At 39.5% G+C, this 201,062-nt stretch carries 165 protein-coding genes, 1 tRNA gene and 1 pseudogene (1 of these 167 cut by a window edge); 58 read left to right on the top strand and 109 right to left on the bottom strand.

Annotation, left to right across the window (positions count from 1 at the left end):
- Positions 1–387 precede the first annotated feature (387 nt).
- From lepB to AC07UV_RS09150, 3 genes are all read right to left on the bottom strand, one after another.
- A complete protein-coding gene (gene lepB / locus AC07UV_RS09160) occupies positions 388–1,965 on the bottom strand; it encodes a signal peptidase I (protein ID WP_495183472.1) in 1,578 nt (525 codons plus the stop codon).
- A gap of 35 nt (positions 1,966–2,000) precedes the next feature.
- The gene (locus AC07UV_RS09155; RefSeq protein WP_495183471.1) at positions 2,001–2,735 is read right to left on the bottom strand and encodes a hypothetical protein; all 735 of its coding nucleotides are present in this window, start codon (positions 2,733–2,735) and stop codon (positions 2,001–2,003) included.
- 242 nt (positions 2,736–2,977) lie between these two features.
- Positions 2,978–3,451, bottom strand: coding sequence for an LIC11966 family surface protein (locus tag AC07UV_RS09150; protein ID WP_495183470.1), 474 nt, complete (start codon positions 3,449–3,451; stop codon positions 2,978–2,980).
- 264 nt (positions 3,452–3,715) lie between these two features.
- On the opposite strand from AC07UV_RS09150, the gene AC07UV_RS09145 reads away from it, so the two are divergent.
- The 3 genes from AC07UV_RS09145 (at position 3,716) to AC07UV_RS09135 (ending at position 7,507) form a co-directional block, all read left to right on the top strand.
- Positions 3,716–5,893 carry a TonB-dependent receptor gene (locus AC07UV_RS09145; protein ID WP_495183469.1) on the top strand — a complete coding sequence of 726 codons (2,178 nt, stop codon included), beginning with the start codon at positions 3,716–3,718 and terminating at the stop codon, positions 5,891–5,893.
- A 61-nt stretch (positions 5,894–5,954) separates the two neighbouring features.
- Positions 5,955–6,431 (top strand): DUF4625 domain-containing protein, encoded by a 477-nt coding sequence (locus tag AC07UV_RS09140; protein WP_495183468.1) that lies wholly within the window; start codon positions 5,955–5,957, stop codon positions 6,429–6,431.
- A gap of 56 nt (positions 6,432–6,487) precedes the next feature.
- Positions 6,488–7,507: a DUF4625 domain-containing protein gene (locus AC07UV_RS09135; protein ID WP_495183467.1), complete on the top strand. Its 1,020-nt coding sequence runs from the start codon at positions 6,488–6,490 to the stop codon at positions 7,505–7,507.
- Positions 7,508–7,596: 89 nt separating this feature from the next.
- Here the strand turns inward: AC07UV_RS09135 and AC07UV_RS09130 are convergent, their stop codons facing one another.
- From AC07UV_RS09130 to AC07UV_RS09120, 3 genes are all read right to left on the bottom strand, one after another.
- Positions 7,597–8,046, bottom strand: coding sequence for a PepSY-like domain-containing protein (locus AC07UV_RS09130; RefSeq protein ID WP_495183466.1), 450 nt, complete (start codon positions 8,044–8,046; stop codon positions 7,597–7,599).
- A 61-nt stretch (positions 8,047–8,107) separates the two neighbouring features.
- The gene (locus AC07UV_RS09125) at positions 8,108–9,406 is read right to left on the bottom strand and encodes a sensor histidine kinase (RefSeq protein WP_495183465.1); all 1,299 of its coding nucleotides are present in this window, start codon (positions 9,404–9,406) and stop codon (positions 8,108–8,110) included.
- Positions 9,403–10,080 (bottom strand): response regulator transcription factor, encoded by a 678-nt coding sequence (locus tag AC07UV_RS09120; RefSeq protein WP_495183464.1) that lies wholly within the window; start codon positions 10,078–10,080, stop codon positions 9,403–9,405. The genes AC07UV_RS09125 and AC07UV_RS09120 overlap by 4 nt, the downstream gene beginning before the upstream one ends.
- Positions 10,081–10,298: 218 nt before the next feature.
- Between AC07UV_RS09120 and AC07UV_RS09115 the strand changes: the two genes are divergently transcribed.
- The 3 genes from AC07UV_RS09115 (at position 10,299) to AC07UV_RS09105 (ending at position 13,992) form a co-directional block, all read left to right on the top strand.
- Positions 10,299–11,159 carry a helix-turn-helix domain-containing protein gene (locus tag AC07UV_RS09115; protein ID WP_282251042.1) on the top strand — a complete coding sequence of 287 codons (861 nt, stop codon included), beginning with the start codon at positions 10,299–10,301 and terminating at the stop codon, positions 11,157–11,159.
- A 119-nt stretch (positions 11,160–11,278) separates the two neighbouring features.
- Positions 11,279–12,628: an amidohydrolase gene (locus AC07UV_RS09110; protein WP_495183463.1), complete on the top strand. Its 1,350-nt coding sequence runs from the start codon at positions 11,279–11,281 to the stop codon at positions 12,626–12,628.
- A 122-nt stretch (positions 12,629–12,750) separates the two neighbouring features.
- Positions 12,751–13,992 carry an amidohydrolase gene (locus AC07UV_RS09105; RefSeq protein WP_495183462.1) on the top strand — a complete coding sequence of 414 codons (1,242 nt, stop codon included), beginning with the start codon at positions 12,751–12,753 and terminating at the stop codon, positions 13,990–13,992.
- A gap of 143 nt (positions 13,993–14,135) precedes the next feature.
- On the opposite strand, the gene AC07UV_RS09100 is transcribed toward AC07UV_RS09105, so the two are convergent.
- Positions 14,136–15,170, bottom strand: a complete 1,035-nt coding sequence (locus AC07UV_RS09100) for an acyltransferase family protein (protein WP_495183461.1) — start codon at positions 15,168–15,170, stop codon at positions 14,136–14,138.
- A 213-nt stretch (positions 15,171–15,383) separates the two neighbouring features.
- Here AC07UV_RS09100 and AC07UV_RS09095 point away from each other — a divergent pair, with 213 nt between their 5' ends.
- From AC07UV_RS09095 to AC07UV_RS09085, 3 genes are read left to right on the top strand one after another with little or no spacing between them, the layout of a single operon-like run.
- Complete coding sequence (locus AC07UV_RS09095; RefSeq protein ID WP_495183460.1) at positions 15,384–15,902, top strand: hypothetical protein; 519 nt, start codon at positions 15,384–15,386, stop codon at positions 15,900–15,902.
- A 23-nt stretch (positions 15,903–15,925) separates the two neighbouring features.
- The gene (locus tag AC07UV_RS09090) at positions 15,926–16,729 is read left to right on the top strand and encodes a fimbrial biogenesis chaperone (protein WP_495183459.1); all 804 of its coding nucleotides are present in this window, start codon (positions 15,926–15,928) and stop codon (positions 16,727–16,729) included.
- Entirely contained in the window at positions 16,704–18,119 is a 1,416-nt protein-coding gene (locus tag AC07UV_RS09085; RefSeq protein ID WP_495183458.1) for a hypothetical protein, read from the top strand. The genes AC07UV_RS09090 and AC07UV_RS09085 overlap by 26 nt, the downstream gene beginning before the upstream one ends.
- On the opposite strand, the gene AC07UV_RS09080 is transcribed toward AC07UV_RS09085, so the two are convergent.
- The 8 genes from AC07UV_RS09080 to AC07UV_RS09045 all read right to left on the bottom strand — a co-directional run bounded on the left by AC07UV_RS09080 (position 18,116) and on the right by AC07UV_RS09045 (position 28,847).
- Positions 18,116–20,950 (bottom strand): hypothetical protein, encoded by a 2,835-nt coding sequence (locus AC07UV_RS09080; RefSeq protein ID WP_495183457.1) that lies wholly within the window; start codon positions 20,948–20,950, stop codon positions 18,116–18,118. The two genes, AC07UV_RS09085 and AC07UV_RS09080, sit on opposite strands and share 4 nt — an antisense overlap.
- 85 nt (positions 20,951–21,035) lie before the next feature.
- Positions 21,036–21,644, bottom strand: coding sequence for a LuxR C-terminal-related transcriptional regulator (locus AC07UV_RS09075; RefSeq protein WP_495183456.1), 609 nt, complete (start codon positions 21,642–21,644; stop codon positions 21,036–21,038).
- Between the two features lie 462 nt (positions 21,645–22,106).
- Positions 22,107–22,919 (bottom strand): glycosyltransferase, encoded by an 813-nt coding sequence (locus AC07UV_RS09070; RefSeq protein WP_495183455.1) that lies wholly within the window; start codon positions 22,917–22,919, stop codon positions 22,107–22,109.
- 258 nt (positions 22,920–23,177) lie between these two features.
- Positions 23,178–24,038, bottom strand: a complete 861-nt coding sequence (gene rfbA, locus AC07UV_RS09065; RefSeq protein WP_495183454.1) for a glucose-1-phosphate thymidylyltransferase RfbA — start codon at positions 24,036–24,038, stop codon at positions 23,178–23,180.
- Positions 24,039–24,126: 88 nt separating this feature from the next.
- The gene (rfbD, locus tag AC07UV_RS09060) at positions 24,127–24,984 is read right to left on the bottom strand and encodes a dTDP-4-dehydrorhamnose reductase (protein ID WP_495183453.1); all 858 of its coding nucleotides are present in this window, start codon (positions 24,982–24,984) and stop codon (positions 24,127–24,129) included.
- Positions 24,985–25,064: 80 nt separating this feature from the next.
- Positions 25,065–25,619, bottom strand: a complete 555-nt coding sequence (rfbC, locus tag AC07UV_RS09055; RefSeq protein ID WP_495183452.1) for a dTDP-4-dehydrorhamnose 3,5-epimerase — start codon at positions 25,617–25,619, stop codon at positions 25,065–25,067.
- Between the two features lie 2 nt (positions 25,620–25,621).
- Positions 25,622–26,677, bottom strand: coding sequence for a dTDP-glucose 4,6-dehydratase (rfbB, locus tag AC07UV_RS09050; RefSeq protein ID WP_495183451.1), 1,056 nt, complete (start codon positions 26,675–26,677; stop codon positions 25,622–25,624).
- A gap of 193 nt (positions 26,678–26,870) precedes the next feature.
- Positions 26,871–28,847, bottom strand: a complete 1,977-nt coding sequence (locus tag AC07UV_RS09045) for a polysaccharide biosynthesis protein (RefSeq protein ID WP_495183450.1) — start codon at positions 28,845–28,847, stop codon at positions 26,871–26,873.
- Between the two features lie 389 nt (positions 28,848–29,236).
- Between AC07UV_RS09045 and AC07UV_RS09040 the strand changes: the two genes are divergently transcribed.
- On the top strand, positions 29,237–30,034 hold the full coding sequence (locus AC07UV_RS09040; protein ID WP_495183449.1) for a tyrosine-protein phosphatase: 798 nt from the start codon (positions 29,237–29,239) through the stop codon (positions 30,032–30,034).
- 171 nt (positions 30,035–30,205) lie between these two features.
- Here the strand turns inward: AC07UV_RS09040 and AC07UV_RS09035 are convergent, their stop codons facing one another.
- Both AC07UV_RS09035 and AC07UV_RS09030 read right to left on the bottom strand, forming a co-directional pair.
- The gene (locus AC07UV_RS09035) at positions 30,206–31,789 is read right to left on the bottom strand and encodes a hypothetical protein (RefSeq protein WP_495183448.1); all 1,584 of its coding nucleotides are present in this window, start codon (positions 31,787–31,789) and stop codon (positions 30,206–30,208) included.
- A gap of 45 nt (positions 31,790–31,834) precedes the next feature.
- Positions 31,835–32,008 carry a hypothetical protein gene (locus AC07UV_RS09030; protein ID WP_495183447.1) on the bottom strand — a complete coding sequence of 58 codons (174 nt, stop codon included), beginning with the start codon at positions 32,006–32,008 and terminating at the stop codon, positions 31,835–31,837.
- A gap of 1,172 nt (positions 32,009–33,180) precedes the next feature.
- On the opposite strand from AC07UV_RS09030, the gene AC07UV_RS09025 reads away from it, so the two are divergent.
- Together AC07UV_RS09025 and AC07UV_RS09020 are read left to right on the top strand one after the other, a co-directional pair.
- A complete protein-coding gene (locus AC07UV_RS09025) occupies positions 33,181–33,345 on the top strand; it encodes a hypothetical protein (protein ID WP_495183446.1) in 165 nt (54 codons plus the stop codon).
- 56 nt (positions 33,346–33,401) lie between these two features.
- Positions 33,402–35,204 carry a hypothetical protein gene (locus AC07UV_RS09020; protein ID WP_495183445.1) on the top strand — a complete coding sequence of 601 codons (1,803 nt, stop codon included), beginning with the start codon at positions 33,402–33,404 and terminating at the stop codon, positions 35,202–35,204.
- Between the two features lie 360 nt (positions 35,205–35,564).
- Here the strand turns inward: AC07UV_RS09020 and AC07UV_RS09015 are convergent, their stop codons facing one another.
- From AC07UV_RS09015 to AC07UV_RS09005, 3 genes are read right to left on the bottom strand one after another with little or no spacing between them, the layout of a single operon-like run.
- Positions 35,565–36,353, bottom strand: a complete 789-nt coding sequence (locus AC07UV_RS09015) for an HAEPLYID family protein (protein WP_495183444.1) — start codon at positions 36,351–36,353, stop codon at positions 35,565–35,567.
- 57 nt (positions 36,354–36,410) lie between these two features.
- The gene (locus AC07UV_RS09010) at positions 36,411–37,589 is read right to left on the bottom strand and encodes a C1 family peptidase (RefSeq protein ID WP_495183443.1); all 1,179 of its coding nucleotides are present in this window, start codon (positions 37,587–37,589) and stop codon (positions 36,411–36,413) included.
- 9 nt (positions 37,590–37,598) lie between these two features.
- Positions 37,599–38,726 carry an acyltransferase family protein gene (locus tag AC07UV_RS09005; RefSeq protein WP_495183442.1) on the bottom strand — a complete coding sequence of 376 codons (1,128 nt, stop codon included), beginning with the start codon at positions 38,724–38,726 and terminating at the stop codon, positions 37,599–37,601.
- A 298-nt stretch (positions 38,727–39,024) separates the two neighbouring features.
- Between AC07UV_RS09005 and AC07UV_RS09000 the strand changes: the two genes are divergently transcribed.
- Together AC07UV_RS09000 and AC07UV_RS08995 are read left to right on the top strand one after the other, a co-directional pair.
- A complete protein-coding gene (locus AC07UV_RS09000) occupies positions 39,025–41,349 on the top strand; it encodes a TonB-dependent receptor (RefSeq protein ID WP_495183441.1) in 2,325 nt (774 codons plus the stop codon).
- Positions 41,350–41,354: 5 nt separating this feature from the next.
- Positions 41,355–42,137 carry a DUF4249 domain-containing protein gene (locus AC07UV_RS08995; RefSeq protein ID WP_495183440.1) on the top strand — a complete coding sequence of 261 codons (783 nt, stop codon included), beginning with the start codon at positions 41,355–41,357 and terminating at the stop codon, positions 42,135–42,137.
- A 28-nt stretch (positions 42,138–42,165) separates the two neighbouring features.
- Here the strand turns inward: AC07UV_RS08995 and AC07UV_RS08990 are convergent, their stop codons facing one another.
- Positions 42,166–43,233 carry an endonuclease/exonuclease/phosphatase family protein gene (locus AC07UV_RS08990; RefSeq protein ID WP_495183439.1) on the bottom strand — a complete coding sequence of 356 codons (1,068 nt, stop codon included), beginning with the start codon at positions 43,231–43,233 and terminating at the stop codon, positions 42,166–42,168.
- Between the two features lie 392 nt (positions 43,234–43,625).
- On the opposite strand from AC07UV_RS08990, the gene porL reads away from it, so the two are divergent.
- From porL to AC07UV_RS08970, 4 genes are all read left to right on the top strand, one after another.
- Positions 43,626–44,438 carry a type IX secretion system motor protein PorL/GldL gene (gene porL / locus AC07UV_RS08985; RefSeq protein ID WP_495183438.1) on the top strand — a complete coding sequence of 271 codons (813 nt, stop codon included), beginning with the start codon at positions 43,626–43,628 and terminating at the stop codon, positions 44,436–44,438.
- A 30-nt stretch (positions 44,439–44,468) separates the two neighbouring features.
- A complete protein-coding gene (porM, locus tag AC07UV_RS08980) occupies positions 44,469–46,004 on the top strand; it encodes a type IX secretion system motor protein PorM/GldM (RefSeq protein ID WP_495183437.1) in 1,536 nt (511 codons plus the stop codon).
- A 225-nt stretch (positions 46,005–46,229) separates the two neighbouring features.
- Complete coding sequence (locus tag AC07UV_RS08975) at positions 46,230–46,898, top strand: helix-turn-helix domain-containing protein (protein WP_495183436.1); 669 nt, start codon at positions 46,230–46,232, stop codon at positions 46,896–46,898.
- 16 nt (positions 46,899–46,914) lie between these two features.
- Positions 46,915–48,084 (top strand): homing endonuclease associated repeat-containing protein, encoded by a 1,170-nt coding sequence (locus AC07UV_RS08970; RefSeq protein ID WP_495183435.1) that lies wholly within the window; start codon positions 46,915–46,917, stop codon positions 48,082–48,084.
- Positions 48,085–48,155: 71 nt separating this feature from the next.
- Here AC07UV_RS08970 and AC07UV_RS08965 read toward each other — a convergent pair whose 3' ends face one another.
- Complete coding sequence (locus AC07UV_RS08965; protein ID WP_495183434.1) at positions 48,156–48,551, bottom strand: hypothetical protein; 396 nt, start codon at positions 48,549–48,551, stop codon at positions 48,156–48,158.
- 148 nt (positions 48,552–48,699) lie between these two features.
- Complete coding sequence (locus tag AC07UV_RS08960) at positions 48,700–48,879, bottom strand: hypothetical protein (RefSeq protein ID WP_495183433.1); 180 nt, start codon at positions 48,877–48,879, stop codon at positions 48,700–48,702.
- A gap of 241 nt (positions 48,880–49,120) precedes the next feature.
- Between AC07UV_RS08960 and AC07UV_RS08955 the strand changes: the two genes are divergently transcribed.
- Positions 49,121–49,723, top strand: coding sequence for a TetR/AcrR family transcriptional regulator (locus tag AC07UV_RS08955; RefSeq protein WP_495183432.1), 603 nt, complete (start codon positions 49,121–49,123; stop codon positions 49,721–49,723).
- Positions 49,724–49,771: 48 nt separating this feature from the next.
- Here the strand turns inward: AC07UV_RS08955 and AC07UV_RS08950 are convergent, their stop codons facing one another.
- The 10 genes from AC07UV_RS08950 to AC07UV_RS08905 form a co-directional block, all read right to left on the bottom strand.
- A complete protein-coding gene (locus AC07UV_RS08950; protein ID WP_495183431.1) occupies positions 49,772–51,085 on the bottom strand; it encodes an aminotransferase class I/II-fold pyridoxal phosphate-dependent enzyme in 1,314 nt (437 codons plus the stop codon).
- A gap of 206 nt (positions 51,086–51,291) precedes the next feature.
- A complete protein-coding gene (locus AC07UV_RS08945) occupies positions 51,292–51,477 on the bottom strand; it encodes a CsbD family protein (protein ID WP_046675215.1) in 186 nt (61 codons plus the stop codon).
- Positions 51,478–51,557: 80 nt separating this feature from the next.
- Entirely contained in the window at positions 51,558–52,520 is a 963-nt protein-coding gene (locus AC07UV_RS08940; RefSeq protein WP_495183430.1) for an Rpn family recombination-promoting nuclease/putative transposase, read from the bottom strand.
- Positions 52,521–52,663: 143 nt separating this feature from the next.
- Entirely contained in the window at positions 52,664–52,831 is a 168-nt protein-coding gene (locus AC07UV_RS08935; protein WP_282251104.1) for a hypothetical protein, read from the bottom strand.
- On the bottom strand, positions 52,821–53,090 hold the full coding sequence (locus AC07UV_RS08930; RefSeq protein ID WP_495183429.1) for a hypothetical protein: 270 nt from the start codon (positions 53,088–53,090) through the stop codon (positions 52,821–52,823). The genes AC07UV_RS08935 and AC07UV_RS08930 overlap by 11 nt, the downstream gene beginning before the upstream one ends.
- A 40-nt stretch (positions 53,091–53,130) precedes the next feature.
- A complete protein-coding gene (locus AC07UV_RS08925) occupies positions 53,131–53,619 on the bottom strand; it encodes a DUF5675 family protein (RefSeq protein WP_495183428.1) in 489 nt (162 codons plus the stop codon).
- Positions 53,619–54,248, bottom strand: a complete 630-nt coding sequence (locus AC07UV_RS08920; protein ID WP_495183427.1) for a fibronectin type III domain-containing protein — start codon at positions 54,246–54,248, stop codon at positions 53,619–53,621. Before AC07UV_RS08920 ends, AC07UV_RS08925 begins: the two co-directional genes overlap by 1 nt.
- A 557-nt stretch (positions 54,249–54,805) precedes the next feature.
- Positions 54,806–55,123 (bottom strand): hypothetical protein, encoded by a 318-nt coding sequence (locus tag AC07UV_RS08915; RefSeq protein ID WP_495183426.1) that lies wholly within the window; start codon positions 55,121–55,123, stop codon positions 54,806–54,808.
- Between the two features lie 162 nt (positions 55,124–55,285).
- Positions 55,286–56,338 carry a histidine kinase gene (locus tag AC07UV_RS08910; protein WP_495183425.1) on the bottom strand — a complete coding sequence of 351 codons (1,053 nt, stop codon included), beginning with the start codon at positions 56,336–56,338 and terminating at the stop codon, positions 55,286–55,288.
- Between the two features lie 4 nt (positions 56,339–56,342).
- Entirely contained in the window at positions 56,343–57,170 is an 828-nt protein-coding gene (locus AC07UV_RS08905; protein ID WP_495183424.1) for a LytR/AlgR family response regulator transcription factor, read from the bottom strand.
- Between the two features lie 138 nt (positions 57,171–57,308).
- Between AC07UV_RS08905 and AC07UV_RS08900 the strand changes: the two genes are divergently transcribed.
- The 5 genes from AC07UV_RS08900 (at position 57,309) to AC07UV_RS08880 (ending at position 60,643) form a co-directional block, all read left to right on the top strand.
- Positions 57,309–57,521, top strand: coding sequence for a hypothetical protein (locus AC07UV_RS08900; protein ID WP_495183423.1), 213 nt, complete (start codon positions 57,309–57,311; stop codon positions 57,519–57,521).
- 23 nt (positions 57,522–57,544) lie between these two features.
- Positions 57,545–58,048: a hypothetical protein gene (locus AC07UV_RS08895; RefSeq protein WP_495183422.1), complete on the top strand. Its 504-nt coding sequence runs from the start codon at positions 57,545–57,547 to the stop codon at positions 58,046–58,048.
- Positions 58,049–58,052: 4 nt separating this feature from the next.
- Entirely contained in the window at positions 58,053–59,000 is a 948-nt protein-coding gene (locus tag AC07UV_RS08890; protein ID WP_495183421.1) for an HTTM domain-containing protein, read from the top strand.
- A 17-nt stretch (positions 59,001–59,017) separates the two neighbouring features.
- Positions 59,018–59,989 (top strand): helix-turn-helix domain-containing protein, encoded by a 972-nt coding sequence (locus tag AC07UV_RS08885; protein ID WP_495183420.1) that lies wholly within the window; start codon positions 59,018–59,020, stop codon positions 59,987–59,989.
- Positions 59,990–60,229: 240 nt separating this feature from the next.
- Positions 60,230–60,643: a hypothetical protein gene (locus AC07UV_RS08880; RefSeq protein ID WP_495183419.1), complete on the top strand. Its 414-nt coding sequence runs from the start codon at positions 60,230–60,232 to the stop codon at positions 60,641–60,643.
- Between the two features lie 57 nt (positions 60,644–60,700).
- On the opposite strand, the gene AC07UV_RS08875 is transcribed toward AC07UV_RS08880, so the two are convergent.
- The 3 genes from AC07UV_RS08875 to AC07UV_RS08865 are packed head-to-tail and all read right to left on the bottom strand — an operon-like array spanning position 60,701 to position 65,865.
- A complete protein-coding gene (locus AC07UV_RS08875) occupies positions 60,701–62,068 on the bottom strand; it encodes a RagB/SusD family nutrient uptake outer membrane protein (protein ID WP_495183418.1) in 1,368 nt (455 codons plus the stop codon).
- 10 nt (positions 62,069–62,078) lie between these two features.
- Entirely contained in the window at positions 62,079–65,255 is a 3,177-nt protein-coding gene (locus tag AC07UV_RS08870; protein ID WP_495183417.1) for a SusC/RagA family TonB-linked outer membrane protein, read from the bottom strand.
- Positions 65,239–65,865 carry a TlpA family protein disulfide reductase gene (locus AC07UV_RS08865; RefSeq protein WP_495183416.1) on the bottom strand — a complete coding sequence of 209 codons (627 nt, stop codon included), beginning with the start codon at positions 65,863–65,865 and terminating at the stop codon, positions 65,239–65,241. Before AC07UV_RS08865 ends, AC07UV_RS08870 begins: the two co-directional genes overlap by 17 nt.
- Positions 65,866–66,740: 875 nt before the next feature.
- Between AC07UV_RS08865 and AC07UV_RS08860 the strand changes: the two genes are divergently transcribed.
- Positions 66,741–67,124, top strand: coding sequence for a hypothetical protein (locus AC07UV_RS08860; protein ID WP_495183415.1), 384 nt, complete (start codon positions 66,741–66,743; stop codon positions 67,122–67,124).
- 1,022 nt (positions 67,125–68,146) lie between these two features.
- Here AC07UV_RS08860 and AC07UV_RS08855 read toward each other — a convergent pair.
- From AC07UV_RS08855 to AC07UV_RS08840, 4 genes and pseudogenes are all read right to left on the bottom strand, one after another.
- A complete protein-coding gene (locus tag AC07UV_RS08855) occupies positions 68,147–68,443 on the bottom strand; it encodes a hypothetical protein (RefSeq protein ID WP_495183414.1) in 297 nt (98 codons plus the stop codon).
- Positions 68,444–68,525: 82 nt separating this feature from the next.
- Entirely contained in the window at positions 68,526–68,993 is a 468-nt protein-coding gene (locus tag AC07UV_RS08850; protein ID WP_495183413.1) for a DUF1579 family protein, read from the bottom strand.
- Positions 68,994–69,039: 46 nt separating this feature from the next.
- A pseudogene (locus tag AC07UV_RS08845) lies at positions 69,040–69,423 on the bottom strand (DinB family protein); the annotation flags it as partial.
- Between the two features lie 866 nt (positions 69,424–70,289).
- On the bottom strand, positions 70,290–71,210 hold the full coding sequence (locus tag AC07UV_RS08840) for an RpnC/YadD family protein (RefSeq protein ID WP_495183412.1): 921 nt from the start codon (positions 71,208–71,210) through the stop codon (positions 70,290–70,292).
- Positions 71,211–71,781: 571 nt separating this feature from the next.
- Between AC07UV_RS08840 and AC07UV_RS08835 the strand changes: the two genes are divergently transcribed.
- The 3 genes from AC07UV_RS08835 (at position 71,782) to AC07UV_RS08825 (ending at position 74,664) form a co-directional block, all read left to right on the top strand.
- Positions 71,782–72,177: a hypothetical protein gene (locus AC07UV_RS08835; RefSeq protein ID WP_495183411.1), complete on the top strand. Its 396-nt coding sequence runs from the start codon at positions 71,782–71,784 to the stop codon at positions 72,175–72,177.
- 524 nt (positions 72,178–72,701) lie between these two features.
- Positions 72,702–74,252 (top strand): leucine-rich repeat domain-containing protein, encoded by a 1,551-nt coding sequence (locus AC07UV_RS08830; protein WP_495183410.1) that lies wholly within the window; start codon positions 72,702–72,704, stop codon positions 74,250–74,252.
- Between the two features lies 1 nt (position 74,253).
- Complete coding sequence (locus tag AC07UV_RS08825) at positions 74,254–74,664, top strand: DUF1963 domain-containing protein (protein WP_495183409.1); 411 nt, start codon at positions 74,254–74,256, stop codon at positions 74,662–74,664.
- 233 nt (positions 74,665–74,897) lie between these two features.
- Here AC07UV_RS08825 and AC07UV_RS08820 read toward each other — a convergent pair whose 3' ends face one another.
- The 3 genes from AC07UV_RS08820 to AC07UV_RS08810 all read right to left on the bottom strand — a co-directional run bounded on the left by AC07UV_RS08820 (position 74,898) and on the right by AC07UV_RS08810 (position 78,461).
- Complete coding sequence (locus tag AC07UV_RS08820) at positions 74,898–75,518, bottom strand: hypothetical protein (RefSeq protein WP_495183408.1); 621 nt, start codon at positions 75,516–75,518, stop codon at positions 74,898–74,900.
- An 89-nt stretch (positions 75,519–75,607) separates the two neighbouring features.
- Positions 75,608–76,204, bottom strand: coding sequence for a methyltransferase domain-containing protein (locus tag AC07UV_RS08815; protein ID WP_495183407.1), 597 nt, complete (start codon positions 76,202–76,204; stop codon positions 75,608–75,610).
- A 346-nt stretch (positions 76,205–76,550) separates the two neighbouring features.
- The gene (locus tag AC07UV_RS08810) at positions 76,551–78,461 is read right to left on the bottom strand and encodes a polysaccharide biosynthesis protein (protein ID WP_495183406.1); all 1,911 of its coding nucleotides are present in this window, start codon (positions 78,459–78,461) and stop codon (positions 76,551–76,553) included.
- A 374-nt stretch (positions 78,462–78,835) separates the two neighbouring features.
- Here AC07UV_RS08810 and AC07UV_RS08805 point away from each other — a divergent pair, with 374 nt between their 5' ends.
- Positions 78,836–79,939: a nucleotidyltransferase family protein gene (locus AC07UV_RS08805; protein WP_495183405.1), complete on the top strand. Its 1,104-nt coding sequence runs from the start codon at positions 78,836–78,838 to the stop codon at positions 79,937–79,939.
- Positions 79,940–80,038: 99 nt separating this feature from the next.
- Here AC07UV_RS08805 and porN read toward each other — a convergent pair whose 3' ends face one another.
- From porN to AC07UV_RS08615, 38 genes are all read right to left on the bottom strand, one after another.
- The gene (gene porN / locus AC07UV_RS08800; protein WP_495183404.1) at positions 80,039–81,061 is read right to left on the bottom strand and encodes a type IX secretion system ring subunit PorN/GldN; all 1,023 of its coding nucleotides are present in this window, start codon (positions 81,059–81,061) and stop codon (positions 80,039–80,041) included.
- A 36-nt stretch (positions 81,062–81,097) separates the two neighbouring features.
- The gene (porK, locus tag AC07UV_RS08795) at positions 81,098–82,396 is read right to left on the bottom strand and encodes a T9SS ring complex lipoprotein PorK/GldK (protein ID WP_495183403.1); all 1,299 of its coding nucleotides are present in this window, start codon (positions 82,394–82,396) and stop codon (positions 81,098–81,100) included.
- 32 nt (positions 82,397–82,428) lie between these two features.
- Positions 82,429–83,121 carry a hypothetical protein gene (locus AC07UV_RS08790; protein ID WP_495183402.1) on the bottom strand — a complete coding sequence of 231 codons (693 nt, stop codon included), beginning with the start codon at positions 83,119–83,121 and terminating at the stop codon, positions 82,429–82,431.
- Between the two features lie 136 nt (positions 83,122–83,257).
- Positions 83,258–85,657, bottom strand: coding sequence for a GumC family protein (locus tag AC07UV_RS08785; protein WP_495183401.1), 2,400 nt, complete (start codon positions 85,655–85,657; stop codon positions 83,258–83,260).
- Positions 85,658–85,663: 6 nt separating this feature from the next.
- Entirely contained in the window at positions 85,664–86,446 is a 783-nt protein-coding gene (locus AC07UV_RS08780) for a polysaccharide biosynthesis/export family protein (protein WP_495183400.1), read from the bottom strand.
- A gap of 408 nt (positions 86,447–86,854) precedes the next feature.
- On the bottom strand, positions 86,855–87,811 hold the full coding sequence (locus tag AC07UV_RS08775; protein ID WP_495183399.1) for an MraY family glycosyltransferase: 957 nt from the start codon (positions 87,809–87,811) through the stop codon (positions 86,855–86,857).
- A gap of 31 nt (positions 87,812–87,842) precedes the next feature.
- Positions 87,843–88,751, bottom strand: a complete 909-nt coding sequence (locus tag AC07UV_RS08770; protein WP_495183398.1) for an NAD-dependent epimerase/dehydratase family protein — start codon at positions 88,749–88,751, stop codon at positions 87,843–87,845.
- The gene (locus tag AC07UV_RS08765; RefSeq protein WP_495183397.1) at positions 88,751–90,007 is read right to left on the bottom strand and encodes a glycosyltransferase family 4 protein; all 1,257 of its coding nucleotides are present in this window, start codon (positions 90,005–90,007) and stop codon (positions 88,751–88,753) included. Before AC07UV_RS08765 ends, AC07UV_RS08770 begins: the two co-directional genes overlap by 1 nt.
- 7 nt (positions 90,008–90,014) lie before the next feature.
- Positions 90,015–91,154: a non-hydrolyzing UDP-N-acetylglucosamine 2-epimerase gene (gene wecB / locus AC07UV_RS08760; protein ID WP_495183396.1), complete on the bottom strand. Its 1,140-nt coding sequence runs from the start codon at positions 91,152–91,154 to the stop codon at positions 90,015–90,017.
- 107 nt (positions 91,155–91,261) lie between these two features.
- Positions 91,262–92,377, bottom strand: coding sequence for a polysaccharide biosynthesis C-terminal domain-containing protein (locus AC07UV_RS08755; RefSeq protein ID WP_495183395.1), 1,116 nt, complete (start codon positions 92,375–92,377; stop codon positions 91,262–91,264).
- Between the two features lie 8 nt (positions 92,378–92,385).
- A complete protein-coding gene (locus AC07UV_RS08750; RefSeq protein WP_495183394.1) occupies positions 92,386–92,808 on the bottom strand; it encodes a WxcM-like domain-containing protein in 423 nt (140 codons plus the stop codon).
- A gap of 8 nt (positions 92,809–92,816) precedes the next feature.
- Entirely contained in the window at positions 92,817–93,851 is a 1,035-nt protein-coding gene (locus AC07UV_RS08745) for a polysaccharide biosynthesis protein (RefSeq protein WP_495183393.1), read from the bottom strand.
- A gap of 7 nt (positions 93,852–93,858) precedes the next feature.
- Complete coding sequence (locus AC07UV_RS08740) at positions 93,859–94,866, bottom strand: glycosyltransferase (RefSeq protein ID WP_495183392.1); 1,008 nt, start codon at positions 94,864–94,866, stop codon at positions 93,859–93,861.
- Between the two features lie 91 nt (positions 94,867–94,957).
- A complete protein-coding gene (locus tag AC07UV_RS08735; protein ID WP_495183391.1) occupies positions 94,958–96,049 on the bottom strand; it encodes a hypothetical protein in 1,092 nt (363 codons plus the stop codon).
- Complete coding sequence (locus AC07UV_RS08730; protein ID WP_495183390.1) at positions 96,042–96,938, bottom strand: hypothetical protein; 897 nt, start codon at positions 96,936–96,938, stop codon at positions 96,042–96,044. Before AC07UV_RS08730 ends, AC07UV_RS08735 begins: the two co-directional genes overlap by 8 nt.
- On the bottom strand, positions 96,935–97,783 hold the full coding sequence (locus tag AC07UV_RS08725) for a hypothetical protein (RefSeq protein ID WP_495183389.1): 849 nt from the start codon (positions 97,781–97,783) through the stop codon (positions 96,935–96,937). The genes AC07UV_RS08730 and AC07UV_RS08725 overlap by 4 nt, the downstream gene beginning before the upstream one ends.
- A 13-nt stretch (positions 97,784–97,796) precedes the next feature.
- On the bottom strand, positions 97,797–99,242 hold the full coding sequence (locus tag AC07UV_RS08720) for a lipopolysaccharide biosynthesis protein (RefSeq protein WP_495183388.1): 1,446 nt from the start codon (positions 99,240–99,242) through the stop codon (positions 97,797–97,799).
- A complete protein-coding gene (gene pseI, locus AC07UV_RS08715) occupies positions 99,242–100,267 on the bottom strand; it encodes a pseudaminic acid synthase (RefSeq protein ID WP_495183387.1) in 1,026 nt (341 codons plus the stop codon). Before pseI ends, AC07UV_RS08720 begins: the two co-directional genes overlap by 1 nt.
- Entirely contained in the window at positions 100,264–101,280 is a 1,017-nt protein-coding gene (locus tag AC07UV_RS08710) for a GNAT family N-acetyltransferase (RefSeq protein WP_495183386.1), read from the bottom strand. The genes pseI and AC07UV_RS08710 overlap by 4 nt, the downstream gene beginning before the upstream one ends.
- Entirely contained in the window at positions 101,255–101,953 is a 699-nt protein-coding gene (pseF, locus tag AC07UV_RS08705) for a pseudaminic acid cytidylyltransferase (RefSeq protein ID WP_495183385.1), read from the bottom strand. The genes AC07UV_RS08710 and pseF overlap by 26 nt, the downstream gene beginning before the upstream one ends.
- Complete coding sequence (gene pseC, locus AC07UV_RS08700) at positions 101,940–103,142, bottom strand: UDP-4-amino-4,6-dideoxy-N-acetyl-beta-L-altrosamine transaminase (RefSeq protein ID WP_495183384.1); 1,203 nt, start codon at positions 103,140–103,142, stop codon at positions 101,940–101,942. The genes pseF and pseC overlap by 14 nt, the downstream gene beginning before the upstream one ends.
- Positions 103,143–103,361: 219 nt before the next feature.
- Positions 103,362–103,841, bottom strand: coding sequence for an ArsR family transcriptional regulator (locus AC07UV_RS08695; RefSeq protein ID WP_495183383.1), 480 nt, complete (start codon positions 103,839–103,841; stop codon positions 103,362–103,364).
- Positions 103,842–104,123: 282 nt separating this feature from the next.
- The gene (locus AC07UV_RS08690; RefSeq protein ID WP_495183382.1) at positions 104,124–104,495 is read right to left on the bottom strand and encodes a hypothetical protein; all 372 of its coding nucleotides are present in this window, start codon (positions 104,493–104,495) and stop codon (positions 104,124–104,126) included.
- Positions 104,496–104,854: 359 nt separating this feature from the next.
- A complete protein-coding gene (locus AC07UV_RS08685; protein ID WP_495183381.1) occupies positions 104,855–105,853 on the bottom strand; it encodes a mannose-1-phosphate guanylyltransferase in 999 nt (332 codons plus the stop codon).
- 4 nt (positions 105,854–105,857) lie between these two features.
- The gene (locus AC07UV_RS08680) at positions 105,858–106,280 is read right to left on the bottom strand and encodes an adenylyltransferase/cytidyltransferase family protein (protein ID WP_495183380.1); all 423 of its coding nucleotides are present in this window, start codon (positions 106,278–106,280) and stop codon (positions 105,858–105,860) included.
- 15 nt (positions 106,281–106,295) lie between these two features.
- Positions 106,296–106,775: an adenylyltransferase/cytidyltransferase family protein gene (locus tag AC07UV_RS08675; protein ID WP_241254892.1), complete on the bottom strand. Its 480-nt coding sequence runs from the start codon at positions 106,773–106,775 to the stop codon at positions 106,296–106,298.
- Positions 106,776–106,891: 116 nt separating this feature from the next.
- Positions 106,892–107,413, bottom strand: a complete 522-nt coding sequence (locus tag AC07UV_RS08670; RefSeq protein ID WP_495183379.1) for a 3'-5' exonuclease — start codon at positions 107,411–107,413, stop codon at positions 106,892–106,894.
- Positions 107,414–107,450: 37 nt separating this feature from the next.
- The gene (locus AC07UV_RS08665; protein WP_495183378.1) at positions 107,451–108,281 is read right to left on the bottom strand and encodes a glycosyltransferase family 2 protein; all 831 of its coding nucleotides are present in this window, start codon (positions 108,279–108,281) and stop codon (positions 107,451–107,453) included.
- A 5-nt stretch (positions 108,282–108,286) separates the two neighbouring features.
- Positions 108,287–109,213: a GDP-L-fucose synthase family protein gene (locus tag AC07UV_RS08660; RefSeq protein WP_495183478.1), complete on the bottom strand. Its 927-nt coding sequence runs from the start codon at positions 109,211–109,213 to the stop codon at positions 108,287–108,289.
- Positions 109,214–109,231: 18 nt separating this feature from the next.
- Positions 109,232–110,311 carry a GDP-mannose 4,6-dehydratase gene (gene gmd, locus AC07UV_RS08655; RefSeq protein WP_495183377.1) on the bottom strand — a complete coding sequence of 360 codons (1,080 nt, stop codon included), beginning with the start codon at positions 110,309–110,311 and terminating at the stop codon, positions 109,232–109,234.
- 9 nt (positions 110,312–110,320) lie between these two features.
- Positions 110,321–111,406, bottom strand: a complete 1,086-nt coding sequence (locus tag AC07UV_RS08650; RefSeq protein WP_495183376.1) for a glycosyl hydrolase family 28-related protein — start codon at positions 111,404–111,406, stop codon at positions 110,321–110,323.
- Positions 111,399–112,265: a hypothetical protein gene (locus AC07UV_RS08645; RefSeq protein ID WP_495183375.1), complete on the bottom strand. Its 867-nt coding sequence runs from the start codon at positions 112,263–112,265 to the stop codon at positions 111,399–111,401. The genes AC07UV_RS08650 and AC07UV_RS08645 overlap by 8 nt, the downstream gene beginning before the upstream one ends.
- Positions 112,258–113,310 (bottom strand): glycosyltransferase family 4 protein, encoded by a 1,053-nt coding sequence (locus tag AC07UV_RS08640; protein WP_495183374.1) that lies wholly within the window; start codon positions 113,308–113,310, stop codon positions 112,258–112,260. Before AC07UV_RS08640 ends, AC07UV_RS08645 begins: the two co-directional genes overlap by 8 nt.
- Entirely contained in the window at positions 113,285–114,163 is an 879-nt protein-coding gene (locus tag AC07UV_RS08635) for an O-antigen ligase family protein (RefSeq protein ID WP_495183477.1), read from the bottom strand. The genes AC07UV_RS08640 and AC07UV_RS08635 overlap by 26 nt, the downstream gene beginning before the upstream one ends.
- A 479-nt stretch (positions 114,164–114,642) precedes the next feature.
- Positions 114,643–115,398: a glycosyltransferase family 2 protein gene (locus AC07UV_RS08630; protein ID WP_495183373.1), complete on the bottom strand. Its 756-nt coding sequence runs from the start codon at positions 115,396–115,398 to the stop codon at positions 114,643–114,645.
- Between the two features lie 32 nt (positions 115,399–115,430).
- Positions 115,431–116,750, bottom strand: a complete 1,320-nt coding sequence (locus AC07UV_RS08625; protein WP_495183372.1) for a lipopolysaccharide biosynthesis protein — start codon at positions 116,748–116,750, stop codon at positions 115,431–115,433.
- Positions 116,747–117,832: a Wzz/FepE/Etk N-terminal domain-containing protein gene (locus AC07UV_RS08620; RefSeq protein WP_495183371.1), complete on the bottom strand. Its 1,086-nt coding sequence runs from the start codon at positions 117,830–117,832 to the stop codon at positions 116,747–116,749. The genes AC07UV_RS08625 and AC07UV_RS08620 overlap by 4 nt, the downstream gene beginning before the upstream one ends.
- A 6-nt stretch (positions 117,833–117,838) precedes the next feature.
- Positions 117,839–120,367, bottom strand: a complete 2,529-nt coding sequence (locus tag AC07UV_RS08615) for an SLBB domain-containing protein (protein WP_495183370.1) — start codon at positions 120,365–120,367, stop codon at positions 117,839–117,841.
- 303 nt (positions 120,368–120,670) lie between these two features.
- Between AC07UV_RS08615 and AC07UV_RS08610 the strand changes: the two genes are divergently transcribed.
- The 6 genes from AC07UV_RS08610 (at position 120,671) to AC07UV_RS08585 (ending at position 126,820) form a co-directional block, all read left to right on the top strand.
- Positions 120,671–121,585: a DUF5106 domain-containing protein gene (locus AC07UV_RS08610; RefSeq protein WP_495183369.1), complete on the top strand. Its 915-nt coding sequence runs from the start codon at positions 120,671–120,673 to the stop codon at positions 121,583–121,585.
- Between the two features lie 3 nt (positions 121,586–121,588).
- Positions 121,589–122,056, top strand: coding sequence for a S24 family peptidase (locus AC07UV_RS08605; RefSeq protein ID WP_495183368.1), 468 nt, complete (start codon positions 121,589–121,591; stop codon positions 122,054–122,056).
- 595 nt (positions 122,057–122,651) lie between these two features.
- A complete protein-coding gene (locus tag AC07UV_RS08600; protein WP_495183367.1) occupies positions 122,652–123,566 on the top strand; it encodes an NAD-dependent epimerase/dehydratase family protein in 915 nt (304 codons plus the stop codon).
- Positions 123,567–123,869: 303 nt separating this feature from the next.
- Positions 123,870–124,139: a PqqD family protein gene (locus AC07UV_RS08595; protein WP_282251204.1), complete on the top strand. Its 270-nt coding sequence runs from the start codon at positions 123,870–123,872 to the stop codon at positions 124,137–124,139.
- Between the two features lie 20 nt (positions 124,140–124,159).
- Positions 124,160–125,788 carry an ABC transporter ATP-binding protein gene (locus AC07UV_RS08590; protein ID WP_495183366.1) on the top strand — a complete coding sequence of 543 codons (1,629 nt, stop codon included), beginning with the start codon at positions 124,160–124,162 and terminating at the stop codon, positions 125,786–125,788.
- Between the two features lie 117 nt (positions 125,789–125,905).
- The gene (locus AC07UV_RS08585; protein WP_495183365.1) at positions 125,906–126,820 is read left to right on the top strand and encodes a hypothetical protein; all 915 of its coding nucleotides are present in this window, start codon (positions 125,906–125,908) and stop codon (positions 126,818–126,820) included.
- 126 nt (positions 126,821–126,946) lie between these two features.
- Here the strand turns inward: AC07UV_RS08585 and AC07UV_RS08580 are convergent, their stop codons facing one another.
- Positions 126,947–128,512: a S41 family peptidase gene (locus AC07UV_RS08580; protein WP_495183364.1), complete on the bottom strand. Its 1,566-nt coding sequence runs from the start codon at positions 128,510–128,512 to the stop codon at positions 126,947–126,949.
- A gap of 90 nt (positions 128,513–128,602) precedes the next feature.
- Positions 128,603–129,883 (bottom strand): replication-associated recombination protein A, encoded by a 1,281-nt coding sequence (locus AC07UV_RS08575; RefSeq protein ID WP_282251210.1) that lies wholly within the window; start codon positions 129,881–129,883, stop codon positions 128,603–128,605.
- Between the two features lie 243 nt (positions 129,884–130,126).
- Between AC07UV_RS08575 and AC07UV_RS08570 the strand changes: the two genes are divergently transcribed.
- The 3 genes from AC07UV_RS08570 to AC07UV_RS08560 all read left to right on the top strand — a co-directional run bounded on the left by AC07UV_RS08570 (position 130,127) and on the right by AC07UV_RS08560 (position 134,609).
- The gene (locus tag AC07UV_RS08570) at positions 130,127–131,224 is read left to right on the top strand and encodes a tetratricopeptide repeat protein (RefSeq protein WP_495183363.1); all 1,098 of its coding nucleotides are present in this window, start codon (positions 130,127–130,129) and stop codon (positions 131,222–131,224) included.
- Positions 131,225–131,428: 204 nt separating this feature from the next.
- Entirely contained in the window at positions 131,429–133,549 is a 2,121-nt protein-coding gene (locus AC07UV_RS08565; RefSeq protein ID WP_495183362.1) for a carboxy terminal-processing peptidase, read from the top strand.
- 229 nt (positions 133,550–133,778) lie between these two features.
- Positions 133,779–134,609 (top strand): universal stress protein, encoded by an 831-nt coding sequence (locus tag AC07UV_RS08560; RefSeq protein WP_495183361.1) that lies wholly within the window; start codon positions 133,779–133,781, stop codon positions 134,607–134,609.
- 109 nt (positions 134,610–134,718) lie between these two features.
- Here AC07UV_RS08560 and AC07UV_RS08555 read toward each other — a convergent pair whose 3' ends face one another.
- A complete protein-coding gene (locus AC07UV_RS08555) occupies positions 134,719–135,126 on the bottom strand; it encodes a DoxX family protein (protein ID WP_495183360.1) in 408 nt (135 codons plus the stop codon).
- A gap of 444 nt (positions 135,127–135,570) precedes the next feature.
- Between AC07UV_RS08555 and AC07UV_RS08550 the strand changes: the two genes are divergently transcribed.
- On the top strand, positions 135,571–136,401 hold the full coding sequence (locus tag AC07UV_RS08550; RefSeq protein ID WP_282251215.1) for a universal stress protein: 831 nt from the start codon (positions 135,571–135,573) through the stop codon (positions 136,399–136,401).
- 70 nt (positions 136,402–136,471) lie between these two features.
- On the opposite strand, the gene AC07UV_RS08545 is transcribed toward AC07UV_RS08550, so the two are convergent.
- A complete protein-coding gene (locus AC07UV_RS08545) occupies positions 136,472–137,374 on the bottom strand; it encodes a S66 peptidase family protein (protein WP_495183359.1) in 903 nt (300 codons plus the stop codon).
- 223 nt (positions 137,375–137,597) lie between these two features.
- Between AC07UV_RS08545 and metG the strand changes: the two genes are divergently transcribed.
- On the top strand, positions 137,598–139,667 hold the full coding sequence (metG, locus tag AC07UV_RS08540) for a methionine--tRNA ligase (RefSeq protein WP_282251217.1): 2,070 nt from the start codon (positions 137,598–137,600) through the stop codon (positions 139,665–139,667).
- Positions 139,668–139,800: 133 nt separating this feature from the next.
- Here metG and AC07UV_RS08535 read toward each other — a convergent pair whose 3' ends face one another.
- From AC07UV_RS08535 to AC07UV_RS08510, 6 genes are all read right to left on the bottom strand, one after another.
- Positions 139,801–140,571, bottom strand: coding sequence for a GLPGLI family protein (locus tag AC07UV_RS08535; RefSeq protein ID WP_495183358.1), 771 nt, complete (start codon positions 140,569–140,571; stop codon positions 139,801–139,803).
- Between the two features lie 20 nt (positions 140,572–140,591).
- On the bottom strand, positions 140,592–143,384 hold the full coding sequence (locus AC07UV_RS08530) for an outer membrane beta-barrel protein (protein ID WP_495183357.1): 2,793 nt from the start codon (positions 143,382–143,384) through the stop codon (positions 140,592–140,594).
- A 635-nt stretch (positions 143,385–144,019) separates the two neighbouring features.
- Entirely contained in the window at positions 144,020–144,460 is a 441-nt protein-coding gene (locus AC07UV_RS08525; protein WP_120261185.1) for an RrF2 family transcriptional regulator, read from the bottom strand.
- A 151-nt stretch (positions 144,461–144,611) separates the two neighbouring features.
- A complete protein-coding gene (gene pafA, locus AC07UV_RS08520) occupies positions 144,612–146,255 on the bottom strand; it encodes an alkaline phosphatase PafA (protein WP_495183356.1) in 1,644 nt (547 codons plus the stop codon).
- Positions 146,256–146,446: 191 nt separating this feature from the next.
- Positions 146,447–149,248, bottom strand: a complete 2,802-nt coding sequence (uvrA, locus tag AC07UV_RS08515) for an excinuclease ABC subunit UvrA (protein WP_495183355.1) — start codon at positions 149,246–149,248, stop codon at positions 146,447–146,449.
- Positions 149,249–149,358: 110 nt separating this feature from the next.
- On the bottom strand, positions 149,359–151,050 hold the full coding sequence (locus tag AC07UV_RS08510) for a GMC oxidoreductase (protein WP_495183476.1): 1,692 nt from the start codon (positions 151,048–151,050) through the stop codon (positions 149,359–149,361).
- Between the two features lie 301 nt (positions 151,051–151,351).
- Between AC07UV_RS08510 and AC07UV_RS08505 the strand changes: the two genes are divergently transcribed.
- From AC07UV_RS08505 to AC07UV_RS08495, 3 genes are all read left to right on the top strand, one after another.
- Positions 151,352–151,858: an ecotin gene (locus AC07UV_RS08505; protein ID WP_495183354.1), complete on the top strand. Its 507-nt coding sequence runs from the start codon at positions 151,352–151,354 to the stop codon at positions 151,856–151,858.
- Positions 151,859–152,152: 294 nt separating this feature from the next.
- Positions 152,153–155,320, top strand: a complete 3,168-nt coding sequence (locus AC07UV_RS08500; RefSeq protein WP_495183353.1) for a SusC/RagA family TonB-linked outer membrane protein — start codon at positions 152,153–152,155, stop codon at positions 155,318–155,320.
- A 30-nt stretch (positions 155,321–155,350) separates the two neighbouring features.
- Positions 155,351–156,838 (top strand): SusD/RagB family nutrient-binding outer membrane lipoprotein, encoded by a 1,488-nt coding sequence (locus tag AC07UV_RS08495; RefSeq protein ID WP_495183352.1) that lies wholly within the window; start codon positions 155,351–155,353, stop codon positions 156,836–156,838.
- A 191-nt stretch (positions 156,839–157,029) separates the two neighbouring features.
- Here AC07UV_RS08495 and typA read toward each other — a convergent pair whose 3' ends face one another.
- The 4 genes from typA to AC07UV_RS08475 all read right to left on the bottom strand — a co-directional run bounded on the left by typA (position 157,030) and on the right by AC07UV_RS08475 (position 162,205).
- Positions 157,030–158,835 carry a translational GTPase TypA gene (typA, locus tag AC07UV_RS08490; RefSeq protein WP_282251226.1) on the bottom strand — a complete coding sequence of 602 codons (1,806 nt, stop codon included), beginning with the start codon at positions 158,833–158,835 and terminating at the stop codon, positions 157,030–157,032.
- Positions 158,836–158,913: 78 nt separating this feature from the next.
- On the bottom strand, positions 158,914–160,104 hold the full coding sequence (gene kbl, locus AC07UV_RS08485) for a glycine C-acetyltransferase (protein ID WP_418359159.1): 1,191 nt from the start codon (positions 160,102–160,104) through the stop codon (positions 158,914–158,916).
- 276 nt (positions 160,105–160,380) lie between these two features.
- Positions 160,381–161,628 carry an ABC transporter permease gene (locus AC07UV_RS08480; protein ID WP_282251231.1) on the bottom strand — a complete coding sequence of 416 codons (1,248 nt, stop codon included), beginning with the start codon at positions 161,626–161,628 and terminating at the stop codon, positions 160,381–160,383.
- A 151-nt stretch (positions 161,629–161,779) separates the two neighbouring features.
- On the bottom strand, positions 161,780–162,205 hold the full coding sequence (locus tag AC07UV_RS08475; RefSeq protein WP_495183351.1) for a DUF2147 domain-containing protein: 426 nt from the start codon (positions 162,203–162,205) through the stop codon (positions 161,780–161,782).
- A gap of 466 nt (positions 162,206–162,671) precedes the next feature.
- On the opposite strand from AC07UV_RS08475, the gene AC07UV_RS08470 reads away from it, so the two are divergent.
- Positions 162,672–163,013, top strand: coding sequence for a phage holin family protein (locus AC07UV_RS08470; RefSeq protein WP_495183350.1), 342 nt, complete (start codon positions 162,672–162,674; stop codon positions 163,011–163,013).
- Between the two features lie 194 nt (positions 163,014–163,207).
- Positions 163,208–165,103 (top strand): heavy metal translocating P-type ATPase, encoded by a 1,896-nt coding sequence (locus AC07UV_RS08465; protein WP_495183349.1) that lies wholly within the window; start codon positions 163,208–163,210, stop codon positions 165,101–165,103.
- Between the two features lie 129 nt (positions 165,104–165,232).
- Here the strand turns inward: AC07UV_RS08465 and pgi are convergent, their stop codons facing one another.
- The gene (gene pgi, locus AC07UV_RS08460; RefSeq protein WP_495183348.1) at positions 165,233–166,882 is read right to left on the bottom strand and encodes a glucose-6-phosphate isomerase; all 1,650 of its coding nucleotides are present in this window, start codon (positions 166,880–166,882) and stop codon (positions 165,233–165,235) included.
- Between the two features lie 286 nt (positions 166,883–167,168).
- Here pgi and prfB point away from each other — a divergent pair.
- From prfB to AC07UV_RS08415, 9 genes are all read left to right on the top strand, one after another.
- A protein-coding gene (prfB, locus tag AC07UV_RS08455; protein ID WP_120261199.1) for a peptide chain release factor 2 occupies positions 167,169–168,252 on the top strand; the annotation gives its coding sequence in 2 pieces (ribosomal slippage) (positions 167,169–167,228 and positions 167,230–168,252; 1,083 coding nt in all).
- Between the two features lie 412 nt (positions 168,253–168,664).
- Complete coding sequence (locus tag AC07UV_RS08450; protein WP_282251241.1) at positions 168,665–170,110, top strand: glycosyltransferase family 2 protein; 1,446 nt, start codon at positions 168,665–168,667, stop codon at positions 170,108–170,110.
- A gap of 39 nt (positions 170,111–170,149) precedes the next feature.
- Positions 170,150–171,451, top strand: a complete 1,302-nt coding sequence (locus AC07UV_RS08445; protein WP_282251243.1) for a nucleotide sugar dehydrogenase — start codon at positions 170,150–170,152, stop codon at positions 171,449–171,451.
- A 222-nt stretch (positions 171,452–171,673) separates the two neighbouring features.
- A complete protein-coding gene (locus tag AC07UV_RS08440) occupies positions 171,674–172,210 on the top strand; it encodes an RNA polymerase sigma factor (protein WP_495183347.1) in 537 nt (178 codons plus the stop codon).
- A gap of 199 nt (positions 172,211–172,409) precedes the next feature.
- Positions 172,410–173,525, top strand: a complete 1,116-nt coding sequence (locus tag AC07UV_RS08435) for a FecR family protein (RefSeq protein WP_495183346.1) — start codon at positions 172,410–172,412, stop codon at positions 173,523–173,525.
- A 238-nt stretch (positions 173,526–173,763) separates the two neighbouring features.
- The gene (locus AC07UV_RS08430) at positions 173,764–177,189 is read left to right on the top strand and encodes a TonB-dependent receptor (RefSeq protein WP_495183345.1); all 3,426 of its coding nucleotides are present in this window, start codon (positions 173,764–173,766) and stop codon (positions 177,187–177,189) included.
- Between the two features lie 16 nt (positions 177,190–177,205).
- The gene (locus AC07UV_RS08425; RefSeq protein WP_495183344.1) at positions 177,206–177,337 is read left to right on the top strand and encodes a hypothetical protein; all 132 of its coding nucleotides are present in this window, start codon (positions 177,206–177,208) and stop codon (positions 177,335–177,337) included.
- Positions 177,338–177,366: 29 nt separating this feature from the next.
- Entirely contained in the window at positions 177,367–178,998 is a 1,632-nt protein-coding gene (locus tag AC07UV_RS08420; RefSeq protein WP_495183343.1) for a RagB/SusD family nutrient uptake outer membrane protein, read from the top strand.
- 67 nt (positions 178,999–179,065) lie between these two features.
- On the top strand, positions 179,066–181,444 hold the full coding sequence (locus tag AC07UV_RS08415; RefSeq protein ID WP_495183342.1) for an outer membrane protein assembly factor BamB family protein: 2,379 nt from the start codon (positions 179,066–179,068) through the stop codon (positions 181,442–181,444).
- Positions 181,445–181,682: 238 nt separating this feature from the next.
- Here the strand turns inward: AC07UV_RS08415 and AC07UV_RS08410 are convergent.
- Positions 181,683–181,754 (bottom strand) — tRNA-Glu (locus tag AC07UV_RS08410).
- A 140-nt stretch (positions 181,755–181,894) separates the two neighbouring features.
- Here AC07UV_RS08410 and AC07UV_RS08405 point away from each other — a divergent pair.
- On the top strand, positions 181,895–184,411 hold the full coding sequence (locus AC07UV_RS08405) for a family 20 glycosylhydrolase (RefSeq protein WP_495183341.1): 2,517 nt from the start codon (positions 181,895–181,897) through the stop codon (positions 184,409–184,411).
- A 159-nt stretch (positions 184,412–184,570) separates the two neighbouring features.
- Here AC07UV_RS08405 and AC07UV_RS08400 read toward each other — a convergent pair whose 3' ends face one another.
- The 3 genes from AC07UV_RS08400 to AC07UV_RS08390 all read right to left on the bottom strand — a co-directional run bounded on the left by AC07UV_RS08400 (position 184,571) and on the right by AC07UV_RS08390 (position 190,427).
- Positions 184,571–187,066, bottom strand: a complete 2,496-nt coding sequence (locus tag AC07UV_RS08400) for a TonB-dependent receptor domain-containing protein (protein WP_495183340.1) — start codon at positions 187,064–187,066, stop codon at positions 184,571–184,573.
- Between the two features lie 142 nt (positions 187,067–187,208).
- Positions 187,209–189,137 carry a glucosamine-6-phosphate deaminase gene (gene nagB, locus AC07UV_RS08395; RefSeq protein ID WP_495183339.1) on the bottom strand — a complete coding sequence of 643 codons (1,929 nt, stop codon included), beginning with the start codon at positions 189,135–189,137 and terminating at the stop codon, positions 187,209–187,211.
- Between the two features lie 141 nt (positions 189,138–189,278).
- Complete coding sequence (locus AC07UV_RS08390; RefSeq protein ID WP_495183338.1) at positions 189,279–190,427, bottom strand: methionine aminotransferase; 1,149 nt, start codon at positions 190,425–190,427, stop codon at positions 189,279–189,281.
- A 72-nt stretch (positions 190,428–190,499) separates the two neighbouring features.
- Here AC07UV_RS08390 and AC07UV_RS08385 point away from each other — a divergent pair, with 72 nt between their 5' ends.
- Positions 190,500–191,180: a peroxiredoxin family protein gene (locus tag AC07UV_RS08385; RefSeq protein ID WP_282251257.1), complete on the top strand. Its 681-nt coding sequence runs from the start codon at positions 190,500–190,502 to the stop codon at positions 191,178–191,180.
- 109 nt (positions 191,181–191,289) lie between these two features.
- Here AC07UV_RS08385 and radA read toward each other — a convergent pair whose 3' ends face one another.
- The 4 genes from radA to AC07UV_RS08365 are packed head-to-tail and all read right to left on the bottom strand — an operon-like array spanning position 191,290 to position 195,590.
- The gene (radA, locus tag AC07UV_RS08380) at positions 191,290–192,678 is read right to left on the bottom strand and encodes a DNA repair protein RadA (RefSeq protein WP_282251259.1); all 1,389 of its coding nucleotides are present in this window, start codon (positions 192,676–192,678) and stop codon (positions 191,290–191,292) included.
- Positions 192,679–192,709: 31 nt separating this feature from the next.
- On the bottom strand, positions 192,710–193,471 hold the full coding sequence (locus AC07UV_RS08375) for a dipeptidase (RefSeq protein WP_495183475.1): 762 nt from the start codon (positions 193,469–193,471) through the stop codon (positions 192,710–192,712).
- Between the two features lie 29 nt (positions 193,472–193,500).
- Complete coding sequence (locus AC07UV_RS08370) at positions 193,501–193,869, bottom strand: membrane dipeptidase (RefSeq protein ID WP_495183337.1); 369 nt, start codon at positions 193,867–193,869, stop codon at positions 193,501–193,503.
- On the bottom strand, positions 193,866–195,590 hold the full coding sequence (locus AC07UV_RS08365; protein WP_495183336.1) for a serine hydrolase domain-containing protein: 1,725 nt from the start codon (positions 195,588–195,590) through the stop codon (positions 193,866–193,868). The genes AC07UV_RS08370 and AC07UV_RS08365 overlap by 4 nt, the downstream gene beginning before the upstream one ends.
- A gap of 171 nt (positions 195,591–195,761) precedes the next feature.
- Between AC07UV_RS08365 and xseA the strand changes: the two genes are divergently transcribed.
- Both xseA and xseB read left to right on the top strand, forming a co-directional pair.
- Positions 195,762–197,045: an exodeoxyribonuclease VII large subunit gene (gene xseA / locus AC07UV_RS08360; protein ID WP_495183335.1), complete on the top strand. Its 1,284-nt coding sequence runs from the start codon at positions 195,762–195,764 to the stop codon at positions 197,043–197,045.
- 42 nt (positions 197,046–197,087) lie between these two features.
- Positions 197,088–197,315, top strand: coding sequence for an exodeoxyribonuclease VII small subunit (gene xseB, locus AC07UV_RS08355; RefSeq protein WP_259185623.1), 228 nt, complete (start codon positions 197,088–197,090; stop codon positions 197,313–197,315).
- On the opposite strand, the gene AC07UV_RS08350 is transcribed toward xseB, so the two are convergent.
- From AC07UV_RS08350 to AC07UV_RS08330, 5 genes are all read right to left on the bottom strand, one after another.
- The gene (locus AC07UV_RS08350) at positions 197,312–197,956 is read right to left on the bottom strand and encodes an MgtC/SapB family protein (RefSeq protein ID WP_282251269.1); all 645 of its coding nucleotides are present in this window, start codon (positions 197,954–197,956) and stop codon (positions 197,312–197,314) included. The two genes, xseB and AC07UV_RS08350, sit on opposite strands and share 4 nt — an antisense overlap.
- 187 nt (positions 197,957–198,143) lie before the next feature.
- Positions 198,144–198,857 carry a pirin family protein gene (locus tag AC07UV_RS08345; protein ID WP_495183334.1) on the bottom strand — a complete coding sequence of 238 codons (714 nt, stop codon included), beginning with the start codon at positions 198,855–198,857 and terminating at the stop codon, positions 198,144–198,146.
- Between the two features lie 97 nt (positions 198,858–198,954).
- The gene (locus AC07UV_RS08340; RefSeq protein ID WP_282251273.1) at positions 198,955–199,701 is read right to left on the bottom strand and encodes an aspartate/glutamate racemase family protein; all 747 of its coding nucleotides are present in this window, start codon (positions 199,699–199,701) and stop codon (positions 198,955–198,957) included.
- Between the two features lie 60 nt (positions 199,702–199,761).
- Positions 199,762–200,745 carry a DUF4973 domain-containing protein gene (locus AC07UV_RS08335; RefSeq protein WP_495183333.1) on the bottom strand — a complete coding sequence of 328 codons (984 nt, stop codon included), beginning with the start codon at positions 200,743–200,745 and terminating at the stop codon, positions 199,762–199,764.
- A 15-nt stretch (positions 200,746–200,760) separates the two neighbouring features.
- Positions 200,761–201,062, bottom strand: partial view of a RagB/SusD family nutrient uptake outer membrane protein gene (locus AC07UV_RS08330; protein WP_282251275.1) — the end only. Its footprint extends 1,756 nt past the window's final position; only the last 302 of its 2,058 coding nucleotides appear in the window; the start codon falls outside the window, past its right edge; its stop codon occupies positions 200,761–200,763.

Raw genomic sequence — 201,062 nt, 5'->3', positions numbered from 1 at the left:
TAAAAATAAATACTATATTTAATTATTAGGATAACATAAATACTCCAAACAAGATCGTAATTTTTAAATTAAAATAGGAATCTCTAAAAACAGGCTATATTTCAGATCAATTAAATACGGAAAAATCGCAATTCAACGAAAGTTAAATAGCAAATCATATCTTAGTAAGAATCATATCATAATTACCAAGATTGTCTCTAAAAACACGGCATGATTAGGCCAATTATTTTTAACAGGAACATCAGCTACTACTGGCTTTATACAAATTGCATCGCTCAATCAAAATGCGGTGGTTCAAGTTCACTGTTTGAAAAAGTAATATAAAAATAGAAAAGGGGATGGTCTTACACGATCCTCCCCTTTTCTATGTACTCTATTTTCGTCCATTTAATGAATGCCTTTAAATATCCGCTTCCAACGTATTTTAGAAAGCCCTTTTCCGTCTGTATTCCAGCTCATCCAGGTAAATAAGGCTTTACCCACAATATGATCCTCGGGAACAAAGCCCCAATCTCTGGCGTCCAACGAATTATGCCTGTTGTCTCCCATCATCCAATAGTAATCCATTTTAAATGTGTATGAATCCGTCTTGCTGCCATTCAAGTATAAGCCATCAGCCCTCTTCTCTAATCGGTTATGCTCATAGACCCGAATGGCGCGCTCGTAAAGCGGCAAGGTCTGCGCATTTAAAATAACTTTCATACCCTTTTTCGGAATCACAAAAGGTCCAAAATTATCGTAATTCCATTTGTACTGCGGATCATTTGGAAACGTGTTGATCTGTGCTTCGCCAGGTTTACCGATGTTCATCTGCATGGATTTGACATTGGACCATGATTTCACCATTTGAGCCTGCTCTTGGGTTAGAAAAACAATATAAGTTCCGGGTTGAAGCAACCTTATCTCGATGCCCATATCTTTCATTCGCTGTTCATCCAACTCTGTTCCATCGGTCATCACGATATAATCCATCTGACTTTCTGGTGCGACAAAACCAGGTTGGTCATTTACGTATAATACAGCCTCCTGCATACTGATCTTATCCCCAGGCATTCCTACGCAGCGTTTGATCAAATGCTCTCTTTTATCCACGGGACGTGTTTTAATGGTAAATTGCTGGTGTACGGCTTCATAACCCATCGAACGTACCAGATCATAATAAGGCTGGTCTTGATTCTCTATTGCCACAGTATCTCCTGCCGGTGCATTAAATACAATAACATCATTTCGTTTGATCTGCTGGAAACCTGGAAGCCGTTTGTATGGAAGCTCAATCAATTCAGAAAAAGCCTTTCCTCCAACAACGGGCATTGTATGATGTGCAAAAGGAAAAGCAATAGGTGTATTGGGAATACGTGGCCCATAGTTCAATTTACTCACAAATAAATAGTCACCGATCAAAAGTGATTGCTGCATGGAGCCCGAAGGGATCATAAAGGCTTCCAGTAAGAAACCTCGGATCAGTGTTGCTGCAACGGTTGCAAAAACGATCGCATCCGCCCATTCACGGACCATGGATTTCTTATAGGGATACTTGACTTTGAATTCATTGTAGGATTCGTGTAGCAATCCCAGCTGAATCTCCTTTGTCATTGTTTTTCCTTCGCTATTTGCCGCTTTAAGCTTTTTAGCATAAATTCCATTGAGAAACTGAACGTTTTTATCTCTTCCCCATAGCGGTAATACGATAAAAGGTAACAATACCGCAGCGCAGTTTTCCCAAAATCTTCTCTTGCCAAAACAATGGATAAAATCGAGGTATAAATTATAAAAGACAAAGACATTCACAATGGGAACGATCAACAACACAATATACCAAACAGGTCTATTGGTGATCTGCCCCTGAATCCATTGACTATAAACTGGAACGATACCCTCCCAACCACGACGTCCTGCCTTTTCAAATAAAAGCCAAAAACCATAAGCTGCGATAATGGTTAGTACAATAAAAATAATAAGCTCCATATTCACTTTTTTATCGAAATGTAACTAGATCAACGTTAATAAATAAACAACCTGGATGAATCCAACGGAGATTCTTTCGCGCGCTGTAACTCATTATATCTCATAATATATCTGATAAATACATCATAATTATATTTCTGTTCTTTTTCAAATTCGGCAAATAATTCGGGTTCATCATTGATCAGACGCCCCAATGTCAGTGTTCGTTTCTTTTTGTTTCCACTAAATAAGCCACTCGAATTACTGTTTATTTCAATCACCTCACCTGTTGCTTTCTTGAGCGCATAGGCATATTTTGACTTTGTAAATCCGACACCAATCATTGGCGCAGCTCCACCGCTACCGATCATCATCCCGCCACTACCTCCAAAATGTAATTCGGAGACATAATAAGCCATAATTTCACCATCGACAAGCACTTCCGCAAAAGTCGGTTCCAGGTCTTGCGCCTTCCGGACTTGATAGATCTGTGGAGAAGTTCCCGGCACAGGATCCAGTCCATTTTCTACATAGGATGGGGCATACACTTTCTTTTTGGATTGCCAATAGGCGCGAAACACCTGATCGGGAGTAAAAGTTAACTTTTCTTTTTGTAGGTTCTCAAATTTTAGCTTACGATCCTTGACTGAAGAGATCTTTCCATACAGCGTGTCCGCATTCATCAATACGAGATAATCTGCTTTTTTTTCATCCTTTTGCGCTTGTACTACAGCTGAACTACATAAAAAAAATAAGAAAAAAACAATCCTAAAATTTGACATCAGTCTCATAAACCACTATTTATACCTGTAAAGCTACATAAAAATACATGATTCAGCTATAATTCTTCCAGCTTTAACCTTTCTTAAGTAAATCTGTTTCCCGGAGTGATTGCTATTTTATCTTGTCAGGATTATGCCATGGTAAAAGACAAACTTATAGCGAATAGCTACAACCAATCAATATGCTGATTTATAAAAAAAGCTGCCCAAAATATTTGGAACAGCTCATTTTATCCGCTTAAGATTAGACCTTAGCCTTTATGTTTACCTTCGAATTCAGTAGAAGCTTTGTTCACCCCATTGCTCATGCTTTCAAAGGCTTTATTGATATTATCAAGCAATGCAGATTCTGTCGTCGCATCAGAGGTTTTGCTTTTACGCAATTCGATCAACTTTGGATAGTCTTCTGTTACAATCTTTTTGTAACCATTCAGACCATCGAGCACTGCTTTCTGAAAGCTGGCGTCACCTTTAAAATCACCTAGATCTTCTACTTTCTTAATATCGTCGTTTAGAGATTTTTCCCACTCTGTACGTACCTGTTCTGCCTTTGCATAGTCAGCAGCATTCATGGCAGCATTCATCGCTTCAATATGCTTTTCACTTCCATTGATGACAGTGATAATTGAATTGTTATACGTCGCAGGATCCTTCGTTCCTGAACCACAACTTGAGATCGTCAGTACCGCTACGGTCAAGATGCCTGTTATAAATTGTTTCATCATTGTTGTTATATTTTATAGTTTACTTGTCTTTTTGTTTATAAACGTCTCTTACTCCTTATTCCATTTCCGCATTGGCCCATTCACCTACAATATCGTAACTAACTTAACCAAAGATAGTTGAGTTCAAATGTATTTTTTATCACTGATTTCAGGGATTTATTATCACAACCTTATTGTGCAACATAGTTGCTTTTAACATTTCTTTACTTATATTTGTTGCAACTTAATTGCAATATATAATTTACAAAAAGCCCAGCTCAATTGATGAACAGACGCACGATTCTCACGCTCTTATTTACGTATAGTATCTTATACCCTGCTTGTGCACAAGAAAAAGCAACAAAGACAATTGGGCTAAGGGAGGTATACATTGAAGGGGGACGTTACAAAAAATCAGCTGAAGGTGCAATGTCCATAGATGTCCTAACCAGTGATTCATTACAGAAATATCAGGCCGGCAGTTTGATGCAAACTTTAAGCCGACTTCCTGGAGTGAATGCCATAGGCATCGGCGCTAGTCAATCCAAACCACAAATCAGGGGTCTCGGTTTTAATCGGGTGGCCACTGTCGAAAATGGAATTAAGCACGAAGGACAGCAATGGGGCCTGGATCATGGGTTGGAAATTGATCAATATAGCATTGGCACTGCTGAAATTATTAAAGGAGCTAGTTCATTTATCTATGGATCAGATGCTATTGGTGGTGTCATACGCCTATCCTCGCCAGCGGAACTCCAAGAGAATGGTTTGAAAGGTCATATCAACTTATTTAACAGGTCCAATAATGCCACCTATGGGGGTTCCTTACAATTACAGGGCAAAAATGGTAACTGGGTTTTTGGTGGCGGGGCAACACATTTGGGTTACGCCGACTATCGTGTACCAACCGACACAGTATATGTTTACAACTATGCTGTCCGGTTAAAAGATCGGCGGGTTCGCAATACCGCAGGACAAGAGACCAGTTTTCAACTTCGAGGCGGTTATGTCTCCGATCGGTTTTCCTCTATCTTTTATCTGAGCAACTACCATACTAAAATCGGATTTTTCGCCAATGCACATGGTTTAGAGCCACGGGGTGTAGATACAGCACTGTATGACCGTTCTGATCGAGATATCCTTTATCCGAGTCAGCATGTTAATCATTTTAAACTCATTAGCCGAAATTATATCGCGCAGGACGCGCATAAGATTTGGATGGATCTTGGTTACCAAAGAAATTATCGTCAGGAATTCAACAACTACACCGCTCATGGATATATGCCCCCCGCTTACCCGCAGGACATGAACATTCCGATGAATCTCGAACGACTGTATGATAAAGAGATCTATCATATGACGTTAAAAGATGAATTTGCTTTGGCTACACATCGGTTCACAATAGGTGGTAATGTTGAATATCAACGTAACAACATCGATGGCTGGAGCTTCCTTATCCCTTCCTATAGACAAAAAGCACTAGGTGTATTTATCTACGATCAATATCCGATCAACGAACAAACCACACTCTATGGTGCATTACGTTATGATCACAGCAATATCCACAGTTCGCCTTATCAAGACTGGTTTGCATCCAAACTGGAAAACAATCAATCTGCCCATATCCTCCGGGCGGACGAACTTCATCGTAGTTTCAATAGTCTCGTTTGGTCTCTTGGTGCAACACGGCAAATGGGTTCATGGGAAGCAAAATTGAATGTTGGTAAAAGTTTCCGGGCACCTATTGCGCAGGAACTGGCTGCCAATGGTGTGAACTATCATTATTTTAGTTATGAAAAAGGGGATGCGTCCCTTTCTCCCGAGCAATCCTACCAAATGGACTTATCTGTAGCTCGGCGCACCGGAAATACGTACATCGCATTCACACCTTTTTTTAATTATTTTTCCAATTATATCTACCTCAATCCTACATCGGGTTATGATCAGTACTATGGTGCTGGCAACCAAATATTTGAATATTCACAAAGCAAAGTACGGCGTTATGGTGCCGAACTAAAAGTGGAATATCGTCCTTTAACCCATTGGAAAGTAGAATTATTGGGTGAATATGTTCGATCTGAACAACTTTCAGGCAGCAAGAAAGGTTATACATTACCCTTTTCTCCCGCCCCTTCACTTGTATTGGATCTCAGTTGGTCTCCCAAAAGTAGCACCTATTTTAAGGAGCCTTACCTCTCCTTGGATTCCAAATGGACAGCTAGCCAAAAGCATATTGTCCCACCAGAAGAAAAAACAAAAGGTTATCAAATTCTCAATTTCAGAGCAGGAACACAGCTGATCCTTGGCAAATCAGCACTTCAATTGCGCTTACAAGTTCAGAACATTTTTAACACAAGATATATGGATCACACCAGTTTCTACCGGCTGATCTCACTCCCTGAACAGGGACGAAATATCATCCTATCTGTCGGGATCCCTTTCGGAACCCAAAATCGAACCTAACAAACTCATTGATACAATAAAAAACAGGTGCTAACTCATCATGATAAAAATAAATATACATATGCAAACACTCAAAAAATATGCGCTCATGGCCATCATAGCTGCCTCTACCATCGCTTGTAAGAAAGATAAGGAAAATATTGATACCGAAAAACCAACAATAGATATCAGTGCAGCGACCGCTTTTCCGAAACAATGCAGCCAAATCAGACGTGGATCCAGTTTTACGTTCCGCGCAAAACTATCCGACAATGTCGCTTTGGGCAGCTACAGTATTGACGTTCATCATAATTTTGACCATCATTCACACAGTACCGAAGTGGAGGAATGCACATTAGCGCCGATCAAGAAACCAATCAAACCATTTGTTCTGGTCAAATCTGTTAATATACCGGGGCAACCACAACAGTATGATGCCCAATTTCAGATTGATGTCCCTGCAGACGTCGATCCCGGAAACTATCACTTTATGATCCAAGTGACGGATCAATCCGGCTGGAGCATCCAACGTGGAATCAGCGTACGTATCACTGAATAAAAGCGCCCTAACAGACAAAATACTTCAATTATTTTCTATCATAAAATTTAAATCCAATGAACACGAAAACTAGAAACATCAACTTTTTATTACTGTTTACAGCACTTTTCTTCGGCTTCCTGTCTTCTTGTAAGAAAGACAACGCCGATATTCCTGTCACAACAAAACCTACGATCGGGACCCTAGAAATTGGATCTGGCAATAATAAGACGGTCAAGGTCGGAACAGACCTCCATCTCGAAGGTGATATCGTCGCTGAAGCTCTTATCGACAAGATTGAGATCGAAATCCATCAGGAAGCTGGCTCCTTCAAATTTTCCAAAATTTATACTGATGAGAAATATGTTGGCAAAAAAAATGTGACTTTTCATGAGCACATCGACATACCATCTGAAGCTCCTGCTGGTCAATATCATTTTCACTTTACAGTGACGGATAAGGCCGGAAACACAACGACTGTAGAATCTCCATTGACCGTTCAGGCATCAGAGGCGAGAGCCAGCTATAAACTGATTTTTACAGAAGTCAAAGGCTCGGCTCATGGCAACCATTTTCATGATCTTGCCGACAAAGAGAATGTAGAACCCACTACCATCAGCTTCGACAATACTGGTAAAGCAATAGCTGGTCATGCTCATCTTAAACCGGCAGGAATTTATAAAATTGAGCTAAAACAATTTGACGCCAATTCCAAAGAAATCCAAGGGCAATACATCAAGAACAAAACAACGGCAGATTATTACAAAGCATTCCTGACCGACGCACCTTTTGTGTTAAATTCAAAAAGTAAAAATGAAAGCGGAGCCATATTTCAACCCAGGGAAACAAAATATGAAGATGGCACAGCTGTTAATGGAGCCCTAGAAACTACAGGTATTATTACTTATTTTACAGCTGGTAAGGACAATGAAGGGGAAAAGAACGTCGTCTATGTTCTTCGTAAATTTAGCGACTCTGCTACCAAACCCAAAATCACACGCGACGATTGGAACCATTCGGATTATGTGACCAGGTATCCTGGCGAAGATGTGATTAAATTATCTTTCGAACTCCACGCCGAAGAGGGCGAAGATTAATTTAGGGAGAAAGATAATTTAAATAAAAAGCACCTGGTTACGCATGCTAACCAAGTGCTTTTTTTACTAAACCAAACTCGCTATTCAGATTAATCTCTTATTTTACCCAATACATTCCCTTGTGTATCGACGACAAGTTTCCATTCGTCTGTCTGACTTTTTACTTCGAATGCATAAGTAATCTTTTGTTCCTCAGTAATCCTTTTTACATCTTCTATACGATAGCCCGGAAAATCCTTTTTCACCTTTGCAATAACAGCTTTTGGCAAATCATTTTTGGCAAACTCTTCTTTGTGACGCACAATTTTACCATTACTTTGAATCCATACCTCATGATCTGTTCCAAACAAACCTGTTTCGAACTCAGCTTCATATAGTCCCGCTTTCAGTTCCCAGTCTACCCCTTTGGCTTTTGGAAATTTCTGTTGAAAACTATTCACCACCACAGCAGGTACCTGACTTTGGGGAATATCCTGAGCAAAAGCTCCAATTGTTGAGAGTGCAAGAATACATGCACTTAATATCATTTTACCGTTCATGACTTTACTATTTTTAATGTATTACAAAGTAAACCCACGATTCTGTAAAGATTTGGGAATGTTATTTATGCTGATATGCTGGGCGAAAATCTAGCTTAAATATATGTTGACTTTTGTCATAATGATAGGAAATAGAAAAACCGTATAAATTACATATCGCCTGAACGATCGCCAACCCCAGACCGGTACCTTTGGACGAGGCATCCGATTTATAGAACCTTGAAAACACATGCTCATTTTCCAGAGCAGTCTGTCCGCTCGTATTCGCAACTATAAGTGTATTTTCAGTAATCGCTATGTTTACCTCCCCCCCGTCCATATTATGAAATAATGCATTACGGATCAAATTTGATACAACGATATTGGCCAGAGCACTATCTAATCGTACCTTAAGTTCATCTTGTTGTCTGACATTGATCTTAATATTTTTAAAAGCGGCAATATCTTCTAGTTCATCAGCGATATGTGTGACAAGCTGATTGATTGAGAGATCTTCGTTGTGCAGGAATTGTTTGTTCTCAATCTTGCTGAGCAGCAATAATGATTTATTCAATCGAACGAGTCTCTCTGCTGTGTTTAGTACTTCGGCGATTGTATTCAACTGTTCAGGATGTAGCCCGCCAGTTTCGGCCATCATTTCTAACTTATTGATCATAATGGCCAGAGGCGTCTGCAACTCATGTGATGCATTGCCAATAAACTGTTTCTGCTGTTCATACGTTTCCTCATTATGATGGATTAAGGTCGTGACAGCGAGCTGTAAATCTTTAAACTCCTGTATATTGGTATTCATCGCTGGCTTATCGTCCGATTTTCCCAGCCGGAATTTCGTCAACTGATCTAAAAACCGATACAATGGGCTCCATAATCGCTGTATAACAACTTTATTGATTGAGACAATACTGACAACCAAGAGGACAAATAAAATCAGGACAGAATAAAACAGGTTCTTGATCAAATCACTTTCCTCGATCATTGAATTGATAATTGATAACTCGTAGTAGTGCCCCTTATGCTCAAATGCAGTCGTCAGCATGCGTACGGGCTCCAATTCAGGTTCCGGATCGTCATCATCCTGCATATATAACAAGGTGTCTTTATATACATTCTGCATTTTAATCGCCTGTTGCTCGGAAATTTCACGTACCTTATAATTGTTAATTCCAAATTCCAGGTCCGGAGATACAAGTGTCTCAGAAGCCAGTTCCTGAATAATTAAGCGTTTTTGATTCTCCAATTCCTCATCTATATTATCATGGATTACTTCCAACATAAATAAATAAAAGATGGTCGACCATACCGCAATGACGACCAGCACCGAAATAGAAAGATATTTGAGCGTTTGATTGGCTAATTTCATTTTTCAACAAGTTTATACCCTATTCCATAGACCGCTTCAAAGTCAACTTTCGCTTTTTTCGCTAAAAATTTCTTTCGCAAATTCTTTATCTGTGAATAAATAAAATCGAGGTTATCTGCTTGATCCGTATTATCTCCCCAAACATGCTCTGCCAGTGCATTCTTGCTTACAAGACGGTTTTTATTGAGTAAAAAGTAATTGAGGATATCAAATTCTTTTCTGTTCAAGGCGACAGATTCGCCGTTAATCGAAAGACTACGCTCGTTCAGATCAAGCACGAGATTGCCCATCTCCAAAGTATTTTTGCCATCCCGTTGTTTTCTGCGTAATACTGCTTTAATCCGCGCATTTAATTCGGCAATATGAAAGGGTTTGGTCAGATAGTCATCCGCTCCAAGTTCCAGTCCCTTTAGCTTGTCATCCAGCGAATCTTTTGCAGAGATAATAATAACATTATCCGACTTGCCTTCCTTTTTCAGTAGATCCAATACCTGCAGTCCACTCCCGCCCGGAAGCATGATATCCAATAAAATACAATCATAGTCATAGACCGACACCTTATCTAGCGCAGATCTAAAATCGCTAGCGGTCTCTACTATATAATCCTCTTTGACTAGAGATTCCTTTACTATTTCTCTCAATTCCGCTTCGTCTTCAATTACAAGTACTTTCATTGGACCATTGTTTTTTTTATTACCAAATTTCCATATTACTTAACTCCAGTATATTGCTCTCATTGCTACAAATGTATTCCGAATTTAGGAAAGAATTAGGAAAATGACTACTGTTAGTTGCCAGCAGCTACACCGTGCAGATCGAATAGCCTGTTTATTTTTACGTATTAGCGAAAAAACAAAGCGCATTTCGTATTTTAGGTCTGATACGATCTACTATGGACAAACGAAATGCTAACATCTGGGCGCCTGTCATTGGACTGGACGGTTTTCGCAAAGAACAGACCGCCGGCCGTGAAGAGCTTCTTTTCAATGAATTACATGGAGAAAGGCTAATAGACAAGCCCCATAAGCATGATTTTTTTATTATCAATTTATTTGATAAAGCTTCTGGTGTACATACGATTGATTCGATAGACTATCCCATTAAAGGCCATCAGGTACATGTACTATTCCCAGGTCAGATGCACAAATGGCATATCCATGCAGGTACTATCGGCTACCAGTTAATGATCGAACGGTCTTTTTTCGAGCATTTTGCTCCCTTCTTTCGCTTTTCCTTTACTAATTATCAGAATCATCCCGTAATCGACCTGACCAAGGAGGCCTTCATTCAGCTACATTATGAATTTGAATCTGTCAAAAAGGAATTGGAAAGAGAGCATTCACTCATTCCCTTGATTACGGCTCGTGCTGGTGTTATCGCTGCTATTGTCAGCAGAGAAGCAGAGCATGTCTTCACCGAATTTAAAGTCTATCAATCCGTCCCTCGGCTTGCCAAATTTAACATGCTTATAGATGAATTTTTCAGAACACAAAAATTGGTCGCCTTTTATGCGGACAAGCTGCATATTTCTCCAAACTATCTCAATATTCTGTGTAAAAAGCACTTGAAAATCTCCGCCACCCAACTTATCCACCAACGGATTTGTGTTGAAGCAAAGCGCCTTCTCCAAAGTACGGAATCCTCCATTAAGGAAATTACATTTGAATTGGGCTTTGCTGATCAAGCCTATTTTTCCAATTTCTTCAAACAGCAGACTGGTGTAAGTCCAAGTGATTTTAGAGAAAAAAGATAAATCGCACAAGAAATGGCAGAAATTGCCCAGTAATACTAAAGCTCCCTGTATATACCTTTGTAAAAGGCTGATCGACTTTATTGATCGTCAATTAGATCGTAACGTAAATAGGAAATAAAATGAAACCAATAACGCTTTCACGTAAGGAATTTATACGAAACTCTGCCCTAGCACTTGCTGGAGCAACATTAATCCCAGGAATGTTATTAGCAGAAGATGGTGGCCAACTCCCCCATCAGCATGTTTTGGACGGACATCAGGGGAAAAAAAGTTATATCCTAAAGAATGTTCTGTTGGAAACGGGTTTCGAGTATGATGGAAACGGCAATGTCATCGCAACAAAAACGGGTCTTTTCTCCGTGCAGATCGAAGCAGGAAAAATCAAAAAAATAGGTCCCAACAGTACTGATGCAAATGCCATAGATGCAAAGGGCCGATTGATGCTTCCTTCTTTTAGAGACATGCACATTCATCTGGACAAGACATTCTACGGTGATAAATGGCAAGCTGTACGACGAGGTGCAGGTGGTGTAAAAGGAATGATTGCGCTTGAACAACAGATCCTTCCTGAGCTGCTGAAAAATTCAACCTATAAAGCGGAAAAACTAATTGAATTACTGCAATCCAAAGGTACTGCCTTCGCGCGTAGCCATGTAAACATAGAGCCTACATCTAAGTTAGATTCGCTACGTCATCTACAGATTGCACTAGAAAACAAAAAAAACAGTTTCGGAGCTGAACTCGTTGCCTTTCCCCAACATGGCGTATACTACACGGATTCTGTACCTTACCTGAAGGAGGCTGCAAAGACCAATATTGATTTTATCGGCGGAGTAGATCCTTTTACCATCGATGGTGCCATTGAGAAAACAATGGATTTCACGGTTCAGCTGGCTCTGGATAACAATAAAGGGATTGATATCCATTTACATGAGTCTGGAGAATCTGGGCTAAAAACGGTCGAGTATCTGATCAACAAAGTAAATGAAAACCCCGCATTGAAAGGCAAGACCTACCTCAGCCACTGTTTTGTATTGGGAAGACTGGAAAAGGCCAAACAACAGGAAATAGCAGAAAAGCTTGGTGCAGCACAGATCGGTATCGTTTCTACCATTCCTTTTGCCGGTCTAATTATGCCTATCCCTACACTGATGGAAAATAACGTCACCGTGATGACGGGAAATGATAGTATTGTCGATCATTGGAATACCTTTGGAACAGGAAGTGTACTTCAAAAAGCCAATATGGCTGCACAAGTATATGGTCAGGTCACAGAACATGGTTTGTCACGCATGCTAAAACTGGCGACTGCGGGCCCGATTCCTTTGGATGACAAAGGAAAACAGCAATGGCCAAAACCCGGTGATGATGCAAACATCGTACTCATCAATGCGAGTTGTTCGGCGGAAGCCATTTCACGGATTTCGCCCGTAGGATCCCTTATCTATCAGGGCAATATTGTCTATTAGATTTCCGACAAAGGATATTATCCCTAACTATTTTTTAGAACAATGGCGGTCAATTGCTTTCAAACAAGCTTTTGATTGCCCTATTGTGAAATACAATTGCTATTAAAACAGTATTGAAAATCATGTCAACCCCATACACAAGCCCTCTAAAGGGAAAGTATACACTAAAAAATGTCCTCCTTGAAACTGGCTTTGTTTCAGATGAAAGGGCGATAAAAGCAACAAAAACCGAACTCTTCTGCATAGAATTCAATGCCGGAAGAATTACAAAGATATTTCCAAATGATCCAAAGCTCGCTACAGCAGTTGATGCTAAGGGATACTTGATGCTGCCCGCTTTCAGCGATATGCATGTCCATCTGGACAAAACACTTTATGGACTTCCATGGCAAGCGCAATCTCCAAAGAAGAGAACTGTGCTTGAGATGATAGCTTATGAGCAGGAAATTATCCCTGAATTACTTCAAACATCGACCACACGATCAGCGCAACTTATCGACCTGCTGCAGAACTATGGTACCACTTTTGCCAGAACACATTTTAACGTCGATACCACTTCTGGACTTCGTTCTTTGGAAAACCTTCAAAAAGCACTAGACAGTCGCAAAGAGAGTTTCAGTGCAGAATTAGTTGCCTTTCCGCAACATGGATTTTTCTATACAGACTCCGCTCCCTTGATAAAAGATGTGGCACAGATAGATCATGTGGCTTATATCGGTGGTGTAGATCCTTACGGGATAGATAAAAATATTGAAAAAGTGCTCGATTATACAGTAGCATTAGCCCTTGACAATAACAAAGGGATTGACATCCATTTGCATGATGGTGGAAAGGAAGGTATACACACCATTGAATACCTTGCCGAACAAGCGCTTCAGAATCCGAAGCTACAGGGACGCACCTTTGTAAGCCATGCCTTTGTGCTGGCCCAGTTACCAATAGCTGAAGTGGAGCGTATCGCCGAAAAACTAGCAGCCGCCAAAGTAGGTATTGTCTCTTCCATTCCTTTCGGCGATTTGGTCATGCCTATCCCAATATTATTGAAACAGGATGTCGAAGTGTTGGTAGGGAATGACAACGTGCAGGATTATTGGAGCACTTTTGGCCCTGGAAATATGTTAGCAAAAGCCAATTTAATGGCCGAAATATACGGTTGGAGATCCGAGTTTGACCTATCCAGGACACTTCGCTTTGCAACACACAACACCTTGCCATTGGATGACAAAGGCAAGGTGCAATGGCCCAAAGCGAATGACAGCGCTAAGTTTGTGCTGATCGACGCAAGCTGTTCAGCAGAAGCCGTTTCGCGTATATCCCCAACCATGGCCCTTGCCCATGAAGGTGCACTTTACTGGAAAAAATAACCCCTACATTATACCATGAAAAACAGAAAAAAGCTCAGCATCAAATAATGCTGAGCTTTTTTCCACTATAGCCTTCCCATCCCTCGCAATCGAAACTATTGCGCTTATCCGACAACCATAATAGGGCGCATCAAGTCAATGTATTATCGCTTAAAGAACCTCATGATACGAGGCTCTACCCAATCGCTCAGGATATAGGCAATACCCAACATCAGGAGAGTAACAGCAGAAACAAGTACATATTTATTTATGTACTCGTGAAGCTGATTGAAAATAATAAAACCAATATGCTGATGAATAAGATATAAGGGATAAGTCAGCATTCCTATTTTGATAAATTTACGCGAATTGAAACGTTGCAGTCTTTTACAGGAGACAAGTAACATGACCATGTAAAATACAACAATGGTTGCAGCAATAATATAGGAGGAAAAATCGCTATGGAAAGTTCTTGCTAACCAATGGATTCGGCCAATAGCGCCATCTATGGACAAGTACAGGCACCAGGGCAATACGATAAAATGCTTCAACGCAGGACCGTGTAGAAAAATTTGGCAAAATACAATTCCTGCAATAAAATAAGCGCTCCAGTCCAGAATGAAAAGGTGGTGAATAGCATCGTAAATTTCAGATGGTTCAACAAACAGGCGCAAACTTGACAAAAACAGCCAAAAGTAGACAAGATAGTCCAAACTGATCTGCTTAAAACGGTTTACGATAAGAAATACAGCGATAATGAGGTAAAATTTCAATTCAACATACAAAGACCAATAGGCCCCATCTATATTTCCCTGACCAAACAATTCCTGGACCATCGTGAAATTGGCTAAGAACTGTTTGAATGTAACAAGGTAGCGCGGTGCCCCGAAGAAATAAGAGATCACAAATGTTATGATCAAACAGATCCAGTACATTGGATACAAACGTTTGAATCGCGAATAGCAAAATTTTGGTAGCGAACGATGTTTTATGGAAAAGGCGATTACAAAACCGCTGATAATAAAAAAAAGATCTACACCGAGATACCCATACTTGAAATATTCGCCGATCTCATCAAACCGCAGCAACGACATATTTCCCCCTTTATATCCCCGATATAAATAGTGATACAATACCACTGCGGACGCGGCGATAAAGCGAAACAGATCAATTTGATAGATTCTTTTGGACTCAGACATTTGAGCGCAAATATAGGCGGTTTCATTTATAGTTTCGGGTAATGGTTCCAAAAAAGAGTACGCTAAACCTCATTATTTACAACCTTCAATTCGACTTACAATCGTGAATGCACCATCGAATTTATAACATCATTATGTGACTATCGCACATTGTATTTCCATCGCATCCTGGTTAACTTTACTTACATTAAATATCCGTAAAACGAGGAAATTATGAAAAAGAACCTATTAATAGTCTTTATTGCCGTCGCCGCCATATGCTTCGGTTTTCAAGCAAAAGCGCAAACTGCCACATCGGGCCCCGTCACTGTCAACATTAATCTTACCAATGCTATTTCCATTACCTTGGGCGCCGATCCAACAGTCAATTTTGATTATACCACAGCGGCCGATTATGCAGCGTCAAAAACGGTAACGAAAGCGAATCATTTTACGGTGGTCAGCAATAAGCCTTATGACCTTACTGTAACCGCTGGAGGAGCATTTACACCAGCTGGTGGACCTGCACTAAATATTGTTACAGTTACTGTACCAGCTGCAACTGCCAATGGCGGAACTCCGGTTGCCAATGTACCACTTAGCACTACTGCTGCCCCTTTGGTCAATGGATCTACGGCATCCACAGGTGCAATCTATACAGTGGATTATACCATCTCAAATCCGGCATCGTTATTAAATCTTGCAGGATCGACTTATAGCACTACAGTAACTTATACGGCGACGCAACAATAAAAACCTGACTAAACATTTTATTTGTGAGATATTATTTAGCAGTATTTATTATTTTGATATGCAATACCCTGATCCACGGACAGGGTATTTCCATTTCACCTTCCCGGATATTTTTCACTGGTGAAGCTGGACAAACCGTCAGTCAAGCCATTACGTTCAACAATACCACTACTAGTGATCTTTCCTTTGTCGCGAATCTGAAAGATTGGGACCGTGACTCCTTGGGCAGCAAACGGTATTATGCCACCGGGGATAATGCCGGGTCAAATGCCTCCTGGCTTACCTTATCTGAAAACACAGTACAGCTAGCTCCTGGGGAAACAAAATTGGTGAATCTTTCCATGACAATCCCTGATCACCCGACAACAAAACAGCAGCGCCATAGCATGCTTTTCTTTACACAGGTTAAAGAACAGAAAGTTTTGCAGCCAAATGGACTCCATATGAACGTTCTGATTGAGGTTGGTATCCAAATATACCATACGCCAACCGGGTTAAAAGCGGGCGATCTGGAATTTCTTGCCTTTGAAGATAAAGGAACAGTTACTATCCAGGAAGGTAAGGCCGTTCACCGAATGGAAGTCAAGGTTAAAAACACCGGTCAGATCAACAAGGATGCTTATGTACGGTTTGAGTTGACCAATATAGAAACTGGAGAAGAGATACCTGTGGAAGCCGTCGCCATTGCAATGCTTCCAGATTCAGAACAATGGGTCCGTGTAGACCTACCTGGTAAACTTGCCCCCGGTCGATACCTCGCTGTTGCGATACTTGATGCTGGTAGCCAATATGATTTAAAAATTGCAGAGAAAGAAATTACATACTAGATTAAGTTTCGCCGTACTGTTTATTGGCGCTGTTTCCTATACAAATAGTGTAAAGGCTCAGGCAACCGTGACGGTACCCCAGGCAAACATTCAGGCAAGAACCGACTATACCGCAAGTATTACCGCCGGACAATATACTAGTGTATTGACCTTGCTCCCTACCTTTCGGGTTAAAGCCGATGCATCTACATTTAACAGTACGACCAGTGGCAATTTCCCCACAAATCTTGTACATATTAAGCTTTCGAGCATAGGAGCAGTCCCTTTACTTTCATTATCTGGAAATAACGAGGTTGCCCTTTCAACGACGAATCAAAATCTATATACCGCACTTGCCAGCCTAGCTTCGGGAACAATAACCGCTAACGCCCGTATAGCCACCTCCAGCCAAACCTGGGTTGCGGGGTCATATACTAATAATGTTTCCTTTTCCACACAGGGCATTTTAGCGGGATCCATTACACCGACCAGCTTCGTATTGACGATCAATATCCCCGGATTTATAAGCCCCCCGACGAGTATCGGTACAACCAGCATTTTAGTCAATGATTTGAGCTTTTATCGTGCTGCAAATGGCATCAGTAGCAACAGCGTTATACCCCTATCAACCACTGTTCCTTATACCCCAAGTATTAAAACAGGGAACACACAATTTAGCTTTAGCACCACTGCCGCCTATAATACCTTGCCCGTCACTCCTGTATCAACCGTTAATACAACCTTAACGGGTATTGCGAATGCCACCTCCGCCGCTTTATCCACCACAGATCAATCTTTAACCAATACCACCGGTATTGCCGTTCCAACCAACAATAATCACTCGTTGACCTATACCTATAACATTGGATTAAACCAACTGAAAACAAATTTTATACAGGCAGGCACGTATTCTGTCCCATTGACCTACACCTGGAACAAATTATCATCAGCCTATCCCAGTGGCAGCATACAGTCACAAGCAAATGGAAACCTGTCTGTTGTCGTAAGCGACCTAGGCGAAATAGTTGCCAATCAACAAACCGTCAATCTTGCTTTTGCGACAGCCAATGATTATAAGAATGGTGTCAATTTAAATATGCCCGCTCATCTTAAGGTGAGTAAAACTACGCCATACAACCTTTACGTGCGCGCGACATCGACAAGCTTTGCTTCAGGAGGCAACAGTATCCCTTTAAATGTATTGCGCATTGGTCCAATGGCTGGTCAAAGCGGCATGAACACCGTTACCCTATCCACCACAGCCCAGCAGCTTATCCAGAATGCCGACCCTGTGATAGACCGTAATCTGAATATTCTTTACAGTATCCCCGCGAGTGCGACAGGTGCACTGCTCAATAAACCTGCTGGCACTTATACTGCCAATATAGTTTTTAGCTTTGTCGCCCCTTAAAAGCGTTTAACACCAACTTTTCTACGCTCATCCCGATAGTTAAAATCGGGAATCACACAATCCTTATCCGTTTTTACTTCGATCTCACAATTTTGATTTTCGATCGAGAAGGGCATTCCTTCAGTAACAACAGCTATACGATAGCTTCCTATTGGTAGGTACAGCACATACTCACCGCTTTCCGAACTTAATGTACTGTAGGTTTTCCCTTGACGATCTATGGCAGTTACTTTTATTCCACCAAGTTGCGGTCTCGATTTTAGATACTTATTTTCAACGACCTTAATGCGGCCTTTTAATGGTCTAGTTTTTATCATCGGAATTTCCAGCCGTTGGTTTTTAGTCATCAAAACGTTTATCGGCCCCTGCGAAACCCAACCTTTGCTATTCTCCACCTGGACCATATAAGAACCGGCCCCCATGTCAACAAATTTCACATGGCCTTTCTCATCCGTTAGCGCCACTTCTTTTCCGATCCGCACCAACACAGCCCGGGCTTTGGCTTCACCATCATCATTCCTACCATTATTGTTATCATCTTCAAAAAAAGTCAACTCCAGCTTATGACCTTTTTGTCCAGCACGTCGGCCAAAATTCTTTTCTATTCCCAGTCGAATCTGTCTGTTATCAAAAGAATAACGATTGAGCGGATTAGGATCGGGCGGTAAATTCGGATCTACAAGAAGCAATGATTTTCCGCTGACTGCCGTGTAAAAGATATCCGCTGTCAGATTCCAGTTATCTTTAATCTGCCAGCGGACATTACCATTTACCGAAAGATTGTTACTTCGAGAGAATCCGTAATAGCTATACATGGTGGATAATTGTACATGTAACTGGTTATTAAAGGCGTAAAATTGTGTATTTGGCCCCAATGAATAAATGCTGTAATTCGAATTTACGCTGGTCGCCAAAAGATCACTTAAGTAGTACGGATTAATCTGGATAAATGTATTAAATCCAAAAAATGTATTCGTGTAATTACCATTGATGCGGACCGAATGAAATGGCGCTATCGGTCTATTGGATGTATTCTTATAGGTATATCCATAATCCGTTTGTAGCGAGAAACGATGGGCTTGGGTAAAAAAATTAAGTTCAGCTACCGTGCGAAGGGAATTTGACTTCCAATTCACTGGATTAGTTGCTATTCCCCACCAATTCTGGTAGGCACCATGTTGTGCCATAAAATAAGGTCTAAGATCAAGTTGTAGTTTTCCAAGACCAGTATGGTATCCCAACTCATAAATCTGTATCCGAGAGGCATTATTAAAAAAATAGTTTCTGTCTCCGGCAAGGTATTTTGGATTATTATCCATGTAACTGATCCGGGCAGAAAGATTTCGATCGTTGGCCAACAACATCGTTAAACGTGAATCTGTTTGGGTAAGACCTCTACGCAGCCCCACATAGTACGGTGAACTATAATAATTGACACTTGTAATCTGATAGTTGCGAAAAGAGTTATTATAATTTATCCCCCCTGCTACTGCTAGCCTATTATTTCCGCTTTCAACCTGTTCAATACTTGTCCCTCCTTCCAAGAAAAGGCTATTATTATTACCCAAATCAATAAAACCTTTGCCACTGAACAGACTACTGCGCACGCCGCGATAATCATTATTGCTATGTAAGTAAGCGATGCTGTTTTCTTGATTTTTTTCGGTTTGAATGGCATATTTAACACCAACAATTTCCCCGCCAGGGATTGGATTATCCATTTCTGTAAACAACATGTAATTGTTCTGAATTGCATACAGACTGAGGGAACGCCGTTTATCGAATTTGTAGGTCCCTTTTATACCACGTCCATTGATAAACTGATCAAGATTTTCATAAATATTACCCAGTTTCACGCCCCATTTTTCTGTATCATAATCCAGGTAGGTATCATATAGATTAAAGGTACGTTGATCTTGATAATAATCGAGATTCATGCGATAGCTCAATTTATCTTTATCGCTTAAATCAATTTTGCCATCTCCCTGTAACTGGTAAACCGAAATATCTTTCCCCATATTGATATAACGTAAAGCAACTCTGTTGTCAAAGGGTTGGTTTTGCAAATTCATATTGGAAAAGAAACGCTTTACGCTACCCACTGTCATCATACGGATACGATTGGTGGCTAAAACACTACCACCGCCCTCGACAGCCTGTATATCAACATCAAAATCCATATTTGTATTTTTCTTACGCAAACGGGCAGTAAAAGTCAACAATGACTGTCCCCCAGCGGCTAGTGTGAATGGCAAGGTCTCACCAATAATCTCCAGGTCAGGAGAAAGGTTAGGAAAACGCAACTGAACGGTAAGCGGTACCAGCCCCCGATTGACAGCCCGTACTAAAAATTGCGTCTGACCGGTAGCCTGATCAAGGTAATATTCCGATTGTTCAGGCTGTATAAGGAAAGACTGTTCCATATCCAACTGTGTGTAAAAGGATTCAGGTTCCTGTATTTTTACTATGGGATCATTCGATTCAAATCCGATTGTAAAGGTCTGTGTTCCCGCAGCAATTGTCCTTCGATCAGCCATATATTTTAGCGGAAATACCTTCGTTTCTTTGGGCTTTAAAATAATCGTCCCAGGTAACTTTATTAAGCCCTGGAGAGCGGCAGTGTTAGCCGCAGCAGGTTTTAATTCAATTGGTCTATCTGTGTGATTACTGATGTTTAATTTATTGGAGAATGTTTGTGAAGATCTAATTTGTATTGTATCACGTTCAAAATAATACGCAATATCGTATTGTTGCTGACCTTTCGCTTGGGACAAGAAAAGAACAGCATAGCAGAAAAGAAACAGGAAAATCCAGCGGCTTCTTATTGGCATAGTATACGATTCAAATATCCATAAAAGTCAGGCTAAATTCTATGAGATTAAAATATAAGACGTCACATATTCATGTAACGAAATCTTAGGCTGTCAGTTGGGCGATCAGTTCGCCTTTGCTATTGATCTGGAGCTTCCGATAGACGCGTTTGATGTAAATGCGTACTGTATCCAATGAAATGGTATACTTTTGAGCAATCATCTTATAGCTCAATCCCTCGATAATCCCATTGGCAATCTGGAGCTCCCGTGCTGTGAGCAGGTCCTCATATTTCTTTGATTTAAAACTTTGTTCGATCAGGGCCCTATTTATGCTGGGACTTACAAATGATCCATCATTCATGGTAATGTTGATTGCAGACATCAATGATTCCAAGCAAGTTTTCTTTAATAGATAGCTAACGGCACCGTATCGGAAGCAGTTACGCACAGTCCTTACATCAGCCACCTCAGTTAATATAATAATTTCGGTCTTTGGAAAGACATTTTTTGCGTGTTCAACGATTAAAGGTTCCTGATTTTCAATATCAACAATCAATATATCAGGAGCAAGCATGGCTCTATCCACACGTCCGTTGCCTATATCAAAAAGAACTTCGATTCTATGTGCTCCCACTTCATTTTCTTCATAAAGTATACGCTGGGTTTCTAGTCTTGCGCCTTCGTCTCTATCAATAATGCCTACAGTAATCATGTGCTTGTTATTATTCCGTTTTATAATCAGTCATACACGCCTCAATATTTATCTTTTCGAGCATATCTAGCAGCAATTCGAATCTTATGTGCAAAATCTGAATCAAGCTTAATATAGTTACTACTTTCTTAAAAAACAACTATTAGAAAAGAATTGTTTTATAAAAGAAAAACACATAAATATAGTAGAAATTTTTTTCGCATTGGTCACCCCTTATCCAAACTCCCAGAATTGGGTTAGAAGCAATCATTCTATGTCGTAGAGATCGGTAAAAACTTCCCGCACGTAACGAGAATAGAAGATTTTCATAGTGGATATTGTGTATAATAAGATGGTTTATATGCAAGATAGTTTTTTTTAGAAAGAATCAATAAAAAAGTCTGCAAAACTCAAAAATAATTTGCGTTTTGCAGACTTCTTAAACCATCCTATAAAATTAGAACTATATGGCGGATCCAATAGCTATTTAAATTGCTGTAGTGTCCTCCGATTGGCCGCAACTCTTTCTTTATCAAAAAACCAGCCCCATTTTCCGAAATATGCGCGAATAGATCGGATATGAACTTTGAATAAGTTAAAATTTTTACTTGAACCAGCGGCATATCCATGTATGACGGATGTCTTCGAAAAATAGACTGTTCTATACTTCATATTCATTCTTCGGGATAAGTCCCAGTCTTCAAGGTACATAAAAAAGCGGTCGTCATATAATCCCACTTCATCTAAAGCCGATGTTCGTAATAATGTAAAACATCCTGAAAGAACAGGCGTATCATAGACGAGCTGAGGCGATACATTTCTTAGCTCATATTTTTCTACCGAAGATAGAAAAATATGAAACTTTCGATACAATATCCTTTTTAAAAATGACAGCGGGTTAGGCAGCAATTTGGGTAAGAACTGAATTGTTCCATCTGGATTCAAAATTTGTGGCATGGCCATCCCCACATCGAGATTATTTTCCATAAAGTCTACCATCAAGTTTATGGTATTATCCAGTAAAAGGACATCGGGATTAACAACAAAATGATATTTACTCCCCATGGCCATTGCTTTCCTCATACCAATGTTATGGGCGGCTCCAAAACCAGGATTGTCTGGTTGATGAATATATTTAAAACGAGCATGATGATCTCGAATTTCTTTTTCAATTGAGTTTAATGGAGAATTATCTATTATAAATAGGACATCAATTTCGGGCCCGTCCAACCCTTTCAATAAATCCTCAATTTCGGAATATGTCTGTTTATATAATACTATTGAAGCTGTAGTCATTGTTATTCATTTACCTTTAAGAAAGCGACTCATTTAAGTTGTCTGTCATCTTTCTAATAACTCTCCTATCTTTGGTTCGTCAGTCTGTGTTCTCTTTGAAAAAATCATTTATGATCTCTTTAACAGCACATTTCTTTTAGTCCGAACGAATATAATAGCTGTTTATAATATATCATTTTGAGGATAGTTTTTTTTGTATCCTTCTCAAGGTGTTAAAAAATTTAAAGCGAAACCTTAATCTTTACAAAAATACTAAAATTACTTAATTATACGACATAAATACTCCCCATAACCAGATTTACGCAATGGCTTGGCAATGTCTAACAATTGCTGATCATTAATGTAGCCCATTCGAAAAGCGACTTCCTCAATAGCACCTATTTTCATTCCCTGACGCTCTTCAATCACCTGCACAAATAGAGCGGCTTGCATCAGTGACTGGATGGTACCAGTATCTAGCCAGGCTGTACCTCGGTCAAATATACCCACCTTTAATTTTGCACGCTTTAAATATTCTTTATTGATATCTGTAATCTCCAATTCCCCACGTGCTGAAGGCTTGATACTTTTTGCGATCGCAACAACATCGTTATCGTAAAAGTAAATTCCTGGGATAGCATAGTTCGATTTCGGCTGTGCCGGTTTTTCCTCAATAGAGATGACCTTTTTCGTCGCGTCAAATTCTACTACACCATAACGTTCAGGGTCGTGTACAGGATATGCAAATACAACGCCACCATCAGGATCGGCACAAGACTGCAATAGCTTTGACAAGCCCGAGCCATAGAAAATATTATCACCCAGAATTAACGCGACCTTATCATCACCTATAAATTCCTCGCCTAACAAAAATGCCTGCGCCAAGCCATCAGGGCTTGGCTGTTCCTTATACTCAAACCTACAGCCAAGTTGAGAACCATCGCCCAATAGTTTTTGAAAGTTTGGTAAATCCTGTGGAGTTGAGATAATCAATATTTCGCGAATGCCGGACAACATTAATGTAGACAAGGGATAGTATATCATTGGCTTATCATATACTGGCATTAATTGCTTACTTACTGCAAGTGTCAACGGGTGCAAACGGGTTCCAGATCCACCGGCTAATATAATTCCTTTCATTTTATAGTATTGAGTAATGAGTATTGGGTATTGAGATTTTAGTATTTAGACTCTAGTTATATAAGTCTTCAGCGTAATAATCTCTTTATTATTTTTTATTTTCCTCGGCTAGCATTTTCGCTAAGCTCTCCTTCCATTCGGGCACCACCACATCATAGACCACTTTAATCTTCGATTTATCAAGCAGTGAGTACTTTGGCCGTTGCGCTGGCGTCGGATATGCACTCGTCTGAATTGGTTTTACCTGACAATCAAACGAACGGAAATCCCGTATTGCTACAGCAAAATCATGCCAGGAGATTTCACCTTCATTACTGTAATTATAGATTCCCCCTTCCCAATTTGCTGCATCAGCGATTTTCAAAATCGCTATCGCTAAATCTTTTGCATAGGTTGGGCTACCAATTTGATCATTAATTACATTTACTTCATCCTTTTCAGCCATTAGGCGGCACATTGTCTTCACAAAATTCTTTCCATAGGAAGAATATACCCAGGAGGTCCGGATAATAATTGCCTCAGGGCACCATTTTCGAATAGCATTCTCGCCAGCAAGTTTGGTCTTCCCATAGACATTGATCGGTGCTGTTGGTGCGTCTTCCGTTAGCGGAACGGCAGAATTACCATCAAACACATAATCCGTTGAAATAGCAATCAACTTTACCTCATGTAGATGACAGTATTGCGCAATCTCATCACATGCTAGATGATTGACCAAATTTGCCAGCTCAGGTTCTTCCTCAGCCTTATCGACCGCGGTATAAGCGCCCGCATGAATAATTAAATCTGGCTGATATATCGCCAAAATATCCTGAATCAGGAGAACCCGATCCAGCGGCAGCTGCTTACGATCCAAAAAGTAGCACTCTTTTTCGGTATCATTTGCCAATAGTTCATTTAATTCAGAACCTAACTGTCCAGAAGCGCCTGTAATGACAATTCTCATCAAATCTTTTTTATGGTATAAGCCTAATATGTTTATTTCTCCCACTCAGAAGCTTTAAAGCACATAGTCGCTCTATTTTGTTATTTCAATTTATTGTATAATGCAGCAAAATTTTGTGCCTCTTTGTCCTTTTGCGACAAGATCATTTGATCGACTGGAATCCGCCAATCAATAGCCAATTGCGGATCTAATGGATGTACGCCATCCTCAGCGTTTTTGTTATAGTTATTATCACATTTGTAGGAGAATACGGCCTGTTCAGACAATACGGAAAATCCGTGTAAAAATCCCCGCGGTACAAATAGTTGCTTTTTATTTTCAGCCGAGAGTTCCACAGCAACATGTTGTCCATAGGTGGGTGAATTGGGCCGAACATCAACTGCCACATCCAATACGCTACCTTCTAGCACACGGACCAGTTTTGCCTGTGCATGCTCACCTGCTTGCATGTGCAATCCCCTGACCACACCAAATTGAGATTTCGACTGATTATCCTGTACAAAATGGGGTTTATGTCCTAATATTTCGGCCAATCTATTTTCATTATACGATTCAAAGAAATAACCTCGCTCATCTTCGAAAACAGCAGGCTCCAAGATAAAGCAACCCGATAGTTTAGTTTCAGTATATTTCATATTTAAGCGCCGTGATATTGGTTATTATAATAATGTTGATAGTCACCCGAAGTCACATGATCCAGCCATTCCTGATTGGACAGAAACCAATCTATTGTCAGCGATAAGCCTTGTTCAAATGTCACCGATGGGCTCCAACCCAATTCCGTATTTATTTTATTTGCATCAATCGCGTAGCGCAGATCATGACCAGGTCGATCTTTCACAAAAGTAATCAGAGAAGCAGCTGTCCCCTCTTCACGGCCTAATTTGGTATCCATTTGTCGGCATAGTTCTTTGATCAGATCTATATTCTGCCATTCATTAAAACCACCTACATTGTAAGAATCGCCATTTTTACCTTGATGAAAAACCAAGTCTATCGCTTTTGCATGGTCAATTACAAAGAGCCAGTCCCGCGTATACTTTCCATCGCCATATACTGGCAGCGGTTTGTTATTTAAGATATTATGAATACACAATGGAATTAATTTTTCAGGAAAATGATTGGGACCATAATTATTGGAACAATTGGTTAAGACAATCGGTAAACCATAGGTATCGTGATAGGCACGCACAAAATGATCCGAGCTTGCTTTGGATGCTGAATATGGTGAATGTGGATCATATTTGGTGTCTTCTGTAAAAAAGCCTGTTTCACCCAACGCACCAAAGACCTCATCAGTTGAGACATGATGAAAACGCTTGCCTTCAAAATTATCCTTCCAGATTGCACGGGCAGCATTCAACAGATTGACTGTCCCGATCACATTGGTCATCACAAATGCGGTAGGATCTAAAATGGAGCGATCAACATGGGATTCCGCCGCCAAGTGAATCACACCATCCGGCTGATATTGTTCAAAAACAGCATTTATTGCTGCTTGATCCGTAATATCTGCTTTGACAAAAGTGTAATTCGGATGATCTTCTACATCTTTCAGATTTTCCAGATTGCCTGCATAGGTTAGTGCATCCAGATTAATAATTTGATAGTCTGGATACTTTGTAACAAACTCACGGACGACATGGGATCCAATAAATCCTGCACCTCCGGTGATTAAAATTTTTTTATTCATATACGTTGCTTATCGACGGAATACCGCACGAGCTAATCTGTCAAAATTATTACTCTAGTTAAATAGTTCGCTAAAATTAGGTTGATTTTTGCGAATTGACAAGTTTTAATCGATTGAGAAAGCATAATAAATGCAAAAGTCCCATTACTGGGACATTTGTATATAGATATGGCTATATTCTTTTGTGTTACTTTTAAATCTTTTTTATAAGCGAATATACCGGGACCTCGTCCATGAATTCATGAGCTTCGTTGTTATCCAATGCTTCGTACACAGAATTCTGAGATTTAAATTCAGGGACTATTTGTTTCATTGCGGCAACCAAAGTCATAAAATCCGGCAACTGTCTATCACCATCAATAATTTGCTGACAAACAGCATTTATCCGTTCGGCTTTCAGTATCAATTCATCGTGTTTTACTTTTGCAATCATAATTTTCGGATGATGCGTTTTCACCGTATTTTCATTATTGGCCAAAAGTTCTTCAAAGATCTTCTCTCCGGGACGCAAACCAACAATTTTGATATCTATATCTTCTGGATAGCGGTAACCTTTCAGCTTGATCATCCGTTTGGCAAGATCCATTATTTTAACCGATTTGCCCATATCAAAGACAAATATCTCACCACCTTTTCCCATCACACCAGCTTCCTGTACCAACTGGCAGGCCTCAGGAATGGTCATAAAAAAACGTGTAATTTCAGGATGTGTCAAGGTCAATGGACCACCATTTGCCATTTGTTTCTCAAAAAGTGGGATTACCGAACCGTTAGAACCGAGAACATTACCAAATCGTGTAATGATAAAGCTCGTTTCCGACCTGCCGCTACAGCTACTCACATAGATTTCCGCCATCCGTTTGGTTGCTCCCATCACATTCGTAGGGTTGACTGCCTTATCTGTCGAAACCATGACCATTTTCTTAGCGCCAAAGGCCATACAAAGATCGGCGACATTTTTACTTCCAAGTACATTTGTCTGGATGGATTCATAAGGATTTGCTTCCATCAATGGCACATGTTTGTACGCCGCAGCATGAAATACCAGATCCGGTTTATACTGCGCAAATATATTTTGCATAAAAGCATAATTGCGCACATCACCGACGACACAATGCAAATGCTCGGGCTGTGTTGCTTTTATCGACTGCTGGATATCGTACAAGGCGGATTCCGCTTGATCCAATAGAATTAATTTTTTATAATAACGCCTTGCAATTTGACGTGCCAACTCCGAGCCAATGGAACCTGCGGCACCAGTGACCAGAATCACCTTGCCCTTCATCTCCTCCTCGATTTCTGGATGATCCAGTTTAATAGGCTTACGTCCAAGCAAATCCTCTATCTTCAGCGGTCTGATCTCCCGTTTAGCGCCAGAATTGAGCAGGATGCGGGCAGGTGGCATGATTTTGAGTTCAAGCCCGATATTTTGAAACCAGTCTGATACATATTCCAACCGCTCAGGGTCATTGTTTTCCACCGCAATGATCACCTGTGTGATTTCATGTTTGCTGATATATTCCTTGGTAATTTCAGTAATATCTTTGATTTTCAAACCTGCAAGACGTTTGCCAATACGTGAGACTTTATCTTCTACAAAGGCGACAACTTGATACTTGATTCGGGGATCTTCCTTCAGCAAGGAGAAAGACACTAGTCCCGGACGCGAAGCTCCAAAAATCAATACATTTTCACCTTTTCGTGCGGGTAAGAATAAATACTCAAAAATCGTTCGGTATACCACGCGTGCGCCGACCATAATTACAAGAAGGATACAGGCCTGCATGGTTAAGACACCATAGGAAAGACGAAGGTAATCTCCCGCTATTGTCTCCTTTTCCACAACAGCTTTAACGACCAGAGTTAACAGCATCAATATAACATATGCAGATGCAACAGTCTTAAAGATTTTAATGGTGTCCCGGATGCCTGTTTGACGTACGATACCTCTATAAGTGTTATAGCACAAAAATAGCACAAAATACACAGGCAAAACCAGTATAAGCTTCTTCAACATAAGTGCTACATCAAAGACACCCTTGAAATTATTTACTACATAATTTGAAAACACATAACTTGCGAATACAAACCACATATCGATCAGCAAAATGACCCATCGAGGATTATCCTTCCGTAACCGTTTTCTTAAATCCCATAGAGATCCCATCATAGCTTTCTTCACGTTTTAGTTTATTTATTTTACCGTCGTATTCCTTTTATGGAGTTAGCACAACGCATATGGCTTATTTCAATTTTGTAAAGGATGACCAAGATACTTAAAATTTGACAATCATTTGGTCTTTTTACTAAAATATCGATAATGACAGGCGCCATATACCCATCTCCATATCATCGTGGACTAAGCAACTATTATACCGAAAATATTACAAACAATGATAAAAGTTAAAAATCACGAACAAAAGGCAACCAACATTTACTGTTGTTCAATAAGATTCTCCCTTGTTCATATTTTATCCTTTTTAATGAACACCAAAATTGGCATATTGTTTGTAAAACATCCTGTAAGACAGACAAAACCATATAGCTGAATTATATATTATGAATTTTTTAACCAATTTGTTTAAAAATAAAAAGCCTTCATCCATCCGGCCCCTGGCTCAGCTGGAATTTCTGGAAGTGGACATGCACAACCACCTGTTACCCGGAATAGATGACGGCAGTACATCTGTAAAAAATTCTATTGCATATATTCAAGAATTACAGCGTTTGGGTTTAAAGAAGTTCATCTGTACTCCCCATATTATGGCGGGTGTACATCCAAACACCAAGTCAACTATCGAGGGAGCGCAGACTGCTCTTGTTCAAGGGTTGAAAGAGAATGGCAACGGAGCCGATATTTTTGCTGCGGCCGAACACATCATCGATGATGGTCTGACCTCACTTATTAAACAGGATGAACTCTGTGTGATGCCCGGTGGTTATGTCCTGATCGAGATGTCCTACCTATCCGAATCCAAAGCACTTTTTCACACTATTTTAGAGATCCAGAAACTTGGCTACAAACCTATCCTTGCACATCCTGAGCGATACAACTATTATCATGGAAATTTCAATATTTACAAACAGATCAAGGATGCAGGTTGTCTATTGCAGTTGAACTTATTATCACTTAGCCGCTATTATGGTGTGGATAGTAAAGCAATCGCCATGACATTACTCAAGTCGGGCATGTATGATTTTGTTGGCACGGACCTACACCATGAGCGACATCTTGAAGCCATCAAGAATATAGCCGAAAAATATCCCGTCCGCGATATGCTAAAAACCTCCCCTATTTTAAATCAGACCCTGTTGGATCATCTGGACAGCAATAAATCCCAGGGAATAGCTGGCTAAATAATCGGACTGTCCTATTTTCTATTCAAGACAGGTCAAATGATATAGCGAACAACAGATAATACGAAATGAAGAAAATAGCATAAAAAAACGCATTCCCTGATTAGGGGAATGCGCCTCCATTAAACTTATTATCCAAGTAAATTATCTTTACAATGTTTAGGTGAAGAACTATTTTCTTACACAGCGCACTTGATATGCATAATTTGCCTCCGCAGGTCCTACATTAATAGACCAACCACTATCTCCCTTTGCACCCGTCATTTGAAGACGTTGATTACCAGCCAATAAATATAATCCTTGCGTTCCCATTCCATCACCCGAGTTATTATCATTGTAAGATCCCCCATAAGGTAAGTAAAGGAATTTATAGCGATCAGCGCCGGGATTACCCTGTTTACCAAAGAACATCCCCAAATTGGTAGCAGCTGTACCATCGTATGTATCCACATAACGAGCCGGTGCCCATGCATTGACATCATGTGGATTATCTTTGCCGCCGCTATTTGTGTTGTTGATCAATTGGTTGATTTCCGCAGCTGTTGGAAGCCTCCAGGTATTCGCCGGTAGCACCAATGCACAAGGATCTCCATCCACACTATTAATATCTCTGCTCGGACGTTGATTATTGACATTAAAAACCTTCGGTTTTACATAGCCGTTGAACCAATAGTTACCATAAGTATCATTTGTTTTGGCAAATCCATACACTGGATTACCATTACCATCCGTAGTATAGGTCAAGTTTCCTAAAGCCCAGACTTCATCACCGATATTCACTTCAAACGGTTTCTTCAAGGTAATGTCCAGTTGATATTTTACGCCCGGTTTAAGATTCCAGCCCGCTTTTGTCAAGTTCTTTGCAGCACTTCCGGCAATCGAAACACCAGACAATACAATTGTACCGTTTGCTGTTGCAGCCGTTGTGATAAAAGTAGAATCTGAATTGATAACTTTTCCGGTTGTATTTTTAAGATTGAAAGCTACGGGATTTGCAGCCCCTGTAAAGGTCAATGCACCGCTTGTAAGCGCAACATCAACCGCTGCATTGGAAGGAGCAATTGTCGCGCCCGCAATACTGCTTACTGAGCCCAACTGGGAAGCATCAAATTTCAGTGTTACTTGTGTAAACAAATGCGCTAGATCGGCATTCAATAGATTCTGTCCATCTTTGACCTCAAAATCAACCTGATCCAACATAAAGTCCTTATCAGCAGTTAGACCAGCGAAATTCACGGTGCTCAACTTCGCTCCAGCGGCAATGGAAGGCAATGTCTTGTTTGTACCAGACGCATAGATTACGAAAGTATATTTTCCTTTGTCAATCGCAAAATCCTGTCCACTGTTTCCCTGCGTAAAAGTTTTTGTTTCCTTATAGTCACCTGCCGCATCAAAAATTGCAACATAATAGACAGTCCCTTGTTTCAATGCTTTCTGATCAGTACCAGTTGAAACGGTAGCCGCCCGGTTAGATGCTTTTAAGCCCTGTGCTGTTGAGGTTTCAGCTGTCAAGGTCGCTACCAATGTATATTGATTGTCAAATGGAATTTCTACTGTTTGTGTTGCCGAAGCATAGGCACGGCCAACTGAAGCCGCTTTTACCGGACCTGCCGCTGCAAAGGCCTCTCCTATATTTAAACGTACGGTCGGTCCATCTGGAATGATCATGTTATTATTCTCCTTACTACATGAAGAGATAAATAATGCACATGCTAAGATAGAAGCAAAACCAAATTTTATTGTAAACTTATTCATGAAAATGATTGTTTATATCACTAATTAATTAAACCACCTTATATACTACCAATCGATTTCTTGCGTCTGCGTTTCAGTCTGCCAAGATTCGGTTACCGAACTGTTTACAGAACCAGCAGCAATGCTATATTCCAGTGCGACATTTTGTACGTTCATGCAAGGAGCTTCATAAGGAAGACGGCCATCTAGGTTAGCCAAGTTTTCATTGTTCGTTTTCATTTCTTATATTTTTAAAATGTTCTAAAGCAATTTATGTTTGTGTAATTTATACACACCACAAAAAAGACGTTATCTAACTAATAACAAGACCTTTAGTATAGAATAATATGACACTCCCAAATCAGAAGTTGCACGAAAGTAGATAATATTCGAAAGGAGCCAAAGGAATTCGGTTGATGTTTATTTTCCTGTAACTAAGATACTACAAGTCAGCCTAAAACAGGCCTTTTACATGACATTTCCATGAGAATTAAGGTCAGATTCACGAAAACATGGCCATCAAAAAGAGTGTTCGTTAATTTTTAGAAAGAACTAAAGTGTGAGGTCTATCATTGAGCTAAAATCTGGAGTCAAAAATCCATTGATTGCATAAACACATTAATTATTATGAAAACAAAAACACAAAACAATGCTAAAAACAAAAAACATAAATAGATATATATTTCTCTAAAACAATAAACACAAACCGTTATTGCTGTTTTTCAATAAATCTTAAAAGAGATATAATGACAAATATTTATTTCAAAAACAAGTGAATATTATTAGGAAATTGATTATCGATATTAAAAACATACAATATAATACAGAAATAAAGCAACAACTGACGTATACGTATAAATACAGCCTATTAAGAAAGTAACTGTTCAAACACATTAATTATAAAACAAAAATTTACCAAAAAAATTTTATTCAAATTTAAAACAAAAGGCAAACAACTTTGTTCAAGCAAAGTATTTCAGTCATATAATACAATAAAAAAGTATTTAAAATACATCTCTATTTCACATTAAATGACAGTTATGCAAAAAAAAGTAAACAATAAAGCGATGGAAAGGAGACATCTTTAAATATCAAATGAATTTTATGTTAGAAAATAATTTACAATATTTTTTTTGCACAAGTTGATATTTAGTCGTAATATTACAATTCGAAAGCATACAGTGTTTTAGCCAAACTAGAAAAAAGTAGTAGACATATATAAATTTATAATAGCATTAACAGGAATATTATAACAAAATTGACACAGCGACAACAACAACACTTGTCTGTACGCAGAGACAAGCAGCTTATCAAAATGTTAATTTTTAATTTTTAACAATGAAGAATTAAATTGTCCATTAAATTTTAAACCCCATGCTAGCAATAGCATGGATTATCCAAATAATATTATCATGAATAAGAACGCAAAAAAAATGTACGTTGCTCCGTCCATTAAGGAGCACGTTGTAGAGCTTGAGCAAGGCATTGCTGCAGGTTCAGGTGTAACCCCAGGTGGATCTCCAGATGTCAACGACCCAACCGAAGGAACGGGTGGTGTTGGTAACGGAGAAGGATAACCATTAGCCAAGAAAATCTGACAAGAGTATTTTAAATTAACAATTTCAAGAAATTTATGAACTTTTTAACAATTAAGAAGGCTAATTGGATTGTCGCTACTGTTATATTAGCCACTTCTGGAATGCTCGCGACGAGCTGTTCCAAAGACAAAAATGCCCCTGTTGAACAGACAGATCAGCATGAAGGAACAAACCTAGTGTTATCCATTAATGGAATAAACGAAGGTTCAGACAGTTCCGTAAAACAAGCTTCATCAACTACTGGCAAGACTAAACTCAACGTAAAGTCTTATGCAGATGTTGACGTAGTAACTGCAGTAGACAACAATGTACCTTTCACAGCCGCATCAGGCATTACGGTAAAAAATATCGGTTCAGGTCAAGCAGCTGCAGCCAATAACAGTTTACGTGCAGCAGCGTTACCAAGCGGTGTTATCTACCGTCTGTACTTACTTTCAGCGGATGGTAGTCAGGTACTTTCATCACAACAATTTACGGTCGGAGGAACTACTGTTACAGTCCCTGTAAGCGCCGGACAAACCTACAAATGGGTTGCTTTGTCTTACAATAACCAAGACGCTATCCCAACGATTACAACTGGCAGCCCTTCTTTAGTGCTACCTGAAAATAAAGACGTATTGTATGCATCTGGCAATGTTACTATTCCAAGTGCGCCAGGATCCGATGTTTCCTTGCCAATCACGTTTAACCATGTATTCTCCCGTTTAGCGATTGAATTAAATTCTATGGGTGTCTTTGGTCCAATGAACTCAGGTACAGTATCTGTTTCTGGTTTGACATTGAGAACCGGAACACTGAATGTGGCAACAGGCGCACTTACACCTGCAGCAACGACATTTACACCAACGATTAACTGGTCAAGCTTTACAAATATAGATCCGGCGTATTCCGATGCTAAGATTGCATATGCTTATACAGCAGGTACATCAACGTTAAACAATATTGTCGTATCTGTATCAAACTTAGCCGTTACCCACGTTGATAATGTGAATCGCACGTTTGGTTCTACAGCACCAATTAATATTTCATTTAACATTACTCCAGAATTGGGCAAAAGCCACCGTTTGTTAGCAAATATTGTGGAGTCACCTTTGACTTCCAGTCTTAATAGCACAAAATGGGCTAGATCAAATCTATATTATGACCCGAGCGTTAATAATGGCCACAATCCTTACAGATTCTACGGCACCAATACACAAACCGTGCAGACAGACGGCAGAGGTTATTTCGCTTTCGGAAGTGCAATTCCACGTAAATTTGTATCAAGCAGCACGCCACCACAAGACCCTTGTGCACTAGTTTATCCACAAGGTCTTTGGAAGCAACCAGCGCATACTAATTTTTCAGCATACACTACTAGTGATGGCTTATTGACCAATATTTTAGGTAATATTTTACAAATGCTAGTTTCTGCACCAGCACCTAGTGCAACTGGTCTTGGCTCGAATTATATTCAATATCCTCTTGCTGCTGCAAACGGAGGTGGCGGTAATGCTGCATTCGGTGCGGAATCAAACGTACTTCGATTCTATCACAATGGTCAAATTAACAACGTCAATGTATTGACTGACTTCGGATCAAATGGGTTAGTGAACTTGAACTTAGGAACCAGCTACGGAAGAGAAACTGCGTACTGGACAAATGAACAGGGCGTTAATCTATTAGGACTAGTCGGAATTGGCGGATGGGGCTACCATGCAGCAAACAAAACAACACTCCTTGGCGTAAATTTCAAAGGAGCCCAAGGTACAGCAGAACTTTTATCGAATGTTGACCTTTTAGGTTTAAATGTATTAAGCTCAACCTTTAAAAACGTTCGCTGCATACGCGCAAACTAAAATAATAAGGTATTTTTAACACCTCATATCAGAAGGCGGCTAGGTATTACCTGGCCGCCTTTTTTTATTATGGCCAACTCCCTACAAATTTTTTTCACAATTTTTAACATAAATATCTTCAAATGCCACACAATAAGTTCCAACAATATTTTCTACATTTGGGCCGTCAAGTCATTTTTTTTGCGTTCGACTTGATAATATTAATGGATAGAATGGGACGAAGGCGTTCGTCCCATTTATTTTCAACAAACTAATAATCAACACTTTAAATACACTTCAAATCACTTATCGCGCTCTACAAAAAATTAACTTAAATCCAGTCTAGCATACTCGACATTCTCTTAAAGATAGATTTATATTTTAAAGCTGATAAATCAATCTAAAAAATGAACTGATCGCATTTTCTTTTCCTCCTACTGGAAAACCGACAGCCATACCGACGGCTAATTTATCATTTAGGCCAAGTTTTACTTGTGGTCGAAGTGTCGTCTCCAAACTGCCCGACGCAACTTCCTGATTGACTTCAAGTCCAATAAAATGGTCTGTTTGTGGCAATGCATAATGGAAGGAGGTATTGATCTGCCAATTCATTCCCGTCTTACCTGATTTATAATGATAAGCAATCTCCGGACCTGTATAGATCAAGGTATGCCAGTTTGAATGCCAACTTTTAGCGGCCACAAAAAAAGGATTAAATGTAGTGCCACAGTCCGCGAAGTTAAAAATCTGCGTATAGCCAACAGCTAATGTTGTTGCCTGTTTCTTCGAAACATAGAAGGAATATTGTGAGGACAACCTTAACCTTTCGAGTTTATTGCCCGAGGAAACATCGGCCATTTTACTTTTTGTATAGGCAAAGTCTGTCTCTACTTCCAGCCCCAATCGATCTATGGGCGCAAACTCATATTCAGCCAAATAGCCATATTCATCTGCCTTGCCCATTTTTTTGATATCTGCACCAACATTAAACTCCTTCTCGCCCTTCCTTGCACCCAAATCACGAACAAGATCATTATATAAGGGTTCAGCATGATGTACTTTATCAGGTATAGATCGCCCTTGTTGCGCTTGCGCATCCGTTGTCCCCAGTAGCATCCAGCCCATCAGGAAAGCTCCAGAAAATTGTATGATTGTGTTGTTGTTTTTCATACAACAAACCTCCCAATGAATTATGGAAACAATTGGGAATGTATAGCTGCTATCTTATCAGATCTTTAGCCTCGCTCGTAAGGATGGATCAAGCGCTCCTTTATTCAGCATTAACGTGATGGTTTTATAATTGACAAATTCCTTAGTGACATACATATATCCTTTAAAATCATTGGCTTTACCCCAGGAATTTTTAACAAGGTAATACTCTTTTCCATGCTGATCCTTGGCAAGTCCGACTATATGCATCGCGTGATCATCGGTGGTAGCCCAGTTGTCGAAAGCTTGTTGCCTCTCTTCGGCCGTAATCTTCTTCTCAGTACTTGGTTTTACGAACATGGTTTTCTTTTCGTTGTCAGACATCTTGTCAAATGGTTTTTCAGGAACGTAAGCAATACCGTACTGCCAGGAGAATCCCTTTTCAGAAACATCTGTCGTCCATGCAACCGTATAGCCTTGTTGCAACGCCCTATCAATAATGCTCGTTAGCCCCCCCATGGGCAGATTATAAAAACTATCAAATGACCAATTATCCGGTACCAATAGCACAAAAGGCTTATAGTAAGGTTGATCTGTTACAGAAGCAAAGCCAATATAATCGTCCGGGTCAATCCCGATCACCTGATCTGCAAATGTGCGTGCCGTATACACCTTTCCTTTATAGTCGAATTTTTCGGGCACTACCCCTAGATGTGTATCAAGTGTGGCAGCATAGGCTTGTTCCCAATTGGGAGTCAAGGGTCTACTCTTGACCAATACTTTGAGCATTGCATTTAATAGAGGCGTCATCTCTCTGAAATCATTGTAGCTATGATTACCAGGCAGACCAGCATAGGCTGATCTAGGCATCGCGCCATATTTACGGAATACATTCAATACGTCATGTAGTTGTCCGCCTTCACCCATTGTCAGTCCACCATGGAGACGTACGAAATTATGTGCTTTATCCAAATAAGCCTTTCGAGCAGTAAAGACCTGAGAAATTTCAACAGGTTCTTTTCCCATACGGATCATCTCCGACTCCAAAAATGAATTGCCAGTGTAGGACCAACAGGTATTTGATGCTCCTTGTTGCTTGACCGAAGTGCATCCCAGGTTGATGACATCCGTAAATACATACTCAGTTTTGATTCGCTTGTATTTATTTTTATTGAGCATTTTACGAATAAATGTCGCAAGCAATGCTCCAATAATCAAAACAAGAATAATAATGATTAGCCTTTTATACTTTTTCATAATTCCCCATTAACGTCCGCCACTGATCATTGCTGTAAACCGGGGCCAGAACTGCTTTAATAAACTATAAATTACCAAACCCAATACAATTATAATCGTGGGGCATGCCAAGTATAAGAACAGCAATAATCCCTCAGACTGTGGCTTGAGTACCTTAAATAAAAATTTGATAATAAAAACCAAAGGTAATCGATGGTAGGCAAAAATAAAAAAGCTGCTATTGGCCAAGAAGGTGTTTGTCCGCCAGCTTTCTTTTCCTATAAAATGAGCTGCTATGGACACAGTCGTAATAAGACCTATGATAATTCCGGCACAATACAAGTCAACCCACCACCTTGACCCTAGGAAAAATAGCTGTGCCGCGACAAGCAGGATATACAATGGCAAGACAATTGGTAGCATCGGTCGCATACCACTGACAAAGTTTTTATTGTTGATACTAAAATACGCCCCTGCAGTGAAGAAAAAGAACGAAACTGCACTCAGCCCTGGCAAATAAAAAAAAGGATTAAAAATCCAAAGCAGTCCCATTATAATCACAGCATAAGTTTTCAGCTTTTTAATGAGTATAAAGATTATTGGAGAAAACAGCACCACGACCATCAAATCACGAATAAACCAAAAGGGAGAGTTAATGGGTAAGGATTTATTCACATGTGGATTTACTTGTGAAGTATCCCAAAAGGACCAAAGCCAATCCAACAAGCTATAATCTGTTATTAATTTGTTTCTACCAGAAACCAAGCTTCCCGATAAAAACGTTTGCGCAAGCAAAAGAAATAAGATGACCAACAGGTTCCAGAAAATATAAGGAATCAAAAGCGATCGAACACGTTTTTTTAATTTTTGAAGATAAATCTCGATGGAAAACGTCGCTGTTTTATAGAAGAATAAAAAGCCCGAAATAAAAAAGAAAAGCGGTACACAGACCTCGAAAATAACTTTGGAGAATAAGAAAAAGATGTGCGAAAAAATAGGATAACTAGCAAAACTGATCTGCTTTACACCGGCCATCACAATATCCGAAAAATCCGTATGGATAAATACCACCCCCACAATCAAAGGGAAGCGTAAAAAATCAATAGTCTTTGACTGCAGTTCATCGCCAGACATTTTATAAAGATAATCTTTACCCATTAGTTAGATTTAAATTACGTTTTGGTGCCCTTAAATTACACATTTCTAATTAAATATCCATTATCTCCTTTGATTCACCCAATTTGAACATATACAATGCAAGCAGAACAGGAGCTTAAATAAGACATCTGGGACAATATTCAATGTACCAAAAGCGTTACATAATAACTAAACCGAACTAAAATAGGAGACATTATGCCGCCAGCTTAACATAAACTATCACAACAAATATTAATAAAGGGTTAATACATCATTCCATTTTCTATTGTATACAAATCAATTCAGATAAGAGCTAAAAATGCGCCCAATAATTCAGTATTTTATTCCCATTTCTCTTGTACTATCCCCTTTCATTGTCTCAGCACAAGAAGCTGTACTAAGCGGCATCGTTCGTGATGCAAGTACCGGAAAGCCTCTTAATGGCGCTTTCATTATCCCAGTCAATGACAGCATAGGTGCCACCTCAGACCTACTGGGGCATTACAGCATAAAACTACCTCAGCGAACACATCGGTTTGCGATCAGTTACGTCGGCTACCAACAACAAGTAATTACTATTGAACTATTCCAATCCCGTGAAAGAAATTTTGAACTGAAGCCCTTTGCCAATCGAATGGATGAGGTGCTGGTATCCGCCAAAGAGAAGGGTGAATCGGTCGATGATCCACACATGAGTACAGTCCATCTCACCATGAAAGATATTAAGGATGTCCCCGTTCTTTTTGGTGAAAAAGACCTCTTAAAAACCATACAACTCTTGCCGGGGGTACAAAGTGGAGGTGAAGGCTCGACCAATTTTCATGTACGTGGTAGCGATGGTGGACAGAACTTGATTCTGCTTGATCAGGCTACAGTTTATAATGCTTCGCATCTGTTTGGTTTTTTCTCCATCTTTAATTCCGATGCAATCAAGGATGTGCAACTCTACAAAGGTGGCATACCGGCCCAGTTTGGCGGACGGATTTCTTCTGTATTAGACATTTCCATGTTGGATGGTAACAAAAAACAGTTCTCCGGTGAAGGCGGGCTTGGGATTATTGCTTCCCGGATCAAACTTGAGGGACCACTCACACAAGATAAGAGTTCTTTTTTATTCAGCGCCCGCCGATCCTATGCAGATTCATTTTTAAAACTGGCAAAAAGTAAAGATATGGATAACAATAGTCTGTATTTTTATGATTTGAATGCCAAGCTTAGTATTAATCTGGGCAAGAGAACCAGCCTATACTTATCGGGCTATCATGGCAAAGACAAATTAAAGTACAGCGACCTATTTCATATTGCTTGGGGGAACAGCACTGCAACGGCCCGGTTGAACCATCAGTTTAATGATAAAATATCCAGTAACACATCCCTTATTTACAGTGGGTTTAACTATCAGGCTGGGGTTTCCAGCCAACAGATTGACTTTCAGGTCGCCTCCAAAATCCGAAACGCGCATGCAAAGCAGGATTTTTCCTATTATGCGAATGCCAATAATACCATCCGGCTTGGGGTAGGTGCATTGGCGCAATCCATCAAGCCAGCCAATCTCTCCTCCGATAAAAATCAATCAGTCAATCCAACCACCATTGAAAACCAGCGCGGGATTGATCTAGGGGGATATATCTCTCATGAATGGAAACCTACAACCGACCTGTCCCTACAGTATGGTGTCCATGTCCATGATTTTATAGTGCTAGGCAAAAGGACTTTCTATCAATTTGACAAAAACGGAAAGCCTGTTTCCGAAAAACGTGATAACAGCCGGATTGCTAAACATTATATCAATCTGGAACCACGCATATCAGCCAGTCTTGTACTGAATGAACAAAGCAGCTTAAAAGTCTCCTACAACCGTATTGTGCAGAACCTACATCAACTGACCAATACCACGGCAAGTCTACCCACCGATCAGTATGTACTCAGCAGTCCCAACATCAAGCCGCAACGTGTGGACCAGGCTGTCTTGGGATACTTTCGTACTTTTAGGAACAAGCAATATAACTTTTCGGTCGAGGCTTACTATAAAAGGCTTGGTAATCAGATTGATGTACGCAATGGAGCTACCTTACAGGCCAATACCTATTTCGAAGGGGAGTTGCTCTTTGGTGTCGGGCGTGCGTATGGCCTGGAGGGCTACCTGCGCAAGAACAGCGGCCGTCTAAAGGGATGGATCAGCTATACTCTATCCAAAAGCCGTCGTAAATTTAACGGGATCAATGAAGGGAAATGGTTCAATGCACGCCAGGATCGTACACACGATCTCGCCGTTGTAGCGAATTATGCGCTTTCCAATAGCTGGACACTCAGCGGAACATTTGTTTTCAATACCGGAAATGCCGTTACATTTCCCAGCGGGAAATACCTTATCAACGGCAAATCCATATTCTACTATACCGCGCGAAATGGCTATCGTATGCCCGACTATCACCGCCTTGACTTGTCAGCAACCTATGATCCACACACAACTAACAAACGTTTTCATTCGAGCTGGACGATTGGTGTATATAATGCCTACAATCGAAAAAATGCTTATACCATCGACTTTCGGGAGGCTAAGACTAACCCAAATCTGACAGAAGCTTACAAAATTGTTTTATTCGGAATTATTCCATCCGTCACTTGGAATTTTAAATTTTAAACACCATGCATGTTAGACAATCTTTTACCCTATCCGGTCTGTTGCTGCTGATTTACTCCTGTGAGGAAAAAATGGACCTTGATCTCAATAAAGCTGCAGCTCGCGTTGTCATCGATGCCCAACTATCCGATGCCAGTTCAGTTCAGCGGATCCGCATTTCACATTCTGTGGGATTTGACGATCCGATCAATACTTCCGGGATCAAGGGAGCAACGGTATCAGTCAAAGACAACGAGAATAGGCACTACTCTTTTCAATATGAGAAAGACGGCTATTATATCCATAGCAACTTTAAGCCCGTTGCCGGCCGGATCTATACGTTGAATGTTGCTGTCCAAAAGCAGCAATACAGCTCAAGCTGCCAGATGCCAGCCTATGTCGCCGTGGACTCCACTGGCATTTCAGAAAAAAGTCTCACTGGTAAAACCTATTTTTTTGCAACACTGACTTTTAAAGATCCAGCCAAAGTTTCCAATTATTATAGCTATACATTATCGATCAATGATGGCCCCTTTCGCTTTGCCAATGCACAATCTGACCAGTTCAACGATGGATTGAAAGTGACACATTACATCTCTGACTTAGGGACAAACTTAGTACCCGGCGATGGTGTGATTGTTCGTCGCTATTGTGTTGACGAAAAAACTTATCAATATTGGAACGAATACCAAAATAATAACCTTAGCAATGCCGCACCCAGCAACCCAAAATCCAATATTTCCAACAATGCATTGGGCTACTTTTCCGTCGCGTCAGTAAAAGAATATCAATTAAAGATCGGGCAGTAATCAAAGCGCTGTCCGAAAAAAAAATTTACTACCGATTATCGCTTTCTTCTTTACGACCTTCGACGATAAGCTCGTTTACTTCATCCATTTCTCCTTGTTCGAGGTGCTCGATATCTTCTGCCTGTTCGTCTGAATAACGGTCAATGAAAAAAGTACAGCCCATCGGAAAATGGTCAGATCCAATAGAAGGATAGATAAACAATTTATCTATAAATACATTGGGACTATGGAATAACAGATCCAAGGGTACCCGGAAAAACCAATAATTGGCGTGGAAAGTAGATAAGATCCCACGTCCTATACGTGCATCGATCAGCTTGCTGGTTTTCTTAAACAGCACTGAGGATCTCGCCCAAGCCACATTGTTAAAGTCCCCCGTAACTACTACGGGCATTTTATAATCACGTACCTTTTTTGCCACACTGAGCAGATCGCCATCCCGTTCTTTGGAGTTTTCCTCCTCTGTAGGACTTGGTGGTGGTGGATGTACCGCAAAAAAGACAAAGCGATGGCCATCCTCAGTTTCCAATTCGGCTTCAATACTTGGAATATCATCTGCAACAAAATAGTGAACCTTACTTTTATTGACTTTCAGCTTGGTATAAAAATGCATACCATAGGTATTGTCTAGCGTTACCTTGACAACATTCGGATAGTCTGATTCCAACACTTTCAAGCTCTTTTCCCATTCCGCATCACTTTCCATGGTCAGGAAGATCTTGGGTTGTTCTTTCCGAATCAAATCGATAAAACGATCGTACTCTATATTGAATTGCAGCACATTGCAGGAAATCAGCTTGATGCTATCCGAAGCATCTTTTCCCTTCTCGTATTTATCCTTACGCCAAAATTTAGTATAACGCACCAGGATAAATACATGATAGCCAATCAATATTGCCTGCGCGATCTGGATGCTCCATATCCAGGGCGATTCCGTCACCAGATAAAAGCCCCAGGCCAATACGGGCACCTGAAAAACCAGCAGCTGCAATTTAATAAATTCAGCCACACGAAAGACCCAGTGCTGGCAACGGATAAACGGCAGCAAGCTAAGGATAATCAAGAGTCCTGATAAAACAAGAAATAAAATCTGCATATTGATTTCAAAATTATTTCACAAAGATATTGTTTGAGTAAGACTTTCCCCCTATCTCCTAATCGATAGAAAGATCCCACAAGAAAAGTTACAATTTTTCTATCATCCTAGATCTAATTATTATCAGTATAACTATTGGGACCAACGAACGTTTATTTTATTTTGAGAAAATGACTATGTCCAACCTCAAATGAGCCGAACAAGAAAGTAAAATTTAGACTTACCGGGATCTTTGGTATATTTTTTGAAACAAGCAGATCTATCAAATAATCAACACTAAATGGAAGTCCCATCGTCAACACGATATACTATTAAATAGACAAAACCGTTTTATACAGATAAAGTCAAATAAAACTATCAAAAAAATTAGACCAAATACACACATAAAAACTATGAGCAAGAAAAAAGACAATTCAAGATGGCTAAATGTAGCTATATCCTGGGGCGCAAGTATCGTCATCATTGGGGTACTGTTCAAGATTCTCCATATCGGCGGCAGCACTGCCAACTATATGATCGGTATCGGGCTCGGGGTTGAGGCGCTACTTTTCTTTTTAATGGGTTTCAATCCCCCAGCGCCAGAACCAGACTGGAGCCGTGTCTATCCTGAATTGGACGATAATTTCAATGGTGAGCTTCCTGTACGTGGCAAAGCAGTTGTAGCACAGCCGGCAGGACCATCGGCAACAGCAGCATTGGACAAAATGTTTGCAGATGCCCATATTGAGCAGGCAAGTATCGAAAACTTGGGCCGTGGATTGCGTGACTTCAGTGAGAAGGTATCCGCTATCAACAAACTATCTGACGTGTCATTGGCAACCGAAGAGTTTACACAAAAGCTGCGCACAGCTACATCAAAATTTGACCACCTGAGCTTAGCCTTCGAAAAAGCGTCGGAAAACCTCGTGGCCATGTCCAACACCTCCGGTGATACAGCAAATTACCACGATCAGGTCAAAAATCTGACCAGCAACCTCGGTCAGCTGAATGCCATGTACGAGCGTGAACTCCGCGACTCAGCATCTCATTTGCAATCCATGAATAAGTTTTATGAGAACTTAAGCTATACCATGCAAAACTTCAACGAATCACTGGATGACTCCAAAGCCTTTAAAGAAGAAGTAGGCAAACTGGCGAAAAATCTGAATGCGTTAAATGCCATTTATGGCAATATGCTTAGTGCCATGAACCAGCCGCGCGTATAATTTACCCTTGTATTACTTAAATTAGAAAAAATGGCATTAGGAAGAGAAACGCCAAGACAGCGGATGATTGGCATCCTTTATCTGGTCTTGCTTGCTTTATTGGCACTCAATGTACCAGATTCGATCTTGGATGCGTTCAAAAATATCAACAACAGTCTCGAAACATCTAAGTCAAATGTCAATACAGCTGTACAACAGCTGTTCGCTGCATTTGAAAATACCAAGTTAAAAGAAGAACCGGCACGTGCCAAGCCTATTTACGATAAAGCTAAAAAGGCACAAGCCATTATTGGCGAATTGGATAAATATATTCTATCCCTAAAAGAAGAATTTGTCAAACAGGGCGGTGGTTATGATGAAGAAAAAGGAGATCTTGTCAAACGGGAAAATGAGGACATTTCGCCCAATCTGATGATCAATGAGAAAAAAGGAACCGTCCTCAAAGACAAAATCAATGACACCCGTGCCAAGTTATTGGCATTGCTAACACCAGAAGAACAGAAAATGGTTTCCTTTTCACTGGAAGCCAAGAATCCTGAGAAATCGGTGAATGGCAAAAAATCATGGGAAGAAATTAATTTTGGCAGTGGCACGCCGCTTACAGCAGCAATGACTATTCTGACAAAAATCCAAACGGATGCACAAAATGCAGAGTCAGATATTGTTAAGATTATCTTAGGTAAAATGGATCAGGCAGTGGTCAATCTGGACAAGTTTGCAGCTGTAGCCGTGGCGCCTACCTCGTACCTCGTACAGGGACAACCCTACAAAGCCGAAGTCTTTTTAACCGCATCCGATTCCAAGTCCGAACCAGCGATCTCTGTCAATGGCTCGTCCCTACAGATTGTTGACGGTAAGGGCGTATACTCCGTACCGACAAATCGGGAGGGTATTTTTAGCTGGACCGGGGTAATTAAAGTTAAACAGACTGATGGTTCCTATAAAGAATACCGGACGCCACAGCAGACCTATCAGGTGGCACGTCCTTCGGCCGTTGTATCACCAGATAAAATGAATGTGCTGTATATCGGTGTCAATAATCCAATTTCGGTTTCAGCTCCAGGCACGCCTACAGATAAAGTACGGGTAAGCATGAGCGGTGGCAGCATATCTAGCGCAGGTGGAGGTAAATATAATGTGCGGGTAAGTTCGCCGGGCACAGCTCGCATCTCGGTATCGGCTGAAGTCGCTCCTGGTAAAACACAGACTTTGAGTTCAACCGAATTCCGTGTCAAAAGAATCCCGGATCCAATTGCCAAATTTGCAGGTAAAACCGGTGGATCTATGGCAACAGTAGCGCTGAAAGCACAAAATGCACTGTTTGCGAAACTGGATAACTTTGACTTTGATGCATCCTTCAAGGTCACCAAGTTCACGATGATCCTCGCCAAGCCACGTGCTGACGCGATTGTCCTTTCCACCTCGGGTGGACAATTAAGCTCCAGTATGTCATCAGCATTAAATGGCATTGTACCAGGCACTCGTGTTATCTTTGATAATATCGTAGCAGTTGGCCCCGATGGGACATCCAGACAGCTTAATGCAGTCGCATTGACCGCAAATTAGTAAATCACCCCTACATTTATACATTAGGCCTGTTCTTTTAGTAGAACAGGCTTTTTTTTAAATCCATGCCTACCGATAGTAGCGAATCCATCGCTTTAGACCTAAACGTACACTGTCAGAGCAACAAAGATGTTATAAATACCTCAAATTCAAGAAAAGATATTATCTTTATATTAATAGCTATTCTATCTTGCTTTAAAACAAACCTAGTTCAAGCATATTATTATGGGAAAGAAACCGAAAAACGAACTTTCAAAGTCAGTATCACGTCGTATCGATGAGATTTTGCGTTTGACAAAACTTCCTATCCAGGAGTTCGCCAGCACTTCTGGTATCAATATCCGATCTTTGCGGGGTTATCAGGCCGGCGGCATTCCCATTACACTGGAATCGATCCTAAAAATCTGCACAGCCTTATCAATCAATTTCCATGATTTCTGTGATTTTAACAAAAAGTTAAGTTTAAAGGGACAACAACCACCCATAACCTCTCCTATAAAACTGAATAAATTCAAAAAACCGTCAGATAATGCAGCGGAAGTCATCCGTCTCGCAAAGCAAGAAAAAAGTGAAAAGAATAAAGAGTATCGCGATCAAATTACCAATATCACCCGTACATCCGACTACTTTTTACGCCCAAGGACCCTGTTTCAAATGGTTGTAGATTTCTCGGTCGATTACGATATAAACACTACACCAGAAAGGCTCAAAGCGATACTACAACAATGTATAGCGAAAGGATTTATCAAGAAACATCAAACACCCTGGGACTATGGTATAGGTTATCATAGACAAAAACGTATATGGATCTATTTCAAGAATGAAAAAGACCTCTTAAAAGATCCTGAGAAAATCTTTGGTTACAATTGGATCCGCAATAGCATTCTGGCGTAGGAGGAGGTGAAATAATTTGAAACAAACACAAGAAGATATTATTGCCGATGCGTTTTCTATAGTGCGTGAATTTCACAGCAAGCATGGCAGAACCCCGATCCGCCGGGAGATGGAAAATATCAATACAATTGCACGTCGCTATTTTGGTTCCTGGAATAACTTTATTCTTGCGGCCGGATTAAAGCCCAATATAAACAGGTCCAAAGAAGAGATTACAGCTGAACTACTGGCATTGGTAAACGACTTTTATAAAATTAACGGTCGGATTCCAATGCGCAGGGAATTTTCTGCAAAATCATCCAGTATAAATAAAATTTTCGGATCCTGGAACAAGTTTATTGCAGCAGCCGGATTTGCCCCCAATGACCGCAGAATTTCTTCCATTGGGAAACTAAAAAATTCACTGGTCAAATTTTACCTTAAACATGGGCGCTCACCCAACATATCGGATTGTACCAAAAAGAATGGGCTCTATAATTCATTATCCTATTACAAACATTTTAAAGTCGACAGCTGGGCTGATGTACTGGAGTATGCCAAGTTAAAACCTCACTTTCGGGTTACAACGATGACGGAAGCTGAAGCCAAAGAGAAAGTGATCAAGCTGATCAAAAAGCACCGTATCAAATATTATAAAGACTACAAACGGTTAAAGCCCGAAAATTATCCCTCGGTTTGGTATCTGAAAGAAAAATTTGGCTGGAACAACCTATGTTATCTCGCCGGGACTAAAATACCCGTTACCAAGTTTAGCATCAAAGATTATTACCTCAGCTTAGCCAAGGAACTCGGTAGAACACCTACCACCAAAGAGCTGGAAGCCAAAATGGGCGTCACTGCCGGGGCGATGGTCTGGAAAACCGGCCAGCGCTTAAATCGCTTGATCGAATCTTTCGGCCAAAAGCCGGCTTATAGTACGCGTGAGCGCTGCAAGCTCAGCAAAAAGCAGCTTGCGGAACGCTATAAATCCAAAAGCATCGAACATGGTTATCCAAACGGAATGCCACGCAGCAAACTGATGGAGCTTACCGGTTACTCCAGGGATATATATGAACTTCGTTTTTTTTCGATGAATGGACTGCGGCTTGTCTGTGGATTCAAACTGCTCCAAAGCGGCAATAAGCGGTACACCGAAGAGGAACTGCGTAATATATTGAAGAAGCCTCGTTACGCCAAAAGAAATTAATTGAGGTGATGACCAAAAAAGAAAGAGCCATTCCCCTGTGGCAATGGCTCAAAAGATTCAATAAATTGCTGTTATTTACGCTGACAATTAACTGTCCACACTTTGTCATCTTTGGTGTAACCGATTGTTAATTTGCCTGCATCAATACGGATCACTCCGGTACCGGCCGAGCCTATATTGATCAGCACGTTATCCTTCTCCTCAAAATCAACGCCATTGAGATTAGGAATACTATTGCCGAAAGCAAAATTATAGGTATTGCCAGTTTTCGTTACGGTAATGCTTCCGTCGGCAGAAGGTACATCTTTACTATTATCCTTTAGATCGTCAAACGCAATCTTCCCTTCGTATTTGCCGATAAAAAGATTGTTGTCTGCCGGGTCATCATCTTTGCTGCATGAAATGAAGCTGATTACTGCTGTCAAGATAAGCATCCCTAGTCCCAATGTCTGAATAAATTTTCTCATCGTTAATGTGTTTTTTATTAAAAATCGATAGGTTAAATCCAAACTTTATGCCATTACCCCAGGTGCAAAATAAGATCCGTATCAATTGAAACAAAAGAAGTATAAATACACATCACCCGTACAAATACAGTACTGCATACCAAATTATTTATAGCAATACATTTGTATCAGGTCCAAGTGGAGCCGGTGGGACCGCTGCCACATTGCGTTCAATCTCCTGTGTTTCCACATGTACGGCAAATTCAGCTGTTTCGATAGGTATGCCTTTTACTGTTGCATATTCCCGTGTGAAAATGGCACCGAGATAAAGGATCGTAGCCGTACCCATACAATGCTTTCATCTCTTGTAAAGCATTGTATGGGTACTGTATCTCAACATTATATGTAGCATTTTTTGTAACCAATCGTTTAAATACCTCACAACTCTTTAACTAATTAGCTGTATGCTAAGTTAATTTTTTTATATTTGATATTAATCTTTAAATCTTTCGATTTCAAGCAGTATTATGACCGATAAACAACAGTCGAGAAAAAAATATCAGGGAGAAAAAAATAATAAAGAACGAACCATGGGGAAGTTAATTACTTCCGTTGGCAAAGTACTTGAAGAAAAAGGTTATCCTGGTCTCACCATTGCCAATATTTCAAAAGAGGCAGGTGTTGACCGCAAGCTCATTGGCTTATACTTCGGCACACTAGACAAGCTGGTTGAAACTTACATCAGGGGCAAAGACTATTGGCTTACTGCGACAACGAACGCTGTGGGATATTTTGGGAATGCACCCGAGGTAGGGTCAAGAGGTTTTTTGGAATCTTTATTATTAAATCAGTTTGACGATTTTCTTACCAATACAGAAATGCAAAAGATTTTGGCCTGGCAGATCTGCGAGGAATCTGCACTCATGTCTGAGATTTCACAGGAACGGGAAAAGATGAGTGCCCTATTCTTTGCCTTTGCAGATAAAGAACTTCAAGGCAAGGACCTCGACCTCAGGGCTGTTGTCACTATTCTGGTTGCAGGAATCTATTATATTGTTCTTCATGCTGCACATACAAAAAGTACCGTCTGTGAAATAGACATCTCCACCCCAGAGGGATTGAACAGGATCAGAGCTTCGATCAAGAACATTTTAGGGTGGGCCTATAACTCAGTCGAGGAGCCTGCCGGATAGCAATATCCCCCTTACTTTTCCGTTTAGCAGAAAATGGTATGGTATGCGCTATTCTTTTTCAGGGCTATGTTCGCTAATGAATTCGCCGGCTGAACGATCCTCCAAACGGGCTACGACCTTGAATGCACTATAGATCTGATCGACTGAATACTGATGCTCACCTAAAGTTTCAAAAAACACTTCATTCAGCGCCTTTATCATTCTTTCGATCTGATCGTAGGATTGCAGCGTTGTCATTGTAAATCTTATACCTGAATGGTTTTTGGATACAGCGGGAAATACCCCGATGTTCAACAAAAATCCGCGCTTGATCATTTTTTCCATAATACTATATGCAAGCTCGGCCCTCGATGTACCAACAAAGAATATTCCCGAATCAAAATTCGAAATTAATGGCAATAAGGTTGCTTTAAATAATGAGTTTGCGTATTTTATCCTATTTGCCAATTCGGTTTGCAGTACATATATTTCGTCTGTTAAATGGATCTTTGCAGAGGCAACCGCAGCACCTAAGGTCGCTGGCTGCAAAGGACCAGAGGAATTGAATGGCGCCCCACAGGCACGCACTCTTCTGGCGATTTCCATGTTCGGAAAAATCAAAATACCGCCGCCTGTAGCAAAGGCTTTGGCCATCGATGAGGCTATGATCATCCTATCGTGTATGGTATGATTACTAAGTATGTATCCTTTCCCGTTTTTACCCATTATACTCATACTGTGTGCATCGTCGATATAGGTATGGAATGCGGGAAAGGAATCCAACAAATCAAAGATCTCATCAGCAGGACAGCGATCACCAAACATGGAATATACCCCATCAGCAAAATACCAAACCCTTTTATACGTTTTTTGGAGTGTTTCGATGCGTTCCTTCAGTACATCTAAGCGGTTATGTCGGAGGACTTCAAAGTGAATTGGCCAATTCGCCCTAAATATATTTATACCACTTAGTACCGAATTATGCAGTTGCTGATCGACGATGATAGCATCTCCAGCGTCCAGAATCACAGGTATGGCAGACAAATGTGCGAGTGTTGTCGTAGGAGCAACAATGGTAGGAACTTCAAAAATCCTGCTCATCAGATCTTCCAGTTCTCTATATAAATCAATGGAAACGTATGCTCTCGATTCGGAAAATTGCACACCATATTTTTCTACGGCAGCTATTGCAGCACGTTTTAAACGTTCATCATGCTCCAGTCCAAGATAGCTGCAAGATGTAAAGTTCACCAACTCGGAGTCATTGATGCGGATAAGGTTGTCGGTTGTCAGATTACCTTCCTGAGTTAAATGAAGTATACCTCTTTTAACGCCTTCAGAAATGCTCTGGTCGATAGCGCTCATAAAATTATGCTGGTTCATGCTTTTGGATTTTATATTTAAGTTATCTATTAAAGTTATCGAATTTGGCCTAAATAGCAGAGCGGTTTCTCGTTATTACTGAGGCTGAATCAAGTTTTTGTAGATAATAGCAACATCAAAACATTTTACCTAGCCGGATTTATTTCAAAAAAAACGGATAACATTACTGCTATCCGTTTTTCCTTATCACAAAAAAACACTTATTTCTACAATCCGTTCAACCAACTATTCACCTCATCTTGTGTTTTTCCGGTCTTCTTCTGAAGTTTACCTACCAATTCATCCTCTTTGCCTTCTGCATACAGTAAATCATCATCCGTAAGATCGGCATACTGCTGTTTTACTTTGCCTTTAATCTCATTCCAACGGCCTTTCCAAGTTAATTCGCTCATACTATTTTCCTTTCGTTGTTTATGAATAGAACAGCCTATAACCAGAATCGTTTAAAAGAAATTGTTATAAAATGTTAAAATTATTTTAATTTTTCGATCTCTTCGATAGAGAGGCCAGAAATTTCGCTAACATCCTCTTTACTATAGCCTTTATTTAGCATCTTGCGAGCGGATTCGATAGCTTGCTTGTGTTCACCTTCTGCACGACCTTTTGCACGACCCTCTTTAAGTCCTTCTTTAAGACCTTTTTCAAGACCTTTTGCATGTCCCAAGGCTTCTCCGGATCGTAATGCTGAATTAAATACACTCTCGGCATCACGTTTGTGTTTTAGACTCGATTCGTATGACATCATATCCTCCTTCGTTAATTTACCTATCTCCCCTACTTCAAAGATAAGACCAAATATCCGCTTATCCAAAAACGAAGGCAATTTATCCATGGTACTCAAGTGTTTAAGTAAATATAGCCATTGATCCATAATTGTCACTAACTCTTCGGGCCTCTTATCAAACAAAGGTAGGGAGACCAACTTATATCCCAATTTGTCATAGAAGATCTCATTGGTTGATTTATCACATAAGGCCACATCATGATAATACGGTCTATTGGAAATCTGGTGTAATGGCACATTACCATTCTCCATCATATTAAATTCCAAGATACCAATAAAATAAACCTCAGGTAGACAATAATTATTCCCTTTACTGCCACGGGGCAGTTGTTTATTGATTAAACGTGATGTGTAGTATACCGCGCGATCTTTAAAAAACTCTTGAAACAACTGCTGCATCTCAATAATAAATATTTCGCCTTTATTACCGATACAGTGTAAGTCAAAGACCACCCTTCGCATATTTTCATAATCACCGTCATGTTCAACAGGTTTGTATCGTAGGTCAGCAATAATTTTCTCGCCTTCGAAAAGACTATTCAAAAATTCAATTAGTAGAATCTTGTTTTCCTCGCGCCCAAAGTAAAGCTTCCAGCCGAAATCAGTACTAGGGTCTACATATTTGCCAATATGCCGTTTTAATTTACCCATAATTATTAAATATTGGTTATCAAGCAAATATAAATAAAATATTATAAAAATACTAATAATATTAGTATTTGATTTTAAAGATTATCCTGTCGGTCAGGTATACATCAAGCGAAGGGCTTCTGCAGTAACAGAAGCCCTTGGTTTCACTTTCGTTTAAATACCTGATTTAAAACGCGGCTCAATAAGAAACTCGCAAGCGTTCCGATCAATGCCGTCAATGCTCCGTTAAGCAGGTCGCCTACTGAAAAAGACGCCCAGATACCGCAGAGTGTGCCACCGATTGCCGATAACCGCATATCACTAAGTTTCATCAATCGCTCCTTTCTCCGCGGGGTTTACCCTCTGCATATCTAGTGCCTGTTCCCCTAGCCGCCCCTCCTTATCTTCCGGGCCTGTTTCATCCTTCTCCCCTTCACTGATCATCTGATCATCTTCGTTGATGACCGATTCGATGATCCCCAGCCCCAGCACAAGATACCGAACGATATTTAATGCCTTCCCGGGCAGCTTTATCGGTGCTGCAAGTACTAGTCCCAGTACCTTTCCTATTTTATTGATTATCTTTTTCATCCGTATAAATTTTTATTATGTGTTAGCTGCCTTCGTTGATTTACACGTCCCGGCTCAAACTGGCATAGTTCCCTCCCGTTAGCCTATTTTCGATGGCCAGGATGACCTTGCCACTTTTTACATGGTCGATCACCATTTGATATAACTTCTGGTAAGCCTCCTGTGATTGATATACTTCATAGTCTTCGCGGTTTTTGTCTCGATGGAAGTAAGTCCCCACCAATAGGCAGCCGGCAGTATCCGCATGCGTATTGCCGATATGGATATAGATATTACTGAAAGCTGGGACATCCTGTATCTCGATCATGCCCTGATGCATATCCGGAAAACGCTTCTTATAAGTGATATTCATTCCGCCCCAATAGTTAACCCCCAGACAATAGCTCCCGGCCGGAATGCAAGTCTGTCCCTTGATTTTACGGTCACGTATCCTGTCTTCGAGGACATAACATTGAAATAGGCCATCTATATACAATTCGGACAGGGTACTATTCTTCCCCTGTCTGACCCTTTTGAGCAGCATATTCATTAACGCACCAGGATATTAGCCGAATCACTCCAGTCGCCCACCCCTTGGGTATTGATCGCGCGCACCTGCACTTCGTAGAATTTGCCTACTTCCAACGGAGCAATAATATTGCTCCTGGACGAAGTGGTCGTAAATCGATCTCCCCATTCGATCGGAATATCCGTTCGTATGCGATAGCGGTATTCGTAGATCGTCGCTATCTTTTGGGGCGCAAAGTCCAGCTTCACCTGCCCGGACTGCCGTCCATCCGAGAGCCGCACATTATCCACTTTGAGTGGCACCTGATTGGCAAAGGAGGTACTATTGGTCGGAAATCCCGAGCTCAGTAAGGTAGAGAGATGACCTTGGGCCACCGAGTTGACGTAGTATCCCAGCTGCTGCATCACCACAATAAGCGGGCTACGGCTCTCATCTTTGAGAGCGGTATCTTCGGGCGAACCACGTTTACGGGCAATAGCCAGCTTGGCCGTGAAATCATCCAGCAAGGTCTGTATATCCGCCAATGTGGGCGCCGGTGTCGGGTACTTAGCATTGCCGATCATTGCACCGATAATTGTATTGCAGCTGATGACCAGTTCATCATCTTTCATTTTTCCAAATCCGATCAGGGCTTTCATTTTTGTCGCCATATTTCTTCTATTTTATTGACCTGTAAATGCTATCTGGCATTTGACAGTGTCGGTTTAAAAATCTGTTTGTTAACGATTAAATCTTCCTCGCGAGATCATTTAATGACACAAACATAGTCTGGAAATGGGCCGAAAATGAAGTTTTGACCTAGATTGAACGTAATTGAGCCAACCTGATCGACAGTACGCCAGAAAAGAATGATTTTGTGGGGTGACTGCTCGGTTTCGCACAATATAATAGTGGTTCCCTCCCCTGGAATATTCGCGCAATCCAAGGACTGACACAAACAGACCAGTGAAAAGTTCATTTGGCCGGGCGGGGAAATGAAACAGATGGGTGACTGTTTCATATTTCCGTGTGACTGAACAGTAAATTCCCCTGACTGCTCCAAGCAGTCAGGGGAATTTCTCATTCAGACTACCAACTGCACGTTTCTGTCCTGGACAAAAAACAAACAGTCAACGGTTTGTTTCATACTTTTGGTCGGGAAGACCGCAAAGGCACAGCGCGAAGTCACAGTTCCTTCGCACCTAATCAAACCGCTGGGGCCAGAAAATTATATTTTCCCCTTGAGTCGGCTCCTTTCGAGTGCTTCGGTCAGATCTTCTTCAAAGTAGCGGTCATCCCCGGTGAGTGTCATCGGATTGAGCAACCCCTCCTGCACACGACGCTTGTAGGTCGAAACGCTGATCCCCAGGTATGCAGTCACTTCGGTATGTGTCCAAAGCTTACGTTCGCGCAGTGGCTTTTGTTCTACTTTCTTTATTTTAAGGATGAGGATCAGGGTCGCCAGCAGGCGGTATATCGCCACTAAAATTTCAGTCAATTTTTCTATACGATCTATTAATGTATGTAAGAATACACTTAGGTTCATGGTCTATGGGTTTAAGACCATCGACGCACAGGTAGGGTTATTTCCATGGACAAAGAAAAATCAGTTCTATTTCAAGGTCTGCCAAGCCCTGCGAAATAAAGGAAAATACCCACGGATGGTAAAGGTTTATAATTACCTTAAGTTACACATTTTTCTGATCTGTTAGCTTCTGTCAATGATTTGTGGGAATGAGACTGATACCATAAATATAGAATCATCATTACTTACCGTTATTGCAGCACGCTGCGGATCCAGCAACCGCAGCTGACGCGCTATTCTTTCCAGCGTCGTATTGTGACTTACCTTACCTGCCACCGCTCTCGCGGCAATGCGGTTTGATACCTGCAGCTTCATCCTATGATCCTCCGCCATGGTGATCACTATCTGTATTGGGTACTTCCTTATGGATGTCTCACCGTATTGCAATGCATTTTCGACCAGATTAAACAGGAGCATTTTGGGAATCCTATAAGCTCCGTCCGATATATTCTCCACTTGTAGCGAAATTGAATGTCCCTTTATAAATTCATACATACGTACCAATTTATCAACCATTTCCATCTCCCTCCTTAAGTCAAACCATGTATCATGATTATTCATATATACCTTGGCTATATTACCCAATATACCTACAGCGAGCAATGCATTTGCTGGTGATTTGCGGATCAATGCCCGGATGGTAGCCATACTATTTGTTATAAAATGAGGATTGAGATCTTTTGTCAGGGCAATTAATTCCCAATTTATGGATATATGTTCGATTTCGTTAAGCCGCTGCTGCGCTTCCCGATAGGCTAACCACTTATCAACACCAAACTGCCAGCTATACATAAAGAAAGCTACCAGTACGGGCGGAATGATTAAAAATATCACAGGCCAGAAATTTTCAATATTCCATTCTCCCGGTGTCCATTTCAATGCACCCGTAGACAGGCTAATCAAGATTGGAATAGAACAAAAAAACAGAAAAAGCAGCATGACGAAAGTCATCAGCAGCCAGGCATTATACTTGGACCATATAAATAGTCTGGGGAGTATCAGATGCCTAACCACTACATATATAATACTGGTCAGGCCCATGGCAGTCAATTGATCCCGCCAATCCTGAAATGCCGCAGGTATGATAAGAAAAATATAAGCCAGCGCAAAGACAATCGCAGCGCTCAGTACGATATTTTTGAGCCAGGTAAGCATAAATTGTTTTCTTGCTGGCATGACCTTACAATTTGTTGCGAATATCCATCATCTTCAATCTTCTATGGAGTTCATCAGCACGTGGTTTTGAAACAGATAGAAACTTTGGTCCGACAGTGACTCCTTCCAGGCCCACTTTCTTAACATAGTTTAAATTAATGAATACAGACTGATCGACCCGAACAAATCTCGGATCTTGGCGGAGTAGATCTTCCATGTCTATCATCCTTTTGTTGAGCACCCCCAGCAAGACAAATTGATCATTTGGCTTAAGCGCGTAAAAATGAATGTAATTATATAATTTTTCTAAATAAGCAATTTCCGCAAGTGCGACCGGGACTTTTGCATATTCCCTTTTATTTTCAGGATTCTTTCGCATTGGAGGACCATTCTTTCGTGCAAGATGCAGTTCGCTTTTTGGGTCAACAAAATCCAGAAAGATCGTCGGTTCGGTCTTGGGGGACCGATCAGCACTACTGGTGGAGGCCTTACTTTGTAAGTGCTTTAACAAGCCCAGCAATTCATCCACTTCAACGGGCTTGGACAGTAGACCATCAACATGCACTTTATAGCCCTTTAAAGCATAATTATCAGCATATCCGGTGATAAAAACAAAATGAGAACAGTAACAGCGGATTCGCTCAATCGCGTCAAATCCCGAATATTCCGGCATCTCAATATCGCAGAATATAATATAAACTTTCTCCTCCGCATTTAAAAAATACAATTCGGCATCTCTTACCGAGGTAAATTTACCATGTATCTGAAATAAGCCAAGTTCTTCCAATACAGCTGCTGTATCCTCCAGCGCACCATATAGATCATCGATTATAACAACGGGAAATTTGCTCATAATAGGTTTATGTTGATTGATCACAAAAATAGTTATAGCCGTAAAGTAAATAATTACATCGGTATAAACAAATAGTTAACCCCAAGTTATCCCTTGATTTTAACAATTTAAAGAAACAAACAAAAAAATACTTATATCATGAAACAACCCAAGTTATTCAGCTATCTCATTTGCGCAGCCCCCTTTTTTGCGATGAATGTCACACCTAATCCCATCATGCCCGGGCAGGAAATAAACAACAAAAATTACATACACCTGAAAACGGTGGAGAATCCCATTCAAGATGGACTATCTACCCGCTTATTCTTTCCCTCCTCACCCAAAGAACAGTTCACAAAACATTCGAAATAACGACAGTTGCCTTATTGAAACCTATGCTAAGACTGATTTTTGCCCTAGGCTGTGCCATACATTTCTGTATGGCATCAGCCTACAATCTGCGGATCATTTTTAAACTTCCTGATCATTTGCCAGAAATATTCGAGTTCGCTTGCCTATATCAGGACCTCGCAGGCCTGAGTGGAGGCTATACTTTCTATGGCCCCAGCGTAGGAATGCAGATACAGCTTGAATATATCCAATATCAAAAGGGTAAAGCAACTCTGCTGAGCGAACCGCGCATACAAAGTGCTACCGGAATGCTCCGGCTCAACAGTTACCTGCAATTGGGTTCATCATTTGTTGACAGCAGTCAATCGTACCTACAAGATCAGGTGCGTGCATCAATCAGCAACCTAACGGGCAGTCTGTCCGATATTGTGGCTGCCGACAGCATTTCATGTCGTTTAATAACGAAATATATACCAGCATTAGGCCAAAAACGTGAGCAGCTCCTTTCATCCCAGTACATTATTCTTTTTGAGTATATCAAAAATTAAGGTTATGAACAAGGAAGAACAGCTAAGCACCGATACGATCCTACCTATTATGTCTAGGGGACTGGGTCTGCTATTGGCCATAGACATGTGGCGGTTATGGCCAGACCTCAGTATGCTATTTGGCCAGGGTACTTTCCTTGACGAGCACAGCATCTCATGGCAGCAAAGGCCAGATACACTTTCCATCCACACCCTGATTGCCAATTTACCGGAGAACACACTAGCCAGCCTAGAATGGATCCATTTCTTTAGCTTGCTGTACATCATCTGTGGGTTAGCCTTGTTTTTTGACCACTATCGCAAAGTCGCAATGCTGGGACTCATTATATTGCATTATCTTTTTTTTATCGCCAACTATACCTGGAGCTACGGAGCAGATTATCTCGCACAGGCAGGTTTGTTTACCGGTTTCATATCCTTTTGTTTCGGAAGTCGTGGATTACGTCACCAAAGATGGGCCAGACTTGGGTCCACAGTATTTAGGTTGCAGCTTACTGTCGTGTATTTTTTTGCCGGTTTGGGTAAAGCCATTGGCCCCACTTGGTGGAATGGCGAAGCCATTTGGAAAGCTATACAGCAACCCCTGGGCCCAGCATTGTTTACTATTCCGCAATCCGCTCAGCAGTTTGCGACCATCTGGGCCGGACTAGGAATTGCCACATTGCTTTTAGAATTGGGATATGGATTGCTATGGATCAACGGCCGAGCCCGTATCTATATCAGTACCGGCATTATTTTAATGCATTTGGGTATTGCACTGACCATGGGGTTGATCCATTTTTCCTGTCTGATGATCTGGTACAACCTCTGTGCCTGGGATCATCCTCTCTTACATCGTATTGCCAAGCTAGTTATAAAACCTCTTGAGACCACCGAGCCAACGTTACAGGTGCGAACGGCGACAGCGGATCTCGATACAAGGGAAGGAGGTAATAACAACCACGTTAAATAACCAAAAGCCAATTATTTATGAAAAAAACATTCCATTTTAAGCTGCCGGAGGTTGGCACATTTTCTGATCAGGTAAAAGCCTTTTTGCCCAAGCTGGCCAATTCAGCGCTACAGCGGTATGAGGATACAGGCATTCAGCTTGTCGAAGAATACATGGACTATCATAGCGTCATTTTTTACCGGTTGCAGGCCCATGTCCGGCAGCCTATCAGGCTGTCCATTGAAACAGTCAAAACAGATTATCACCTGCTTTATAATCTCGGATCGCCTCAAGAGATTGTTATCGAGCAGCCCAAGAATGATTGCCAGGTATCGCTGCCTCCTCAATACCACAGCTATGTTTATATCCCAAAAGGCAAGCTAGAGATAAATCTAATCCCAGGGACATACCTGCTTTATGGAGTTTTGGTCGATATCGGTTTTATTCGACCAGCCATTTATAAGGAAAACCACTTTTTATCCGAATTTAGAGCAGCACACAGACGAGATAAAAAGCGACTCTACCAAAGCGCCATCTGGCCTATTAAAGAGAGAACACGATATCAGCTATCTTACATTGAAGCGTATTTATTTAAGTATCATAAAGAGAATGAGATCATTGCAATCAAAGTGGTCTATGACCTTTTTGATATCGCCATTGACAAGAATTTCGATCTGCATGAAAAGATAGATCCGGATCAATCACTGGCAAGGCTTGCTAGGAAGATAGTTATTGATCAGGCCACGCAGACTTTCAGCAGCTGCTCCATTCAGGCAATTGCCGAACAGCTGCAGGTAGACAAGAGCAAATTGAACAAAATCTATAAAGTCATCTATGGTGAAAGTCCGAAGCTGACCTGGAATAAGCATCTTATTCTAAAAGCAAAAGAGTTGCTGCTGATGGGGCACTCGGTCAAAGAAGTCAGCAATTATTGTGGGTATGGACAGCAGCAAAATTTTTCGACTTTTTTCCGTAAGCAAACGGGCGTCTGTCCGAGTGAATATAAATAAAAAGCCACTCAACCCTTCAGCATTCATTCCCGAAATTGCAACTTTTATCCCTAAGATTAAAATCCATACAACGGCCTACCTAAAAGTCAAACATCTATGGAAGATTACTGCGCTAACTTTGGTATCAGATAACAGATCAGCCAGGCTCATGTAGTTCCCGCTGGTCAATAGGAACAACTCCACGGCTGATCCAGGAGGATAATAAGGATAAGCAAAGTATAACCATATAAAAACAAAAACATGAAAACATTAGCAAAAAGAATCATCGGCACCATGAGCATTGGTGTTATGACATTAGGAATTTCGTTGAGCGCGAATGCGCAGAGTGTTAAAATTGAAAAAGACGTTAAAGGTGAAAAAGAGCCTATAATAGTGCGCGCAAATCAGGTGTGGTCTTACCATGGTAACGCATCAGACTCGCCTACAGATCCGAGTAAGTACAGTTTGGGCCCAAGTGATCAGTGCGGAGATGATAAGGAAACCATTTGCCAAATCAGTGCCCCTGCCAATCCATCAAATCCATCACAACCGGATATGACGGCACTTGTTACCCCATCTGGATCATCGACACCAACGACTATCGCACTTCGTATCAGCGCTGCACAAAGTAGCAAAGTATCGAATGAGACAGTCACAGATTTTAGACCATTTTAATGCTTTATACAATTCAAAGAAAGTAGTGCGGGAAATTTCCGCGCTACTTTTCCATGACTACTGCATACCGGTCATATTCTTAACCTCGACAGGAATATTAAAAACGTAATCGCTACTATTGGGCAAAAGTTTGAACAGTTGAGTTTTACCGTCAATGGTTACCTCACGGACAATTTCCTTCTTAAAACGTTCATCTTTATTCAAACGCCTCAAATCTGACCATCTTACTCCCCTACGGACTAACTCTTTACGCCGCTCCTGAATTATTATTTTTAATAAAGCGTATGGATTATTTTCCGTTATGGGCACAAAGAACTGCTTCTCAATACGGTGTTTGAGAAGATAATTTAGCTGTTCTAATGCGCTGGTAGTATTTCCCAATCGTGCATTACATTCAGCAGCATTTAATAATACTTCAGAAGTCGTCATGCCTACAAAAAAGAGTCCTGCACCGGTCCCCATATATTGCCCTTTAAATGTAGAGAAGCCATCTGTTCCTTTTTTATAGTTAGCACGAAGACGCAAATCATGCTCATCATATAGTTGGAGCAAATCCATGGTCAAATACGATCCTCTAGTTCCATTAAACATCGTTGACCCATTGGAGTAAGCAAAAAACAATGTCTCAGCATTCATTGCCGGATAAGGATAAGCTGCATCCACATCTATTGTATTGAGATCCATCAAAGTCTTGTAACTTGCCAATACCTTATCGGCGTAATCCTTTGCCTGCACATAATCTTCCATGGCCAGATAAACCCGCGAGAGCGCAGCATGCGCTGAGATTTTATTAGGCCTGGTCAATATGCCCAGTTCGCTCGGTAGCAATTCGGTGGCCTCTTCCAGATCTCGGATAACAGCATCATAACACTCGCTGATTGTTGAAAGCTTGGTTTTATCATTGATATCAGCGGCCAACTTGAGTGGTATTCCTGGTCCGTTATTATCGTCTTTCGGATCGAAAGGCGCAGCATATATCTGCAAGAGTGTAAAGTGCATGAATGCCCGGTGAAAAAGCGCCTGCCCTTTGATATTATGAGGATCAAGGCCTTTAAAAATTTTAATATCCAGAAGTCCATCCAATACCGTATTAGCCACAGCAATGGCTTTATAAGCGTCACGCCATAAAGCCAATTTAGTGATCGTTGCATAAGACTCTGGGTTTTGAAAAGTATACACCTGTTTATTAAAAGCATCAAGCTGACTATACCCCGAAGTCGTAAGCAAAAAATCGTCGGTACAAGCTTCCAGAAAAAATGGATAGCTTCCAAGGTTAAGTTGATTACCCGCATCAAGGAGAGCCTGCATATCTTCCAGTGTTGATGGTACTGTGGCTGTTTTATTTGTTTTATCCTCCAAAAATTTATTACAGGAAGTCATTGCTGATTGCACAGCTATGATAAGTATAAAAATGTATTTTCGCATGGTTTCACTATTAAAAATTAATATTCCCTCCGACTGAAATCACCCTTGGAGCAGGTAGGCTTAAGTAATCGGGGTCGCGATTAGCCTTATTTTTGCGCCAGATCAATCCCACGTTATTAGCTCCAATATAGAGTTGCCCGTTCATCTTGCTATCACCTAACCCAAAGTTGCATCCAAGCCTTATATTCTGAAGGCGGATTAAATCCCCACGAGCTATATTATCCTCTGAATTTTGATAAAACAGGTCGCGGTAGCTATTATTGGGATACTGCATTGAAGGAACAGTTGTAACCAACTCGTCGCCCGGTTTCTGCCATCTTTTGGCAAAGTCCGCATGTCCATCCCAAGAGTCAAACAGATTTCCATAGTTTATAGATTTATTCCTAAAATAGTGGCCAAATTTGAAAAGCAAACTAAAGTTTAGGTAAAACTTTCCATAGCCGATGGTATTATTCCATGCCCCATATATGGGTGGCAGAGCCGTACCATGATAATTCAAGTTTTGTAGTGAATCTATCGTCAGCAGCTGATAATCTTTTGACACCTCACCATCTTTATATCCTCTGGGGTCGCCATTGGCAGGATCCAATCCAGCAGATTTATAAGAGAACACAGGATACAGCGATCTGTCCAATAAAGGCGAGAGCATTTGTCCACCATCCAGATACAAACTTGTCGTTCCTATTGCCCCTCTAAACTCTGTCACCTTATTTTTGCTGTAGGAAAAATTGATGGAAGACTGCCAATAGCCTTTTCCGAATTGCCCATTTGAGGACAGCGCTAAATTAATTCCATGAGTTGTTATGGAGCCTACATTTTTTGTCAAAAGCGAATATCCTGAAGTCGGATCAAAGGGATCATCAGAAAGCAGGTCGAACGATTTCTTCCGATAATAGTCTATATTGACTATTAATTTTCCGCGATAGAGTGAAAAATCCATCCCAAAGTTTAATGTACGCACAGTTTCCCACTTTAGCCCTGGGTTTGGCGGGCTTCCGATAAGAGCATAGGGCAGATTGGTATATCTCGAATTATCCACATAGCCGATCACGGTTTTATTGAGTGCCCCAGAAGGCTGCACCCCGCCATAACCAAATGTCGACCGTAGTTTTAAGTAATCTACCCATTCCATCTGCCGCATAAACTTTTCTTTGCCGACCTGCCAAGATAACCCTGTCGACCATAATGGATTCCATTGACTATTGACATTTGTACCGAAGGAATTAGCGGCATCCTTTCTAGCAGAGAAAGAAAGTCCATATTTAACCTTGTATTCATATAATCCGTTAAAATATATAGAAACCGTTCGTGACAATGTACCCGAATAGGCATCCAACGGCGTAATAAACCCATAGCCGAGCCCACCATACAACATATATATCGTGTTGTAGTCTATGCTTTTTCGGCTGAGCACCTGGGGATTATATCCATAAGATCCCGAAGACTGCTGGTCCATATTTCTCGTGTACAGTTCCGTACCGATCAGTGCATTTACGCGATGTTCAGCTCCAAAAGTTTTGTTGAGACTCACTTGGGCCCTTCCGCGATGCGACTGCATCTCATTATTGCTGCGGCGCAATATGGCTCCGAAAGGAAAATCATACTGTTTAGCGCCATCAACAATCCATGTGTGCTTATTGATCAAATCCCGCACCTCAAAAGAATCTTCGCCCGCGAGGGATTCAGATTTACTGGAGCTATTCTCGTAGCCATAGATCAGATCCGCTTTTAAGAACGGTAGGATATCATACCGCAGGTTAAAGTTTAAGTAAACATGTCGATTCCAGGATTTATAAGTTGACTTATCCCGATCCTCCAAGGGGCTGTAAGTCCAATCCAATAATCCATCGGTATTTGCCCTTTCGAGAAAAGAGGCATTATAAAATCTCGGGATCGACAGCAAGTTACCCTGCTCATCAGCCAGTGAAGCATAAGGATATAAACTATTTTTCCCTCCGCCAGGAACCATGGGATATCGTGGCGTAGATGAGAACATCCTATCCCGTCTATTTATCAAGGAAAGCGTATTTTCTATGGAGAGTTTTTTGCCCAACTGCCAACTGTTTGTGGTCCTCAAGGTTAACCGATCATTATTAGCCCCTTTCGTATCCGCTGTTCCCCGGTCATATCCTAATGAATAGCGATTTCTATTGATAGCAGAACTTGTAGTTATATCCAAAAAGTACTGTTGGTTTACAGCTGCTTGATAAACATATTTCATGAGATCATTACGATAATCTTTTCCTACGAAGGACTTGATTCGTTCATCCATTTCGCTATCAGACAGGCTTCCAACCTTATTGGCATATAGCATATTTACTACAGGTGAAAATATAAGCGTTTGGTTATATGGGCTATTAAAAGACTCGTCATAGTACCTTTTATCAAAAAGAAAACGCTCTACTTCAATAAAGTCCTTGCTGTCAATCGTTTGATTATAGAATAGATTGGGCTTACTACTTATCATGGTAGTCGTGGTAAAATTGATTGCAGGTTTATCTGTGAGCTTTCCCTTTTTTGTGGTCACCACGATTACGCCATTGCCTGCACGAGCCCCCCAGATACTGGATGCAGCCGCATCTTTAAGTACGGTAACACTTTCGACGTCATTCGGATTGAGATCATCAAGTGTACCATCATAAGGAAAATTGTCGACAACGATCAAGGGCTGGGCTGCCATCTCAGAAAAGGTATTGATACCCCTTATATTTAGCACGGATTTTCCTGAGCGTCTGTCAAACTGCAGACCGGCTACTTTACCTTCGATGCGGTCGAGTAGTCCTTTACTCGGAATCGTATTGAGATCTCTATTGGATACAGTTCCAAAACTCCCGGTAGACTGTTCTTTCGGGATAATCTGATATCCTGTATTGACTTGCGCCTCATCCAGTCTATTTTCTATTCTATGCAACAAGACAGTTTTGTCTGCATCGTCACTACTCCATGTTATTTTTTGGGGTTCAAAGCCCACGGACGAAACTGTGACAGATCTAATAGCATTGTCGGGATAGAATTCGAATCTACCGAGGGAGTCCGTGCGATAGTTAGCAGCTGTTCCGTCCACTTTAATCGTAGCGTAAGCAATTGGTTTATGATCCTGATCAATGACCTTTCCACGGTATTTACCCTGGGCAAATACCGATGCACAACATACTATTGTGACGAATAAACTAATTAGCCTTATCATAGCGATAATAGTTTTTTAGAAAGGCATTCACATGAGTAGGGATAACCGATCTTTTGAGTGTGATGGCTGCTACCCTTTCATTAGCATCTACCCATACATAAAATGGGTATACGTCATGTGGAAACAGTTTGATCAGATAGTCATCAGCATATATTGATGTTAGATTATTAGTACGCAGCACATCATCCGGCATATGATGTATCCGTTGAAACGTATCTTTTTTACTGTATGAATTTACCAGCAGGATATTCAGTTCATCAGCAAACTGTTTCTGGATCTCCACCAAGTCCGGAAAAGCAGCGATACAAGCGCCACAAGTGGTCGACCAAAAGTCCAGAATAAAGGATTTTCCTTTGAATTGGGCCAAGTCTACAATTGCTGTATCCCCTTGGTTATAAATCTTTACTTTTCGGGCCCAGAAATCGGCAGGCAGTCTATTTCCAACGAGTACCTGCTGCACTGTATCAAGCCCATCGGCCCCGTTGTCCTTGCGGGGCGTCTGAGCCGATAAACTAAACATAGAAAACCATAGGATAGATAGTAGGGCACTATACAGTTTGATTGTCTTCGGATTGGGCAAGACCTCTCCTGCCCCAAAAATATTTCTCATTTTTTAGGTGTTTAAAGAGTGACCAAAACACATCGCTTCCCTTTCCGAGTTAAATCAGTTTTTCCAGATTCCTAAGCCTTGCTTAGGTCACTCCAGTAAATAAATAGAACTATTAATAGGTTCTCAGATGCGGTGCTTGACAATTACAGGTGATTTGATAGAGACGATACCGCATCAGTTGGAAAAATGAAAAACCGACCTATTGTATAGTAAATCTATATTTATTTTTTCTAAAATCTTTGCTTATGAATTGCAAAATCCGTACTTTTAAGCTGCTAAGAATAAAAGAAATCAGAATAGTGCAATTGTCGGGCATTAATCTTGAAAAAACGGTCGGCAAAACCAACAATGTTAATGCTATAAGCAAGCCTTACAGGCTTTTTTATGCGTATTCCGGCACCATATGATATCGGTCGTTGTTGATTTTAATCTTGTTTAATACTACTCAGGCGCACAGTATTTGTTCTTAATGAGCAGGATGACTGCAAGACGGCTAAGCTGATCCTTGATCTGCCGTCGTTTTGGTGTGGTTAATGACTCTTTTTGTCTCATAATTTAATAGTTGGGTTATCAACAAGAGTCTCGAGGGAGGTAGCAACTTACAAAATAGGAAAAGCTCCTACCTTCCACCGCCAACATGGTACCAGCAAGGACCTGACGCGGTTTCCAGTAGGAGCTTTTCCCAAAGATTGTACAAATATACAAAATTGGGATAATATGCTCCTAAAGGCCTCGCGTCGATAAAATTGCTGGTTTTAGTTGACGAGACTCAATCAGCGAACTGATTACCATACAAATATAAATAAACACACATTAATATCCAAAAATATTTTGTTTTTATCCAAGATGTTTTTGGTAAATCTAGAGATAGTTTTATGAAAATTCATATTGGTGAAATAATAAAAACAGAAGCAAAAAATCAAGGTGTTAGCAACGCTCGCTTAATGGAGGAAATAAATGTAAAAAATTCACAAAACATTGAATACGACTTAAAGCAAGAAACCCTATCAATCCAAAAATTGGCATTGTATACCTCGGCACTAAACCACAATTTTCTAAAATACTATACTGATCTGGAACCTTTCAAATCATTCTACGAAAAAGAAAATAACACTTCTGTGAATATGATCGAAACTTTGAAAGAGCAATTAGATCAACTTAACCGTACAATATCTATTCAAGAGGAAACAATACAAACGCAAAAGGAACTTATAGCTACTCAAAAAGCACTAATTGAATCGCTATCGAACAAAAAATAGCGCTCATTTAAAATTAGCAGCTTTCGTATCAGGCATCATAAACTGATCGAGATATAGCTTCTGCGATTTTGTCAAATGGAAGTTATAAAAGCAGAAAAAAATATAAATGATGAAGTCGATTTTTATCCATACCAATTATAAGCTATGGGAAAAATTTCGGAAGTCAAATCTAAGCATCCGTGATGGCCCACGTCCAATGATTGGCATTATTCCTTCCTAGTAAATTCCGTACTGATAACGAGCGTTAAAGCACAAGACTATTTCAAAAACTTTTGATATTTAAATTTCTTATCACTATATAAGTGATACCGATTAAAGTAAAACCAACTCTAACTAAGGCTCCTGAGTTACATCTGGAGGCTTTATTTTAAATCATCGTTGAATTTTCAAGAATACTTTTCATAATATTAGGTTAATAAATAAGGTAACTCCCCTTGCATCGCCCGATGATAGGGGAATTCTTTTTCGAGCCGTCCTGAAATAGTTATACAGTTTACCCAGAAAGGTACAGTTGGGGTACATTTCTTACCTAACTTGGCTGACCGTGAGTGCAACTGGGTAAACTTTGTACATAGATGGTACAGACCAGGTACATTTCTTACCTAAATTGGCCGGCCACGAGGCAAGCTGGTAAACTTTGTACCAAGATAGGTACAGATCGGGTACATTTCTTACCTAAATTGGCCCACCGCGAGTGAAGCTGGATAAACTTTGTACCTAGATAGGTACAGGTGGGGTATATATCACCAGAATATGCAATTATAGGAATGCCGATAAAAATATGCTAATATCTGGCGGAGAGATTGTCTTTGGTAGCCTCTTTATTTTAAATCCACATAAAGTCAATACAACGTTTACACAGATCTATAAATACTTTTCAAATTAGGTTAATAAAAAAGGCAACTCCCCTACCACCGCCCGATGATAGGGAGTTTTTTCGAGACCTTACAGCTATCCAAACAGAAAAGCCATTCCTGATTAGAAATGGCTTCAACATTATTTATAAACTTTAAAATGCTTGATTACAGTTTTTCGATCTCCTCGACAGAAAGACCTGTTCCTTTAGCAATATCAACTATAGGTAAACCCATTTTCTTAAACTCCAATGCTATTGCAATAGCTTCTTCCCGTTTGCCTTTTTCAATGCCTTGCTCAATACCAGTCTTAAGACCTTTTTCTCGTTCCTGTCTTTTTATTGTTTCGATAACTCCCATTTCAATTGTGCCTCCTGTCACTTGATAAGTGTACTTGTCAAATTTACTATTTATTTCTTTATCCCGTATAAAAAGAAAGCTCTTTAAAAACACTAAAAAGCTCATTATACGATCTTTACTGTATTTAGTATTTATGTTGAATTTTAGCGCGACATCTTTTGCATTTTGGCAGCCCTAGTTTGATTAACTAGTCCATAGACGTATAACTCGCATCGACGGCTAAGAATTCTTCACCATCTGGCGAGACATTGTACATTTTCACGTGAAGGCTATTATCGGTAGGTAATGGAATGTCAATGCGCCAACCCCAATCGGGATTATCGTGCACTTCATAAGAACCCCTTAAGGAAATATCTCCCCCCTCATTCATTGTACCATAGCAGTTCATGATCTTTCCACCCATGCCCCATGAATCAATCCATGATGCTGTAACTTCGGATTGTTCATTGTTGTTACCCACTAATAGCATTCCTTCCTGCGCCCCTCCCTCATGATGCCAGTCATAAGTAAACATCAGAAATTTGTTATTAGCAATGGCTTTTATAGCTAAGTTTGAATCCGAATTAAAATCAGGATCGGGCAACCAGCTTAGGATCAACCGATGGTTGCCTTTCCAAAGCCCAATGTATTTATTTTTTACGTCTTTTAGCTTCATCGTTATTTTCGTTATACCTCCAAACACGCTCCGTAGGAATTAGACTCTATTTTTGCTGCCGCATCACGTTCCAAAAATTATAATCCAACATCGGTGCTTTTAAAACGCCTACATTGTGCCCAATAGTAACTATTTGTCCGCGATGATAGATTGTGTGGATTAATAAATGCTGGAGGTACTCATATTTAGGGAAGTTTGACGAAAACCATTGGGATTCTATTAAATAGGGTTCGCTCATCGCTTCGATATTTTCTTTTACATATTCTGCCAAAAGTTTTGCCTCATTGACCAAGTTGGCCATCTCGTTTTCAATATCCACTGTTGTGGCGATGTATTCAAAACTTGGTGTTGGCGTTTCGCGGATTATCGAGGACCAGTATAATTGAGTATCACTAATATGTTTCAGTGTTTTTGCTATGCTACTAAAACTGGATTGACATTCCTTTTATAACAATTCTTGGGGGGAGGTTTTCAGCCAAGCGACCAATTGCTCTGCAACCCAAATGTTGTATTCAACGCTGTTTGTCATTGATGTACTTAAACTCATGGCATTCTTATTTTTTAAATCAATAAAACTTACAAATTAGGATGAATTCTACTATGCTTTCAAGAAGAAGGACATTTCCCGAGAAAGCTTGGTTATTTCTTCTATTAAATATAGCAAATATTCTAACTTAAAGTTCTACGAATAAGATATTTCCGCCAGCCAAATTGACAAGCCTCTCTGAAATTATTCCGAACATTGAAAAGTATTCCAGAGTCCGTCTAACTTTGACCATACTGGGGCAGATCTCTTTTGCTGCGGCCAGTGAATGCATACAACTAAAAATTTGGGTAGGCAAATAGTTGTAATCATATCTATAATACAAGTGAAATTTTAAAAAAGCTATAGACATAATTATAACTTTGGCAGACCGCGAACGAAGCTTAGTAAACTTTTTACCAAGATGGCATAGATGTGGTACATTTCTTACCAAATTGGCCGACAGCGAGCGAAGCTTGGTAAACTTTTTACCAAGATGGCACAGAGATGGTACATTTCTTACCTAAATTGGCCGATCGCGAGCGAAGCTTGGTAAACTTTTTACCAAGATGGCATAGATGTGGTACATTTCTTACCAAATTGGCCGACAGCGAACGAAGCTTGGTAAACTTTTTACCAAGATGGCATAGATGTGGTACATTTCTTACCAAATTGGCCAACCGCGAGTGCAGCTGGGTAAACTTTATAAATTAGAAAAACCATTCCCTTGCGGAAATGGCTTCAACATTATTTATAAACTTTAAAATGCTTGATTACAGTTTTTCGATCTCCTCGACAGAAAGACCTGTTCCTTTAGCAATATCAACTATAGGTAAACCCATTTTCTTAAACTCCAATGCTATTGCAATAGCTTCTTCCCGTTTGCCTTCAATCTTACCTTTCTGAACCCCTTTTTCTCGTTCCTGTCTTTTTATTGTTTCGATAACTCCCATTTCAATTGTGCCTCCTGTCACTTGATAAATGTACTTGTCAAATTTACTATTTATTTCTTTATCCCGTATAAAAAGAAAGCTCTTTAAAAACACTAAAAAGCTCATTATACGACCTTTACTATAACGATTCGTCTGTATCAATGTACGCGCAATCAAACTGCGTTGCTCAGCCAGCTCTTCCTCAGGAACCTTATCTTCCTGTAAAGACTTTTGACAAGCCAATACAATATACGCAAAAATATTATCCATAACAAGGAGCTCATCCTCGCTATGGTCGAAGATTTGATAACTCAGATAACGGAATTCCAACGATGTTCGGAACACCGTATAACCGTAGATAGCAGGTCGCCGTTGGCTACGATCGCCCGTAAAAACAGCTATCGTCTCTACCGGAACGCGGTATCGGTCCAATAGACGATAATGGTACTGAAATATCCGATGTGAAAATCCCGGATCATTGCCGCCCTCTATTTCCGTGTGTACCAAAATCCATTTTTCAGTGCCATCCCGCAAAAAAGCCTTGACCAAAAGATCTGCCATACGTTTTCCTTTCTTGCGCTCACGGTCAGGAATGATCTCCAACAACTCTTTATCCATAAAGGTCAGCCCACGCTCCAGATCAAAGACCACCTCTGCTTCGGGATACATAAACCGCAGAAAGTCGGGAAAGTTATCTTCAAAAACAGCCTTCAGAAGTTCATCGCTCTTCTTGGAAGGCCTAGACCCTTGCTTTACGCCCATAATTTGTGTCCTAATATTTATTAACCGGTTAACAGTACAAAGATAGGAAACAGCCAAGCAAAATACTAATTAAATTAGTATATTGCTTGAGATTTAATCCTAACGACGATGAAAATGGGAGCTTTTAGCAAGATCTTATATGCTCTAGTAAAGATTTCTAAAACTCTTCCTAGCCATCTCTTCGAATCCCTACGGAAAAGGCGAGCGTTCAGTAATTTAATTAGAAATGAGCAGCTGGGTAAACTTTGTACCTAGATAGGCACAGATAGGGTACATTTCATCCACAACACTTCAAAAAATCAATAGACATGTAGTATATAACGTGGATACATTAGAACCCCATACGGCAAAAATATTTAATTTTTAAAATATCGAGGGACATTTTATATTTTAAATCGACTTATTTTTAAACTTAGCAACAACAATTATTCGAAATCTTAAGTCTTTTACGAAAAGAACAATATTAATGATTGTAATTTCGCCTATGACATTTAGTTGTAGGAACAACGACTACAATTAATTAACGACTATAAGACAGGTGCAAAAGGAACACCATGTAATTAAGAGGATTATGAAAATACTTACAATCATTTTGACAAATATTGTATTCTGCCTGATGTTGGCAGGATGCACGACTAGGAAACAAGTTAATACTTTAGGGAAAATTAAGTGGACGAGCAAAAATGACAAATCAATTGAAAAGGGTACTGTTGGGATATTAATACAGCTTTACGATTTCAAGACTAAACAACCAATTGCTATTGCTGATGTAAAACATGTACCCGCAACCACTAAAGACTCCACTTTGAATACTAAGTTGTTAATTTTTAAAGAGAATTTGGTGCCTCAAATAATTGAGATTGCAAAACCAGGAAAGATTAGAAGGCTTATCGTCCCAAAGTTTAAAGGGAAAAACTTATTGATTTACAAATTATATCTAGTCCCAGATACCTATCCAATTTATTAGTATTAGCGTATTTGAAGAAATGCCGAAGGCATTAAAGTTGTTTTCGGCATTTCTGTTTTAAAAGGTATCCGTCCTACCAAGTACATATTGACTTAGATTCCATCAGTGGTTAGCTTGCAGCTATTAACGACATTCAAGAAAAACGTGAGCGTATGAGGTCAAGAAAGAGCGATGTTGAGATTTATCCCAACGGTGTGCATATAATTGGAACAGACTGGGGTAGTTTCCTCCCTAAAATTCCATGCAATGAGCGCGGTTAGGTAAACGTTATACCTAGATCGGGCAACTTGTTTACAACCTCGAGCCTTGTTTGTAGATGCTTTATAGCTCTTTATGTACCTGCATGTAGACACTTTGTAGATTCCTTTCTCTTGGAAGTGCTTGTTGACCAGTTTATATTTGTGTTATCCTTTTTTACAGCAAAAACAATATTTACCATGACACCCGTACAGCCAATCGGCAGCTTGTCAGAGAAAAATTTGGTTTCTTGGTATATATTTTTTGCAGAATTTAAAACAAAAAAAATGAAAACACCAAAAATAGTCCCTTTTGAAATACCCAATGACGGTAAAGATATATTTGAAATTGGCGATTTTTCATTTGAAATCATTCAGGAAAAATGCGAGTGGCATATACCCGAGTTCAGCAAAGAGCTACTGACCCGCATTACGGCCAAAACCCCAGAGGTAAAAAAAGCCATCGAAGCCAAACTGCTGGATGATGATGTGGAGGAAGAAGAGGCGGAAGTGCATATTGATTTCCCGGGCATTGGCGTATACAAAAATGGCGTTCCCGAAGGAAGTTTTGAAATTAAAGAAGACAAATGCTCCGATCCCTACGCTCATGTATGGAAAAACGGATTCCAGTATAGCCTCGATTTTTTTGGAGTCATCACGTTTAAGGATGGTTGGATGGCCTATAATGGTTACCTGAAGCCTCCTTACGACAACAAGCCCGTCTTTCCGGTCAAAATCTATAAAAAATTTGATGTTACCACCTTGGAATGGAGCAACTATAAATTTACTTCCTACGAAGAAACATTGGATGCACCGCTGGAAACGGTCCAATTTTTGACCCTTTGCAATCCTGAGTTTAAAGAATTTCCAGACAGGTTTTTTGATTTTAAAAATCTAAAAGAGCTGGTTATTTCCTGCCAATCGCCGATGGAAATATTGCCTTTGAAATCATTGCCCGAAGAAATCGGTGAATTGCAATATCTGGAAGAGATTTCGATAAATAAAACGCAGTTCGAAACATTGCCCCAAAGTATCGGAAAACTAAAAAAGTTGTCCAGGTTTTATTTCAATATGGGTCAGTTGAAATCCGTTCCCGATGGATTGTTCCAATTGCCTCAATTAGAATTTTTAATGTTGTCGGGGCATCAATTGGAAAAATTACCGGACGAAGTCAATTTGCCGACACTAAAAACAGTGGATTTGAGTGACAACAAACTTAAATCCGTGCCAGTCAAACTTTTGCTGCAACCTAACCTCGAGCACATATCACTCCAAAACAATCTCCTGGAAAGTTTGCCACCTGCAATCAATTCTGTAGCAGAGGTAGAACTGTCCATAGGCGATAAAAGGCGCTTGATGGACTTTGATTATCAGGGTGCCGATGGAAAAGGGACACGCGAGTGGAACGACACGTTGTTTTATGCTAAAAATGACAAGATACTGCAGCAGCGCGTCAAAGAAATATTCACCGAACTGAACATCGAGCCCCGCCATCAAAATGCGCTGTACGCGCTGGCCAAAAGTACCATTGCCTTTAGCCTGGGAGAAACCGAAGATTATACCCAATTGGGCAATCACCGCTTCGGCGGTATGCCAGACTTGCCGGCAAACATAGTTTATCCTAAATTTTCAGAAAAAAATGAGGAGGACGAAAAAACATTTTTATACGAGTTTATTGCTCAGGTAAACTGTGAAGAGGTGAGCGGGTTGCAAAATTACCTGCCACGAAAAGGTATGCTGTTCTTTTTCTTGGAAACGATGCATAATATTTATCAGATGCATACCGGCAAGCCTACAAAGCGGCACCAGGTTTCAGTTCAGTACCGAAGACTATTTTGAAATGACCGAACCTGCCTACTTGTCCAATAAGGCTATCGCCGTAAAAGAAGTCTCGTTCCCATCGTTTTACGCAAGCTATGTAAACGAATATCTCTTTCAGGCAGATGCGGCCATTTTAAAAGATGAAGACCATGATAATGAGCTCTTCGATGACCTGGCTGATTCCGGGGCCAATCAACGCAGTTACCCGCACGCCATCAATAGCTATGGATTCACACAGCACGAATCGCCCGAACTGCAGGCTTCCTTAAAACTGAAAGGAAGGCCCGAAGACTGGACCATCCTGCTGAAAGTAGGCTCAACAGGTGATTTTATGTGGGGCGATTCAGGCGATCTCTTTTTTGTGATCCACAAAAGCGATTTGGCCAAAGGTGATTTCAGCAATGTTTTTGTAACACTGGAAAGTAGTTAAAAATTGAAAATTTCCTATTGACATTTTCAGAAGTGGATTCAAAGGATATTTATCTTCATTATTGAGAAATTCAATCAGGTTACCCAATTTATATTCCAACACACCAGTGAATTTAAAGGCTTTGATATTAGCTATCAAGTGGGTAAATATCTTTGGGGCTTTAATATTATTTTTGATAAAAAGATAGATCCGCTTATTAGAATTGAATATGCTTGTCGGTATCCCAGCGCATATTATTCCGAACAATGAAAAGTAGTCCACAATCCATTCAACTTTGACCACACCGAGGCGGATCTCTCTTGCGGCGAAAACTGATGGAAAATAATGGTATGATCTGTACCGGGACAGGCTCTCACATGTATTGTTGAATGCAATGTGATGGGCTGCTTGCCCATATAGTCCACCATTTGAATTGTACCAGTAAAGGTAGATTCATCTTCCCCCTGAGGCTCGGCTAATTTCTCGAATTTCGCCTTGGTTTTCATGATCAGATCCTTTGGCAGGGCACGTTTTTCTATGTTGCGATACACAAGTCCATCGAAATACATAGACAGATTATTTTCAATTGTTTTTGAATCGAGTACCTGCTGGCCTTCTACATACCACAAGAAAGCATAAGACCAGTACTCTTCGCTCCCAGGCTTGCTCCAACCTGTCGCAAAACGTACGTCTTCTACACCTTTGTATGGAATCTTAGGTGCAAAATCTATCGGTATCGGAAAACGTTCTATTCCCCAGCCATCAAGGCTAAGATTATAAGGAGCTTGCCAAGCTACTGGATCGAATTTTTCTTGTGCCGGTAGGCCTAAATTGATGGCCAAAGCAAAAATTAATAAAAAGAAACACCTCATCATAATTAACTCATTTATTGCTGGTTAGTCTAAGGTAACAATAAATGTTTATCCGAGCGTGGATAATTTTCCAAAACCAAAAAATAAAAGCATTATATACTCTTTCTCCAAAAATTCAGCAAGCCATTACATGCTGTGTACTCCATATTGAAGCTCAATGGAATCTCGTCCCATCCACTCCAATAGGTAACGACCCTCGTTCCGATAGGCATTTTTTGGAGCTGGTCTCGGAGGTACTTTGTGTAAGTATAATAGAGATCCCTGTTGGGAAGTATTGAATTATCGATTGGGCAGGATTGATCCAGGTTCTCATAAAAAGAATTATAGAAATAGAATGCATCGTAGTCTTCGAAAGAGACCTGATCAATATTGGCATGAATGAATTCCACGTTTTGTATATCATGCTTTTTGGCCAGACTGTTGGAAATGCGGACGAGTGATTCGCGTTGTTCGACACCATAGAACCTACCATTTGTGCAGGCTGCCCCCACTAAACAAAATTTGCCGGCACCAGCACCGATATCCAGCACTTTGTCATTTGAGCTTTCAACTAAATATTGTGAAGCCATCTTAGCCACATCCACAGGAGTCCAATGACGTGCTGCAAGCTCTCTAATTTTTGGAGAATAAAGACCGTTGAATGTACCGTCATCTACATCCACGTCGGATCGCAATAATTTAAAAACCATTTGTTTCGTTTGTAAGGATTAAATAGCCCTAACTGAAGAGCAAGGGAACAATCAGAGTTGCCTAAGAAAGTGTATTTTGCCCGATTTAGGGTCTATTTCTACGAGTACCTTTCGATGGTTCTCATATTCGTAGATATACCAATTGGGATGTTCAGGATCTCCAGCTGAATATGTACTTAATACCTGGTCGTGGTTTGATGTTGATATTTCTAGTGGATTATTATCCATTCTGGGCATTCATATTAGTGTCCTCTAATTTACGATTTCCTGTTTTATTGTGCAATAGTACCTAGCGTCCATCTAAAACTAAAGACTTTAAACTTAACGCAAATGCTTGGTCTATTTTTTATTTATCCAATGTTTCATAAACAGAGTTCTGGGATCGATACTCAGGTACAATATCCTTAATCAGCTGCACCAAGCGCATTTTATCTTGGTTTGGATCAGCTGCTTTCGCAAGTGTACATAATTGCTCCACACGTGCTTTCTGCAATGTTAAGTCTGGAGTATTAACCTTAGCGATCATAATCTTTTCATGGTAGGTCTTCTCCGTATTCTCGCCATTGGCCAAAAGCTCTTCAAAGATTTTTTCCCCAGGACGCAGACCAACAATTTTAATATCAATATCTTCGGGATAATTATATCCTTTGAGCCGGATCATCTGCTTGGCCAGATCCATAATTTTCACAGGCTCCCCCATATCAAAGACAAATATCTCGCCCCCTTTACCCATTACTGCAGCTTCTTGTACCAATTGACAGGCCTCGGGTATGGTCATAAAATAGCGGGTTATATTCTCATCGGTAATTGTGAGTGGCCCCCCCTTGAGCATCTGCTTTTCAAATAATGGTATCACTGAGCCATTAGACCCCAATACATTGCCGAAGCGGGTCACAATAAAATTCGTCTTCGAGTGTATATTGACCGTTGATATCGCGATTTCCGCAACACGTTTGGTCGCACCCATGACATTCGTCGGATTGACAGCCTTATCGGTAGAAACCATTACAAACTTGGATACATGGTATTTATCGGCCAACAGTGCCACATTGTAAGAGCCCCATACATTCGTTAAAATCGATTCGTAGGGATTAGCCTCCATTAATGGCACATGCTTGTAAGCTGCCGCATGGAATACATAGGTCGGACGATAGAATTGGAACAAAGTCTCCATAAAAGATTCATCCCGAACATTTCCTACAATAAAGGTACAACGCGAAAAATGACTGGAACTGCTTAGCTCCTGTTGTATATCATACAAAGCCGATTCGGCCTGATCTACTACAATAAGCTGCTTCAAATCGGTGTGGGCAAGCTGCCGCACCAGTTCACCACCTATCGAACCGGCACCACCTGTGACGAGTACGATCTGGTCTTTCATTTCCGAGGCAATGGTAGGATTTTCCAGATCAATGGCTTTGCGTCCCAATAGGTCTTCAATACGTAGGCTCCGGATTTGCCTTGTCGCTACTTCTCCCGCCAACAGACGGGCAGTATCCGGAATCATTTTAACAATTAACGGAATCGGTTCGGCGAGTTTAAACACTTTATTTAAACGCTCTGGTTTACGGTCATCCACCGCTATAATAATTTCAGAAGCATTACCATGCCGTAATACAAAACCTTTATTTAGGACATTTATATCATGGATTTTAAAACCTTGAATACGGTTACCGATACGATGTGGATTATCGTCCATAATGGCGACGATACGGTATTTGTTACGGGATGTGGTATGGATAAAGTGAAAAGTGGTGTTCCCCATATTACCCGCGCCAAAAAGGATCACAGGAATACGGTTGTCTTTACCTCCCCACATCAGTTCATGATACAAGGCCCGATATAGCACACGGCTGAAGGTCATGCCAAAACCAGCTATTAGTGTATGAAAAAGAAGCTGTGTGTCCGAAAAAGGCAACATCGCATTGTAAGAAGGATAAAACCACTCTATTCCTTTACAAATCAGTACAGCGGAAAAATAAGCCAGTCCGATCGCCAAGACAATACGCTGCAATTCACGGATACCAGTTTTATGGACAACCCCCTTAAACGTGCCGAAAATACAGAACCAGATCAGATAAACAACCGAAACAAGCAGCGCCTGTCTGACCATATCGTCAATCTCCACTCCCCCTCTATGCTTGAATATAAGAACATAACTGATAAAAAAAGCTGTCACGACAATGATCATGTCCAACAGCAGAATTATCCAACGAGGCTTGTTGATCGACAAGCCCTCTTTCCATAAATTACTCATTTAACTTCTATAACAATATTATATACTTTAATCGCAAAATGCCACTAAAAAGTATCCCTTTCACTAATTAAATATTTGAAGTTCCCTTCTTTTATATCATTACATTTATCGTACCTAAATAGTCCTAGTGGTCACATTTTTCAAAAAAAAGCTTTATTGAAGAAATATGTACAATAAGACATAGGTATTAATTTTATGCAATTAAGAATATTTAACCGAACGCGAAATTACTAAATTAAACAGTGAATTATTAATAAAACAATTGATACACTACATAAAAATTGTTTTTTAAAAAGGATGCATTTAGTTCCCGTTATATTATTATCGCATTGAAATCATTATCTTTGGACAAATTATTTTTGCTAAGAATCTAGATGGACAGCCAACTAAAGGATATATTTTTTCAATTGCTACGAATCGGCTTATGGGGAGAAGGAGCCTTATTTTTAGACCAACCACTGACTACTGATAATTGGAATAAAATACATCATTATGCCATCGACCATACGGTAGAAGGTTTAATTTACGACAGCTTCTCTTTTTTAGAAGAAAATCAACTTCCGCCGCAATCGCTAAGATTAAAATGGGCTGTAAGAATAGACCGTGTCGAACGGAATAATCTACAAATGAACGAGGTCATCGCAAAGCAGTTTGATTCTTTTAATGCATTAGGGCTCTGCCCAATCTTGCAAAAGGGCCAGGGTGTGGCAAACTGTTACCGCATTCCACTTCATCGTATGAGTGGAGATGTCGATTGGTATTTTGAAGCAGATGGGTATGCTGTAGCCCGTAATCACTTGAAAACACAAAGCATAGTTTTTCAGGATACCGCAGGATTTAGCCTGGACTATGATTGGCAAGGGGTTCATATTGAACATCATAAAAAGCTTTTTGACATCCGTAGCCCATTAAAATACAGTTATTTAAGAAAGATTTCTAGAAAATATAGCGATAGGTATGACAAATTGCTAATTCACAATATACCAATCAGGTTACTCGCACCCGAAATGCAGCTACTGCAAGTAAATTCTCATATTTTGAAGCATTTATTGGGGTTTGGAATTGGACTTCGGCAGTTTTGCGATTCAGCCCGCCTCTATTACACCCTTTCAAACAAAATTGATCTCATCGCTCTAAAACAGATCTATAAGAAAGCGGGTATATTGAGATGGAGTCATTTATTACATAAAATTTTGGTTGATTATATTGGACTGCCAAAATCTTATGTTCCATTTCCCTACCCCGAAGATCTAGATGTTACATGGATGATCAACGAGGTCTGGTATGCTGGAAGTTTCGGTTATAATGATGAAAGATTTAAAGGAGGAAACACAATATCGACAATATCGGTTCAGCCTAAAGCTTCAAAACGTCTTTTTCTAAATTTCCTCCGTTATTTTAAATACGCTCCACAGGAAGCACTTTTCTACTATTGGGTACAGGCATATTCTAAATTTATCGGGAAAGATATGGATTAGATTTTAAAATTTACAAATAAAGGGCAGCTCTTATTTCTTTTTGCAAAGAGCTGCTCTTTATAAATACTAGACTTGCTGTTGCGAAAGTCCAATATTTATTTATAATTTTTCTTCCGTTTTCTTACTCTTTTCAGCCTCTATGGATTTACTTTCCTGCTGTTGCTGAATATTTGATTGATTTCCTTCCAATTCTTCAGCTTTGACTCCCTTTGGATTGCTCCATAATTTCTTTTTATAGGCATCCAACTTCTCTTCTACTTTCCTCCCATCCAATAATTGCCCACCATTCTCAGATTCTTTGACATTTTGCAACATACCTGGAGATGATTCGCGCACAATTGTACTTGCAAACTTATTTTGTACAAAGAAATCGTCCATAGTCATATCATATAGCCCTTTGTCCGGATCAGAAATATCAACTTGCACTAAACTGTAACGCAATTGCGGGAAATAGAGCCAAAATGCGGGCGTCGCGCCCACAGATTCTGCAAGCTCCGCAGACGTGGTAATATTCATTAACGGAGCTACGCCTATAATACGTGTCTCTAATCTGCTCCGTTGTTTATCGAAGAAGATATCTTCTTTAACACGAAATTTTGTCACCCGGCTTGGATCAAATTCATTGAGCGCCATCTTAGAATCAATCTGGTTTCCTTCGCCATCAAAGATGGGTACCAATACACTATCCGCAAAGCGGGTCATTCCTTCTTGTGCACTTAGCCGTCCTTTGAATGAATCGTCATCTGGACTATATAGTGATAATTTTCCTTTTTCAATCGCTTTCATCACGACCTCAATTAAGGAATTTCCTGGAATAGCCAAGATATAGTTTTTTTCATCTTTAAGGTCGATATCACGCCAAACGCGCTTATAAAACCGAATATTCTTTTTATTTACTTCGGGATAGGCAAAGGGCACAGCATCTTCCATATTATTGGCCTGATAAAAACCATCTGTCGTAGGGATCGTGTCGGGATTAATTTCTCCTGACACAACTGGTATTGCAGGCATTACTTTATTTAAAGTATCCTGTCTTCTAGGAACAGTATCTATTGTCGTCTCTTGCTGGGCGAACAACGATCCCATGACCAATGTCATGGAAGCTGTTATTAATATTTTCATGTTCATCATTATTGAATTTATATTTTACAGCCAAGATTAATACTTACGCGTTTTACTTTGCACTGTAGGCATCTCGAATGCGGACATCACACAACGGAAACCGATATAAGAATGCGGTTCGTAATCCACCGAATAATTACGTGTCTCACTATTCAGTTGTTCACCATTATCTTTCCATGAACCACCACGTACGACCTTCCGTTTGAGTGCGTCGCCATCCTTTTCATCAGCGTCATATAATAATGCAGGATTAAGGTCATTTACAAATACGACTGCAGACGGGCTGTAGGCATCTAATGTCCATTCGGAAACATTCCCCGCCATATTATAAATACCAAAAGCATTAGGCATATATGACTTAACAGGCAATGTGAATGTTGCACCATCCCGTGAATAAGTACCATCTCCTTGTTTAAAGTTTACAGCTAACTTCTTTTTACCTTCAACACCATCAATAGTCATTCTTGAACCCGCAATTGTATCTTGTGGATCTAATTTTCCCGAAGCCGCATATTGCCATTGCGCTTCTGTAGGAAGGCTCAAACTTAACTGATAACCATTAAGATAAGAGTTTTTCAAGACTGTAGCCGCCATTTCATTGGCACGCCAATCGGTAAACGCCCGCGCTTGTCTCCATGTAACACCCACAACAGGGTAGTAATCAAAAGACGGATGCGTAAAGTAATTCGCATCTAAAGAAGCTAACTGTGCATTTGGAAAATCTTTCGTCCAAATATCTTCTACCGGCATGACCGCTACAGAATCAGTAACATACGATTTTTTCACATTACCTTTTGATTGCAAATACGAAAACCGATATTTAATTACTTCGGGGTTGAGCGCTCTTCGATTTCCTTTCATTTCCAACATAGGAGCCAATCGCTCTTGAATACTGGGGTCATTGCTTTTCCACAGCGGAGACACTTTCTTGACTTTCGCCCAATTAATTCTGCGTTGTCCAACTTGTTCACCTGCTATTTCTAAAAAGAATTGATCATCCTGTAAGTAATCTGTGACTGCAACCGAGTCAGCTACCCAGTTGACAAATTCACGATATTGTTTATTTGTTACTTCAGCTTCATCAATAAAAAATGCACTTACGCTCACATTTTTACCAACATTGCCACTATCAAGTGACCCTTTGAAAAGTATAGTTCCTGAGGGAACATAAATCATACCTGGAGGCGCAGGTAACTTACCTCCTCGAAAAGCATTTACTTTTGGGGCCTTATAGATTGCCGAATTTGATTTACAGGCAGAGAAACTAATTAAGATTGCTAAGGCTAAAAATCCAAATACTGGATTTGTAAATTGTCTGCATATTTTATTTTTCATTTCTTTTATTTGTCTTTAAAACATTAAGCTATCTATCTCCGGTTGAAAAGCGCATACTTTAGGCCGACAGAAACAAATCCATATTGATCATTATTTCTGTTTATTATCCCGTCTAGATTATCATTTGTTGTCAAAGTATGCTGGTAATTCACATTGATAGCCCATTGCGGCCCATATAAAGTTCGACCAAAGGGAATATCTACACCGACATTCAGAGGGATTACAAAATGAATTTCACCTAAATCTTCAGCGAGTTCTCCACCCAGATTTACAATAGCATCGCCATATTTAGGGTCTAAATTTCTCGCAATACGATTTTTCACCAATCCTGCGCCAGCGCCAACGTAGATATTCGAAAGAATGCGTGAAAATGTATTTGCTCCTAAAGTGTAATAGCTATAATTGTTGGAATGATCCAAAAATTGTCCCAAACGAACCTTTCCGTTTATATTTCCAGCAAAGTAACGGTTCTCAAAATCGCTATTGTATCCATTGCCACTCAATGTGCCTTTTTCACCATGCAGACCTACAGATATATAGGGTGTGATTAAATAATCCAGCTCTCCATAGAATGCAAACTTCGATTCGACATTCCCCAAATCTGTTAAGTTAAATGTAGCACCAGCCCCGGCTCCCACACTAACAGGTCGTGAAAACTGCGCGTACACAGCTACAATTCCAAATAAAAACAATCCAATAAATGTGCTTAATAGTTTTTTTCTCATAGTGATTGATTAGCAATAACAAAAGTCTATAGTCAAAACGTTTGGTATTAGATATTATTATAAAATTAAAAACCCAAGTCGATGTAATCGACTTGGGTTTAAACAACAATAAGGCCAAAATGCCCTAATTGTAGGATTATTTTATATTTAAGCGATCCTTCAGATCCTGCCACACTTTAGAAAATCCTGTTTTCTTTTTCCCTTTATCACCATAGCCGTAGCCATAACCATAGCCGTAGCCATAGCCTCTAGCGAAATCGACATCATTTACTACAGCTGCAAGATTTTTTAACTTACCATCTACATATAGCTCGCGAGGTACTTGTAGGAGTCTTTTATCGAGATAATTAACACGTGATACATATAATGTTAAATCAGCATTGTGTGCAATCAATAGTGTATCCGTTACTAAACTTACTGGAGCGGTATCAACCAAAATATAATCGTAATGTCCACGTGCATATTTAATCACATCGTCGAAATGCCCATTCATCAATAATTCAGCAGGATTTGGAGCAATATAGCCTGAATACACCACATCAAAATCGTAGTTACCTGGTTTCTTGATAATGATATTGTCCACGTCCATTTCCGGATTAATCAGGAATTGTGTGATCCCTACATTTGTATGTTGTAAATGAGACAGGCCTAAATAATCCAATACTTTTGGACTACGAATATCTGCCCCTATCAAGAGCACCTTCTTTCCAGACATGGATAAGATTTGGGCAAGATTTGTTGTAACAAAGGACTTACCCTCACCTGAAATAGTTGAAGTTACGAAGACTACTTTTGAAGCATCTTTTTGATCCGCTCCGAACATAAAGTTCATATTAGTTCTTAAGATTCTGAATGCTTCAGCCAGCGAAGAACGATCATTTAAATGTACAATTGTATCTTCTGCAGTCGGAATTTCCCCTAAGACAGGTACCTTAACAATATCTTCTATATCTTTTCGAGAGTGAATTTTATTGTCTAATAAAAATTTCAAATAGATAACAATAAATGGAATTAAAAAACCGAAAATGAGTGCCCCCAGTAAGGTTATCGCTTTACGTGGAGACACTGGACTACTACTACCATACGCCGTATCAATAATCTTTAAATTATCTGGTGTTGCAGCAGCTTTTACTTCGCTCTCTTCTCGTTTTTGCAACAACAACAAATATAAAGACTCTACTATCTGTTGTTGACGTGATATTTTTTTGAAGCCTTTTTCTTGGCTTGGAATTGAATTAATACGGTCTTTAATTTCATTAGATTTATTCTGAATACTACTTAGAGCCAACTGAGTCACCTTCTGATAATTTTTGAGAGATTGACGAATATTCTTATCGTTTTCTTCAATGTTCTCATTCAAAGCAATCACAGCTGGATTTTGATCAGACGCAGATTTCAATAGATCATCTCTTTCCAGAATCAACTTATTATAGGCAACAATAGCATTAGTTATGGACACGTCTTGCAAACCAATATTGGAAGGTAATAATTTTCCTACTTCCTGATTTTTCAAGAAGTCATTCATGTGGTCAACTAATTGTAACTGTGTCTTATACTCTAGTACTTTCTTATCATTTTCAGCCGCATTATTAAAAAACACCCCCGCTTCAGTAGCCATATCTACCATAGAATTAGCCGATTTAAAATCTGCCGCCTGTTCATCCGCTCCAGACAGGTCCTTCGAAATCAATACTAAACGCTTATTTATAAAGTCGGATGTTGCACGAGTCATGCGTAATTTATCATTCGTTAGATCGACATTATAGATATCAATTAGTGAATTTAAAACAAGTTCTGCCTTTTTACTTAATTCCGAAACCATTGCAAAATTTACAATATAAGATTGCATCTCCTTATTCGGAGTAATATTAATTGTAGCTAAATTTTTATCTACAGCCCAATCTCTAGGAATTATATTGATAATATACTCACTTTCAGCATCCAATGTATTTGCAACATTCCTTCTAAAAATAAATACCTGGTTTCCAATTCTTGTTTCGGTGTCAAAAGTAACATCAAAATTCTTGTTAGACACTAAATCTTTAACATGCAAGTGTTTACTATCTCTGATACTTATTTTTATAGATAGTAATGTAGAATCTTGATCTCCTTGAGGTTGAATGACAAAAGGCATCTCCCTTTCTAATATCTCAGAGGATCTTATTTTACCTTTTTTCTCATAAATTATATTTAAATGATTTTGATCAACCACTTTCCGCATCAGTCTTCTAGAATACAGCACTTCGATTTGATCTGTCACAAATGCAGTTCTTGACCCTCCGAACCCCATGCTGCTACTTAATTCGGTAATTCCTGCTAATTCTCCAGCTGAGGCACTGCGTTCATCTTTTAATAGAATCTTTGCAGTGGTATTATATGATTTCTTTGCATAGCGTAAATAAACTAAAGCTATACTAACACTGAGGAAAATTGCAATTAAAAACCATTTCCAATAAAAAGCATATTGTTCAAATAGCTGTCTTAAATTGATTTCTTCTTCCTGCTTTTCTTTTGAGTATATAGATTGTTGTTCCATGAATTTTTAACGAGTCAATACTGAAATTACTGTAATTAACAAACTTGCTATAGAAATAATCACATTAGTATTCGCTCCTAATTTGGAATTATTAATTTGGGATTTATTCGGTTCTACATAAATTACATCGTTCTGGGCTAAGTAATAATAAGGAGAATTAAGGGTGCTCTGCTTTGTTAGATCTAGACGATGTACATCTTTTTTCCCACCCACTTCACGTATCAACATCACATTATTACGAACACCTCTAATTGTCAAATCTCCAGCCATACTAAGAGCCTCCAATACCGTTACACGCTCAGAAGGTAAAGTAAAAGATCCAGGTCTAGCCACCTCACCTAGTACAGAAACCCTGAAATTATTAAAATTTATGTTTACACCAGGATCCTTAATATATTGATTTAGCTCGATTCTTATTTTTTCTATTGCTTGTATACGAGTCAATCCTGCAACATGTACTTTTCCTAGCATAGGCAAAATCAAATCCCCTTTCTCATCAACGGTATAAGTTGGCCGCAATGCCATATCAGTTTGTTGAGTAAGACTACCTACTGCCATTGTACTGACAGGATTGAAGGGAGCAGTAACTTTAGGATCAGCTGCTGTTACTACAACTGTCAAGATATCATTTGGCTGAATTTTTGGGACAAATCCCTCATACAAAGTGTTTATTTGTATTGAATCTTGTTGGAGATAAACCATATTCTTGCGTGAACCACAAGAACTAAATATCATTAGAACCAATCCAACAAGTACTAATGCAAACCCATACTTCGAAATTACCCGCATTTTCTATTTAAATTATAAAATTGATCTTTTTTATCAATCACAAAAATATATTTTTTTCCTCAGACTCCATAAAAAATGCCTACATATAATACTTTATTGCAAGCCGTTTTCGATAAGCAATATTTATGCCTAAAATCTCTAACACAATAATTCCCCCTATCTCAATGAGTTAAAAGCTGTTTGGATTATGCATAAAATCTAGTATTCAGGAAACTTTGGGTTCCACGATAAAAGATTTAAAGGAGGAAAAATTACTACTCTTTCAATACAATTCGGATGGAACATATCCATTATCGTCTAAAAATAAACGATAATGAGTATGTTCTACAAAAAGCACTCTTTTTCCCATAATCCAAGCCTATTCATGATTTTTGGAAAAGATAAAGACTAAATTGTCCCAAAACAATATTAAGACACATACCTTTTGATTATATATGCCTTTACACCTAAATATATGAGACTCAATCCCAGTAATACTGTAATTGAAAAAATCAACTGTGCTATAGGCTCCTTTTCTGAAAATAGGATTACGCAAAACCCTAGCCCTAATTGAATAGAACTATAAAGGAAAGAAACTAACAATTTATTAACTCTGGCTTCATTACCCAAAAACTGATACAAATGAGATCGATGCGCTTCGAAAATATTTTCTTTCCGATACAAACGACGTATAATTGTCCAAACAGCATCCACACCATAAACTGCAAGAAATAGGATATAGATAAGATTTCCTGTAGATAAAATTAACGCTCCTAATGCAAATAATAGAATATATGCTATTGCAACAGAACCAACATCCCCGGCAAAACACTTAGCCTTTATCCTGAAATTAAAAAAACCAAAAACAAGTACAGCCAACATTGTAAATATCAATAAGTCTTGCCTAATGAAAAGTAAACGTTGATTTACTATTATTAATAATGTTCCAACTGCCAAACTATAACAAGCCGTAATACCATTAATTCCATCCATGAAATTATAGGCATTGATCACCCCTACTACAAATACAAAGCATAATAATAAATAATACCAGGGCATAACAAAAAGATCAAGTTGATAAGCCATCAAAAGAACAGAAGTAAAATGGATCAATAACCTTATTTTATTTGATAGCGTAAAAATATCATCTAGAAACGAAATGATAGTCATCAAACTCAGTCCCAGAAAAAACCAGGGATACTGAAAATCTGAAGTAATAAAATAAATCAGAACCCCAAAATAAAAAATTATACCTCCTCCTCTTAGTGTTATCCCAGAGTGAGAAGACCTTTCATTCGGCTTGTCAATTATATTAAAATAATCCGCAACTTTAAAATAAAGCAGTTCCAAAATAAATAAAACAAGTAGAATGATTATATATATCATAAGTGGTAAAAATATATTTGTATTTATTTGATCAGATTTTTTTTTGAAAAGATTGAATGGTTATCATCAATCCCTCTTTTGTTGTTAATGGAAGATTCTTAAGACCGAGTGCGCGCTTAATCTTTTTATTAGATACTGCATAGGATTCCGTCAGTTTTTTCAAACGCTCGGAATTCAAAGGTAATGGCAAGATATCCCCTATTTTTACACTTGCCCGAATCAACCCTGCCGGAATATGCCACAATTGCGGTTTTCTACCCAGTGTTTCCGAAATTAGTTCTACTAATTCATTTGTAGATAATGTTTCGTCGTCAGAAAAATTATAAACACCCGATGGAAGTTCCGACTGTAAGAGCATCTGTTCAACTAGGAAACAAAGATTATAAACACTCAAAAAGGAACGCTGATTATGAAATTCAGCCAATGGCCATGGAATACCTTTCTCAACAACTTTATAAAGAAGATTCAAATTACCTTTATTCTCCGGCCCATGTATCATACATGGGCGAATAATAAACAGTCGTTTGCCAACCGGTAAGGTCCGGCTCAACAGACCCTGTTCGGCCTTTAATTTTGATTTGCCATAAGCTGTAAGCGGATTAGGGTCGACAATTTCATTCAAAATACCATCCACCGTATCTGCTACTGCTTTTACAGAAGAGAAATAAAAAAAATCCCGAATATCTGATTTCAGAAACTGATCAAACAGCGAGATCGTTAGATCACAGTTAATTTTAAAGTATTCATCATCAGCTGTAGTATTAGCTGTATCGTGCGCTTTTCCTGCGAGATGTATTAAGGCTTTAGCCTGTACGGGGAAGCTCTTTTTCCAAGCTGAGTCTCGTAAGGATAAACCCTTCGTCGACATGTTTCTATTATTCAGATAGTTAACTAAATTTTGACCAACAAAACCAGTTGCTCCAGTAATTATTATTGACATTATGGCAGTATTTTATCAATTAATCCAACATAATCTGCTGTAACCACTTCTTTAGAATATTTTCTTTTTATTCCCTCATAACCGGCCTTGCCTAATATGCGCAAACTTTCTTTTGAACTATTCTTTAAGAAAAATACAATCTCATTCACTTTCTCAGCAAAATCTCTCGTTGTAATCAACTTTGCACAATGCTGTTCTCGTAAAAAGTTGACTATTGGTGTACTTTCTCCCGAACAAACGATTAGCGGTTTTGCACAGGCCATAATTGTATAAACCTTAGATGGAAAGCCATGCCCCTCCATTTCCTTTGACATAAAAATGAACTGTAAATCTGCGAACGCCAATAGATGCGGCATGCTTTCTCTAGGCTGATAAGGAAGAATATGAACTTTGCAAAGGCCATTAATTCTCGCCTGTTCAATAACATGCTCTTTCATAACCCCCTCGCCAATAATATAAAACTCTATAGGTTCATCCTTTAAAAAAATCGCCGCGCTCAGTAAGGGTTCCCAATCTTGCGCATGACCAATATTACCTGCATACATTACTTTAATTGTGTCATTATTAGCAAAAAGATTTTTATCCAAAATAATCTCATCTTTAGCCAAAGGTCTATACAGTGCTGTATCAACAAAATTTGGAATTATATGTAATTTTTGAGGCTCGTTGACACGTCCAACAATGGTATTATAAAAAACTTGATCAATAGTCGTAACAGCATCAGATCTATTATAAACCAATTTCTCCAACCATTTAAGGATCGCAATAATTGGTTTTGATTTTAATCCACCCTGTTCAATCAGAAAATCAGGATATATTTCCTGAACATTATAAACAACCTTTGCTCCCTTAGCTTTGCCTATCAATAAATTGATAAAGCCTATGGTCAATGGTGGAGATGGCGATAAAATTGCCGATACTTTTTTTTCAGTCAAACCTAAAATTAATGATAAGATGTGCCAATAGACAAATCCTATAATACGTAATGCCGTCGACCCAAATTTTTTTTGTGGAATATGCAATACTTTAATGCCATTAAAAGAACTAGTATAATATAATCCACCTAATTTTTTCGTCATTGGTTGCTTCGCTAATTCATCAGGTAGCACATTATAATGCGGGGTAGTTGTTAACACAACCACCTCATATCCCTTTTGCTGAAAAGTTAAGGCAATATCATTGTAAAGATAAGCCGTAGATACACCATCAGGACTAAAAGCAATACTATGAATTAGTATTTTTGGAGAATAGCTCATTTTTTATTTAAATCTCTTCTGACCATACCACTCTTCTTATATAATCCGTATAAGATAAAATAATGCGAACCATTTTCTCTGAAACATTTGGCATTGAATAATCGGCTACCGGACGGAAGTTTCTTTTTTCACCTACGTCTTGTTTTAGAACTTGCGTAAGTCCCTGCAATACGCGTTCTGGGGATAAGCCCACCATCATTACAGATGCCTCCTCCATTGCTTCTGGTCTTTCATGTGCTTGACGGATATTCAAAGCTCGAAAGTTTAAAATAGAGGATTCTTCGGAGATAGTACCAGAATCAGATAATACGGCATAAGAGCGCATCTGGAGCGCATTATAATCATGAAATCCTAATGGCTTCAAAAACTGTATCTCAGAACGCATTTCTATCTTCATCTTATCAATCATATTTCGAGTACGCGGATGTGTTGATACAATAACAGGATAACCGTATTGTTCAGCGATAGCATTCAGGGATTCCATCAGACCCCTAAAATTTCTCTCGTTGTTGATATTTTCTTCACGATGTGAAGACACCACAAAAAATTTACGTTCTTCCAAACCTAATTTAGACAACACACCTGATGCTTCAATCTCCTGTAAATAATGATTTAACACTTCATACATTGGAGACCCTGTTTTTATTATCCGGTCTGCAGGTAAGCCCTCTCTTAGAAGATACTCCCTAGCTATATCAGAGTAAGTCAGGTTGACATCTGCTGTATGATCTACAATTTTACGATTAGTCTCTTCAGGCACACGCTGATCAAAGCAACGATTGCCGGCCTCCATATGGAAGATAGGGATATGACGTTTTTTTGCAGGAATAGCACATAGACAGGAGTTTGTATCCCCCAATACTAAGAATGCATCTGGCTGTAAGTCCTCCAATAACGGATCTATTTTAATTAAAATATTTCCAACGGTTTCCGTTGCTGTTCTTCCAGCGGCCTCTAAAAAATAATCCGGCTTACGTAGTCCCAAATCTTCAAAAAAGATCTGATTTAATTCATAATCATAATTTTGTCCGGTATGTACAATAATATGATCTATGGCATCAGAAACATCTAATGCTGATAATACTCTTGATAATCTAATAATCTCAGGTCGTGTCCCCACGACTGTCATTACTTTTAATTTTTTCATTTTTATAAATTTACCTTTTAAAGTTGATGAAGCTCTCAGATTTAATTACTTCTTAATTTGAATGATAAATCAGATTGTTTCATACCTTATTTATTTCCCGAAGGACATTACACTTCTAAAAAATAGGTATCAGGATCAGCTGGATCATAAGGTTCATTAATCCAAAACATTGTAATCAATTCTTCTTCACCAACGTTAGTAATATTATGCGTATACCAAATTGGCATATCTACATAAGACGGCTCATTTCCATCTAGATAGAAGTCCATCACCTCATCGGCATCCATTTTACGCAGTTTAATAACAGCCTTTCCTTTAACTACAGCAAAACGTTCTATTTTACGCGTATGAAAATGCTCCCCTCTGGTAACTCCAGGCATGGTTGTAGAGTAAGACGACTGACCACCTATTTCTGTCCTAATTATTTCGACAAAGGTTCCCCTTGAATCTCTATGTAATCGAAATTTTCGTGGATAGATCGCTTTATAATCCATAAACGATCGATACGTATTAAACAAGTTAAGTTCAAATCGATCGTTCAATACTGGAACTTCGCCTTTCTCCATGTAAATATCCCTATAGCTTTCTAAAAGAGCTAATACCTCGGAGACCCTCTTAATTGAGGTTGGTTGCACCAAATAAAGCGGTTGATGCTCGCCCCGACGAATCTGTTGAATAATATCGTCTACAAGTTCTTGCACATAGATCAGTTTGACTTCTCCATCGTTAGCAATTGTAGGTTGTTCATCATGGGTTAACTGATAACAAAATGTTGAAATAAAAGAATTGTAAAATGGTTTTCCAAAAGCTCCAAATACATTAGGAATGAGTAGCCCTGTTAACTTACCACCATTTTCCTTTGACCAATTATTCAACGCCTCTCTACCTTCACGTTTAGAACGTCCATATAGATTATCCCGTTCTTCTTGTGTAGAAGAAGAAATCAATACATGTGCTTTTGAACCCGTCCGTTTTAATGAGGCGACCAATTTATTCACTAAGGCAACATTTGTCTCGTATATTACTTGTTCACTATCGTGACGATTCATAGCCGCTAAGTGTACAATAACATCACAAGATCCAACAAAATGATCAAGGAGACCTTCATTCTCAAAATACTCTTTCTGAAAATCTATTCGCACAAACTCTTCAGGATAGAGTCCGATAGTATTGTATAGAGTGCTTCCTACGAATCCATTTTGCCCAGTTATCCCTATTTTCATATGTAGTACTATTGTCTATTTATAAAATAATCTAATGGATAGGTATAATCGTCATTTGGCGCATTATCAATACCATGATCCGAAAAAACAAGTAATTCAGATCCTAGCTCTAAGGCCTGAAAGGCTGTACCATAACCTGTAGAAAGGTGCATGACTCGATTCTCGTTTGTATCCAATATAATTTTTTCAACTAGTAGATCTGTAGAAGCCTGGCTCCAATCGTCAATCTCAACAACATCCACTGCAAATTTTCCAGACAAAACATAAAACCAACGCTGCTCCACCCGATGCGCACGCCAGCCCCTAACAAGATCTAGATCCATGTTTTTGATAATATAGAAACGCTTCACCTGAGACATATCAAAGTCATTGACAAACCGGATTTGTCCCCGATGATCTTTAGCGACCCCGCCACAAATAAAATCTATCATAATTAAAATTAATATGGATATTGCTGTACATCTTCTCCAAAGACTTCCTTCCGAATCAAAGGTAATTTAGAAACCAACTTCTTCAAACCTTCAACTCCTTGTTGTTCTGTATTATGCGAATGATAATCTTCTATTTTGGATACATCTTGCTCTCCCTCAGAAAAATATTTAGCATAATTTAAATCACGGTTATCCGCAGGCACACGATAAAAATCGCCCATATCCTCCGCTTTCAGCATTTCCTCTCGTGTACAAAGCGTTTCATAAAGCTTTTCTCCATGACGTGTGCCTATCACTTTAATTGGCACTTCTTTACCCGTTAACCCAATCAAAGCCTTCGCCAAATCGCCAATAGATCCAGCAGGAGCTTTGTTCACAAATAAATCTCCTGGATTAGCATGCTCAAAAGCAAATAACACCAGATCAACAGCATCTTCCAAAGACATAAAGAAACGAGACATATTAGGATCTGTTATAGTAATCGGCTCACCCTTTTGAATCTGGTTTAAAAACAAAGGAATAACAGAGCCCCTTGAAGCCATTACATTTCCGTAACGTGTTAAACAAACAACTGTGTCCGTTAGATTACGAGCCTCTGCTACCGCTACCTTCTCCATCATGGCTTTGGATATACCCATTGCATTGATTGGATAAGCAGCTTTATCTGTACTTAAGCAGATTACTTTTTTCACACCATTTGAAGCAGCAGCACGAATGACATTTTGTGTACCCTCTACATTTGTTTTAACTGCTTGCATCGGAAAAAACTCACAAGATGGTACTTGCTTCAATGCCGCCGCATGGAAGATATAATCCACTCCTCGAGTAGCTGGCTCAACTGACGCATAATCTCTAACATCTCCAATATAATATTTTATTTTTTCATTCTTATATAAATTTCGCATGTCATCCTGTTTCTTCTCATCACGTGAAAAGATTCGGATCTCCCTAAAATGGTCTGTTTGCAGAAAACGATTTAGAACGGCTGTACCAAATGAGCCAGTGCCACCAGTTATTAATAAGATTTTATCCTTTATTTCCATATTTTTTTTATTTTAATATATTAATTAATTTATCTACCTCATTTCTTATTTTTTGCTGACTCTTCTTGGTATTGTTACGAGATAGAGATAATTTATCTAGAATATCATTTGTTTTATTAGGATCAAATAATAGACTAGCACTACATACTTCATGCATATATGGTAGGTCGGCACCAATAATATTGCAACCATTTTCTATAGCCTCAACGATTCCGAGTCCAAAGCTTTCTGTAAACGAAGGGAAAACTAGAAATCGATGCTTTTGATATTGTTCATATAATTCTTCTCTATCAACAAATCCCAAATTATTAATGGGATAGCCAAGGGCCTTCTTAGAATTAATTAACTCAAAAACCTCTAAATATTGCTTATCAACAGTCAAAGTCAGGATCCCTTCTTTATATGCATCATAAAACAAGCAAAAAGCCTCAATTAATCTAATATGGTTTTTATGAGGAGTAGCATTACTTACATACAAAAAGCTACTTACGCTCCGTTCGAACGTTTCTGTACGTGTAAACTCTGGATAAAAAGGTAGACTACTAACAGTTTGAGTTTTCAAATTAAACTTTTCTTCTAAAGACTTCTTAATATAATCACTTTGAACTAACCAATAATCTGAATTCTTTTTAAATAGATTCAGAACAAAAACTTTTAACTTAAATTTTATCTGATCAGAGACTTTGAAACTCTTAGGCACCTTCAAAAACATCGGCTGATGAAAATAAGTATAAACCTCTGCATTCAATCGCTTATTAGGAGGTATATTTCCAAAACATAACACTTTTGAAAACGCAGTATTTTTATTTTTATAGAACAAACATCGCTCCACAAAACCATCAATAAATATTATTTTCCCAGAAGGAATATTGACTTCGCAATATTCATTATATATTCTTTTATCCAACAAAAAGATAATATCTTTAATTTCTGCTTTTAAAAGAGAAGAAAACAGATAATCAAAGAGTATTCTTCCTCCTCCATCATTTATAAAAACCGCATCTACTAAAATCATAATTCACTGATACTTTTTTCAATTATTACTTTTAAAATATCTCATACTACATGCTAAGAGCAAAATATCTTTATCAATCTGTTTATTTACATCAATATTTAAAATTTAAATAACTTTCATCATATAAAATCAAAAAAATTAAATAAATTATTACAACATCATTAAAATTAAAGAAAAATATCTGGTCACTATATCCTCTAATTAACAAAACTATTAATAGACATTTATAAAACCACATTCCTCTTTTTAATAAAATTTTAATTAGTAAAACCACAAGCAACAATACGCCAAATAACCCCAAAAAATAATGTAGACTCAAATAAGAGTTATGTAAATTAAATTTAAACAGCTCAAAAGCATAATAGTCTAAGGAAAATCCTAAAAATGCATTTTCTGAACTTCCGAGAGCCAATTCCATATACTTACCGATAATCAGGTCTCTTTCAAAAGATTCCAATCCTTTGTTCGAGAATCTTTGTAAAGAGCTCTCAAGAAATGCAGACAGATAACCATATCCTAGTACAAAAACAACTCCGATGACTATTATTGCTGCTAGAATATATTTAATTTTATTTCCGCCTTTTGCATGTAACACACGAAAAAAGAAAACTGTTAATAAAAGCAAAGAAGAAGATATAATACCAGAACGTCCAATCATCATTAAAGAAATCCCTAAGGATAAAATAGCAGGCCAAAGCCTTATTCTCTTATTATATCTAAAATCTTCTATATAATAAAAAATTGCAAAAATCAGTAAATAGAGGCTCACCATATTTCGGCTTCTATTCATTAAAATTTCATTGGCATCTACACCTCTTATCAATTGAACTAAAACAAAACTTACATATAAAATTATTAGTGTTTTATGGATTTTAATATTTATATGCCTTTTAAAATAAAACAATACTACTGTAGATAAAGAAAAAAAGTGTATAATTAAAGTTCCATTTACAAAGTACTGCCTATATAAAAAAAGAAAACAAGATATCATTGCCAGAGCCCCAAAGAATAGGAAAATTTTAATATTTTCGGCAATAAATTTTTTTTCAAATAGAGCTAATGCAAATAAATAAATTAAAGTCAACTCTTTTGGAAAATAGGTTTCATTTATCAAATATAAAATGAATAATACTTGATAAAAAAACACGTAAGCTTGATATCTATTTCCAAATAATTTAAGCATGACTGAAGTTATTTGAAATTAATTGCTCTTTATCAAAATAGTTTAAAGCGCTGGAATTTTCATGATAGACATATAGCACATTATTTTTTATCAAATTGAGAATTAATAGCTCAACAATAACGTCGGAGTCAACTATAAAATCAAAACATTCTTTAACATTTTGGATCCTAATATGTGGATGCGGTTTCAAAATTCTTATCCCATTTTTAACATCTCCTAACATAGCTTGTGCTATGCGAACCTCATACTGCCAAGAAGTTAGATATAAATACACATTTCTATCTTTACAAATATTTAAAATTTCCTCAATTTTTGATTCCTGGTACCTGAAATGATGTTTTATATGTTCTAAATGCTGTAAAAAAGGTTCGTCAAAATTTAACCGTCTCTTTTTAAAATCCGGAACCAAATTTTGGTGTTTATCGTGGTCGTATACGTAAATTCCCGATACCATTCTTCCACCTCCGAAATACCCTTTAATTTGAAAAAAGAACTTAAGTATAAATTTAAAAAAAAGTGATATTTTCCGGCTACTTAACAAATCGCTTCTATATGATCCTATTCCTTCCTCATAAACAAACATACTTTTAGCTTTTATTTTTGAAAGCCACCATTGCTTTTTAACACCAAAATCCGAATCTATATAGAGATTGTCGTCCTTGCACAATGATTCTCGGAGAAACCTATATGCCTCTTGACTGTGTTTGAAAGAATAACATTCATCCCAATATCCGCTTTTCTTTACTTGGCTAAAAAAAAACGATGCATCTACAAAAAGCTCTACTAGAACCAATATTTTTCGTCCTTCAACAGAAATATTGGTACTATTTACGTACTGCAACGGTTTACTTACGACAAAATAATTTTTTGTTTTGAGCTCACTCATCATTTGTTCATTTGTTTTACATTCTTAAGAATCCTCCTATTGTATTTTTGAACGAAATCAACCTTATTCGTGGCTTTTCCTCGTTCTATATCATATTTTGAGAACCATGTATCTCGTCCCCAGTAAATAATACCCGAAAACCTACTATCCGTTGTCAACTGATTAATATAATTAAAAAAAATAGTTTCATTAATTAGATCATAATTTAGCGCTTTATCAGTAGTACTATATCTATCCCAGATAATAGGATAGATTGGTTTATTTATATTTACATCACTCAGAAACTTGAATAAATTGGATAATTTTCTATTGGGAGTTTCATTTTTACTCTGTAAATAAAAGCCCGGCATAACAATATCACTTTCATTTAATATCATTTTCAAATATTTTTGCGATACTTCTGTATAATGATATTGGAGAGGATTCGGAATTGAATAGAACCCCCATTTTATATTTGGCCTCATTTTCTTTGCTATTTTTACCGCTTTTACAAATTCATTTGCAGCACTAATTTTACTTTCTTCAGTAGCTTTATCAGCGAACAAGTCATGATATAATTGCCCTTCCCAATCGAGCATTCCAACTCCAGAGCTTTGAGGATTAGGGAATAATCTATTTATCTCTTTCCGAAAGACATCCTCTACTAGAACTTTGGATTTATTTGGATAGATAAAATCTCCATAAACAATTTTACATTCAAGGACATTACTTAATCTCTTAATTTGTTTAATGGTACTTGATTCAATATCATCCATAGCAAAATAAACTTTCTTTTTTGTCTGTGCAGATAAGAAAGAATAGTACATTAACAGAATCGAAACCAAAATTATTTTTTTAAATTTCTCCATAAAACACATTTTTTTAAAAATCAAATACTCTTGGATTTTTAATTATTTGCTTAATCATTCTAACAAGATCCAATATTTTATTCCTATTTAATACTATAAACAAAAGGGAGGGAATGATAAAGTAATAAAAATTAACTTTTAACACAACAAAAATTATCGAAAGAAACATTGGCAGTATAACATCAATTGGAAATAAATCATTTATCAACTCTATAAATCTAACGTTGGATCCAAGTATTCGACTACCACAAATTCCTAGAATCAAAATATAAAATAAATATGTAATTAAAGTAGATATTGCTATATAAGAGAATTCCACTTTAATAAAGTTCGTCAAAATATAACAAAAAATCAGATTCAGAGAAAAAGCTCCAAAAGCTATAAGCCCCAATCTTTTCTCTTGACCTTTAGCGACCATAAGACCCTGATAACCAAAAGAATTTGTATATAAAACAGAGGTCATCGCCAATATTACGAAAGAGTAGAAAGAACTTCTATAATCGCTCATAACATTCAAGAAATAAGGCATAACAATTAAACCAATATAAACGAGTAGATGACTAGAAGTAATATAAATATTTCTTACTTTATTCATCAACTCGTAGGCCTCATCGCCATTTAAGGCTGCCAAACGATTTATTAGTTTTGGCCATATTAGGAAAGAAAATGATTCGAGTAATAATACAAAGATACTCGATAACGTAAAAGAGAATGTAAATATTCCGAATTCCTGAGGAGTAAAGTACTTACTGACAAAGGTTCTTGTTGTAATCATTATTAAATAAAACGAGGCATTATAAAGGAACAAAAACAATCCCTTTTTCTGTATAAAAATTAATACTTCTCTATCAAAATGAGGTATTAATTTAACTGGTGACCTCATAAAAAAGACAACGAGTGCAATGATCGTCGAGACACTATAACCCCATATCAAATTATTTAACAAAGTCTCTCCTTTACTAATAGTAAGAAAAAACAAAGTAAGTAAAGGAAATAAACTTTGAGAAAGTGCTATTTCGAAAAGTCTACCATAAACTCGAAAAACATTAATAAAAAGCACATTAAAATTGGAACAAATCACTAGAAATATCACCGGCAAGACAAAACTTGAGAATGAATACTTTTCCCCTATCTTCCATTCTAAAACCTCATTCAAGAAGAAAAATAAACCTACCAGAAGCGATAACATAATTATCAACACTATCCCTCCACCAATAATATTTGATGAATATTTATCCTTTTGTTTATTAATAGATATTATTGTATTAACAGACTGTGAGACTCCGAAGTTGATTTGTGCAAAATATTGTATAATCAAATTAACGAATCCCCAATAAGCAAGATATATTGGCCCCAAATAGGCCGCAATTAACAAAGAATTAATAAACTGTATTAAATAAGTTCCATATCTTGTTATGATATAAATCAATGCTGGATTATTCCTAATTTTCAATAGCATTATAAACTGAATCTATCTCCCTTACCATAATCTTTCGCCGCCTTTGTACCTATGATTTCCTTATAATATTTAGGATGTAAACCAAATCCTGGCCTAATTGATTTAACATTATTTTCCGTCAATAATTCACCGGATTTTATATTATCAACTACATATAAAGATCTAGAAAAGTCTCTGCCCTTAGCTTGTTTCTCTGTAAGGTTATAGTCCACAACACCCATTGCTTTTTCCGCCTCTCTTACAGCTTTTACCATCTCTGTAAATTCAATTTCATTCATTGAAAAAGACGCGTCTGGTCCTCCAATGGAGCGATCCAAAATGAAATGTTTTTCAATAACCTTCGCCCCAAAACAAGTGGCAACGATTGGAACAGTTGCTCCCATTGTGTGATCAGACAAACCAGCAATGACAGTAAATCTTTCAGCAAAATCCTTAATCATCACCATATTAGCTTCCTCTATTGGAGCTGGATATGAAGAGGTACATTTCAAAAGTATAATCTGATCGTTACCTTGCCTCCGACATGCATCTAAAGCCAGCTCAATATCTTCCTGCATAGCAATACCCGTAGAAATAATAACTGGCTTTCCCTTTGAAGCAACAAGCTCTATTAATGGGATATCCGTAATCTCAAAAGATGCAATCTTATAAGCGGGAACATCTAATGATTCCAAAAATTCAACACTAATAGGATCAAAAGGAGAAGAAAAACAAAGCAAACCTTCTTCTTTTGCTACTTTCATTATCTCCGCATGCCATTCCCAAGGTGTATAAGCTTCTTTATAAAGTTCATACAGATTCTTCCCTTCCCAAATAGTACCTTTAATCAAAAAATCATCTTTTCGACTGTCAATAGTAATAGTATCTGCTGTATATGTTTGTAATTTAATACAATCTGCCCCAGACCGTTTTGCTGCTCTTACAGTTTCAAGTGCCGTTTCCAAGCTCCCATTGTGATTTGCAGAGAGTTCTGCAATAATAAAAACGGGACTGTTCTTATCTATGATATAATTGCCTATTCTCATTTTATCTTTTTTATAAATTTAAATGTATTATCTTTTTCTACAGATTCTTTGTAATCTAGTTTTCTAAAAATTGAAATTGATGGTAAGTTTTCAAAAACCACATAACCTATTAACAAAAAATCACTTGTTATTTTTTGTTGCTCCAATATTATTCTTTCAAGTAGCTGGATAATCTTTGTACCTAATCCCATACCATGATATTTAGGATCAATTAAATAACTGATGGTACCAGCTGTGAAATCCAAATTATAGTCAATTCTTATAGATCCCAGATTCTTAACTCCTTCTCTTAAGATCCAATAGTCACAATGTGTATTTGATAATTTTTCTAATAACCAATTTTTATGCCCATCAAAACTGATATCAGACTTGTTGAAAGAATACCTCCTGACCTGAGCGTCCTTAGCCCATTCGAATGTTGTCTGCAAATCATCTTCATCAATTAGTTCAAGTCTTAAACTAGTATTCCATTTCGAATGTATTAGAACATCTTTCATCTTGCCATTAAAATAACAATGATTTTTTAAAATGGCCTCCCGAACAAATCCATTATCTTCCAATACGTCATACAAATGAGATCTGACATCAAAAGCATAGGTGAAAAGTTTATGCAAACCAAGATCGTAGAAGCCTACAGATTCTATCAAATTTAAATAAGTAGACCAGTGAAAATAAAAAAAATCTTTTTCCAAAGACGTTTGCATAATAAATGATATTTCTGCATGTTTATCTACCCAATTAATATGAACTAACCCTCCATAGCCTATACATATATCATTTTTAAGATAAGAAAACAATAACTGATTTGGTCTATCCTGCATAAAAAGCTGCTTAACAACTTTTTCAAAATAGTTTTCTTGATTCTCAATTGTCAAAAGTTCGTTTTGTCTTAAATGAAAGATCTGCTCATTTCGCCATTCCATAATATTAATCCGATCTTCATAACGAATCGGAACTATAGAATACTCTCCCTTTTTATAAATTTGTTTATTTAAGACTTTGTAAGAGCTCATATTTCAATTCAGCAAGTTTCCAATCTGTTTCATTATCTATATCCTGTCCTTCCATCTCATCGATTATAAAAGCACCGGTATGGTCAGTCATTATTGAATGACCCGTTTTCACTAATTTATTATCAAGCCAATAGTATTGCCCAGCATCATGGTAAGATTTTTCCAAATCTTGACTTCGAGAGTTTACATAATCTGGAAAGAAAAAACGAGACTTATTATCATTTATTTTAATAGAGCGTTGAATTGGAAAACCAAATTGCATCACAGGGAAAAGAGAATCAAATTTTTGTTCAAAAAACATTGAGAATGACTCTTTTAAGCGATCAGCCGTAACAAAAGGAGCTGCCGGATACAAACAACAGACTGCATCAAACTTCTTCTCTCTATCATTATACATATTAACAACTTCCTTTATTACATCCAAAGTTGTCGCGAAATCTCCTGAATTATGTAAGCTTCTAAAAAAGGGGACCTGCGCTCCATATGACTGTGCAACAGCAGCAATCTCTTCATCATCAGTTGACACCATAACTTCAGAAAAAAGCCCACTGCCTTTAGCCGCTTCTATGGAATAGGCAATAATAGGTTTCCCAAGAAAATCTTTGATATTTTTTCTCGGGATACGCTTACTCCCCCCCCTAGCCGGAATAATACATAAATTACTGATTTTCATAATAGTCATCGATCAGAGAAATTACAAAATCTTGTTCGTCATCTGTCAATGTGGGGAACATTGGTAAACTCAAGCAACGCTTGTAATAGTCCTCAGCATAAGGCAAGTCCCCTTCCTTCCATCCAAAACTCCTATAATACGGCATTAAATGAGTTGGAATATAATGTACCTGCGCTAAAACATTATGTTTCTTCAAAAAATTATAAAGCCCCAATCTATCACCTACTTCAATAACATATAGATGATAAGCATGCCCTTCGTGATATTTTGAATGTCCTTTAATATATCTTTTTTCGCTGAAAGCGCCATTATATTTTGCCGCTATCTCCCTTCTTCTAATTAGTCTTTGGTCAGCCTGTTTTAACTGACTATTTCCTAACGCGGCCTGAATATCTGTTATTCTATAATTATAACCGAGAAATTGCATTTCCATATACCAGCCAGGAAAACTCTCAGCGTTTGAAGTTGCATTAGCAAAAGTTAAATCATTAGTATATGAATCATCTCCTTTTGTAATACCATGCGATCTCAAACGATTTAATTGTTTAAAGTACTCCTCATTGTTAGTTGACACTAATCCCCCTTCGCCACATGCAATATGTTTTACTGGATGAAACGAAAAAACGGTCATATCTGCATAAACTCCATTCCCTGCAAATTGCTTAACTCCATTCGAGTCTATAAAATAAGCTCCTGGCGCATGACACGCATCCTCAATAATCCAAAGATCAAATTCATCAGCTAACTCCTTAAATTCCTCTAAGTTCACCATTCTCCCCGCAAAATCCACAGGTATAATCCCTTTTACACTTCCTTTAGGTTCCCTTTCTAAAATCTTCCGTACTGATTTTAAATCTAACAGATAAGTTTCAGGATCTATATCCCCAAAAATAATCTCTCCACCACAATAACGAACACAGTTTGCAGAAGCCGCAAAAGTGATAGGAGTTGTTATCACCTTATCTCCTGGGGAGATTCCTAGCGTCAAAACAGCCAAATGAAGTGCTGCTGTTCCATTCGAAACTGCTATAGAATACTTCGCCCCCACATATTCAGAAAAATTTTGCTCGAATTCATTAATTTTAGGGCCTTGAGTTAAATGTGTAGACTTAAGAGTCTCTATAACAGCTTGTATATCCTCATCTGTTATGTGCTGCTTACCGTAAGGTATAATATTATTCTGTTCCATATTTATATTTAAATTTCAAAATTGGCCTAACCAATCACACATCAACCTCTCAAAATCCCCAAGCTAAAACACCTAACAATCCTCGCACTAAAACATCCATTAGCCACTGAATATTATTTATATACTAACAACGAATATAACATTGTCATTTTGACAAAACTAGTATCCTTAAAATAAACGGTTTTAAATATTTTTTCAGTTTTTCTCATGGAAATCAAATTACATGGAACCAATATTTTTATTATAAAGAACTATTTTCCCAGAAGCTTCAAGTGGTATTTTTGTATATATTGTCACTGTCTTACCAAGTATTGTGCCAGCTTTTACAGCAGCGAGATTTAAGTACTCGATATTCAGCAAATCACCATATACCAAAACTTCAATATGCCCCGAATCTAATCCTTGCGCATAATCTCCTATTAATGCTACCTCTTCTACATCTCCTGCACGTTCCAACACCTGATCAACAAATACTTCTATTCCCAAGAAATTGTGAATTAGCCCTTGTAATGATTTAAAAAGTGAATGCTCGATATTAGCTCTGTAATAAATTTTATGTTCATTATCTTCTCGGATTAGATATCCGGATTCGGTTAATTGATTAAGCTCTTTGCGAATAGAATTGGTAGACTCTTTAAATTCTTCCGCTAAACCACGTAAATACCCTCGATTACTTGCTGATACAAAAAATTTGATCAACAATTTCAGTCTAGTCTTAGAAGTAATCAACGAATCCAACATCAGTTCTGCCCTTAGTGAGTAACAAAAGTACTCAACTCAAACAAACTATGCAAATAAATAAATTGTTAAATTACAGCAATAAATCGCTTAATTATTCCTACATCACTTTAAACAGTTTAATTTTCGAGATTTAAGCATTATTATTCACGTGGAACATCCAGCAGATATGAACACAAAATTGGGCTCCTTGTAACAAGGCGCCCTTAAAAAAATAGAAAACAAGAGTTACTTCATTTAGGCTTAAGCTTTTTGATAAAGATCAGAAATAGGTATCGTTGCTGTAAATGACTCTGGTCTATGTTGTTCAAAATTTAACACACCCGAGATAGTCACACGCCCACCGGTTAAGTTTTCAATCTTTGCTGTCCGTCTATTGACCTTAAAACGAACAGAAACATCAGATTTTGTAGTAGCATTCCGTTCAAAGGGAATAACTAGAATCTGCTCCAAATTAACATCCAGAGCTGAATGTAATGGTTTTACTTTTCGAATAACAATATTCTTGAGCCGGTCATCGTTACGTTCGGCCTTAAAGATAAACACCCCGCTTCTGGCATTTCTATCGCCACTGTATTGCCCTGGGCGCTCCTGAAACATATAACTCACAGTCATTCCGACACTTCTATTAAATCGTTGCTCCTGTTTTCTTTTTCTCCAAAAAAGATAACCTCCTAAAAATAAAAAAATAAGTATGGCTATGGTCATCATATCAAATATCTTGGTTAAAATTACATGACTAAAGTGTTATACATCCGCGCTAATAAACACTAACCAAATATCTGATATTACTATTAATTCAACATTAAATCGACTAGGGACAAATAGGGGACATTTGAGAATATACTCGCCAACAGCCAACTATGAAGATTAACTTTTTGTTAACAAAGTACCTTAGGGGTATAGGTTTTAATAAAAAGGACAACACCCAAACAACAGGGCTGACTATAATATAATCAGCCCTGTTTGTTAATCTAGTCAATCAATTTGGATTGATGACGTTCCAGTGTATTGTATATTTTTTTGACGTCCTGCGACTTTTCTTTCTGCAGAACCAAAATGGCATCTTTAGTATGAACAAGTATACTATCTTTTAACCCAACAAAAGCGGTATAGACATCTGTACCGATCACCATATTACCATTTTCATCCACCGGATGCCCTGTCTGTTTTAGATAATCATACATGGACTCAAAAGAACCAAGATCCGACCACTGAAAACTAGTCGCAACTACGCGAATTTTTTTGGACCGCTCCATTACAGCATAATCAATGGAAATGGATGGAATCTCTTTGGACAAAGTGAAATCAAGCTCCCCATCCTGGCGATGCTGCCAAGCATTAAATGCAGTCGCATAGACCTTGGGCTCAAAATTCTGTAATTCGCTCAGAAAAGTGTCTGCACGGAAACAGAACATGCCTGAGTTCCATAGGAAATTGCCCCGCTCAATAAAATCCTCTGCGGTATCCTGATTGGGCTTTTCCCTAAAAGATAACACCTTATCATCTTTGTATTCAATATAACCATAGCCCGTCTCAGGTCGGGTCGGCTGTATACCAAAGGTGACAATATAACCTTTGTTCGCTTTTTCTATCCCAGCTTTAATGGCTTTTCCATAAGCTTCATCCCCCACAATAACATGGTCTGATGGTGTGACAATAAGAATATCGTCCGGCTGCGCCGCAAAAGCTGCAAAAGCAATTGCTGCAGCGGTATTGCGTGGTGTAGCTTCAACAATATCGATATAGTCCACTTTATTGTTTTCCATCACCTCCCGGCTTAGACCATGATTGTCACGATTACCCACTACAATAACCTGACTACAAAGCGCCTGATTCCGCTTAATGGTCATCTCAAACAGAGAACCTTCCTTAAATAACGAAAGATACTGTTTGGGATAGCTCTTACGCGAAAGTGGCCACAGCCGACTTCCTACTCCTCCCGTTAATACCACATGGATAATTGTACTCATAATATTATTTTTTCTCCGCTTCTTTATCGGCTACGACTTTGCGCAAACCCGTACTCGAAAAACGATGTGTACGTTTATTGTAATAGATCTCGATATTTTCTTCAACACAATACATACGGCCAGAAAAATCTTTATCGCGGTACTCTTCGCCAATAATACGCATATTAATCGGCAAAGCTTTGATCATATCAATCAAATCCTGCTCGGTCTCGTACGGGATAATTTCATCCACATAACGGCAACCTTCTAATTGGATATAACGCTCTACAATGGTCTGCGTCGGTTTAGCCTTTTCTGGAGACACCTCCGAAGGATCGGTATTGAGCCCAACAATTAAATAATCACAGTGTCGCTTGGCTTCCTCCAACATCATAATATGGCCGGCATGCAGCAGATCAAATACGCCGAAAGTAATTGCTATTTTCATTTCGTTATTTTCTTTTTAAATTGTTGATGAAAGGTCTGATTTTAAAATGGATTCTTCTTCTAAATTGGCATTAGCTACAATCTTGCGTAAACCCGAACTTGAAAACCGGTGATCACGGCTATTAAAATAGAGTTCAATTCCTTTTTCCTCACAATATGCTCTGCCAGTAAAGTTTTTTTCCCTATACTCATCACCTACGATACGCACATCAATATTAAAAGAGCGAAGGACATCCTCCAGATCTTGCTCGGTGGCGTATGGAACAATCTGATCCACATATTTACAGCCTTTGAGCTGGATGTAACGTTCGACTACGGTCTGCGCAGGTTTGTTTTTCTCTGGCCGGTCCAGGGTCGGATCGGTTTGCAAACCGCAAATTAAAAAATCACATTGGCGTTTAGCGTCTTCAAGCATCTTAATATGACCTGCATGTAAAAGATCAAATGCACTAAAGGTAATTCCAATACGCATGCCTTTGGCTGGAATAGTAATCATAGTCAAGTTGAGTATAAAAAATGTAATAAAATGGCAGCTCTCACCTACCAAAGGTAAAAATTATAATATAAAAAGTATTAGTTCGCCTATCTTCGTAGTAAGATTTAGCGAAAAAATCATGCCAAAGAAGGGACATCGGCATGCCTCAAGTACAGATTTGCGCAGGCTCGCGCATCGGAAAGTGCTTCGTGATGATTCAGCTCAATTCCCAAAACTTCACAGCAGGCATTTAGTCTAGCAGGTTTAAAGCCCTTGCCTTGATAGATCTTGAAAGTACATTCCCATTTTTCCATTAAGCCCAAACTATCATAGGGTAGATTATAATAATTCATGGTCTTGCGCAAAACTCCCCGATCAAACAATTCATTATGGGCGACCATGATCCGATTATTGATCAAGGGAAAAATACGAGGAAATAATTCTTTAAATGTAGGCGCTGTGGCCGTATCCCTTGGCCTGATACCATGCACACGAGTCGTCTGCCACATATATTGATTTTGAGGGGGTTGGATAAGCGAATAAAATTCTTCCACAATAATTCCTTGTTCAACAACCACCAGACCTATGGCACATGCCGAACTCTGATTGGCTGTAGCTGTTTCGAAATCTATTGCTGTAAAACTTAATCCTGATTGCATGTCTACTCTCCTTAAACTTAGCAAAAATAACAACTTATTATTTATTTTTTGAATTGATTTTCCTGAGAATATCTTTATTGATTAAACGTCTTCTCCAGTCAAAAAACCAACCCCATTTATTAAAGTAGTAAATCGCAGACTGCATTCCTATTTTAGTCAACCGCCACGATTTGTGTGATCCCTTTTCAAAATGATGGTATATATGTACTTTTGGATAGAATATCGTACGATAACCAGCATCTATTAAACGTCTACATAAATCAGTTTCTTCCCCATACATAAATATCCCTTCGTCAAAAAGCCCGATTTCCTTCAATGCCGAGATGCGCAAATACATAAAACATCCGGATAAATAGGGTACATCCATAATGCGGTCATACCCGGTAAATCGAAGTTCAAAAAGATTATTTCTCCGCTCGACCATCTTTTTAAAAGGGTTAAATCTTCGGCCTATCCAATCGTAGGGTGTCGGCAGCAGCTTACAGAGTCGCTGGATCTCATTATTCGGATAGAGCACCTTAGGCATAATATTCCCAATATCAGTGTTTTCTTCCAAATAATCAGTCAATTCCTCCAAAACACCTTCAGCATAATAAACATCAGGATTTAAGATAAGATGGTATGCCGAACCTTGTTCAATAGCCAATTTTAATGCAATATTATGCCCTGCCCCAAATCCAGGATTTGATGGATTGTGTATATATTCAATTCTCGCATCGGCAGCAATATCCTTCAGTTCATCTGTAGGCGAGTTATCAACGAGATATAACTTTGTTACTCTACCTGATTGAAGAAAACTTCTGATAGCCTCTAAAAGAATATTTCTTTCATTCTGGTATAAAACGATTGAACCTGTTACAATAGCCATTTATTTTAAAATTTGGATTTTACCTCTTGATAAACACGCTCAATGCCTTCTCGGAGCGAAATTTTCGCTCGCCATCCTATTCCATTAATTCTGGAAACATCCATCAATTTACGTAGCGTTCCATCTGGTTTGGAACGATCAAGTACTATTTCTCCTTCAAATTCAACAATTTCCTTAATCAATATAGCTAAATCATAGATCGAAATATCCTCTCCCACACCAATGTTGACTAAACCGGCATCACTATAATTTTCCATCAGGAAAACACAGGCATTGGCTAGATCATCGACATGCAAAAACTCGCGAACGGGTTTTCCTGTACCCCAAATCACCACTTGATCATGCTGCTCTCTTTTCGCTGTAACAAACTTACGTATCATTGCGGGAAGCACGTGAGAGTTATTCAGATCGTAATTGTCATTGGGTCCATATAGATTGGTTGGCATAACCGAAATAAAATTACATCCATATTGCGACTGATAGGCATCACACATTTTGATACCAGCAATCTTTGCAATCGCATACGGTTCATTAGTAGGTTCCAATTCCCCAGTCAATAAATATTCCTCTTTCAAGGGTTGCGGTGCCAACTTAGGATAAATACAAGATGAGCCCAAAAACATAAGCTTTTTTACGTCATTCAAATAAGATTGATGAATAACGTTATTCTGAATCATCAAATTTTCATAGATAAAATCTGCTCGATAAGTACTATTGGCAATTATTCCACCTACTTTCGCCGCGGCAAGAAAAACATAATCTGGTTTTTCTTGCTCAAAAAAATTGGCAACGGCATGTGAATTCCTCAAATCTAGCTCTGTGGATGTTCTTAATACAAAATTATGATAGCCTTGCTTCGCTAACGCTCTTAATATCGCGGACCCCACCATTCCTCGATGTCCAGCTATATATATTTTATCACTTTTATTCATAAGCTCTTTCACCTCTTCTTATTTTTTCAATCTATCCAGATCGGCTTCCATCATCTCTTTTACTAAACCTGCTAGATCGTATTTTGGTTGCCAACCCAGCTTGGTTTTTGATTTTGTAGGATCACCAATCAATAGATCTACCTCCGTTGGTCTAAAGTAAGTCGGATCAATCGCAACTACTTGTTTTCCAATTGCGAGACTAAAGTCAGGATTGTTACATGTTTTGATAAATGCTTTTTCCTCAATACCTTCTCCACGAAAATCGAGTTCTATGCCTACCTGCGCAAAAGACATTCTGATAAAATCACGAACTGTGGTCGTTACACCGGTAGCAATCACATAATCCTCAGGTTGATTCTGTTGCAATATCAGCCACATCGCTTCCACATAATCTTTCGCATGCCCCCAATCCCTTTGAGCATCTAAATTGCCTAAATACAGACAATCTTGTTTTCCTAAAGCAATCGCCGCTGTAGCCATTGTAATTTTTCGGGTGACAAATGTTTCGCCGCGACGAGGAGACTCGTGATTAAACAAAATTCCATTACATGCAAAAAGATCATAGGCTTCACGGTAATTTTTTGTTATCCAAAAACCATAAATTTTAGCAACCCCATAGGGGGAACGAGGATAAAAGGGTGAGTTTTCATCATAAAATCCATTTTCATTTTTATTTTCGGCCAAGCCTCCATATAATTCTGACGTGGAAGCCTGATAAATACGAGTCTTCTTTTCCAACCCCAGAATACGAACTGCCTCAAGAATACGCAGCGTACCTATACCATCAACATTGGCTACGTACTCAGGAGAATCAAATGAAACTTTTACATGTGACATCGCACCTAAATTGTAAATCTCGTCTGGCTGCACTTCTTGTATAATACGAATCAAATTGGTAGAATCTGTAAGATCTCCATAATGCAATTTAAATCGTACATGCTGTTCATGCTGATCAACATAAAGATGGTCAATCCGCTGTGTATTAAAAGATGATGCTCTTCTTTTTATCCCGTGAACCATATATCCCTTCTCCAATAAAAATTCCGCTAAATATGATCCATCCTGTCCTGTAATACCAGTAATCAATGCTGTTTTCATTTACCTTTCTTATTTTTCTTTATCAAACTTTCGATTATATATATTTATGACACGTCCTAGATTTGATCTTTGAATGCGACCTGTGTAATTTAAAAAACTATTGCCCGCAATCTCCCAAACAAAACCATTCGATCCTATGTCAAGTATTAAACCTGTTAACCCCGCATTATTTATTATGCTCGCCTGCCCCTCTCCAATCTCAATCAAATAATAGGCTGAACTGGAGTCCGATGTCGCAACATTGCTATGAATCTGAACATTTTTTGCCCCGTTCAATTGTATTAGATGCCGAAAACTATTTTCAAAATAATTTCCATCAATCACAAATCCATAAGTTGCCTGATTCAATGATAAACCTGTACCTTTTTCTATATCTAACACCGCCTCACACCTATTTCGAAGAAATGAATTACCTAAAGCCGTCTTTCCGCTCTTTCCTAAACTTAGATAATTTTCTTTCATATTTTCGAACCCCGTTGACTCGATTGTATTAATATTATATGTGCCCTCACAAAAGATGCCTATCCGCGAAGCCTTAAAGTAACTGTCCCGAATTATATTTGCATACATACCTTCCTTAATTCCCCCTTCAACATCAATACAGATATCATGCTCTTGAAAAACACAGTTATAGATCTTCACCTTAGTAAAAGCCCCGCCGTTTGCCACATTTAGGTAAATCCCAGATTTACTTCCCAAAGTTCTGATATTTTCGAGTATAACATCTTCTAAAAGATTTCCCTTGGCCGTAAAAATCGTCGATAAATCTTTACCTACTCCAGAGCTGATTACCATACCGCCAGCTCCGCCGACATCCCCTTCACCAAGAAGCTTGATCGAATTGGGCAGAATTAATGGCTTTGTGACACGATAATTTCCCCTTGGAAAGAAAATGGTCTTTCCCACCCCTTCATTGAGGACATGCTGTATAGATTTCGTATCATCTGTAGTCCCGTCTCCTTTTGCTCCAAAATCGCGAACATTTAATGTGAAATTGTCGTATACCTGCTCCTCAAGATTTTGTTTTGCTGTTCCATGGCAAGAAATGTTGAGCGCCAAAAATAGGAACGCTATGATTGTGACGGTTTTATTCATTGCTAATTCTGTTAATAAAATTTGGCTTTTTAACAAAAAGACGGTAATCGCCGTCTACTAGGGAAGAATCTTTTTGAACAGGTAAAATTTGTAATGTACCTTCTTCATTAATTATTCCAATATCATATCCCAATGATACAACTATCTTTGACAGTTTTGCTTCGCCAAAACGAATAATTGAAAGTTTATAATCTTCATTCTCTCCAGGAAACACACCTTCGTTAGCAGCGATAATTTCACGTAAAATATCGGTGGTAGTTAATAAAAAAAAACTTTGCACATGTGGCGTGTAGTTATTTCTGATCAATGACTGGTACACCTTTGAACTATAAGAAATTCCCAACAAGCCCAAATTACTATGTGTACTAAATATATCGATATATTCATCAATAAAAACATCAGAATCAGCATTGACAGAAGTATTGGTCAGAAAAATATACTTATTATCACCTGCTATTAGCTTTTTAACAACGAAACCATATCCACCAAAATCCATTCCTCGATTAGGCACTCCATATATTTCAACACTTTTGTCGAAAAACTTTTCACACTTTAATCGTTCTGTATAATTATCATCCAAATCCGAAACCGTCAATATGTTTCTTATTGAACGATTTCCTTTATAGTTTTGAAGCCTCTCAAAATGAAATCGCAATCCACATAAAAACTTATTTGCGGTATACTTAATGATCTTATGACGTTCAAACGGATATCCTGCCCACTCATGAGTATGAACAATTACTTCATTACTTAAAATAGGATTGCGTTGCTTTTTCTCAACTTTTACTGGCATGTATTTATTTAAACGCAGGATGTTGAGAACATACTCAACGACAACAAATAAATAGAATTTAATCATAAATTTTTATATACTGCTTTCTCACCAACTCCATTGAAAAATGATTATTGATAAATTCCATGTTAATCTCTTGTCTTTTATGATATAACGAGGAATGCCCATCATCAAATATCTTTTTAAGATCATTTAAATTGCTCATTATCAAGTTTTCTTTTGGAACAATTTCTCTTACTGCAGGAATATCCCAAGCAATAATTGGTAATCCAGCACTCATTGCTTCCAAATAAACCATCCCAAAAGTCTCACCTCGAGACAATAGGATAAAATAATCGGATCTTGCAAGCAACTGGTCAATATCCGAACGGTACCCCATAAATGTAACTTTATCAGAAATACCCAAAGCTAAAGCTCTTTGCTTAAGCAAAGTTATATATTTTTCTTCCCCCCCACCCACAATCTCCAATGACCATTCAAATTCCTTAATCAACCCAAACGCCTCAAGCATCCTATCTGTTCCCTTTTGAAAGCTTATGCTTCCTACACTAATAAATTTTAACGGCTGATTTATATTCTCTTTTGTTTGGTTTCTGTAAACGTCTACCCAGTTCGGAATACAAAATGCTTTCTTTTTAAAAAATGATCTCCTTAATGTAAAAGAAGTCAGATATATAATTCTATGTGACAAAAACTCTGCGAGAAAAAGTACCATCGTATGAAACATAAATACCAATTCCCTTTTAAACAAATTTGTATACGAATCTTTATTATTTTCTGGCAGTGAATGAACTGTAATAATGGATTTCAATCCGAGAAGTTTCCCGAAAATTGCTGTCCATAGGATAGCTTTGGGTTGATGGCCATGAATAAAATCAAAATTCCCGGCTTTAATATAGTTAAAGAGTTTGCTTACACCCACCTTTGGAAACCATCCCGTCTTTATAATGCGCACAACAACATCTTGCGGAACCCTTTCCAACAAAGGCCCTTCATCAAAAGCTATTAGGTGAATTTCATATTCTCCCTTTAGCATTTCGATCAATTTTAATACGTGAAGTTCACTTCCGTATAAATTTGGTTTATCAATTAAAAAGACTATTCTCTTCATTCTTAAACACAAAAAACATAATTAAAAAGGGAATAGAAAAATTCAGCGTCTGAAAAGATATTGAAAATAGGAACAGATAAATATACCAATTTCTAATAAATGAATTTTTCGTCCTTTTTAAAATCATAACATTTAATACCATAAAAGCTAAAAACAAGAATAAGCCCTGTTCAACGATCATTTGTAACACGAAATTGAAAGAGGCAGGACTAACTCCCTTAGGATAATACATTACATCCATGTAATCTGGCAAATAATCCTTAATATAGTACTGAAAATTGTACATACCTATTCCAACCAATAAAGACTTTTTCATCAACAAATTGAAAAGCGCCTGGGTGGTCCCATACCGTTCAATCGTTGATAAATCTGCCTCAACCTCAAATGTACTCATAAAACGCTCCCCAATGTTGAATCCTCCTATGGAAATAGTACTTAAAAAATAAACAGCAATTAATAATACTGGCATGATAAGGAGTAATTTCAACATCCCTCTCGAACTAAAAACATTGATATATCGCCCAAATTCCACCATATAGAACATTACAAAAAACAATTGTCCCAGCCGCGATATGGATAATATAATTCCAATTAAAAAAAGTAATGCTGTTGCTACAAATATTTTGAAATTAATGATCCGTTTACGGAAGGCATAAAAAAGCGCGAGGTTGGAAAAGAACAATTGAAAGGCAAAAAATGAGGCCTCATTCGTCAGACCTGCGGCCCTTGCTCCTTGATATGTTTCTATTCGGAAAGTCTCCGAGAAAGAAGGGTTATTGTGAATAAGAGCAAAACCTACTCCTGAAAACTGAATAATAACAGCTAGTGAAGGTAAAATCCCCCCGATAATCATTGCCAACAAAAAATGTTTATTTATTTTCTCTGCACTAAAATTATCTAACAGGTATTGTCTTATAACAAAGAAAACGGGCAGAAAGATAAAAAATTTGTTTAATGACATCAATCCCCTCAAAACTGGAGAAGGACTCATAAAGGGATCTGGAATAAGCTCTCCAAATGCTACACGCACTAGCCCCAAAATGATCGATATTATGGAAAAAATGAGGAAGAATATCCAAATAAAATCTGGAAGAAACAACCTTATTTTCGAAAACCTTGCTACCGAAAATTGTCTCTGAAATAATAAAACAATAAACAGTAAAAGAAAAAGATTAAGCTCAAAAAATGAGACAGTAATACCCACTTTCAATAGAGAAGTCACATTAAACTGTGCAGTTATAATTAATGGATATAAAATTCCGAGTGATTTCTTTAAAAAAAAATAGACAGTGGATAGTATAAGTAAGAAATATAACAAATAAAAAAGTACACTTAACATATCCTTTTTTTGAGGTTTACAATGTGAAACAAGACCTTTCTATATTCTCTATAAAGATACGCTTTCCAAGACGGAATTTTAAGGTTCTTTATAGAGGCTTTGCAAACTTCGTTAAACCCTTTTGTAGCATTTACATTGCTAATACCCTCGGTGTTCATATGTGCAACTGTTTTATCCAAGAAGTAAAACGCCCCATTTGCAGCGTAAATCTTCGAGAACAGCTCATAATCCATAGCTATTTTATAACTTAGATCATATTGGAATTGCAAATAAACTTCTCTGGAAACAAAACAGGTCGGATGCCAGACAGGCATCTGAAAAGCGAATGTATTTAAGGCCTTTGGAAAATAAATTTTGCTTGATTGCTTATTGAAAAGAGACAGCTTTCCATGTATAACTGTCAATGGGGTATTACTATTGTTTTTGTAAAAAGCAGCAACATCGCTCAAAATATTTGGTTCATAATAGTCGCCTGAATTAATAAGTCCCACTAAATCTCCAGAAGCGGCTTTTATCCCTTTGTTAAACGCGTCACTAATGCCGTTATCTTTCTCACTTATAACGACATCTATTTTATCTCTATATTTATTTATAATATCAAGCGTCCCATCTGTAGACCCCCCATCGACAATAATATACTCTTTATTGGAGTAATCCTGTTCGAATAAAACATTCTTTATTGTAGCTTCGATGTTTTTTTCGTCATTAAAAACTATAGTAACAATAGATATTTTGGGAAAATTTTTCATTTTTAACTTTTTTATCAACTAAAAGAAAGTCGTCAGCTTTTCCAAATCCCAACTGCCGTACCAAACATAAGCTTTCTGTACTGAGTATACTCAATAATAAAGGATATCGAGCTCAAAATCAATGTCGCCAAAACAACCCCGTGAAGACCTATAAGACGTCCCAAAAATATTCCTAATGGCACATTTAGAATGCCAACTCCGACGACCAATAGGACTTGGAGACTAATCACACCAACGCCATTTAAATAAAAATGATAGATAGTTCTGAATGCATTCAAAACAGTATATATCGCCAAAACCCAAGAAAGCAATATCGGTGGATTAACGTCAGAACCTAACCATAATTTATAGGCTATATTCGAAAAAAGAGCCATTAGACAGGCAAGTACTCCTAGACCACAAACAATCAAATTCATCTTTTTGATCGTTTGTTTTATCCAAGCATAGTCTTTTATTCTATGCGCTTCACCGAAAGCAGTCCATAGAGGCGTCATCACTATACCCGATAACATCGTTATTACACTGAAATATCTATATGCAATATTATAAGTAGTCACGGATGTAGGACCAAAGACCTGTGTAATAATTAAATTATCAATGTTATAGACCAAAATTAGCCCCATCTGGATGATAAAGAATTTCCAGCCTAACTGGAAAATATCCTTTAACAATGAAGGATCAAAAAACCTAATACTTGGTCTAATACTCCTAAACCGACCATTAAACAGAAGAAAATTTGCGGTAAGTAGGACAAGAACTGGACTTAAAGCCATCGGTATTGCCAAGATTTCTAAACTACCATCTTTGACAAAAATAGTTAGTAGAAAAATAAAGAACAGCGAGATAACATTGATCAGACAATTAACAACTGCACCGACTATCGTATTTTGATTAGAAGCGGCTACCGTCACAATTGTATTTAATACGAACTGGAATGTAAAAGAGAAAAAAACGATGAAAGCAACTTTTCGTAGACCTCCCTCTGTCATAAAATGAGCATTTAGTAAATTTTGCCATTTTATAAAAAATTGCAGCATCACAAATACAAGCAATAAGAGAAGGGATATAAACATCAACAGAAGATACGTTGTACTTATATATTTTTTTGCCTTCAATAAATCTCCGTCAGTAATCGATTCAGTTAACTTTGTTTTGAGGCCATTGCCCAATCCAATATCAAAGAAATTTACCCATCCTATAATACTACTCAAGACTAACCATAATCCATATTGATCTTTATTTACAAAATTCAATGTAATAGATACCAGCGCGAGGGTAGATGCAACACTTATTCCTTTAAACAATAATGAATACGAAATATTGCTTTTCAGTCTCCTTGTACGATTACTCATCTCACCATTCTCTTTACTACAAATGCAATCGAAATGAAGAACAATGATAACATTACTCCAAGTATAGCCCCAAAAATAAGACCTTTATAAATACTTATAAATTGCTTTTTTAACGGTAAAATAGGCTCGTCAATAACCTGTATTAAAGGCGTCTCACGCATCAGAGCCATCTTTGCCATTTCTAAATTCTGAATCAACTGACTTAAAATTGCTTTATTCGTCTCCGCAGAGAATTGGGAACGTTGTGTTGGAATAATTCGCTGTGCCTGTTTTGTCGGATTGAGATTTGGTGTATTGTCTATAACAATTGCTGCAGAGGTTATTGCTCCATTCATAATGCCTCTAACCGAATCTGTTTTATGCTGCAAAATTTTTATATTATCCTGCGATTTCTTTGTCTTTGTCGCTACATAAAAATCATTTACATTCTTTACTAAGGCATCGTTAAAATCTTTTGAAAACGACTCATTATTTGATTTTACCTCTACTCTAACTATAGACAACTTCTTATCTAGCTTATCTACAACGAGACACTTATCTCTAATATTTGCAACTACATCTTCCATCACACTATCCTTTGCTCGCTGCAAGAATAATGATTTTTGCTTTGTTTTTTTAAAAGAGATTTCCAATAACTCAGGTTTCTTTTTCCTCCACTTCTCTTTCATCTCAGCAACTTCTAAATATTTTTCAATCATAGAAATCGAGGAGTCGGAGGTAGTCGGATTATACAATGCGGCTTCTATCATTTTTCGCGACCTATACAGTTCCAACAAATTATCGCCTTGAAAAATTCCTCCAGTAGAAGATCCAAAATCTATACCCGCCAGTGCTGCCAACCCGGCCACTTGTCCCAGGCTTCCGTTATTACTATCACCGGACTCTAAAACAAATGTCGTTGTAGCAGTATAAATAGGCTTATTGAGTTTTGCATAGAAAATTCCTAATGTAGCGCCTGCTAGCACAAAAATTAAGATCACATACCATTTTGACAACAGATAGCTAACCCATGTTTTTATTTTAGTTGTAACTTCGCCTAAAGATAATTCAGCAGATACCATTTGGCTATTTTTATTTTCCAAGGTTGATTATTTAAATAAACTAATAATAATCGCCAACGTAGAGGCAACACCAGTTCCGATACCTATCCAAGCTTGCGAACTCAACTTTTCTTTCGGAGCTCGCTTAGGCACAATAATTTCAGCTCCAGGCTTCACTTCAGGATAACCTCCATTTTTCCCTTTTACTGCACCATTAGCGTATTGAACGAAAACACGTTTTTTCAATGCATTATCCGTAAACCCACCAGCTTGGTTCACGTAATATTTTAAATTTTTACCTTTGACATAGACCACATTATTCGGATTTAAAACTTCACCCACCACTTTCACTGTTTCCAATTCTTTTGGTACGTTGATGATGTCTCCATCTAAAACTAGAAGATCTCCCTTTTCATACGGCTTTTCTAAAATTTTGTTTAATTCAATACCGACAAGATCACTTGGCTCAATATCATCAGCAGACATACCCTGTTGTGATACTTTGGCAAGTGCCTTATTTTTTGCCTTAGAACTGTTTGCATCTCCTTCTTCGTTTTCTTTATTTTGATCGCTAGTATCACCCTTGCTATCGTCTAAACTGTCCTGTTCCAATTCTTTCCTTAGGCGTTCTTTCTCTTTCTTCTCCTCTGCTTTTAATTTAGACATACCTGTACGTCTTAACGAGGCTCCTTCTGTATAAGCATAAGTAGTCAAACCACCAGCGCGCTTGATGATATCGGAAATGCGTTCGTCTTCCCTTGAGATAGTATAAACACCGGGGTATAATACTTCACCTTCAATTGTCACCTGACGCTGCGTACGGAAGCCGGCATCGCCTAACACCGAAATCACATCATAAGGCTGTAAAGCAATTGTCTGATCGGTCAGCATGCCATCTTTAATATCAACTAAAATGGTTTGTGATGAGTTGTGATCTCCGGCATTACGGTGGGCAAACCTCCGGGCAATCTCCACACGTGCATTTTTAGCCGCTTCGGTCAATCCGCCAGCTTTCTGGATCACATCACCTAAGGTCGCATTACTCGCAAAAGGCAGGTCACCTGGAAAACGTACTTCACCCTGAACGGTAAATTTATATTCATCGCGCAGATCAAAAATAGAGGCGATCTCGATCTTGTCTTCACGTTTCAATGGAATGTCAGCAGCTGTGCCAGCCAGTACTTCACGTACATTGAAGTTAATCAACTCGGATGTATTATCCGCTTTTAGGCGGTTGATGATACCACGTTCCAAAAAGGCATCTTCACGTACACCATCGGCCATTTCAAGCACTTGCTTTAAGGTCAAACCGGGCTCCAGCCCAAATATACCCGGGCGAAATACTGCACCCAGGACAGATACCCGATTGGCATAACGTTCTAATATCGGTTCGACAATATATTGATCTCCACCCTTAGGCGTGTAATTCGCGAATTGATCGGAATAGACATCCTGCACACTACGCTCACGTCCTGTTGTTTGCAATACTTTAATCTTAGCTGTATAGGCGTTCTCCGTAAAATCGCCTGCATAACGCAAGATATCGGATAAGGATTCGCCAGCCACCGTCTCAAAAATAGCCGGTCGTTTTACTTCGCCTTCAAACTGAACACGCGCTCCATATACAGGAATATGGATAATATCTTGATCCTGTAAACGGATGTTACCTTGTTGGATACCATTAGCCAAAAAGTCATAGACATCAATTGTACTGACGACACGATTACCACGGATCACCTGCATCTGACGGTAGGTGCCGTTTTTATTGGGGCCTCCAGAAGCATAGAGTGCATTGAACACTGTCGCTAAAGATGGAAGGCTATAAGTCCCCGGTTTGGTAACTGCCCCGGTCAATGTAACACGAATCGTACGAATATTACCGATTGTCACACTTACATTGGTCCTTCCTGAACGGATGGCGGGGTAGGTGCCACTCAAACGTTGTTCAATCTTACTCTTCGCAGCAGCAATCGATAAACCCGCAACATTAATTTGACCAACATATTCCACCTTGATCATTCCATCTGGGCTGACAGGAAGTGTATAAGAAGCTTCATTATCACCTGTGATATCCAATAAAATCTCATCATCAGGACCAATGATATAAGAACTTGGTGTCGCCATCCGAAGATTGGGCTCGAAAGTAATGCTATTATTTTTAAACAGATCCGCGCCAAAAATCTTTAATTTTCCATCATCATGCTGAATCGAATCCTGATTATTAGTACGTTTATTTTGTAGGGAATCAGTCGTATTTGTCCCACCAACCTGACGGCCTACTGCACGGCCCGTGGTACTGGTGGTATTATTTCGCTGTGACTGATCGGGTTGCTGCTTCTTACGTTTAATTTTCGCCAAACGATCTTTTAGTTTTTGCACTTCAACAGCAGACACCCCCTGTGCACGGGCAAAACCATCAAGCCGGCTTTCATCATAACCCATTAGCGCAGCCTGTTTTACATATTGCTCAATCTGGGTATCTGTCAGATTATCCACTTTGATATTGGCAGGATTGGTCTGTGCGTATATTGAGCCCACAAATCCGATCATGCAAAACCATAAAATTACTTTTTTCATTCGATATATTGGCATTTGCCGCAAAATTAGTAAAACTATTTAATTAAATCGTCTAAAATATTTACACACGAGGGTTTAAACTGTCAAGAAAGCGTTCTTTACACCTTGCTTAAATTCTTCGCTATCCAGGCTTCTAACGTAAAAGATGATTCTTTTGCTACGCGAGACTTCTTATTCCATTAAACATCATGGATTTAATCACCTGTTAAGGCAACTCAGTGACCACAATTGCTTATGCGAATAATTCTATCCATAGAATCTTGAAAGTTTTATTAACTTAGCAAAGTTAAGCATTAAATTAGAATGAAAAGTTCAACTCTTGGTTTTTGGTTGCCGATAGGCATGATTGCAGGTCTTTTGTGGGCCTGTGATGGAAATAATAAATCAAAAAAAGAAAGTAACGAAACAATACCGCAAAAAGCGAGTACGATGAGTGCCGCAGACAGTAGCTTGTTACATTTCTGGGACAAGTTTGACATGAAAGACACTTCTCAGGTTAAAAATCCAGACAAAGGAGAGCAGCAGCTCGCTGATTTTATTGGGTTATTATCAAAAACACCTGATTCGGCTATGCGAGACAAAGCAGTAGACCTGATGTTAGACAAAGCCAAATCCAATAGGACCAGTTTCGACTACTTCATCAAACTATACGAACGTTATCTTTATGATGGTAATTCGCCGATGCGAAATGATATCATCTACGAGTCAGTACTCCGCTATATGATCAAAACCGATCTATTATCGGATCTAGAGAAAGAGGCCTATAGACCTATCTACAAGTTGGTGTTACGTAATAAGGTCGGTCAACCCGCTGAGGATTTTAGCTATGAGCTGGCCAATGGTACAAAACAGAAACTATCACAAACTAAGGGAAAATTCACCTTTTTGATCTTTTATGATCCCGATTGTACCCATTGTAAAGAAACAATTCACCAACTCCGCGATACACCGCAATTGGTTGAGTTATTCTCGCAACTACAGGTACAAGTTGTTGCGGTTGATCCCTGGGGCGATCGTATCAAATGGGAAAATTATATGCCAGAAATGTCTGAAAAATGGATCAATGGTTTTGACAGTGATAGCAAAATTTTATCTTTCAATCTTTACGACCTCAAAGCTTCTCCAACAATATATCTCTTGGATGAAAACAAGAAAGTCCTATTGAAAGATACTTATCTACAACCGGTGATCCAATATTTTGTTCAACCCAATCAATAATATATGACCGAACATTCGGAAGACAATAGGACACGTATTATCTCCAATGAGCTCTATTTTGCCGAAGTACAGCGCATGCTAGATGATGGCAAGGAAGTCCGTATCCGTATTAAAGGGGACAGCATGCGCCCTTTTATTCAGGATGGAGACAGCGTCTTATTGCTCGCTTACCGCGGTGGGTCTTTGCAGCCCGGAAGTAACCTATTGGCCAGACATAAGGGAAAGTATGTTTTTCATCGCTATGTAGGAAAGAAAAAGGGACAGATCGTCCTGGCCGGGGACGGCAATCTCGTCCTACGGGAATATATTAACCTGACAGATATTATTGCTGTCGCTTCGGTTCATTTTCCACAAAATTCGGCGAAGGAAATTAATCTAAATCACAGCTGGGCAAGATTCCGCGGCTTGGCTTGGTACCATATACGGCTACTTCGACGGATTGTTGTTAAATTAAAAAACCTACAATCCTAAATCGGTGAATGATGTCAGCAATGGGCTTTTGCGTAACTTTCCTCATAATTGACCCTTTAAGAAAAACACTCTCCATTTGAAACAAATAAATTACAAAGGATTTTATTAAAATGCACACACATCCAAGAACCACTCACACATAAATTTCCTCAAAATAAGCGGTTTATTGAACCTTCAACCTATATAAAATAGCTTAGGTTAGCCTGATATTTTCCCTTACACAAGAAAAATAAATTTTCAACCATTTAAAAATCAGTAGATTAAAAAAAATTAATACAAAACTGTAGCAGGTTATATTAATTTAACGTTGAGTAAATAAAAACATGTAAAATATGTGTATATTTACATGTTTTTATTTAATTACTAGAATTATGAGGAGAATTTTAATCATTTCGAATTATCATCTTTACTTTTCTCCACTGAGGCCACATTTATACACCTCTTTCAATCTTGTAATAAATAGGAGGTGTTCATACAATTATCAAATTATTTTTATAAAAATATAAAATAAGGAGAAATTGTTCGTAAGCCTTATTTCAGTTAGAACAGTATTTTCATTTAGTTACATAGTAAAAGAGTTATTAGGGAGAATAACATGAAAGTTTTAGTTTTAGGAGGCGATAGTGGCTTTTTAGGGAGTCATTTAAGCAAAAAACTTAGGTATCCATTTCAATGTAAATTTGTTTCAATGAGAAACCTCAGTTGGATGGATGACAATTTTAATGCTGACTGTATCATTAATTTAGTTGGCAAAGCGCATGATTTTACAGGTAAAGCTGTGGAAGAGGACTTCTTTTATGCCAACTTTGAACTTGCAAAAAAAGCCTTTCAACTATTTATCTCCTCGGAAGCTAATATTTTTATCCACATCAGCTCATTGGCCGCCATAGAAGAGGTAGAATCTTCCAAATCCCTATCAGAGAATGCGGGTTATAATTCCGTTTCTCCCTATGGTAAATCAAAACAGGCAGCAGAAGAATGGCTGATGCAACAACATCTACCCCCTAATAAGAAGTTAATTATTTTACGGCCTCCCATGGTGCATGGTGCTGGAGATAAAGGAAACTTAAACCAATTATATAAATTAGTCAGTAAGGGTATTCCTTACCCTCTGGTCCGATTTAAGAATAAACGCTCTTTTCTTTCCATAGACAATTTTTGCTTTTTTATTGAACAGATCCTTTTACAACACGAGAAGATGGCAACAGGCATTTATCATCTTGCAGACGATGAAACGTTATCTTCGAATGAAATTGTTAACGTCATGAAACAAGAAACTGGGCTAAAAGTTCCTTGCTTTCCTCTACCTAAGCATATTATCCGTTGGCTTTCCAAATTAGGGGATCACAGCCGTGCATTGCCTTTAAACACTTGGCGTCTCAAAAAATTAACAAGTAATCTAGTCATTTCCAATAAAAAAATAAAACTCACGTTAGCCATTCAGAGACTGCCAAAAACGGCAAAACAGGGCCTTCGTGAAACCATACGATCGTTTAAGCAGGGGCACTAAAAACTAAATTCAAAAAATCCATAAAATTTCGCAGACGTTTTACAAACCTAAATATCCAAATTAATTTGCAAAGAGGATAAATGTTCTCTTTGTGCATCGCTATATCCTTGCATATAAAGAGCAATTTAGTTAAGTTTGGACTAATTAATTGCTCTTTTAGGCCTTTATGCTAGAAAATTATATTTGTATAGGCAATCACGAGCACTGTTATTTATTATTTGACTATTTCATAACAGCTGGAGAACCAAACAAGATATAATTTTTACCATCCAGGGTATACACTTTTATACAGATAATTTATATATGAAATTAAGATCGGATTTAGTATTGAGAACAATTGGTTCAGATCATTTAATTGTTGACCCTAGTCAGGATATGGTTGATTTATCAACCGTATACACCCTAAACAGCACTGCAGCATGGCTTTGGGAGCAATTAAAAGGAAAAGAGTTTGACACAGCTACAATCGTTGAACTACTCTGTGACAACTATGAAGTGGACGAGGAACAAGCGCAATCCGATGCTAAAGTTTTACTTGCGGATTTTGAAAAACAAGGACTATTGGAAAAATAACCTTTCCATTGATAATCTGAATGAATAACAACAGCCTGAAACAACATGCGCGCTGGGCATGGTCAATCAGCGATGGCTACCGCGATAGATTGCTTCTATACTTTGTATTGGAACTGATCTGTATCGGTCTCTCCCTGATCTTTGTATACCTGTCCAAAAAAGCAGTTGATGTAGCGACTTCCCCAGGAGAATTACCCCTTAAATGGCTGTTGATAGGCATTATTGGAAGTATCACGCTGAATGTAGCAATAAAAGGCTATTCGGGCCGTCTGCTGGAGCGCATCAAGTTGATGCTGACACTTCAATTGCAGCGTCATATGCTCGACGCACAGATGTTATCGGTATGGCGGTTGATCAAAAATTGGCATACGGGAGATATCCAGATCCGGATTCAGACAGACTGTGAAGAAGTGGCCAATACGATCGCCAGTACCGTACTTTCTTTTGTATTGACGATTATCCAATTATTGGCTTCTGTGGGTTTCTTGTGGTATATGGACCCCATGCTGGCTCTGATGATTCTGGCCATCTCACCCCTCTTTGTCTTTTCAAAGATTTACTTCCGTAAAATGCGCAAACTCAGCAAGGAGGTCAAAGAGGAGGAAAGTAATTTTTCAAAGGTCCTTCAAGAGAATTTGCGTTTCCGCCTGCTGATCCGTGCCATGGGCATTTTTCCCAAAAGGCGTGCGAAGCTGACCGAAACGCAACAGCAGCTCTTTATGCTGAAAATGCGTCAGATCAATTTTTCAACATATACCCAGGGAGCGATGAAAGTCGCCATGAATGCAGGTTATTTGGTCGCCTTTATCTGGGGAGTCTATCGACTACAATCCGGACAGATTACTTTTGGAACGATGACTGCCTTTTTGCAATTGGTCGCTCGAATTCAGAGCCCAATTCTTGCCTTGATCGGCTATATCCCTGGCTTCGTCCGCTTTCGTGTATCTGCAGATCGGCTGCTGGAATTACAGGAAGGTGAGATTGAACCTCAAGTAAAACAGGAGCGCCTGAACAAAACAGAAGAACTGCGCATCACTGACCTATCCTTTCGTTACGAAGACAAATGGGTCTTACAGCAGTTAAATCTTTCCCTAAAAGTGGGTGAGCCAACAGCAATTATTGGTCCGAGTGGAAAAGGAAAGACCACCTTGATCCGCCTATTGCTATCACTACTTAAAGCCGAAAAAGGCGATATCACATTGGCAGATACCGATGGCGAACGATCATTGGAGGCAAAACATCGCATCAATTTTGCCTATATCCCACAGGGCAATTCACTCTTTAGTGGAACAATACGGGAAAACCTTATGCTCCATGTGAAAGAAGACGGACCACTAGATATCGATAAAGCGCTTTGGCTAGCCTGTGCAGAGTTTGTATTTGATTTTCCAGATGGCGTGGACACTTTAGTGGGAGAATCTGGCATGGGTCTATCAGAGGGACAAGCACAACGTATCGCTATTGCCCGTGCACTGATGCATAATGGTGATATCTGGCTATTTGACGAGGTAACCTCGGCCCTGGACAGAACGACTTCAGATATGTTAACACAACGTCTGCTCGAATATGGAAAACATAAAATATGTCTATTTGTAACACACGACTTACATCTGGCAGATAAATGCCAACATCGCATCTACCTCGATTAAAGGTGTATCTGTGATTACCAGATAGCTCTGAAAACAATCAGGATAGGCAATATAAATATTAAAAGATGAACTGAGCCTTCAAGCTCAAGAAGTAATTATTCACATAGGAACCGAATTATGAATATAACGAATTCACCTGAGTTATCTCAAACCCGCTACCGCATTGCAGACTTAATTTTGGAGTTTAACCATCCGACACATATTGCTTTGAATCATATCCTCGGCTCCTTTCGGGACTTTCAGATTGATATTGTTGACGAAAAAGCTAACATTGTCATCAATATAAGTTTAGAAAAGGCCCCTGTGACAAATGATATGGGAATCTTGCGGACTGATGAGTCCATCGCTTGGGGAGATCGCTTTCGTTTTTATGAAAAGGGGAACACCTTTATTACAACCATCGTAAGTGACAAAGGCAATGAGACATGGTATCAATATAGTAACCGCAACTTTGAGCAATCGACAATATATGTCCCAGAGAGCTCTGCAGATGAACAAGGTGCTGTAATTACCTGGATGTCCATGATGATATTTGGCCAGGCCAGCCTCCTACACGAGACAATTATGATCCATGCCTCTGTGGTCAATCATCAGGGTACTGGAATCGCATTTTTAGGGAAAAGTGGAACTGGAAAAAGCACACATAGTAGACTCTGGCTTACCCATATTCCCAACACTGTATTGCTCAATGATGATAATCCGGCTGTCCGAATAACAGCGGAGGGCATTTTTATCTATGGAACGCCGTGGAGCGGCAAGACCCCTTGTTATAAAAATGAACGATTACCGCTAAAAGCGTTCGTTCGGTTACAACAGGCTCCGACCAATACCTTTAACTGGCAACCAGGACTCAAGGGCTTTATTGCTGTGTTACCGAGTTGCACCGCAATCCGATGGAATAAAGATCTCTTTGCAGGTATGAATACAATTTTGGAAAAAATTATTAGCGAAGTGCCCGTGGGCCATCTACAATGTTTGCCCGACGCGGCTGCTGCCCAGCTGTGTTATTCATTAGTATTTAGTAATGAGTAATTAGTATTAAGATTTTATTAAAGTAAGAGGTCCCCGGATAACATAATTATCCAGGGACCTTTCTATCTTTTTGAGCTATTATCATACCGTACTCGTGCGCTATTAGCACACTGTAGCAGCACTAACTTATTTGCTCCTTGTCTTGATCATGCCACGCTCTGGCCTTGCATGCATTTTGCCCTGATCCACTGTTTGGATCGTACGTGCAGAAATACTGCGCATAGCCGCCCGTGATTTACTTGTGGGAGCTGCATCAGCTAAAGCTGTTGCCAACATTTTTTCCTTAGGATCTCCGACGTCAGCTGAAACATCGTCACCGATACCACTCTTATCAGGAACTAGACCGTCCCAATAATCACGGAGACCGGATTCAGTTCCCTTGTTATATTTCTCGCCGAGATTTCCCCGTGAATTCTTCAAAATAAATGAAGCCGGCCAATAAGATACTTTGTCCCGGACTTTCTGCTCGAAAAAACCAACTGGTTTACCATAGGTTCTTGATTCAGTTGCAATAATCTGCACTGGAAGGTGTGGTGTAAGCACGTTGACCAACATCTCCGCAGCTGAAGCCGTCTCCTCACTCACCAAGAAATACACTTTAGTCAGGTTTAACGTACTTAGTCCCTCAAAGTAGGTATCATGCATGTTCAGTTGATCCCTTAAACTCTTGGCGGCATCTGACTGCATATACTTATTCATTTCATAAGTAAGCATCAGCTTACCTTTGGTCTTGGCACCACCGATCTTATCGGCAATATAGATTGCAGCGTCGACATAACCACCACCATTGTACCGCAGGTCAACAATCAGGCTTTTGATCTGTTTGGTCTCATATGCTGTAAAGGCTGCATTGATATTTTTCTGATTCTGATTGTTATTTTCGATCTCTTCAAATGATGATAAAGCCAAATAACCGACATTATTGCCACTATTGAGATATATGGTATCCTTGTATATTGGATTGATCACATACGAATTATTATAGCTCATTGGTTTTTCGAACACCTTATTATCCTCACGTTTCACCTGCAAGGTAAGATTTGCGGCATCCAATGCCGAATTGATTTTATTCCGCAATCGACTATAGGCAGCAGGATCTTTTACTTCGCAGGTCCGGCCCGCGTCTGGACAGCTCACTTCAACCGAATAATTTTCCTTATCATTATTGACAGATGTAATGATATCTGCGCGTTTAAACCCCGCCAATTGTGCTGGAGAGCCCCCTTCAACAAAGGAAATATAAGGTCGTGCGGTAGCTGCATCCAAAGAAAACCATTGTACTGAGATGCCATAGCCTTCGTTGTTATCCATCTTTGTACTGGCCTGCTCGGCGATATTGTAACCGTTGATACCTTCCATAAAGGAAAAGCGGTCAAAAACCCCTGCGTAACCGGCCGCCACATGGACAGGTGTCAGCCTTTTGAGTGCATCGAGCACATTACTCGCCGAACCATATTGATCGGTATACTGAGCCGGATTTTTTAAATAATCTGGAATAGATCCATCCGCCCATACGGAATAGAGCTTATAATATTTATAAATATCGTCTTTAATAAGCTGACCTTCGGTACGGTCAGTTGGTTCCGGCTCCGGTTCGGGCTTTGGATTATCCTTTTTACAGGAAAGAACAGTAAGTCCGATCAGCGCTATCGCTGCCCAACGTCCTACTTGCTGTAGAGGCACTATGTTCATATATTGAAGCAATTTGTAAAACAAATATATATATTAGTATTGAGTAGTTAGTATTGAGTATTGAGATTTTGTAGCGGCATTTTTACTTTCTCAATATCTGTATTTCTCTTTCCACTTGTCCCGAAGGCTCTGTCGGACCTTCTCCTCCTGAGGATTTTGTCCTGGTTCGTATAATTTCACACCACTAACCTCTTTGGGTAGAAATTCCTGTAACACAAAGTTTCCAGGATAAGCATGCGCATATTTATATTCGGCTCCATAGTTGAGTTCCTTCATCAGTTTAGTCGGTGCATTACGGATGTGCAAGGGAACCGACAGATCACCGCTTTGTTTCACGAGCGCCTGTGCCTTATTAATGGCCTCATAGGATGCATTGCTCTTGACCGAAGTTGCAAGATAAATGACGGTTTGCGAAAGAATAATACGTGATTCGGGCCATCCGATAACGTTCACTGCCTGGAAACAGTTGTTCGCCAACAAGAGCGCATTGGGGTTGGCATTGCCAATATCTTCTGAAGCCAAAATCAACAACCTGCGCGCGATAAATGAGGGGTCTTCTCCCCCTTCGATCATCCGGGCAAGCCAGTATACGGCAGCATTTGGATCGGATCCTCGTATAGATTTAATAAATGCCGAAATAATATCATAATGTTGCTCCCCAGCTTTATCATAGATCGCCATATTCTGTTGCACCTGCTTCAGCACAAAAGCATTGCTAATGGGTTCCTTATGGAGAACTGCGGCATTGACAACAAGTTCAAGCACATTCAACAGCTTGCGTGCGTCACCACCAGACAAGCGTAACAGCGCCTCATACTCTTCGACAGCAATCGCTTGCTTTTGGAGATACTCATCCTCATGAAGTGCCTTTTGAACCAGGCCAATAAGGTCGCTCTCTGAGAGATGCTCCAACACATAGACCTGACAACGGGATAACAAAGCTGATATAACCTCGAAGGAAGGATTTTCAGTCGTAGCGCCAATCAGTGTAACCAAACCACGCTCAACGGCCCCCAGTAGCGAATCCTGTTGGGATTTGGAAAAACGGTGTATTTCATCAATAAACAGAATTGGCTGATCCTGATTGAAATTCATCAGCCGTTCGGCCTTATCAATGACCTCACGGATATCTTTTACGCCAGCCTGAATTGCACTCAGGGCAAAGAAAGGTCTATCCAACTCCTTGGCAATCAACAGTGCCAAACTTGTCTTTCCGACACCCGGGGGCCCCCATAATATCATTGAAGGGATATTCTTTTGTTGGATCGCATGATAAAGTACTGCATCGGGACCAACAATATGCTGTTGTCCCACATAATCTTTCAATTGATGTGGTCGTAATCGTTCTGCAAGAGGGATACGTGTTGCCATAACACAAATTTAAAAATTAAACCATACAATAACTAAATATTTTAGCGTACCCTAATGAAATATACACAAGCAGTGGGCATGTAACTAAAAAAGAAAATAACCGGTAAGCCACAGGCTTGTACCACCAAGGTCTCAATACTCAATACTAACTACTTCATACTCAAAAAACACTTTAACATTTTTTCACACAATTTTTCTTCATATTTGTATTAGACGTTAATTGACGCGTAATAATGAATGAGGATGACGAAATACTGGACCTTACTTTTGACTGCCCTAACCACGACCCTTGGAATGAGCGGAAAGGTTATGGCACAGAATACCCCAAAGGACTATACTGGGGCAATAAAAAAATATGATGCTTCATTTAGCGGTGTAGGTCCGGAGGTGTATTTCCTACCTCCCCCAAAGACTGAGAACGAAATTATTGAAGACAATTATACGAGCAAAAAAAGCTTTAGCAAGGAAATTGCCAGGCAACTGTTATTCCAACGTTTATTACTGCAATTGAAAAGCACCAATAATATGGGTCATTTTCAATATCTGATGAATCCTGTTCCCGCTAATACCACAGCATGGAATAATACCATCGAAAATCAGAAAAAAGCAGAGAACTGGATTGCCGGCTATTCCTTAGCCAATGAAGCTGCACTATTTGCAATTAAGAATAATGACAGTATCGCTGCTTCAAAATTTCTATATGATGCATTATCATTAGCAAATCGTACCGACAATAAGGATGATATTGCAACAATTAACTTGAATTTGAGCAATTTTCAATTGTATCATGGCGATTTTGACAAAGCCGAAGAAAGCGCCCAAAAATATCATACCTATGCCACGGTAAGCAAAAGCTATCTCGAGCAGGCCAATGCCTGGTTATTAATTGCTATGGCCCGTGCAGGGCAAAAAAACTTTAAGGCCGCCGAAAATAACATTATCCGAAGCGCTATCCCCTTATTTAATAAAGCAAAGGCTTATGAAGGTAAAATATTCGCATGGGAGATGCTAGCGGAGATCTATTTTAAGCAAAACAAATTCACCGAGGCACAATGGTTCCTATTGCAAGCACGTGATCTGGCCAATGCAAAAAATCTGAGTGGTGAGCTTGCAGAGATTGAATACCTACTTGCCGCTTCCAAGCAAAAGGATGGTAATTACAAGGTGTCGATCAAAGAATTTATTCAAGCTGCTGAATTGGCCTCCAATGAGAATAACAAACAGTTGTCATTGGCGATATTAGACAAATTGGGCGAAGTATATCTTGTATTAAAGGACTACCCTTCGGCCGACCAGACCTACAAGGCTTATACACAACTGAAAAACGAATTGTACAATTAATTGACCTTTGTAAGATAACAGCAACCGAAGAATCGAAAGTAAGAAATAAATCGTATTTTAAGCTTTTTGTAAATATTAAAGGATAAATCAAATAAATTTTTAGAATCTATGATAATGTGCTATGAATTTCACTAAATTTAGCACGCTTATCAATAAGAGCTGAAAATTTTTAGTTATAAAATGATTATTAAAACTGTCGAAAATATGTTTAGGAAACTCATATTTGCACTTTTTGTGGTATCTATTGTCTCTTGTGGTTCAAAACCACGGGTAGCACTTCCAGATGATGGTGGACTCAAACCGAGCACACAACATCAGATCATCGCGAAAGAAGTGATTGGATTATTGGAAAATGCAAGCTACAAGAAGGTCAAAATGAATGATTCCATATCTGGAATTATCTATGATAATCTGATCAAAGGTTTAGACCAGAGCAAGAATTATCTACTTCAAGCGGATATTGATGCATTTCAGGCTTACAAGAGTAACCTTGCCCAGGATATAAAAGGAGGAGATCTTTCTTCGGCCTTCCAGATCTTCAATGTCTATAAAAAGAGATATTTGGAAAGAATGCAATATGCGCTTTCTGAAATCGACAAAAAGCAAGATTTCACCAAAGATGAATATTATCAGCCTAACCGTGAAAAATTAGGTTGGTTCAAAACAGATGCCGAAGCCAACGATCAATGGCGTAAACGTGTGAAGTACGATTTGTTAAACCTGGAAACTGCTAGTGGTAAATCTACTGATAGTGCAAAAACCAAGCAGGTGGAAACATTGAAAAAACGTTATGTGAATTTAATTTCCCAAACAAAGAAATATAATTCAAATGACGCCTTTCAGATCATTATGCAGGCGCTTACAGATGCTGTAGATCCACATACTTCTTATTTCAACCCTTCGTATGCGCAAGCCTTTAATGAAGGCATGGCAAATACATTTGAAGGTATTGGAGCAAGGCTGACCATAGACAATGAGGCAGTAAGCATCAATGAGATCATTCCCGGTGGACCTATCTTTAAAGACAAGACCATCCAAGTGAATGACAAGATCATTGCTGTGGCACAAGGTAAAGATGGTGAATTTGAAGATATCATCGGTTGGAGATTAGACGCCGCTGTAGCCAAAATAAAAGGTCCGAAGGGAACGATCGTACGACTTAAGATTATCCCGGCAGGACAACCGATGAACTCGCATCCGCGCATTGTTTCCTTAGTACGCGAAAAAATCGTTGTCGAGGAAGAGTCTGCCAAGAAAGAGATCATGAACATCAAAGGAGCTGATGGAAAAATGTATAAAGTCGGGGTGATCAATATCCCTAAATTTTATATGGATTTTGAGGCCTACAGAAGACGCGATCCGAACTATAAAAGTACAACAAGAGATGTAAGATTGATCTTAGATACACTAAAGCAAGCCAAAGTGGACGCTGTAATTATCGACCTACGTTTCAATGGCGGTGGCTCACTGCCTGAAGCAATTGATCTTACAGGATTGTTTATTGATAAAGGGCCTGTTGTACAAGTAAGGGATACTAAAAATAATATTGATGTTGAAGAAGATAAGAATGCAGGTGTAGCATGGGATGGCCCATTAGGTGTAATGATCAACCGTTTCTCTGCCTCTGCCTCAGAAATTTTCGCTGGTGCAATTCAAGATTATGGTAGAGGAGTAATCCTTGGCTCACAAAGTTATGGTAAAGGGACTGTTCAATCGGCTATCGATATGTCGCGTGTGATTAGCCCTACAAGTCGCCTATTGTTAAAAGCATCCGGAGAGAAAGATCCGGATACACCGGAAGGAGCACCACAATATGGACAGATCAATATCACTTTGGGCAAATTTTACCGTGTCAACGGTAGCAGTACACAACATAAAGGAGTAACTCCTGACATTACATTCCCGTCTCAATTCTCCGCAGAGAAATTTGGTGAAAGCTCAGAGAAATTGGCTCTTCCTTGGGATCAAATTCAATCCAGTAACTTCAAAAAAGTAGCGGATATGAGTGGAGTGGATAAAAAGCTGGAGACGCTACATGAGACCCGGATTAAAAATTCACTGGAATATAAATATTTGAAAGAAGATATTGAAGAGGCTCAAAAAGATGAAGATGTCAAAATTTCATTGGAATTAAATAAATTCAAAAAAGAAAAAGACGACAATCTCAAGAAAAATAAGGACCGCATCAATGCTTTATTGAAATTACAAGGTAAACCGGCATGGGAAGAAGGCAAACCTCAACCGAAGATGGACCTTGACTTTGTAAAAGATGAGAGTGCAAAAGTAATGACTGACTATATCATTAATTTTGCGAACAAAAAATAAAGACGGATAAAATTCCGCGAAAAAAGGCAATCGTAACAACGGTTGCCTTTTTTTATGATGCTCATCACAATCTCAAACCTTTAACATTAAATTCATCTTTTCTTTGTAACTTATCGCAACATTAATTGTTCTACATATAAATAAAGACTTTAAAAATAGAGCTGACAATTGGAATCTATAAAATAAGAGTCTGGATAATGATGGATTTTACCCTTAAAACAATATCACAATGAAACGTATCCTGCTTCTAACCGACTTTTCAGAAAATGCACTTTTAGCGGCAAAACAAGTAGCCTTATGTGCAGAGGCTTGGAAAACTGAAAAAGTTATTGTTTACCATACTTATAACAGTGTAACAATTGTAAACAATGAACCTATTGTTGTGGTTAATGACGAAGTTAAAGAGGCCAAAGAGAAAGAATTAAATGCCTGGTTGGAGCTAATCGGGCCACTCTTTCCAGCACAAGTGACACTGTCCCACAAGATGGAAGATGTAGATCTTCCAGTAGGTGTAAATGACCTCTGTAAATCTGAAGATATTGATCTTGTCGCGCTGGGGATCACAGGACAGACTGGTTTCGCCAAGATCCTGGTGGGAAGCAATGCCATTACCCTTATGGACATCTGCAATAAACCGATGTTGATTGTCTCCCATAAGGTAAATCCGGCTGTTCCAAAAAATGTATTGGCAACCACTGACCTGAAAGAAGTTGACAGAAAGCTGAGTTTGTTTAATCTGGATCAAGTCCTCGACACATTTTCAGCGCAGTTATATGTTTTGAATGTTGCGAAGAAAGAAGGCTCCGCCGCAGATTTGGCACAAGAATTAAAACATTTGCATGAAAGGCTGGACAAGTATAAACCAATCTATGATTACATCAGTCATGAGGATATTACATTGGGAATAGCAGAATATGCGAAAGAGAAACATATAGACCTCATCCTGTCATTTCACAAGAAACAAGGTTTATTGGCGAGTTTATTTAAAACTAGTATATCCAAAAAAATTGCTTGGAACGGCGCTGCAAACTTATTAGTCATTCCAATGGATAAATCATAAATAGCAGAAAGGGCTGGAGCAAAAGTATCTCTCCAAATATTTAATATTCAGGATATACTTTTGCCTTTTAGGGTTGCTGCCATTTTACATAGATTTCTATGTACAGGACCTATTTCTTGTCTACAGAATGTTTGCCCGGGCCGATAAACACGAGTCCCAAAAAGACAAAGAACAATTCAATGGCATGAGATGCACCAGAGACTCCATCACCTTTTGAAAGATGCATCAATCCAGCAACCACCATGGTAAAAGCAAGTAACAAGGCTGAAGGTCTAAAAAAAAGACCCAATAGTAAGAAGATACCACCAATAGTTTCTGTAGCCGCGGCCATAAAGCCCCAAAATGTCGGAATAAAATTGATGCCCATATTGCCCATGGCCTTTCCAACCCCCGCCCAGAGCTCAGGACCTCCCTGCAACTTCGGCAAACCATGCATAATCATCATCACTCCCAATCCGATGCGGAGGATCAACAAACCCGTATCCCTATATTTTCCCAATGAATTCCAAATTGCCATAAATAGAAATTTATAATGTATTAAAATGTTAATTACTGATTGATATTTCTAAAATAATCAATTTTTATTGATTTGTGTTTATTTTCAGCGGTTTCAATGAGCTCACTTCGTTCGGTTATTGATTTGTGTTTATTTCTCAAAGGTATCAATAAACTCATCTCATTCGCTAATTAGTACCCATTTATCCTACTTGGTATCGGTGAACTTGTCATTCATGCTACGCACTTTATCCTCCTTTAATGATAACAAAATTAGGTCAAAATGTGTTACCTCCCCTTGATATAGATTAAGAAATTCAACAAAAAAGGTCTATTTGAGTGAGGGAAAGAAAGACGAAATGGGGCAATTCACTTTAAGAAAAATAAGGGAAGCCGACAGAAAAATATTGTATTTATGATACTAAATGCGTAATTTAAGTCTCATAGACCCGATTATAAAATTATTATGAAGAATCTTCTCTTATTAACAGATTTCTCGGACAATGCCTATGCTGCCGCTCAATATGCCGCAAAATTAGCTCCGCTTTGGGGTATAGAAAGGGTTGTGCTGTACCATACTTATGAGGTTATACCAACGGTTGGAACAGAGCCTGTTGTCATCAGCAATTTGGATATACTAGAAGAAAAACAAAAAGATCTCAACGTGTGGCAAGAAGACCTCATCCAACTCTTTCCACAGGGAATAGCATGGAAAGTGGTACTGGAGGAGTATGAATTGAGCTATGGCGTCAACCGTACTTGTGCTGAGGAAGATATCGATATTGTTGTCGTCGGAACTGCTGGAAAAAGTGGTTTTAAAAAGCTTCTCTTGGGCAGCAACACGTTAAAATTAATTGAGAATTGCCACACCCCATTGCTGGTTGTACCTGCCAAAGCCGAATTCAGAATCCCAAAAAAGATGCTGATCGCAACCAATCTCAAAGAAGTGAAGCTTAAGTTAGACCGGCTTCTGATCAATGCAGCTGAAGTGCTCCGAAAGAGTGAGGTCTATGTAGTTCACGTTACCAAGGAAGATCCTGCCAGTAAAGTTGTCAGCACAGAGATTAACATTATGAACGATCTATTGGCCCCCTACCATCCCATATACAGCTATATCTTACACTCGGATATTGCCGTTGGCATCAATCAATATATTAATGAAAACCACATTGATATGATGGTTACTTTCCATCGCGACAAAGGGTTACTTAGCCGGATTTTCAACACCAGTATTGCGCAAAAAATGGCTTGGAAAAGTCAGGCGGCCATGATGGTTATTCCTGTACATTCAGGATAATATAAAAATATCGACAATTAAACCGTAGCATCCCGGACACAACTATTTAATTGTCGATAGGGTTAATCATCTATAAATAGATGAGCTCCGTTTTATCGGCACTCGTTACCAATTTCACTTTCCGGCCTAATACCAGTGCATGGTTATCATCTATATGTCCTGCTGGATAACCAAAGGCGACAGGAAAATCATATTCTTTGACTTTATCCCAGATAATCTCCTCTACAGTCTGTCCAAATGTAGGATCATTGTCTTTCATGGATGAAAAACTGCCCACAATAAGACCTTTCAATTTTTTGAATTTGCCAGCACGTTTCAGCGCCCACAGCATCCGATCCACTGAATAATAAGCCTCACCCACATCCTCAATGAAAAGAATCTTATTTGCATACTTGACATCTGAGTCTGACGCCAAAACAGACAATAAAATAGCCAAATTCCCACCAATTAGCTTGCCTTCAGCCTCACCGGAGCGGTTTGGGAATACAGATTGTTCGTAGCTAAAGTCTGTGGAATCGCCAAACAATGCATTTTTTAACGTCTCCAAGGAAGCTTTCGTTCCTGATTCAAAAGATTTGGGCATCTGCCCATGTATCGTCGCAATTTTATAGTTACGTTGGATATGGCTATGCAATACTGTGATATCGCTAAATCCGACCAACCACTTGGGATGCTGCTCAAACTTAGAAAAATCGATCTCATCGACAATCCGAACGCAACCATAGCCCCCTCGGGCAGCAAATACCGCTTTAATGGATGGATCATCCAGGGCCCATTGGAGGTCTGCAGCACGTAAGTGGTCATCGCCAGCAAACTGATGATAAGATGTCCCTACTGTCTCCCCCACCAGGACTTCTAGCCCCCAGCTCTTCAATGTTTCAATCCCCATATCAATATTCCCACGGATAAAGCTTGCAGGACAAACGATGGCGACTTTGTCGCCTTCTTTAAGAAAATCAGGTATTTTAGACATATTTATTATCTTTCATATATAATTTGATTCTTTACAGCCATGAAGCGATCATTAGCCAACTCATTTCATTTTAGCCCAAAGTAATTTGTTCCAACTCATGATGGTTTCCTCCAATAAAAATTTTCAATGCATGAGGAGACAACAAATTTATCTTAGTATTATACCGCAAATTGAATTATCTTTGTGAAAGAAACAAGTAAAAACTTTAATATACTTTCAAGCATTGAGTATTCTAGATAAAAAACGTTATACAATTACTTCGGCATTACCGTATGCCAATGGTCCTTTACATATCGGGCACCTTGCCGGAGCTTATATTCCAGGTGATATTTTTGTTCGCTATTTGCGTTTAAATCAAAAAGATGTGGTCTATGTCTGTGGTTCGGATGAACATGGTGCAGCCATTACCATCCGCGCAAAAAAAGAGGGAATTACGCCACAGCAGATCATTGATAAATACAACAAACAAATCAAAGAAAGCTTTGAAGAGTTTGGCATTTCTTTCGATATCTACCATCGTACCTCCGAACCGATTCACCACCAATTGTCGCAAGATTTTTTCCTGAACTTATACAATAAAGGTGAATTTGTCGAGAAATTTTCGGAGCAATACTACGATGAGGAGTACCATCAGTTTTTGGCGGACCGTTATATTACTGGGACCTGTCCAAACTGTAAATCCGAAGGTGCCTATGGTGACCAATGTGAAAAATGCGGTACCTCACTAAGTCCAACAGACCTGATCAACCCAATTTCGACATTAAGTGGGAAAACTCCCGTATTAAAAGAAACGAAGCATTGGTATTTACCTTTGGATAAATATCAACCTTGGTTGGAAAAATGGTTAATCGAGGGCAAGAAAAACATTCTTAAATCCAACGTTTTTGGCCAATGCCAGTCTTGGCTCAAGTCAGGTTTGCAGCCACGTTCTATGACCAGAGATTTGGATTGGGGGGTAGATGTTCCCCTGAAAGAAGCAGAAGGAAAGAAACTTTATGTATGGCTAGATGCACCAATAGGTTATATTTCTGCAACGAAGCAGTGGGCAATCGACCACGGAAAAAATTGGGAAGACTATTGGAAAACCCATGACAATCCAGCGGACGATTCAACATTGATCCATTTTATCGGAAAAGATAATATTGTATTCCATTGCATCATATTCCCAGCGATCCTTCATGCTCATGGAGACTATATCCTGCCAGAAAATATACCTGCAAATGAATTCCTTAATTTGGAAGGCGATAAGTTATCTACATCCAGAAACCATGCCGTTTGGTTACATGAATATCTACAGGAATTCCCAGACAAACAGGACGAATTACGTTATGTATTAACCTCTATTTTACCTGAGACCTCGGATGCTGAATTTACCTGGAAGGATTTCCAAGCGCGGATCAACAACGAGCTAGTAGCGATCTTCGGTAACTTTGTCAATCGTGTGATGGTACTGTCCCATAAATATTTCGATGGCAAAGTATTAAATGGATCTCCATTAACAGCAGTGGATCAAGCGGTATTGGATGAGTTAAAATCCTATCCGGCGTCTATCAAATCATCACTGGAGCAATTCCGTTTCCGTGAAGCGCTGGCGGAGTTTATGAATGTGGCGCGCCTTGGGAACAAGTATTTAGCTGACGAAGAACCTTGGAAAGTAATCAAAACGGACGAGGAACGCGTAAAAACGATCCTAAATGTAGCGTCTCAGATTGTTGCTAACCTTGCCGTGTTGGCACAACCATTTTTACCAAAAACAGCAATCAAATTATTTGAAATGCTCAATTTCCCGCAAGGAAATTGGAACGATGCAGGTAAGGAAGGCCTAATTCAGGATGGTCATCAGTTGGGTGAAGTCCAATTGTTGTTTGATAAGATAACAGACGAGCAAGTGGAGTTTCAATTAAACAAACTTGCGGAAGCGAAACAAAAAAACCGCGCAGACAACACGAAGGTCGCCCCTGCTAAAGAAAACATTAGTTTTGACGATTTTGTCAAAATGGATATCCGTGTAGGGACAATTTTAGAAGCTGAAAAAGTTGCGAAAACAAAGAAATTACTAAAATTAACAATAGATACGGGTATTGATAAGCGCACCGTTGTATCGGGTATCGCGGAGTTCTTTAGCCCAGAAGAGATTGTCGGACGCCAGGTCTCAATTTTGGTAAATCTAGAACCTCGTGAAATCAAAGGCATTACCTCACAGGGTATGATCTTGATGGCCGAAGATGCTGATGGTAGATTGGATTTCGTCAAACCGGATACAGCGATCAAAGTCGGTAGCACAGTACGCTAACTAAACGTAAGATATAGCATAAACAAAGAATGCCTGTCGCAAAAGACAGGCATTCTTTGTTTTCAAAAGCCATCCGGTATTTCTATTCCCTTTTAGTGATTTGCTTTAGCTACAGATACCAAGCAAAGAGCGGTTAGAATAAGACATTTTGCAATCTCTTTTTAAAATCTTTCTCATCCATCCAATCATAGACAGTATCTTTTAACTTTTTTATAACCTCCGTTTTCGATTCGGCAACAACCTTCTTCTTTTTGGTAAGTACATTGGACACTGGAGTATTGGTGATCTCGACCTTCGTTGCAAACATATTGATATTCATACTGGGGATAGATATCCCCAAGATCAAGCCCGGCAGCCCATGGATTAATTCTGGCCCCCCTGATATCGGAATCTGTCCCGCAAAAAATGCGACAACATAGATTGAATCTTGTATGATTCCATTTGCTCGCCTACAATCATAGTCTGCGATGTTGCGATATTCATCAGTGTACTTCCATTTCACTGCAGGCAAAGAATCCTTCATCAACAGTTGCTCATCACCAAAAGGTAATAATTTGATGAATTCTTGGTTCTTGAAATTCAAATAAGTTTTTGAATCAGTCACTGCCGGATTATACCAGGAGACATTTCGATAGTTAGCGGGGTAATCTTCCTGTACGGTTTCAAACAAAGTCTCGGTATCATAAAACTTCAATGTATGATGTGTGATCATTTCAACAGGTCCATTTTTGACTGCATTCTCTACCCCCAGTTTATCCCAGGTATCCAAGTCTGGCTTACTTAAATAAGTTCGTTTCAAGTAGTTCTGCACATGGAATTTCCGTTCGAAAGTCACAGTGCCACTGTTCGGGAAAAATGCATGCTGTGCCTGTATTGCAGTGATGGACAAACATAAAAGCCCCATTATTAATATTATTTGCGTCCTCATTTGGCATCTCCTCTCATTGTTGTAAAATTGTAGATCACTTTTAACATCCCATAACGACGCAATACATTGTTGCTTGTCTGGATAAATGCAGTACCATCCTGATAGCGACGCACTCCAATATTTTTATTTAATATATCGTTGACAAATAATTGCGCTTCCAAAGATTTGTCCTTTAAGAACTTTTTAGAGATATAGCCATTCATGTTCATCATGTTAATGGATTGCAATGTCTTTGTTGCAGCTTGATAATTCTGTTGCATGGATAGCGAAATTTTAAAGTCTTTGGGTAAGTAATAGGTGACTTGCGAATAAGAATTGAATTTAAATGTTGTCTGATTCAATTCGGGTTGTAAATAGGAATCCATTTTTTCTACGCCAGGACTCAAGTTAATATAAAAGTCCATTTTATTTGCTTTAAAACGGTTAAAACCTATATTAGGACCTACGCTCCAAGTTTTGTTACGGTTTAGCTGTGGATCTTGATTCAATAAAGAAAGATAACTATACTGACTATTATAGTTAAGGTCCATACCAAGGTTCATCTTTAATCCCCATTTCTTTTGTATCGGAAAACTATAGCTTCCGCCTCCATACAAAGACCAATTATCCTTATCAATATTGACATAGGAGATTTGTCGGGTACCCTCTTCCAAGTTATAGCGCACACTACTATTAATATTGCGTTTTCCCTGATAAGCGCCAACATAGAAATACATATTTTGATCTTTTAGCTGCTTATAAGAGTTATAATTGACAGAATAGGAATTATTGAACCCAGATTTCAGATCTGGATTGTCCAAATATTCCACGAGCGGCTGGGCATTTTGTTTAAGCGGTTCGATCTGTGTCAATGAAGGCTGGGCCGTCTGTCCACTGTAACGGAAGCCGATGTTTTTACTTTTAGAAATTTTGTAATTCACCGAAAGCGATGGCCTTAAAGAGGTCTGATCGCGCTGCAATATGGTATTTAAATTATTATAGGTTCTTTTTACAGCTTCAAATTCTGTTTGGTTACTCAGATTGATTGTCAAGTCATTTGTTTTATAGTTCAGTGAAGTATTGATACTATTTTTTAAACTGGAAAAATTAAAATCATTCAATACACTTTCATCCAGCACAGTATATTTTTGTGTGATAGGATCTCTATTGAAGGATTGATTGAGTGTTTCTGATTTATTGCTTGAAAAAGAGTACCCGATTGATCCTGTAATCTTTTTTGAAAGGGGCTCGGTATAGGTTATCGAAGCGCCATACGTATTATTTCTGATTTCATCTTTTTTAAATTGATCGATTGTGTCAGTACGCTGGCTATTTTCAAAATAGTTTTCCGAAAAATATTGTGTCTTCGAGAGGTTCCGATCCGTATTTGCGTTGACATTAAATGTGATGGAGCGACGCTCTTTTTTAAATCGTCGTGTCAAGATAGCATTCACATTAAATTTATCCTGATCACTATTCAGATCTGTGCGCGATATGGTATTTGTAATTGGCTGTCCACTCAAGGTTTTCTGATAAGCTTCTGCCTCAGAGATATTATCCCTATTGGATTTATTAAAGCCCATATTCACGGTCAGATCAGCAAGCGAATCCAATTTATAATCATACCTCAAATTAGCAACATTTGCTCTGTTTTCATTTTCCGTTCTGGTTGTATTACTGTCTATTTGAGCCCGTTCTGGCAAGTTATTCTGCGCATTATAGGTACTTGTATTATCAACATTTATCTGACTACGCTTGTAATTGACGTTAATTTTGTGCTTATCATTTTTAGACTTATCGGAATAGCTTACCCCCATATTTAAAGCTTTAGGTACACCTCCACCCCTGTATTGGCCATCCCATCCGCCTTCCGTTTCGTCTCCACCGGAAGAAATCATGATACCTCCACCGTCCATCATCTGTACATTGCCGCTTCCCCCCACACCATATTTTTGACTATCCTCAAAGCCCAAACCAACCATGCCATCATTGGCCAAAATACCATAAGCGGCAATCTTCTGTGCCCCTTTAAACTTATTGAGCATGACTTTCCCGCCATAATACTTATCTGTTCCTGCACCTGCGATTGCCTGACCAAACATCCCTTTCTTTTTATCCTCCTTGAGTTTTATATCAATAGTTTGCGTACGCTCTCCGTCATCCACACCAGTACGCACAGCCAGATCGGACTTCTTTTCGTATACCTGTACCTTGCTCACCATATCCGACCGGATATTTTTGGTAATCAGGGTTGGGTCATCCCCAAAAAACTCCTCTCCATCGAGCAGCACCTTTTTTACCTCTTTTCCCTGCGCTGTAATCTTCCCTGTCCCATCGATCGTAATACCTGGAAGCACCTTGAGCAAATCCTCAACCTTAGCATCTTTCTCAACCTTAAAACTACCAGCATCATACTCTATTGTATCTCCTTTAATAACGACTGGAATTCGTCCATTGACCTGTACCTCCTCCAAGAGTAATGATGCCTTTGACAGCGATACCATGCCGAGATCAAGACCTTGGGCTGTAATATGGATATCTTTTACGAGGTCAGCATATTGTGGATAGGACACGACCATTTTATAAATACCTGTATCCAGATTAGCAATTTGGAAAGTCCCGTTTTCTTTTGTTCGATCGAACTTAATTAATATAGAATCTTTTGGGTTAAGTAAAGCAACTGACGCTTGATGGAGTTTAGCTTTGTCTTTGGCATCAACAACTACACCTGTAAGCCGCTGTTGGGCATAGGAAATAGAGCTTATGGCTGAAAGTACAAGAAACAAAACTAAGGTATAGGTTGGTCTCATAAATTTCCGTTTATATATTGTCGCAATAAAGATATCAATGTTGCTACGGAAAATTCGTAAAATAATGTTAAATAATTAAGAAATTAAAAAAATAGCAAAACCAAAAACAACAAACTGTAAAACAACTAATTAAAGACAAATATCTAATAAAACTGGATAGAACAAAATGTTACACCAGCTTTGTTTTCCCAATAAGACACAACTGATAATATCAGAAGAAATATAGTTTCATACATTTCTGCCTGACATATTGAAAATAGTTTCGCTATAGAAAAACCGGTAGCGATGCTTTTTTTACAACCTGTAATCTATTATGATACCAACAGAGATTTCATGGATCTTTGTGGTCGCTTCATAACTATTCAACTGAAATTTGCACAACAGGAATATATTCTTGTACTTAAAGAGTAATTTTTCTATCGCTTTCGATTGTTCATCAGATATCTGTTCCAAGCACGATTGGCCTCGCCTAGCTCATAGTATAAGGCAGCGTGTGTAGAACATTATCCTGCTAGTCACCTTTTTAGAAATACCTTCAGTATAAAAAAACAGCAGTAACTTGCGCTACTGCTGTCTATACTATTCATTGCAAACAAGCTTTTTTGTCTAGTCTGCAACGGCATCGAACAAGTCGATTATTCGACGTTTAGATTCAACTCTTTTTCTTTATTGATTAAATGTGCAATGCTGGTGTCATTCAAAATTTGCAACATCGCATTCCTCACTTCCACAAATGTATCACGGATGCCACAGGCATGCTCTTCGGTACACTCTTCACAGGAACGATAAAAATTTAGACTGACACAAGGGAGCAAAGCAATCGGTCCATCGATCAGACGCATTACCTGAGATAAAAATACATCTTCTGGAGCTTTATTGAGACTATAGCCACCACCTGCACCTTTTTTACTATAGAGAATCCCTGCGTTGCGCATTTCAAGGAGAATCTGTTCCAAGAATTTTTTTGGAATATTTTCTTCCTGCGCGATCTTAACGATCTGCATAGGTTCATTTCCGTAGTTACGACCGAGCACCATAAGTGCCTTAATTGCATATTTTGTCTTTTTGGAAAGCATAATTTGTTAACCCCCTGTTGAATTGCAAATTTACGTTTTTTATTCAATAGAATAAAACCTATAAACTAGCCTGTAAAAGAAAAGCCCTTAGCACAATTTACCCGTTGGATATCCTTATGCTAAGGGCGAATATTATTTGATAACCGAATTGCTATTGGCCCAATACTGCTGTAATGGGTTTACCGATACTTCCATTGGGTTCGGTAATATGCAATAGTGATGAAATTGTAGGCGCAATATCGACAATATGGACCTCGGTATTGGACACACCAGGCTTAATACCCCAGCCCATAAATACCAATGGGATATGGGAATCATATCCCGACCAAGTACCATGTGTCGTACCCGTAGAACGTGGGGTACCATCATACCATTGTGGTTCACAAACGATCTGGATAACACCACTTCGTTTGTAGTTATACCCATTGATCATTTTTTCACGGACAGGCTCTGGAATCATTAGGCCTTCGCTCTTTTCCATATCTGCAACGTATGCAACACCTTCGGTGTGGCGCAATTCGCGAATAATTGTCTCTTTTATTTTATCCCGATCCAATTGAAGCGAATCAATTATTTGATTATTCAAATGAACCTGATAATTCATCATACTCTTGACGATTTTTTCCTGTCCAAATTTCTCTTTCAACTTTTTGTTTAGATCCGAGATAATCTGACGGGAATAGAAATAACCGCCATTTCCTTTCATATCCATATAGAATCTCGAGTTGTAAGAAGCGCCATGGTCAGCAGTCAGGAAAAAGGTGTAATTGCCTTTACCGACAGTGTTATCCAGATAAGCAAAGAAATCGGCCAGTTGTTTGTCCAATTGCAGATAGATATCTTCAATTTCTACAGCTGTTAATGAGTAGCGATGTCCGACATAATCTGTAGCCGAAAGACTGACACAAAGGAAATCGGTATTTTTAGTTGGGTTATTTCCCATCTGCTCATTCTTGATGGCTTCCATTGCCAGATCTAAGGTAAACTGATTACCCATTGGCGTTGTTTTTATCAACTCAAGACCTTCGTCTTTCATCAACTTAGATGTCGCACGCGGCAAGGTTGGTTTCTCTTCACCAGGATATTTCCCTTCATAGATATTATCATCAGCAATACTATTCGCTGCATAAGTACGCACATCGTACATCGGCTTCCAGTCTGCCTTAAGATATTTTTCCGCTAATTTTTTCTTATTGAAGTCAACGACCCACTTCGGTAATTGATCCATATAGAAATTGGAGGTAATCCAGTTGCCCGACTTCGCCTCAAACCAATAAGCAGCATCCGCAAAGTGACCGGCAGGTAATATGCCGCCTCTGTCTTTAATTGCTATACCAATGACTTTAGATTTAAAATTTGAAGCCAGTTTCAACTGATCCGTTACTGTAGACGCCAGTAAATTACGTGGGGATTGTTTTCCTTCTTTCTCTGTAGTACCTACACCAACGACATTGTCATCTTGGGTACAATACATATTCTTGCCCGTAAGCTCCTCGATCCAATCATTACCCGCAATACCGTGGATTGAAGGAACAGAACCAGTGTACACCGAACTGTGTCCTATAGCTGTATAGGTCGGAATATAATTGATCAGGGTATTCTCGCAGGAGAAGCCTTCTTTCAAAAGTCGCTTGAAACCGTCATTTCCATATCGGTCCGCAAAGCGATATAGATAATCCCAGCGCATCTGATCCACCATCAGACCGACGACCAATTTGGGTCTTTCCGGTTGTTGTGCCATGGAGGAGAGTGCAGCTATTCCAAATACGACACTTAAAAAAAATCTTTTAATCATAATAATATTAAGTATTGAGTATTAAGCATTAAGATATTAGATTTGAGACGTTCACAATACGAAGTCTCCGACTTACCTAAATCTCCTTTTTTTACTTATTAATTTTAACCGTTGACTTTACTAATCTAAGTCCCTAACTTCAGCAGCCACTGTGTAGAGCCGCCGTTTAATAACGAATGCTAATGTAGGGTTTAATCTTTTAAATGTGTTTTTAAAAATTGTCCTGTATAAGAATCTTTACAATGTGCAAGATCTTCTGGAAGTCCCGTAAAAACTACCTTTCCACCTTTATTACCCCCTTCAGGTCCAATATCAATCACCCAATCCGCCGACTTGATCATATCCATATTATGCTCAATGACCAAAATACTATTGCCGAGAGCAATCAAAGCATCAAACGATTTTAGCAGTTTTTTAATATCCTGAAAATGCAAACCAGTAGTCGGTTCGTCAAAGATAAACAGGGTCTTCTTGCTGTTATTGCCTTTGATCAAAAAGGAAGCAAGTTTAATCCGTTGGGCCTCACCCCCTGAGAGCGTACTGGAAGACTGTCCGAGCTTTACATACCCTAAACCAACATCTTGTAATGGCTGTAACTTAGCCAATATTTTAGGCTGGTCACCGAAGAAGACAATGGCTTCATCCACGCTCAGTTCAAGTATATCTGCTACGGATTTACCTTTATATTGCACGTCTAGCACAAACTGCTTGAAACGTTTTCCACCACAGGCCTCACATGGGAGTACGATATCTGCCATAAATTGCATTTCGATCTTCACTTCCCCCTCACCTTGACAGACATCACAGCGGCCACCCTCGACATTAAAAGAAAACGCAGCTGGTTTCAATCCCGCAGCTTTGGATGCGGCTTGATTGGCATACAATGCCCTGATCTCATCCCAAGCCTTAACATAAGTCACTGGATTGGACCGTGAAGAACGACCGATAGGATTCTGATCGACCATTTCGATCTGTTCCACTTGTGCAATATCGCCTTCTATGGAATCATATACACCTGTTTGTTCACCAGAATAATTACCGATTGATTTCTGCAATGCCGGATAAAGAATCCGTTTTACCAAGGAAGTCTTTCCGGACCCAGATACCCCAGATACGACGGTAAATGTATTTAAGGGAAACTGCACATCGATCCCCTGAAGATTATTTTCATGCGCTCCCTTTACAGTAATACTGTTGGACCACTTTCGCCGTTTTTTTGGAACTTCGATCTGGCTCTTGCCACTCAGATATTGACCCGTTAAGCTCCTATCATCTTTTAGGATCTCACTATACGTTCCCGCAAATACCATCTCACCACCATTGATCCCTGCTTCAGGGCCAATATCGATCAAGTAATCTGCAGCCTCCATCATTTCCTGTTCATGCTCAACCACAACAACCGTATTACCTACATCACGCAGGGACTTCAATACCGAGATCAGACGTTGTGTATCCCGCGGATGTAACCCAATACTTGGCTCATCCAGTACATATATTGAGCCGACGAGCGAACTTCCAAGCGAAGTTGCCAAATTGATTCGTTGGGATTCCCCTCCGGATAGCGTATTGGACAAACGGTTTAAGGTAAGGTAGCTTAACCCTACATCGCATAGAAATTGTAACCGGTTATTAATTTCGGCCAATAGACGTTTGGCGATCACCTTTTCATTTCCTTCCAGAGACAAATCTGTAAAAAATGCCAAAGCTTCTTCAAGAGGCATCAATACGATATCGGTAATTGACCTACCACCTACTTTGACATAGGTCGCATCTTTGCGCAACCTTGTTCCTCTACAATCCGGACAGTCGGTCTTACCACGGTAACGTGATAACATCACGCGGTATTGAATTTTATAGGTCTGTTCTTCAAGCTCTTCAAAGAACTGGTTAAGCCCTGTAAAATAACCATTTCCCGTCCAGAGTAATTCTTTTTGTGCTGCGGTCAGATCAGAATAGGCGCGGTGTATCGGAAAATCAAACTTTAAAGAATTTTTTACCAGCACCTGTAACCATTCGCCCATTTTCTCTCCTCGCCAAGGAGCAATAGCGCCATCATAGACAGAGCGACTCTTATCTGGTATAACAAGATCTGGATCTATACCAATGATCTTCCCATAGCCTTCACACCGACGACAGGCACCATAGGGATTATTGAAACTAAAGAAGTTGGGACTAGGCTCCTCAAAGGTAATTCCATCGAGTTCAAACTTATGCGAGAAATGATGTCTTTTATCCTTTTCTTCAATATACAATTCACCTTTACCCTCAAAAAATCCGGTTTGAATAGAATCTGATAATCGATTAATGGTATCATCATCCTGTTCGATACGTACCCGATCCACTACGATCAATACCTCGCCGTCCTGAATCGTTTCATTGGCCATGCTCTTATCGTCAATAATACTTTCGATTTTTTGCATTTTATCTTGATAAACGACACGGACAAATCCTTTCTGCAGTAAGAGAGACAACTCTTCTTTGAGCTTTCGCCCATGGGAAGGCACCAATGGAGCCAAAAGCGTGACAGATTCTCCCTCGTCAAACTTCAAGGCAAAATCTACCACCGAACTCACACTGTCTTTAGTCACCTCCCTCCCTGAGACAGGAGAAATCGTCTTCCCGATCCTTGCATATAGTAATTTCAGATAGTCATATATTTCGGTAGAAGTTCCGACAGTAGAACGGGGATTGCTGGTAATAACACGTTGTTCAATCGCAATCGCTGGAGCGATCCCTTTGATGTAATCGACTTCGGGTTTATTCATCCGTCCCATAAACTGCCGTGCATAGGAAGAAAGACTTTCAACGTACCGTCGCTGCCCCTCAGCATATAGGGTATCAAAAGCGAGGGAAGATTTTCCCGAACCCGACATTCCTGTAATGACAACTAATTTATTTTTGGGAATATCAACATCAATATTTTTCAGATTATTGACTCTAGCCCCTTTTATTTGAATATATTCTTTTGGAGTATGCTCCACTTTTTTACTCATAATAATCCTTATCTCACACAAAGTTACGCAATCTTGGCTGATTATAGTCCCTATGAATTAAAAGCTCTCACGAAAAAATACAGCCGCTATCATCATGCAGTTCTATAAATTTAGAGGTTGCCTTTTTTCATTTCAGTGACAGCATAATCTACGGCTCTAGCTGTTAATGCCATATAGGTCAGCGACGGATTTTGCGTTCCTGTTGAGGTCATGCAGGAACCATCGGTGACAAATACATTTTTCACCAAATGTAACTGGTTCCATTTGTTCAACAACGAGGTCTTGGGATCCAGTCCCATACGTACTCCGCCCATTTCGTGGATATCTAACCCCGGATTTTGGTTACTGTCACTAATGTTGAGATTCTTGACTCCTGCAACATCCAGCATCTCCTGCCCTTGTTGAAAGAAGTCATCTCTTGATTTGTAGTCGTTTTCCTCGTAACCCACGGCTGTAATCAATTGAGGAATACCATAAGGATCTTTCTTGTCTGCACTCAATCGCACATGATTACTTTCCTTGGGAATCGTCTCGCCCTGCATCATCATAGAGACGCCCCAGCCCCCAAGTTCGGATAAACTGTCTTTATAATCCCCGCCAACCGGTACTCCCTCAAAAGCCCCTCCCCGCGAACGGGAAGCCCCAAAGAACGAGGCATAACCTCTTAAAAAATCTGTTTCCTGTCGATGTATATTTCTAAAATTGGGAATAATGGGTTGGGTTGGCCTACGTCCATAATAATATTTATCTTCATAACCCTCCATTGTACCCGTTATTGTACCCAAATAATTATGAAAAGCGACATATTTCCCCAACAGTCCACTGTCATTTCCTAGGCCATTCGGAAAACGGTCGGAAGTGGAATTCAATAGAATCTGGTTTGTCGCTAATGCAGAGGCATTGACAAAAATAATTTTCGCAAAAAATTCTTGACTCGCCTTAGTTATGGTGTCAACAATACGGACACCGATCGCTTTTTGTAAACTATCATCGTAAAGTATAGATTCGACAATCGCTTGAGGGCGAATGGTCAACTTTCCTGTTTTTGCCGCCCAGGGTAAAGTGGATGCATTGGAACTAAAATATCCACCAAAAGGACACCCACGATGACATAGGCTACGTGCCTGGCACTGGCTCCGCCCTTGATCAATATGGATCTGTCTGGGCTGTGTCAAATGAGCACAGCGTCCCTGAATCACTGGACGATCTTTATACTGCTGCTGTATGCGTTGTTGTATCGCTTTCTCTACAACGTTCATCTCCCAGGCCGGAAGAAAATCACCATCTGGCATCGCGTCAATTCCATCCTTATTACCCGATATTCCGGCGAAATGTTCGACATACGAATACCATGGTGCTATATCATCGTAACGAATTGGCCAATCCACTGCAAAGCCATCCCTTGCAGGGCCTTCAAAATCGTACTTAGACCATCGCTGGGTCTGACGGGCCCAAAGGAGAGATTTACCACCAACTTGATCAGCCCGAATCCAGTCAAATGGTTTTTCCTGAATATAAGGCTGGGCCGCATCCGGCAGAAAAAAGTGCTTGGCGTCTTCCCGATAGACATAACATTTTGAAGCAATTGGATTTTCATCCTTGGTCTGCTGTTCCACTTGTCCACCGTGCTTGAACTGCCAAGGATCCATATACGCTGTGGGATAATCCTGGATATGTTTGGCATCTTTACCTCGATCCAAAACAAGTGTTTTCAATCCTTTCTCGCAAAGTTCCTTAGCGGCCCATCCGCCAGATATCCCCGAGCCGATCACAATAGCATCAAAATGATTCTCCTTATTCATCATTATATTTAGGTCGTATTTGAAGAGTTAATATACTGTAAATAAAACTATTGCAGCAAATATTCATTACAACTCACATGATTTTGTTACAAAACAAACGAAGAACAAATGTATCAACCACAGCTTATCAAAGGGTGCTCTTTTACATCCGTACAGGGTTTAACAAACAATTATTTTAAATATTCAACCATCTGCAATTAATCCTTCTGCATTTTTAGCTGTCTTAGAAATATAGTTTTACAAAACAGCGTAGCAATAGCGATAGAAATTGCGTTTAAAGAATAAAATAAAAAAAAAGGTTATGAGAAAAAATGTATTTAAAGTTATGGTCATGATGCTATTCGTTTTCGTCGCATCCACAACAGTAAGTAAAGCACAAATGGTGATTGATAAAATAGATTTAAATATTTTTCCAGCAGCGGAAAAAGGATACAAAAAAATGGTTATCGAAGTTCCATATTCGGAGAATGATAAAAATAAGAAGATCGAATTCTCTGTAGGTAAATGGATGGAGGTAGATGGTTGTAACAGTTTTAATCTAGCTGGTTCTTTTGAGAAAAAAGATCTTCAAGGCTGGGGGTATGATTACTATGTATTTAAAACTAATGGAAATGTAGCAAGCACAATGATGGCCTGCCCAGATAAAGCAAAAAGAAATCTTTTTGTGAGTGCTCAACCTGAAATAGTACGTTATAACGGTCGGATGCCTATCGTTATTTATGTCCCTGAAGGTTATGAAGCGCAATTCAAAATCTACTCAACAGATGGGGATACCTACCGTGCTGCTGAAGTCAGAGAAAAGAAGTAATCATACAGTTTAGTTACTTAAAATAATAGCAAGCAAGCGCTGCTTGTAGCAGAAAGTCTCCAATAAAAATTGGAGACTTTCTTTTTTATATACTGTTAAAAAAACGATCAACATTATTGCCTCCCTCGTGGCATTTTGCTCCAAAATTGGCAACGGGGCTTTCAAGATTATGATTTACACGACATTATAACAAACAAAAGAACTTAATACTATAAACTTAACACCCGGTTAGTTTAGTATTAATATACAAAGTTTAATATTGCTTACGTTTTCAGACATAAGTATAAAATGATCATGTTTAATCAACCTTCATTACATCTACCAAAAATTGCAGTACTCACGTGTATCTTATCGACGTTATCTGCAAAGGGTTTTGCCCAATCCCAAACATTTCAGGGAAAGCTGATTGATTCAGTGAGTCAGGATGCAATTCATGGCGCAACCATTCGAAATTCTCATCTGAGTAAATTAGTTTCATCAGACCAGGCAGGAAATTTTTCCATTCAGGCGCAAATCGGAGATACCTTACGCATAGGTTTTATGGGTTATCTTCCCAAAAGCTTTATTATTTCAAACCAGGGGCCTCTACAGATTTCGTTATCTCCCAATCAACAATCGCTCAATGAAGTTGTGGTAACTGCCTTGGGTATAAAAAAAGAAAAGCAGGCCATCGGTTATTCCGTCCAGGAGATCAAAGGAAAAGATCTGGTAAAAGCCCGCGAACCAAACGCAATCGCTAGCCTTGCTGGCCGGGTATCGGGTCTGACAATTACGCCGAGCACAAATCTATTTGGAGACCCTGGTATCACATTACGCGGAAGAAGCAATATTCTTATTGTGGTAGATGGAATGCCGATCAATACCGACTCCTGGAACCTTAGTCCGGACGACATTGAATCCTATTCGGTATTGAAAGGAGCGAATGCAGCAGCCTTATACGGAAATCGCGGACAGAATGGTGCCATTGTCATTACGACCAAACGAGCAAAGACAGAGGATAAAGGCTTTCAAGTAGAGTTCAACTCGAGTACACAACTGCAGACAGGATACAATGCGATTCCCAAGATCCAAACCGAATATGGTCCCGGTTCAAATTTTCAATATGCTTTCAAAGATGGACGTGGTGGTGGAATAAACGACAATGACTATAATATTTGGGGGCCTCGATTTGAAGGTCAGCTTATCCCACAGTACAACAGTCCCATCGACCCTAAAACAGGCGCATTGGTTCCGCTTCCCTGGGAAGCTCGTGGAAAGGATAACTTGAAGAAATTTCTTCAAAATGGACTGTTAAGCACCAACAATATTGCTATTTCAAGTAAAACAGAGCGCGGAGACATTCGCCTATCAGCTTCTCAGCTATTTCAACGCGGCACAACACCGAATACAAAACTCGGGGGCACGAATATCAATTTAACAAGGGGGATCAATGCCGGAAGCAAATTGAGGATTGACGCAAGCATCAATTACAATAAGCAGTATTCGCCAAACTATCCCAATATCGCTTATGGACCAAACAGCCCCATTTATATTCTAACACTATGGGGTGGTGCGGATTATGACATCAACGATCTGAGGAACTATTGGCAACCGGGTAAAGAAAATGTACAACAGTACAATCGCGAATACACGATATATGACAACCCCTGGATGACAGCTTATGAAAACCTACGCACTTATGATAAAGATGATATTTACGGCTATGTATCTGCCAATTACAAATGGAACAGCCATCTCTCTTTAAACGCACGTACCAGCGCAAGCACTTGGAACAGGAACCGAACCATCAAAATTCCAATCTCGGCCAATTTATACAATTACAATATTGGCGGGAGTCGTGTCGGTGGTTACCAAGAAACGTATGATACCTTCTGGGAAAATAACACCGAAGTTTCATTAAAATATCAAAACCGCATTTCAGAAGACATTGGCTTTACAGGTTCGGTATTCGGGAACTTACGAACAGTAAGTGCAAAATCATTGTTTGCCCGTACGGATCGAGGTTTGACTGTCCCTGGAGTCTACGATTTAAGTAATTCGGTCATGCCGACCGTATCGACCAATGACCGTGCACTACGCCAAGTCGGAAGCGCTTATGGTTTTGTGGATCTTGACTACAAAAATATGCTGTTCTTGAATCTGACTGGTCGATTTGATAAATCGTCAACCATGCCCCTAAAAAATAACACCTATTTCTATCCATCTGCTTCCTTAAGTGCTGTCATATCGCAGATGGTATCTTTACCTAAAGTGATCTCATCACTGAAAGTGCGTGGTGCCTACGCAAATGTTGCCAGCGATTTTGTCAATGAAACAGCACAATATGATATTTACAAACTTCTACCGGCCTATACCAATTATGGTCGCTGGGCGAATTCCATGACCGGTGTCACCTATACAGATGTATTACCGAATCCAGATCTCGTAGCGGAGCGTGTAAAGACCGCGGAGATCGGTTTGGAAACCCGCCTCTTTAACAACCGTCTCGGTGTAGATCTCGCCGTATTCCGAAACCTGGAAGGCCCCCGCATCATCGAGCTAGCCACATCGGTCACTTCGGGTGTAAAAGCAAGACAAACCAACGGGTTGACTTTGCTGCGAAAAGGGATTGAATTGAGCATCGACGCAACAGCAATCCAACGAGAACGCTTTAGCTGGAATATATTGGTCAATGCATCGACCAATCATGCCTGGTTGCATGATATCGATGGCCATCAGACCCGATCAGGGGATGTACGCATCGGAGAACGCTGGGATAGCTTCTATGTAAATGATTTTCAACGCGATGAAAAAGGGAATTTAATCGTAGGAACCAATGGTCTGCCGGCCTACAATCCTTACGTCAGCAAGATTGGATACAGCGATAATAAGTTCACAGCAAGTATCAGCAACAGTTTCCGCTACCGTGATTTCAACTTTAGCTTTCTAGTCGACGGTCGCTTTGGAGGGTTGATCAAAAATGTGCAGGATGCCAAACAATGGGGTTCAGGAACGCATCCCGAATCGGCCAGCGCCTATCGCTTAAAAGACTGGGAAAACAGAGACAGCAAAGACTACAAGGGTTCGGTCATGACTGAGGGACTAAAAATTATCAAAGGCCAATTGAGCACGGACCAAGATGGTAAAATAATTTCTGATACACGGGAGTTTGCACCAAACGACATCCCCGTTCTATGGCAAAACTGGGCTACCAATTATTACCAATCTGGGCCAATTAGTGCAAAAGACAGGACATTTGTCAAATTACGGGAAATTGTCTTCAGCTACAACCTTCCAGCTAGTGTACTGAAAAACTCCAGGTTTTTACGTAGCGCAAGCGTATCCCTTGTCGGCCGAAATCTATTATACTTTACCGGAAAAGGCACAAAAAATATGGATCTGGATCAATTTACCGCCGCCAGTTCGGATTACCAGACTCCATCGGTAAAAAGCTTTGGTCTAAATATTAATGCAACTTTTTAAAGATTTTAACACATCAAGATATTTTCAACCATGAAATACTTTAAATCAGTCTTACTTTTATTGCTCTTTGGCAGCACGTTGAGCTCCTGTAAAAAAATCGAAGACCTACAAAAGGATCCCGCGGCCGTGTATGATCCCGCCCCCAAACTGCTGTTTACAGGTATATTAATGCGATCTCATGATGCTCCATGGAGCGAAGACCATCGTTACAATCAGTACATGACCCAAAATGAGGCCTATTATACTGGGCAGCCATACAGCTGGACGACAGGTTCCTTTGAGACACCTTATGGTATAATACGAGATGTATACCGGATGGAAATCGAAGCGGCTAAAACACCCGAATTGGGTGCTGTGTACCTCACGCTAGCCAAATTCTTCAAAGCCTATTTTTTTGTCCGCACAACCGAAATGTTTGGCGATATTCCAATGGCAGATGCGTTAAAGGGAGAGGCCAACAACAACTTTGCCCCTCGGTACAATACCCAGCTGGAAGTGTATCAGCAAGTGCTCTCCTGGCTAGAGGAGGCCAATACCGAACTGGCTGGTTTTAAAGAAAAAGGCACTATACTTGACGGTGATTTCTTCTACAACGGAAAGACGGAACAATGGCAGAAGTTGGTCAACTCCCTCAAGCTGCGTATACTGCTAAGCCTGAGCAAACGCGCCGATGATAGTCCTGCGCTACGCATTAAAGAGCGATTTGCGGAACTCCTTGCCAATCCTTCAAAATTCCCGTTGATTCTTGATAATAGGGACAATTTCCAGTTGCAATATAACTCCATCAATACCTATCCGCTCTGGCCTACTGATGGTGTGATTATCAAAAAAGATGTGCGGAATACCTTGGGAGCAACCTACTTGGATATCCTAAAAACAACCCGAGATCCACGATTGCTGGTTCAGGCGCTCCCGGCCTCCGCTTTACCTTTTGACCCAACGAAACCTTTCGAGGCTTATCAGGGCGGCAAAACAGGGGATCTACAAAGCAGCCTCCTGAAACAAGCGACAGAAGGCCAACTTTCTATGATCAATTTTGACTATTGGCTCGCTTCACCTTCGGGTTTACCATCCATTCAGCTTGGAGCGTCTGAGGTGCAATTTGCGCTTGCTGAGGGGATCAATCGTGGTTGGAGCAATGCTGATGCAAAGTCCAGATTTGAAGCCGGCATAACCCTGTCTATGCAGTTCTATGGGATTTCCCCGGAGAAGATTGCCGCCTTTCTAAAAGGTTATGCTTACAAAGGGAATAATCCCGAAGGCTTGAAACAGATACTCACGCAAAAATATGTTGCCTTCTTTGAAAATTCAGGCAAACAAGCTTTCTTTGAGCAGCGTCGTACAGGTGTACCAGAGTTTAATGTTGGTCCGGCAAATGCCAACAACAACCAGATCCCTAAACGATGGGCTTATCCGAAAAACGAATATAGCACCAACGAAATCAATTTAAAAGAGGCTTTGCAACGGCAGTTTAATGGATCAGATACACAAAATGATCTGATCTGGTCTATCAAATAAACAAAATCAATACGATCGATTGTCCCATTCAATTTATTCAGCTTCTTCCCTCCTAGCCTTTTCCAGCTTAGAAGCCTTTACAAAGAAGAAATTAAGAAAGGGGGAGGACCTGAAAAAGTAGTATAAGCTGATATAAAAAAAGCCCTCGAAATAGTATTTCGAGGGCTTTTTTTATAATCTTTAGTTACCTACTATTGAAATTTTTTCGCGTTTACTTTACGCTCATTTTCTGTCAAGTAGATTTTACGCAAACGGATAGATTGTGGTGTAACCTCGATGTATTCGTCTGCTTGGATATATTCCATAGATTCTTCTAGAGAGAATTTAATTGCTGGTGCGATACGAGTGTTATCATCTGTACCAGATGCACGCATATTTGTCAATTGTTTACCTTTAACAATATTGATCGTTAAGTCATTGTCACGGATGTGCTCTCCTAAGATTTGTCCTTCATAAATATCCACACCTGGATCAACGAAGAACTTACCTCTATCTTGTAGCTTATCAATAGAATAAGCAGTTGTTGTACCTTTATCTAAAGAAATCAATACACCATGCAAACGTCCAGGGATTGTTCCTCTCCAAGGCTCGTATCCTTTCAAACGGTGTGCCATAACAGCCTCTCCAGCTGTAGCAGTCAATACGTTGTTACGAAGACCAATGATACCACGAGAAGGAATTTCGAACTCAAGATGTTGCATCTCACCTTTCGTTTCCATCACTAAAAGCTCACCTTTACGTTGTGTTACCAACTCGATCACTTTACCCGAAACTTCTGCAGGAACGTCAACAACCAACACCTCGATAGGCTCACATTTCTTGCCGTCGATCTCTTTCAAGATTACTTGCGGTTGACCTACTTGCAATTCGTAACCTTCGCGACGCATTGTTTCGATCAATACAGATAAGTGAAGGATACCACGTCCATATACCAACCAAGCGTCTGGAGATTCAGTAGGAACGACACGTAATGCCAAGTTCTTCTCTAATTCTTTTTGTAGACGATCGTGAATATGTCTAGAAGTAACCAATTTACCTTCTTTACCAAAGAATGGTGAGTTATTGATCGTGAACAACATATTCATTGTTGGCTCATCAATGCTAATAACTTCCAATTGCTCCGGGTTGTCAAAATCAGCGATTGTATCACCGATATCGAAACCTTCGATACCAACAACAGCACAAATATCACCACATTTAACTTCCTGTACACGACGACGACCTAAACCTTCAAATGTATGCAATTCTTTTACACGTGATTTTACGATCTTACCATCACGTTTTACCAACGAGATTGGTTGACCTTCTTTAATTATACCACGAGCGACACGACCGATAGCAATACGTCCTACGAACGTAGAGTAATCCAACGACGTGATCTGCATTTGCAATGTACCTTCAACAAATGGCGAAGGTGGGAAGTGACTAATGATTGCATCTAATAATTCAGATACATCTTCTTTCTTTTCTTTCCAATCTGTTGACATCCAACCATGTTTGGAAGAACCATATAATACGGGAAATGCCAATTGTTCCTCTGTAGCATCAAGGCTAAAGAATAAATCAAATACATTTTCGTATACTTCTTCTGGGCGACAGTTTTCTTTGTCCACTTTATTCACAACAACCAAAGGTTTCAAACCTAAGGATAATGCTTTTTGTGTAACGAAACGAGTTTGCGGCATTGGACCTTCGAAAGCATCCACAAGCAATACAACACCATCAGCCATTTTCAATACACGCTCAACCTCACCACCGAAATCGGCGTGACCAGGTGTATCAATAACGTTAATTTTTACTCCTTTATATTCAACAGAAACGTTTTTAGCGACAATAGTAATACCGCGTTCACGTTCTAAATCGTTATTATCCAGAATTAAATCACCTGTACCATCATTGTCTCTAAAAAGATTTGTGAAGTGTAAGATTTTGTCTACCAACGTAGTTTTACCGTGATCGACGTGAGCGATAATCGCTATGTTTCTAATATTTTGCATCTAGCAAGTAAATTTGTTTTTAAATTCAGGGTGCAAAGATAAACATTTTGCACCATAAATTTTATAACTATGTGTATTTTATTTAATTACACCTAATTCTTTACCTACTTTAGTAAAGGCGGCGATAGCTTTATCCAAGTGTGCAAGCTCATGTCCTGCTGAAATTTGAACACGAATACGAGCTTTTCCCTGAGGTACAACAGGATAGTAGAAACCGATCACATAAATACCTTCGTCCAACATCTTAGCAGCAAAAGCTTGTGCAAGTTTCGCGTCGTAAAGCATCACAGGGACGATTGGGTGGAAACCCGGTTTGATATCAAATCCTGCTTCCGTCATTTTTTCACGGAAATATTTGGTGTTGGATTCAAGCTTATCACGCAAAGCGGTCGTCTCACTCAGCATATCCAATACCGCAACAGAAGCGCCTGCAATTGCTGGTGCCAATGTATTTGAAAATAAATAAGGGCGTGAGCGCTGACGTAACAAATCAATGATCTCTTTTTTACCTGACGTGAAGCCTCCAGAAGCTCCACCAAGGGCTTTACCAAGTGTCCCGGTAATGATATCTACACGATCAATCACATTGAAAAGTTCATGCGTACCGCGGCCTGTGGCACCAATGAAACCTGTACAATGCGATTCATCGATCATCACCAAAGCTTGATATTTGTCCGCAAGATCACAGATCTTGTCCAATGGCGCTACTGATCCGTCCATGGAGAATGCACCATCGGTAACGATGATTTTGTGTCTTGCTCCTGAGGCTGCCTGCAACTGTGCTTCTAAATCTGCCATATCCGCATTTTTATAGCGAAAACGCTGCGCTTTACATAAACGTACGCCATCAATGATCGAAGCGTGGTTCAATTCATCGGAAATAATTGCGTCCTCCGCACCAAACAATGGTTCGAAAACACCGCCATTCGCATCGAATGCTGCCGCATATAAAATCGTATCTTCTGTTCCTAAGAACTGGGAAATTTTTGCTTCTAATTCTTTATGTACATCTTGTGTACCACAGATAAAACGTACAGAAGACATGCCATAACCATGCGTATCAATGGCTTGCTTTGCCGCTTCGATAACCTTCGGGTGAGAAGATAGTCCCAAGTAGTTGTTTGCACAAAAATTGATGACTTCCTGTCCTGTGCTCACTTTAATATCTGCTCCTTGAGGGGTAACAATCACCCGCTCTTGCTTATACAATCCCGCTTCTTTGATTGCTTCCAATTCCTTTTGTAAAACTGGTTGTAATGTATTGTACATAATTCGAATTTATTTTTTTATACAATATTACAGTTTTTCTTTGGTGGAAACAGCCTGTTTATTGAGAATTCACCTCAAATCAATGTTTTGATAACATTAAACCGTTTGCACAAATTTATACCACCCTTTCATTTCCTTCCTTTTGCAACGAATAACGGTATCATCATGGCATAGATCACAGGCAAGCGACTTCGGATCACTGACAGCATGACAGCGGAGTGTTAAATGTAGCAATTGATAGCGATCAACAATGTATTAATTTAATACAGATTTGGTTTATTCATAACGCAGCGCATCCACGGGATCCAATTTTGAGGCTTTGGATGCCGGATAATAACCGGATAGCATCCCCACAAGACCACAGACAGCAAATCCAAGAATAATAGCTGTCCAAGGAATAATAAAGGATGTTCCTAATTGCAGAGCCAATAAATTACCGATCAGGATGCCGATAAATATACCCGCGACACCACCCATCATACAGATGACAATGGCTTCCATCAAAAATTGCTTGCGGATCACACTTGGAGTTGCTCCTATTGCCTTCCGAATACCTATCTCCCGTGTCCGTTCGGTAACAGACACCAACATGATATTCATTAATCCGATGGATGCACCTACAAGGGTAATAAAAGCAATCACGACTGCTCCTAGGGTCACCATCGCCATATTCTGCATGAGCATTTGTGCTACAGCGTCGGATTTGGTAATCTCAAAATCATTGGTTTGTCTTGCAGATAGACCGCGAATATTCCGAAATACGATGGAAGCTTCTCCAATTGCAGCTTCTAATCGCATGGGATCATTAGAAGAGACTGTGATCACATAGGATGGCTCCACAACCTGCATGACAGATCTTGCTTTCACCAAAGGGATAAAACAGGCTCTATCACCCCCCATACCTGCAGAAGACCCCTTGCTTTTCAGTACGCCTATCACCTGATAACGAATATTATTGACTGTGATATATTGTCCTATTGGATCAAGGATTTCACTAAAAAGCATTTTACTGACTTCACTACCAATAATAATCACAGCTCCACCGGTCTCCACATCCCGAACAGAGAAATTACGTCCCTCACTGACAACATATCCTGAGGTTTGAAGATAATTTTCATCTGTCCCTATGAGTCCAATATTGGGATTGGTTTTTTTGGATTGAAATTTTACTGTCGAATTCCAGGTCACATTGGCGCTGATGGAGGTCGTCGCATTAAAATGAAAATTCTGTCTGAAACGGGCCGCTTGGGCATAAGTTATATTTGCAAAGACCTTAGATCGCGTTCCACCGGTACCAATCTGCACATTGATCCCTCTATTCCGAATATTGAATGAGTTGGAGCCCATGGAGGAAAAAGAATCCGTGAGGGAATTTTTCATGGCATCGATAGATGTCAATACGCCAATCAGGGCCATCATCCCTATGGCTATAATCAGCGCTGTTAAAAATGTCCGAAGTTTATTGCCTACAATAGATTGCAGCGCAAGTTTTACGTTCTCAACATAAGACATTTTTACGGACATACAGCGATTATTATAATTTGCAGATGAAAATACTGTTATTCCTCCACAAAACCAAAAGGCAATTTATTCTAATGAAATAAATTGCCTTTTTTATACCAAATCATTGCCATCAAGAAGGTCGATTTTGATTTGCTATAGTTCTTCAATACAATTAGTTGATCCTTTTCCAGGTTTCGGTCCTACCCAATAAACTGACGCCGACATAGCCACGTATATCAAGTTTATCACCTTTTAAAGTCATTTTACAGCTATAGGTCTTTCCTGTTTTTGGATCATAGATTTTTCCATCCTCATACGTATTCCCGTCTTTTGTAAAATTGGTCAGGATCTCCAATCCCTGAACCGCCCTATCCTGAAGCGTTTTGTCGGGATTTTTCACATCTTTTTTGGGCTGTCTGGATTCATTGTTCGGAAATTTAAGCCAATACAGTTTTCCGAAAAATTTGTCTCCTTTTTTATAAATCTCCACACGCCCCTCTCCACTTGGGTTTTCCCATTTTCCGATGATCGGATCTGTTTGTGCAAACAATGTTACTGTAGCAAGTAACATGATGAATGACATCATAATTTTCTTCATTGGTCTACTATTTATGAGTTATTACTAAAAAACGATCGCTGATATCTAATCTATTAATATGAATAAATATACAAAATATTTACTATGCTTGCATATATTTATTTCTCGTGATTCCAATTTATTTAAATAGACACAAAGATTCATTTTTGGTTTAACGACGCCCCCAATTTGCCAAGTCCCATTAAGTCTTATTTGGCACTTATTCGACCCTGTGCGACCCTTGATCTGTCCATAATTTCTAAATCTTATATCCTTTTTCTATCGCTTCGCTATAGATCACTTAAAAAATCAATAGCGAATTAGTCGCAGACTTCCGAACAAAGTCTGAGCGGATCCGGACAAAGTATGAGAAAAGAGCAAGCGAAACAACAGTTCATCAGTATATGCACATTAAATTTTGGCATCGCGTTTGCACGATAGTTTTTATATTATTACTTTATTCACTGTTTATAAATTAGCGCATATTATGAAATTTATTATTAGTCTTTTACTCACCGGAGTTGTTGTCGCAATCGCTTGCTGGATTATACCGGGTGCAAAAGTTGCTGGTTTTGGCTGGGCTATTGTCACAGGACTGGTTATCGGGTTTGTCAATGCTACTGTAGGTTCTATTTTGAGGCTGTTTACCTTCCCTTTGAACTGGCTTACACTGGGTCTAATTTCCTTTATTATCACTGTTTTGATGGTCTTGCTTTCAGACTCACTCCTTGGAGACAAATTTAATGTAGATGGGTTTTGGACCGCGGCGTTATTTGCTATCGTTGTCGCAATATTAGAAATGATCATCGGAAGCACTTCAAAAGACTAAAATTATATTTATTGAATGATAAAAAGGCTGTTTTTCAAATAGAAAAACAGCCTTTTCTATTTCAGCATGACGAATGACTTACGGATGGTACGTCTACTTTGAAAACCCGCTTATCCGCCATTTTTATTGGACCTTCGCTCGCTTTTTAAGCTTAAAATAGCTAAATTTATATTATTTAATAGATCCCTCGATATATGTGCGAACACAATCACGAGCATAGCCATACAGAAAAAGATACACCTTGGTGGATTTCACAACGCAAACTCCTTATTGCACTCATCATATTGATCACACTGCTGATACTCAAGTACGCATTTAAGATCACTCTTCCGTTTTACGCGTCACTCCTTCTAAATGGTATTGCTTACCTATTGGCAGGCATTGCGGTTCTCCAGATGGCTTTTCGAAAGGCAAAGCGTGGCGATTTCTTCAACGAGTTTTTTCTAATGAGCGTTGCAACCCTGGGCGCATTTGCAATACGGGAATTTGAAGAAGGCGTAGCTGTCATGGTATTTTATCAGATTGGCGAATGGTTTCAGGATACCGCCGTGGACAACGCAAAAAAATCCATTAAATCACTATTGGATATACGTCCGGACAAAGTCACTGTCTTACGAAATGAAAAACAAGTGGACGTCAACCCCAAGAAGGTTGAAATCGGCGAAATTATTCTCGTCAAAGCTGGCGAAAAAGTGGCGTTGGATGGTAAACTGATCAATGAACGGGCGGCATTCAATACCGCAGCGCTAACCGGAGAAAGCAAACCGGACACCAAATATAAGGGTGACACCGTCTTTGCAGGTATGATAAATCTAGAAACAGTTGCTGAAATCACTGTAGGCAGCTCGTTTCAGGATAGCAAATTGAGCAAGATATTGGAGATGGTGCAAGATGCGACAGCGCGCAAATCTAAAACACAGCTCTTTATCTCAAAATTTGCAAAAATCTACGTCCCTATTATCTTTGCGCTGGCACTTCTGGTACTTATCGTCCCTATATTCCTTGTCAGTGATTATAGCTTCAGAGACTGGTTTTACCGCAGTTTGGTCTTTTTGGTGATCAGTTGTCCTTGTGCGCTAGTGGTCTCTATCCCCTTGGGGTATTTCGGCGGAATAGGACTGGCCTCCAGAAATGGAATATTATTCAAAGGCGGCAATTTCCTGGATGCTATCACTGCAGTTGATACTATTGTTATGGATAAAACAGGCACCCTCACCGAAGGTGTTTTTGCAGTAAAAGAGGTCCACGCTGTCAATGGGCAAACCACAACATTACTGGATTATGCCAAGGCCATTGAATCGAACTCTACCCATCCGATCGCGAAGGCAATAGCGAGCTACCATCCGGGAGACAGCTCATTCATTACGGAAAGAATTGAGGAAATCGCGGGCTATGGACTCAAAGCAACGATCAACAATAAGCATGTCCTCGCGGGCAATAGTAAATTGCTGGACAAATTCGACATTCATTATCCGGAAGAAATAAAGCAAATTGTCTATTCCATTGTATTGATTGCCATAGACAATCAATATGCAGGCTACATTACCGTTGCAGATCGAAATAAGCCTGATGCAAAAGAGGTTATTTCGGCTATGCGGGCACGAGGCTTATACACGGTCATGTTGTCCGGTGATAAGAAGGCAGTAGTAGACGAGGTTGCGAGGGAACTTGGCGTTGACAAAGCTTACGGTGACCTTTTGCCCGAAGATAAAGTAAGTCATGTACAGAGACTGATTGACGGAGGACGCAATGTCGCTTTTGCTGGGGATGGCGTCAATGATGCTCCTGTGGTCGCCTTAGCTCAGGTAGGTATAGCAATGGGTGGATTAGGAGCTGATGCAACCATTGAAACGGCAGATGTTGTGATCCAGAATGATGAACCACATAAAATTTTATCCGCAATCAAAATTGGTAAAATTACCCGCAATATCGTTTGGCAGAATGTCATCCTAGCGATGGGCATAAAGATTATTGTCTTAATCTTGGGTGCCGGAGGAGTTGCAACACTCTGGGAGGCTGTTATCGCCGATGTTGGGGTAGCGCTCCTGGCGATTCTAAATGCCATCCGTATACAAAATAAAACTGTATAAGCTAATTCGCTAGCGGAAGAAAACTGTACAAAATCGGTATAACATAAGCGGCTGACTTTTTCCAAAGTCAGCCGCTTATGTTATACAGTGGTATCAGTATTCCTGAATGCCATGTACTTTTCGCTCATCTTAATCACGCCAGGATTTATAAGTATTGATCAACCCATTGGTGGAAGAATCATGACTAGTGATAGGATTATTATCACCTAATTCAGGTAGAATCTTATTAGCTAACTGTTTACCCAGCTCGACACCCCATTGGTCAAAACTGTAGATATTCCAGATCACACCTTGCACAAAAATCTTGTGTTCATACAGAGCAATGAGTCTACCCAGTGTACGTGGCGTCATTTTTTTCAATAAAATAGAGTTTGTTGGCCGATTACCCTCAAATACTTTATACGTTTTCAATTCCGCCACCTCTTCATTCGATTTACCCGCTTTTTGTAATTCGGCAACAACCTCTTCCTCCGTTTTACCATTCATTAGTGCCTCTGTCTGTGCAAAGAAATTAGACAATAAAAGCTGATGATGATTGCCTATCGGATTAAGGCTATTCGCCGGTGCAATAAAATCGCATGGTATCAATTTTGTTCCCTGGTGAATCAATTGATAAAAAGCATGTTGTCCGTTTGTTCCAGGTTCACCCCAGATGATCGGTCCTGTCTGGTAGTCTACACGCTCACCATTCCGGTCTATATATTTTCCGTTGCTCTCCATATCCCCTTGTTGGAAATAGGCCGCGAAACGGTGCAAGTATTGATCATAAGGAAGAATGGCATGGCTTTCGGCTTCAAAGAAATTATTATACCATATACCAAGCAAAGCCAATATCACCGGAATATTTTCCTCCAAGGCGCTGGTTCTGAAATGCTCATCAGCATCGTATGCACCTTTTAGAAGTTCCTCGAAATTATCAAAACCAATAGCTAGGCTAATGGACAGTCCGATTGCAGACCATAGGGAATAACGTCCGCCAACCCAATCCCAAAATTCGAACATATTTTGTGGATCTATTCCAAAAGCCTTTACTGCATCCGTATTGGTGCTCAACGCCGCAAAGTGTTTAGCAACATCCTGCTCACTTGCGCCCTTACTTAGAAACCAATCCTTAGCGGTATGCGCATTGGCCATCGTCTCCTGTGTTGTGAAGGTTTTTGACGCAATCAGGAACAATGTTGTTTCGGGGTTTACTCCCTTTAGCGTTTCAGCGATATGTGTACCGTCTACATTAGAGACAAAATGTACATTCAGCCTGCTCTTGTAAGCTTTTAAGGCTTCGGTGACCATTACTGGTCCCAAATCAGAACCACCAATACCGATATTAACAACATCAGTGATCTCCTTGTCTGTATATCCTTTCCATTCTCCGGAGAGAATCTGCTCTGTGAACGTTTTCACATGTACCAACACGCTTTTAACAGCAGGCATCACATCCTTTCCATCGACAAAAACAGGCCGATCGGATTGATTTCTCAATGCGGTGTGCAAAACGGGTCTATTTTCGGTCACATTGATCCGCTCACCCGCAAACATAGCCGCTATCGCTTCGGAGAGCTGACACTCTTTTGCTAACTGGATCAACAGTGCCATTGTCTCTTCGTTTACGCGATTTTTGGAATAATCTAAAAGAATATCCTCAAAAAGGATCGAAAACTTCTCAAATCGCTGTGGGTCTGCCACGAAAAGCTCACGGAGATCCTGCTGATTGATATCAATATAATGATCTACCAAATATTGGTAGGCTTTGGTTGTTGTAAAATTAATTTTTGGAAACATACTGTTTTTGTTGAAATTATTTGTTTTAAACCGCTAATAAGAACCTTCCATATTTTTTCATTACACCTGACACAGATCGCAAAATGAAGGTTTATGCTGTTGATGATATCAAAACTAAAAAAAAAAGGTCAAATATTAGTATTGAGTGGAGAGTATTGCATATTTAAACGTCAACAGTACAAGTCTATGGCTTATCATGTTGTTCTTAATATGACTGACGATTGTTGTAATAACATATTGAGCCCAAGAACGGATTTATTGATTAAAAATATCTACATTAGCAGATATGACAAAAGAACAAATTCAAGACTTGAGGGATCGTGTTACTTCCCTGAGGAGGCATCTTTGACATCGATGTCCGTAAAGAAGAAATAGAAAGAGATCAAGCCATCACAATGGAAGCAACCTTCTGGGATGACTCCAAAGCGGCAGAGAAGATACTTTTGGCCATCAAAAACCAAAAAGTATGGACAGATCATTTTGATGAAGTTGCCTCCGCTGTTGAAGACACCTATGTAATGTACGAGTTTTTTCAGTCTGGAGACGCAACTGACAAAGAACTGGACGACCAGTATAAACTGGCATTGGAACAGGTCGAAGAACTGGAGTTCAAAAATATGCTCAGTGCAGAAGAGGATCAGCTGGATGCGATCTTACAGATCACCGCGGGAGCTGGTGGTACGGAGAGTTGTGACTGGGCAGCCATGTTGATGCGGATGTATATCATGTGGGGGGAGAAAAATGGCTATAAAGTCACCGAACAGGATTCTCAGGAAGGGGATGTTGCCGGAATTAAAAGTGTAACTCTTCAACTATCTGGAGACTTTGCATATGGCTACCTTAAAGGTGAAAACGGAGTACATCGACTGGTTCGTATATCGCCATTTGACTCCAATGCAAAACGACATACCTCCTTTGCCTCGGTTTATGTATACCCCCTGATTGATGATAATATCGAAATAGACGTCAAAGATTCAGAAATCGAGTGGGATACCTTCCGTTCTGGAGGTGCCGGTGGTCAAAATGTAAACAAAGTAGAGACAGCTGTACGACTCCACCATAAACCCACGGGTATTATTATCAAAAATCAGGAGACGAGATCGCAATTGCAAAATAAGGAAAATGCTTTACGACTATTGAAATCACAATTGTATGAGATTGAAATGCGCAAACGACAAGAAGCCTCCGCAGCAATCGAAGGAAATAAAAAGAAAATCGAATGGGGATCCCAAATTCGTAACTATGTCCTACATCCTTATAAATTGATCAAGGACCTACGCACAAATTACGAAACATCAAATACCCAAGCGGTATTGGATGGAGACCTAAATGATTTCTTAAAAAATTATTTGATGGAATTTGGCGGTTAATCTATCGCGAAAAATCTGCAAAATCGAAAGGGGTATCAGCAAGGCTTGGTATCCCTTTTTTCACACAAAGTCACTGCCTTCTTTCGGACACAGTTTGTCACTTAAACTGTCAAGTTCTCTTAAAAAATTTCCCAAAAACGTTAAAAAACCTTAAATGTCTACTGCTCGTATAGGCTTGCTATTTTCTAATTACAAAAGCATCACAATAACACAATAACCTGTAATTCAGAGGCTTAAAAACAATACAAATGTATCAATAACGTTACAAAAGAGCCGTTCTCTCGATTTTTGGCACAAAATAAAGGCATGTATTTTGCGTTTATGGATTCGTAATATTTTCATTACAAAAGACTCTTCGTCTGAGTCAACAAAGAAAGTAAAAGAAGAATGTATATCTAAAAATAGAACGGCTATGAATTACATGAAAGAAAACTCAATCGTATCAAAGCAGATGGCTAAACAATGGGAACCTGCAATGTACGACGTAAATGAAGAACAGCAGCAATCCGAGACCGCAGTAGAGAAAGTCGAAGAAAGCAGTTTTGGACCAAAGGAATACGGTATTTTCGGAGCGACCTTTTTCGTACTATTTGCATCAGTCTTTGGTGTGTATATGCTCCAACCAGATTTTGATGCATTACGTTTTCAACGTTTAGATAGTATAGGTGGAACATTTTTAATAGGCTTAGGTATATTTTTGGCCACTGTCGCGATCAGCTTTTTAATATTTTTAATTGTGCTTCACCGTAAATACAAGCCAATTGCATCTGTTTCAGATGAAGAACTACCGACCTGTACGATTATAGTTCCGGCTTATAATGAAGGACAATTGGTTTACGATACACTTCATAGCTTGGCGAGCAGCGACTATCCGGAGAAAAAACTTCAGATTATCGCCATTGATGATGGAAGTAAGGATAATACTTTCGCTTGGATACAACGTGCCAAAATGGAGTTGGGCGATCGCATAGAGATCTACCAACAACCTAAAAATATGGGTAAACGCCATGCTTTATACCGTGGTTTCAAATTAGGAACTGGAGAGGTATTTATTACAGTAGATAGTGACTCTGTGGTAAACAAGGATACGATCCGTAATATGGCCAGCCCATTTGTAACCAATCAGGAATGTGGCGCTGTAGCAGGTAATGTGCGAGTACTGAATAATAAAAAGGCTATTATACCACGGATGCTAAATGTAAGCTTTGTCTTTAGTTTTGAATTTGTACGTTCGGCTCAAAGCATGTTAGGTACCGTAATGTGTACTCCAGGAGCATTATCTGGATATCGCAGAGAAGCTGTCTTGAACTGTCTTGAAGACTGGATCCATCAAACATTTATGGGACAACCTTCCGACATTGGAGAAGATCGTGCCATGACCAATATGATTTTGAAGCAAGGATATCATGTATTGTTCCAGTCTAACGCATTTGTATATACTGATACTCCTGTACGTTATAAAAACTTATATAAAATGTTTATCCGTTGGGAAAGAAGCAATGTGCGTGAAAACATTATGATGAGTCAGTTTGCCTTTAAGAACTTTCGTCAAGGACCGAAGTGGGGTGCGCGTATCTTATTGATTATGCAATGGCAAAAAGTGCTGCTATCTTACCCAATGCTATTATTGATGCTATGGACAGTATTCCATTATCCATTGATGTTTTTAAGTTCAACTTTGGTAGGTATTCTTATATTTTCAAGTATCCAAGCATATTTCTTTGCCTCTAAAAACGCAAATGCGAAAGAAGCCTTCTGGGCATATAGCTACAGTATATTTTATGCCTTTAGTTTATTTTGGATCACTCCTTATGCCATTGCTACTGCTGGACGTAGAGGTTGGTTGACGAGAGGTTAATTTCAGCGTAAAGAACGTATCTTTACTTTAAATATAAATATGACAGATTTTCAGATAAAAAAAATTGCCATCATTGGACAGGGATATGTGGGATTGCCATTAGCGATAGCTTTCTCTGATTTCTTTCCAGTGATAGGCTTCGATATTAACAAAACACGTATTGACGAACTTAAAGCCGGCATAGACCGTACACTGGAAACTCCTGCAGATGAGCTTACACGTGCAAGGAATCTATTTACGACATCGGAACAACGCAAAGGGTATGATGCGAGTGCAACCGTTCAAGATATCGCAGATGCCAATGTCTATATTGTAACTGTTCCGACGCCTATAGATCGTTATAATTCGCCAGACCTATCTCCACTGTTGGCTGCCTCCAAAATGATCGGTGAACTCCTAAAAGTTGGTGATCTGGTTATTTATGAATCCACGGTCTATCCCGGGTGTACTGAAGAAGAATGTGTCCCGGTTTTGGAAAAAAACTCAGGTTTGAAATTTAATCAGGACTTCTTTGTTGGATACTCACCAGAACGCATAAATCCTGGAGACAAGGTTAATTCACTGCAAAAAGTGATGAAGGTAACCTCAGGAAGTACTGCCGAGGCAGGACTTGTTGTGGATGGACTTTATAAACAAATTATTCACGCAGGTACACATCTTGCTCCTTCAATCAAAGTGGCCGAAGCAGCTAAAGTTATTGAAAATGCACAACGTGATGTCAATATATCGTTTATGAACGAACTCGCTTTGATCTTTGACCGCGTTGGTATAGATACGCAGGACGTGCTTGATGCTGCTGGAACAAAGTACAATTTTCTCCGTTTCAAACCCGGTTTGGTCGGTGGGCACTGTATTTCAGTAGATCCCTATTATCTGGCTCAAAAGGCAACACAATTAGGCTATCATCCACATGTCATCCTTTCAGGCAGGGAGGTTAATGATCAAGTAGCTTCATTTATCGCTTCCAAGGTCGTCAAACTGATGATACAAAAGAACATCAAATTCGATGGCGCAAAAGCTTTAGTATTGGGTGTAACCTTTAAGGAAAACTGTCCGGATATTCGTAATAGCAAGGTCGTCGACATGATTCAAGATCTCAAAGAATTTGGTCTGGAAGTAGATATCTATGATCCTTGGGTAAACCCTGATGAGTTAAAAAAACATTTTGGCCTTGACCTATTAACAACTCTTCCGCAGTCTGGCAATTATGACAGTATCATTCTTGCTGTAGGACATCGAGAGTTCTTACATCTAGATCTCAAAAATTTAAAAAAGAATCCTTCCGTTGTATTCGATATCAAAGGAATATTAGATCGAAAATTAGTGGACGCTCGCCTGTAGGGTCCTGTTTTTTTAGATTATTTTCTGGTAACATTCTTTTAAACCGTCAGTTTTCCTGCTATTTATTGAGAAAACTGACGGTTTTTGTTATAAATGGAGATTATGCAATCGTTTGTTTAAAAAAATAGCATCAAATCTTTTGTTTTTAATATTAACTTAACACCACAATTATAAATTTGACCTCATTAAACTAAGGGATATTTAGCACAAATTGCGGTACTTATGAAACAGTTAGACGACACCGAGCTATTCATCAGAATTCAAGCGGATGACCGTTATGCTTTTTCTGAATTAGTCAATCGCTATTCAGACATACTTTTCCGTTTTATTCAACGCCGTATCTCCTGTACCGAAGATAGTGAAGACATTTTGCAAGAAGTATTTGTTTCACTATGGAATCAGCGTCTTAATATCACAATAGAATACTCGCTATACCCGTATCTATTTAAAGCGGCTAAGTATAAGATTATCGACTGGACAATAAATGAACAAAAAAAAATTGTCCGTGCCGAAAAACTACTGGCAAGCTTTCAAGGGGTGTCCCCGACATCCGAAGAGGAGCTTCTGGCAAAAGAATTAGCGGTATTGATTGACACCGAAATCGAAAAAATGCCCACAACAATGAAATCGGCATTTTCACTTAGCAGAAAGGAATCCATGTCGATCAAAGATATTTCTTCGGAACTAGCCATATCCGAACAAACCGTGAAAAACAACATTTCGTTAGCCTTAGGTTGGTTAAAGCTTCGTTTTAAATAAAATCTCCGCTATATCTTTATATCAAAATAGGCCATCCAAGCCACTATATTAGCAGGCGAACTCCCTATATCTCTCCTAACTAAAGGTTAGCACGAAAAAAAAAGCCTTTCATAAAAATATACCACTGTTTATCAGTTGTTTAAAAATAATTTCAATTTTCTTCGGTACTTTTATTCTCCTTCTCCGATTATAGGTCTGTATGAAGGAACAAGAATCGTCAGATCAAGCTAAAGCTTTGCTCAAAAAGTATCTGGAAGGCCAGTGTACAGCAGAGGAAGAACAACAAGTTCTTCACTGGTTTTATGCACAGGATCAACCCGAGGAGGAGCAATTAACGAAAGAATACCAAACAGGATTAGCATCACGTATCAATATGAAGCTAGAGGAACAGCTATTTAGTGAACCTGCTCCTACCATCCGACGACTAACTTGGTTTCGATCCAAATGGATGGTGGCAGCGATGCTTGTAGCCGTTTCAGGCTGCAGCCTTTGGATGTACAACAGAATTTCTTCGCCGGATCAAAAGCCGCTGGAACTGGCTGCGGAAGTACCTTCACAGGATCAGGCCTTTCACAATGATATCCTTCCTGGAGGGCATTATGCCAAAATCATAACTCCAAAAGGAGAAGAAAAACAACTAGCCGATCCATTTGTCCAGCGACTTGAGCAATCCTCCGATCAACAAGGAAAGAATTTTCTTGTTGATGTCCCAAAAGCGGGTTCTTATATGATTATTCTTGAAGACGGAACCAAAGTATGGCTGAATGCTTCTACAAAATTATCGTATCCCACACATTTCGAGGCCAATCAACGCCAAGTTGCTTTAACTGGGGAAGCCTATTTTGAGGTCGCAAAAGATACCAACAGACCTTTCCGGATCAATGCCAACGGTACCACAATTGAAGTCCTTGGAACAACTTTTAATGTTAATGCCTATCACGATGAGGTTTCGACATCTTTAGTGGAAGGCAGCGTGAAAGTCCTTAAAGAAGGCAACCAAACGATTATCAAGCCAGGTCAACAGGCGACAACATCGCTAACAAACGATATCAAAGTTACAACAACTGACCTGACAAAAAATACAGCTTGGCAACGGGATGAATTTTATTTCGATGGCAACAATTTCAAAGATATCTCTCTTCAGATCGCCCGATGGTATGATGTTGAGTTTGAAAATACGGAGACAATCGGAGCAAATTCAACCTATAAAGGTTCCATCAGCAGAAATAGCAGACTTTCAGAAGTATTGCAGATCTTGGCTCTTGCCACGGGACGCAAATTTGATATTATCGGACGAAAGGTTATAATACAATGAGACTAATTACCCAAATATTAAACGGCCTATGGTATAGACATCAACTTTAGCGCCTTGTGGTTAACAAAAAAGGGGATGTTGACGCATCCCCGGTTAAATTCAAGGCTTATTTTACTGATTACCAACAGAAATTTTAAAACCTTAAAAATCATTCTAATTTATGAATTTTTTTTCTCCAATGAAAAGGCAGGAGAAAGATCGGGGATTCCGTATCCCTCCAGCCTTTAAAACTTTATGTATGATAAAGTTAAGCACTCTTTCTTTGCTTTCCCTCGCTCTTGGAGCCCATGCGTCGGGGACGGCACAGACTGTCAATCTTTCCTTAAAAAAAGTACGGGTAGAGAAAGTTTTGCAAGAAATTTCAAAACAAACCGATCTCCGTTTTTTCTATGATGAAAAACTATTGAACAGTTTGCAACCTGTAAGTATCCATGTCGATCACGGACCTATACAGCAGGCCTTATCCAAAGTTCTTAAAGGTCAGAACCTGACATATCAGATTCTCAATAACACGATCGTCATTTCAGAAAAACAACGCACAGATATCGAGATAACAGGTACTGTACGCGGGCCAGAGTCTACACTAGCTGGTGTTACCGTATCCGTCGAAGGCCATGCTACACTTTCGACCAAAACCGATGCCAATGGTCAATTCAAACTTCGTATACCGGAGAACGCTGTATTGGTATTTCAATATATGGGTTATACCACAGAACGTGTGCAAATAGGCAGCCAGCGTACAGTGAATGTGACCTTGCAAGAAAGCAACTCACAGTTGGATGAGGTTATTGTTGTTGGCTACGGTACACAACGGAAAGTGAATCTCACCGGAGCCGTTGATATGATATCGTCCAAACAACTGGAAAGCCGTCCGATCGCAAATCTTGGCTCCGGGTTACAAGGGTTAATCCCCAACTTGAATATCACAAGTTCTAATGGACGTGCAACCACCAATCCCTCATTTAATGTACGTGGTTTTACAAGTTTGAATGGTGGAGAACCGCTAATATTGGTGGATAATATTCCTTATTCGGCAGATGAGGTTGCTCGAATCAATCCAAATGACGTCGAGAATGTATCTGTATTAAAAGATGCGGCCTCTGCAGCTATCTATGGCGCGCGTGGTGGTTTTGGCGTTGTATTAATCACTACCAAAAAAGCGAAGAGCGACAAATTAGATATCTCTTTCAGCAGCAATGTTGGCTATCGGACTTTAGGAAAGTTACCCAAATTTATTACGGATCCTTATCAGGTCATGGATATCAAGAACGAAGCAGGCAAGCCTTTGTATAACCTTTATCCAGAATCTGCCCGTGAATATGCAAAAAAACGTTCGCTAGATCCGTCGCTACCCGCTGTGACCCTGTCCGACAATGGTCAAGATTGGGTGTATACAGGCACAACAGATTGGTTAAAAGAAGCCTATAACAATACAGCTCCAACTTACAACGCTAATCTGAGCATCGCAAAGAAATCTGATAAGATCGGATATTACCTTTCCAGTGATTATTATAAGCAAGATGGGCTTTTAAAATACGGAAATGATATTTACAAACGGTATAATGTCAGGGGAAAAGTTGATCTTGATGTAACCAGTTGGCTGCAAGTTTCCAACAACACACTTTTAACCAGTACGAATTATGAAGCACCGGTATTTCTTGACGGAGACTTCTTCTGGAATGTTAACCGAACAAATTCTTTAGATGTACCATTCAACCCAGATGGCACTTGGACAAGAGCGGGTGCTCAGGTACTCGGCGCATTGCAAAAAGGAGGAAGAAAAGATGATCGCATCAATGAATTTGTAACGACATTTGCTGCCAAAGCTTCATTAATCAAAGGAGTTTGGGATTTAAATGCAGATGCAACAATCCGACGGACTTCTGGCCTAACGCGTTCTTACGATGTCCCATCCATGTACAAAACGGGCCCAGAAGCGATCTTGACACCGACCTTTTCAAATACCTATGCAAGGAATGACAATTCAACGACTCGGTATAATGTCTATAATATCTATACCGACTTTCATAAAGAATTCGGAGATCATTATCTGCAGGCAATGGTCGGTTATAACCAGGAATATAATTATAATAATACCAACTGGATCAAAGCCCTAAGCCTAATATCTTCGTCTGTTCCCTCTATCGGAACCGCAACTGGAGATATCTCCAAAGATGAGCGAATTAAAGACTGGGCAGTGCAAGGCATATTCTCCCGTGTTAGCTATAATTATAAAGAAAAATACTTAGCAGAGTTCAATGGCCGTTTTGATGGCTCGTCTCGTTTTCCCGCAGGTAATCGCTGGGGATTTTTTCCATCTATTTCCGCAGGATGGGCCGTTTCAAAAGAAAACTTTTTTGAGCCGATAAAAAACGCGCTGGCCATGGATTTTCTAAAGATCAGGGGTTCTTATGGTTCTTTGGGCAATCAGTTATTCAATTACAATTCTGATTATCCTTACCGTGATACTTACCCTTACATTCCCATTATGACCAACAAGCAAACGGATTATATCTTGGGTAACGGAAAACCGCAAGCGGTATATAGTCCCAATGCCGTTTCAGACACCTTTACTTGGGAAACAATACAAACTGTCAATGCGGGTATTGATATGAATTTCTTCAACAGCAAGTTGGGCGTTAATTTTGACAAATATACACGCTACACCAAAGACATGCTGGTCCCGGGGAAAGTATTGCCAGGCCCATTTGGCACAGTTGTTCCCGTGGAAAATGCCGGTGATTTAAAAACCAAAGGTTGGGAACTGCGTCTGACTTGGCGCGATAGCAAAGAATTAGGTGGTTCACCTTTCTGGTATAATATTGCTCTTACCTTAGCTGATAACAGATCTTGGATAACACGGTTTGACAACCCAAGCAAATCTCTGGGTAACAACTGGATCAACAATTACGTCGGACAAGAAATCGGAGAAATATGGGGAGCTGATATCACTGGATTTTTCAAAAGTGATGCTGATGTAGCAGACCATCCGAATCAAACTGCTATGGGAACTGATGACCAATCCTATAAATTCTATGCCGGAGATCCGATCTTTGCAGACCGCAATGGGGACGGCAAAGTAGATATGGGTAAGAAAACTGTAGATGATCCAGGAGACATGCATATCATCGGCAACAATAGCTCTAGACTACCCTATAGTATTGACCTTTCTACAGGATGGAAAGGTTTTGATTTCCGCGTATTCTTACAGGGTATCGGAAAACGCGATTGGTACCCAGGCGGATCCAACATCTATTTCTGGGGTGTGTATGCACAACCTTGGACTAACCCTACAGCACAAAATGCTGATCATTGGACACCGACAAATCAGGATGCTTATTTCCCGGCAGTACGCGCTTATTCTGCGGAGGATAACTACCAGCAACTGGGCATACCCAATAAACGCTATATGCAAAATGGGGCTTATATGCGAGTAAAAAATCTGACACTCGGTTATACGTTGCCTGCATCCGTACTACAACGCATCAAATTGCATAAAGTACGTTTCTTCTTTAGCGCAGAAAACGTCTTCGAGATTTCACACCTCAAGGTAAAATTGGATCCAGAATCTTTGGGCGGTCTATATCCATCATCAGCGAATCGGGTACAGGCAGCTTATCCTTTTCAAAGGACATTTACTTTCGGTCTGAACATGAATCTTTAATTCTAAAACTCAAAAAATGAAACGTATCAATTATATCGCTTTAGCATCGCTGGTATTCCTAGGAGTATCCTGTAAAAAAGACTACCTTGATCGAACTTCCGGATCTGCTATCACCAAAGAGGTCTTTTTAATACTCCTGAAGATCTAGCCACATACACAAATGGTCTTTACAAACAAATGCGGGCTGAGTATACAGACTTATATTCGGATAATATTGCCTTGAGCAACAACGATCAAAATGCTGAAGTCAGAACACTCCTAGCGGGCACGCTTTCTCCTGCGACCGTCAAGGGTTGGGATAAGGATGTATGGGCACCATTGCGTGATGTCAATTATATGCTAAACAATGTCGGAAAAGTAAGCGGAGATCCTGCTGTCATTAACCATTATATAGGAATCGCTCGTTTATTCCGTGCAAATTTCTACTATAAGATGGTAAAAAAATATGGCGACGTGCCTTGGTACTCTCAAGTATTGGGAACCTCCTCCGAAGATCTATATAAAGCAAAAGACCCACGTACCGCGGTGGTCGACTCCCTTATGAAAGATCTAGAATTTGCAGCAGCAAATGTACTGCCGGCAAGGACAGACAATTCTTATATAACAAAATGGAGCGCATTGACCCTATTGTCACGGATCGCGCTTCACGAGGGAACTTTCCGTAAATACCACACAGAATTAAATCTACAAAACACAGCAGCGACATTTTTGGAAAGAGCTGCATCTGCCTCGCAGGAAATCATAAATAACGGTGGATTTGTAATTTCAGGAAATAACGCAACGGACTATCGCGCGCTCTTTTCTAGCAATAACTTATCGACCAATAAAGAGATCATCTTTATCCAAAAAAATAGTCGCGATCTTGGCGTTGCAAATAATACACATACAGTGTTAGATTGGCAATGGGCGCTAAGTGCTAACTTGGCCAACGAGTTCCTAATGAAAGATGGTACCCCATTTACTTCAGTGGCAAATTATGGTAAGAAAAATTTCTCAGAGATTTTCCAGAATCGCGACCCACGTCTTGCAGAGACAATAATGCCTCCAGGATTTAGTAATAATGCCGCAGGCACGCCTTATATCACTCGTCCTGACTTTGGGGGATTGCTTCAAATTAAGTTCTATCCTCGCGATCCTGCACTGCGTGGTGGCTGGGAACTTAATTATACCGATTTGCCTATCATGCGTTACGCGGAGATCCTATTAATTAATGCCGAAGCAAAAGCTGAATTAGGAAAATTGACCCAAGCTGATATTGATGTTACTGTAAATAAGATTCGCAGTCGTGTAGGTATGCCTGCTTTAAATCTTGCCGTTGCCAATGCGACACCAGATGCATATCTCGCCAACCAATACCCTGCAGTCTCTGGTGTCAATAAAGGCGTACTTTTAGAAATTCGCCGAGAACGTCGTGTTGAACTCGCCTGTGAAGGATTCCGTTTTGATGATCTTTATCGTTGGAAAGCCGGAGCTTTACTTGCTCAGGCTCCAGGGGGAATGTATATTCCTGCCCTAGGTGGAATAGATGTAACCGGAGATGGGGTCGCTGATATCGCCATCCTTAAAAAAGGAGATGAATCGCCAATAGCAAACCTCCCTGCAGCTGTAAAGGAGAAAATTGTAAAATTTTATGTGAATGAAGGAACATTCTATCTTGAAAACGAAACCTCAGGGAAGGTAATGTTTTTGGATGATAAAGCACCACAGCGCCCAAGAAGCTTCAATGAAGCGAAATACTATTACTTTCCGATACCCATCGAACAAACTGTATTGAACCCAAAATTAGAACAGCCAATGGGCTGGAAATAACGGTTTGATTTTAACCATAAAGAGCCAGCTCTCCCCCCGGGAGCAGCTGGCTCTACTTTATAAAACTATGATAAAATTAACTAAACTAATCACATGCCTTCTACTTCCGATCGCGCCCTTATTTGCACAGCAACGGGTAGGTCGCGTTTTTGAAGATCAGAATGCAAACAATCAGTTCGAACAGAACGAAAAACAACTTGCCGGAATTGTTGTATCTGACGGTTATGATGTTGTAAAAACGGATAATACCGGAACATACACCTTACCTCACAATCCAAACGCCCGCTTTTTGTTTGTTACCATCCCTAGTGGATATAAGGCGACTAAAACACATTATATCCCGCTTCGTGCTGAGCATAAAAATTTAGATTTCGCCTTAACCAAAGATGCTGTACAACAAACAGATTTTTTGCGATTTATCCAAATTACGGATACCGAAACGCCTCTCTATGGCCCATGGATAGATAACGTCAGAAATTATGCCCAGCAGCAAAAGGCGAGCTTGATTATGCATACCGGTGATATCTGTTATGAACCAGGTATGCTTTTTCATGCCAAGCAAGTAAACTCCGAACTGATGGGCAGGCCTACATACTATACGGTGGGCAACCATGATCTCGTAAAAGGAGAATATGGAGAAAAGCTATTTGAAGACCTCTTTGGCCCGACCTATTACTCTTTTGATGCTGGTCCAGCCCACTTTGTCGTGACACCAATGCCAAATGGAGATTATAAGCCAAGTTACACTGCCGACCAGATCATCGCCTGGCTTAAGAAAGATCTTGCAGCAATGGACAGATCAAAACCTTTGATCTTTATCAATCATGATTTCTTCGCTGGCCCAGACTTTATCCTGAAAGGTGAGAAAGAGCAAATTGACTTGATGCAATATAATCTGAAGGCTTGGTTTTACGGCCATTGGCACAACAATTTTGTTTTTAAACAAAAGGGAGTTTATGTTGTCTGTTCAAACGCTCCCAATAAGGGAGGAATTGATAATTCGGCAGCGCAGTTTGTCGTGGTCGATATCGACAAACAAGAAATCAAAGATATTAAGCCTATTTATACCAATCTACGTGACCATATCCAACTGGTACATCCGACCACTGACCAACAAATAAACACTCAAGAAACTCTTCCAATCGTGGTCAGCGCTTATGACAGTGAGCGAAAAATACAAAAGGTAGCCGTGGAAATCTCTGCCCATGAAACTGGTAAACGTCTTACTAGCGTACAGCTGTCTTCTTCTGGCGACTGGTTATGGCAAGCAAAGGTACCTTTCGTAAAACAAAAGGGACAATATGATGCACTCATTACTATTCATTATCAAAATGGAGAACAAGCCTTAAAAAGACAGTCTTTTAATTTGGCTGGCCATGCAGAAAGTACCATGAAACTGCAATGGTCTGCTGCTGTAAACGGAAATATTTGGAAAACCAGTCCGCTGATTGTCGGGGACAAACTTTTCGTTGCGACGATGGACGATGGTATTGGAACCAATCATTCCATTATAGCACTAGATAAACGCACCGGAAAAACGCTGTGGTCATTGCCAACAATTAATTCCATCAAACATAAACTGCGCTACAGCGACGGTATATTACTCGCAACTGATGTCGAAACAAATATATATGCCATCGACGCAAACACAGGCAAAATCCTGTGGACAAAAAAAACATCCAATCCAAGCCTTCCTACATTCGTATCTGGCCCAGCACTTGACAGAGGAATTTATTATGCAGGCCTAGGCAAGCGTATGTCAGCAATTAACATCCATAGCGGGAAAGTGCTTTGGGAAGGTGTCGATCCATCGGGCGGCGAAGCGACTCCAGCAGAACTATCGGTCGTAGATCAAACCTTATTAGCAGGATACAACTGGAATGCCTTATGTGCGTATGATATCCAAACTGGAAAACTCCTTTGGAGACGCCAAGAGGATGGGCTACGTTTTAGAAGCGGCGGCGTTACCGCAAAAGACGGTTATCTGTATACAGCCGGGCTCAATGGTTTATTTAAGCTAAACTTACAGACTGGCGAAATCATACAAAAGAGCATCAAAACAGATGATTTTAAAGTCATGGCCTCTCCTAAAATTTCCGATGACCTGTTGGTCATGCCGACATCTACAAATGGAATAAAAGCATACGACCTTCAAACCTTAGAAGAGAAATGGCATTTTTCCACGGACGAGGCGCTGGTATATACCTCCCCTTATAGCAGTCCTGACCAACACAAACCGGTCGGAACAGTGGAATCAGCGGTCGTTGCAACCAAAGACAAACTACTTTTTGGTGCTTCGGACGGTTACGTCTATATGCTCAGCAAAGAAGGAAAACTAATTTCAAAATTCAACCTGGGTGCTCCTATTTTTTCAGAAATCACTGTGGATGGTGATTTTATTTATATCGCTGATTTCGCAGGAAATGTCTCCTGCTTTAAATCATAGCAGACAACTTTAACCCACAGGACGCCCGGATCTGCGATTATCCCGAATCTGGGCGTCCTGAGTTTTTTTATCAACGAATTTAAAAAATGAGTTTGTGTCCAATCGACAGCCGAACAGATGACTAGATATTTTCCAAGCAGATAATCTTCTAGCAGATAAACAAAAAGTTGAGCTAGAGATTCGAAAATAGACGAGGGTTTTATCATAAAAAAAGCGACTCTTTTGAAGTCGCTTTGTGTAGCCCGTAGGGGAATCGAACCCCTGTTTCAAGAATGAAAATCTTGCGTCCTAACCCCTAGACGAACGGGCCGTTTTCTGTTTCGGTGTGCAAATATAGAAAGTTTTCTAAATCTGTCAAAATTTTATCGAAATTTTTATTCATTTTTTTCTAAATAGATCGCAAAACCCTCTAAAATAGCTATATTTAGACTCATTGAAAAAGTAACCAACATGACTAATTTTAAAAAAATTAAAAATCCTCTACTCTATGCTGGTCTTGGCATGGCACTTTTTAGCCAAGCAGCATATGCTCAAAAATCGAGCACGATTGCAGATCAGCTGCAACTCACCTGGCAGGTCAAGGATGGCCAGAACATCCGTAAAAACCCTGTCTCAACAATCATTCTGAAAAATAAGGGCAAAAGTGCGATACAGCTCAATGATTGGAGTCTCTGGTTTAATTTTATCAGATCCATTGATCCTGATAAAGTAGATAAAAGATTTGCCATTGACCACAGGAATGGCGATCTATTTCAAGTGAGCTTTAAGAAAACCAATTTTTCATTAAAAGCACAGGATACCATCCATATTGATTTCATTACAACAGGACTTGTCAATTATACCGATGGACCAATCGGTTTGTACATAAAAAATAGCAAAACTGGGCTTTCAACAGATATTCAGAACTATAACGCGGTGAAAACAGCACCTCAATCCGATGCTGAAAAAGCGGATTATTGGTCTCATAAGTATGCCCTAAATAAACTTACCGAAGGTATAGAGGCGCAGGCCATTATCCCTTTACCCAGCAATATCAGTATCAACAATAATGCAAAATTCAATATATCGACAAATACAAAAGTATTTATCGCTAGCGAATTCTCTTCCGAAGCAAGCTTTCTGACAGATTTCCTCAACAAATACGCAGGGATCAAGTTGTCAACGAGCCCGGAAAAACAAGATGGTGTTATTATCGTCAAAGCAAACGATCTGAAACCTGAATCTTACCGCCTAAACATCGATGCAAAAGGTATCCGGATAGAAGCGGCGGATAAGGCTGGCGCTTTTTATGCTATACAGTCTTTGAAATCCTTGATTAATCATCAACAATGGAATAAAACGAGCAAATCCATTGCCTTACCTTATGCAAAAATAGAAGATAGTCCTCGTTATGGCTACCGAGGTTTTATGTTGGATGCGGCCCGTAATTTCCATAGCAAAGCAGAAGTGTTACGCATCCTGGATCTGATGGCTTCCTACAAATTAAATAAGTTCCATTTCCACTTTATTGACGATGAAGGTTGGCGATTGGAAATCCCATCCTTACCGGAACTGACTGCAGTAGGTGCCAACCGTACGGCTAATTTCGAAGACGGTAAGGGAATTCAACCTGCTTACGGTTCTGGTGCGACTGCAAAAGCACATCAATTCTACACCGTAGCTGATTATATCGAAATCTTAAAATATGCACAAGCAAGGCATATCGATGTAATACCTGAAGTAGAAACACCAGGGCATGCCCGTGCAGCAATCAAAGCAATGCGTGCGCGCTTTGCACATTTTACGAAGGCAGGTGATAAGCAAAAGGCTGAGGAATTCCTGTTGGATGATGCGGATGACAAATCTGTGTATAACTCCGCGCAAAACTGGAACGACAATGTGATGAACCCTGCCCTGTCTTCAACGTATCATTTCCTGAGCAAAGTGGTCGATGAAATCAAAGCTATCCATGAAAAAGCTGGAGTACCGTTGAAAATTATCGATTTGGGAGGTGATGAGACACCGAGTGGTGTCTGGGAAAAATCACCAAAAATCCTTGCTTTCATGAAGGATAATAACATCAGTAATGTACTTGATGTATGGCCAATATATATTGCCAAAATCAACAAGCTCGTTCAAGAGAAGGGTTTGACGATGTCAGGATGGGAAGAGATGGGCATGCGCAATAAAGGAAAAGGAATGGAAGTTAACGCCGAATTGGGTAAATCCGGCATCCATCTCAATGTATGGAATAACCTTCCGGGTCAAGGCCAGGAAGATTTAGCTTACCGACTGGCAAATGCAGGCTATAAAGTTGTCTACACAAGTGCGGCAAATAACTATCTGGATATGTCATGGGACCGCGACTTTGCAGATCCGGGCCATAGCTGGGTCGGCACTGTAAACCTGAACAGAACCTATTCTTTCTCACCGGAAAACTTCTTCATTAATCTTCGTAAAGATGATACCGGAAAAGATCTCGTAAAAGAAGCTTATACCAACAAAGAGCAGCTTACTGCTGAAGGAAAGAGAAACCTGCTCGGCATCAAGGGTGCACTATGGGCCGAAAAAGTATCGACAGATCAACGCCTTGAAGAGATGATATTCCCTCGATTAATTGCTATTGCCGATCGCGCCTGGGCACAGGAACAAGCTTGGGAAAAAGGCAATTCTTATGATGAAGCAACCTATCGTAAGTCGTATACGGCCTTTATTAAGAAATTAGGCGAGGATGAATTGAAGAAACTGGATATTATTGATGGGGGTTATACCTATCGCCTTCCGAAGCTTGGAATAAAAAAAGAGGGTAACCTGCTTTATATCAACACCGATTATCCCGGATTCAAAGTCTATTATACAGAGAATGGAAGCACACCGACATTGAAATCAAAAGAAGTAAATGGCGCAATTCCTTTTCAAGCGGGCAAGAAATATCTATTCAAAGTCTTTGATGCCAAAGGTAGATCCGGAGACGTTATTGCATATTAAAAACTGAACTGGATTATTATAATAAAACAGTAATATCCGATGTCCTTAAGCTGGTCGGTGAAATAGCATAGCCCGATAGCAATTCTAAAACTGAAAAAGGGATGATTTCTATTCGAAATCATCCTTTTTTAATTGTGCTCACGATTAAATGCTATCTGCTTAAAACTTATAACTTAATGATACAGCAGCATTTCTAGGATCGATCTGATTGATAAAACCACCTCGGAAATACGAGTTCAAGCCAATCTCGTTGGTGACATTGTTAACAAAAACTTTTGCATCAAACCTTCGCCATTTATAGCCAACCTGCGCATTTAGTGTTGTATAGGCTGGCATATTGAATGGTTCGGTTCCATAATATTCACCATGCCCCTGCGGCGTTAAACTATATTCATTCACTGGACGATCGCCTACGTAATAAACACCGGCACTTAAACTCAGATTTCTTAAGACTCCTTGATTAAAGACATATTGTACCCAAGCATTGGCGGTATGTTTTGGCGCATTCATCGGCGCGGAGCCATTCATATAGGATGGAGAGTTTTTATATCGGGCATCCAAATATGCATAACCTAACATTACTGTTAGATTTTCCAACACACGACCATTTAATTCCGCTTCGATCCCATCCCGGATTAAATCACCGGCTTTAAAATAAAGTCCAGTTGTCTGATTTTCGGAATTGTATTCCGCATTGGTCAAGTCTGACGTATAGATATGAAAATAGGTTAAATTAAACCGTAATCTATTGCCTAACCAATCGGACTTGATTCCTGCTTCAAATTGTTCTGTCGTTGAAGCTCCAGCCTTGGTCCCGTCTGTTAAAATGTTGGCAGCACTTCTGAGATTGGTCGAGTTCGTATAAGATCCGAAGACATTAAAATTATCGAAAGGCGTAACGATAACTCCCGCCATCGGATTCCAGGCGGATTCCCTTTTATTTCCGTTTGATGTAAAGTCCTTCGTGGTGATTTCAGAGTAACGTAACCCTAATACTGCCTTAATATATTTATTGAATTCAATAACATCCTGCGCCATGAAGCCAACAGAAGAATAGTAATTTCTCACCGGCGTTTTAGCCTCAAAAGCCACCTTTTTTCCTACCTGTTTATTCCCCAATGAATCCACATAAGATACCTGCGTCAAATCGTTGGCCCAATCGCCATGAATATCAACCACGTCAATCGCACCACCGGCTAAAGCTGCCTGATCTGCCTTTGACAAAAGAACTTTACTGTCCAACAAACTCAATTTCGTGCCAAATGAAGTTGTTGTCGCATCAGCGATACGATAATCAATCCCTGCCTGTACCAGATGTTTTACGTTACCTGTATAAAGATCTTTTCCAATCAGATCAAACTGAAATGTCTTATTCTTATCATCCCTTAAGCTCTTGCTCATCTTCCGTGAAAAAGTATTGTATTTTTTCTCACTGTCCTCTATCAGAGTCGCTGATGTTGTCAGGTTATCGACCTGATAAGATGAGGTCGCTATCGAAGCGCGAATGCTCCAACGATCGGTCAATTCATGATTGATCTGGCCCATAAAACTCTTCATCTCCGTATTCACATTATCAGAATTCATTCCCAAGAATTTATTGTTGGGAATGACATACAATGCATTGACACCCTGCGAAGGGTTCAGGTTAACTGCCGAATTTACCGGAGTGCGGTTATCGTTGAAATAATCCCCCTCCAATGTGATCGTTGTTCTCTCCGTAGGCTTCCAAGCCAGCGATGGGTTCAGATAGACACGATTGGCTGAAAGGCCTTTTCTGAAACTATCACTTCTTTCATAGGCTCCGTCCATACGAAAAGCAACAGTCTCCTTTTTATCTAATACTGTCTGAAAATCGAATGTTGGCCGAAACTGCCCCCAGCTTCCCACACGTACCCCAACCTCGCCAGAGTTTGTAAAATTAGGTGTCTTTGTCACGACGTTAATCACCCCACCGGCATTCCCAAGGTCAGTAATAACACCTTGCGTCACCGCTGCAGATCCTTTGATCATCTGAATAGACTCCACCCCCTGCATATCAACGACGCCAGAAGCTGTCTGAAACTGCGAGTCCATACGTACGCCATTTTTCAAAACTGGCACACCCCTGAAACCCCGTGTAGATAGTGATTCTTTGACGCCACCGTAAGAACCAAATAGCGTAACACCCGGAATATTTCGAACAGCATCAGTCAATGTTAATATACCCTGATCTTGAATTACTTTGTTGGATATCACCGATATACTCTGAATCTGATCAGAAGGTTTTAACGGCATACGGGTAATCATCTCCAGCCCCTTCGGTTTTTTATTCCGCTCACCGAACACTTCCACTTCATCGATAGCTTGCTCATTGCTCACTAACACCACCGGTTTTATGACGACCTCACGGCTAGTGGAACTAAATACATAATCAACCGATGTAGCCTGGTAACCTAAGTAAGTAAAACGAATGATTACATTCTGATCGACACCCTGAAGTCTAAAATGACCTTTATGGTCTGTCCGTACTGTTTTATCACCGATTGAAACGGTTACTGAGCTTAATGGGTTGTTGTTTGCATCCACAACCTTTCCTTTTACGATTCCTGAAGTTTGACCGTATACAGCGCTTCCGATTAAAAATGTAGAGGCAAGTGCAAGTAAGTGTTTGTCCATGTTAATAATCTTTGGTATTTATTTTTAATTAATCTAAATAGCAAGGCAAAGGTATAAAAATTTTGCTTGCTATAACAACTAAAAACAAAAAAGCGCTGAACCAATTAAGATTCAGCGCTTTCCTATATCAATTCAGACTATTTTAGTCAAATTTCCATCTTACAAAAGCTTCAATCGCTTCATAGTTTGCAAGACCTAATCGGTCATACATTGATGCGGTATCGCTTGTACGGTCTTCAGCACGTACCCAGAATTCACGTGGATCATCACCTGGGAATACAGGTAGATCTTTTTGAGACTGATGTTTGAAGATCGCTAAACGCTTGCGATATACCTCTTGTGGGGATAATGGAACAGCCATTTCGATCTCATGGATCGGATATTCATGCCATGCACCTCTATACAACCACAACCAACAGTCTTTTGTCCACTCGTCAGTTTTGCTCAATCTTCTCAAAGCCTCGAACAAAATATCGAAACACACTTTATGCGTACCATGTGGATCTGCAAAATCTCCTGCTGCAAATACTTGGTGAGGTTTCACCTGACGCAACAATTCCATCGTTTGTTGGATATCATCTTCAAACGATACTTCTTTCGCAAATTTTTGTCTATCGTAGAATGGTAGATCTTGGAAATGGATATTTTCATCTGGCAACCCGACTAAACGAGCTCCAGCAATAGCTTCTCCTTTACGGATCAATGCCTTTATTTTGCGAACAAGTTCGGTATCGATCTGATTAGGTTTTTTCGTTGCAAAGATTGCTCTTTCCTCATCATAAATCCGATTGATTTGAGCGGCCTCTGTATTTGCACCAATTTGATTTGCCAGATCTTCAGCAAATTCTAAATAACGTACTACATCATCATCCCACACAGCTGTATTACCACAAGTCTGGTAAGCAACATGCACATTGTGTCCTTGATCAGCCAAACGGATAAATGTACCGCCCATAGAGATGACATCATCATCAGGGTGTGGAGAAAATACAATCACATTTTTCTTAGCTGGATTAGCACGCTCTGGACGTTGCGAATCGTCTACATTAGGTTTACCACCTGGCCATCCTGTAATCGTATGTTGAAGTTCATTAAAAATACGAATATTGATATTATAAGCAGGGCCAGTTTCTGTCACCAACTTTGCCATACCATGAGCGCTATAGTCTTCGTCCGTCAGTTTCAAAATCGGTTTATTGATTTCCAGCGCTAACCAAACAACAGCTTTTTTGATCAATGTTGGCGTCCAGGTAACATCTTCTGCCAACCATGGAAGGTCAAAACGTGTCAACAAGGATGCCGCTGCTTCATCTAAGATGAATTCGACATTATCCGATAGTTGAAGATAGGTTGCAGGAATCTCTGACGAAATTTCACCCTCAACCGCTTTCTTAATGATCTCGGCTTTCGTTTCAGTCCAAGCCATCAAGATAATTTCACGCGCTTTGAAAATTGTACCTACGCCCATCGTGATGGCTTTTCTCGGTACATTTTCTTTACCACCAAAAGCACGTGATGCATCCCGACGTGTCAAATCGTCTAAGGTAACAATACGAGTACCAGAGTTTGGAGCAGAACCTGGTTCATTAAAACCAATATGGCCTGTACGACCAATACCTAATAATTGAATATCTAAACCACCAGCAGCTGTAATCTTTTGTTCGTATGCTTCACAAAATGCATTGACTTGATCCGGTGCCAGGGTACCATCAGGAATATTTACATTCGCCTTATCAATGTCTACATGATCGAACAAGTTTTTGTTCATAAAAGTCACATAGCTCTGATCGGCGTCAGGTTGCATAGGAAAATATTCATCAAGATTGAAGGTAATCACGTTCTTAAAGCTTAAACCTTCTTCTTTGTGCAAGCGAATCAATTCTTGATAAACTTTAACCGGTGTAGCACCAGTAGCAAGACCTAGAACAGCTTTTTCACCTTTCTCCTGCTTTGCACGAATAATTTCAGCTATACGATTTGCAACGTTTTTCGAAGCTGAATTTTGATCTGGATAGACGCTTACGGGGACTTTTTCGAAGCGTGTTTCTTCCAATAAATTTAATCTAGCCATTTTATGGATATATTGATAAACGTGAATTACAAATTTATGAAATTAGTGAGTTAAGTTGAAGTAAAATTTTAATAAAGTGGCTTATTCTTAACAATATTTTAAATAAAACCTTTTAGCCCTTATTTTAGCATAGAAATCCCGCTATATTTCGTTTAAAATCGCTACTGCTTTTAACAAAGTGGCATCTTGCTTAGCAAAACAAACACGTAAAACCTGCTGATCTGTAGCTTGTTTATAAAACGCAGAGAGTGGAATGGTCGCTATTTTGTGATGTTTTGTCAAATAGCAGGCAAAATCAAATTCCTTCCCCTGACTAATGGCACTATAATCGAGATTAAGAAAATAGGTTCCTTCACAAGGGAGAATCTTGAAACGAGACTGTACTAATCCATTTTTGAGTAAGTCTCTCTTCTTCGCGAAAAAGCCAGCGAGACTCTCCACATAAGCAATATCTTTCAAATATTCAGCGATTGCAATCTGCATCGGCGTATTAACACTGAATACATTAAACTGATGGATTTTCCGAAATTCACGCATCAATAGGACTGGCGCCACACAGTAGCCGATCTTCCATCCCGTAGTATGCAACAGCTTTCCGAAGGAAGCGACAACAAAACTCCGCTCCCGTAAGCTCGGTATACTTAAAACAGATTGTGGTGACACGCCATCAAAAACGAGATGTTCATAAACTTCATCGCTTAATAAGAGGGTATTTGTTCCCGCTAATAGCTTCCCAAGTTTATTCAGGTCCTCTTTTCCAAGTACTTTTCCAGTAGGATTATTCGGATTATTGATAATCACCAATCGTGTTTTTTCGTTGATCAGTGTAGCCACATAATCCCAGTCAATTTGAAAATCTGGTGCCAATAATCGAACTGGAATAACCTTACCCCCAAACAATTCAATCGTTGGGGCATAACTATCATATGCCGGTTCGAATATAATCACTTCATCTCCAGCACCAACAACTGTTGCTATAGCCGTAAAGATGGCCTGGGTTCCTCCGGCTGTCACCGTGAGTTCCTCAGTCGGATCTATATCCACGGCATATACCTTCTTGTATTTATTTACGATCGTCTCCCGTAGACTTTGTGCACCGATCATTGGTGCATATTGGTTATGTCCTTTTTCCATTGCGGCAGAGACCAATTGCACAAGCTTGGGATCTGTCTCAAAGTCCGGAAAACCTTGTGAAAGGTTCAGCGCCTGCTCCTCATTGGCAAGCATGGTCATCCTGGTAAAGATCGATGTACCGACATGTGGAAGTTTAGCTATTAGGTTGAAGTTCATTTTTTGACATTTTATTAATCTACCAAATTAGTGGATTTTCTTATATTTGTAAATATATACAAGAATAGCAACATGATAAAATACATCACACTACTTTTTTTGGTTCTTCCGTTCTTTGGTTTAGCACAGAAAAAAGAATTGACCAAACAGGAATATATCGCCCGCGTAAAAGCTGCACCGGATTCCATCTCAACTTTAGTTGATTTGCGCCGTGTAGGCGGTTACGACCCTGTCTATACTGAATTACAGGCGCTTTATAATACCTTGAGTGGCAATGTAAAAAATTCCATTGAAGGGAAAGAGTTTCAGGAATATCTAAATGCACTGGAGACGGTTCAGATCGGCAAAGTTGCGCCTGCTTTTACACAAAATGATACAACAGGCACCCCTGTACAACTATCCGATTTCAAAGGTAAATATGTATTACTTGATTTTTGGGCCTCATGGTGTCCAGACTGTCGCGTTGAAAGTCCAGATCTTGTAAAAACGTACGAACAGTTCAAAGGAGACAACTTTGAAATCCTGGGTATATCCTTTGACAAAGACCGTAACTCTTGGATCAAGGCCATTCACACAGACAAGCTACATTGGAAACATGTTTCTGACTTAAAACGTTGGCAAAATGATGTTGGTACATTGTACGCGGTGAAATCTATTCCCCAAAATGTACTGATTGATCCGAATGGAAAAATCATTGCGAAGAATTTACATGGAGATGCTTTACGTGCGAAGCTAAAAGAAGTATTGAAGTAAGAATGTATGTTAGCCAAGAGGCTACAGGGCAATAGGAGAAATATTAAAGAAAAAAACAGGTGTCCGAAAATCGGGCACCTGTTTTTTTTTTACTGATTTATTATTCTATTTAGCCAAATAAAGCGCTAAACAGGTCTTCCAATTTAGCTACTGGTCTAATGGCAATATTATATTTCTTGGCATCCAATCCTTTGGTATTAAACTTGGAAATAAAGATCCCATCAAAGCCCAACTTCTCGGCTTCTTGGATACGTTGTTCAATCCGGTTGACAGCTCTGATCTCCCCGGATAAACCAACTTCGCCTGCAAAGGTCAGACTGGTCTTTATCGGAATATCTTGTTGTGACGAAATAATAGCCACGATAACTGCCAGATCGATGGCTGGATCTTCAACACGAAGTCCTCCGGCAATATTCAAAAAAACATCCTGTGCACTTAACCGAAAACCAAATCGCTTTTCCAATACAGCCAACAACATGTTTAATCGTTTTGTATCATAACCTGTAGATGAACGTTGGGCTGTACCAAATGCTGAATTGCTCACCAAAGCCTGAACTTCAATCATCATCGGCCGCATTCCCTCGAGCATGGCAGCAATAGAAACACCACTCACGGGCTCATCTCGCTGTGAAATCATAATTTCGGACGGATTTGACACCTCACGCAATCCGGAGCCCTGCATTTCATATATACCCAATTCCGACGCGGAGCCAAACCTATTTTTTACCGCACGCAATATACGGTAGACGTGATGGCGGTCGCCCTCAAATTGAAGTACGGTATCGACCATATGTTCCAAGACTTTCGGTCCTGCAATGGAACCATCCTTGGTAATATGTCCTACAATAAATACTGGGGTACTGGTTTCTTTGGCAAACCGGAGTAATTCGGCTGTACATTCCCGCACTTGAGAAACCGAACCCGGTGCCGATTCAATCTGCGCTGAATGCAAGGTTTGGATGGAATCTATGACAATGACATTAGGTTGTACTGTCTCAATCTGCTTGAAAATATTTTGTGTAGATGTTTCCGTCAAAATATAACAATTGGCTTTAGAGGATTGTGACAATCGCTCGGCCCGCATCTTGATTTGCTGCTCACTCTCCTCTCCGGAAATATACAGGGTTTTAACCTGTGGAATGGACAAAGCCAGCTGGAGCATCAATGTGGATTTTCCAATTCCGGGTTCGCCTCCTATCAACACCAGGGAACCCGGGACGATTCCCCCGCCCAACACCCGATTAAACTCCTGATCTGGAGTCAAGATACGCGATTCATCCTGATATACAATCTCATGAATAATAGCCGCCTTGTTTGCCCGCTTTGTATTCCCCGTTGTTGTCGTCGTGCTTCGCCATTCAGGAACTTTTGAGCTTGACTTTTCGACCACTTCCTCCACGAAACTATTCCATTGTTTGCACGAAGGACACTGTCCCATCCATTTGGGAGCCTCATAGCCACAGTTTTGACAGAAATATGCTGATTTTGTTTTTGCCATTCTACGAAATTACAAATTTCTATCCTTTACTTTACCCTTCGTTTTCTTTTAAAATCCGTAGAAAATTCTGTCCCATGATTTTAGCGATATCTGCTTTGTTGTAACCTCTTTCTAAAAGTCCTTTTGTCAATAAAGGAAATTTAGAAACATCTTCCAAGCCCTGAGGAGCAGATTCGATGCCATCAAAATCCGATCCAACAGCAACATGTTCAATTCCTACTTTCCCAACGAGATAATCAATATGGTCCAATAGTTTGGACATTGGTGCATCGACTTCATACCTAACATCAATGGGCAGCTTATCATACATCTTCCAGGTACTCAATGTAGTATCGGCATCCTTACCAAATTGCTGTGTATAGATTCTCTTTAATCGTGTCTCATACTCGGGATCTAAAAAACCAGAGTAAAAGTTGACACCGATCACACCGCCATTTTTCTTCAGGGCCTCCAATTGTTCATCTTTCAGGTTTCGGAAATGTGGACATAAATGGTAGGCATTGCTATGTGACACCAATATTGGCTTGCTGGAAACCGTAATGACATCATAAAAAGTCTGCTCACCACCATGGGAAAGATCGACTAGCATGCCAAGTTCATTCATTTTCCGAATGATCGCTTTCCCATGATCAGTTAATCCTTTTGCCTTCGCATCCATCTTACCAGACTCCATCGCAGCACAACTCGCCCAAGGTACATTATAGTTCCAGGTCAAGGTTAAATATTTCGCGCCACGTTCATGGAGTTTGATGAGATTATCTATGCTCCCTTCGATCATATTACCGCCTTCCACACCGATCAATGCAGCAATTTTTCCAGCTTTTAAATAGCATCAATATCCCTTACTGATTTTGCCAAGGCAATATTTTTGGCGTTGGCAACGATCATTTTCTCCAGTGCATCTATTTGCGCATTGGCATGTTCAAATGCTCCAGTCTTCCATTTTGCGTCATCGGACCAAACAGCAAATACCTGCACATCGACTCCACCTTCTTTTAGTCGCGGCAAATCCGTAGCGCCCGTACTCAATCGTTGACCAATATCCTTTCCTCCTAAAATTGATTCATAGATTACATCATTATGTCCATCCACAATAATTAGATCCTGATGAACTTTTTTATAATCCTGACTATAAGCCAACCTGTTTAAAGACAACATGCCCAGCCCCATGAACAATAGGTTTTTTATCATTTCTTCACTTCATTGATTGCTTCATAAATGGCATCCTGAATCCGGCTACGGATATTGAGATCCAACAATTTGGTGCTGACCTGCGGGTGCACGCGATTGGATAAGAATATGTAAATCAATTGATTTTGGGGATCCACCCAGATGCATGTGCCTGTGTATCCCGTATGCCCAAAAACAGTACTATTGGCCAATTTAGAGGGATACTCATTTTTCGGGTTTGGATCCCAGCGGTCGAACCCCAATCCTCTTCGGCTTGTCGCAGACTGCTTAGACGTAAAAAGATCTATTGTTTCAGACTTAAAATACCGCTCACCGCCGTATTCTCCACGGTTGAGCAAAAGCTGTCCATATATCGCGAGATCATTGGCTGTAGCAAATAAGCCGGCATGTCCAGCGAAACCTCCGGCCATCGCTGCCCCCTGATCGTGCACATATCCTTCCAACAATGTTTTACGGAACGAAGTATCCTGCTCCGTAGGTACAATCTGTTCCTTCGCAAATCGTTCCCTGGGAAGATATCCGGCATGTGTCATCCCTAATGGTCGATAGAAATTCTCCTGAACATAATCCTGCAATGGTTCGGCCGTCTGATGTTCGGCAACTTCCTTCATCACATACATGCTAATATCACTATACACATAGTTTCCTGTTGGCTTAACAGGTGATTTTAACATTTCGGGCCACATCAGATCGCGGTAATAATGATTGAGAATATAACTATTGTCAGCCATCTTGACTTGATGTTGTTGGTCTGGTACGGCGACAACATCACCTGCTTTCAAATATTTATAAAAAGGGATAAATGGCGTAAACCCTGCTTCATGTAACATCACAGAACGCAATTTGATATCCTTTTTATTTGTATACTTTGCCTGCAAGAGGTAATGCCCCATCGTACTATCGAGATTAATGATATTGCGCTCCGTCAATCGCATAATAACAGGAGTTGTGCCCGCAATTTTACTGACTGAGGCCAGATCAAAAATATCACCTGTTTTTGTTGGAATGTCTTTTGTATAGGTATGATAACCATAAGATTTCTCCAATAGCACCTGCCCATCTTTGATAATCATCACAACTGCACCGGGGGTCGCCTGCTTTTCAATGGCCTCTTGAGCAATTGCATCAATTTTTTTGGTCAATTTACCCAAATTCAGATTGGAGTTTTCACCTAAACTGTATTGTAGTCTCGATTGGGCCGTCTTAATATTTCCTGCAGTAATCGCGGCACCACCAAAAATAGACATCGCAGCATTGCGTTGACCAAGTTCGGTAAAGGGTGCCAACAACTCGATCAAATCAGACTGTGGATGTTCGGACAATGATTTTTTGTTGCGTTCCTGTTCAAAGAAATGACAAAGAACAACCTTTTTATTGTTCAGCACTGCCTGCTTTAACTGTGACAAGCAGTCAGCATCCAAATCATCTTCATTACCCGCAACAATAATCGTATTATAATATTTGATATCTTCATCAAATTTACTGAAATCAAATAGCGTTATGCCTGCATAACGTGCCAATTGGTTTGTAAACGCGGCATATTTTTCAGCATTAGGCACAACGACGGCAATACGTAACTGCGCCAGATTGCCCAGAGGGAGTAGCTGATCAACATTATTGTAAAGTATGGTTTCATTCTTTATGGTCGACTTATACTGAGCGAACAAGGGGCCAATACAGAACAAACCTGCAAATAACACCCCAAAAAATCCTTTTTTCATTCTGATTTTATCGTTTTTTAGGTTCTATCAAATAAAAATACGAATAAAATAAAAAAGCAAAGTCCTTTCCTTTAAAAAAATCAATTTTGTTACGCCTTTTTTTTACAGCTTCAACAGATGGATTTTTGGCATGAGCAAGTATAAATCTTTTTTTTTCTGTAAGTTTGATTAATGCCGGAATTGATTCAAGATAAAACAATATTTTCCCTTTTGGAGGTAAGCAAAAGTATCCAAAAAACGCTTGCTGAGCGTTACAAGAGCTTATATTGGATCAAGGCGGAGATGAATAAGCTCAACCATTATACGCATTCCGGACATTGTTACCCTGAGCTTGTTGAAAAACAAGACGGTAAAATTGTAGCTGAGATCAGATCAACTTTGTGGAAAGCAGACTTCACCCGAATCAACAACAATTTTCTGAAAATTGCGCAAGAACCCCTACGGGAAGGCATTACGATGTTATTTCAGGCAAGTATTTCCTATGATCCGATGTATGGTTTGAGCTTAAGGATTGTCGATATTGATCCAACTTTTACGTTGGGGGAGCTGGAGAAAGAAAAACTGGATAGCATTAGAAAGCTCAAAGAAGAAGGCATTTACGAGGCTAATAAATCAGTTCCGTTCCCAATGCTTCCAAAAAGACTAGCCATTGTTTCGGTGGAAACAAGTAAAGGCCTTTCCGATTTTTACAAGATTATCAATCAAAATCCTTGGGGTTATCGGTTGGAATGCACCTTATTTCCGGCGCTCTTACAGGGTGATAAATCTATCCCCTCAATCATCAATCAACTCGCGGTGATCGCCGATAAAATAGCTGAATTTGACGTGGTCGCCATTATTCGTGGTGGTGGTGGTGAGGTTGGTCTATCAAGCTACAATAATTATTTGTTGGCAAGGGCTATAGCAATCTTCCCTATTCCTGTATTGACCGGAATTGGCCATTCTACCAACTATACCGTGAGTGAGATGGTAGCCTACAAAAATGCAATCACACCAAGTGAGCTGGCTGACTTCCTCATTCAAAAGTTTCATAATTTTTCTGTTCCTATTGACAAAGCAACTGAAAGCATCCAACACCTGATCACTACTCGTTTTAAGGAAGAAAGGAATACTTTGTCTCAAATGGCAACGCATATCCAATGGGTTGGGAAAAGAGAACTTCAGACTGCGCGCGCCAATATTCAACAGATTCAACACGAACTGGCTGCGTTGATCAAGCTACGCTTTTATGAACATAAAACAGCGTTGGCGCACACCGAACGGATTATCCAGCTTTCTGATCCGCGACGACTGCTTAAACAGGGGTTTTCCATCACAAAAGTCAACGGCAAGTTACTTCAATCTGTTGATCAGCTATCTCCGGGTGATCTGATCCAAACGATGGTGGAAGATGGCGAAATTACAAGTACTGTAACGGATAAGAAATCGCTTAGCGACGGATTCGAAGACAGCTAACGGAATTATTTGAAACTGAAAAATTTAAAGAGATAGCATACAATGGAACAAAAATATACATATACCGATGCCTTCAATGAATTACAAACGATTGTAAAAGAAATTGAGAATGGAACAACAAATATTGATGAACTTGCTGAGAAAATCAAACGTGCATCTGATCTAATTGAGGTATGTCGGGCAAAATTGACCGCAACCGAAGACGAGGTGAATCAGTTGTTGCAAAAGATTTCCCCGGTACAGGATTCAGATCCCGGTTCCCCATCCTAATATTGATATGCAACAATTTGTTTATCCCTTCGCAAAACTTTAACGAGCTCTTTATGTTGATTTATGTTGCCTGTCAATCGCCAGGTGGTATTCAGACTTTCCTTATTATACCGTTGATTTACAACCGTTGCTTTAAACCCCATCTGTCTGATCAACTGCTCTGTATGTTCAAAATCTGCTTCAGATAACGTCTGGAGTTCATAGTCTTTAATTTTATGGTAATTATCAATATAAGTCTGTAAATAGGTCAACAGCCCCAAAATCACTAAAACCAATCCTACACCGATAAAGGCTAAAAAAATATACCCCGCGCCGACACACATTCCCAGAGATGCGGTCGCCCATATCGTTGTTGCTGTTGTAATGCCACTAACTTTATTATCTTCTTTAAAGATTACTCCAGCCCCTAAAAAACCAATTCCTGTAATAATATTAGCTGCTAGTCGATCTGGATTTCCGACACCTATCTTCAACGAAATAATAGTAAAAAGGCAGGAGCCAAAACTCACCAGTATAAAGGTCCGTAATCCTGCAGATTTATTACGGTATTCGCGTTCGACGCCAATCAATAGCCCGATCAGCACTGAAAACATAATCAGTAAGACATCCCTGCCCTCAAAAGCATGTAATAAATTGTCCATGGGCTTTACTTCTATTCCTACTCCAATTTACAAAAAATAAGGAGTACCTTTTACAGAACTCCTTATTTTTATATTAGTTATTTAGATTTCCTTTTTCAACTGTTTCGTCGTCTTCCTGGTCTAGTCGAACAATGCAACTAGCATAAAATCAAGTATTACCCAATCATGAAAGGAGCAGACTCCAGGACTAAAACATTGGGACTTCAATAAGTAACAGCTTTGCATTGTACTCGGCCTTAATCTCAATGCTATCCAACTCGTAGATGCCAATGGCATCCCTTCGCGATAATATTTCGTCTGCTACCTGCACCTTGCCCTCTAGCACAAAAAGATAAATTCCATTTCTTTCAGAATGAACATTGTACGGGATTGTATTCCCTTCATCCAAGTCCACAATATTGAAATATGCATCTTGATGGATATGAACCGCATCTGGATCCGAAACATCAGGGGATACAATGGTTACAAATTTATTATGACGGTCCAAATGAAGGTAAGACTTTTGGTCATAACCAGGAGTAAGATTCATTTCATGGGGTATTATCCAGATCTGAAGAAACTTAACAAGCTCCTTCTGGTCCCCATTAAACTCCGAATGCTTTACTCCCTTTCCTGCAGACATAATTTGTACATCTCCAGTTTCAATGTTTCGGACATTGCCTATACTGTCCTGATGGGAAAGTACTCCTTCCAGAGGTATGCTCACAATCTCCATATTGTCATGAGAATGGCGACCAAAGCCCTGCCCCCCTTCAACCTGATCATCGTTTAATACGCGTAGCGCTCCAAAATTTACTTTTTCTGGGTCAAAATATTGCCCAAAGCTAAACGAATGGGCACTTTTCAACCAACCAAAATCAACATGGCCACGATCGTTTTCTCGGTGTATGATCTTTTGCATCTGTTCCTTCCTGTTATATAAACAACTATTAATCAGAAGACAAAACTCATACCAACAAGCATTTCCCTAAAAAATCTGCCAATTTGACAAAGCCACACTAGAGTGCTTTGAGTTTTCCGGGAGCAACCGCTTGAATCAGTGCTCGGGCGAGAATACGATTGGGATCAATTACAACCATTCCGTTGTGATCTTTTTCAGGAATAGCCAATGGCAATTCGGCACAACCCAAAATAATCACCTGAGCACCTTGTTTTTTCAAGTCATCCATAGCCATTAATAGGTCTTCTCTTGCCTTATTGGCTATAGGTGCTGGCTGTGCCTTAATACCATAATCTTTATCGTAGATAGCATTGTTTACCTTTTCTTTCTGTGCACCTTCAGGCTCCACAATAGGAAAACCCTTTTTCATAAAAGCTTCCCGGTATTGGCTATAAGCCTGTTCACCTGCTGTCGATAGCACACCTATTGTACTTTCTGGATAATTTTCATGAACAAAGCGTACTGTCTCATGAACAATATGAAGTAACTTCAGTTCATTCCCTAAACGGGCCATCTCATCCTGGATAACTGAAAAAATCGGTTCTGCATGCGCTGTATTCGACGGAATTGCCGCAATCGTTGCACCAGCCTGCTCCAGTTGTTTTAAAATCATCGCTATTGCCTTTCCTGGATTCTCCTTCGATGTATCCAATAAATATGCGGAACGATCTGGAATTAAATTAGGGCAGGAAAACAATAACAGTGGCAAGTGCTCCTGATCGGAACTTGCCACTGTTTCATCTATAATTTTCTTGGCTATATCCAAGCCTGCATAAGGACCTAGGCCACCTACTATACCAATCATAACTACTATCTTTTATACCTTATGATATAACCAATAGCTCGCCGAATGGTTTGATAAAGTTTACCATTCAATGGCTTGATCCTCATCTGGAATCTGTGTATTGAGCTGACGCTCCAAAATCAATGAGCCAGAAACCTTGAATTTGATCGCCGTAGTAGAAACAAGCGTATAATCCGTAAATTCGTAATCCACGTTATTGATTGTGATATAACGATGCAATAAATAAGGACGGACGGCGTCCATCTGTTCTGAAACAGTATAACTTGCATCTTTTTTGACAACGAACTTCATATTTGGATTTACGGCACGAAAGCTTACCCCACCTTTGTCATTGAATGTTGCAAAAACTTGATAATTCTTCCGGTCCTTTCGCTCTTCATCTATATTACCCGCATAAAAGAAGATCGTATTCTCATCGACAACATAACTCTTTATTTGACTTTTTACAATCGGGGTTTCATTTTCATGTCCTTCCATAACTACCTTCAAGGCCGTCCCGCTATAGGTCCCGGAGTAATTGTTAAAAGGGTTGATGCGTAATAGTGCTTTTTTATAATGCTTCCGGGGATTGACCTTATATTTAGCCCCCGGATCATCCAAAATGGTCAAGGGAAGCACCCATTTTTCGGTCATATCAATACCTTTCAGGGTAAAATCAATGGCCATTAATCCGGTATTTTCTCCAGACTTGATATCCACCGCTGATGGAATCGTAAAAAAGTTAGTACTGAGCTGTTTGTAATAAAAATCCGTCCTCGTCTGGAATCGTTCGTAATTCAGGATACCCAATGTATCAGCATCCACCCCAACCTTGACCGAAAGATTATTATCGTTGGTTGTCGACCCGCTCACTTCCAACGGTTGCATAAAGGTGGTCTTTTGCCCATCCTTGTAACGAACATAGATATTCGTGACGCCTTCACTTTCCAAGGGAGCTTTAAAAGAAATGTAATGTTCGAACTGTTCCTCTTTCCATTCATCATTACAAGAGCTGCAGACAGCGAGTAAAGTGAGGAACAACAACTGTATATATGACTTGTTCATAAAATGCATATTTGGTTAATCATTATAAGTCCATCCAGGATTTTGAGTCAGATTCTTATTGCGCTTAAGTTCGGTATGGCTAATCGGCCAAAACCACATTTTGTCAGCAAAGGTTGTCTTCAAGGTCCAGATCGCGACGGGCTGATAGAAAAGGTCACGTTCCTCTACGTTCATCAAAACGTTACAGCCATAGACCGGCAATGCTTCTTCCACTGGCGCATCCATCCAACGGCGCAGATCATAGTAGCGCTGTCCTTCCCCCATCAGCTCAATAAAGCGCTCCCGTTTCAATGTTTTGCGCAACTCATTTTTGTTAC

Source organism: Sphingobacterium sp. GW821-FHT03E03 (genome assembly GCF_059420745.1).
Note: the sequence above shows the minus strand (reverse complement) of the source record. Positions and strands in the feature narration are given on the sequence as shown.

What these genes read in the sequence shown, in the direction of transcription:
- AC07UV_RS08920 (WP_495183427.1), bottom strand. Translation starts at nt 54,248, where the DNA reads ATGGCGACAAAAATGAAAGCCCTGATCGGATTTGGAAAAATGAAAGAT.
- AC07UV_RS08830 (WP_495183410.1), top strand. Translation starts at nt 72,702, where the DNA reads ATGAAAACACCAAAAATAGTCCCTTTTGAAATACCCAATGACGGTAAA.
- AC07UV_RS08335 (WP_495183333.1), bottom strand. Translation starts at nt 200,745, where the DNA reads ATGAACAAGTCATATATACAGTTGTTGTTCCTCACTTTACTCGCTGTC.
- AC07UV_RS09100 (WP_495183461.1), bottom strand. Translation starts at nt 15,170, where the DNA reads ATGTCTGAGTCCAAAAGAATCTATCAAATTGATCTGTTTCGCTTTATC.
- AC07UV_RS08635 (WP_495183477.1), bottom strand. Translation starts at nt 114,163, where the DNA reads ATGATTATCGGGGGGATTTTACCTTCACTAGCTGTTATTATTCAGTTT.
- AC07UV_RS08840 (WP_495183412.1), bottom strand. Translation starts at nt 71,210, where the DNA reads ATGGGCGTAAAGCAAGGGTCTAGGCCTTCCAAGAAGAGCGATGAACTT.
- AC07UV_RS09145 (WP_495183469.1), top strand. Translation starts at nt 3,716, where the DNA reads ATGAACAGACGCACGATTCTCACGCTCTTATTTACGTATAGTATCTTA.
- AC07UV_RS08890 (WP_495183421.1), top strand. Translation starts at nt 58,053, where the DNA reads ATGAACAAGGAAGAACAGCTAAGCACCGATACGATCCTACCTATTATG.
- rfbD (WP_495183453.1), bottom strand. Translation starts at nt 24,984, where the DNA reads ATGAGAATTGTCATTACAGGCGCTTCTGGACAGTTAGGTTCTGAATTA.
- AC07UV_RS08910 (WP_495183425.1), bottom strand. Translation starts at nt 56,338, where the DNA reads ATGCCAGCAAGAAAACAATTTATGCTTACCTGGCTCAAAAATATCGTA.
- AC07UV_RS08555 (WP_495183360.1), bottom strand. Translation starts at nt 135,126, where the DNA reads ATGGCAATTTGGAATTCATTGGGAAAATATAGGGATACGGGTTTGTTG.
- rfbA (WP_495183454.1), bottom strand. Translation starts at nt 24,038, where the DNA reads ATGAAAGGAATTATATTAGCCGGTGGATCTGGAACCCGTTTGCACCCG.
- AC07UV_RS08765 (WP_495183397.1), bottom strand. Translation starts at nt 90,007, where the DNA reads ATGAGCTATTCTCCAAAAATACTAATTCATAGTATTGCTTTTAGTCCT.
- AC07UV_RS08595 (WP_282251204.1), top strand. Translation starts at nt 123,870, where the DNA reads ATGAAATTAAGATCGGATTTAGTATTGAGAACAATTGGTTCAGATCAT.
- AC07UV_RS08940 (WP_495183430.1), bottom strand. Translation starts at nt 52,520, where the DNA reads ATGGGTAAATTAAAACGGCATATTGGCAAATATGTAGACCCTAGTACT.
- AC07UV_RS08775 (WP_495183399.1), bottom strand. Translation starts at nt 87,811, where the DNA reads ATGATATATATAATCATTCTACTTGTTTTATTTATTTTGGAACTGCTT.
- porN (WP_495183404.1), bottom strand. Translation starts at nt 81,061, where the DNA reads ATGAAAATATTAATAACAGCTTCCATGACATTGGTCATGGGATCGTTG.
- AC07UV_RS08895 (WP_495183422.1), top strand. Translation starts at nt 57,545, where the DNA reads ATGCTAAGACTGATTTTTGCCCTAGGCTGTGCCATACATTTCTGTATG.
- radA (WP_282251259.1), bottom strand. Translation starts at nt 192,678, where the DNA reads ATGGCAAAAACAAAATCAGCATATTTCTGTCAAAACTGTGGCTATGAG.
- AC07UV_RS08645 (WP_495183375.1), bottom strand. Translation starts at nt 112,265, where the DNA reads ATGATTAAATTCTATTTATTTGTTGTCGTTGAGTATGTTCTCAACATC.
- AC07UV_RS08415 (WP_495183342.1), top strand. Translation starts at nt 179,066, where the DNA reads ATGATAAAATTAACTAAACTAATCACATGCCTTCTACTTCCGATCGCG.
- AC07UV_RS08420 (WP_495183343.1), top strand. Translation starts at nt 177,367, where the DNA reads ATGCGGGCTGAGTATACAGACTTATATTCGGATAATATTGCCTTGAGC.
- AC07UV_RS08855 (WP_495183414.1), bottom strand. Translation starts at nt 68,443, where the DNA reads ATGAGCTTTTTAGTGTTTTTAAAGAGCTTTCTTTTTATACGGGATAAA.
- porL (WP_495183438.1), top strand. Translation starts at nt 43,626, where the DNA reads ATGAGCAAGAAAAAAGACAATTCAAGATGGCTAAATGTAGCTATATCC.
- AC07UV_RS08805 (WP_495183405.1), top strand. Translation starts at nt 78,836, where the DNA reads ATGGACAGCCAACTAAAGGATATATTTTTTCAATTGCTACGAATCGGC.
- AC07UV_RS08465 (WP_495183349.1), top strand. Translation starts at nt 163,208, where the DNA reads ATGTGCGAACACAATCACGAGCATAGCCATACAGAAAAAGATACACCT.
- AC07UV_RS08975 (WP_495183436.1), top strand. Translation starts at nt 46,230, where the DNA reads ATGGGAAAGAAACCGAAAAACGAACTTTCAAAGTCAGTATCACGTCGT.
- AC07UV_RS08630 (WP_495183373.1), bottom strand. Translation starts at nt 115,398, where the DNA reads ATGAAAAATTTTCCCAAAATATCTATTGTTACTATAGTTTTTAATGAC.
- kbl (WP_418359159.1), bottom strand. Translation starts at nt 160,104, where the DNA reads ATGTACAATACATTACAACCAGTTTTACAAAAGGAATTGGAAGCAATC.
- xseA (WP_495183335.1), top strand. Translation starts at nt 195,762, where the DNA reads ATGCCGGAATTGATTCAAGATAAAACAATATTTTCCCTTTTGGAGGTA.
- AC07UV_RS08370 (WP_495183337.1), bottom strand. Translation starts at nt 193,869, where the DNA reads ATGATAAAAAACCTATTGTTCATGGGGCTGGGCATGTTGTCTTTAAAC.
- AC07UV_RS08955 (WP_495183432.1), top strand. Translation starts at nt 49,121, where the DNA reads ATGGGGAAGTTAATTACTTCCGTTGGCAAAGTACTTGAAGAAAAAGGT.
- AC07UV_RS09110 (WP_495183463.1), top strand. Translation starts at nt 11,279, where the DNA reads ATGAAACCAATAACGCTTTCACGTAAGGAATTTATACGAAACTCTGCC.
- AC07UV_RS08785 (WP_495183401.1), bottom strand. Translation starts at nt 85,657, where the DNA reads ATGGAACAACAATCTATATACTCAAAAGAAAAGCAGGAAGAAGAAATC.
- AC07UV_RS08590 (WP_495183366.1), top strand. Translation starts at nt 124,160, where the DNA reads ATGAATAACAACAGCCTGAAACAACATGCGCGCTGGGCATGGTCAATC.
- AC07UV_RS08475 (WP_495183351.1), bottom strand. Translation starts at nt 162,205, where the DNA reads ATGAAGAAAATTATGATGTCATTCATCATGTTACTTGCTACAGTAACA.
- AC07UV_RS09000 (WP_495183441.1), top strand. Translation starts at nt 39,025, where the DNA reads ATGCGCCCAATAATTCAGTATTTTATTCCCATTTCTCTTGTACTATCC.
- AC07UV_RS08430 (WP_495183345.1), top strand. Translation starts at nt 173,764, where the DNA reads ATGATAAAGTTAAGCACTCTTTCTTTGCTTTCCCTCGCTCTTGGAGCC.
- AC07UV_RS08730 (WP_495183390.1), bottom strand. Translation starts at nt 96,938, where the DNA reads ATGATGAGTGAGCTCAAAACAAAAAATTATTTTGTCGTAAGTAAACCG.
- AC07UV_RS08720 (WP_495183388.1), bottom strand. Translation starts at nt 99,242, where the DNA reads ATGCTATTGAAAATTAGGAATAATCCAGCATTGATTTATATCATAACA.
- AC07UV_RS08825 (WP_495183409.1), top strand. Translation starts at nt 74,254, where the DNA reads ATGACCGAACCTGCCTACTTGTCCAATAAGGCTATCGCCGTAAAAGAA.
- xseB (WP_259185623.1), top strand. Translation starts at nt 197,088, where the DNA reads ATGGAACAAAAATATACATATACCGATGCCTTCAATGAATTACAAACG.
- AC07UV_RS08710 (WP_495183386.1), bottom strand. Translation starts at nt 101,280, where the DNA reads ATGAGCTCTTACAAAGTCTTAAATAAACAAATTTATAAAAAGGGAGAG.
- AC07UV_RS08600 (WP_495183367.1), top strand. Translation starts at nt 122,652, where the DNA reads ATGAAAGTTTTAGTTTTAGGAGGCGATAGTGGCTTTTTAGGGAGTCAT.
- AC07UV_RS09075 (WP_495183456.1), bottom strand. Translation starts at nt 21,644, where the DNA reads ATGATTACTGTAGGCATTATTGATAGAGACGAAGGCGCAAGACTAGAA.
- AC07UV_RS08565 (WP_495183362.1), top strand. Translation starts at nt 131,429, where the DNA reads ATGTTTAGGAAACTCATATTTGCACTTTTTGTGGTATCTATTGTCTCT.
- AC07UV_RS08875 (WP_495183418.1), bottom strand. Translation starts at nt 62,068, where the DNA reads ATGCGAAAATACATTTTTATACTTATCATAGCTGTGCAATCAGCAATG.
- AC07UV_RS08570 (WP_495183363.1), top strand. Translation starts at nt 130,127, where the DNA reads ATGACGAAATACTGGACCTTACTTTTGACTGCCCTAACCACGACCCTT.
- gmd (WP_495183377.1), bottom strand. Translation starts at nt 110,311, where the DNA reads ATGAAAACAGCATTGATTACTGGTATTACAGGACAGGATGGATCATAT.
- AC07UV_RS08885 (WP_495183420.1), top strand. Translation starts at nt 59,018, where the DNA reads ATGAAAAAAACATTCCATTTTAAGCTGCCGGAGGTTGGCACATTTTCT.
- AC07UV_RS08510 (WP_495183476.1), bottom strand. Translation starts at nt 151,050, where the DNA reads ATGAATAAGGAGAATCATTTTGATGCTATTGTGATCGGCTCGGGGATA.
- AC07UV_RS08870 (WP_495183417.1), bottom strand. Translation starts at nt 65,255, where the DNA reads ATGATAAGGCTAATTAGTTTATTCGTCACAATAGTATGTTGTGCATCG.
- AC07UV_RS08925 (WP_495183428.1), bottom strand. Translation starts at nt 53,619, where the DNA reads ATGAATATGCTGCTCAAAAGGGTCAGACAGGGGAAGAATAGTACCCTG.
- AC07UV_RS08835 (WP_495183411.1), top strand. Translation starts at nt 71,782, where the DNA reads ATGAAAATACTTACAATCATTTTGACAAATATTGTATTCTGCCTGATG.
- pseI (WP_495183387.1), bottom strand. Translation starts at nt 100,267, where the DNA reads ATGAGAATAGGCAATTATATCATAGATAAGAACAGTCCCGTTTTTATT.
- AC07UV_RS09080 (WP_495183457.1), bottom strand. Translation starts at nt 20,950, where the DNA reads ATGCCAATAAGAAGCCGCTGGATTTTCCTGTTTCTTTTCTGCTATGCT.
- AC07UV_RS09105 (WP_495183462.1), top strand. Translation starts at nt 12,751, where the DNA reads ATGTCAACCCCATACACAAGCCCTCTAAAGGGAAAGTATACACTAAAA.
- AC07UV_RS08345 (WP_495183334.1), bottom strand. Translation starts at nt 198,857, where the DNA reads ATGCAAAAGATCATACACCGAGAAAACGATCGTGGCCATGTTGATTTT.
- AC07UV_RS08990 (WP_495183439.1), bottom strand. Translation starts at nt 43,233, where the DNA reads ATGCAGATTTTATTTCTTGTTTTATCAGGACTCTTGATTATCCTTAGC.
- AC07UV_RS08560 (WP_495183361.1), top strand. Translation starts at nt 133,779, where the DNA reads ATGAAACGTATCCTGCTTCTAACCGACTTTTCAGAAAATGCACTTTTA.
- AC07UV_RS09130 (WP_495183466.1), bottom strand. Translation starts at nt 8,046, where the DNA reads ATGAACGGTAAAATGATATTAAGTGCATGTATTCTTGCACTCTCAACA.
- AC07UV_RS08680 (WP_495183380.1), bottom strand. Translation starts at nt 106,280, where the DNA reads ATGAAAATAGCAATTACTTTCGGCGTATTTGATCTGCTGCATGCCGGC.
- AC07UV_RS08850 (WP_495183413.1), bottom strand. Translation starts at nt 68,993, where the DNA reads ATGAAGCTAAAAGACGTAAAAAATAAATACATTGGGCTTTGGAAAGGC.
- AC07UV_RS09140 (WP_495183468.1), top strand. Translation starts at nt 5,955, where the DNA reads ATGCAAACACTCAAAAAATATGCGCTCATGGCCATCATAGCTGCCTCT.
- AC07UV_RS08550 (WP_282251215.1), top strand. Translation starts at nt 135,571, where the DNA reads ATGAAGAATCTTCTCTTATTAACAGATTTCTCGGACAATGCCTATGCT.
- AC07UV_RS08820 (WP_495183408.1), bottom strand. Translation starts at nt 75,518, where the DNA reads ATGATGAGGTGTTTCTTTTTATTAATTTTTGCTTTGGCCATCAATTTA.
- porM (WP_495183437.1), top strand. Translation starts at nt 44,469, where the DNA reads ATGGCATTAGGAAGAGAAACGCCAAGACAGCGGATGATTGGCATCCTT.
- AC07UV_RS08440 (WP_495183347.1), top strand. Translation starts at nt 171,674, where the DNA reads ATGAAACAGTTAGACGACACCGAGCTATTCATCAGAATTCAAGCGGAT.
- AC07UV_RS08790 (WP_495183402.1), bottom strand. Translation starts at nt 83,121, where the DNA reads ATGAGAAAAAAACTATTAAGCACATTTATTGGATTGTTTTTATTTGGA.
- AC07UV_RS08480 (WP_282251231.1), bottom strand. Translation starts at nt 161,628, where the DNA reads ATGTCCGTAAAAATGTCTTATGTTGAGAACGTAAAACTTGCGCTGCAA.
- AC07UV_RS08585 (WP_495183365.1), top strand. Translation starts at nt 125,906, where the DNA reads ATGAATATAACGAATTCACCTGAGTTATCTCAAACCCGCTACCGCATT.
- porK (WP_495183403.1), bottom strand. Translation starts at nt 82,396, where the DNA reads ATGAAAAATAAAATATGCAGACAATTTACAAATCCAGTATTTGGATTT.
- AC07UV_RS08610 (WP_495183369.1), top strand. Translation starts at nt 120,671, where the DNA reads ATGAAAAGTTCAACTCTTGGTTTTTGGTTGCCGATAGGCATGATTGCA.
- AC07UV_RS08945 (WP_046675215.1), bottom strand. Translation starts at nt 51,477, where the DNA reads ATGAGCGAATTAACTTGGAAAGGCCGTTGGAATGAGATTAAAGGCAAA.
- AC07UV_RS08605 (WP_495183368.1), top strand. Translation starts at nt 121,589, where the DNA reads ATGACCGAACATTCGGAAGACAATAGGACACGTATTATCTCCAATGAG.
- AC07UV_RS09035 (WP_495183448.1), bottom strand. Translation starts at nt 31,789, where the DNA reads ATGAATAAGTTTACAATAAAATTTGGTTTTGCTTCTATCTTAGCATGT.
- pseC (WP_495183384.1), bottom strand. Translation starts at nt 103,142, where the DNA reads ATGGAACAGAATAATATTATACCTTACGGTAAGCAGCACATAACAGAT.
- AC07UV_RS08750 (WP_495183394.1), bottom strand. Translation starts at nt 92,808, where the DNA reads ATGATAGATTTTATTTGTGGCGGGGTCGCTAAAGATCATCGGGGACAA.
- nagB (WP_495183339.1), bottom strand. Translation starts at nt 189,137, where the DNA reads ATGGCTAGATTAAATTTATTGGAAGAAACACGCTTCGAAAAAGTCCCC.
- AC07UV_RS09020 (WP_495183445.1), top strand. Translation starts at nt 33,402, where the DNA reads ATGAACTTTTTAACAATTAAGAAGGCTAATTGGATTGTCGCTACTGTT.
- AC07UV_RS08815 (WP_495183407.1), bottom strand. Translation starts at nt 76,204, where the DNA reads ATGGTTTTTAAATTATTGCGATCCGACGTGGATGTAGATGACGGTACA.
- AC07UV_RS08740 (WP_495183392.1), bottom strand. Translation starts at nt 94,866, where the DNA reads ATGATTTTAGTAGATGCGGTTTTTATAAATGATGGAGGAGGAAGAATA.
- AC07UV_RS08545 (WP_495183359.1), bottom strand. Translation starts at nt 137,374, where the DNA reads ATGTCTAAAATACCTGATTTTCTTAAAGAAGGCGACAAAGTCGCCATC.
- AC07UV_RS08675 (WP_241254892.1), bottom strand. Translation starts at nt 106,775, where the DNA reads ATGATTACTATTCCAGCCAAAGGCATGCGTATTGGAATTACCTTTAGT.
- AC07UV_RS09125 (WP_495183465.1), bottom strand. Translation starts at nt 9,406, where the DNA reads ATGAAATTAGCCAATCAAACGCTCAAATATCTTTCTATTTCGGTGCTG.
- rfbB (WP_495183451.1), bottom strand. Translation starts at nt 26,677, where the DNA reads ATGAATAAAAAAATTTTAATCACCGGAGGTGCAGGATTTATTGGATCC.
- AC07UV_RS08755 (WP_495183395.1), bottom strand. Translation starts at nt 92,377, where the DNA reads ATGAAAATAGGGATAACTGGGCAAAATGGATTCGTAGGAAGCACTCTA.
- AC07UV_RS08435 (WP_495183346.1), top strand. Translation starts at nt 172,410, where the DNA reads ATGAAGGAACAAGAATCGTCAGATCAAGCTAAAGCTTTGCTCAAAAAG.
- AC07UV_RS08405 (WP_495183341.1), top strand. Translation starts at nt 181,895, where the DNA reads ATGACTAATTTTAAAAAAATTAAAAATCCTCTACTCTATGCTGGTCTT.
- AC07UV_RS09115 (WP_282251042.1), top strand. Translation starts at nt 10,299, where the DNA reads ATGGACAAACGAAATGCTAACATCTGGGCGCCTGTCATTGGACTGGAC.
- AC07UV_RS08425 (WP_495183344.1), top strand. Translation starts at nt 177,206, where the DNA reads ATGAAACGTATCAATTATATCGCTTTAGCATCGCTGGTATTCCTAGGA.
- AC07UV_RS08865 (WP_495183416.1), bottom strand. Translation starts at nt 65,865, where the DNA reads ATGAGAAATATTTTTGGGGCAGGAGAGGTCTTGCCCAATCCGAAGACA.
- AC07UV_RS08930 (WP_495183429.1), bottom strand. Translation starts at nt 53,090, where the DNA reads ATGAAAAAGATAATCAATAAAATAGGAAAGGTACTGGGACTAGTACTT.
- AC07UV_RS08470 (WP_495183350.1), top strand. Translation starts at nt 162,672, where the DNA reads ATGAAATTTATTATTAGTCTTTTACTCACCGGAGTTGTTGTCGCAATC.
- AC07UV_RS09150 (WP_495183470.1), bottom strand. Translation starts at nt 3,451, where the DNA reads ATGATGAAACAATTTATAACAGGCATCTTGACCGTAGCGGTACTGACG.
- AC07UV_RS09010 (WP_495183443.1), bottom strand. Translation starts at nt 37,589, where the DNA reads ATGAAAAAGTATAAAAGGCTAATCATTATTATTCTTGTTTTGATTATT.
- wecB (WP_495183396.1), bottom strand. Translation starts at nt 91,154, where the DNA reads ATGAAAAAATTAAAAGTAATGACAGTCGTGGGGACACGACCTGAGATT.
- AC07UV_RS09155 (WP_495183471.1), bottom strand. Translation starts at nt 2,735, where the DNA reads ATGAGACTGATGTCAAATTTTAGGATTGTTTTTTTCTTATTTTTTTTA.
- AC07UV_RS08770 (WP_495183398.1), bottom strand. Translation starts at nt 88,751, where the DNA reads ATGTCAATAATAATTACTGGAGCAACTGGTTTTGTTGGTCAAAATTTA.
- AC07UV_RS08725 (WP_495183389.1), bottom strand. Translation starts at nt 97,783, where the DNA reads ATGGAGAAATTTAAAAAAATAATTTTGGTTTCGATTCTGTTAATGTAC.
- AC07UV_RS08900 (WP_495183423.1), top strand. Translation starts at nt 57,309, where the DNA reads ATGAAACAACCCAAGTTATTCAGCTATCTCATTTGCGCAGCCCCCTTT.
- AC07UV_RS08640 (WP_495183374.1), bottom strand. Translation starts at nt 113,310, where the DNA reads ATGAAGAGAATAGTCTTTTTAATTGATAAACCAAATTTATACGGAAGT.
- AC07UV_RS08915 (WP_495183426.1), bottom strand. Translation starts at nt 55,123, where the DNA reads ATGAACCTAAGTGTATTCTTACATACATTAATAGATCGTATAGAAAAA.
- AC07UV_RS08500 (WP_495183353.1), top strand. Translation starts at nt 152,153, where the DNA reads ATGTTTAATCAACCTTCATTACATCTACCAAAAATTGCAGTACTCACG.
- AC07UV_RS08665 (WP_495183378.1), bottom strand. Translation starts at nt 108,281, where the DNA reads ATGGCTATTGTAACAGGTTCAATCGTTTTATACCAGAATGAAAGAAAT.
- AC07UV_RS09025 (WP_495183446.1), top strand. Translation starts at nt 33,181, where the DNA reads ATGAATAAGAACGCAAAAAAAATGTACGTTGCTCCGTCCATTAAGGAG.
- AC07UV_RS08495 (WP_495183352.1), top strand. Translation starts at nt 155,351, where the DNA reads ATGAAATACTTTAAATCAGTCTTACTTTTATTGCTCTTTGGCAGCACG.
- AC07UV_RS09030 (WP_495183447.1), bottom strand. Translation starts at nt 32,008, where the DNA reads ATGAAAACGAACAATGAAAACTTGGCTAACCTAGATGGCCGTCTTCCT.
- pseF (WP_495183385.1), bottom strand. Translation starts at nt 101,953, where the DNA reads ATGAAAATCAGTAATTTATGTATTATTCCGGCTAGGGGGGGGAGTAAG.
- AC07UV_RS08350 (WP_282251269.1), bottom strand. Translation starts at nt 197,956, where the DNA reads ATGGACAATTTATTACATGCTTTTGAGGGCAGGGATGTCTTACTGATT.
- AC07UV_RS08445 (WP_282251243.1), top strand. Translation starts at nt 170,150, where the DNA reads ATGACAGATTTTCAGATAAAAAAAATTGCCATCATTGGACAGGGATAT.
- uvrA (WP_495183355.1), bottom strand. Translation starts at nt 149,248, where the DNA reads ATGAGTAAAAAAGTGGAGCATACTCCAAAAGAATATATTCAAATAAAA.
- AC07UV_RS08860 (WP_495183415.1), top strand. Translation starts at nt 66,741, where the DNA reads ATGAAAATTCATATTGGTGAAATAATAAAAACAGAAGCAAAAAATCAA.
- AC07UV_RS08650 (WP_495183376.1), bottom strand. Translation starts at nt 111,406, where the DNA reads ATGAATAAAACCGTCACAATCATAGCGTTCCTATTTTTGGCGCTCAAC.
- AC07UV_RS09005 (WP_495183442.1), bottom strand. Translation starts at nt 38,726, where the DNA reads ATGGGTAAAGATTATCTTTATAAAATGTCTGGCGATGAACTGCAGTCA.
- AC07UV_RS08660 (WP_495183478.1), bottom strand. Translation starts at nt 109,213, where the DNA reads ATGAATAAAAGTGATAAAATATATATAGCTGGACATCGAGGAATGGTG.
- AC07UV_RS08625 (WP_495183372.1), bottom strand. Translation starts at nt 116,750, where the DNA reads ATGAGTAATCGTACAAGGAGACTGAAAAGCAATATTTCGTATTCATTA.
- AC07UV_RS08525 (WP_120261185.1), bottom strand. Translation starts at nt 144,460, where the DNA reads ATGCTTTCCAAAAAGACAAAATATGCAATTAAGGCACTTATGGTGCTC.
- AC07UV_RS08615 (WP_495183370.1), bottom strand. Translation starts at nt 120,367, where the DNA reads ATGAAAAAAGTAATTTTATGGTTTTGCATGATCGGATTTGTGGGCTCA.
- AC07UV_RS08935 (WP_282251104.1), bottom strand. Translation starts at nt 52,831, where the DNA reads ATGAAACTTAGTGATATGCGGTTATCGGCAATCGGTGGCACACTCTGC.
- AC07UV_RS09120 (WP_495183464.1), bottom strand. Translation starts at nt 10,080, where the DNA reads ATGAAAGTACTTGTAATTGAAGACGAAGCGGAATTGAGAGAAATAGTA.
- AC07UV_RS08950 (WP_495183431.1), bottom strand. Translation starts at nt 51,085, where the DNA reads ATGAACCAGCATAATTTTATGAGCGCTATCGACCAGAGCATTTCTGAA.
- AC07UV_RS08690 (WP_495183382.1), bottom strand. Translation starts at nt 104,495, where the DNA reads ATGACTGTGAGTTATATGTTTCAGGAGCGCCCAGGGCAATACAGTGGC.
- AC07UV_RS08745 (WP_495183393.1), bottom strand. Translation starts at nt 93,851, where the DNA reads ATGGAAATAAAGGATAAAATCTTATTAATAACTGGTGGCACTGGCTCA.
- lepB (WP_495183472.1), bottom strand. Translation starts at nt 1,965, where the DNA reads ATGGAGCTTATTATTTTTATTGTACTAACCATTATCGCAGCTTATGGT.
- AC07UV_RS08505 (WP_495183354.1), top strand. Translation starts at nt 151,352, where the DNA reads ATGAGAAAAAATGTATTTAAAGTTATGGTCATGATGCTATTCGTTTTC.
- AC07UV_RS08965 (WP_495183434.1), bottom strand. Translation starts at nt 48,551, where the DNA reads ATGAGAAAATTTATTCAGACATTGGGACTAGGGATGCTTATCTTGACA.
- AC07UV_RS08450 (WP_282251241.1), top strand. Translation starts at nt 168,665, where the DNA reads ATGAATTACATGAAAGAAAACTCAATCGTATCAAAGCAGATGGCTAAA.
- AC07UV_RS08670 (WP_495183379.1), bottom strand. Translation starts at nt 107,413, where the DNA reads ATGCAATCAGGATTAAGTTTTACAGCAATAGATTTCGAAACAGCTACA.
- AC07UV_RS09015 (WP_495183444.1), bottom strand. Translation starts at nt 36,353, where the DNA reads ATGAAAAACAACAACACAATCATACAATTTTCTGGAGCTTTCCTGATG.
- AC07UV_RS09070 (WP_495183455.1), bottom strand. Translation starts at nt 22,919, where the DNA reads ATGACTACAGCTTCAATAGTATTATATAAACAGACATATTCCGAAATT.
- AC07UV_RS08905 (WP_495183424.1), bottom strand. Translation starts at nt 57,170, where the DNA reads ATGAGCAAATTTCCCGTTGTTATAATCGATGATCTATATGGTGCGCTG.
- AC07UV_RS08400 (WP_495183340.1), bottom strand. Translation starts at nt 187,066, where the DNA reads ATGGACAAACACTTACTTGCACTTGCCTCTACATTTTTAATCGGAAGC.
- AC07UV_RS08530 (WP_495183357.1), bottom strand. Translation starts at nt 143,384, where the DNA reads ATGAGACCAACCTATACCTTAGTTTTGTTTCTTGTACTTTCAGCCATA.
- AC07UV_RS09045 (WP_495183450.1), bottom strand. Translation starts at nt 28,847, where the DNA reads ATGATGGGATCTCTATGGGATTTAAGAAAACGGTTACGGAAGGATAAT.
- rfbC (WP_495183452.1), bottom strand. Translation starts at nt 25,619, where the DNA reads ATGAAATATACTGAAACTAAACTATCGGGTTGCTTTATCTTGGAGCCT.
- AC07UV_RS08780 (WP_495183400.1), bottom strand. Translation starts at nt 86,446, where the DNA reads ATGCGGGTAATTTCGAAGTATGGGTTTGCATTAGTACTTGTTGGATTG.
- AC07UV_RS08365 (WP_495183336.1), bottom strand. Translation starts at nt 195,590, where the DNA reads ATGAAAAAAGGATTTTTTGGGGTGTTATTTGCAGGTTTGTTCTGTATT.
- AC07UV_RS09095 (WP_495183460.1), top strand. Translation starts at nt 15,384, where the DNA reads ATGAAAAAGAACCTATTAATAGTCTTTATTGCCGTCGCCGCCATATGC.
- AC07UV_RS08535 (WP_495183358.1), bottom strand. Translation starts at nt 140,571, where the DNA reads ATGGGGCTTTTATGTTTGTCCATCACTGCAATACAGGCACAGCATGCA.
- AC07UV_RS09135 (WP_495183467.1), top strand. Translation starts at nt 6,488, where the DNA reads ATGAACACGAAAACTAGAAACATCAACTTTTTATTACTGTTTACAGCA.
- AC07UV_RS08580 (WP_495183364.1), bottom strand. Translation starts at nt 128,512, where the DNA reads ATGAACATAGTGCCTCTACAGCAAGTAGGACGTTGGGCAGCGATAGCG.
- AC07UV_RS09040 (WP_495183449.1), top strand. Translation starts at nt 29,237, where the DNA reads ATGAATTTTTTAACCAATTTGTTTAAAAATAAAAAGCCTTCATCCATC.
- pgi (WP_495183348.1), bottom strand. Translation starts at nt 166,882, where the DNA reads ATGTTTCCAAAAATTAATTTTACAACAACCAAAGCCTACCAATATTTG.
- AC07UV_RS08390 (WP_495183338.1), bottom strand. Translation starts at nt 190,427, where the DNA reads ATGAACTTCAACCTAATAGCTAAACTTCCACATGTCGGTACATCGATC.
- AC07UV_RS08810 (WP_495183406.1), bottom strand. Translation starts at nt 78,461, where the DNA reads ATGAGTAATTTATGGAAAGAGGGCTTGTCGATCAACAAGCCTCGTTGG.
- AC07UV_RS08735 (WP_495183391.1), bottom strand. Translation starts at nt 96,049, where the DNA reads ATGCTTAAATTATTTGGAAATAGATATCAAGCTTACGTGTTTTTTTAT.
- AC07UV_RS08575 (WP_282251210.1), bottom strand. Translation starts at nt 129,883, where the DNA reads ATGGCAACACGTATCCCTCTTGCAGAACGATTACGACCACATCAATTG.
- AC07UV_RS08685 (WP_495183381.1), bottom strand. Translation starts at nt 105,853, where the DNA reads ATGAGTACAATTATCCATGTGGTATTAACGGGAGGAGTAGGAAGTCGG.
- typA (WP_282251226.1), bottom strand. Translation starts at nt 158,835, where the DNA reads ATGCAAAATATTAGAAACATAGCGATTATCGCTCACGTCGATCACGGT.
- AC07UV_RS08960 (WP_495183433.1), bottom strand. Translation starts at nt 48,879, where the DNA reads ATGGGTACGGCTACGATCCTTTATCTCGGTGCCATTTTCACACGGGAA.
- AC07UV_RS08880 (WP_495183419.1), top strand. Translation starts at nt 60,230, where the DNA reads ATGAAAACATTAGCAAAAAGAATCATCGGCACCATGAGCATTGGTGTT.
- AC07UV_RS08340 (WP_282251273.1), bottom strand. Translation starts at nt 199,701, where the DNA reads ATGATTGGTATAGTAGGTGGCCTAGGTCCTTATGCAGGCTTGGATATA.
- AC07UV_RS08385 (WP_282251257.1), top strand. Translation starts at nt 190,500, where the DNA reads ATGATAAAATACATCACACTACTTTTTTTGGTTCTTCCGTTCTTTGGT.
- pafA (WP_495183356.1), bottom strand. Translation starts at nt 146,255, where the DNA reads ATGATTAAAAGATTTTTTTTAAGTGTCGTATTTGGAATAGCTGCACTC.
- AC07UV_RS08995 (WP_495183440.1), top strand. Translation starts at nt 41,355, where the DNA reads ATGCATGTTAGACAATCTTTTACCCTATCCGGTCTGTTGCTGCTGATT.